At 70.8% G+C, this 230,686-nt stretch carries 197 protein-coding genes, 1 tRNA gene and 2 riboswitches (2 of these 200 only partly in view); of the genes, 110 read left to right on the top strand and 88 right to left on the bottom strand.

Annotated elements, in window-relative coordinates; all coding sequences use genetic code 11:
* Window positions 1-630: the 3' portion of a dipeptide ABC transporter ATP-binding protein gene (locus O5O46_RS01220; protein ID WP_269853283.1), read on the top strand. The gene continues 1,425 nt to the left of window position 1, outside the view; 630 of the gene's 2,055 nt are visible here — the last part of the coding sequence; the start codon falls outside the window, past its left edge; the stop codon is at window positions 628-630.
* Here O5O46_RS01220 and O5O46_RS01215 read toward each other — a convergent pair.
* The 5 genes from O5O46_RS01215 to O5O46_RS01195 form a co-directional block, all read right to left on the bottom strand.
* Window positions 614-1,066 (bottom strand): GNAT family N-acetyltransferase, encoded by a 453-nt coding sequence (locus tag O5O46_RS01215; RefSeq protein ID WP_269853282.1) that lies wholly within the window; start codon window positions 1,064-1,066, stop codon window positions 614-616. The genes O5O46_RS01220 and O5O46_RS01215 overlap by 17 nt on opposite strands.
* Before the next feature lie 50 nt (window positions 1,067-1,116).
* Window positions 1,117-1,440, bottom strand: a complete 324-nt coding sequence (locus O5O46_RS01210) for a DMT family transporter (RefSeq protein WP_269853281.1) — start codon at window positions 1,438-1,440, stop codon at window positions 1,117-1,119.
* Between the two features lie 112 nt (window positions 1,441-1,552).
* A complete protein-coding gene (gene rsgA / locus O5O46_RS01205; protein ID WP_269853280.1) occupies window positions 1,553-2,560 on the bottom strand; it encodes a ribosome small subunit-dependent GTPase A in 1,008 nt (335 codons plus the stop codon).
* A 9-nt stretch (window positions 2,561-2,569) separates the two neighbouring features.
* On the bottom strand, window positions 2,570-3,931 hold the full coding sequence (gene aroA / locus O5O46_RS01200; RefSeq protein WP_269853279.1) for a 3-phosphoshikimate 1-carboxyvinyltransferase: 1,362 nt from the start codon (window positions 3,929-3,931) through the stop codon (window positions 2,570-2,572).
* Between the two features lie 150 nt (window positions 3,932-4,081).
* Complete coding sequence (locus O5O46_RS01195) at window positions 4,082-4,795, bottom strand: M50 family metallopeptidase (RefSeq protein WP_269853278.1); 714 nt, start codon at window positions 4,793-4,795, stop codon at window positions 4,082-4,084.
* Between the two features lie 148 nt (window positions 4,796-4,943).
* Here O5O46_RS01195 and O5O46_RS01190 point away from each other — a divergent pair, with 148 nt between their 5' ends.
* From O5O46_RS01190 to O5O46_RS01150, 9 genes are all read left to right on the top strand, one after another.
* Window positions 4,944-5,762, top strand: a complete 819-nt coding sequence (locus tag O5O46_RS01190) for an SOS response-associated peptidase (protein WP_269853277.1) — start codon at window positions 4,944-4,946, stop codon at window positions 5,760-5,762.
* Entirely contained in the window at window positions 5,759-6,391 is a 633-nt protein-coding gene (locus O5O46_RS01185; RefSeq protein WP_269853276.1) for an alpha/beta hydrolase family protein, read from the top strand. Before O5O46_RS01190 ends, O5O46_RS01185 begins: the two co-directional genes overlap by 4 nt.
* Before the next feature lie 123 nt (window positions 6,392-6,514).
* A complete protein-coding gene (locus O5O46_RS01180; protein WP_269853275.1) occupies window positions 6,515-7,369 on the top strand; it encodes a sigma-70 family RNA polymerase sigma factor in 855 nt (284 codons plus the stop codon).
* Window positions 7,366-7,713 (top strand): mycothiol system anti-sigma-R factor, encoded by a 348-nt coding sequence (rsrA, locus tag O5O46_RS01175; protein WP_269853274.1) that lies wholly within the window; start codon window positions 7,366-7,368, stop codon window positions 7,711-7,713. The genes O5O46_RS01180 and rsrA overlap by 4 nt, the downstream gene beginning before the upstream one ends.
* 184 nt (window positions 7,714-7,897) lie before the next feature.
* Window positions 7,898-8,113, top strand: coding sequence for a biotin/lipoyl-binding carrier protein (locus O5O46_RS01170; protein WP_269853273.1), 216 nt, complete (start codon window positions 7,898-7,900; stop codon window positions 8,111-8,113).
* Window positions 8,114-8,215: 102 nt separating this feature from the next.
* A complete protein-coding gene (locus O5O46_RS01165) occupies window positions 8,216-9,202 on the top strand; it encodes a tetratricopeptide repeat protein (RefSeq protein ID WP_269853272.1) in 987 nt (328 codons plus the stop codon).
* Window positions 9,203-9,283: 81 nt separating this feature from the next.
* A complete protein-coding gene (gene def / locus O5O46_RS01160; RefSeq protein WP_269853271.1) occupies window positions 9,284-9,910 on the top strand; it encodes a peptide deformylase in 627 nt (208 codons plus the stop codon).
* A 151-nt stretch (window positions 9,911-10,061) separates the two neighbouring features.
* Entirely contained in the window at window positions 10,062-10,571 is a 510-nt protein-coding gene (locus tag O5O46_RS01155) for an RNA polymerase sigma factor (RefSeq protein ID WP_269853270.1), read from the top strand.
* A 20-nt stretch (window positions 10,572-10,591) separates the two neighbouring features.
* On the top strand, window positions 10,592-11,185 hold the full coding sequence (locus O5O46_RS01150; RefSeq protein ID WP_269853269.1) for a hypothetical protein: 594 nt from the start codon (window positions 10,592-10,594) through the stop codon (window positions 11,183-11,185).
* A 25-nt stretch (window positions 11,186-11,210) separates the two neighbouring features.
* Here the strand turns inward: O5O46_RS01150 and O5O46_RS01145 are convergent, their stop codons facing one another.
* The 6 genes from O5O46_RS01145 to O5O46_RS01120 all read right to left on the bottom strand — a co-directional run bounded on the left by O5O46_RS01145 (window position 11,211) and on the right by O5O46_RS01120 (window position 18,502).
* Complete coding sequence (locus O5O46_RS01145) at window positions 11,211-12,230, bottom strand: ribonucleotide-diphosphate reductase subunit beta (RefSeq protein ID WP_269853268.1); 1,020 nt, start codon at window positions 12,228-12,230, stop codon at window positions 11,211-11,213.
* Window positions 12,230-14,593: a ribonucleoside-diphosphate reductase subunit alpha gene (locus O5O46_RS01140; protein ID WP_269853267.1), complete on the bottom strand. Its 2,364-nt coding sequence runs from the start codon at window positions 14,591-14,593 to the stop codon at window positions 12,230-12,232. Before O5O46_RS01140 ends, O5O46_RS01145 begins: the two co-directional genes overlap by 1 nt.
* A gap of 149 nt (window positions 14,594-14,742) precedes the next feature.
* Window positions 14,743-14,900, bottom strand: a riboswitch (cobalamin riboswitch).
* Window positions 14,901-14,948: 48 nt separating this feature from the next.
* The gene (locus O5O46_RS01135; protein ID WP_269853266.1) at window positions 14,949-15,449 is read right to left on the bottom strand and encodes a GNAT family N-acetyltransferase; all 501 of its coding nucleotides are present in this window, start codon (window positions 15,447-15,449) and stop codon (window positions 14,949-14,951) included.
* 73 nt (window positions 15,450-15,522) lie between these two features.
* Window positions 15,523-17,181 (bottom strand): monocarboxylate uptake permease MctP, encoded by a 1,659-nt coding sequence (gene mctP, locus O5O46_RS01130; protein WP_269853265.1) that lies wholly within the window; start codon window positions 17,179-17,181, stop codon window positions 15,523-15,525.
* The gene (locus O5O46_RS01125; RefSeq protein ID WP_269853264.1) at window positions 17,178-17,441 is read right to left on the bottom strand and encodes a DUF3311 domain-containing protein; all 264 of its coding nucleotides are present in this window, start codon (window positions 17,439-17,441) and stop codon (window positions 17,178-17,180) included. The genes mctP and O5O46_RS01125 overlap by 4 nt, the downstream gene beginning before the upstream one ends.
* Before the next feature lie 269 nt (window positions 17,442-17,710).
* Window positions 17,711-18,502 carry a GntR family transcriptional regulator gene (locus tag O5O46_RS01120; RefSeq protein WP_269853882.1) on the bottom strand — a complete coding sequence of 264 codons (792 nt, stop codon included), beginning with the start codon at window positions 18,500-18,502 and terminating at the stop codon, window positions 17,711-17,713.
* Window positions 18,503-18,757: 255 nt separating this feature from the next.
* On the opposite strand from O5O46_RS01120, the gene O5O46_RS01115 reads away from it, so the two are divergent.
* The 6 genes from O5O46_RS01115 to O5O46_RS01090 all read left to right on the top strand — a co-directional run bounded on the left by O5O46_RS01115 (window position 18,758) and on the right by O5O46_RS01090 (window position 26,498).
* Window positions 18,758-20,044 (top strand): extracellular solute-binding protein, encoded by a 1,287-nt coding sequence (locus tag O5O46_RS01115; protein WP_269853263.1) that lies wholly within the window; start codon window positions 18,758-18,760, stop codon window positions 20,042-20,044.
* Window positions 20,045-20,138: 94 nt separating this feature from the next.
* The gene (locus O5O46_RS01110) at window positions 20,139-21,122 is read left to right on the top strand and encodes a carbohydrate ABC transporter permease (protein ID WP_269853262.1); all 984 of its coding nucleotides are present in this window, start codon (window positions 20,139-20,141) and stop codon (window positions 21,120-21,122) included.
* Window positions 21,119-21,946, top strand: a complete 828-nt coding sequence (locus O5O46_RS01105) for a carbohydrate ABC transporter permease (RefSeq protein ID WP_269853261.1) — start codon at window positions 21,119-21,121, stop codon at window positions 21,944-21,946. The genes O5O46_RS01110 and O5O46_RS01105 overlap by 4 nt, the downstream gene beginning before the upstream one ends.
* Entirely contained in the window at window positions 21,943-23,475 is a 1,533-nt protein-coding gene (locus O5O46_RS01100) for a glycoside hydrolase family 3 protein (RefSeq protein ID WP_269853260.1), read from the top strand. Before O5O46_RS01105 ends, O5O46_RS01100 begins: the two co-directional genes overlap by 4 nt.
* A 45-nt stretch (window positions 23,476-23,520) precedes the next feature.
* Window positions 23,521-24,591 carry an SIS domain-containing protein gene (locus tag O5O46_RS01095; protein ID WP_269853259.1) on the top strand — a complete coding sequence of 357 codons (1,071 nt, stop codon included), beginning with the start codon at window positions 23,521-23,523 and terminating at the stop codon, window positions 24,589-24,591.
* 455 nt (window positions 24,592-25,046) lie between these two features.
* Window positions 25,047-26,498, top strand: coding sequence for a sensor histidine kinase (locus O5O46_RS01090; protein ID WP_269853258.1), 1,452 nt, complete (start codon window positions 25,047-25,049; stop codon window positions 26,496-26,498).
* A 261-nt stretch (window positions 26,499-26,759) separates the two neighbouring features.
* Here O5O46_RS01090 and O5O46_RS01085 read toward each other — a convergent pair whose 3' ends face one another.
* Window positions 26,760-27,017, bottom strand: a complete 258-nt coding sequence (locus O5O46_RS01085; RefSeq protein WP_109452013.1) for a WhiB family transcriptional regulator — start codon at window positions 27,015-27,017, stop codon at window positions 26,760-26,762.
* A 329-nt stretch (window positions 27,018-27,346) separates the two neighbouring features.
* Window positions 27,347-28,336 (bottom strand): diacylglycerol/lipid kinase family protein, encoded by a 990-nt coding sequence (locus O5O46_RS01080; RefSeq protein ID WP_269853257.1) that lies wholly within the window; start codon window positions 28,334-28,336, stop codon window positions 27,347-27,349.
* Window positions 28,337-28,442: 106 nt separating this feature from the next.
* Here O5O46_RS01080 and O5O46_RS01075 point away from each other — a divergent pair, with 106 nt between their 5' ends.
* Window positions 28,443-28,880 carry a hypothetical protein gene (locus tag O5O46_RS01075; protein ID WP_269853256.1) on the top strand — a complete coding sequence of 146 codons (438 nt, stop codon included), beginning with the start codon at window positions 28,443-28,445 and terminating at the stop codon, window positions 28,878-28,880.
* A 48-nt stretch (window positions 28,881-28,928) separates the two neighbouring features.
* Here the strand turns inward: O5O46_RS01075 and O5O46_RS01070 are convergent, their stop codons facing one another.
* The 5 genes from O5O46_RS01070 to sodN all read right to left on the bottom strand — a co-directional run bounded on the left by O5O46_RS01070 (window position 28,929) and on the right by sodN (window position 32,842).
* Window positions 28,929-29,933 carry an RNA polymerase sigma factor SigF gene (locus O5O46_RS01070; RefSeq protein ID WP_269853255.1) on the bottom strand — a complete coding sequence of 335 codons (1,005 nt, stop codon included), beginning with the start codon at window positions 29,931-29,933 and terminating at the stop codon, window positions 28,929-28,931.
* Between the two features lie 154 nt (window positions 29,934-30,087).
* Window positions 30,088-30,501 carry an anti-sigma regulatory factor gene (locus tag O5O46_RS01065; RefSeq protein WP_255919192.1) on the bottom strand — a complete coding sequence of 138 codons (414 nt, stop codon included), beginning with the start codon at window positions 30,499-30,501 and terminating at the stop codon, window positions 30,088-30,090.
* 263 nt (window positions 30,502-30,764) lie between these two features.
* Window positions 30,765-31,298, bottom strand: coding sequence for a GNAT family N-acetyltransferase (locus O5O46_RS01060; protein ID WP_269853254.1), 534 nt, complete (start codon window positions 31,296-31,298; stop codon window positions 30,765-30,767).
* Window positions 31,299-31,391: 93 nt separating this feature from the next.
* Window positions 31,392-32,291, bottom strand: coding sequence for a 1-aminocyclopropane-1-carboxylate deaminase/D-cysteine desulfhydrase (locus tag O5O46_RS01055; protein WP_269853253.1), 900 nt, complete (start codon window positions 32,289-32,291; stop codon window positions 31,392-31,394).
* Between the two features lie 155 nt (window positions 32,292-32,446).
* Complete coding sequence (sodN, locus tag O5O46_RS01050; RefSeq protein WP_269853252.1) at window positions 32,447-32,842, bottom strand: superoxide dismutase, Ni; 396 nt, start codon at window positions 32,840-32,842, stop codon at window positions 32,447-32,449.
* A 139-nt stretch (window positions 32,843-32,981) separates the two neighbouring features.
* Here sodN and sodX point away from each other — a divergent pair, with 139 nt between their 5' ends.
* A complete protein-coding gene (gene sodX / locus O5O46_RS01045; protein ID WP_269853251.1) occupies window positions 32,982-33,395 on the top strand; it encodes a nickel-type superoxide dismutase maturation protease in 414 nt (137 codons plus the stop codon).
* A 15-nt stretch (window positions 33,396-33,410) separates the two neighbouring features.
* Here the strand turns inward: sodX and O5O46_RS01040 are convergent, their stop codons facing one another.
* Window positions 33,411-33,992, bottom strand: coding sequence for a CGNR zinc finger domain-containing protein (locus O5O46_RS01040; RefSeq protein ID WP_269853250.1), 582 nt, complete (start codon window positions 33,990-33,992; stop codon window positions 33,411-33,413).
* Between the two features lie 96 nt (window positions 33,993-34,088).
* Here O5O46_RS01040 and O5O46_RS01035 point away from each other — a divergent pair, with 96 nt between their 5' ends.
* A complete protein-coding gene (locus O5O46_RS01035) occupies window positions 34,089-34,856 on the top strand; it encodes a class I SAM-dependent methyltransferase (RefSeq protein ID WP_269853249.1) in 768 nt (255 codons plus the stop codon).
* 187 nt (window positions 34,857-35,043) lie between these two features.
* Here the strand turns inward: O5O46_RS01035 and O5O46_RS01030 are convergent, their stop codons facing one another.
* Complete coding sequence (locus O5O46_RS01030) at window positions 35,044-36,243, bottom strand: NAD(P)-dependent malic enzyme (protein ID WP_269853248.1); 1,200 nt, start codon at window positions 36,241-36,243, stop codon at window positions 35,044-35,046.
* A 518-nt stretch (window positions 36,244-36,761) separates the two neighbouring features.
* Here O5O46_RS01030 and O5O46_RS01025 point away from each other — a divergent pair.
* Window positions 36,762-37,724, top strand: coding sequence for a zinc-binding dehydrogenase (locus tag O5O46_RS01025; RefSeq protein ID WP_269853881.1), 963 nt, complete (start codon window positions 36,762-36,764; stop codon window positions 37,722-37,724).
* A 38-nt stretch (window positions 37,725-37,762) separates the two neighbouring features.
* Here O5O46_RS01025 and O5O46_RS01020 read toward each other — a convergent pair whose 3' ends face one another.
* The 3 genes from O5O46_RS01020 to O5O46_RS01010 form a co-directional block, all read right to left on the bottom strand.
* Window positions 37,763-38,713, bottom strand: coding sequence for a PadR family transcriptional regulator (locus tag O5O46_RS01020; protein WP_269853247.1), 951 nt, complete (start codon window positions 38,711-38,713; stop codon window positions 37,763-37,765).
* A gap of 1 nt (window position 38,714) precedes the next feature.
* Entirely contained in the window at window positions 38,715-39,572 is an 858-nt protein-coding gene (locus O5O46_RS01015; protein WP_269853246.1) for a DUF4097 family beta strand repeat-containing protein, read from the bottom strand.
* A gap of 97 nt (window positions 39,573-39,669) precedes the next feature.
* The gene (locus O5O46_RS01010; RefSeq protein ID WP_269853245.1) at window positions 39,670-39,849 is read right to left on the bottom strand and encodes a DUF6104 family protein; all 180 of its coding nucleotides are present in this window, start codon (window positions 39,847-39,849) and stop codon (window positions 39,670-39,672) included.
* 219 nt (window positions 39,850-40,068) lie between these two features.
* Here O5O46_RS01010 and O5O46_RS01005 point away from each other — a divergent pair, with 219 nt between their 5' ends.
* The 7 genes from O5O46_RS01005 (at window position 40,069) to fxsT (ending at window position 51,561) form a co-directional block, all read left to right on the top strand.
* Entirely contained in the window at window positions 40,069-40,494 is a 426-nt protein-coding gene (locus tag O5O46_RS01005) for a CU044_2847 family protein (RefSeq protein WP_269853244.1), read from the top strand.
* Entirely contained in the window at window positions 40,491-42,503 is a 2,013-nt protein-coding gene (locus O5O46_RS01000; protein WP_269853243.1) for a VMAP-C domain-containing protein, read from the top strand. The genes O5O46_RS01005 and O5O46_RS01000 overlap by 4 nt, the downstream gene beginning before the upstream one ends.
* Before the next feature lie 94 nt (window positions 42,504-42,597).
* Window positions 42,598-43,617: an AAA family ATPase gene (locus tag O5O46_RS00995; protein ID WP_269853242.1), complete on the top strand. Its 1,020-nt coding sequence runs from the start codon at window positions 42,598-42,600 to the stop codon at window positions 43,615-43,617.
* A 6-nt stretch (window positions 43,618-43,623) separates the two neighbouring features.
* The gene (locus O5O46_RS00990) at window positions 43,624-46,890 is read left to right on the top strand and encodes an SAV_2336 N-terminal domain-related protein (protein WP_269853241.1); all 3,267 of its coding nucleotides are present in this window, start codon (window positions 43,624-43,626) and stop codon (window positions 46,888-46,890) included.
* Window positions 46,887-47,081, top strand: coding sequence for a YxD-tail cyclophane-containing RiPP peptide (locus O5O46_RS00985; RefSeq protein ID WP_269853240.1), 195 nt, complete (start codon window positions 46,887-46,889; stop codon window positions 47,079-47,081). Before O5O46_RS00990 ends, O5O46_RS00985 begins: the two co-directional genes overlap by 4 nt.
* Before the next feature lie 136 nt (window positions 47,082-47,217).
* Window positions 47,218-48,549: an FxsB family cyclophane-forming radical SAM/SPASM peptide maturase gene (locus tag O5O46_RS00980; protein WP_269853239.1), complete on the top strand. Its 1,332-nt coding sequence runs from the start codon at window positions 47,218-47,220 to the stop codon at window positions 48,547-48,549.
* 21 nt (window positions 48,550-48,570) lie between these two features.
* A complete protein-coding gene (gene fxsT, locus O5O46_RS00975; protein ID WP_269853238.1) occupies window positions 48,571-51,561 on the top strand; it encodes an FxSxx-COOH system tetratricopeptide repeat protein in 2,991 nt (996 codons plus the stop codon).
* Window positions 51,562-51,673: 112 nt separating this feature from the next.
* On the opposite strand, the gene O5O46_RS00970 is transcribed toward fxsT, so the two are convergent.
* The 4 genes from O5O46_RS00970 to O5O46_RS00955 all read right to left on the bottom strand — a co-directional run bounded on the left by O5O46_RS00970 (window position 51,674) and on the right by O5O46_RS00955 (window position 58,522).
* The gene (locus tag O5O46_RS00970; RefSeq protein ID WP_269853237.1) at window positions 51,674-55,498 is read right to left on the bottom strand and encodes a multifunctional oxoglutarate decarboxylase/oxoglutarate dehydrogenase thiamine pyrophosphate-binding subunit/dihydrolipoyllysine-residue succinyltransferase subunit; all 3,825 of its coding nucleotides are present in this window, start codon (window positions 55,496-55,498) and stop codon (window positions 51,674-51,676) included.
* A gap of 260 nt (window positions 55,499-55,758) precedes the next feature.
* Window positions 55,759-56,913 carry a sensor histidine kinase gene (locus tag O5O46_RS00965; RefSeq protein WP_269853236.1) on the bottom strand — a complete coding sequence of 385 codons (1,155 nt, stop codon included), beginning with the start codon at window positions 56,911-56,913 and terminating at the stop codon, window positions 55,759-55,761.
* Between the two features lie 111 nt (window positions 56,914-57,024).
* Complete coding sequence (locus O5O46_RS00960; protein ID WP_269853235.1) at window positions 57,025-57,771, bottom strand: response regulator transcription factor; 747 nt, start codon at window positions 57,769-57,771, stop codon at window positions 57,025-57,027.
* A 64-nt stretch (window positions 57,772-57,835) separates the two neighbouring features.
* Entirely contained in the window at window positions 57,836-58,522 is a 687-nt protein-coding gene (locus O5O46_RS00955; protein WP_269853234.1) for a spermidine synthase, read from the bottom strand.
* A 136-nt stretch (window positions 58,523-58,658) separates the two neighbouring features.
* Between O5O46_RS00955 and lon the strand changes: the two genes are divergently transcribed.
* Window positions 58,659-61,109, top strand: coding sequence for an endopeptidase La (gene lon, locus O5O46_RS00950; RefSeq protein WP_269853233.1), 2,451 nt, complete (start codon window positions 58,659-58,661; stop codon window positions 61,107-61,109).
* A 51-nt stretch (window positions 61,110-61,160) separates the two neighbouring features.
* Here lon and O5O46_RS00945 read toward each other — a convergent pair whose 3' ends face one another.
* Entirely contained in the window at window positions 61,161-62,015 is an 855-nt protein-coding gene (locus tag O5O46_RS00945; protein WP_269853232.1) for a lysozyme, read from the bottom strand.
* Window positions 62,016-62,188: 173 nt separating this feature from the next.
* On the opposite strand from O5O46_RS00945, the gene O5O46_RS00940 reads away from it, so the two are divergent.
* Entirely contained in the window at window positions 62,189-62,665 is a 477-nt protein-coding gene (locus tag O5O46_RS00940; RefSeq protein WP_269853231.1) for a MarR family winged helix-turn-helix transcriptional regulator, read from the top strand.
* A gap of 180 nt (window positions 62,666-62,845) precedes the next feature.
* On the opposite strand, the gene O5O46_RS00935 is transcribed toward O5O46_RS00940, so the two are convergent.
* Window positions 62,846-63,691 (bottom strand): protein phosphatase 2C domain-containing protein, encoded by an 846-nt coding sequence (locus O5O46_RS00935; protein ID WP_269853880.1) that lies wholly within the window; start codon window positions 63,689-63,691, stop codon window positions 62,846-62,848.
* Between the two features lie 433 nt (window positions 63,692-64,124).
* On the opposite strand from O5O46_RS00935, the gene O5O46_RS00930 reads away from it, so the two are divergent.
* Genes O5O46_RS00930 through O5O46_RS00910 form a run of 5 tightly spaced genes read left to right on the top strand, consistent with a single transcriptional unit; the run spans window position 64,125 to window position 69,553 of the window.
* Window positions 64,125-66,725: a sensor histidine kinase gene (locus O5O46_RS00930; RefSeq protein WP_269853230.1), complete on the top strand. Its 2,601-nt coding sequence runs from the start codon at window positions 64,125-64,127 to the stop codon at window positions 66,723-66,725.
* Entirely contained in the window at window positions 66,722-67,255 is a 534-nt protein-coding gene (locus O5O46_RS00925) for a roadblock/LC7 domain-containing protein (protein WP_269853229.1), read from the top strand. Before O5O46_RS00930 ends, O5O46_RS00925 begins: the two co-directional genes overlap by 4 nt.
* A complete protein-coding gene (locus tag O5O46_RS00920) occupies window positions 67,255-67,653 on the top strand; it encodes a DUF742 domain-containing protein (RefSeq protein WP_269853228.1) in 399 nt (132 codons plus the stop codon). Before O5O46_RS00925 ends, O5O46_RS00920 begins: the two co-directional genes overlap by 1 nt.
* A gap of 19 nt (window positions 67,654-67,672) precedes the next feature.
* Window positions 67,673-68,269 (top strand): GTP-binding protein, encoded by a 597-nt coding sequence (locus O5O46_RS00915; RefSeq protein WP_269853879.1) that lies wholly within the window; start codon window positions 67,673-67,675, stop codon window positions 68,267-68,269.
* A gap of 51 nt (window positions 68,270-68,320) precedes the next feature.
* Entirely contained in the window at window positions 68,321-69,553 is a 1,233-nt protein-coding gene (locus tag O5O46_RS00910; protein WP_269853227.1) for a styrene monooxygenase/indole monooxygenase family protein, read from the top strand.
* Window positions 69,554-69,605: 52 nt separating this feature from the next.
* Here the strand turns inward: O5O46_RS00910 and O5O46_RS00905 are convergent, their stop codons facing one another.
* The 5 genes from O5O46_RS00905 to O5O46_RS00885 form a co-directional block, all read right to left on the bottom strand.
* Window positions 69,606-70,685 carry a C40 family peptidase gene (locus O5O46_RS00905; RefSeq protein ID WP_269853226.1) on the bottom strand — a complete coding sequence of 360 codons (1,080 nt, stop codon included), beginning with the start codon at window positions 70,683-70,685 and terminating at the stop codon, window positions 69,606-69,608.
* 171 nt (window positions 70,686-70,856) lie between these two features.
* Window positions 70,857-72,713, bottom strand: coding sequence for an outer membrane protein assembly factor BamB family protein (locus O5O46_RS00900; protein WP_269853225.1), 1,857 nt, complete (start codon window positions 72,711-72,713; stop codon window positions 70,857-70,859).
* 259 nt (window positions 72,714-72,972) lie between these two features.
* Window positions 72,973-73,224 carry a hypothetical protein gene (locus tag O5O46_RS00895; RefSeq protein ID WP_269853224.1) on the bottom strand — a complete coding sequence of 84 codons (252 nt, stop codon included), beginning with the start codon at window positions 73,222-73,224 and terminating at the stop codon, window positions 72,973-72,975.
* Window positions 73,225-73,349: 125 nt separating this feature from the next.
* Entirely contained in the window at window positions 73,350-74,018 is a 669-nt protein-coding gene (locus tag O5O46_RS00890) for a TetR/AcrR family transcriptional regulator (protein ID WP_269853223.1), read from the bottom strand.
* A 46-nt stretch (window positions 74,019-74,064) separates the two neighbouring features.
* A complete protein-coding gene (locus O5O46_RS00885) occupies window positions 74,065-74,997 on the bottom strand; it encodes an AurF N-oxygenase family protein (RefSeq protein ID WP_269853222.1) in 933 nt (310 codons plus the stop codon).
* A 186-nt stretch (window positions 74,998-75,183) separates the two neighbouring features.
* Between O5O46_RS00885 and O5O46_RS00880 the strand changes: the two genes are divergently transcribed.
* Window positions 75,184-76,308 (top strand): ferritin-like domain-containing protein, encoded by a 1,125-nt coding sequence (locus tag O5O46_RS00880; RefSeq protein ID WP_391858222.1) that lies wholly within the window; start codon window positions 75,184-75,186, stop codon window positions 76,306-76,308.
* A 13-nt stretch (window positions 76,309-76,321) separates the two neighbouring features.
* On the opposite strand, the gene O5O46_RS00875 is transcribed toward O5O46_RS00880, so the two are convergent.
* Complete coding sequence (locus O5O46_RS00875; RefSeq protein ID WP_269853221.1) at window positions 76,322-77,095, bottom strand: DUF3824 domain-containing protein; 774 nt, start codon at window positions 77,093-77,095, stop codon at window positions 76,322-76,324.
* A gap of 213 nt (window positions 77,096-77,308) precedes the next feature.
* Here O5O46_RS00875 and O5O46_RS00870 point away from each other — a divergent pair, with 213 nt between their 5' ends.
* A complete protein-coding gene (locus O5O46_RS00870) occupies window positions 77,309-79,843 on the top strand; it encodes an ATP-dependent Clp protease ATP-binding subunit (RefSeq protein WP_269853220.1) in 2,535 nt (844 codons plus the stop codon).
* On the top strand, window positions 79,840-81,009 hold the full coding sequence (locus O5O46_RS00865) for a carboxylate-amine ligase (RefSeq protein WP_269853219.1): 1,170 nt from the start codon (window positions 79,840-79,842) through the stop codon (window positions 81,007-81,009). The genes O5O46_RS00870 and O5O46_RS00865 overlap by 4 nt, the downstream gene beginning before the upstream one ends.
* A gap of 108 nt (window positions 81,010-81,117) precedes the next feature.
* Here O5O46_RS00865 and O5O46_RS00860 read toward each other — a convergent pair whose 3' ends face one another.
* Together O5O46_RS00860 and O5O46_RS00855 are read right to left on the bottom strand one after the other, a co-directional pair.
* Window positions 81,118-82,575, bottom strand: a complete 1,458-nt coding sequence (locus tag O5O46_RS00860; protein WP_269853218.1) for a penicillin-binding transpeptidase domain-containing protein — start codon at window positions 82,573-82,575, stop codon at window positions 81,118-81,120.
* A complete protein-coding gene (locus O5O46_RS00855) occupies window positions 82,572-84,002 on the bottom strand; it encodes an FtsW/RodA/SpoVE family cell cycle protein (protein ID WP_269853217.1) in 1,431 nt (476 codons plus the stop codon). The genes O5O46_RS00860 and O5O46_RS00855 overlap by 4 nt, the downstream gene beginning before the upstream one ends.
* A gap of 245 nt (window positions 84,003-84,247) precedes the next feature.
* Here O5O46_RS00855 and O5O46_RS00850 point away from each other — a divergent pair, with 245 nt between their 5' ends.
* From O5O46_RS00850 to O5O46_RS00835, 4 genes are all read left to right on the top strand, one after another.
* The gene (locus O5O46_RS00850; RefSeq protein WP_269853216.1) at window positions 84,248-84,901 is read left to right on the top strand and encodes a pentapeptide repeat-containing protein; all 654 of its coding nucleotides are present in this window, start codon (window positions 84,248-84,250) and stop codon (window positions 84,899-84,901) included.
* Window positions 84,902-85,228: 327 nt separating this feature from the next.
* Window positions 85,229-86,614 carry a cellulase family glycosylhydrolase gene (locus tag O5O46_RS00845; RefSeq protein WP_269853215.1) on the top strand — a complete coding sequence of 462 codons (1,386 nt, stop codon included), beginning with the start codon at window positions 85,229-85,231 and terminating at the stop codon, window positions 86,612-86,614.
* Window positions 86,615-86,631: 17 nt separating this feature from the next.
* Entirely contained in the window at window positions 86,632-87,600 is a 969-nt protein-coding gene (locus tag O5O46_RS00840) for an FAD-dependent oxidoreductase (protein ID WP_269853214.1), read from the top strand.
* The gene (locus O5O46_RS00835; RefSeq protein WP_269853213.1) at window positions 87,597-88,085 is read left to right on the top strand and encodes a hypothetical protein; all 489 of its coding nucleotides are present in this window, start codon (window positions 87,597-87,599) and stop codon (window positions 88,083-88,085) included. The genes O5O46_RS00840 and O5O46_RS00835 overlap by 4 nt, the downstream gene beginning before the upstream one ends.
* Here the strand turns inward: O5O46_RS00835 and O5O46_RS00830 are convergent.
* On the bottom strand, window positions 87,990-88,592 hold the full coding sequence (locus O5O46_RS00830) for an AAA family ATPase (protein WP_269853212.1): 603 nt from the start codon (window positions 88,590-88,592) through the stop codon (window positions 87,990-87,992). The two genes, O5O46_RS00835 and O5O46_RS00830, sit on opposite strands and share 96 nt — an antisense overlap.
* Window positions 88,593-89,155: 563 nt before the next feature.
* Window positions 89,156-89,227 (bottom strand) — tRNA-Arg (locus tag O5O46_RS00825).
* 186 nt (window positions 89,228-89,413) lie between these two features.
* On the opposite strand from O5O46_RS00825, the gene O5O46_RS00820 reads away from it, so the two are divergent.
* The 25 genes from O5O46_RS00820 (at window position 89,414) to O5O46_RS00700 (ending at window position 115,447) form a co-directional block, all read left to right on the top strand.
* Window positions 89,414-89,848 (top strand): response regulator, encoded by a 435-nt coding sequence (locus O5O46_RS00820; RefSeq protein WP_269853211.1) that lies wholly within the window; start codon window positions 89,414-89,416, stop codon window positions 89,846-89,848.
* Between the two features lie 63 nt (window positions 89,849-89,911).
* A complete protein-coding gene (nrtL, locus tag O5O46_RS00815; RefSeq protein WP_269853210.1) occupies window positions 89,912-90,928 on the top strand; it encodes an ArgS-related anticodon-binding protein NrtL in 1,017 nt (338 codons plus the stop codon).
* A 16-nt stretch (window positions 90,929-90,944) separates the two neighbouring features.
* Window positions 90,945-92,336 carry a diaminopimelate decarboxylase gene (gene lysA, locus O5O46_RS00810; protein WP_269853209.1) on the top strand — a complete coding sequence of 464 codons (1,392 nt, stop codon included), beginning with the start codon at window positions 90,945-90,947 and terminating at the stop codon, window positions 92,334-92,336.
* Between the two features lie 124 nt (window positions 92,337-92,460).
* Window positions 92,461-93,807 (top strand): homoserine dehydrogenase, encoded by a 1,347-nt coding sequence (locus O5O46_RS00805; RefSeq protein ID WP_269853208.1) that lies wholly within the window; start codon window positions 92,461-92,463, stop codon window positions 93,805-93,807.
* Between the two features lie 6 nt (window positions 93,808-93,813).
* Entirely contained in the window at window positions 93,814-94,905 is a 1,092-nt protein-coding gene (thrC, locus tag O5O46_RS00800) for a threonine synthase (protein WP_269853207.1), read from the top strand.
* A gap of 396 nt (window positions 94,906-95,301) precedes the next feature.
* The gene (thrB, locus tag O5O46_RS00795) at window positions 95,302-96,252 is read left to right on the top strand and encodes a homoserine kinase (protein WP_269853206.1); all 951 of its coding nucleotides are present in this window, start codon (window positions 95,302-95,304) and stop codon (window positions 96,250-96,252) included.
* A 507-nt stretch (window positions 96,253-96,759) separates the two neighbouring features.
* The gene (gene rho / locus O5O46_RS00790; RefSeq protein ID WP_269853205.1) at window positions 96,760-98,724 is read left to right on the top strand and encodes a transcription termination factor Rho; all 1,965 of its coding nucleotides are present in this window, start codon (window positions 96,760-96,762) and stop codon (window positions 98,722-98,724) included.
* Window positions 98,725-98,960: 236 nt separating this feature from the next.
* On the top strand, window positions 98,961-100,058 hold the full coding sequence (locus O5O46_RS00785) for an LCP family protein (protein ID WP_269853204.1): 1,098 nt from the start codon (window positions 98,961-98,963) through the stop codon (window positions 100,056-100,058).
* A 165-nt stretch (window positions 100,059-100,223) separates the two neighbouring features.
* A complete protein-coding gene (gene rpmE / locus O5O46_RS00780) occupies window positions 100,224-100,448 on the top strand; it encodes a 50S ribosomal protein L31 (RefSeq protein WP_269853203.1) in 225 nt (74 codons plus the stop codon).
* Between the two features lie 99 nt (window positions 100,449-100,547).
* Entirely contained in the window at window positions 100,548-101,618 is a 1,071-nt protein-coding gene (gene prfA, locus O5O46_RS00775) for a peptide chain release factor 1 (RefSeq protein WP_269853202.1), read from the top strand.
* Between the two features lie 39 nt (window positions 101,619-101,657).
* Entirely contained in the window at window positions 101,658-102,503 is an 846-nt protein-coding gene (gene prmC, locus O5O46_RS00770) for a peptide chain release factor N(5)-glutamine methyltransferase (RefSeq protein ID WP_269853201.1), read from the top strand.
* Between the two features lie 141 nt (window positions 102,504-102,644).
* Window positions 102,645-103,292 (top strand): L-threonylcarbamoyladenylate synthase, encoded by a 648-nt coding sequence (locus O5O46_RS00765; protein WP_269853200.1) that lies wholly within the window; start codon window positions 102,645-102,647, stop codon window positions 103,290-103,292.
* A gap of 43 nt (window positions 103,293-103,335) precedes the next feature.
* Window positions 103,336-103,977 (top strand): arsenate reductase/protein-tyrosine-phosphatase family protein, encoded by a 642-nt coding sequence (locus tag O5O46_RS00760; RefSeq protein ID WP_391858228.1) that lies wholly within the window; start codon window positions 103,336-103,338, stop codon window positions 103,975-103,977.
* A 99-nt stretch (window positions 103,978-104,076) separates the two neighbouring features.
* The gene (glyA, locus tag O5O46_RS00755) at window positions 104,077-105,372 is read left to right on the top strand and encodes a serine hydroxymethyltransferase (RefSeq protein WP_269853198.1); all 1,296 of its coding nucleotides are present in this window, start codon (window positions 104,077-104,079) and stop codon (window positions 105,370-105,372) included.
* A 117-nt stretch (window positions 105,373-105,489) separates the two neighbouring features.
* Window positions 105,490-106,833, top strand: a complete 1,344-nt coding sequence (locus tag O5O46_RS00750; protein WP_269853197.1) for an MraY family glycosyltransferase — start codon at window positions 105,490-105,492, stop codon at window positions 106,831-106,833.
* 269 nt (window positions 106,834-107,102) lie between these two features.
* Window positions 107,103-107,513, top strand: a complete 411-nt coding sequence (locus O5O46_RS00745) for a hypothetical protein (RefSeq protein WP_269853196.1) — start codon at window positions 107,103-107,105, stop codon at window positions 107,511-107,513.
* 294 nt (window positions 107,514-107,807) lie between these two features.
* Entirely contained in the window at window positions 107,808-108,599 is a 792-nt protein-coding gene (gene atpB, locus O5O46_RS00740) for a F0F1 ATP synthase subunit A (protein ID WP_269853877.1), read from the top strand.
* A gap of 89 nt (window positions 108,600-108,688) precedes the next feature.
* A complete protein-coding gene (atpE, locus tag O5O46_RS00735) occupies window positions 108,689-108,940 on the top strand; it encodes an ATP synthase F0 subunit C (RefSeq protein ID WP_269853876.1) in 252 nt (83 codons plus the stop codon).
* A 41-nt stretch (window positions 108,941-108,981) separates the two neighbouring features.
* Window positions 108,982-109,524, top strand: a complete 543-nt coding sequence (locus O5O46_RS00730; RefSeq protein WP_269853195.1) for a F0F1 ATP synthase subunit B — start codon at window positions 108,982-108,984, stop codon at window positions 109,522-109,524.
* On the top strand, window positions 109,521-110,336 hold the full coding sequence (locus O5O46_RS00725) for a F0F1 ATP synthase subunit delta (protein ID WP_269853194.1): 816 nt from the start codon (window positions 109,521-109,523) through the stop codon (window positions 110,334-110,336). The genes O5O46_RS00730 and O5O46_RS00725 overlap by 4 nt, the downstream gene beginning before the upstream one ends.
* A gap of 114 nt (window positions 110,337-110,450) precedes the next feature.
* Window positions 110,451-112,022 carry a F0F1 ATP synthase subunit alpha gene (gene atpA / locus O5O46_RS00720; RefSeq protein WP_269853193.1) on the top strand — a complete coding sequence of 524 codons (1,572 nt, stop codon included), beginning with the start codon at window positions 110,451-110,453 and terminating at the stop codon, window positions 112,020-112,022.
* A gap of 2 nt (window positions 112,023-112,024) precedes the next feature.
* Window positions 112,025-112,954, top strand: a complete 930-nt coding sequence (locus tag O5O46_RS00715) for a F0F1 ATP synthase subunit gamma (RefSeq protein ID WP_269853192.1) — start codon at window positions 112,025-112,027, stop codon at window positions 112,952-112,954.
* A 2-nt stretch (window positions 112,955-112,956) separates the two neighbouring features.
* Window positions 112,957-114,399, top strand: coding sequence for a F0F1 ATP synthase subunit beta (gene atpD / locus O5O46_RS00710; protein ID WP_269853191.1), 1,443 nt, complete (start codon window positions 112,957-112,959; stop codon window positions 114,397-114,399).
* A gap of 114 nt (window positions 114,400-114,513) precedes the next feature.
* On the top strand, window positions 114,514-114,888 hold the full coding sequence (locus tag O5O46_RS00705; RefSeq protein ID WP_269853875.1) for a F0F1 ATP synthase subunit epsilon: 375 nt from the start codon (window positions 114,514-114,516) through the stop codon (window positions 114,886-114,888).
* A 112-nt stretch (window positions 114,889-115,000) separates the two neighbouring features.
* Window positions 115,001-115,447 carry a DUF2550 domain-containing protein gene (locus O5O46_RS00700; protein ID WP_269853190.1) on the top strand — a complete coding sequence of 149 codons (447 nt, stop codon included), beginning with the start codon at window positions 115,001-115,003 and terminating at the stop codon, window positions 115,445-115,447.
* A 60-nt stretch (window positions 115,448-115,507) separates the two neighbouring features.
* Here the strand turns inward: O5O46_RS00700 and O5O46_RS00695 are convergent, their stop codons facing one another.
* From O5O46_RS00695 to O5O46_RS00685, 3 genes are all read right to left on the bottom strand, one after another.
* On the bottom strand, window positions 115,508-116,080 hold the full coding sequence (locus tag O5O46_RS00695; RefSeq protein ID WP_269853189.1) for a cob(I)yrinic acid a,c-diamide adenosyltransferase: 573 nt from the start codon (window positions 116,078-116,080) through the stop codon (window positions 115,508-115,510).
* A 154-nt stretch (window positions 116,081-116,234) separates the two neighbouring features.
* Complete coding sequence (locus O5O46_RS00690; protein ID WP_269853188.1) at window positions 116,235-116,990, bottom strand: ABC transporter permease; 756 nt, start codon at window positions 116,988-116,990, stop codon at window positions 116,235-116,237.
* A gap of 9 nt (window positions 116,991-116,999) precedes the next feature.
* A complete protein-coding gene (locus O5O46_RS00685) occupies window positions 117,000-117,782 on the bottom strand; it encodes an ABC transporter ATP-binding protein (protein WP_269853187.1) in 783 nt (260 codons plus the stop codon).
* 79 nt (window positions 117,783-117,861) lie between these two features.
* Between O5O46_RS00685 and O5O46_RS00680 the strand changes: the two genes are divergently transcribed.
* From O5O46_RS00680 to O5O46_RS00665, 4 genes are all read left to right on the top strand, one after another.
* On the top strand, window positions 117,862-118,503 hold the full coding sequence (locus O5O46_RS00680; protein ID WP_269853186.1) for a TetR/AcrR family transcriptional regulator: 642 nt from the start codon (window positions 117,862-117,864) through the stop codon (window positions 118,501-118,503).
* Between the two features lie 81 nt (window positions 118,504-118,584).
* Complete coding sequence (locus O5O46_RS00675) at window positions 118,585-119,433, top strand: 3-hydroxyacyl-CoA dehydrogenase family protein (RefSeq protein WP_269853185.1); 849 nt, start codon at window positions 118,585-118,587, stop codon at window positions 119,431-119,433.
* Window positions 119,434-119,622: 189 nt separating this feature from the next.
* Window positions 119,623-119,946, top strand: coding sequence for an STAS domain-containing protein (locus O5O46_RS00670; RefSeq protein ID WP_269853184.1), 324 nt, complete (start codon window positions 119,623-119,625; stop codon window positions 119,944-119,946).
* Between the two features lie 255 nt (window positions 119,947-120,201).
* Window positions 120,202-122,622 (top strand): ATP-binding protein, encoded by a 2,421-nt coding sequence (locus O5O46_RS00665; protein WP_333482316.1) that lies wholly within the window; start codon window positions 120,202-120,204, stop codon window positions 122,620-122,622.
* A 185-nt stretch (window positions 122,623-122,807) separates the two neighbouring features.
* Here the strand turns inward: O5O46_RS00665 and nucS are convergent, their stop codons facing one another.
* A complete protein-coding gene (gene nucS / locus O5O46_RS00660; RefSeq protein WP_269853182.1) occupies window positions 122,808-123,467 on the bottom strand; it encodes an endonuclease NucS in 660 nt (219 codons plus the stop codon).
* A 265-nt stretch (window positions 123,468-123,732) separates the two neighbouring features.
* Here nucS and O5O46_RS00655 point away from each other — a divergent pair, with 265 nt between their 5' ends.
* Entirely contained in the window at window positions 123,733-124,125 is a 393-nt protein-coding gene (locus tag O5O46_RS00655; RefSeq protein ID WP_269853181.1) for an SCO5389 family protein, read from the top strand.
* 32 nt (window positions 124,126-124,157) lie between these two features.
* Here the strand turns inward: O5O46_RS00655 and O5O46_RS00650 are convergent, their stop codons facing one another.
* Complete coding sequence (locus O5O46_RS00650; protein ID WP_269853180.1) at window positions 124,158-125,183, bottom strand: LLM class flavin-dependent oxidoreductase; 1,026 nt, start codon at window positions 125,181-125,183, stop codon at window positions 124,158-124,160.
* Between the two features lie 206 nt (window positions 125,184-125,389).
* Here O5O46_RS00650 and O5O46_RS00645 point away from each other — a divergent pair, with 206 nt between their 5' ends.
* Entirely contained in the window at window positions 125,390-125,704 is a 315-nt protein-coding gene (locus O5O46_RS00645; RefSeq protein WP_269853179.1) for an ATP/GTP-binding protein, read from the top strand.
* A gap of 7 nt (window positions 125,705-125,711) precedes the next feature.
* On the opposite strand, the gene O5O46_RS00640 is transcribed toward O5O46_RS00645, so the two are convergent.
* From O5O46_RS00640 to mce, 6 genes are all read right to left on the bottom strand, one after another.
* Window positions 125,712-126,557 (bottom strand): hypothetical protein, encoded by an 846-nt coding sequence (locus O5O46_RS00640; protein WP_269853178.1) that lies wholly within the window; start codon window positions 126,555-126,557, stop codon window positions 125,712-125,714.
* Window positions 126,558-126,586: 29 nt separating this feature from the next.
* Window positions 126,587-127,357: an ABC transporter permease gene (locus O5O46_RS00635; protein ID WP_269853177.1), complete on the bottom strand. Its 771-nt coding sequence runs from the start codon at window positions 127,355-127,357 to the stop codon at window positions 126,587-126,589.
* Window positions 127,358-127,359: 2 nt separating this feature from the next.
* On the bottom strand, window positions 127,360-128,331 hold the full coding sequence (locus O5O46_RS00630) for an ABC transporter ATP-binding protein (protein ID WP_269853176.1): 972 nt from the start codon (window positions 128,329-128,331) through the stop codon (window positions 127,360-127,362).
* A gap of 308 nt (window positions 128,332-128,639) precedes the next feature.
* Window positions 128,640-129,575 (bottom strand): cellulose-binding protein, encoded by a 936-nt coding sequence (locus O5O46_RS00625; protein ID WP_269853175.1) that lies wholly within the window; start codon window positions 129,573-129,575, stop codon window positions 128,640-128,642.
* Between the two features lie 103 nt (window positions 129,576-129,678).
* Window positions 129,679-133,416: a polarized growth protein Scy gene (gene scy, locus O5O46_RS00620; protein WP_269853874.1), complete on the bottom strand. Its 3,738-nt coding sequence runs from the start codon at window positions 133,414-133,416 to the stop codon at window positions 129,679-129,681.
* A gap of 191 nt (window positions 133,417-133,607) precedes the next feature.
* Window positions 133,608-134,048 carry a methylmalonyl-CoA epimerase gene (gene mce / locus O5O46_RS00615; protein WP_269853174.1) on the bottom strand — a complete coding sequence of 147 codons (441 nt, stop codon included), beginning with the start codon at window positions 134,046-134,048 and terminating at the stop codon, window positions 133,608-133,610.
* A 161-nt stretch (window positions 134,049-134,209) separates the two neighbouring features.
* On the opposite strand from mce, the gene O5O46_RS00610 reads away from it, so the two are divergent.
* Window positions 134,210-135,385, top strand: coding sequence for an acetyl-CoA C-acetyltransferase (locus tag O5O46_RS00610; protein ID WP_269853873.1), 1,176 nt, complete (start codon window positions 134,210-134,212; stop codon window positions 135,383-135,385).
* 31 nt (window positions 135,386-135,416) lie between these two features.
* Window positions 135,417-136,376, top strand: coding sequence for a methylmalonyl Co-A mutase-associated GTPase MeaB (gene meaB, locus O5O46_RS00605; RefSeq protein ID WP_269853173.1), 960 nt, complete (start codon window positions 135,417-135,419; stop codon window positions 136,374-136,376).
* A gap of 102 nt (window positions 136,377-136,478) precedes the next feature.
* Here meaB and O5O46_RS00600 read toward each other — a convergent pair whose 3' ends face one another.
* A complete protein-coding gene (locus O5O46_RS00600; protein WP_269853172.1) occupies window positions 136,479-136,955 on the bottom strand; it encodes a MarR family winged helix-turn-helix transcriptional regulator in 477 nt (158 codons plus the stop codon).
* Window positions 136,956-137,094: 139 nt separating this feature from the next.
* Window positions 137,095-137,898, bottom strand: a complete 804-nt coding sequence (locus O5O46_RS00595; protein WP_269853171.1) for a DUF2127 domain-containing protein — start codon at window positions 137,896-137,898, stop codon at window positions 137,095-137,097.
* Window positions 137,899-138,127: 229 nt separating this feature from the next.
* Here O5O46_RS00595 and O5O46_RS00590 point away from each other — a divergent pair, with 229 nt between their 5' ends.
* From O5O46_RS00590 to O5O46_RS00570, 5 genes are all read left to right on the top strand, one after another.
* A complete protein-coding gene (locus O5O46_RS00590; RefSeq protein ID WP_269853170.1) occupies window positions 138,128-138,475 on the top strand; it encodes a DUF3817 domain-containing protein in 348 nt (115 codons plus the stop codon).
* Window positions 138,472-138,768: an MTH1187 family thiamine-binding protein gene (locus tag O5O46_RS00585; RefSeq protein ID WP_269853169.1), complete on the top strand. Its 297-nt coding sequence runs from the start codon at window positions 138,472-138,474 to the stop codon at window positions 138,766-138,768. The genes O5O46_RS00590 and O5O46_RS00585 overlap by 4 nt, the downstream gene beginning before the upstream one ends.
* A gap of 62 nt (window positions 138,769-138,830) precedes the next feature.
* Window positions 138,831-139,340 (top strand): MarR family winged helix-turn-helix transcriptional regulator, encoded by a 510-nt coding sequence (locus O5O46_RS00580; RefSeq protein WP_269853168.1) that lies wholly within the window; start codon window positions 138,831-138,833, stop codon window positions 139,338-139,340.
* A 66-nt stretch (window positions 139,341-139,406) separates the two neighbouring features.
* Window positions 139,407-139,742, top strand: a complete 336-nt coding sequence (locus O5O46_RS00575; RefSeq protein WP_269853167.1) for a DUF3817 domain-containing protein — start codon at window positions 139,407-139,409, stop codon at window positions 139,740-139,742.
* A 71-nt stretch (window positions 139,743-139,813) separates the two neighbouring features.
* Window positions 139,814-141,514, top strand: a complete 1,701-nt coding sequence (locus O5O46_RS00570; RefSeq protein WP_269853166.1) for an acyl-CoA mutase large subunit family protein — start codon at window positions 139,814-139,816, stop codon at window positions 141,512-141,514.
* 81 nt (window positions 141,515-141,595) lie between these two features.
* On the opposite strand, the gene O5O46_RS00565 is transcribed toward O5O46_RS00570, so the two are convergent.
* Window positions 141,596-142,240, bottom strand: coding sequence for a TetR/AcrR family transcriptional regulator (locus O5O46_RS00565; RefSeq protein ID WP_269853165.1), 645 nt, complete (start codon window positions 142,238-142,240; stop codon window positions 141,596-141,598).
* Window positions 142,241-142,514: 274 nt separating this feature from the next.
* Between O5O46_RS00565 and O5O46_RS00560 the strand changes: the two genes are divergently transcribed.
* The 5 genes from O5O46_RS00560 to O5O46_RS00540 all read left to right on the top strand — a co-directional run bounded on the left by O5O46_RS00560 (window position 142,515) and on the right by O5O46_RS00540 (window position 148,209).
* Window positions 142,515-143,465, top strand: a complete 951-nt coding sequence (locus tag O5O46_RS00560; protein ID WP_269853164.1) for a tetratricopeptide repeat protein — start codon at window positions 142,515-142,517, stop codon at window positions 143,463-143,465.
* A gap of 632 nt (window positions 143,466-144,097) precedes the next feature.
* On the top strand, window positions 144,098-144,721 hold the full coding sequence (locus tag O5O46_RS00555) for a DUF6230 family protein (protein ID WP_269853163.1): 624 nt from the start codon (window positions 144,098-144,100) through the stop codon (window positions 144,719-144,721).
* A 99-nt stretch (window positions 144,722-144,820) separates the two neighbouring features.
* Window positions 144,821-145,327 (top strand): DUF6114 domain-containing protein, encoded by a 507-nt coding sequence (locus tag O5O46_RS00550; RefSeq protein ID WP_269853162.1) that lies wholly within the window; start codon window positions 144,821-144,823, stop codon window positions 145,325-145,327.
* Entirely contained in the window at window positions 145,317-146,555 is a 1,239-nt protein-coding gene (locus tag O5O46_RS00545; protein WP_269853161.1) for a hydrogenase expression protein HypF, read from the top strand. Before O5O46_RS00550 ends, O5O46_RS00545 begins: the two co-directional genes overlap by 11 nt.
* A gap of 79 nt (window positions 146,556-146,634) precedes the next feature.
* Entirely contained in the window at window positions 146,635-148,209 is a 1,575-nt protein-coding gene (locus O5O46_RS00540; protein WP_269853160.1) for a glycosyltransferase family 2 protein, read from the top strand.
* A 93-nt stretch (window positions 148,210-148,302) separates the two neighbouring features.
* Here O5O46_RS00540 and galE read toward each other — a convergent pair whose 3' ends face one another.
* Window positions 148,303-149,274, bottom strand: coding sequence for a UDP-glucose 4-epimerase GalE (gene galE / locus O5O46_RS00535; protein ID WP_269853159.1), 972 nt, complete (start codon window positions 149,272-149,274; stop codon window positions 148,303-148,305).
* A 178-nt stretch (window positions 149,275-149,452) separates the two neighbouring features.
* On the opposite strand from galE, the gene O5O46_RS00530 reads away from it, so the two are divergent.
* Together O5O46_RS00530 and O5O46_RS00525 are read left to right on the top strand one after the other, a co-directional pair.
* Window positions 149,453-151,678 carry a bifunctional glycosyltransferase/CDP-glycerol:glycerophosphate glycerophosphotransferase gene (locus O5O46_RS00530; RefSeq protein WP_269853158.1) on the top strand — a complete coding sequence of 742 codons (2,226 nt, stop codon included), beginning with the start codon at window positions 149,453-149,455 and terminating at the stop codon, window positions 151,676-151,678.
* 86 nt (window positions 151,679-151,764) lie between these two features.
* A complete protein-coding gene (locus O5O46_RS00525; protein ID WP_269853157.1) occupies window positions 151,765-153,444 on the top strand; it encodes a glycosyltransferase family 2 protein in 1,680 nt (559 codons plus the stop codon).
* Between the two features lie 102 nt (window positions 153,445-153,546).
* On the opposite strand, the gene O5O46_RS00520 is transcribed toward O5O46_RS00525, so the two are convergent.
* The 7 genes from O5O46_RS00520 to pta all read right to left on the bottom strand — a co-directional run bounded on the left by O5O46_RS00520 (window position 153,547) and on the right by pta (window position 163,500).
* Window positions 153,547-155,112, bottom strand: coding sequence for a hypothetical protein (locus O5O46_RS00520; protein WP_333482315.1), 1,566 nt, complete (start codon window positions 155,110-155,112; stop codon window positions 153,547-153,549).
* The gene (locus tag O5O46_RS00515; protein WP_269853156.1) at window positions 155,096-155,920 is read right to left on the bottom strand and encodes a polyprenol monophosphomannose synthase; all 825 of its coding nucleotides are present in this window, start codon (window positions 155,918-155,920) and stop codon (window positions 155,096-155,098) included. Before O5O46_RS00515 ends, O5O46_RS00520 begins: the two co-directional genes overlap by 17 nt.
* A 29-nt stretch (window positions 155,921-155,949) precedes the next feature.
* Window positions 155,950-157,029, bottom strand: a complete 1,080-nt coding sequence (locus O5O46_RS00510; protein WP_269853155.1) for a nucleotidyltransferase family protein — start codon at window positions 157,027-157,029, stop codon at window positions 155,950-155,952.
* A 215-nt stretch (window positions 157,030-157,244) separates the two neighbouring features.
* Window positions 157,245-158,492 (bottom strand): hypothetical protein, encoded by a 1,248-nt coding sequence (locus O5O46_RS00505; RefSeq protein WP_269853154.1) that lies wholly within the window; start codon window positions 158,490-158,492, stop codon window positions 157,245-157,247.
* A gap of 163 nt (window positions 158,493-158,655) precedes the next feature.
* Window positions 158,656-160,086, bottom strand: coding sequence for a pyruvate kinase (gene pyk, locus O5O46_RS00500; RefSeq protein ID WP_269853153.1), 1,431 nt, complete (start codon window positions 160,084-160,086; stop codon window positions 158,656-158,658).
* A gap of 82 nt (window positions 160,087-160,168) precedes the next feature.
* Entirely contained in the window at window positions 160,169-161,353 is a 1,185-nt protein-coding gene (locus tag O5O46_RS00495) for an acetate kinase (RefSeq protein ID WP_269853152.1), read from the bottom strand.
* A gap of 35 nt (window positions 161,354-161,388) precedes the next feature.
* A complete protein-coding gene (pta, locus tag O5O46_RS00490) occupies window positions 161,389-163,500 on the bottom strand; it encodes a phosphate acetyltransferase (RefSeq protein ID WP_269853151.1) in 2,112 nt (703 codons plus the stop codon).
* Between the two features lie 228 nt (window positions 163,501-163,728).
* Here pta and O5O46_RS00485 point away from each other — a divergent pair, with 228 nt between their 5' ends.
* Entirely contained in the window at window positions 163,729-164,754 is a 1,026-nt protein-coding gene (locus tag O5O46_RS00485; RefSeq protein WP_269853150.1) for an ATP-dependent 6-phosphofructokinase, read from the top strand.
* A gap of 11 nt (window positions 164,755-164,765) precedes the next feature.
* On the opposite strand, the gene O5O46_RS00480 is transcribed toward O5O46_RS00485, so the two are convergent.
* The 9 genes from O5O46_RS00480 to O5O46_RS00435 all read right to left on the bottom strand — a co-directional run bounded on the left by O5O46_RS00480 (window position 164,766) and on the right by O5O46_RS00435 (window position 173,440).
* Entirely contained in the window at window positions 164,766-165,614 is an 849-nt protein-coding gene (locus tag O5O46_RS00480) for a carbohydrate ABC transporter permease (RefSeq protein ID WP_269853149.1), read from the bottom strand.
* Window positions 165,615-165,660: 46 nt separating this feature from the next.
* Window positions 165,661-165,930 (bottom strand): DUF1876 domain-containing protein, encoded by a 270-nt coding sequence (locus O5O46_RS00475; RefSeq protein WP_269853148.1) that lies wholly within the window; start codon window positions 165,928-165,930, stop codon window positions 165,661-165,663.
* A gap of 66 nt (window positions 165,931-165,996) precedes the next feature.
* Entirely contained in the window at window positions 165,997-166,863 is an 867-nt protein-coding gene (locus tag O5O46_RS00470) for a carbohydrate ABC transporter permease (RefSeq protein ID WP_269853147.1), read from the bottom strand.
* Complete coding sequence (locus O5O46_RS00465) at window positions 166,860-168,218, bottom strand: extracellular solute-binding protein (protein ID WP_269853146.1); 1,359 nt, start codon at window positions 168,216-168,218, stop codon at window positions 166,860-166,862. The genes O5O46_RS00470 and O5O46_RS00465 overlap by 4 nt, the downstream gene beginning before the upstream one ends.
* A 203-nt stretch (window positions 168,219-168,421) precedes the next feature.
* The gene (locus O5O46_RS00460; protein WP_269853145.1) at window positions 168,422-169,444 is read right to left on the bottom strand and encodes a transcriptional regulator; all 1,023 of its coding nucleotides are present in this window, start codon (window positions 169,442-169,444) and stop codon (window positions 168,422-168,424) included.
* A gap of 201 nt (window positions 169,445-169,645) precedes the next feature.
* Window positions 169,646-169,939 carry a DUF397 domain-containing protein gene (locus O5O46_RS00450; RefSeq protein WP_269853144.1) on the bottom strand — a complete coding sequence of 98 codons (294 nt, stop codon included), beginning with the start codon at window positions 169,937-169,939 and terminating at the stop codon, window positions 169,646-169,648.
* Entirely contained in the window at window positions 169,915-170,775 is an 861-nt protein-coding gene (locus tag O5O46_RS00445; protein WP_269853143.1) for a helix-turn-helix domain-containing protein, read from the bottom strand. Before O5O46_RS00445 ends, O5O46_RS00450 begins: the two co-directional genes overlap by 25 nt.
* 452 nt (window positions 170,776-171,227) lie before the next feature.
* On the bottom strand, window positions 171,228-171,902 hold the full coding sequence (locus O5O46_RS00440) for a response regulator (RefSeq protein WP_269853142.1): 675 nt from the start codon (window positions 171,900-171,902) through the stop codon (window positions 171,228-171,230).
* Window positions 171,899-173,440, bottom strand: coding sequence for a sensor histidine kinase (locus O5O46_RS00435; RefSeq protein WP_269853141.1), 1,542 nt, complete (start codon window positions 173,438-173,440; stop codon window positions 171,899-171,901). Before O5O46_RS00435 ends, O5O46_RS00440 begins: the two co-directional genes overlap by 4 nt.
* A 280-nt stretch (window positions 173,441-173,720) precedes the next feature.
* On the opposite strand from O5O46_RS00435, the gene O5O46_RS00430 reads away from it, so the two are divergent.
* Window positions 173,721-175,067, top strand: a complete 1,347-nt coding sequence (locus O5O46_RS00430; protein WP_269853140.1) for a cation:dicarboxylate symporter family transporter — start codon at window positions 173,721-173,723, stop codon at window positions 175,065-175,067.
* 10 nt (window positions 175,068-175,077) lie between these two features.
* On the opposite strand, the gene O5O46_RS00425 is transcribed toward O5O46_RS00430, so the two are convergent.
* Window positions 175,078-175,677 (bottom strand): TetR/AcrR family transcriptional regulator, encoded by a 600-nt coding sequence (locus O5O46_RS00425; RefSeq protein WP_269853139.1) that lies wholly within the window; start codon window positions 175,675-175,677, stop codon window positions 175,078-175,080.
* 179 nt (window positions 175,678-175,856) lie between these two features.
* Here O5O46_RS00425 and O5O46_RS00420 point away from each other — a divergent pair, with 179 nt between their 5' ends.
* Window positions 175,857-177,452, top strand: a complete 1,596-nt coding sequence (locus O5O46_RS00420; protein WP_269853138.1) for an MFS transporter — start codon at window positions 175,857-175,859, stop codon at window positions 177,450-177,452.
* 30 nt (window positions 177,453-177,482) lie between these two features.
* Here the strand turns inward: O5O46_RS00420 and O5O46_RS00415 are convergent, their stop codons facing one another.
* The 5 genes from O5O46_RS00415 to O5O46_RS00395 all read right to left on the bottom strand — a co-directional run bounded on the left by O5O46_RS00415 (window position 177,483) and on the right by O5O46_RS00395 (window position 185,865).
* Entirely contained in the window at window positions 177,483-178,037 is a 555-nt protein-coding gene (locus tag O5O46_RS00415) for a helix-turn-helix domain-containing protein (protein WP_269853137.1), read from the bottom strand.
* Between the two features lie 192 nt (window positions 178,038-178,229).
* Window positions 178,230-180,599, bottom strand: a complete 2,370-nt coding sequence (glgB, locus tag O5O46_RS00410) for a 1,4-alpha-glucan branching enzyme (RefSeq protein WP_269853136.1) — start codon at window positions 180,597-180,599, stop codon at window positions 178,230-178,232.
* A 33-nt stretch (window positions 180,600-180,632) separates the two neighbouring features.
* Window positions 180,633-182,063, bottom strand: coding sequence for a maltokinase N-terminal cap-like domain-containing protein (locus O5O46_RS00405; protein ID WP_269853135.1), 1,431 nt, complete (start codon window positions 182,061-182,063; stop codon window positions 180,633-180,635).
* Window positions 182,064-182,152: 89 nt separating this feature from the next.
* The gene (treS, locus tag O5O46_RS00400; RefSeq protein ID WP_269853134.1) at window positions 182,153-183,868 is read right to left on the bottom strand and encodes a maltose alpha-D-glucosyltransferase; all 1,716 of its coding nucleotides are present in this window, start codon (window positions 183,866-183,868) and stop codon (window positions 182,153-182,155) included.
* On the bottom strand, window positions 183,865-185,865 hold the full coding sequence (locus O5O46_RS00395) for an alpha-1,4-glucan--maltose-1-phosphate maltosyltransferase (protein ID WP_269853133.1): 2,001 nt from the start codon (window positions 185,863-185,865) through the stop codon (window positions 183,865-183,867). Before O5O46_RS00395 ends, treS begins: the two co-directional genes overlap by 4 nt.
* 490 nt (window positions 185,866-186,355) lie before the next feature.
* On the opposite strand from O5O46_RS00395, the gene glgP reads away from it, so the two are divergent.
* Window positions 186,356-188,983 carry an alpha-glucan family phosphorylase gene (gene glgP, locus O5O46_RS00390; protein WP_269853132.1) on the top strand — a complete coding sequence of 876 codons (2,628 nt, stop codon included), beginning with the start codon at window positions 186,356-186,358 and terminating at the stop codon, window positions 188,981-188,983.
* 75 nt (window positions 188,984-189,058) lie between these two features.
* On the opposite strand, the gene O5O46_RS00385 is transcribed toward glgP, so the two are convergent.
* The 3 genes from O5O46_RS00385 to glgX form a co-directional block, all read right to left on the bottom strand.
* Window positions 189,059-190,930, bottom strand: a complete 1,872-nt coding sequence (locus tag O5O46_RS00385; protein ID WP_269853131.1) for an ABC transporter ATP-binding protein — start codon at window positions 190,928-190,930, stop codon at window positions 189,059-189,061.
* Entirely contained in the window at window positions 190,930-192,672 is a 1,743-nt protein-coding gene (locus tag O5O46_RS00380; RefSeq protein WP_269853871.1) for an ABC transporter ATP-binding protein, read from the bottom strand. The genes O5O46_RS00385 and O5O46_RS00380 overlap by 1 nt, the downstream gene beginning before the upstream one ends.
* Window positions 192,673-192,802: 130 nt before the next feature.
* Window positions 192,803-195,121, bottom strand: coding sequence for a glycogen debranching protein GlgX (gene glgX, locus O5O46_RS00375; RefSeq protein ID WP_443072332.1), 2,319 nt, complete (start codon window positions 195,119-195,121; stop codon window positions 192,803-192,805).
* A gap of 183 nt (window positions 195,122-195,304) precedes the next feature.
* Between glgX and O5O46_RS00370 the strand changes: the two genes are divergently transcribed.
* The 6 genes from O5O46_RS00370 to O5O46_RS00345 all read left to right on the top strand — a co-directional run bounded on the left by O5O46_RS00370 (window position 195,305) and on the right by O5O46_RS00345 (window position 202,360).
* Window positions 195,305-196,543, top strand: coding sequence for a L,D-transpeptidase (locus O5O46_RS00370; protein WP_269853130.1), 1,239 nt, complete (start codon window positions 195,305-195,307; stop codon window positions 196,541-196,543).
* A gap of 316 nt (window positions 196,544-196,859) precedes the next feature.
* Window positions 196,860-198,089: a L,D-transpeptidase gene (locus tag O5O46_RS00365; RefSeq protein WP_269853869.1), complete on the top strand. Its 1,230-nt coding sequence runs from the start codon at window positions 196,860-196,862 to the stop codon at window positions 198,087-198,089.
* A 78-nt stretch (window positions 198,090-198,167) separates the two neighbouring features.
* Entirely contained in the window at window positions 198,168-198,935 is a 768-nt protein-coding gene (locus tag O5O46_RS00360) for an enoyl-CoA hydratase/isomerase family protein (protein WP_269853129.1), read from the top strand.
* A gap of 258 nt (window positions 198,936-199,193) precedes the next feature.
* On the top strand, window positions 199,194-199,688 hold the full coding sequence (locus tag O5O46_RS00355; RefSeq protein WP_269853128.1) for an ATP-binding protein: 495 nt from the start codon (window positions 199,194-199,196) through the stop codon (window positions 199,686-199,688).
* Window positions 199,689-200,110: 422 nt separating this feature from the next.
* On the top strand, window positions 200,111-201,355 hold the full coding sequence (locus O5O46_RS00350; RefSeq protein WP_269853127.1) for a cytochrome P450: 1,245 nt from the start codon (window positions 200,111-200,113) through the stop codon (window positions 201,353-201,355).
* Window positions 201,356-201,577: 222 nt separating this feature from the next.
* Window positions 201,578-202,360 carry a 3-hydroxybutyrate dehydrogenase gene (locus O5O46_RS00345; protein ID WP_269853126.1) on the top strand — a complete coding sequence of 261 codons (783 nt, stop codon included), beginning with the start codon at window positions 201,578-201,580 and terminating at the stop codon, window positions 202,358-202,360.
* A gap of 237 nt (window positions 202,361-202,597) precedes the next feature.
* On the opposite strand, the gene O5O46_RS00340 is transcribed toward O5O46_RS00345, so the two are convergent.
* From O5O46_RS00340 to O5O46_RS00330, 3 genes are all read right to left on the bottom strand, one after another.
* A complete protein-coding gene (locus O5O46_RS00340; RefSeq protein WP_269853125.1) occupies window positions 202,598-203,488 on the bottom strand; it encodes an ALF repeat-containing protein in 891 nt (296 codons plus the stop codon).
* Between the two features lie 264 nt (window positions 203,489-203,752).
* Complete coding sequence (locus O5O46_RS00335; protein WP_269853124.1) at window positions 203,753-205,354, bottom strand: S1 family peptidase; 1,602 nt, start codon at window positions 205,352-205,354, stop codon at window positions 203,753-203,755.
* A gap of 61 nt (window positions 205,355-205,415) precedes the next feature.
* Window positions 205,416-205,916 carry a hypothetical protein gene (locus O5O46_RS00330; RefSeq protein WP_269853123.1) on the bottom strand — a complete coding sequence of 167 codons (501 nt, stop codon included), beginning with the start codon at window positions 205,914-205,916 and terminating at the stop codon, window positions 205,416-205,418.
* A gap of 331 nt (window positions 205,917-206,247) precedes the next feature.
* On the opposite strand from O5O46_RS00330, the gene O5O46_RS00325 reads away from it, so the two are divergent.
* The 4 genes from O5O46_RS00325 to O5O46_RS00310 all read left to right on the top strand — a co-directional run bounded on the left by O5O46_RS00325 (window position 206,248) and on the right by O5O46_RS00310 (window position 211,480).
* Window positions 206,248-209,736 carry an ALF repeat-containing protein gene (locus tag O5O46_RS00325; RefSeq protein ID WP_269853122.1) on the top strand — a complete coding sequence of 1,163 codons (3,489 nt, stop codon included), beginning with the start codon at window positions 206,248-206,250 and terminating at the stop codon, window positions 209,734-209,736.
* Between the two features lie 6 nt (window positions 209,737-209,742).
* Window positions 209,743-210,234 (top strand): hypothetical protein, encoded by a 492-nt coding sequence (locus O5O46_RS00320; protein WP_269853121.1) that lies wholly within the window; start codon window positions 209,743-209,745, stop codon window positions 210,232-210,234.
* Between the two features lie 276 nt (window positions 210,235-210,510).
* Window positions 210,511-210,663, top strand: coding sequence for a hypothetical protein (locus O5O46_RS00315; RefSeq protein WP_269853120.1), 153 nt, complete (start codon window positions 210,511-210,513; stop codon window positions 210,661-210,663).
* 73 nt (window positions 210,664-210,736) lie between these two features.
* Window positions 210,737-211,480: a barstar family protein gene (locus tag O5O46_RS00310; RefSeq protein WP_269853119.1), complete on the top strand. Its 744-nt coding sequence runs from the start codon at window positions 210,737-210,739 to the stop codon at window positions 211,478-211,480.
* Between the two features lie 435 nt (window positions 211,481-211,915).
* On the opposite strand, the gene O5O46_RS00305 is transcribed toward O5O46_RS00310, so the two are convergent.
* The 4 genes from O5O46_RS00305 to gcvT form a co-directional block, all read right to left on the bottom strand.
* Window positions 211,916-213,298 (bottom strand): L-serine ammonia-lyase, encoded by a 1,383-nt coding sequence (locus O5O46_RS00305; protein WP_269853118.1) that lies wholly within the window; start codon window positions 213,296-213,298, stop codon window positions 211,916-211,918.
* A gap of 106 nt (window positions 213,299-213,404) precedes the next feature.
* Window positions 213,405-214,676 (bottom strand): serine hydroxymethyltransferase, encoded by a 1,272-nt coding sequence (gene glyA / locus O5O46_RS00300; RefSeq protein WP_269853117.1) that lies wholly within the window; start codon window positions 214,674-214,676, stop codon window positions 213,405-213,407.
* 14 nt (window positions 214,677-214,690) lie between these two features.
* Window positions 214,691-215,071: a glycine cleavage system protein GcvH gene (gene gcvH / locus O5O46_RS00295; protein WP_269853116.1), complete on the bottom strand. Its 381-nt coding sequence runs from the start codon at window positions 215,069-215,071 to the stop codon at window positions 214,691-214,693.
* A gap of 106 nt (window positions 215,072-215,177) precedes the next feature.
* Window positions 215,178-216,305: a glycine cleavage system aminomethyltransferase GcvT gene (gene gcvT, locus O5O46_RS00290; protein WP_269853115.1), complete on the bottom strand. Its 1,128-nt coding sequence runs from the start codon at window positions 216,303-216,305 to the stop codon at window positions 215,178-215,180.
* Between the two features lie 147 nt (window positions 216,306-216,452).
* Window positions 216,453-216,558, bottom strand: a riboswitch (glycine riboswitch).
* A gap of 107 nt (window positions 216,559-216,665) precedes the next feature.
* On the opposite strand from gcvT, the gene O5O46_RS00285 reads away from it, so the two are divergent.
* Window positions 216,666-217,454 (top strand): enhanced serine sensitivity protein SseB, encoded by a 789-nt coding sequence (locus O5O46_RS00285; RefSeq protein WP_269853114.1) that lies wholly within the window; start codon window positions 216,666-216,668, stop codon window positions 217,452-217,454.
* Window positions 217,455-217,605: 151 nt separating this feature from the next.
* On the top strand, window positions 217,606-218,328 hold the full coding sequence (locus O5O46_RS00280) for an enhanced serine sensitivity protein SseB C-terminal domain-containing protein (protein WP_269853868.1): 723 nt from the start codon (window positions 217,606-217,608) through the stop codon (window positions 218,326-218,328).
* Between the two features lie 271 nt (window positions 218,329-218,599).
* Here O5O46_RS00280 and O5O46_RS00275 read toward each other — a convergent pair whose 3' ends face one another.
* The gene (locus tag O5O46_RS00275; protein WP_269853113.1) at window positions 218,600-220,117 is read right to left on the bottom strand and encodes a DUF885 family protein; all 1,518 of its coding nucleotides are present in this window, start codon (window positions 220,115-220,117) and stop codon (window positions 218,600-218,602) included.
* Window positions 220,118-220,333: 216 nt separating this feature from the next.
* On the opposite strand from O5O46_RS00275, the gene O5O46_RS00270 reads away from it, so the two are divergent.
* From O5O46_RS00270 to O5O46_RS00245, 6 genes are all read left to right on the top strand, one after another.
* Entirely contained in the window at window positions 220,334-221,332 is a 999-nt protein-coding gene (locus tag O5O46_RS00270; protein ID WP_269853112.1) for an ABC transporter permease, read from the top strand.
* Window positions 221,333-221,376: 44 nt separating this feature from the next.
* On the top strand, window positions 221,377-223,158 hold the full coding sequence (locus O5O46_RS00265) for an ABC transporter substrate-binding protein (protein ID WP_269853111.1): 1,782 nt from the start codon (window positions 221,377-221,379) through the stop codon (window positions 223,156-223,158).
* Between the two features lie 15 nt (window positions 223,159-223,173).
* Entirely contained in the window at window positions 223,174-224,172 is a 999-nt protein-coding gene (locus tag O5O46_RS00260; RefSeq protein ID WP_269853110.1) for an ABC transporter permease, read from the top strand.
* Window positions 224,169-225,203: an ABC transporter ATP-binding protein gene (locus O5O46_RS00255; protein ID WP_269853109.1), complete on the top strand. Its 1,035-nt coding sequence runs from the start codon at window positions 224,169-224,171 to the stop codon at window positions 225,201-225,203. Before O5O46_RS00260 ends, O5O46_RS00255 begins: the two co-directional genes overlap by 4 nt.
* A complete protein-coding gene (locus O5O46_RS00250; RefSeq protein ID WP_269853108.1) occupies window positions 225,200-226,204 on the top strand; it encodes an ABC transporter ATP-binding protein in 1,005 nt (334 codons plus the stop codon). The genes O5O46_RS00255 and O5O46_RS00250 overlap by 4 nt, the downstream gene beginning before the upstream one ends.
* Window positions 226,205-226,334: 130 nt before the next feature.
* Window positions 226,335-226,889 carry a Uma2 family endonuclease gene (locus tag O5O46_RS00245; protein ID WP_269853107.1) on the top strand — a complete coding sequence of 185 codons (555 nt, stop codon included), beginning with the start codon at window positions 226,335-226,337 and terminating at the stop codon, window positions 226,887-226,889.
* 26 nt (window positions 226,890-226,915) lie between these two features.
* On the opposite strand, the gene O5O46_RS00240 is transcribed toward O5O46_RS00245, so the two are convergent.
* Window positions 226,916-229,000 carry a trypsin-like serine peptidase gene (locus tag O5O46_RS00240; protein WP_269853106.1) on the bottom strand — a complete coding sequence of 695 codons (2,085 nt, stop codon included), beginning with the start codon at window positions 228,998-229,000 and terminating at the stop codon, window positions 226,916-226,918.
* 205 nt (window positions 229,001-229,205) lie between these two features.
* On the opposite strand from O5O46_RS00240, the gene O5O46_RS00235 reads away from it, so the two are divergent.
* Both O5O46_RS00235 and O5O46_RS00230 read left to right on the top strand, forming a co-directional pair.
* Complete coding sequence (locus O5O46_RS00235) at window positions 229,206-229,889, top strand: trimeric intracellular cation channel family protein (protein WP_269853105.1); 684 nt, start codon at window positions 229,206-229,208, stop codon at window positions 229,887-229,889.
* 58 nt (window positions 229,890-229,947) lie between these two features.
* Window positions 229,948-230,686, top strand: partial view of a thioesterase family protein gene (locus O5O46_RS00230; protein ID WP_269853104.1) — the 5' portion only. Its footprint extends 116 nt past the window's final position; only the first 739 of its 855 coding nucleotides appear in the window; it begins with the start codon at window positions 229,948-229,950; its stop codon lies off the right edge, out of view.

The following is a 230,686-nucleotide window of genomic DNA, read 5'->3' as shown; positions in this document are numbered from 1 at the left end:
GCCCGCAGGGTACCGGAGTTGCTACGCCAGGTCGGTCTTGAGCCCGGCCACGCGGACCGGTTCCCGCACGAGTTCTCCGGCGGCCAGCGGCAGCGCATCGGCATCGCCCGCGCGCTGTCCGTACGGCCCGACCTGGTCGTGCTCGACGAACCGGTCTCCGCGCTGGACGTCTCGGTGCAGGCCGGGGTGCTCAACCTGCTGCGGCGGTTGAAGGCCGAGTTGGGCCTCGCGTACCTGTTCGTCTCCCACGACCTGTCGGTGGTACGGAACATCGCCGACCGGGTCAGCGTGGTCTACCTCGGCCGGACCGTGGAGGCGGGCGCGGTACGGGAGGTCTTCGAGCGGCCCCTGCACCCGTACACCCAGGCCCTGTTGTCCGCCGTACCGCTGCCCGACCCGGGCGTGGAGCGCCGCCGTGCCCGGGTGCTGCTGGCCGGGGACCCGCCGAGCCCGACCCAGCGGCACACCGGCTGCCGCTTCCGCGCCCGCTGCCCGCTGCACGCGGAACTGGCCGAGGCCGACCGCGAGCGCTGCGTGCGCGAGGTGCCGCAGCCGGTGCCGCACGCGGACGACCATGTGGCAGCCTGCCACTTCGCGCGCCCGCGCGCGGTGCTCACAGCGGAAGCTTGAACCCGATGTGGCTGGCCTGGAAGCCCAACTTCTCGTAGAAACGGTGTGCGTCGAGCCGGGTGACGTCCGAGGTGAGCTGCACCAGCGCGCAGTGGTGCTCGCGGGCCCGGGCGACGCACCACTCGACGAGCCGGGAGCCGAGCCCGCTGCCCCGCTCGGTGCCGCCGATCCGTACCGCCTCGATCTGCGCCCGGGTGGCGCCCTTGCGGGAAAGCCCGGGCAGATACGTCAACTGGGCGGTGCCGACCACCTCTCCGGCCCGGTCGGCCACTACCAGCAACTGGTGCGGGTCGCCGTCGAGTTCGGCGAACGCCGCCTGGTACGGGCGCAGGTCGTCCGGGGACTCTCGGGTGGCACCGAGTTCGTCGTCGGCGAGCAGGGCCACGATCGAGGGGATGTCGTCGGCGGTGGCACGGCGAATGGTGATCTCGTCCATGGGGCGCATCCCATCATCCGCCGTGCGCTGGCGCACGCCTCGGGGCGCGGTCAGTGCGCCGAACCGGAGAGCTGGAGGCCCACCACGCCCACCAACACCAGGGCGATGGAGACCAGTTTGAGGGTGCTGACCAGGTCACCGAGGAAGACCATGCCGTAGATCGCGGTGCCCGCGCCGCCGATGCCGGTCCACACCGCGTACGCCGCGCCCACGTCCAGTTTCCTCAGCGACAGCGTCAGCAGGCCGAAGCTGCCCAGCGCGAAGCAGGCGAAGGCGACGGTGGGCCACAGCCGCGTGAAGCCGTGGGAGAGCTTGAGGCAGACCGCGAAGCCGGTCTCCAGCAGCCCGGCCACCACGACGAGCAGCCATGCCATAAGCGCGCCTCCCGTTCCGCACCATGTGCCCCGGACATACGTCCAGTCGATCATCACACATATGCCGCGGCGAAGCCGGTCGATCCGGCCGACCCGGTGCTACTGGGCCGACTCAGTCGCCCTCGCGGCGCTCCCGGGTGGCCAGCAGCCGGCGCAGCGAGTTCAGCCGGGCCGGTTCCGCGTGTCCGGCCGCCACCCAGGCGTCCAGGGCGCAGTCCGGTTCGTCGTGGCTGCACGCCCGCGGGCACTCCTCGGTACCCGGCTCCAGGTCGGGGAAGGCGTGGATCACCCGGGACGGATCCACGTGGTGCAGCCCGAAGGACCGCACGCCCGGGGTGTCGATCACCCAGCCGCCGATGTCGCCGGGCAGCGGCAGGGCGAGCGCGGAGGTGGTGGTGTGCCGGCCCCGACCGGTCACTGCGTTGACATCGCCCGTGGCCCGCGCGTACTCCGGAACCAGCGCGTTGACCAGCGTCGTCTTGCCGACCCCGCTGTGCCCGACGCACGCGGTGATCCGCCCGGCCAGCCGCTCGCGCACCTCCTCGGCCGCCGCGCCCTCCAACTCGTCGCGCCGGGTGACCACATAGCGGATGCCCAGCGGCGCGTAGGTCTCCAACAGCGGTTCCGCCGGGGCGAGATCGGACTTCGTCAGGATCAGCAGCGGTTCCAGACCGGCGTCGTAGGCCGCCACCAGACAGCGGTCGATCAGCCGGGGGCGCGGCTCGGGGTCGGCGAGGGCGGTGACGATCGCCAACTGGTCGGCGTTGGCCACCACCACCCGCTCGTACGGGTCGTCGTCGTCCGCCGTCCGGCGCAGCACCGAACTGCGCTCCCGCACCCGGACGATGCGGGCCAGGGTGTCCTTGTCGCCCGAGAGGTCACCGACGATGTCCACCCGGTCGCCCACCGCGACGCCCTTGCGGCCCAGTTCGCGGGCCTTCATCGCGGTGACCCGCCGGTCCTCGACCAGACACGTGATCCGGCCGCGGTCCACCGTGAGCACGAACCCCTCGGCCGCGTCCTCGTGCTTGGGGCGGATCCGGGTGCGCGGGCGGCTGCCCTTCCTGCCGGGACGTACCCGCACGTCCTCTTCGTCGGTGTCCTTGCCGTAGCGCCGCATGGCCGGGGGTCAGGCTCCTCTTTCGGCCAGCGCGTCGCCGCTGGCGGCGCGGGAGAGCATTCCGGTCCACAGCTGCGGGAAGTCCGGCAGCGTCTTGGCGGTGGTGGCCACGTTCTCCACCCGCACGTCCTCGACCACCAGGCCCAGCACCGCCGCGGCGGTGGCCAGCCGGTGGTCCTCGTAGGTGTGGAAGACCCCGCCGTGCAACGTGCGCGGACGGATCCGCAGACCGTCCTCGGTCTCGCTCACGTCGCCGCCCAGCTCGTTCAACTCCTTGGCCAGCGCGGCCAGTCGGTCCGTCTCGTGCAGCCGCAGGTGCGCGATGCCGCGCAGCACCGACTCGGAGTCGGCCAGCGCCGCGACCGCCGCGATCACCGGGGTCAGTTCGCCGACCTCGTGCAGGTCCGCGTCGATGCCCTGGATCCGGCCGCTGCCGGTGAAGGTCAGGCCGCGCTCGTCCAGGGTGTATGTGCCACCCATCCGGGTGAAGATCTCGCGCAGCGCGTCGCCGGGCTGGGTGGTGTGCGACGGCCAGTCCGGGACGGTCACCCGGCCGCCGGTGACCAGCGCGGCGGCCAGGAAGGGCGCGGCGTTGGACAGGTCGGGTTCGATGGTCAGGTCCCGGCCGAGCAGCGCGCTCGGGTCGACCCGCCAGACGTCGGGCTCGCCGCCGCCCTCCGGGGAGTCCACCTTGGCCCCGGCCAGCCGCAGCATGTCGACGGTCATCCGGATGTGCGGCAGCGACGGCAGGGTCGCCCCGGTGTGCCGCAGCTCCACGCCCTGGTTGAAGCGCGGGGCGGACAGCAGCAGGGCGCTGATGAACTGGGAGGACGAGGAGGCGTCGACGTCCACCCGGCCACCGGCCAGCGAGCCGCTGCCGAAGACGGTCAGCGGCAGGGCGCCGCGGCCCTCGTCGTCGATCCGGGCGCCGAGGGTGCGCAGCGCGTTGATCACGCCGTGCAGGGGGCGCTCATGGCTGCGGGGGTCACCGTCGAACATCACCGGACCGTCGGCCAGCGCCGCCACCGGCGGCAGGAAGCGCATCACCGTACCGGCGTTGCCGACGTCGACCCGCGCCGGGCCGTGCAGGCCGGCCGGGATGACCCGCCACGCCTCGCCCGCGGTGCTGGAGGCGCTGGACGAGACGACCTCCTCGATGCCGACGCCGAGGGCACGCAGTGCCTCTGCCATCAGAAGGGTGTCCCGACTGCGCAGCGGTCGGCGCAGCCAGCCGGGCTCGGAGGCCAGCGCGGCGAGTACCAGGGCGCGGTTGGTGACCGACTTGGATCCGGGCACGGTGACGATCGCGTCGACTGCGCCGGATGCGGTCGGTGCGGGCCAGTGGGCGGTGTCCGCGGGAATACCGGTCATGGGAAGCAACTCTAGTGGTTGCCCGAAGCGGAGAATCCTGATCAGACCAGGGGAAACCTGGGTGAAACAGAGACTTGGTATGAGCCTACGGGAGGCTGATCAGGAGCGCGCGGCACTGGGTGACGCCGGTCACGGGCAGAGCGACCCCGTTCACACCCCCAGCAGCCACCGGCCGCCACCGATCAGCGAGCACAGCGCCACCGCGTAGAACAGCACCAGCCACATCCCGGCCGGAACCGCGGTGAGCCGGGCCAACTGGTCCGCGTCCGAGTCCGGCGCACCGCCGCGCCGCCGCTTGCCCTGGAGTTCGAAGACCGGCCGCACCCCGCCCAGCAGCAGGAACCACACCGCCAGGTACCCGAACGCCGCCTGGGTACGGGCCCCGGTCAGCCAGGACACCAGGAAGAACGCGCCCCCGGCGAGTACCACCGTCAGCACCCCGTACGCGTTCCTGATCATCAGCAGCATCGCCGCCAGCAGCGCCACCGCCCCCCACAGCAGGGCCGTTATGTGTCCGGCGGCCAGCAGCCACGCGCCGCCGAGGCCCAGCAGCGACGGCGCCGTGTAGCCCGCGGCGGCGGTGAGCACCATGCCCAGGCCGTGCGGCTTGCCGCGGGAGACCGTCAGTCCCGAAGTGTCCGAGTGCAGTCGGATGCCCTCCAGGCGGCGGCCCATGAGCAGGGCCACCAGGCCGTGGCCGCCCTCGTGCGCGATGGTCACGGCGTTACGGGTGATGTGCCACACGTTGTGCGGGGCGACCGCGGCCAGCGCGACGACCCCGGTCAGCGCGACCAGCCAGACCGGCGGGTCGGGCTGGGTGCCGATGACCCGGTCCCATACGTCGGTGATGCTCTTGATGTCCATCGTTCTCCTGCGACGCGCGGCGGCGTCCCGCCGGTTCCCGGGCCGTTCCAGGGGCGACGAGCCGCGCCGGCGCATAGCTGACGAATACAGGGGCGCTTCAGTGCCTTCCTTTGCGGGCGGCGGTGGGCGCCGTGGCAGTGTTGCACTCATGTGCGGGCGATATGCGGCGAGCCGGAAACCCGAGGACCTGGTCGGGATCTTCGACGTGCGGAAGTGGGAGCCGACCGAGGCGCTGGAACCCAACTACAACATCGCGCCGACCGACACCGTCCACGCGGTGCTGGAACGGCCGGACAAGGGCTCCGCCTCACCGGTTCCGGTACGCCAACTCAGGCCGCTGCGCTGGGGACTCGTACCCTCCTGGGCCAGGTCACCGGAGGGCGCGGCGAAGCTGATCAACGCGCGGGCCGAGACGGTGCACGAGAAGCCCTCGTTCCGCGGCGCCTTCGCCGCCCGGCGCTGCCTGCTGCCCGCGGACGGCTACTTCGAGTGGGTCACCGGCACCGAGGAGCGGCAGTTGGAGGAGCGGGGGGTGCGCAAGCGCCCCCGCAAACAGCCGTACTTCGTCACCCCGGCCGACGGCTCGGTGCTGGCGATGGCGGGGCTGTACGAGTTCTGGCGGGACCGCACGCTGCCCGACGACCATCCGCGGGCGTGGTGGGTGACCTGCACGGTGGTCACCACGGCGGCGGAGACCGCACCGCTGGCCGGGGCCGAGGGCGGCGGCGGTCCGCGGTCGCTGGCCGACATCCACCCGCGGATGCCGCTGGCCCTGCCGCCGGACCGGTGGGACGCCTGGCTCGACCCGGCGATCACCGACATGGAGGTGCTGCGTGACCTGCTGGCGCCTCCGCCGCCTGGGATGATGCGGGCGTATCCGGTGACCACCGCGGTCAGCAACGTCCGCAACAGCGGCCCCGAACTGCTGGAGCCGCTGCCCGCCCCGGAAGAGGAGACGCTTTTTTGAGCACGTCGACGAGCACCTCGGAGCTGGTCGCCACCCCGGTCGGCGACGCCCGCGTGACCTGGCACCCCGCCGCCCGCCCGCACACCGTGCTGGCCCTGGGCCACGGCGCCGGGGGCGGCATCGAGGCCCGCGACCTGCGGGCACTGGCTGACGCGCTGCCGGCGCAGGGGGTCACCGTCGCCCTGGTGGAGCAGCCCTGGCGGGTGGCGGGCAAGAGGGTGGCGCCCGCGCCCAAGACCCTGGACGCGGCCTGGACGGCGCTGTGGCCCACGCTCACCCGGCCCGGCCTGCCGGTGATCGCGGGCGGCCGCAGTGCCGGGGCGCGCGTCGCCTGCCGTACGGCGGACGACCTGGGGGCGAAGGCGGTGCTGGCGCTGTCCTTTCCGCTGCATCCGCCGGGCAGGCCGGACAGCTCCCGGGCCGATGAGCTGCTGGCGGTCAAGGTGCCGGTGCTGGTCGTCCAGGGCGGACGCGATCCGTTCGGGCGGCCCGAGGAGTTCCCGCCCGGGGCCACCCCCGTCGAAGTCCCCCACGGCGACCACGGGTTCGCGGTGCCGAAGCGGGCCGACGTCGGTCAGGAGGAGGCCCTGGAGATCTTGACCTCGGCGGTCGCCGACTGGCTCCGCTAGCCCCGGCGAGTGCGTGCGTCCACCCGAAGCCCGGTCCGTCCGCCGGAATCGCGGAGGGGGGAATGACGGGGGCACCCTCCGTGTTGACCGAGTCGAGCGAACGTCGACGAGGAAGGCTGCCGAATGGGTTCAGTCGTATGCCAGGCCCGCGCGGAGGCCCCGTACCTGTCGTGGCCGCAGTGGGCGGCTGACGGGGGCGCGTCCGGCGGCCTGGGGTCGTCCGAGATATTCTCCGAATCGGGCGGTGCCGCGCAGCGCATCGCCACGGTGGCGGAGGAGGTGGGTCCGGTCACAGGGACCGAGAACGGCAATTCGGACGAGCAGCCGCAGCCACGTTCCGCTGAGTCGGAGGCGGTTTCCGAGTCGCCCGGAGAGCGCAGCGCGCGCTTCGAGCGGGACGCTCTTGCCTTCCTCGACCAGATGTACTCCGCCGGGTTGCGCATGACGCGCAACGCGGCCGATGCCGAGGACCTGGTGCAGGAGACCTACGCCAAGGCGTACGCGTCCTTCCACCAGTTCCGTGAGGGCACCAACCTGAAGGCCTGGCTCTACCGCATCCTCACCAACACCTTCATCAACTCCTACCGCAAGAAGCAGCGTGAGCCACAGCGCAGCGCCACGGAGGAGATCGAGGACTGGCAGCTCGCCCGCGCCGAGTCGCACATGTCGACCGGGCTGCGCTCCGCCGAGTCGCAGGCACTGGACCACCTGCCCGACTCGGACGTGAAGGCGGCGCTGCAGGCGATCCCGGAGGAGTTCCGGATCGCCGTGTATCTGGCTGATGTAGAGGGCTTTGCCTACAAGGAGATCGCCGACATCATGGGTACCCCCATCGGTACGGTGATGTCCCGGTTGCACCGCGGGCGGCGCCAACTGCGCGGTCTGCTGGAGGACTACGCGCGCGAGCGCGGGCTCGTACCTGCCGGTGCGGGCACTGTGGCGGGGGAGTCGCACGATCGGAAAGGCTCGGATACATGAGCTGCGGCAACCCGCACGAGACGGACTGCTCCGAGGTGTTGGACCACCTCTACGAGTACCTTGACAGCGAGATGTCCGAGGGGGACCGGCACAAGCTGGAGGAACACTTCGGAGAGTGCCATCCGTGCCTGGAGAAGTACGGCCTGGAGCAGGCCGTCAAGAAGCTGGTCAAGCGGTGCTGCGGGCATGACGACGTGCCCGGGGACCTGCGCTCGAAGGTGCTCACCAGGATCGAGCTGATCCGGTCCGGCGAGATCGGGCCGGTCACCGAGGCTCCGCTGGAGTCACCCTCCTCGGCGAAGTCCGTCGAGCCCGATCCGGGCCACCCGCAGACCACTTCATAGCCGTCAGGCTCGCCGCACCACTGCCACGGGCGCGGTCGGCCCTCGATGCCCGGTGTCCGGGCGGAGGGCCGACCGCGCCCGTTGTGCGCTGCCCTGGGGTGAACTCACCGGTAATGAGCGGCCTCTCACCACGACGTGGTTGGATGCGGACACGGGGAGGGTAGGGGCGGGGCGAGGAGGAGTGGTGGCCGTCGAAATCCAGGCGGAAATGGTGGCGAATGTATGGCAGGTTGTCGCTCAGGAAGGCGATGACGTGGTGGAGGGGGACACCGTGCTGGTCCTGGAGTCCATGAAGATGGAGATTCCGGTGCTCGCCGAGACGGCGGGCGTGGTCGCCGAGGTCAAGGTGGCCGAAGGCGACGTGGTGCAGGAAGGCGACGTACTGGCCGTGATCGCGTGACGGTCGGCGGCTGACACCGCCACCGCCGATCGCGCGGTCCACCCCCTTCGGCACCACCGCAACCCAGTGAGAAGCAGGACGAGTAACCGGCAGGCGGGAATCGTGAGGATCTTCGGCAGAGTGCGGCACCGGCCCTCCCCCACGTGGCGGCAGGCCACCGACCGCGCCTTCACGCTGATCGACGACGGGCGTTACGAGGACGCCGGCGCGTTGCTCACCCGCGCCGCCGACCTGGAGCCATGGCTACCGGAGTCCTGGTACAACCTGGCCCTGCTGCACAAGTTCCGGCACGACTGGGAGCAGGCGCGCGCCGCCGGGCTGCGCGCCGTGGCCCTGCTGGACCGTGACTCCGGTGCCCCCGATTGGTGGAACATCGGCATCGCCGCCACCGCCCTGCAGGACTGGCCGCTGGCCCGCCGCGCCTGGCAGGCGTACGGCCTGCGGATGCCCGCCACCGAGGCCGCGGCGCCCTCCGAGGCGCCGGTGCGCATGGCGCTGGGCAGCGCCGCGGTGCGGCTGTCGCCCGAGGGCGAGGCGGAGGTCGTGTGGGGCCGCAGGCTGGACCCGGCACGGCTTGAGGTGCTGAGCATCCCGCTGCCGTCCTCCGGACGGCGCTGGGGCGAGGTGGTGCTGCACGACGGCGTACCGCACGGCGAGCGGGTGGCGGCCGACGGCGGGGCCTTCCCGGTGTTCGACGAGATCGAGCTGTGGGCGCCCTCCCCGGTGCCGACCTGGCTGGTGCTGCTGGAGGCGGCCACCGAGGCCGACCGGGACGCGCTGGAACGATTGGCCGCCGACGCCGGGTACGCGGCCGAGGACTGGTCGTCCTCGGTGCGCCTGCTGTGCCGCACCTGCTCGGAGAGCAGGATGCCCACCGACGACGGCTCCGACGCCTCCCGGGACCCGCATGACAAGGGCGAACCCGGCCATCCCGGCCACCTGTCGCACCGCAGCCCGGGGGCGTTGTGGGTGCCCGAGCGGGAGTGCGGGATCGCCGCCCCGGCGGGGCTGGTGCGCGGCCTGCTGGAGAGCTGGGTGTCGGACAGCCCGGACACCCGGGACTGGCGGGATCTGGAAGAGGTCTGTTGATCACGCGGCGGAGGACCGCCGGCCCGTGACCGTACCCTTGACTGGCAGAACCGTCAGGATCAGGAAGGCGCAGCGCAGACCATGACCCAGCAGGACCAGGCCGAGCAGCGGTCGGAGTTCATCGACGACACCACGGACGCCGAGGCCCGGGAAGCGGCTCACCGCGAGCGCGGCACCGTACGGCCGATCACCGTGGTCGGCAACCCCGTGCTGCACAAGCCGTGCCGGACGGTGACCGAGTTCGACGACAAGCTCGCCGCGCTCATCGACGACATGTTCGCCAGCCAGCGGGCGGCCGAGGGCGTCGGCCTCGCCGCCAACCAGATCGGTGTGGACCTGCGGGTCTTCGTCTACGACTGCCCGGACGACGACGGCGTGCGGCACGTCGGCCACGTCGTCAACCCGGTCGTCGAGGAACTCCCGGCGGAGCGGCGGGTGTTGGACGACTCCAACGAGGGCTGCCTGTCCGTCCCCGGCGCCTACATGGAACTGGTCCGCCCCGACTACGCGGTGGTGCGCGGCCAGGACCTGCACGGCAACCCAATCGCCGTGGAGGGCTCTGGCTACTTCGCCCGCTGCCTCCAGCACGAGACCGACCACCTGAACGGCTACCTGTACATCGACCGCCTCTCCAAGCGCGAACGCAAGGACGTGCTCCGGCAGATGGCGGAGGGCACCCCCAAGTACCAGACGGTGCCCAACGACTGACGGGGACGGCCGCCGCCACCCAATGGGGTGATCCGTGGTTCACGCGCACGTCAGGGGCATGGATCCGGCGTAGCTTTTTCGCGTCGCAGCGGTGAGGCGACTCGCGAGCAGCGGCGGTCATGGCCGCACGGACCTGGGGGGTACGCAGCCCATGACCAGTTGTCCCGGCGAGGAGTTACGGTCGTCGTTCGACGAGGTCTTCTGCGCGTTGCTGCCCCGGCTGTACCGCAGGGCGGTGCTGCTGGCCGGGGCGCACGCGGCGGAGGACGCGGTCCACGAGGCATACCTCAAACTCGTCGGCAGGCCCCAGCGGTTCCTGTCCCATCCGGAGCCCTACGCCTACGCGTTCAGCACTCTGATGAGCGTGGTGCGCGACGGCTACCGGCGCAGCGGCAGGCAGGTGCTGGTGGCGGAGCCGAAGGAGTCCGGCACCGATGGCTGGGACGGCGGGCTGGAGGAGCGGACCGCCGAGATCGAGGCGATCCGCCTGCTGGGCCGGTTGACGGTTCGGCAGGCGGGCGTCGTCATACTCATCGACCTGGACGGGTACACCATTGACCAGGCGGCTGAGGCGCTGAAGCTGCACCGCGGGACCGTCTCCCGGTCCCGCGCGCGGGCGTTGGACAAGCTACGGCGCCTGCTGGCGGACAACCAGTCGTGAGCCGAAGGCCGGGAGGACCCATGAGCCGCAGGACAGCGCACGAGGAAGTCGCGGCGGCCTTACGGGACCGCCTGCGCGCCGCCGACGACGGGATCGTCCCGCCGCCCGGGCTGTGGGAGCGGATCCAGACGCCGCCCGCCATGGCTCCCGCCCGCCAACCCGGGCGCCGACGGCGGGCGTTGTACGCGGCCGTGTCGGCGGCGGCCATCGTGGCGGCCGTCGCGCTGATCGCCGTGGGGGCATGGTGGCTGGGCCGCCCCGGCCAGTCACCGCCCGCCGTACCGGTGCCCACGGCGACGCTCACCGTCTACAACGCCGAGACGCCGTGCCAGCCGCTGCGCACCATGGAGTGCGCACTGCGTCTGGCCCGTGACCCCTACGAGCCCTACGCCTCCGCCGGCAACTCGGCGGGCAAGGTGTGGCACGGGGACCGGCTGGCCGCGATCTGCGTCGTCATCGACGGCACCCTGGTACAGGACGAGAGCGGCATCACCTCGGCCCGCTGGTACCTGGTGAGCACGCCGGACGGAACCCATGGCTGGCTGCCCGGCGTACGCACCCGCAACACCACCGACATCGGCACCTGCACCGCGAGCGAGGCCCGCATCCGCTAGGCGGACACGGGCCTCGCAAGGGAACTCAGAACTCGTCGTCGAACGACACCGAGCCCTCCACCGCCACCTGGTAGGCGGAGGCGCGGCGCTCGAAGAAGTTCGTCAGCTCCTGCACGTTCTGCAACTCCATGAAGGAGAACGGGTTCTGCGAGCCGTAGCGGACCGGCAGGCCGAGCCGGGCCAGCCGCTGGTCGGCGACGCACTGCAGGTACTCGCGCATGGACTCGGTGTTCATACCGGGCAGCCCGTCCCCGCACAGGTCGCGGGCGAACTGCAACTCCGCCTCCACCGCCTCTTCCAGCATCGCGGTGACCTGCTTGCCCATGTCCTCGTCGAACAGGTCCGGCTCCTCACGCCGTACCGTGTCCACCACCTGGAAGGCGAAGTCCATGTGCATCGACTCGTCGCGGAACACCCAGTTGGTGCCGGTCGCCAGGCCGTGCAGCAGGCCGCGGGAGCGGAACCAGTAGACGTAGGCGAAGGCGCCGTAGAAGAACAGGCCCTCGATGCAGGCCGCGAAGCAGATCAGGTTGAGCAGGAAGCGGCGGCGGTCCTCCTTGGAGCGCAGCCGGTCGATCTCCTCGACCGAGTCCATCCACTTGAAGCAGAACTGCGCCTTCTCGCGGATCGACGGGATGTTCTCCACGGCGGCGAAGGCCGCCACCCGGTCGTCGTGGTCCGGAAGGTAGGTGTCCAGCAGGGTCAGGTAGAACTGGACGTGCACCGCCTCCTCGAACAGCTGGCGCGACAGGTACAGCCGTGCCTCGGGGGAGTTGATGTGCTTGTAGAGCGTCAGCACCAGGTTGTTGGCGACGATGGAGTCACCGGTGGCGAAGAACGCCACCAGGCGGCTGATCAGGTGCTGCTCTCCGGGGGAGAGCTTGGCGAGGTCGGCGACGTCGGAGTGGAGGTCGACCTCCTCCACCGTCCAGGTGTTCTTGATGGCGTTGCGGTAGTGCTCGTAGAAGTCCGGGTAGCGCATGGGGCGCAGGGTGAGTTCGAAGCCCGGATCCAGCAGGTTCTTGACGGTTTCTTCGGACGGCATCACTGACAGGCCTCGCAGGACTCGGGGTTCTCCAGGGAGCAGGCGACCGCCTCCTCGGCGGTCGGCTGGGCGGGGACGCTCTGCGCGGCCCCCGACGCGGCGCGGGCGATCCTGGTCGCCGGGCGCGAGCGCAGGTAGTACGTGGTCTTCAGGCCGCTCTTCCAGGCGTAGGCGTACATCGAGCTGAGCTTGCCGATGGTGGGCGCGGCCATGAACAGGTTGAGCGACTGGCTCTGGTCCAGGTACGCGGTACGAGCAGCGGCCATGTCGATCAGCGCGCGCTGCGGGATCTCCCAGGCGGTGCGGTACAGCGTCCGCACGTCCTCGGGGAGCCAACCGAAGTCCTGCACCGAGCCGTTGGACTCGCGCAGCGCCTCGCGGGTGGCGCCGTCCCACACGCCCAGCTTCTTCAGCTCCGCCACCAGGTAGGAGTTGACCTGGAGGAACTCGCCGCTGAGCGTCTCGCGCTTGAACAGGTTGGACACCTGCGGCTCGATGCACTCGTAGACGCCCGCGATCGAGGCGATGGTCGCGGTCGGCGCGATCGCCAGCAGCAGCGAGTTGCGCATGCCGGAGCGGGCCACCCGGGCGCGCAGTTCGGCCCAGCGCTCCGGCCAGCGCTCGGTGGTGTCGTAGTGGTCGGGGTGGAGCACACCGCGGGCGGCGCGGGTCTCGGACCAGGCCGGGTGCGGGCCGTGCCGCTCGGCGAGCACGCAGGACTGCTCGTAGGCGGCGAGCATGATCCGCTCGGCGATCCGGGTCGACAGCTCCTTGGCCTGCGGGGAGTCGAACGGCAGCCGCAGCGCGAAGAACACGTCCTGCAGGCCCATCACGCCCAACCCCACCGGGCGCCAGCGCTGGTTGGAGGCGGCGGCCTGCTCGGTCGGGTAGAAGTTGATGTCCACCACCCGGTCCAGGAAGGTCACCGCGGTGCGCACGGTGGCGTCCAGCCGCTCCCAGTCCATCTCGCCGTTCGCGCCGAGGTGGGCGCCCAGGTTGACCGAACCCAGGTTGCACACGGCGGTCTCGCCGTCGTCCGTGACTTCCAGGATCTCGGTGCACAGGTTGGAGGAGTGCACCACCCGGCCGGGCTCCGCGGTCTGGTTGGCGGTGCGGTTGGAGGCGTCCTTGAACGTCATCCAGCCGTTGCCGGTCTGCGCGAGGGTGCGCATCATCCGGGCGTACAGCTGGCGCGCCGGTACCCGCCGGACGTACCGGCCCTTGGCCTCGGCCGCCCGGTAGGCGGCGTCGAACTCCTCGCCCCACAGGTCGACCAGCTCGGGTACGTCGGAGGGGGAGAACAGCGACCACTCGGCGTCCGCCTCGACCCGGCGCATGAACTCGTCCGGGATCCAGTGCGCGAGGTTGAGGTTGTGGGTACGGCGGGCGTCCTCACCGGTGTTGTCCCGCAGTTCGAGGAACTCCTCGATGTCCGCGTGCCAGGTCTCCAGGTAGACGCAGGCCGCGCCCTTGCGCCGACCGCCCTGGTTGACCGCGGCGACCGAGGAGTCCAGGGTGCGCAGGAACGGCACGATGCCGTTGGAGTGTCCGTTGGTGCCGCGGATCAGCGAACCGCGGGAGCGGATGCGGGAGTACGGCAGGCCGATGCCGCCCGCGTGCTTGGAGAGCCGGGCGACCTGGTGGTAGCGCTGGTAGATCGAGTCCAGCTCGTCCAGCGGGGAGTCCAGCAGGTAGCAGGACGACATCTGCGGGTGCCGGGTACCGGAGTTGAACAGTGTCGGCGAGCTGGGCAGGTAGTCCAGGCGGCTCATCAGCCCGTAGAGCGCGGCGACGTCGGCCAGTGCCTCCTGCGACCCGTCCTCGGCCAGCCCGCAGGCGACGCGCAGCATGAAGTGCTGCGGGGTCTCGATGACCTGCCGGGTGATGGGGTGCCGCAGCAGATAGCGGCTGTGCAGGGTGCGCAGCCCGAAGTAGCCGAAGCGGTCGTCGCCCTCCGCGTCGACCAGCGCGTCCAGCCGGGCGCCGTGGGCGAGTACGAACTCGGCGGTGCCGTCGGCGATCAGGCCCTCGCGGTGCCCCACGGCGATCGACTCGGTGAACGTGGTGACACCCTGGCCCGCCGCCTCCTCGGTGATCGCCCGGGCCAGCAGCCGGGCCGCCAGGCGGCTGTACTGCGGGTCCTCGGAGATCAGCCCGGCGGCCGCCTCGGTGGCCAGGGCGCGCAGCTCCGCCTCGTCGGATCCGGCGTGCCGTCCGCGCAGCGCGGCGGCGGCCACCCGTCCGGGGGCGGTGTCCGGGAGATCGGCGGTCAACTCCGTCAGGGTGCGGAGCAGTTCCGTGCCTGGTTCGGCCTCGGAGCCAGAGGCGATGGCTGACTCGGGGTCTGCGGGCGCGATGGTCACGGTGGTCTCTCTCCCTCGTAGGCGGCGGCGACGCGAGAGGAGCGCGGGCGCGCACGGGCAGCCCGCACCGACCGGCCAGGGGCACCCCGTATCGCGTCCGCCGGCCCAACCCGCGAGGCCCGGACAACACAGCACCGTCTCCGGTCAGTCCGGAGGGTGCGCCGTCGGCAGGTCCTCGGACTCACGGGCACCGCCGGGCACCCGTACACCGTTGCGGGGCAGTCCCGGAATCGCACCGGGTTCCCCTGCGGCGACAGCGGTGACGAGCATACATCTAGTGCCGCGTGCCGGAGGCACCCCTAGATGTTGTGTCGGGCGGAGCGAGAATGGAACTGGAGTTCCGGCGCCGAAGTGGCTACAGTTCCACCGCGAAGGTCCACAGCACGGCGCCGGGCCCCACTTCCCAGTCCCGTTCCGGGGTGCGCTGGAAGCCGAGCCTGCGGTACAGCCGGTGGGCCGCGGTCATCTTCTGTGCGCTGGATATGACGACCCGTCGCAGCCCCAGCGCACGTGCCCTGTCGAGGCAGGCGCGCACCAGTTGCTCGGCCGCTCCGCGCCGCCGCGCGTCGGCCGCCACCACCAGCATCCGGAACTCGCCCTCTTCGGGGCGCGCCAGCTCCGCGTACGCGCTGCCGGGTGCGGCGAACGTCACGGAGCCCAGCAACCGGTCGCTCGCCGCGTCCGCGGCCACCAGGACCTCGGCGTGCTCCGCCCGGTGCCGGACGTCGCGCAGTACCGCCACGTAGGGGCTGTCGGCGCCCCGGGCGAGCAGGCCCTCGTCCACATAGGTGCGGGCGGTGAGTTCGCCTATGGTGTCCAACTCGTCGGGGCGCGCGGCACGGATGATGATGTCCATGGTGGCAGTGTGCCCCAGGGGTACGACAACGGGCCGCCCCCCGCAGTTCGGGGGCGGCCCGTTGCGATCGCTCCTACCGTCCGCCGGTGGGGACCGGCGGCAACTCGTCGCCGTACGGCGGAAGTTGGTTCGGTACGGACGGCTGCGGTCCCGTAGCGGTGTAGTCGCCGGGGGCCGTCTCGTCGATGCCGTCGGGCGTGCCCAGGGCCTTGAAGGCGACGGTGAGCACGACCGCGACCGCCAGGTTCAGCACGAAGGCGGTCAGTCCGATGTAGCCGATCTGCCCGATGCCCGGGATCACCTTGGAACTGCCCGCGAAGTGCGCCTGCGTGGGGCTGGCCACCGTCCACGCCGCCCACGTCCCGTACACCATGCCGACCAGCCAGCCCGACAGCAGCGCCCAGCGGTGGAACCACCGGGTGTACAGGCCCGCGACGATCGCCGGGAAGGTCTGCAGGATCCAGATCCCGCCCAACAACTGGAAGTTGATGGCCACCGTCTTGTCCATGGTGAGGACGAAGACCAGCGCCCCGACCTTGACCACCAGCGAGACCAGTTTGGAGACCCGGGTCTCCTGCTCGGCAGTGGCGTTCGGCCGCAGGAAATCCCTGTACACGTTGCGGGTGAACAGATTGGCGGCGGCGATGGACATAATCGCCGCGGGGACCAGGGCGCCGATTCCGATGGCCGCGAAGGACAGGCCCGCGAACCACGACGGGAACATGTTGGAGAACAACTGGGGAATGGCCAACTGGGCGTTGTAGCCCTTGACTCCCTTGCCGATCCCGTCGGCGATCGCCATGAAGCCGAGCATCGCCAGCAGCCCGAGCATCAGTGAATACAGCGGCAGGATGGTGGTGTTGCGGCGCACCACGTCACGGCTGCGGCTGGAGAGGGTCGCGGTGATCGAGTGCGGGTACATGAACAGCGCCAGCGCCGAGCCCAACGCCAAGGTGGCATAGGCCCACTGGCTCTTGGCGCCGCTCACCAGTTCACCGCGCGGCTTCCCGGTCGCCGGACTCACCTGGGCGTACGCCTGGCTCGCCGAGTGGAAGATGTGCCCGAATCCGCCCAGCCGCATCGGGATGTAGATGATGGCCACCGCGATGACGATGTAGATCAGCGCGTCCTTGACGAACGCGATCAGCGCCGGCGCGCGCAGTCCGGAAGAGTAGGTGTATGCGGCAAGCACCGCGAAGGCGATGAGTAGCGGCAGGTCCTTGACGAACCAGTTGGCGGACGCGCCGCCGCCGACGCCCATCACGTCCAACACCGCCTGGATACCGACCAGTTGCAGGGCGATGTACGGCATGGTGGCGAGGATCCCGGTGACCGCTACCGCCAGCGACAGCCCGCGTGACCCGTAGCGGCCCCGGACGAAGTCCGACGGGGTGACGTAACCGCGGCTCCTGGCGACCGACCACAGCCGGGGCAGGAAGCAGAAGATCATCGGGTAGACGAGGATGGTGTACGGCACCGCGAAGAAACCGGAGGCACCGGCCGCGTAGACCGCCGCGGGAACAGCGACGAACGTGTACGCGGTGTAGAGGTCGCCGCCCAGCAGGAACCAGGTGATCCAGGTGCCGAAGCTGCGTCCGCCGAGCCCCCATTCGTCCAGGTTGAGGGCGTTCTCGGCGCGCCGCCAGCGGGCGGCGAGGAAGCCGAGCGCCGTGACCAGCAGGAAGAAGACGACGAAGACGGCGAGCGCCACCCCGTTGACCCCGTGCTTCATGCCGCCCCCTCCCGCTCCTCGGCGCGACGCGCCCGCTCCTCACGCCGGATCAGCACATAGGCGATCGAGGTGAGGCCGGTGGAGATGACCACCCAGGCCATCTGGTACCAGTAGAAGAAAGGGATACCGATGAAGGTCGGGGTCGGCCGGGCGTACGAGCTGACCCACAGGGTGGCGACGAACGGGAGTATCAGGCAGACCGCCGCCACCACCCGGGTGGCGGTGATGACCGGTTGGGACTTCGGCGGCGGTTCTGTCATGGCTGCGGCTCCCCGATTCGACACGTCTCCCACGTAATGCGCAGGCAATCTAGGCCAACGCCCGGGTAGTAGTCACTACCCGGGCGCATGTCGGGTCATCGTTCGGCCTCCGGCCGGGGGGCGAAAGGGGATCTTTTCCGGGGGCTGCGCCCCCGGACTCCCGCCTTGCCGGGGCTGCGCCCCCGGACTCCCGCCTTGCCGGGGCTGCGCCCCTGGGCCCCGCCTTGCCGGGGCTGCGCCCCCGGATGCCCCTCGTCGGGCGGTCCGTGTCAGGTGGGGCGTTGGAGTCTCGCGACGAACTTGTAGCGGTCGCCGCGGTAGACGGAACGTACCCATTCGACCGGTTCGCCGGTGGTGTCGATGGAGTGCCGGGAGAGCAGCAGCATCGGCAGGCCCACGTCGGTGCCCAGCAGGCCCGCCTCGCGCGGGGTGGCCAGCGAGGTCTCGATGGTCTCCTCGGCCTCGGCCAGGTGCACGTCGTAGACCTCGGCCAACGCGGTGTACAGCGAGGTGTGTTTGGCGAGGTTGCGGCGCAGCTGCGGAAAGCGCTTGGCGGACAGGTGGGTGGTCTCGATCGCCATCGGCTCGCCGTTGGCCAGCCGCAGCCGCTCGATGCGCAGCACCCGCCCGCCCGCCTTTATGTCCAGCAGGCCGGCGAGCCGGTCGTCGGCGGCCACGTAGCCGATGTCCAGCAGCTGGGAGGCGGGTTCGAGGCCCTGCGCGCGCATGTCCTCGGTGTACGAGGTGAGTTGCAGCGCCTGGGCGACCTTGGGCTTGGCGACGAACGTCCCCTTGCCCTGGATGCGCTCCAGGCGGCCTTCGACGACGAGTTCCTGGAGCGCCTGGCGGACCGTGGTGCGCGAGGTGTCGAACTCGGCGGCCAGAGTGCGCTCCGGCGGTACCGGGGTGCCGGGCGGCATGGTCTGGGTGATGTCGAGCAAGTGCCGCTTGAGGCGGTAGTACTTCGGCACCCGTGCCGTGCGCGTGCCGGACGCCGGCGCGTTCTCGGGCGTCTCCGACGCATCCGTGGCGCCCGCCGCGGCGTCCCCGTCGGTCTCCATGCGCTGTGCTCCCGACTCCTTCTCGGCTGCCGTCACCGGCTCCTCCGTCCAATAGCGGCTCACATCGTGGCACGGCGTGCGCCGCGCACGTAGCGGTAAGCGGACGTCGTAGGTGAGGTGTCGGTCCGGTAACGGACTCGACAGCCGCTCTTATACACCCTTGACACCCCTAAAGGTCTAGGCCAAGCTCCCCGTACTGGTCTAAACCATTAAAGACCAGGGGCGAGTCTCTGGCACCTTCAGGAGGGTGGCGTGATGCGCAAGCGCAGGGCGGCGATAGCCGTATTGGGTGCCACGGTCATGGCCGTGTCGGTCGCCGCGTGCGGTTCCGGTAAGAGTGACAAGGCGTCGGGTCCCGGGGATTTCAAGGGCAAGACCCTCACCGTCTGGTTGATGAGCGGCTCCAACCCGCCCGGCTGGACCAAGGACATCACGGCGGCCTTCGAGAAGAAATACCCCGGCGCCAAGCTCAGCATCCAGGTTCAGCAGTGGAACGGCATCCAGCAGAAGCTGACCACCGCGCTGTCCGAGAGCACCCCGCCGGACGTGGTCGAGATCGGCAACACCCAGACCCCGTACTACGCGGCCACCGGCGGTCTGATGGACCTCACCGGTGACAGGGCGGACCTCGGCGGCAACGACTGGACCCCGGCGCTGAACGCCTCCGCCGTCTACCAGGACAAGCAGTTCGCCGCCCCCTGGTACGCCTCCAACCGGGTCGTCGTCTACAACAAGAAGATCTGGGCGGACGCCGGCATCAAGGACACCCCCAGGACCCAGGACGAGTTCTTCAAGGACCTCGACGCCGTCAAGGCCAAGGGCACCCAGGACGCGCTCTACGCGCCGGGCCAGGACTGGTACTCCTTCGACGGGTTCCTGCTGGACGCGGGCGCCGACCTGGTGAAGAAGAGCGGCGACTCCTACGTCTCCAACCTCGACTCGCCGCAGGCTGCCGCGGCCATCAACCTGTACAAGAAGCTCAACTCCTACGGCACGGCGCCCAAGGACAAGGACGAGGCCACCCCGCAGCAGTCGGACGTGTTCGCCAAGGGCGACGTCGGCGCCTTCATCGGCTTCGGCTGGGAGGCGGCCGGGGCGATCGCCAAGAACCCGCAGCTGAAGGACGAGATCGGCTACTTCCCGATCCCGGGCCGGACCGCCGGCAAGCCCGCGAAGGTCTTCCTGGGCGGATCCAACCTGGCCGTCGCACAGGCCAGCAAGAACCCCGAACTGGCCAAGGACTTCCTGAAGCTGGCCCTCTCCGACCAGTTCGAGGGCGCACTGGCCAAGGAGGGCGGCGTGATCCCCAACAAGACCGCGCTCAACTCCAACCTGGCCGGCAACCCGTTCGCCACCGCCGCCTCGGCCGCCGCCGCGAACGGCGGCACCACCCCGCTGATCCCCGCATGGGGCAACGTGGAGAACAAGCCCAACCCGATCTCCACCATCTTCATGACCGGTGTGCTCCAGGGCCAGGACCCCTCGGCCGCCGCCAAGCAGGCCGACGCCGAAATCAACAAGCGGCTCAGCCAGAAGCAGTGAGCGCCAGCGGGTGGGGCCGCCGCACCGGCCGCCCCACCCGTGGCCAAGGGCACCAGCCCGTACGCCGGGGCACAGCGGGGAGGAAGACAACAGCATGGGTGCGCCATCGACCAGGACGCCAACGCGTCCGACCAGCGAGAGCACGCCGCCACCTCCACCGCCCGCGCACCGCAGGCGTTCCGCGGGCGGGCTGGCCGCACGCGGCGCCCCGTACCTGCTGATCCTCCCGGCGCTGGTGGCGACCGCCGCGCTGCTGGCCTATCCGCTGCTGCGCAACCTGCTCATCTCGTTCCAGAACCTCAACGCCTTCCAGCTGATCCAGCACACCACCGACTGGATCGGGTTCGGCAACTACACCGACCAGCTGACCAGTTCGGACTTCTGGCACACCACCCTCCGCTCGGTGCTGTTCACCGCCGCCAACGTGGCGCTGATCATGGCGGTCGGCACGCTGGTCGGTCTGCTGCTGAACCGGCTGGGCAGGCGGATGCGGCTGCTGCTGTCGCTGGGGCTGATCCTCGCCTGGGCCATGCCCTACGTCGCCGGGACCACGGTCTACCAGTGGCTGTTCGACTCCCGGTACGGCGTCGTCAACTGGCTCCTGGACCGGCTCGGTTGGCACTCGATGGCGGGCTTCAACTGGTTCGGCGGCCTGTTCTCCACCTTCGCGGTGATCACCTTGATGGTCGTCTGGCAGTCCATCCCGTTCGTCGCCCTCAACCTCTACGCGGGACTGACCACGATCTCCGCCGAACTGTTCGAGGCGGCCCGGATGGACGGCGCCACGGCCTGGCGCACCTTCCGCTCGGTCACCTTCCCGATCCTGCGGCCGTTCTTCCTGAGCACCACGTTCCTGGAGATCATCTGGGTCTTCAAGGCGTTCACCCAGGTGTACGCGCTCAACGCCGGAGGGCCCGCCGGCAGCACCCAGACCCTGCCGGTCTACGCCTTCATCGAGGGCGTCGGAAACCAGCACTACGGCGTGGGCGCGGCGATCTCCACGCTCACCATCCTCATCCTGCTGGTGCTGATGTCGTATTACTTCCGGATCATTCTCAAGCAGGAGGACGACCTGTGAGGCGCTCGCTTCTCGGACGCTTCTGGCCCAACGCCGTCGCGGTCCTCCTGTTCGTGTTCTTCGTCTTCCCCGTCTACTGGATGGCGACCACGGCCTTCAAGCCGGACATCGACATCATCAGCAGCACTCCGGACTTCGTCCCGTTCCACGGCACCCTCGCGCACTTCGACAAGGCGGTGCACGCCAGCGGCTTCTGGACCCTGGTGCGCAACAGCTTCACCGTCACGCTCGGCGCGGTGCTGCTCTCCCTGGCGATCGCGCTGCTGGCGTCGTTCGCGCTGGCCCGGATGCGGTTCCGCGGGCGCAAGGCGTTCGTGCTGATCGTGATGATGGCCCAGATGGCGCCCTGGGAGGTGATGACGATCTCCGTCTACATGATCGTCCGCGACCAGGACCAGCTCAACAGCCTGCTGCCGCTGACCCTCTTCTACATGATGATGGTGCTGCCCTTCACCATCTGGACGCTGCGCGGCTTCATCGCCGCGGTGCCCAGGGAGTTGGAGGAGTCGGCCCTGGTCGACGGCTGCACCCGGGCCCAGGCGTTCGTCCGGGTGGTCTTCCCGCTGCTCGCCCCCGGGCTGATGGCCACCTCGCTGTTCGGCTTCATCACCGCGTGGAACGAGTTCCCGCTGGTGCTCATCCTCAACAAGCAGAGCGGCCAGACCCTGCCGCTGTGGCTCACCCAGTTCCAGACCAACTTCGGTGACGACTGGGGCGCCACGATGGCCGCCTCCACCCTTTTCACCATCCCCGTGGTGATCGTGTTCCTGATCCTCCAGCGCAAGGCCGTCGGCGGACTGACCGCAGGGGCGGTGAAGGGATGACCATGCTGACTACGGACACCGTGACGCGTGACGCGCTCGGCGTGCTCCAGCCCGGCTTCACCGGCGTCACCGCCCCCGACTGGCTGCTGCGACGGCTGGACGAGGGGCTCGGCTCGGTCGCGCTTTTCGCCCGGAACATCGAGTCACCGGAGCAACTCGCCGCGCTCACCGCCCGGTTGCGGGACCGGTCCCCGCGGCTGATCGTCGCCGCCGACGAGGAGGGCGGCGACGTCACGCGGCTGGAATCCCGCACCGGCTCCTCCTTCCCCGGCAACCACGCGCTCGGCGCGGTGGACGATCCCGAGCTGACCCGCGCGGTCGCCCGGGAGCTGGGCCGCAGGCTCAGGGAGTGCGGCGTCAACCTGAACTGGGCGCCGTCCGCCGACGTCAACTCCAACCCCGACAACCCGGTGATCGGTGTGCGGTCCTTCGGCTCCGACCCCGAACTGGTGGCCCGGCACACCGCCGCGTACGTCGAGGGCCTGCAACAGGCCGGGGTGGCCGCCTGCACCAAGCACTTCCCCGGCCACGGCGACACCGCCGTCGACTCGCACCACGACCTGCCGCGCATCGACGCCGACCTGAACACGCTGTACGCCCGTGAACTGGTGCCGTTCCGGGCCGCGCTGGCCGCCGGTACCAAGGCTGTGATGAGCGCGCACATCCTGCTGCCGGCGGTGGACCGGGCGCTGCCCGCCACGCTCAGCCCGGCCGCGCTCAACGGACTGCTGCGGGCCCCCGAGTCCCTGGGCGGCCTTGGCTACCAGGGGCTGATCGCCACCGACGCGGTGGAGATGCGCGCCATCACCGCGACCTACGGCATCGAGCGCGGCACCGTGCTGGCGCTGGCCGCCGGGGCGGACGCGATCTGCGTGGGCGGCAACCTCGCCGACGAGGCGACGGTGCTACGCCTGCGCGACGCCCTGGTCAGGGCGGTGCACTCCGGCGAACTGCCCGAGGAGCGGCTCGCCGACGCCGCGGCACGGGTGCGGGCGCTGGGGGAGTGGGTCGGTTCCCGGTCGGGCGCGGCGGAGGGGATCGCGTCCGACCCGGGGATCGGTCTGGCCGCCGCCCGGCGGGCGCTGCGGGTGACCCGGCTCGCCCCCTACCGGGCGCCCGAAGGGCCGGTGTACACGGCGGCCTTCACTCCGGTGGCGAACATCGCCGTCGGCGACGAGACGCCGTGGGGCGTCGCGGCCGAGCTGCGGCGGCTGCTGCCCGGCACCGGGACGGGCACCTATCGCGAGTCCGACGCGGCGGCGCACGGTCTGCCCGCGTTGGTGGCAAATGTGCTGCGCTCCGCGTCGGACCGTAGGATCGTCATCGTGGTTCGCGACGTTCACCGGCACCGGTGGATGGCGGACGCGCTGGCATGCCTGGTGGCCGCCCGGCCGGACTCGGTGGTGGTCGAGATGGGCGTACCGCAGGCCCCGCCGACCGGTGCGCTGCACATCGCGACCCATGGTGCGGCCCGCGTGTGCGGGCGAGCGGCCGCGGAGGTCATCGTCGGCAACGGCGCCGGGCGCTGACGCAGCCGCGCAGAACACAAGACAAGCAGCCTGGAGGCTCATCGCATGTCCGCCCCGACTCCGACCCAGCAGGACCCCCAGCCGGGCCGGATCATGTCCGGCGAAATGGCCCAGCAGCCCGCGGTGCTGCGCCGCATCCTCGAGGAGGGCGCCCCGAAGATCCGGGAGATCGCCGAGCAGGTCGCCGCCCGCAATCCGCGCTTCGTGCTGCTCACCGCGCGCGGCACCTCCGACAACGCGGCGCTGTACGCGAAGTACCTGATCGAGGTGCTGCTGGGCAAGCCAGCGGGCCTGACCTCCATGTCCACCACCACGGCCTACGGCGCCCAGCCCGACCTGACCGACGTGCTGGTCATCACGGTCAGCCAGTCCGGCGGCTCGCCCGACCTGGTCGCCTCCACCCAGGCCGCCCGGGAGGCCGGTGCGATCACCCTCGCGGTGACCAACAACGCCGACTCTCCGCTGGCCGAGGTGTCCGAGTTCCACATCGACGTCCTGGCCGGGCCGGAGAAGGCGCTGCCCGCGACCAAGACGTACACCGCGGAGCTGCTGGCGCTCTACCTGTTCGTGGAGGGCCTGCGCGGCGGCGACGGCTCGGCCGCCAAGGTGCTGCCGGAGCTGGCCCAGCAGATCCTGGACCGGCAGGCCGAGGTCAGGCAGCTGGCGGCGCGCTACCGGTTCGCCGAGCGGCTGGTGCTCACCTCGCGCGGTTACGGCTACCCGACCGCCAAGGAGGCCGCGCTGAAGCTGATGGAGACCAGCTACATCCCGGCGCTCTCCTTCTCCGGCGCGGACCTGCTGCACGGGCCGCTGGCCATGGTCGACAACGTCTCGCCGGTGATAGCCATCGTGACCGAGGGCAAGGGCGGCCAGGCGCTCCAGCCGGTGCTCGATCGGCTGCGCGGCCGCGGCGCCGACCTCGTGGTGATCGGCAGCCAGGCCCAGGTGGACGCCGCCTCGGCGGGCTTCGTGCTGCCGACCACCGGCGTGGCCGAGGAGGTCCAGCCGATCCTGGAGATCATTCCCCTCCAGATGCTGGCCTACGAGGTCACCATCGCCCGCGGCCAGGACCCCGACGCCCCAAGGGCCCTCGCCAAGGTGACGGAGACCCGCTGATCCATACGAAGGCCCCCCGCCCGGTTCCACGGGCGGGGGGCCTTTCGCCGCTCGACGAGCGAGTGTCGTCAGCTTGCCGCTCGACGAGCGAGTGTCGTCAGCGGACGAGCGCCCGGCGGCGGGCGAACACAAAGAGGGACACCCGCGGGCCGCGGCGCCGGTTAAGGGACCCTCAGCCCTTCCGGCACCGCAGCCCGGAGCTACCGTCGGCGCCGGCGATGCGTGGTGTGCGGTCCTCGCTGCCGGTGATGCCGACTTGTGTGGGGATCCCCCCCGGCGCAGTCAGGGCAGAGAACGCCGTACGGGATCCCGTTCCGTCCTCCTGTGCGGGGAGGGCGGAAGCTTTTTGCCAGCCCATTGTGGACTAGACCACTACTCTGTGTCTATAGGCGTGGGTCGGAAGCCAGATGAACTTCCCATGAAGTCGCGGGGGTACCCTCCACAGCGTGCCCTCCATGAACGACCTCGTACGCCAGCACACCGCCCTCGAGACCGAGGACCTTGAGTGGCTGCACCTGCTGGTGTCCGAGTGGCAGCTGCTGTCCGACCTCTCCTTCGCCGACCTGGTGCTCTGGGTGCCGACGAAGGACGGGACGCGCTACGTCTCCGTGGCGCAGATGCGTCCCAACACCGGGCCGACCTCCCACCAGAACGACATGGTGGGCCATCTGGTGCCGCGCGGTCGCAGGCCGATGCTGGACGCGGCGCTCGACGAGGGCCGGATCGTGCGGGAGGGCGACCCGGAGTGGCGTGAGGAGGTGCCGGTCCGGGTCGAGTCCATCCCGGTACGGCGCGCGGGCCGGGTCCTCGGGGTCATCGCCCGAAACACCAACCTGCTCACCGTTCGTACGCCCAGCCGTCTTGAACTGACCTATCTGCAGAGCGCGTCGGACCTCGCGCAGATGATCGCCGCGGGCTCCTTCCCGTTCCCCGCCGAGCAGGTCGACATGGACGCCTCACCGCGCGCCGGTGACGGACTGATCAGGCTGGACGCGGACGGTGTGGTGCAGTACGCCAGCCCCAACGCGCTCTCCGCGTACCACAGGCTGGGCCTCGCCACCGACCTGGTGGGACTCCACCTCGGCCAGACCACCGCCGACCTGGCCCCCGCCCGCGGCCCGGTGGACGAGGCACTGGTCAAACTGGCCAGCGGCTGGGCGCCCCGGGAGACCGAGGTCGAGGGCAACGAGGCGATCATCCAGCTGCGCGCGATCCCGCTCAAACCCAAGGGAACGCGCATCGGTTCACTGGTGCTGCTCCGCGACGTCACCGAACTGCGCCGCCGCGAGCGGGAGTTGATGACCAAGGACGCCACCATCAGGGAGATCCACCACCGGGTGAAGAACAACCTCCAGACGGTGGCCGCCCTGTTGCGGCTGCAGGCCCGGCGGATGGACTCGGACAAGGCGCGCGGGGCGCTGGAGGAGGCGGTACGGCGGGTCGGTTCGATCGCCATCGTGCACGAGACGCTGTCGCAGAACCTCGATGAGCGGGTGCAGTTCGACGACATCGCGGACCGGGTGATCGTGATGGTCGCCGAACTCTCGCCGGGCCGGGTCTCCGCGTCCCGTACCGGTCGCTTCGGAATCCTCACCGCGGAGATCGCCACCCCGCTGTCGATGGTGCTGACCGAACTGCTGCAGAACGCCCTTGAACACGGCTTCGGCCCCGGCCAACGCGGCACGGTGGAGGTCGCCGCGCAGCGCGGCCCCGACCGCCTGCTGATCACCGTCGAGGACGACGGCCGCGGGCTACCCGAGGGCTTCGACCCCCAACGCGCGGGCAATCTGGGCCTACAGATCGTGCGCACCCTGGTGGTGGGGGAGTTGAACGGCACCTTCGACATGCTCCCCGGCGAGGAAGGCGGCACCCGCGTCGTCCTGGACCTGCCGGTCGAAGGGGCGTAGGGCGGCTGGGATTGCGCCTTACCGGGCGAAGTACCCAGGAACAGCCCCGAAGTACCCCGGAACAGCATCGAGCCCCGGCCGACCAAGTCGACCGGGGCTGTTGCCTACTGCCTTGTGCTCTGTCTGCTTAGCGCTAAAGCGATCCGCGCTGCGGCTCGGGGACAGCCACCCGCGTTCCGTACGTGTGCTGTACGGCGGCGCGAGGACCATGGGGCCTGTCCGGCAAGCCGAACAGGCCCAAGCACGAAGGGGCGGCGGGCGTCAGGCGCTGACGTTGCGCGCCCGGTTGCGGGCGGCGCGGCGCTTCATCGCGCGGCGCTCGTCCTCGCTGAGGCCACCCCAGACGCCGGCGTCCTGACCGGACTCCAGCGCCCACTGCAGGCACTGCTCCATGACGGGGCAGCGACGGCAGACGGCCTTGGCTTCCTCGATCTGCAGCAGCGCAGGACCGGTGTTGCCGATCGGGAAGAACAGCTCGGGGTCTTCCTCGCGGCAAATGGCGCGATGACGCCAGTCCATGTCTGCTCCAACTCCTGTGGTGTTGCTGGCACGTTGCTTGTGAATGTGAACGCTTTCACGAATCCCCCCGCAGGCAACGGGCCGACAGCCAGTCTCCTGGCGCGGACCGCGGAATGAGGAAAGGGATTCGGGCGACGAACGATGATCCAAGGGGTGCCCTGGAAGCGCCGTCCCGATCGCCATGTAGAGACTCGCAAACCTGGGCTGCGGATACAACCCCTTCCGGGAAGTTTTTTTGGATTCCTCGGTGTCGCCTCGATCACAGCCGTACTTCCATGGGGTGCAGGTGAGGCTAAACGTTCGAGTGAAAGGACTTTAGGCCCTGGCACTCACACAATCACACGCAGTGCACGGCGAACGCCTGTGAAGGTCGCGCTCACTCGCAGCCCCAGGTGGTCACCGTCCACCTGAAAGGGCAGTGGAACCTGTGATTGCAAGGTGAAGTCGGTCAGATCATGCAGGGTCGTCACGTGCTTGCCGTGCGGGCCGCGCTCCGGGGTTGACCGCAGCAGCTGACCGGCGTGCCGGGCGACCGACGCCGAGGACAGTTTCGACAGGGCCAGCACGTCGAGGGCGGTGTCGAACGACGCCTGGGGCGTTGCGTACACAGGGCGGTTGCCGAAGAACGTCCAGGGCGAGGTGTTGCAGACTATGGCCAGTACGAGGTCGCGCAGCACGGTGTTCGGCCCCTCCGGGCCGACCCCCTCGGGTTCACTCAGAGTGAGCGTGCCCTGTCGTCGGTTCCGCTCGCCGAGGAACTGACGGACCATCTGCCGTACGTAGAGCGCGTGCGTCGATCGCTTACCGCGCACCCGCTGCTGTTCGACCCGGCCCACCACACCCGCGTCGAAGCCGAACCCGGCGCAGAAGGTGAACCAGCGCGGCGGCACCCCCTCGTCGTCCGTGCCCGGTGTGCCGCTGACCAGACCGAGGCCGATGGTGCGCTCGCTGCCCTCGCGCAGGGCGTCCAGCAGGGCGCCGGTCGCCTCCACGGCGTCGTTCGGCAGGCCGAGGGCGCGCGCGAAGACGTTGGTGCTGCCCCCGGGCACCACCGCGAGACGGGGCAGCGCCTCGGGGGCCGGGCCGCTGTGCAGCAGTCCGTTGACGACCTCGTTGACCGTTCCGTCGCCGCCGAGCGCCACCACCAGCTCGACCGAACCGCCCTCCACCGCGCGCCGCGCGAGGTCGCGGGCGTGACCGCGGTACTCCGTGGTCACCACTTCCAGCTTCAGATCGCTCGCCAGGGCGTGAATGAGAACATCACGGGTCCGCGCTCCGGTGGTGGTGGCCTTCGGGTTGACCACGAGAAGCGCTCGCATGAGAGGAAGGGTACCCAGCGGCCCTCCGGCGGATCTTGCCGGACCCCGGACATCGTGGGTCGGACGGTGCGAAGGGCGCGTCCGGGGCGCGGGCTACCCTGCTGGGGTGAGTCGGAAGCATGAAACCGCCCCGGAGACCGCACCCGCCGCCCCCCGCGTTCCACGGCTGACCGCCGCCGCGGCGCTCGCCGGGCTGGAAGGCGTGGCGCTGGCCGCGGGCGGGGTCTATCTGATGGCGACGGGGTTCGTCGGCCGCCACGCCAGTACCCAGACCGCCGTGATGGGCGGGCTCACCGTGCTCGCGATGGCCATACTGCCGCTCACCGCCGCGTACGGGCTGCGGCGGGCCCGGCGGTGGAGCCGCGGGCCCGCGCTGATCATCCAGCTGATCGCGCTGCCGATCGCCTGGACGATGGGGCAGAACGGCGGCGCTCTGCTGGCCGCCGCGGTGGCGATCGGCGCGGTGGCGCTGGCCGAACTCGTACTGCTCGTACACCCCGCGGCTACCGCCGCGCTCGGCGCGGACCAGGGCGCCGCGGAGTAGTCCTCCGACCCCGTGTTTGCGGGGGGCGGGGCTCCCGACCCCCGGGGCTCACTCCTCGACCAGCAGCCTGTCGCGGAGCTGGGCGAGGGTACGGGCCAGCAGCCGGGAGACGTGCATCTGGGAGATGCCGACCTCCTGGGCGATCTGCGACTGGGTCATGTTGCCGAAGAACCGCAGCAGCAGGATCTTCTTCTCCCGCGGCGGCAACTGCTCCAGCAGCGGCTTGAGGGACTCCCGGTACTCCACGCCCTCCAGCGCGTCGTCCTCGGCGCCGAGGGTGTCGGCGACCGCCGGGGACTCGTCGTCGGTGTCCGGCACGTCCAGCGAGAGCGTGCTGTAGGCGTTGGCCGACTCCAGGCCCTCCAGGACCTCTTCCTCGGAGATCTTCAGATGCTCGGCCAGTTCGTGCACCGTCGGCGCCCGGCCGTGCTCCTGTGACAGCTCCCCGGTGGCGGTGGTCAGCGCCAGCCGCAGCTCCTGGAGCCTGCGCGGCACGCGGACCGCCCAGCCCTTGTCCCGGAAGTGCCGCTTGATCTCGCCGACCACCGTGGGCGTCGCGTAGGTGGAGAACTCCACCCCGCGATCCGGGTCGAAGCGGTTCACCGACTTGATCAGGCCGATGGTGGCGACCTGTGTCAGGTCGTCCAGCGGCTCACCGCGGTTGCGGAACCGCCGGGCCAGGTGCTCGACCAGCGGAAGGTGCATCTGCACCAGCCGGTTGCGCAGCGCCTCCCGCTCTGGTGAGCCCTCCGGCAGCCTGCTCAGCTCCACGAACAGCGCCCGCGCCCCGGACCGGTCCTGCGGGCCCTCCGGCTCGTGCGCGCCGTCGGAGTCCTGCCGCTCGACCTGGTCCATGGGCTCCGCCTGCTCTACCGCGTCCGTTCCGTCGGTGCGCGGCACGGGGTGGTGCCGCGCGTGCTGCCGCCGGGCCGCGGGAGTGGGCTGGGCGGGTACGGCGAGGCCGCGCCCGCCGGTACCGATGCGGCGTCCCGCCTGCTCGGGCAGCTCGGTGGCGCGTTCCGGGGTCAGTTCCCGAGGAGGTTCAGTGCTCATGGCGATCCCCCGTTCCGTTCACGGTTGAACCGTAATCGCCCGGCACGCGTACCGGGACACGCTGGTCACGCGCAGGGCCGGACCTACGGCCGCCGCGGTGTGCGCGGTCGCCAGGGCTCCTGGGAAACCAGAGGACTTCCTGCATCTGGGAACCTCACGACTGTCCAGGGCCGGCGCCGCGCTTCTTGTGCAGGCTGATGCTGACCGTGTTGTCCTCGGCCACGCTGGAGTCCACCTCACCGGCGAGTGCGGAGAGCACCGTCCAGGCGAAGGTGTCGCGCTCCGGGGCGCGGCCGTCGGTGGTGGGTGCCGACACGGTCACCCACAGCGCGTCCTCGACCAGCCGGAACACGCATGAGAGCACGCTGCCGGGGACGGCCTGCTGCAGCAGGATGGCGCACGCCTCGTCCACGGCGATGCGCAGGTCTTCGATCTCGTCGAGGGTGAAGTCCAAGCGGGCTGCGAGTCCGGCGGTCGCCGTTCGCAGTACCGAGAGGTAGGCCCCCGCCGCGGGCAGCCGGACCTCCACGAAGTCCTTCGACCCGGGCTCGCCTGCGATCTGGGACACCCTCACCTCCAAGGTGGCACACGGTGGTTGAGCTTGATGGCTGCCGTTCCGCCGCGCGTGGCGGTGGTACGACTGGTAAGCGGTCCGTACACTCCGAGTAACGGAACTCGTTGCGCACCGTCCAGGGACGGTATCGCGATCTGTGCCCCGGTGTCGCCCGGACCAAGCACGCCTGTCCCCATAGAGGGGCTCAGTTTCAGCACCTCCCGGTTGTCACTCATGGTAAGCCTATGAGTACGGACAGTGGCTAGGGGTCTGCGGTCTCAATTCGAAAGCGGTATCGCGCGGTTGGGGTTTGGCGAGGCCACAGTGGCGGTTGAGGCCAGAGCGTGCAGTGGTCCGCCGGTCAACCGGTGAACCGTCCACTCTTCCATGGGCACCGCGCCCAGCGACCTGTAGAAGCCGATCGACGGCTCGTTCCAGTCCAGCACCGACCACTCGAAGCGCTCGTATCCCCGCTCCACGCAGATCCGGGCCAGTTCGGCCAGTAGCGCCTTGCCGTGCCCGCCGCCGCGCGCCTCGGGGCGTACGTACAGGTCCTCCAGGTATACGCCGTGGGTGCCGGTCCATGTCGAGTAGTTGCGGAACCACAGCGCGAAACCGACGGCCCGCGGCCCGCCCTCGACGGACGCTTCCTCCGCGATCAGCGCGAAGGCGGCCGGCTGCGCCCCGAACAGCGCGTCGTGCAGCTGCTCCGGGGTGGCCCGCGCGTCCTCCAGCGACCGCTCGTAATCCGCCAGTTCGCGGATCATGGCGTGGATCGCCGGGATGTCGGCGGTGGTCGCGGCTCGAATCATGCACCCCAGGCTAACCGGACGGTCAGACATCCGGACCCGGAAGGGAGGACCGATCTCACCGAAACCGATTCCGCCGGTATTCCGGGAGCGGGGTCAGCCGGTGATGACCGCCGCCACCCTCGTGCCGGGAGCGAAAGCGCCCTCCGCGGCGAGTGCGTACGTCCCGTAGAGCATTTTCGCCACATACGTGAGGTCGGGATTCAGCCCGTGCCGTTCGGCGAACTCGTCGGCGAATTCCCGTAGTTCGGGCGTGATACGGGCGTATCCGCCGCAGTGGAAACGCGTGTCGAGCCGCCAGTCGCCGCGCCGCCCACCGAAAGCGGCCTGTTGCAGCCGCTGGATTTCGCCGTCGAGGAATCCGCCGCCCTTGAGCACCGGGAAACCGACCGCCCGCTGGGTGCCGTGGTCGAGCCCGGCGGCCAGCCCGGCCAGCGTGCCCCCGGTGCCGCAGGCGACGGTGACCACGTCCGCGACACCGCGCAGCTCACGGCCGAGGTCGGCGCATCCGGTGGCGGCGGCCGCGTTGCTGCCGCCTTCCGGGACCAGGTAGAAGCGGCCGAACCGGCGCTCCAGGCCGGCGACCACATCGGGCTCGGTCTTGCGCCGGTACGTCGCGCGGTCGATGAAGTGCAGCCGCATCCCGTCCTCGGCGGCCCGCGCCAGCGACGGATTCAACGGCCGGTCGGCCAGCTCCGCGCCCCGCACCACGCCCACGGTGTGGAACCCCAGCAACCGTCCGGCGGCCGCGGTGGCCCGCAGATGGTTCGAGTACGCCCCGCCGAAGGTGAGCAACGTACGGTGCCCGCCGTCAATGGCGGCCTGTACGTTGAGCCGCAGCTTGCGGTACTTGTTGCCCGGAATCCGGGGATGTATCAGGTCATCCCGCTTCAGCAGCAACTCGACCCCCCACCGCGCCAGCCGCTCGTCCACGACGCCCACAAGCGGCGAAGGCAGCCGCGGCTCAAGCGCGTCAAGGCAGGCAGGTGGGGTCACCCGGCCATTCTCGCCGAATCCGGCGGATCCTTCCGCACGGCGAAAGCCGACCGCCCCCGGTCCGTGGCGGACCGGGGGCGGCTGGTGATCTGTGAAGGTGGTGTCCTCGCAGATCCGGCTTCTGCCTTGGAGAGCCGAAGAAAGCTGAGCGAAGGTCAGGCCTTCTTGGTCTCCCAGAAGATCTTGTCGATCTCGGCGATCAGCTCAAGGGCCTTCTCGCCGGTCTTCGGGTCGTTGGAGGCCTTGGCCGCGCTCAGGGCCTTGAGGGTGTCGTTCACCAGCTGGTGCAGCTGCGGGTACTTCTCGAAGTGCGGGGCCTTGAAGTAGTCGCTCCACAGCACCGAGACGTGGTGCTTGGCCAGCTCGGCGCGCTGCTCCTTGATGATCAGGGCACGGGTGCGGAAGTCCGCGTCCTCGTTGGCCTGGTACTTCTCCTGGACGGCCTTGACGGACTCGGCCTCGATACGGGCCTGGGCCGGGTCGTAGACGCCGCAGGGCAGGTCGCAGTGGGCGCTGACCTTGACCTTCGGCGCGAACAGGCGAGAGAACATGGCTGTCCTTCCTTGTGATCGTCTTTGCAGATGGGACATTACTCCCTGAGGAGTCCCATTTCCCGGGTGCCCCCTGGTGCTTAGGACAAAAGTCTGGTGTCACCCTGGACCCGGTGGAGGATCTGACAGGAGGCTCGGCATGCGCCAGCAGGGGGCAAGGCTGCCGTTCGGACTCGCAGAGGTGACGGGGCCTTCGATGGTGCCGACGCTGCACCACGGGGACCAGTTGCTCGTCCGCTACGGGGCGGCGGTGCGTGCCGGCGACGTGGTGGTGCTGCGGCATCCGCTGCAGCAGGACCTGCTGATCGTCAAACGGGCGGTGGAGCGGCGGGACGCCGGCTGGTGGGTGCTGGGGGACAACCCGTTCGCCGAGTCGGACAGCCGGATGTTCGGGACGGTCCCCGACGATCTGCTGCTCGCCCGGGTGCTGGGGCGGTTCCGGCCGCCGCGCGGGCTGCGGCGGACTCCCGTGGCAGCGGTCTCCTGGGCGGTCGGCGCGCTGCGGCCGGTGTGGTCCGACCGGTCGGTCTCCCGCCGTACGCGGGCGCGTTAGCGGTCGCGGGGCTACTCAGCCCTGCGCGTTCTGCTGCTGCTCCTGCCGTTTGCGGGCGCGGTACGCGGCCACGTTGGCCCGGGTCGCGCAGCGGTCGGAGCAGTAGCGGCGCGAGCGGTTGGTCGAGGTGTCGATGTAGGCGTTGCGGCACGAGGCGGCCTGGCAGACGCCCAGCCGGTCCGCGCCGAGTCCGGTGAGCTGGAACGCCAGGCCCATGCAGGCGGGCGCGGTGTAGGCGGCCGTGGCGTTGTTGGCGTGGTCGGCCAGATGCATGTGCCACTGCGGGCGGCCCTGGTCGTCCAGGTCGCCGTGGCCGGAGATCTGCGGGCTGACCGGGTACTCCAGCATCAGCGCGTTGAGCAGGTCCACGGCCCGCACCTCGTCGCCCTCGGCGGCGGCCTCGAAGACCGCGCGCAGCCTGGTGCGTACCGCGCGCAGCCGGGTCACGTCGGCGTCGCCCGCCCGGCGGGCGGCCTGGCGGTTGGGGCCGAAGAGTTCGCGCACCGCCTCGACCGAGGAGAGGGCGTCCTCGCCGTGGTCCGGGCGCTCGGTGTTCACGAGCCGCACGGCATAGTCCGAGTAATAAGCCAGTTCCACTTGTGGTCCTTACTCAGTGCGGTCTAGGGTCGGGCTTGCGGCGACGCTGTAATGGGCGCAACCGCTACCAGGGTATTACGAGCAGGGGTGACCGTGATGACGGAAACAGGCATCGTTCCCGCCGACTGGCAAGCATGGCAGCACAGCTGGGACCGCCAGCAGGAGTGGTACCTGCCGGACCGCGAGGAGCGGTTCCGGGTGATGCTCGACCTCGTGGAGGCGGTGGCCGGTCCGGCGCCCGTCGTGCTGGACCTGGCCTGCGGCACCGGCAGCATCTCCGACCGGCTGCTCAAGCGGCTGCCCGAGGCGCGCTCGACCGCGCTCGACCTCGACCCGGCGCTGCTCACCATCGCGCGGGGGCACTTCGCGGACGAGCCGCGGATCCAGTTCGTCACCGCCGACCTGCGCGACCCCGACTGGACGCGGAAGCTGCCGCACCGCGAGTACGACGCGGTGCTCACCGCCACCGCGCTGCACTGGCTGCAGACCGAGCCGCTGGCCCGGGTGTACGGGCAGATCGCGGGCGTGCTCAAGGACGGCGGGGTGTTCATGAACGCCGACCACATGCCGGATCCGGCCACTCCGCGGATCAACGCGGCCGAGCAGGCGCTGCGGCACGCGCGAATGGAGCGCGAGCGGGCGGCGAGCGGGGTCCCGGACTGGCGGGAGTGGTGGCAACTGGCCGCCGCCGACGACCAGTTGGCGGACGCGGTGGCCCGGCGGTACGAGATCTTCGGTGACCACGCGGACGGTGAGCCGCATCCCGTCGAGTGGCACGCCCGGACCCTGCGGGACGCGGGCTTCAGCGAGGCGCGGGCGGTGTGGCGCTCGGTGCCGGACGCGGTGGTTCTGGGCCTCAAGTAGGCCTGCTACGCCGGTCCGGACGGCGGTCCGTCCGGTACCGGCCGGGCCACGCTGCGGGGTGCTCGTCGGCGCGGCGGAACCGGCTGGGGATAAGTCCCCGATGCGCGTGGCGGCTTGGGGGTAGTCCCCCAAGCCGCCATGTGGTCCTGTATTTCAGGGAGTTGGGGAGCCTGCCCCCAAGATCCCCTTACCGGCGGGCGACGCCCTCCGCGCGGGCCGCTGCGGCGACCGCCTTGGTGACCGCCGGAGCCACACGGGGGTCGAAGGGGGACGGGATGACGCAGTCCGCGCTCAACTCGTCGTGGACGACCGCGGCCAGCGCCTCGGCGGCGGCGATCTTCATGCCCTCGGTGATCCGCGAGGCCCGGACCTGGAGGGCGCCCGCGAAGATGCCGGGGAAGGCCAGCACGTTGTTGATCTGGTTCGGGTAGTCGCTGCGACCGGTGGCGACCACCGACGCGTACTTGTGCGCGACGTCCGGGTGGATCTCCGGGTTCGGGTTGGCCATCGCGAAGACGTACGCGCCCTTGGCCATGGTGGCGACCGCCGCCTCCGGCACCGTGCCGCCGGAGACGCCGATGAACACGTCGGCACCGGACAGCGCGTCCTCCAAGGTGCCCGTGATGCCCGCCTTGTTGGTGAAACCGGCCAACTCCCGCTTGACGTCGGTCAGATCGGTGCGACCGCTGTGCACCACGCCCCTGCGGTCGGTGACCGCGACATCGCCGATGCCCGCCTCCACCAGGATCTTGGCGATCGCCACCCCGGCGGCGCCCGCCCCGGAGATCACCGCCCGCAGCTCGCCCAGCGAACGTCCGGTCAGCACGGTCGCGTTGCGCAGCGCGGCGAGCGTGACCACCGCCGTGCCGTGCTGGTCGTCGTGGAACACCGGGATGTCCAGCCGCTCCTGGAGCCTGCGCTCGATCTCGAAGCAGCGCGGCGCGGAGATGTCCTCCAGGTTGATCCCGCCGAACGAGGGCGCCAGCCGGACCACCGTGTCCACGATCTCGTCCGTGTCCGTGGTGTCGAGCGCGATCGGCACCGCGTCCACCCCGCCGAACTGCTTGAACAAGATGGCCTTGCCCTCCATCACCGGCAGCGACGCCTCCGGACCGATGTCACCGAGACCCAGCACCGCCGTACCGTCCGTGACCACCGCCACCACCTGGGACTTCCAGGTGTAGTCGTGGACGAGTTCGGGCTGTTCCGCGATCGCGGTGCAGACCTTGGCGACCCCCGGCGTGTAGGCGAGCGACAAGTCGTCGCGGTCGCGCACCGGCACCGTCGCGCTGATCTCCATCTTTCCGCCGCGGTGCAATGCGAACGCCGGATCGATCAGTTCGCTCTGATCGGCGTCGCTACGAGGGTTGATGATCTCCGCTGCCACAATTGACCCCTTTGTCGAAATGCTTGTTGAGGGTACTCCCCCCGGTTCGGGGAGGGCGGGGCGGCGTCCGCCGTCTCCGCGGTGGGAGGCGTACGTCCGCCGTGCGCGTCGCACTCACGCACTGGACCCCGGGTGAGGGGTGGAATGATCCGTTCTACCGGATAACTGTTTCTACTGACGAGTCCATAAATTCTCCCTGCCGCGTCCCGAACGGCCGGTTAATTGCGGCCGTTGCCCGAATGTCGGGAAGTGGAGCGCGGGGATGTACGACTCGTACAGCGGTGCCCATCGCGGTCCGGCCCTGGTGTACCGGCCCGATGGGGCAACGGGGATCGCCCGTTTTCCGATTTTGACACACCCGGCTCGCGAATGGGCGGCGCCCGGTTGGCGAGCAGCACGGATCACACCGGGCATGAGGGTCTCGCCGAACGCTTCGGGCGGTACCGGTCCGGGTGATGTGCGTCGCTTCACGGAGCGGGGACTGGTGGGCAAACGCCCGTGGGATTAGCTTCATGACCATGTTCGCCGCCTATGCCACTCGTTTCGACCGTGACCAGCCGCTCAGCGGGCTGGAGTTGGGGGAGCGTCCCGAACCGGACGCGCGGCCGGGCTGGACGGTCGTGGACGTCAGAGCAGCCTCGATCAACCACCACGACCTGTGGTCGCTGCAGGGCGTCGGGCTGACCGAGGAGAGTCTGCCGATGATTCTGGGCTGCGACGCGGCCGGGGTGGACGCGGACGGCAACGAGGTCGTCGTGCACTCGGTGATCGGGCAGTCGGGGCACGGGGTCGGCCCGCGTGAGCCGCGCTCCATCCTCACCGAGCGCTACCAGGGCACCTTCGCCGAGCGGGTGGCGGTACCGGCGTGGAACGTACTGCCCAAGCCCAGGGAACTCACCTTCGAGCAGGCGGCCTGTCTGCCCACCGCGTGGCTCACCGCGTACCGGATGCTGTTCACCAACGCGAACGTACGGCCCGGTGATTCGGTGCTGGTGCAGGGGGCGGGGGGCGGTGTGGCCACCGCCGCGATCGTCCTGGGCAAGGCGGCGGGGCTGCGGATCTTCGCCACCAGCCGGGACGCGGTGAAGCGGGCGCGCGCCGTCGAGTTGGGCGCCGAGGAGGCCTTCGAACCGGGGGCGCGGCTGCCGCACCGGGTGGACGCGGTGATCGAGACGGTCGGGGCGGCCACCTGGTCGCACTCGGTCAGGTCGCTGCGGCCCGGCGGTACGTTGGTGATCTCCGGCGCGACCAGCGGCAACACCCCCAAGGCGGGGGAGCTTAACCGGATCTTCTTCCTCGAACTGAAGGTCGTGGGCTCCACGATGGGCACCAAGGAGGAGCTGGCCGGCCTGCTCGACTTCTGCGCCGCCAGCTCGGTGCGGCCGGTGATCGATTCCGTACTGCCGCTCGACCAGGCCCGGGAGGGCTTGGCCAAGATGGCCTCCGGCGACCTGTTCGGCAAGGTCGTGCTGACGGTCTGAGGAGTTCTTCGGGGGAAGCCCGCCAGGCACCTCCCGCCTCACCGCCGCAGTACCGCTCCGATGTGGGCCGCGGCGCCGGCCAGGTGGCGGCGCACGTCCCGTAGCTGGGCCGCGGTGACCCCGTGGTCACGGGCGGCGTCGCGGATGTCGTCGCGGAAGCGGTCCAGCAGGCGTTCCAGGTCACGGGCCGGGTTGGTGGAGGCCGTGTCGTCCTCCGCCGCCCAATCGGGCGCGGTCTCCCGCGGGGACTCCGGCCTGACGTGCGACGGCCGGGAGGCGTGCGGGATGTCCTCCGTCGGGGCCTGCGACGCGGTGGCGCTTTCCCACGGACCGGGCGGGGCGTCCTCCGGGGACCTGCCGAAGCTGCTCATCTCGCGGCTGAACTGGGCCAGGCCCTCCTTCATCGCGCTCTGCCAGTCGCCCTGCCGGGCGTGCTCGCGCACCTCGTCCTGCACTCTGCGGACGATCCGCTGCACCTCCTCGCGGGCGAACGCCTGTGCGTCCCTGGCCTGTTGGCGGGCGGTGCGCGCCTCCTCCTTGGCCCGGCGGCTCTCCTCCTTCATCCGGCGGTACTCCTCGCGGCCACCGTCCCGCCCGTTGCTGCGGGCCTGCTGGGCGGCCTCGCGGACCTCGCGGCGCAGATCGCTGGCAGAGCCGCGGACATCCTCGCGGATCTCGGCGGCCAGTTCGGAGACCGAGTCCCGGATCTCCTGCTCAAGGTCGGCCAACTCGCCCTGGCGGCCGGCCAGTTCCGCCCGCCCGCTGTCGGTCAGTGAGTAGACCTTGCGGCCGCCCTCGGTGGTGTGGGTGACCAGGCCCTCCTTCTCCAGCTTGGCCAGCCGGGGATAGACGGTTCCGGCCGAGGGGGCGTACAGGCCCTGGAAGCGCTCCTCCAGCAGCCGGATCACCTCGTAGCCGTGCCGCGGCGACTCGTCCAGCAGCTTGAGCAGGTAGAGCCGCAGGCGGCCGTGTGCGAAGACGGGGGGCATCTCAGACGTCCTTCCGCAGTGACGGGGCGTCCACCGGTTCCGCCGGTTCCAGCGGCGGCCTGCGCAGCAGCGCGATGGCGCCGGAGACCGTGGTGGCCTTGAGCCGGGCGGCGCCGTGCCCGATCCGGCCGGTGATCCGCTTGGCGCCCCACTGGTCGGTAACCCGCAGTTCGCCGAACGCACACGAGACCGCGCCGCTGGCGGTGTTGGCGTCGACCTCCGCGTCCCCGGGCTCGGGGATACGGATGGCGAGATCACCGGAGACGGTGTTGAGCTGGACCGCGGCGCCCGCGGAGGGGTCCAGGTCGAGCACCATGTTGCCGCTCACCGAGTCGGCCTTGACGTTGGAGCCGGTGCCCTCGATGACGGTCAGGTCGCCGGAGACGGTGCTGAACTTGAGGTCGCCGGAGAGGGCCTGCGCCTCGACGTTGCCGGAGACGCTGTCGGCCTCCACCGGGCCGGAGAGGCCGACCAGGGTGGTGTCGCCGCTGACGCCGTGCACCGCGGTGTCGCCGCAGACCCCGGAGACCACGGCCGTGGCGCCGACCGTGCCCACTTCCACCCGGGTGTCCGCGGGGACCGCGAGCGAGACCACGGCCTCCCGCTTCCAGCTCTTGCGGTCGAGCCAGCCGAGCAGTCCCTTCCAGGGCACGTCCTCGTAGCCGACGGTGAGCCTGCCCCCGTCATGGGTGACGATCAGCGGTGGTCCCTCGATCGCGGAGACCTCCAGCCGGGCGGCACCCTCGTCGGTCCCGACCACGTTGACCGTCCCGCCGACGATGCGGACGTGCAGGGCGGTGACGGGGCCGTCGAAGCTGATCTTCTGTGGTTCCGCCACGGTCCACGCATGGGCTGACATCCGGGCCTCCCGAGGCTGGGGTACACGCAACATATCGCGTCCTCTGCCAGACACGATATATCGCGTACTGGAGAAGTCAAGGGAGGCCCGGAGGTCTTTATTCCTCTTCCTCGTCGTCGAGGCGCGCCAGCCAGGTCGCCAGCCGCTCGACCGGGACCTCGAACTCGGGGTTGAGGTCGACGAACTCACGCAGTCGCTCGGCCAGCCACTCGAAGGTGACCTCCTCCTCACCGCGCCGGTCCTCCAGCTCCTCGATGCCGCGGTCCGTGAAGTACAAGGGGTGCTCCAGATCAGAAACAGGGACGTTTTCGGCCAGCTTAAGACCGCTCGGCCGCCCCTTCGTCCGCAGGCCCGGGGGCATGCGCACCCCCGCGGCCCCCGACGGGGTCGCTTTCGCGCCATCCCCTTAATTCACAGCCGTCCGGCGACTAGCCTGATCTTCCACCACGTCGCACACGGCGCGGGCCAGTCGCCCCGCCGGAGAGTGGAGGGGGCCATGGGGGAGCGGGTCGAGCGCATCGAACTGCCGGACGGGACCGAGGTGTGGGCCCGGCTGTCCGCGCCCGTCCTCGCGGACGGCGAGGAGTACGGGGACTACGAGGACGTCGGCGCCCTCGACGGGGTCGTCGCCCGGGTCCAGCACCTGCGCGGCCTGATCACCGGCGTCGCCGCCTCGGTACGGGACGCGGCGGAGCGGGCCGCGCCCGACGAGGTCAGCGTCGAGTTCGGGGTGGAACTGGCGGTCAAGTCCGGCGCGATCGTCAGCGTGCTGGCCGACGGCGAGTCCCGGGCCGCCCTCACCGTCACCCTGACCTGGCGTGACCGCCTCGGCCGGGAGCCCGAGCCGCCCCGGCACCCCCGGTCCGCGCTGGACGGCATGCCCAGCACCGTCCCGATGCCGCCGACCCCGCCTGCACCATGAACCCCGCACTGCGCCCCGCCGAGGCCGAGGCCCGGTTGCGCGAGCTGGCCCGCGAGGTGGCCGTCGCCATCCTGGCCGCGCCCGACGACACGGCGGAGTTCTGGGGCAGCGGCCTGCTGGTCGCCCCCGAGTGGGTACTGACCTGCGCACACGTGCTGGTGCGCCGGGACAGCCGGATGGGCCGCCGAAGGTGGGCCGGGGACGGCGAGATCGGCGTACGGGTCGGCGAACGCGTGCTGCCCGGCCGGGTGGTGTACGCACTGCCCGACCCCGAGGAGCTGACCGGCTGGGAACTCGGTGACGAGCGCGAGTACGAACTCGCCCCCGATCTCGCGCTGATCCGGCTGACCAGTCCCGTGGAGCACGGCTGCGCCTGGCTGAGCGACCGGGCGATCCCCCCGGTCAGCGGGCGGGTGGCCGCCATCGGCTGGCGCAGGCCGGGGGAGACCATCGACCCCTGGGACGGCACCTGCACCGTTCCCGGCAACGACCGGATCGACGTCTTCCGGCTCGGCCCCGACTCGGAGATCCCGGCCGGGGTCTCCGGCAGCCTGGTGGTCGACCTGGCGCACGGCCGGGTCGTCGGCGTGGTCAAGGCCCGCCGCCGCAGCCGCGACGGCGGCAAGGCGGTACTGCTCACCGCGCTGCGCGCGCTCGCCGACTCCCGGCCGCTGGCACCGGAGTTGGCGCCGGAACGCGATCCGTACCAGGATCTGGTGCGCGGCCACGACCGCTGGCACTACGGGCAGCAGCGGCCCCGCCGCCAGGCCCGTGCCACCTGGATCGACGTACAGGGCCAACTCTCCGACGTGATAGGCGAGTGGACCCCGTACGACCGGGCCAGGGCGCTGGGGCTGCTGGCCGAGCTGCCTCCGCCGCGCAGCGGGGGCGTGGTGCAGCGGCTGGTGGAGCGGGTGCTGGGGCCGGGCACGGTGCACGATCCGCTGCCGGTGGCCTGGCGGGACGGCCACGGCCTGCTGTACGAGCCGGAGGACGGCAAGCAGCTGCTGGCCTTCGTCACCTATCTGGTGCTGGTCGCCGAGGAGGTACGGGCGCAGGACCCGGCGGGCGCACGGGAGTTGCTGGATTTCGCCATGAGCCGGGCCATCTCGCTGCCCGCGCCGGACCGCAACCGGCTGATGGAGCTGGTGGAGGCGATGACCGCGCAGGCCACCGCCGGGCAGGCCGCGGTGCTGGTCGCGCTGGCGCCGGTGGTCTGGGAGGAGGACCGGCCGGTCCGGTTCCGCTGGGAGATCCAGGTGGTCCGCTCACCCGGGGACCGGCAGATCACCACGGTGTGCGACGAGCGGGACGGCGTCGGCTTCGAGGAGGCGGTGGCCCAGATCCAGGAGCCGCTGGCACTGGCCCTCGACCGGGCGGACGGCACCGGCCGCCCGGCCACCGTCGAACTCGCCCTGCCCGTCCACCACTTCGACACCGCCGCCCACCTGTGGACGCCCGGCCGACAGCCGCAACGGCACCGCCCGGCCCGGCCCATGGGCTCCCGCCGGCCGGTGGTGGTCCGGGACGTGGACCGGGTACCGCCCACCGCCGAGTGGCTGGGCCGGTGGAGCGGTGTCTCGCACAGCACCGGGCTGACCCCGCTGTCGCTGCCGGTACTGGACCGCAGCCCCGGCTACGAGAAGCTGCGCAACGCCCCCGTCGAGTCGGTGCCGGTGCTGTGCGGCCCGGTGGGCGACGGCGAGGCGCTGCAGACCATGTACGACGTACTGGACGCCGGCCACGGCATCGCGCTGTGGTGCGCCGAACCGCATCCGCCGGACGGCTGCGGGCCGCGGTGCGGCGTCTTCCGGCGCGAGGCCGAGCAACTGCTGGCGCACGTCGCGGGCGCCGCCGAACTCCCCGAGGCGATCAGGGTGCTGCGGGCCCGCGGCCATGACCTGCGGGACATACCCGGGTCCGGCGCCGGGCAGCGCTGGGCCGAGCACCTGGTGCTGCTGTACGACGACGCGGACAGCCCGCTGCCCGGCTTCGGGGGCGCACGGTGAGTCGGGGTCCGCTGACGGCGTGCCACCGTACGCGTCCGGAAAGCACTGTTGGTCTCCGCGTTGGTGGGTAGTGTCGTAAAGGGAGGAGCGCGAAGTGAACGAGTGGCTCATCTACCGAGGAACCGGTCGCCCGCACGAGGGCATCGACCGGTTGCCGGGTCCGCCGCCGTGGCGCAATTTCGACGGCCACCCGCTCGTCAGCCCACCCGCGCCGATCGACACCGCCTCGACCCGGCGGCTGGGACTCCAGCAGGATCTCGCCGAGCAGTACCGGCCGAGCCCCACCGAGCTCGAACTCATCAACGCCGCACTGTACTTGCGCAGGCCGCTGCTGGTCACCGGCGAGCCCGGCAGCGGCAAGAGCACCCTGGCCCACGCGGTCGCCCATGAGCTGGGGCTGGGCCGGGTGCTGCGCTGGCCCATCGTCAGCCGGACGGTACTGCGCGACGGCCTGTACCAGTACGACGCGCTGGCCCGGCTGCAGGACCTGCAACTCGCCCGTACCGCACCGCTGCCGGACGCCGAGGAGCCGGCCGCGGACGGCATCGGCCGCTACGTCCGGCTCGGCCCGCTGGGCACCGCTCTGCTGCCCGCCGCCAAACCCCGGGTGCTGCTCGTCGACGAGCTCGACAAGAGCGACATCGACCTGCCCAACGACCTGCTCAACGCCCTGGAGGAAGGCGAGTTCGCCATCCCGGAGCTGGAGCGCATCGCCGACCGGCATCCCGAGGTCGAGGTGCAGGACGACGACGGCGGCCGGGTCACCGTGCGCGGCGGCCGGGTACGGTGCCGCGCCTTCCCCTTCGTCGTACTGACCAGCAACGGGGAGCGGGACTTCCCGGCGCCGCTGCTGCGCCGCTGCATCCACCTGCGGCTGAGCACTCCGGACGAGGAGCGGCTCGCCGCGATGGTGCGGGCGCACTTCGGGCCGGAGGCGGCGGAGCACCACGCGCCCGTCATCCGGCAGTTCCTCGACCGCAGGCCGGGCGAGCAGCGATCGGCCGACCAGCTGCTGAACGCCATCTACCTCACCCAGCAGGCCAAGGACGAGGACCTCGGCACCCGGGAGCGGCTCGCCGACGAACTGATGCAGCCGCTCAACCGGATGAGGTGATCCCCGATGGCCACCGGGTCGGACCCCTACCCGCGGCTGATCGCCCGGCTGCGGGCCGCGGGGATCGCTCCGGACGCCGAAGCGCTCGCCGACGCCCTGTGGCTGGCCCGCGCGATGGGCGCCCGGACCGACCCGCCGCCCCCCGCGGACGGTGACCGTCGGGATCCGGCCACAACCGCCGCACCGTCCGCAGACCACCCGCCGCGCCCACCGCGGGAGCGCCCCGAGAGCGCCGGGACCGCTGGGCCGGATGACGGCGAGCGTCGGGAGCCGGTGCGTCCCCTACGTCCCGACGGGCTGTCGCCGCAGGAGGAGTTCACCCAGATCCGGGTGCCGATCGCCGCCGCCTTCCCCGGGCTGCTGCCGCTGGAGCGCGCGTTGCGGCCGCTACAGCGCTACCGGCCACGGATCCAGCCGGTGCGCGGCGAACTGGACGAGACGGCCACCGCCGAGACCAGTGCCCGCAGCGGGCAGCTGATGCCGGTCTTCGAGGAGGTACGGCGCAGGGAGGCCAGCCTGCTGCTGGTCATGGACGACTCGCCGTCCATGGTGGTGTGGGACCAGATGCTCCAGGAACTGCGGCTGGTCTGCGAACACGTCGGCGCCTTCCGCGACGTCTGCGTCCAGTACCTGCGCTCCCGCCCCGACGGCCTGCCGGGCGTCGGCGCGGGACGTGACCCCGGTGAACCGCTGGCCCCCGCCGACCGGTTGCGCGATCCGACCGGGCGCACCATCACGCTGCTGCTCAGCGACTGCTCCGGCGCGCTGTGGCGGCGCGGTGCGGCGCAGCGGCTGCTGCACCGGTTCGCGGGCACCGGCCCGGTCGCCGTGCTCCAGCCGCTGCCGCAGCGGATGTGGCCGCGCACCCTGCTGCCCGCCGAGCCCGGACTGCTGCGCGGCCCCGGCGGACCGGGCGGGCGGCTGGACTTCGTACCGCGCCGCCGCCGCTCCCAGCCGCGCGCCCCCGGAGCGCTGGCCGTGCCGGTGCTGTCGCCCACCCAGTCGGCGCTCGGCGCGTGGGCCCGCGCGGTCGCCGGAACGGCCCCCTGCGCGCTGGACGCCTCCGCCGCCTGGGTGCACGACCGGCGCGAAGTCGCCCCTGTGCCAAGGCAGTTCTCCGAACGCACCCCGGAGGACCTGGTCCAGGAGTTCCAGGCGGTCGCCTCCCCCGCGGCCCAGCACCTGGCCGTCTACCTGTCGGCGGCGCCGCTCGCCTACCCGGTGATGCAGTTGGTGCAGCGCGCGATGATGCCGCAGACCGGCCCGGTGGAGATGGCCGAGGTGCTGCTCAGCGGCCTGCTGCTGCGGCACGAGGAGGAGCCCCGGCAGACCGACGCGCCGGAACGGGAGAGCACCGGGCCGTGGTACGAGTTCGTGCCCGGGGTACGGGACGTGCTGCTGCGCAGGCTCGGCCTCGGCGAGGCGTCGCTGGTGCTCAAGCACTGCTCGCTCTACGTGGAGCGGGTGTTCGGGCGGCGGGCCCGCAACTTCCCGGCGATGGTGGTGGGTTATCTCTCCGGCGGCGCCGGACCGTCGGATTCCGGCGAGTTCGGCACCGTGCCGGTCCCGGAGCCGTTCGCGGAGGTGCCGCGCAAGGTGCTGCGCCGCTTCCAGCCCGGCGGCGTCGGGCCCGCCCCGGGCCAGCCCGCGCAGACCGGCCCGCAGGCCAGCGTCACACCGCCCGGCGGGGTGTTCATCGGCCACCAGGGACGCGTGGTGGACACCGCCCGGGACCGGCTGGCCCGCTTCCAGCGCCACGGCACCATCCGCGACCTGTGGGAGGCCATCCGCCTGCTGCGCACCGCGCCCGCCGACGACCGCCAGCCGCGCCGCACCGTACCGCTGCGCACACTGCTCGCCGAGTGCCTGCTGAGTCTGTGGGAGACCCGGCCGGACGACGGGACGCTGGTGGACGCCGAGCAGAACGCCCGGCTGGCCACCGAGTACGCCGTCGACAGCGGAGTGCTCGCCACCGACGCCGCCCGCGCTCATCTGGTGCTCGGCCGCGTGCTGCGGGCCCAGGCCGCGCAGGCCGAACGGCCTGGCAGCAAGGCCCAGTTGCTCGCCGAGGCGGCCGACAGCCTGGAGCGCTCGCACCGGCTGCTGCGCGGGGAGCCGCACGCGGCGCTTGAGGCGCAACTGTGCGGGGTGGAGGTGGCCAAGGAGCGGTACGACCTCGGCGGCGACCGCCATCTGCTGATCGGCGCCGCGCTGCGGCTGGACGAGGTGCTGGGCTCCTGGCCGTACCGCGAACCGCTGCCGGACCGGGCCCAGGTGGCCAGGGGCGGACTGCTGCTGGCGCTGTCCGAGGACGCCGCGCGGCGCGGGGCCGCCGACGAGGCCCGTTCGCTGGCGCTGCGCGCGGTCGCCGACTTCGAGGCGGTCGCCGCGACCGCCACCGATCCGTCACCGCAAACCTGCCAGGTGCTGCTGGAGTTGGCCGCCGCACGGGCCGCCGCGGCCGCCGACCCGGGTGCCTTGGAGGCGCTGGCCGAGCTGCGCCGGGCGCTCGCGGTGGCCGACGCCCTGCCGGACCAGCCGGAGTTGACCCTGGAGTGCCTGCGGCGGCTCGGCCGGGCCCACGCCGCGCGCTACGCGCACACCGCCGACACCGCCGAACTGACCGCCGCCGACCGGGCGTTCGCCCGCGCCCAGAGGCTGCTGCCCACCGATGACCCGGACCGCGCCCAACTGCTGGTGGAGCGCGGCAGGGTGCTGGCGGAGTGGACGGCGCGCGGCGGTGGCCTGGCGGTGGCCACCGACGCGGTACGGGTGCTGCGCGAGGCGCTCGCCCAGACCCCGGAGAGCCATCCGCTGCTCGCCGAGCGGCGCCTGGTGTTCGGCCGGGCGCTACGGCAGCGGCGGGCGGCGGGCGGCGCGCAGACCGACCTGTACGAGGCCGAGTGGATACTGGACCGCGCCGCCCGTGGCGCCAACCCGGGGAGCACGGACGCGATGGCGGCCCGCGCCTGGCTGGAGCACGGCGGGGTACTGCTGGACCTCGCCGAGGGCCCCGGCGCGGCGGAGAAGCGCGACCAGGCCGCCGAGTCGTTCCGCCGCGCGGCCGACAGCGCGCTGCGCGCGGGCGAACCGCTGCTCGCCGCCCAGGCGTACCACCAGCGCGGCACCGTGCTGGAGCGCACCGCCGGGCGGGCCAGGGCCCTGGAGGCCTACCGTTGCGCATGGGAGCTGTGGCAGCGTTCCGGGGCGGCCGGGGGACCGCAGGCCCGCTCCACCCGGGAGCGGATGCTGGCGTTGGAGGAACCGGAGTGATCAGTACGCGCGAGGCGGGGCCATGGCTGTCGGCCGAGGAGCCGCTGCCCGACTACGCCGGGCTCGACCTGGACGCACTGGCGGAGCGCACCGCCCATCCGGTGCTGGGCGCGGTGCTCGCCGGGCTGCGCGAAAGGGCACGGGCCGCCGCGGCCGCCGTCGCGTACCACGAGGACTCGCCCGACCGCTGACCGGTTCCGGCCCCTGTCGGCGCGGCGGGCAGGAAAGGGGCGGCGGAGCGGGGAAAACCGGGCGCAGGGCGGGAGGAATCAGTCAGTCGCCGGTCGAATATGTTTGCGCCAACTCCTTTGCGGCCATGCACGCTTCATGAGTGAGGTCGAAGGATCAGCGTTCGCCCCCTGGCCCCTCGCCGCACTCGACGTCCCGGCACTGCGTGCGGCGGGCCGACAACCCGTCCCCTTGCGGCAGTTCGTGCTCAAGGTACACAGCCGGTGCAACCTGGCCTGCGCCTACTGCTACATCTACCAGGGCCGCGACCGCAGTTGGCGGGACCGTCCGGCGCGCACCCAGAGCGCCACCATGCGCCGCACCGCTCAGCGTGTCGCCGAGCACGTGCGGCGGCACGGACTGCGGGAGATCCGGGTCGACCTGCACGGCGGCGAACCCCTGATGACCGGCCCCGGCACGGTGCTCGAATACGCCGAGGCCGTGCGCTCGGCGCTGCCCGCGGGCCGCACCGCGCACATCACCGTGCAGACCAACGGCACCCTGCTCACCGCCCACACGCTGGACCGGCTGACCGCCGCCGGGATCCGGGTCGGGCTCAGCCTCGACGGCGGCACGGCCGCGCTCAACGCCCGCCGCACCGACCACGCCGGGCGGCCCTCCTGGCCCGCGGCCTCCCGTGCCGCACGGCTGCTCGCCGACCGGCCGGACGGCTACGCCGGACTGCTGTGCACCATCGACCTGGCCGCCGACCCCGCGCTCGTCTACCACTCGCTGGCCGCGCTGCGCCCGCCCAGCCTCGACCTGCTGCTGCCGCACGCCAACTGGACCGCGCCGCCACCGGGGTTACCGCACCGGCCGCCGTGGGCCGCGCGCCACGCCCGCGCCGTGCCGTACGGGACGTGGCTGGCCACCGTCTTCGACCTGTGGTGGGACGGCGAACCCGGGCCGCGGGTAAGGCTGTTCACCGAGATCATCGCGCTGCTGCTCGGCCTGCCCAGCCGCACCGAGTCGGTCGGCCTGTCACCGAGCGCGGCACTGGTGGTGGACACCGACGGCGCGATCGAGCAGGTCGACTCGCTCAAGACCGCGTACGAGCACGCCCCCGCGACCGGCCTGGACGTCTTCCGCAACACCTTCGACCAGGCGCTCGACCACCCCGGGGTGGCCGCCCGGCAACTCGGCGCCGACGGCCTCGGCGCCACCTGCCGCGGCTGCCCGGTGGTACGGGTGTGCGGCGGCGGCAACTACACCCACCGGTACCTGGAGGGCAGCGGTTTCCGCCATCCGTCGGTGTACTGCGCCGACCTGGAGCACCTGATCCGGCACATCGCGCGTCGGCTCGATACGGCACTCGCGCACCACGATTCCGTTACCCTGCCCGACAGAGGGTCAGCTACGCGCACGGACAGGGGATTTCGGCCGGGGCCCGGTGGTCAGCCCCCGGAAGAAGGCATTCGGGCAGAACGGTAAGCGGCAGAGGGAGACGGTCGGATGGCCGAACGCACGCAGGTTGGCGGCCCCCGAGAGCACTTCACCATAAGCTACGCGGGGTTCAACCGGCCCTGGGCGGCCTGGATCGCGCACCGACTCGAACGGCAGGGCCACGGCACCGCGATGCTGCGCTGGGACCCGCCGGTGGACATGCCGCTCACCGAGGCGCTGGACAACCTGCTGACGGCGCCGGGACGGGTCCTGCTGGTGCTGGACGACTGGTACTTCTCGCTCGGCCCGCGCACCGACGCCGAGTGGACCGAGGCGCTGCACGCCGTCGTACCGGCGAACGTCGACCGGTTCGCCGCGGTCAGCGTCGCCACCCGGGCACTGCCGCCCACCGCGGCCCCGCTCAGCCCCGTCGACCTGCGCGACCTCGACGCGCGCGAGGCGCACCGCAGGATCATGCGGCGGCTCGGCCTGGACGGGGAGCGGACGGCCCCGGACGCCGAACCCGATCCGGCGGCGCCGCGATTCCCCAACGACCCGCCCGCGGTGTGGAGCCTGCCGCGCCGCAACGTCCGCTTCACCGGCCGGGACACCGCGCTGGAGGCGCTGCACGAGCGGTTCGCGGCGGGCGGCCGGGGCGGCGCCCGGTGCTCGCTGCGCGGGATCTCCGGGGTCGGCAAGTCGCAGATCGCCGCCGAGTACGCGCACCGGTTCAGCAACGACTACGACATCGTGTGGTGGGTGAGCGCCGCGTTCCGGGCCACCGCCCGGGAGCAGTTCGCGGCCCTCGCGCCCCGGCTCGGTCTGGAGACCGGTACCGAACTCGGCGACCGCATCCGCGCCGTACAGGAGGCGCTGCGCACCGGTCGGCCGTACCGCAAGTGGCTGGTGGTCTTCGACAGCGCCGACGACATGGAGCAGATCGAGGACCTGCTGCCGGAGGGCAACGGGCATGTGCTGCTCACCACCCTCACCCAGGACTGGGCGGCCACCGGAACCGTCTCCGAGATCGAGGTCCGGCCCTTCGAGCGGGGCGAGTCCATCGCCTACGCGCGCCGCCGCGCCGAACGGCTGACCGTCGACGAGGCCGACCAGCTCGCCGACGCGGTCGAGGACCTGCCGCTGCTGCTGGCGCAGACCTCGGCCTGGCTGTCCACCAACCCGATGGCCGCCAAGGACTACATCGAACTGATCCGCCGCGGCAGCCCCAGCCAGATCGCCATCCGGATCTCCTCCGACTACTCGATGGGCTTCCAGACCAGCTGGTCGATAACGCTCAACACGTTGGCCGAGCGCAGCCCGGAGGCGACCGAGCTGCTCCGGCTGTTCGCGTTCTTCGCACCGGACGCCATCCCGGTACGGCTGATCCAGACCGCCCGCCCCTCCGACCTGCCGGAGCACCTCGCCGCGCTGGCCACCGACCAGATCCGCTGGCACACCGCGCTGCGCAGGCTGTCGGAGTCCACCGCGGTCCGGATGGACTACGTGGAGACCCCGGAGCAGGACCCGACGGTGGACACCGTGCAGATGCACCGGCTCTACCACGGCTTCCTGCTCAGCAACCTGTCGGAGACCGAGCGCGACGAACTGTCCGCCACCGCCTGCCGGGTGCTCGCCGGGGCCGACCCGCGCAGCCCCAGTGACACCCGGGAGTGGGCGCGGTACGCCGAACTGATCCCGCACCTGGAGACCTCCGGCGCGCTGGACAGCACCGAGCCGGACGTCCGCCAACTCATTCTCAACTGCCTCAACTACCTCAAGCTGCGCGGCGAGAACAGCACCGCCCTACGGCTGTGTGAACTGACCGTCCCCCGGTGGCGGGCGGCGCTGCCGCGGCACGACCCGGCGCTGCTGGAGCTCAGCCGGGTGCACGCCAACATGCTGCGCCGCTGCGGCCGTTACCGGGAGGCCGAGGCGCTGGGCCGGGCCGCGGTGGAGGAGCTGGCCGCGGTGCGCGAGCCCGGCGACCCCGAACTGCTGTGGGCGCAGAACAGTCTGGGCGGCAGCATGATGGCGCTCGGCTCCTACGAGGAGGCCAGGGCGCTCTACGCGGCGTCCGTGGAGGTCTACACCCGGCTGCTGGGCGAGGAGGCGCCGCGCACCCAACAGGACCGCGGCAACCTGGCGTTGGCGCTGGGTCTGCTCGGCCGGTACCAGGAGGCGCTGGACCTGCACGCGGTCAACCTGCGCATCAGGGAACGGCTGTTGCACCCGCGCCACCACCTGACCCTGCACTCCGGGCTGCAGTACGCCTGGATGCTGCGGCTGCTCGGCCGGTACGCGGAGGCGATGTCCCGGCAGGAGCAGAACGTACGGGTGCACCGCCAGATCATGGACCAGTTCAACCCGCAGACCATGCGCGCCGAGCTCAACCTGGCTCTGTGCATGCGGCGCACCGGGCTGGTGCCGGCGGCCGAGGCGCTGATGCGCAGCGTGGTGGAGCGCTTCCGGCAGACGCAGGGGCCGCGCCATCCGGACACCCTGATGGTGCAGGCCGACTACGCGACGCTGCTGCGCGCGCACGGCGACCTCGACCAGGCCCGCGAGCTGTCCACCGCGGTGGCCGAGCGGTACCGGGGCCTGGTCGGCGAGGACCACCCGTACGCGATCGGCACCGAGGGCAACGTCGGCCTGGTGCTGTGGGAGTACGGCGAGCGGGGGGAGGCGCTGGCCAACGCCGAGCGCGCCTGGCACGACATGGCCGCGGCCGTCGGCCAGGACCACCCCTGGACACTGGGCTGTGCGCTCAACACCTCCGGCGCCCGCAACCTCGCCGGGGACGAGGAGGGCGCGGCGCGGGTGAGCCGGGAGAACCTGGAGCGGGCCAAGTCGGCGCTGGGGGACACCCATCCGCTCACGCTGTCCTGCAAGGCCGCGCTCGCCGACGACCTGCGGTCGCTGCGGCGCACCCAGGAGGCGGCGAAGCTGGAGGGCGAGGCCCTGCAGCAGCTCGCCGACACGTTGGGCGCGCAGCACCCGCACACCATGTCCGTTCGCCGCCGCGAACGGCCTTATTGGGACTTCGAGCCCCAACCCAACTGAGAAGGCGTTGGTTTGGGGGCGAAGCCCCCGGAGGGGCTTCGGCCCCAGGCCCTCAAACGCCCCGGCCCCCGCTGAACGATCAGCGGGGGCCGGGGCGTTGAACGCCGGAGGCTCAGATCTCGAAGACCTCGTTCACCAGCTGCGCCTGCTCGGCCTGGTGCCGCTTGGCGGAGCCGACCGCCGGGGCGGACGAGGTGGGACGCGAGACCCGGCGCAGCCGGTCCGCGTTGTCCGGGGCGGCGCCCAGCACCAGGTCCAGGTGGTCGATCAGGTTGAGCGCGATGAACGGCCAGGCACCCTGGTTCGCCGGCTCCTCCTGGGCCCAGACGAACTTCTGCGCCTTGGTGAACGGCGCCAGCGCGGCCTGGATCTCCTCACCGGGCAGCGGGTACAGCCGCTCGATGCGGATCAGCGCGACGTCCTCCGCCTTGCGGGCGGTCCGCTCGGTGAGGAGGTCGTAGTAGACCTTGCCGGAGCAGAAGACGACCTTGCGCACCTTGTCCGGGTCCACCGCGTCGTCGCCGATCACCGGGCGGAAGCCGCCGGAGGTGAACTCCTCCACCTTCGAGCTGGCCGCCTTGAGCCGGAGCATCGACTTCGGGGTGAAGACGATCAGCGGCTTGTGGTGCGGGTTGTGGACCTGCCAGCGCAGCAGGTGGAAGTAGTTCGACGGCAGCGTCGGCATGGCGACCGTCATGTTGTTCTGCGCGCACAGCTGGAGGTAGCGCTCGATACGGGCCGAGGAGTGGTCCGGGCCCTGGCCCTCGTAGCCGTGCGGCAGCAGCAGGGTGACGCCGGAGGTCTGGCCCCACTTCTGCTCGGAGGCCGAGATGTACTCGTCGACCACGTTCTGCGCGCCGTTGGCGAAGTCACCGAACTGCGCCTCCCACAGCACCAGCGCGTTCGGCCGGGCCAGCGAGTAGCCGTACTCGAAGCCCATCGCCGCGTACTCGCTCAGCAGCGAGTCGTAGACCATGAACCGCGCCTGGTCCTCGGACAGGTAGAGCAGCGGGGTGTAGTCCTCGCCGGTCTCCCGGTCCACCAGTACCGCGTGCCGCTGGCCGAAGGTGCCGCGCCGGGAGTCCTGGCCGGCCAGCCGGACCGGGGTGCCCTCCATCAGCAGCGACCCGAACGCCAGGGTCTCGCCCATCGCCCAGTCGATCGTGCCGTCCTCGACGCTGGCCGCCCGGCGTTGCAGCTGCGGCAGCAGACGCGGGTGGACGGTGACGTGCTCGGGCAGGTTGACCTGCGACTCGGCGATCCGCTTGACGACCTCCTGGGAGATCGCGGTGTCCAGCTTGACCGGGAACTCCGGCAGCACGGCCGGGACCTCGGCCTCGGCGGCCGGCGCCGCGGCGGCCTCGCGGACCTCGGTGAAGACCTTCTCCAGCTGGCCCTGGTAGTCCTGGAGCGCCTGTTCGGCCTCTTCCAGGGTGATGTCGCCACGGCCGATCAGCGACTCGGTGTAGAGCTTGCGCACCGAGCGCTTCTTGTCGATCAGGTCGTACATCTGCGGCTGGGTGAACGAGGGGTTGTCCGCCTCGTTGTGGCCCCGGCGGCGGTAGCAGACCAGGTCGATGACGACGTCCTTGTTGAACGCCTGGCGGAACTCGAAGGCCAGCCGGGCCACCCGGACCACGGCCTCCGGGTCGTCACCGTTGACGTGGAAGATCGGCGCCTCGATCATCCGGGCCACGTCGGTGCAGTACATCGACGAGCGCGAGGAGGCCGGGGGAGCGGTGAAGCCCACCTGGTTGTTGATCACGATGTGCACGGTGCCGCCGGTGCGGTAGCCGCGCAGCTGCGACATGTTGAGCGTCTCGGCCACCACGCCCTGGCCCGCGAAGGCCGCGTCGCCGTGCAGCTGGACGGGCAGCACGGTGAAGTCGGTGCCCGCTTTGCCGATCAGGTCCTGCTTGGCCCGGGCGATGCCCTCGACCACCGGGTCGACGGTCTCCAGGTGCGAGGGGTTGGCGGCCAGCGAGACCTTGATCTGCTCGCCGTCCAGACCGGTGAAGGTGCCCTGGGCGCCCAGGTGGTACTTCACGTCGCCGGAGCCGTGCATCGACTTCGGGTCGAGGTTGCCCTCGAACTCCCGGAAGATCTGCGCGTAGGACTTGCCGACGATGTTGGCCAGCACGTTGAGCCGGCCGCGGTGCGCCATGCCGATGACGACCTCGTCCAGCCGGGACTCGGCGGCGGAGTCGAGGACGGCGTCCAGCAGCGGGATGACGGACTCGCCGCCCTCCAGCGAGAAGCGCTTCTGGCCGACGTACTTGGTCTGCAGGAAGGTCTCGAACGCCTCGGCCGCGTTCAGGCGGCGCAGGATGCGAAGCTGCTCCTCGCGCTCCGGCTTGGTGTGCGGGCGCTCGACCCGGTCCTGGATCCACTTGCGCTGCTTGGGGTCCTGGATGTGCATGAACTCGATGCCGACGGTGCGGCAGTACGAGTCGCGCAGCACACCGAGGATGTCGCGCAGCTTCATCATCGACTTGCCCGCGAAACCGCCGACCGCGAACTCGCGCTCCAGGTCCCACAGGGTCAGGCCGTGCTCGATGATGTCCAGGTCGGGGTGCTTGCGCTGCTTGTACTCCAGCGGGTCGGTGTCGGCCATGACGTGGCCGCGCACCCGGTAGGAGTGGATCAGCTCGAAGACCCGGGCGGCCTTGGTGACGTCGTCGTCGTGCGCGGTGTCGATGTCCTGGCGCCAGCGGACCGGCTCGTAGGGGATGCGCAGCGACTCGAAGATCTTGTCGTAGAACTCGTCCTCGCCCAGCAGCAGCTGGTGCATCACCCGCAGGAACTCGCCGGACGCGGCGCCCTGGATCACCCGGTGGTCATAGGTGCTGGTCAGCGTCATGACCTTGGAGATGCCCAGACGGTTCAGGGTCTCCTGGGAGGTGCCCTGGAACTCGGCCGGGTAGTCCATCGAGCCAACGCCCATGATCATGGACTGGCCGCCCATCAGCCGCGGCACGGAGTGCACGGTGCCGATGCCGCCCGGGTTGGTCAGCGAGGCGGTGACGCCGGTGAAGTCGTCCATCGTCAGCTTGCCGTTGCGGGCGCGGCGGACGATGTCCTCGTAGGCCTGCCAGAACTCGAAGAAGTTCAGCGTCTCGGCCTTCTTGATCGCCGCGACGACCAGCTGGCGGTCACCGTTCGGCTTGACCAGGTCGATCGCCAGGCCGAGGTTGACGTGCTCGGGCTTGACCAGCGTCGGCTTGCCGTCCTTCTCCATGAACGAGTAGTTCATGGAGGGCATCGCCTTCATCGCCTGCACCATCGCGTAGCCGATGATGTGGGTGAAGGACACCTTGCCGCCGCGGGCGCGCTTGAGGTGGTTGTTGATGACGATGCGGTTGTCGAACAGCAGCTTGACCGGGACCGCGCGGACGCTGGTCGCCGTCGGCAGCTCAAGGCTGGCGTTCATGTTCTTGGCGACGGCCGCGGCGGGGCCGCGCAGCGTGATCAGCTCGGGGCCCAGCGGCGCCTCGGTCTCCGGCTCCGCCTTGGCCTTCGGCGCGGGAGCGGCGGCGGGCTTCGGCGCGGCCGCGGCGGGCGCGGGCTTCGCGGCGGGGGCGGCCGGAGCCGGCTGCTGTGCGGGGGCAGCCGGGGCCGGGGCGGCCTGCGCGGCGGGCGCGGGGGCGGCGGCGGGAGGCTTCGGGGCCGACGGCGCGGCCGGAGCGGGGGCGGGCGCCGCGGGGGCGGCCGTGCCGGTCGGCGGCGGAGTGGCGACCGCCGAGCCGGTGTCCGTGCCCGGCTTGTAGTCCGCGAAGAAGTCCCACCAGGCTCGGTCTACCGAGTTCGGGTCCTGGAGGTACTGCTGGTAGATCTCATCGACGAGCCACTCGTTCGGCCCGAAACCGGACGCAGGGCTCTTGCCCTGACCATCAGGGTCGGTCGAGACACTCGATGTGTTGGGGGACTGTGACGACACGGCGGCAACCGCCCTCTTCCGCTTCACAAGGTGGTGGACAGCGGAAATAAAGGCTACGCCTACCGGGCGGGTACGCGCAGGTTACGAGGGGCAGTCGTCGTGTACGTCACACCGAAAACTTGGTTTGGCGGCTGGCTTTGGCGGGAAATCGGCATTCTTTTGGGCGCCCGCGCGCTGCCCATGCCCGCGCAGAGGCGCCCATTCGGCCTGCGGCCTGCGGTTTCCTGCTCCGCTGTGGTGCTCTTGTTCGAGACCGTGCGTCAATCCAACGCTTGATCCTTACCCGGAAGGGTGAGGTGGATGCGGCAGCCGCGGGGGGATTCGGCCACCCGGATCCGGCCACCGTGCAGTTCCACGGCCCAACGGGCGATGGCCAGCCCCAGCCCGGTGCCGCCGTCGCTGCCCGAACCGTGCGGGGCGGGGATGCTGCCCCTGCTGAACCGTTCGAAGACCTTCGAGCGCTGCGACTCCGGGATGCCGGGACCCTCGTCGAGCACCTCCAGCTCCAGGCTCTCCGGGCCCGCGCCGCGCCGGGCGCGCACGGTGACCCGGCCACTGGGCGGGCTGTGCCTGACGGCGTTGTCGATCAGGTTGGAGACCACCTGGTGCAGCCGCTCCGCGTCGGCGTAGGCGGTCAGCTCCGGCGGGGAGACGTCGAGGTGCAGATGGACGTCGCCGCGGGAGCGGGAGTGCGACGGGGACGCCAGCGCCACGCCCGGCTTGATGCTCGCCGCCTTCAGCACCCCGGACAGGTAAGGCCACACCTCGAAGCGCCGGGCGTCCAGCGGCACCACACCGCTGTCCAGCCGGGACAGGTCCAGCAGGTCGGCCACCAGTCGGCCGAGCCGCTCCGTCTGCGCGAGCGCCGCCCGCATGGTCTCCGGGTCGGCCTCGCAGACGCCGTCCACCACGTTCTCCAGCAGGGCGCGCAGGCCCGATATCGGGGTGCGCAGCTCATGGGAGACGTTGGCCACCAGCTCCTTGCGGTGCCGGTCGGCGGCCTCCAGGTCGGCGGCCATGCTGTTGAAGGTGACGGCCAGCTCGCCGAGCTCGTCCCTGCGGCCGGTGCGTACCCGGCGGCTGTAGTCGCCCTGGGCCATCGCGCGGGCGACCGCGGTCATCTCGCGCAGTGGTGAGGTCAGCCCGTGGGAGACGAACTGCATCAGCAGCATCGAGGTGATGATGGAGAAGATGGTGATCACCCGCAGTTCGGTCTCCGAGTGGATGGCCACCAGGACCAGCAGGGTGGTCAGGAAGACCGAGCTGATCACCAGCAGTCCCAGGGCCGCCTTGATCGACCGGAAAGGGTCGACGGGGCGCAGACCGTCCCAGATCCACTGCCACGCGCGGGTGCGCTCGGCGGTCGGCGACCGCCGGAAGAACCGGGAGCCGCCCGGTACCCGGCTACGACTCATTCCCACCTACCTCCGGCGCCTTCCAGCGGGTCGCGACCGGGTCGACAAAGGCACCCCAGGGGCGTGGGCACCCGTTCCGCGGCGGAACGGGTGTGGGGGGCGTGACCGGCCTCACGGCGCGGGCGTCTCCAGGGCGTACCCCACCCCGTGGACCGTGCGGATGCGTTCGGCGCCGATCTTTCGGCGCAGTGCCTTGATGTGGCTGTCGACGGTCCGGGTGCCCGACGCGTCCGCCCAGTCCCACACCTCCGCCAGCAGCTGCTCGCGGGAGAGCACGGCGCGCGGCGTCTGCGCCAGGCATGCCAGCAGGTCGAACTCGGTCGGGGTGAGGTGGACGTCGTCCCCGCGCACTCGTACCCGGCGCTGGGCGTGGTCGATGGCCAGGTCGCCGAGCTGCAACGTTCCGCCGCGCGGGCTGCGCGCGGCGGCGGTGGCCCGTTCGACCCGTCTGAGCAGTACGTGCACCCGGGCGGCCAGCTCCCGCATGGAGAACGGCTTGGTCATGTAGTCGTCGGCGCCGACCCCGAGTCCGACCAGCATGTCGGTCTCGTCGTCCCGGGCTGTGAGCATCAGCACCGGCACCGGCCGCTGCGCCTGGACCCGGCGGCAGACCTCTAGGCCGTCGAAGCCGGGCAGCATCACGTCGAGCACCAGGAGGTCGGGCTGCCAGGCGTGGGCGGTGTCCACGGCGGCCGGGCCGTCGCCCGCGGTGTGCACCTGGAAGCCCTCGGCGCGCAGCCGGGCGGCGATCGCGTCGGCGATCGTCGGGTCGTCCTCGACGACCAGCACCCGGCGCTGGGTACCAGGTAGAGGTGTTCCGGCCCCGCCGTTCGCCGTAGTCGTCTGTGTGTTGTCCATCGGGCCCGCCCCCACTTGGTCGCGCTGCTTGGCAAGCAGCGTAAAGGGCGCGGATGGCCTGCGGCTACGCGGGCCGTACCCCGAGGTGGACCACATCCGGGACACCTCGGGCAACCGGGACAGCAATGGTCTGGACCTGTTCGAACCCGGCGGTGCGCAACGCCTCCTCGAAACGCTCCGAGGGCTGCGCGGACCACACCGCGAGCACTCCGCCCGGGGCCAGTCGTGCCCGGCAGTCGGCAAGGCCCGCCGGGGAGTAGAGCGAGTCGTTGGAGTCGGTGACGGTCCAGTCCGGGCCGTTGTCGATGTCCAGGCAGAGCGCGTCATACGTGATGTCCGCCTCACGTAGGTGGGACACCAGGTCGCCTCCGATGACGGTGACCCGTGGATCGTCCAGCGCGTGTGCCGAGAAGCGGTCGAGCGGGCCGCCGCGGTGCCAGTCGATGACCGACCGCTCCCGCTCCACCACCGTGATGGCGCCCCACCGCGGCTCGGCCGCCGCCTCGGCGAGTGAGAAGCCGACGCCGAGGCCGCCGATGAGCACCGACAGTCCCGCGCCGCCCAGCGCCCGCAGCGGCGCCTGGACGAGCAGCCGCTCCGAGCGGCCGTCGGAGGTGTCCATCAGGAAGCAGCCGTTCTCGATGATCTCGTACCGCTCGGTCCCCTCGACGAGTCGCCGGCGCAGTACGACCTCGCCGTACGGACCCTCCCTGCGGTCGATCACGGTCACCGCGCTGGTCGTGTCGTCCATGCCGCCCAGGCTCGCATGAACGGTCGGTCCGTCGCTGATCGCTCACGGCGAACACATCCCTGGGAAGGCCGGGAACAATGCCACGCTCAAAAGCATTGAGTCGATACAGCTCAACTTGATTGCCTAGGGAGAGATCATGGCTGAAGAGACCTCGTCCGCCCCGCTCACCCTGCCCGTGCTGCCGCTGGATGACGCGGTCGTGCTGCCCGGCATGGTCGTGCCGCTCGATCTGAGCGACGCCGAGGTGCGGGCCGCCGTGGAGGCGGCGCAGGCAGTGGAGAGCAACCGGCCCGAGGCGGCCCATGTTCCCGGCATCCGCTCCGGCTCCCTGGCACGCAAGCCGCGTGTCCTGCTGGTGCCTCGGGTGGACGGCCGGTACGCGGCGGTGGGCACCCTCGGCGCGGTCGAGCAGGTCGGACGGCTCGCCGACGGCGACCCGGGCGCGGTCATCCGCGGCCTGCGCCGGGTCCGCATCGGCGCCGGAACCACCGGCCCGGGCGCCGCGCTGTGGGTCGAGGGCACCGAGGTCAGCGAGCCCGAGCCGACCGAGGCACCGGGCGCCGTCGCGGAACTGGTCAGGGAGTACAAGGCGCTGGCCACCAGCTGGCTGCGCAAGCGCGGTGCCTGGCAGGTCGTGGACCGCGTCCAGCAGATCGAGGACGTCTCCCAGCTCGCGGACAACTCCGGCTACTCGCCGTTCCTCACCGGTGAGCAGCGCATCCAGCTGCTGGAGACCGTCGAGCCGGTGGAGCGGCTGCGGCTGGCCATCGGCTGGCTGCGCGACCACCTCGCCGAGCAGGACGTCGCCGAGACCATCCGCAAGGACGTCCAGGAGGGCATGGACAAGCAGCAGCGCGAGTTCCTGCTGCGCCGCCAGCTGGACGCCGTGCGCAAGGAGCTCGCCGAGCTCAACGGCGACCCGGAGAACGAGTCCGACGACTACCGGGCCCGGGTCGAGGGGGCCGACCTGCCGGAGAAGGTCCGCGAGGCCGCGCTGAAGGAGGTCGACAAGCTGGAGCGGTCCTCCGACCAGTCCCCCGAGGGAAGTTGGATCCGCACCTGGCTGGACACCGTCCTGGAACTGCCGTGGAACACCACGACCGAGGACGCCTACGACATCGCCTCCGCACGCGCGGTGCTGGACGCCGACCACGCGGGCCTGGACGACGTCAAGGAGCGGATCACCGAGTACCTGGCGGTGCGCAAGCGGCGCGCCGACCGGGGCCTCGGCGTGGTCGGCGGTCGGCGGGGAGGCGCGGTGCTGGCGCTGGTCGGTCCGCCCGGCGTCGGCAAGACCTCGCTGGGCGAGTCGGTGGCGCGGGCCATGGGCCGGGAGTTCGTCCGCGTCGCACTCGGCGGCGTCCGGGACGAGGCGGAGATCCGCGGCCACCGGCGCACCTACGTCGGCGCGCTGCCCGGGCGGATCGTCCGCGCCATCAAGGAGGCCGGGTCGATGAACCCGGTGGTGCTGCTGGACGAGGTGGACAAGGTCGGCTCCGACTACCGGGGCGACCCGGCCGCCGCGCTGCTCGAAGTGCTCGACCCGGCGCAGAACCACACGTTCCGCGACCATTACCTGGAGGTCGAACTCGACCTGTCCGACGTGGTGTTCCTCGCCACCGCCAACGTGCTCGAAGCCATTCCGCAGCCGCTGCTGGACCGGATGGAGCTGGTCCAACTCGACGGCTACACCGAGGACGAGAAGGTCACCATCGGCCGCGACCACCTGCTGCCGCGGCAGTTGGAGCGCACCGGCCTGGCCGGAGACGAGGTGGCGGTCGAGGACGAGGCGCTGCGCAGGCTCGCGGGCGAGTACACCCGCGAGGCGGGGGTGCGGAACCTGGAACGGGCGATCGCCCGCATCCTGCGCAAGATCGCCGCGCAGCACGAGCTGGGCGAGGCCGAACTCCCGGTCACCGTCGGCCCGGACGACCTGCGGCGGCTGATCGGCCGACCGCACCACGTGCCGGAGTCCGCGCAGGACCCGGACGAGCGGCGCACCGCGGTCCCCGGGGTGGCCACCGGCCTGGCGGTGACCGGCGCGGGCGGCGACGTGCTGTATGTCGAGGCGTCGCTGGCCGATCCGGAGACCGGCGGCACCGGGCTGACGCTCACCGGCCAACTCGGCGACGTGATGAAGGAGTCGGCGCGGATCGCGCTGTCCTTCCTGCGCTCGCACGGTGCGGAACTGGAGCTCCCGGTGGCCGACCTGAAGGACCGCGGTGTCCATCTGCACGTCCCCGCGGGCGCGGTGCCCAAGGACGGGCCGAGCGCGGGTGTGACGATGACCACGGCACTGGCCTCGCTGCTGTCCGGGCGCCGGGTGCGCGAGGACGTGGCGATGACCGGGGAGGTGTCGTTGACCGGGCGGGTGCTGCCGATCGGTGGCGTCAAGCAGAAGCTGCTGGCCGCGCACCGGGCCGGGGTGACCACGGTGATCATCCCGAAGCGGAACGAGGCCGACCTGGACGATGTGCCGAGCGAGGTGCTGGAGAAGCTGGATGTGCACGCGGTCGCGGATGTCCGCCAGGTGCTGAGGCTGGCGCTGGAGCCCGCGGCGGACCGGGCGGTCCCGGTCGCCGCGTAGGTCCCGGACGGTGCGGCCGTCCCGCCCAACGAGGGCGGGGCGGCCGCACGTTCATCCGTTGGCCAGTGCCTGGAGCCGGGTGTACGTGCCGTTGAAGTAGTCCTGGTCCCCGGGCAGTACACCGGTGTCGGCGTACTGCCAGAAGGTCTGGTAGCTCCAACCGGACGGCAGCGCGCCCGGGGTGGAGGTGTAGCGGGCGGTCCACAACGGGTTGCCGGCGGCGAACGCCGTACTGCCACCGGTGCATTCGGACCACCACTGGGCGGTGGTGTAGACGACCGGGTAGCGGCCGGTGCGCGCGTGCACCGTGTCGCTGAAGTCTGCGATCCAGCTGACCATCGCCGATGGGCCCAGGCCGTAGCAGGTCGCGCCGTACGGGTTGTACTCGATGTCGAGCGCGGGCGGCAGCGTCCTGCCGTCGGCCGACCAGCCGCCGCCGTGGCCGACGAAGTAGTCGGCCTGGGCGGCGCCGCTTGAGGTGTCGGGGGTCGCGAAGTGGTACGCGCCACGGATCATGCCCACGCCGTACGAGCCGTTGTACTGCTGGGCGAAGTACGGGTTGGTGTACGTGGTGCTCTCGGTGGCCTTCACATAGGCGAACCGGCCGCCGTTCGAGCGGGCGGCGGCCCAGTCGACATCGCCCTGGTAGCCGCTGACGTCCATGCCGGGGGTCTGTACGACCAGCGGGAAGACGGGGTGGTTGGAGGGGGCGCCGCCCTCGTGGCGGAGTACGGTCGAGCCCATCCAGTCCAGTTGGGGGTGGGTGACGGGGTCGCGGCCCGCGGCCGGGGCGGCCGACGCCGTACCGGGTAACGCGAGCAGGAGCGTGAACAGGGCGGTCAGCGCCGTCAGGACGGCGCGGGATCTGTGGGGGCGGGGGCTCAGGGGGCTGTCGGCAGGGGACATGTTCCCTCCCTGTTATGGCCATGACATGGTGACCGTACGCGCGTAGAACGGCGGGGTGGAAGAGGGCCCGGTCACTGCCGTTGGTCTAATCCTGCGAAATACTGAAGGAGCTGCGGCGATGGCAGGTGCTGAAACGAAATTTCAGCCCTGGGGACGGGCGAGAGGGCGCTGACGTGCGGAATGAGGAGTATCCCGAGGGGGATCGGGACCTGGAGGCGTTGGAGCGGGAGATCACCGTCTTCTACCGGCGCGCCCGCGCCTCGTCCGGTGAGATGGCGCGGGCGGTCCATCCGGAGCTGGAACCCTCGGCGTACGGGTTGCTGGTACGCCTTGAGGAGGCGGGCCCGGAGCGGGCGACCGACCTGGCCGCGTACTTCGGGGTCGGCAAGGCGACGATGAGCCGGCAGCTTCGGGCGCTGGAGCAGTTGGGGCTGGTCAGCAGGGAGCAGGATCCGGCGGACGGCCGGGCGTTCCTCGTCCGGCTCACCGACGAGGGCCGCAGCCGCTTCACACGCGTGCGGGACGCGCGCCGCGCGCGGTACCGGGGGCGGCTGTCCGCGTGGCCGCGGCAGGACGTCACGGAGCTGGCGCGCCTCCTGGAGGCGCTCAACGCGATCAACGCCCCGGAGGACCGCTGCGGGGACGCCTAGCGACAGGCCGCCCGCCTCCACGTCCGCGGGCGCATCCCTGTGGCTTCGCGCTCCGCCCGCCCGGGTTCCGCCCGGGTGCGGCTGGTCCGCTACCGCCGGTCTCCGCCGCGTGGGTCGCGCGCTGTCGCCGTGGGACCGGGCGGCTGGGCGGGCGCCCGTGCCGGCGACCGCGGAGGGGTGTTACAGCTCCGCCAGGACCGCTGTGGCGTCGTCGTGGCGTTTGCTGCGGGGGAAGGCGCTCCTGAGCGGGTCCGCCGACTCGGCGGTGCGGACCCGGGTGATCAGGGACTGGGGACCCTCCTTGCGCAGCAGGGCCAGCAGTTCCGGCCAGTCGCACTCGTGGAAGACCTCCACCAGCCGTGCCGCCCCGTCCGTCAGGGCGGCCACCGCCCGTACCTGGGCGCGGGGCGTCGTGCCGCACACCGCCCGCGCGACCACTGAGGGATCCGCCGCGGCGGTGAAGAAGCCGCCCTCGGCGTTGCGCAACGCCTCCACCGCCCGGGCGTGCTCCACACGGGCGCGCGCCCGCTCGGCGGAGTCGCGCGGTAGCGCGCGTACCGCCGCCCGCAGTGAGGGCACCGGCTCGGGCAGATGGTCCAGACGGTCGTCAAGGACCGCCCGCGTGTTGCCCGTTGTGTCCTCGATGAGCAACACCGAGTCGGAAAGCACCAGATGCTCGACAGCGTCCTGGTTCCACCGGACCGCCACGACGGTTGCCTGGGGTGTGTAGGGGTGAGAAAGGTCACAGCCCTCGCCGTGCTGCCGCGCGGTCCGCGCGATCGCCTCCGCGAGGCACTCCCGCAGTGTCATATCCCGTTGCGAACCGGACAGTTCGAGCAGCGCGCCACCGAGCCGCGCCACGAGCCACGGAACGCCGTGCACACACCCGGTGCCTTCCGGATGCGGCGTGACGCCGTCCAGCAGCACCACCGCCGCGCCCTGACCGGAAGCGGGCAGGGCCACGGCGGCGAAGTCCTCGTTGGGGCGTTTCGGGTCGCCAGGCTCCGTGGCGGTCTCGATGCGCATGCCGCAAGTCTGCCTGAGCGCCCGTTCGAACGGCGCCGAGGCGGGCCGGGTGCGGCCCGCGGCCTCCACGGGGTCGGCGGGCGGTGGCCCGCCGCCAATGCGGGTGGGCATCTTTCCAGGACCGCGCCGCCTTCACCAAACCGCCGTGCGTGAAGAACGGGTGTGGACCGCCGCCCGGAGTTGAAGGTCAACTTCCGGTTGTTGTTCACTCCTTCGGGACGGCACGGCCGAGTCCGGGGGACCGCGTTCCACGCGGCGCGTGAAGATCGCGACAAGCTCTGCCGTAACAACCACAACGCATCGGGGGAAAACGCCGCGGGACGGCCGTACGGTTCGGCCCAGGCGTCGGATGCCCAACTGATTTGGCGTCATTTCGGCTGTGCCCACGGCCGTACCGACGTACGAGACAGGAATGCGAGAACCGGTGCGGACAATGAGGAGAGGGCGCACTCAAGCGCGCACGGAACCCGAGGTCGCGGAGAAGATCAAGGCCGCGCGCCCCGCGCCGCCCAAACGCCGGGTGCGTCAGCGACTGCTCGGCGCCCTGCTGGTCTCGGTCATCGCGGTACTGGCCGCCGGAGCCCCGGGGCTCGTCTCGGCCATCGGCGATCTGTCCCAGTCGCAGCGCCTGCTGCGGCTGACCGAGTTGAACACCTCGGCGATAGCCCTCGCGCACTCGCTCGCCGACGAGCGCGACGACATGACCGCCTACGTGGCCGCCGGACGCAGCACCGCCTCCGGCCGCGGCATCAGCGAGGACGAGCGCGCCCGCGTCGACCGCCAGGCCACCGACGTGACCCAGCAGGCCGCCGCGCTGGACACCGGCGGCTCGGCCGACCTGGCCCGCACCACCCAGACGGTGCGCACCGCGCTGGCGAACCTCGGGCACATTCGCCAGACCGCCCTGTCCGGCCCCGGCGCCCCCAAGGACGCCTTCGACGCCTACAGTCCGCTCATCGACGCCCTCGACGGCGTCAGCGGCGCCCTGGCCCGCGCCCTGCCCGCCCGGGCCTCCGCCGCCGACACCAGCGCCGGACCCGCCCTCGCCCAGGCCGTCGACCAGGCCTCCGCGGAACACGGCCTGCTCGTCGCAGCGCTCACCGCGGGCGGCACCTCCTCGCCCCTGGTGACCCAGGCCCAGCAGGCCCGGCTGGGCGAGCAGTCCGCACTGGCCGACTTCGCCGCCACCGCCACCACCCCCGCCCAGACCCAGTACGCGCAGACCGTCACCGGCACCGATGTGGCCACCGCCGAGACGTATCTGCGGCGGCTGACCGCCAAGTCGTACCTGAGCGAGTCGGACAACCGGCTCAAGACGGCCGACGTGGACTCCGCGCTGTCCGCCCGGGTCGACCGGATGCGGGCCGTCCAGGCCTCACTGGCGGCCGCCGACACCACCCGGCTCACCACGCTGCGCGACGACGACGTGACGGCGCTGGAGCTGCGGGCCACCCTGGTGGGCCTGTGCGCACTGCTGGCACTCGGCATCGGGGTCCGTACCACCCGTTCGGTCACCCGCCCGCTGGCCGCGCTGCGCCGCTACGCCGGTGACCAGCAGCCGCCGGTGCCGACCGGCAGCCGGGACGAGTTCGCCGCCGTCGCGCTGGCCGTGGAACGGCTCGCCGAGGACACCGTGCGGCTGCGCGCCGAGACCGCCGAGCAGGAGAAGGAACGCGTCCGACTGGTCGGCGAACGCCAGAAGGTGGCCGCGGAACGCGATGGACTGCGCCGCCAGCAGGCCGAGCTGCGCGGCCAGGCGGCGGCGCTGATGGCCGAGCGGGACGAACTCCTCGCCCGCGTCGAGTCGTTGCGCGGCGTGCCGCACGCCACCTTCATCAACCTCAGCCTGCGCACCCTCGCGCTGATCGAGCGGCAACTCGCCCTGATCGAGGGCCTTGAGGACCGCGAGCAGGACCCGGACGAGCTGAAGACCCTGTTCCGGCTGGACCACCTGGCCACCCGGATGCGGCGCAACAACGAGAGCCTGCTGGTGCTGGCCGGCGCCGAGACCAGCGGCGGCGCGCTGGCCAAGCCGGTGCCGCTGCTGGACGTGGTGCGCGCCGGTGTCTCCGAGGTGGAGCGCTACGAGCGGGTGCGGATCCCGTTCCTGCCGCGCGCCCAGGTCGCCGGGTTCGCCGCCGACGACACCGCCCACCTGGTCGCCGAACTGCTGGAGAACGCCACCGCGTTCTCCCCACCGCACGCCGATGTCCAGGTCACCGGCTGGCTGTTGGAGAACGGCGAGGCCATGCTGTCGGTCGAGGACGCCGGTATCGGCATCCCGCACGACCGGCTGGACGAGCTGAACCAGTTGCTCGCCGACCCGCACCCGGACGAGTCGCACGCCACCGCCGGGCTCGGCCTGTACGTGGTGGCGCGGCTCGCCGGACGGCACGGGATCCGCGTCCAGCTGCGCGAGCAGAAGCAGGGCGGGGTGACCGCGGTCGTGGTGCTGCCGCGCACCCTCATCGTCCACCCCGCGGAGAGCGTGGCACCGCCGCAGGACCCGTACGCCGCCCCGGTGACCGGCGCCGCCGACCAGGCCCCGGCAACGGCACCGGCCGTCGGCGCCAAGGCCGTTGAGGCCGCGGCCCCGGCGCCGCGCCGCGCCGCGGAGACGGACGAGCACGCCCGTACCCCCGCGGCCGGGGACGGCCCCACCGCCCGGCCCCGGCACGCGCGTACCGAGGAAGCCGCGCAACCGGAGCAACCCGCGCGGAGCGCCCCGGACGACCAGACCGACCCGGAATCCGGTGGGTTGACGGGCAAGGGGCTCCCCAAGCGGGTGCCCAGGGCCAGTGGGCTCACCGGTGAGCCCGCCGACCGCCCGCGCAACGCGCCGGTCGACGCCGACGCCCTGCGGCGGCGGCTCGGCGGCTTCGCACACGGGCTGCGCCAGGGGCGGCGGGACGCCGAGGCCGAGGCGACCGGCACCGTGGAGCCACCACGGCCGCCCGCCGCCCGGCAGCACCAGCAGCTACCCCAGCACCGGCAGTCACAACACGGTGAACCCTCCGAGGAGGCACGCGGGTGAACCAGTCGAAAACCGGATCCAGCACCGGCCCGCTCAGCCACGAGGCGCGCAGCCTCCAGTGGCTGCTGGGCAACCTGGTCGAGGAGGTGCCGGGCGTCCGCTCGGTCGCCGTCATCTCCTCCGACGGACTGCTGCTGTGCTCCTCCGACGCCGAGGGCGAGACCGTCATCGGCGCCGAACAGCCGTGCCGGGGCCCCGGCACGGGCCCGGCCAAGGCCTCCGGCGACCTGGCGACCGTCGTCTCCGGGCTCGCCTCGCTCACCGACGGCGCGGCACGGCTGATGAACGCCGGGACGGTCAAGCAGTCGGTGGTCGCGATGGAGAACGGCTGCCTGTTCGTGATGTCGATCAGCGACGGCTCGCTGCTGGGCGTGCACGCCTCGCCGGAGTGCGACATGAGCGTGGTCGCTTACCACATGGCGCTGTTCGTCGGCCGTGCCGGACATGTCCTCACCCCTGAGCTGCGCAGCGAGCTCAGCAAGGCCCGTGCCGCCGAACCGGCGGGCACCCCGACCGAAAGCGAGCAGTGATGCCCGCGTCCCCGCTACCGGTCCGCGGCGCGGACCGCAAACCCTCCCGGGTCCGCCCGTACGCGCTGACCGGCGGACGGACCCGCTTCGGCCACGTGCTGCTGGTGGAGACGTTCGTCGCCACCATCGACGCGCCGGAGGAGCGGCCCCAGTTGACCTCCGGCGGGATCGCCACCGCGGTGATGCCGGAGCTGCGGGCCATCGTCGAACTGTGCCGCAGGATGCGGTCGGTGGCCGAGATCTCGGCACTGCTGCGCATTCCGCTCGGAGTGGTCCGGGTGCTGCTCAGCGATCTGGCGGACCAGGGGAAGATCCGCGTCTACGGCGCCGGGCAGGGACCGGTACAGCCCAACCGCGCGCTGGTGGAAAGGGTGCTCAGTGGACTTCGCAAGCTCTGAGACGGCCGCGCCGTATCCGATGCCGGAAGCGGAAGAAGGCATACAGGACTGGCAGAAGGACACCAGCCGGGCACCCGCGAGCGCCAAGATCGTCGTCGCGGGCGGCTTCGGCGTGGGCAAGACCACCTTCGTGTCCTCCGTCTCCGAGATCACCCCGCTCACCACCGAGGCCCTGATGACCAGGGCCAGTGAGGACGTCGACGACCTGGCGGCCACACCGGAGAAGACCACGACCACGGTCGCCATGGACTTCGGCCGGATCACCCTCGACCAGGAACTGGTGCTCTACCTGTTCGGCACCCCGGGCCAGCAGCGCTTCTGGTTCATGTGGGACGACCTGGCCCGCGGCGCCATCGGCGGCATCGTGCTGGCCGACACCCGGCGGCTGGCCGACTGCTTCCCCGCCCTCGACTACTTCGAGACCTGCGGACTTCCGTTCGTGGTCGCGGTGAACCACTTCGAGGGGTCGCCCGAGTACGACGCGGAGGACGTTCGCGACGCGCTGTCCGTACCGGCGCGGATACCCGTGGTCGTCTGTGACGCGCGGGAGCGCGAGTCGGTGGTCGAGGCGCTGGTCGCGCTGTGCGGGCACGCGTTGACAGTGCTGCCGGAGTAGTTGATATTCGGGGGCTCGCCCCCGGACCCCCCTATGTGCGAGGAATTCGCGATGCGCAAGATACTCATCGTCGGAGCCGGACAGTCCGGTCTGCAACTGGCCCTCGGCCTGCAGTCCCGCGGTTACGAGGTCACGTTGATGACCAACCGCACCGCGGACGAGATCCGCGCCGGCAAGGTCATGTCCACCCAGTGCATGTTCACCACCGCCCTCCAGCACGAGCGGGACCTGGAGTTGAACTTCTGGGAGAGCCAGGCCCCGCGCATCGAGGGGCTCGGCGTCTCCGTCGCCGGTCCGGACGGCTCGCGTCCGATCGACTGGGTCGGGCGGCTCGAAGGCTACGCCCAGTCCGTCGACCAGCGGGTGAAGATGGCCGGTTGGATGGAGGCGTTCGCCCAGCGCGGCGGTCAGCTCGTGATCCACGGTGCCGCGGTCTCCGACCTCGACTACTTCGCGCGGCGCTACGACCTGGTGCTGGTGGCCGCGGGCAAGGGCGAGCTGGTGTCGATGTTCGGCCGGGACGCGGCCCGCTCCCCGTACGACGCACCGCAGCGCGCGCTGGCCGTCGCCTATGTGAACGGTCTCGGTCCGCGCCCGGAGCACCCGGACTACCACGCGGTGCGGTGCAACCTGGTGCCGGGCGTGGGCGAGATGTTCATCATGCCGACGCTGACCACCTCGGGGCCGGCCGACATCCTGTTCTGGGAGGGCATCCCCGGCGGCCCGCTGGACGTCTTCGAGGGCGTCAAGGACCCGAGTGAACACCTGCGGCTCACCCTGGAGTTGATGGAGCGCTTCCTGCCCTGGGAGTACGACCGGGCGCGCGACGTCGAACTCACCGACGCCAACGGCACGCTGGCCGGGCGCTACGCACCCACGGTGCGCAACCCGATCGGCGAACTCCCCTCCGGCGGGCTCGTGCTGGGCGTGGCCGACGTCGTCGTGGCCAACGACCCGATCACCGGCCAGGGTTCGAACAACGCCGCCAAGTGCGCGGCCTCGTACCTGGACAGCATCGTCGCGCACGGTGACAAGCCGTTCGACCGCGACTGGATGCAGGCCGCCTTCGACCGCTACTGGGAGTACGCCCAGCACGTCACCAAGTGGACCAACGCGATGCTGGCCCCGCCGCCCGAGCACGTGCTGAACCTGATCGGGGCGGCGGGCCAACTCCCGCCGGTGGCCAACCGCTTCGCCAACGGCTTCGACAACCCCGCCGACTTCGAGAACTGGTTCTTCGAACCGGACCTGGCCCAGGCGTACCTCGCCAGCGTGGGGGCCTAGCCCCGAGGGGCGTTGGGCGCGAAGCCGCCCAACACAGTTGTCCGGCCGGACGCTAAGCGTCCGGCCGGACCGCCCCGAGGATCGGATTGGCCGCCATGGGCGTCAACCTGACCACCCCACCCGGCCGAGGGGCCTGGATCACCCTGCCCTTGCCCACGTACAACGCCACATGGGTGGCGTGCGAGAAGTAGACGATCAGGTCTCCCGGCCGCAGCGCGCCCAGCGCCACATGGCGCAACCGCGCCCACTGCTCCTGGCTGGTGCGCGGAATCGGCCGTCCGGCGTGCGCCCACGCCTGCGAGGTGAGCCCGGAGCAGTCGAACGCGTTCGGCCCCTGCGCGCCCCACACATACGGCTTGCCCAACTGCGCGTACGCGTAAGAGATGGCCCGCCGCCCGAGCGCGGAGGCCGACAGGTTGTCGGCGCCGAGCGCACCGGAGGCGAGCAGCGCCTGCTGCGCCTGGTCGATGCCCTGCTCCTCCAACTGCCGCAACTGGTCGAGCTGGGTGCCGGTCAGCGAGGAGATCAGCTTCTCCACATCACCCAGCCTGGCCTTGACGTCGTCGCGCTCCCTGCGCTGCTGGTCGGCGAGTCGGTGCACCGAGTCGAGCGAGGCGCGCGCCTTGGCGGTCAGGTCGCCCAGCTTGTGCTCCGCGTCCTGCAGCCGGCCCACCAACGCCGCCTGGCTGCCCAGCGCCTGGCTGAGCACGTGCGCCTGGTTGAGCGCCGTCGCCGGGTCGTCGGTGAGCAGCAGCCGCAGGTACGGGGAGACACCACCGTTCTGGTACTGCCTGCGGGCGAGCGCGCCCGCGGTGTCCCGCCCCGCCTGGACCGCCGAACGCTGCTGCACGAGCTGTTCGTTCAACGTGTCGACCGTCGCGCGCTCCTTGTCGAGCCGCTCCTGGGTGCCGTTGTATGTCTCCGTGGCCTGCTCCGCCTGCTGGTAGAGGGTTTGCAGGCGGGTCAACAGATCGGTGAGCGAGGGGGACTGGGCGGGATTGCGTGACGGGTCGTCGGGTGGCGGAGCGGCGGTCGCGGGCACGGCGGGCAGCGCGAGCGCGGCGGAGAAGGCTATCCCTGCACAGAACAGCGCGGATCGCGCCCACCTGCTGGGCCGGTGGACCACGGACATCCCATCACCTCCGGTGTGACCGAATCACCTTTCGTCGGGCGCGTCCGATCCTGTCATGACTCGTCATACCTTCGTCAGAGAAAGCGGAATTCGTACGTGCGAATCCGGCGTGAGTCATCACCCATCGGTTTGATTCCGGGTCGCACGCGCGGTGGATGCGTCGACGGAGGGTCAGTCCATGGGCAGCGCTTGCAGGATAACCCCGTTGCGTACGAACAACCGCTCGTCCAGGAAGGCGATCCGGGTCCGGCCGGAGCCGGTCCGCGTCGACCGGTAACTCCAGGCGGCCCGGCGGCCGTTGAGGTCGAACGCGCTGATCCAGACCTGGTCGTCACCGGTGGCCGCGTACACCCGGTCGCGGTAGACGACCGGCGCGTCGGCGGTCAGCGGCGGCACGGGCGCCGCGCAACTCCACAGCCGCCGCCCGGAGTCGGCGTCGAGCGCCAGCAACCCGGCGCTCCGCTCGGTGGCGTACACGACACCGCCCAGCACGGCCGTATCGCCGTACCCGGCGCTGCGCGAAGTGTCGGCGGTGCGCCACGCGATCCGTCCGGCGCCCAGGTCGACGGCCGCGATCCCGCAGCCGGTCGAGACGTACGCCCGGGTGCCGTCGGCGGCCGGACGGCCGTCCCGCTGGCCGCCCAGCCGGGTCCGGGCCAACTGGCGGCCGTCGCGGGTGTCGTACGCGGTGAGGTAACCGCCGTCGACCACGAGGAGCCGGGCCCGGTCGACGGTCGCCTGGGGGGTGGCGGTGCGGTCGGCGCGGGGAAGTCGGGTGCGCCAGCGCTGCTCACGGTTGGCCAGGTCGTAGGCGAACAGGCAGACGGTGTCGCGCCGGGCCGCCGCCACGTAGCAGGTCTCGGTGTCCGAGGCGAGGACTCCACCGCCGATGGGCGCGAACCCCGATGGGAGCGGCAGTGCCCAACGGCGGTGCCCGCGCGTCGAGTCGAGTGCGGCCAGGGTCGATGGCCCGGTGTCCCGGGCCTGTCCGGCGACCAGCCCGTCCCCGGTGAGCTGGGCCTCGGCCGCCGGGCGGAACGCGGCCGTGCGCCAGCGGCGTTGGCCGCTCGCGCAGTCGACCCCGGTCAGCGACCCGTCGGTGCCCGCCAGCACCACGGTGCGCTGGTCCACCGGCAGCGGCGGGGCGTCACCGGGCGGCCCCTTGGCGTAGGTCCACAGCGGGCGCGGCGCGACACCGGGCGGCCGGGTCTCGGTCGGCGTGACGGGCAGCGGACTTGACGGGTTGGCACCGGCTCCGGCGGCCGTCGGCGGCCGTCCGCGCACCAGCGCCGCCGCGATCCCGGCCAGCGCGGCGCCCACCACCGAGCCCGCCGCCGCGAGCACCGTCGCCCGGCGGGACGGTCCGCCGGGCCCCTCGGCGATCCGCGCGGGGTCCGGGCCCCGGTGCGGCTCCGCGGCCAACAGGCGGGCGACGAGCGGACGTACCTCGGGCGGTACGGCGGACAGGTCGGGTGGATCGATGTCGCCGGTAGCGGCGTAGAGCAGTGTCGCGCCGAGCGCCCGCACGTCGTCCGCCGGACCGTCGGTGACGTCGGTGACCGTGACTATCGGCCCGGACTCGGCCAGCGTGACGCCGCCGGGGGTCAGCCGTGGGCGCGGGGCCCCGGCGCGGCGGGCCGCGTCCAGCGTCCGGGCGAGCGGTGCCGCCAGCGCGCGTACGGCGGCGCCGGACAGCGGGCCGTGCTCGGCGACCGTGTCGGTCAGCCGCGGCCCGGGAAGGTGCTCGGTGGCCAGCCACGGGCGGTCGCCGGACTCCTCGGCGGCCAGCACCTCGGCCGCGTACCGGCCGCCGATCGCGCGGGCCGCGCGTACCACCGGGCCGAACCGGTCGCGCGGGCCGTCACCGCGCGCCAGCAGGAGCGTCGCGGTGCGACCGTCCCCGGCGCGGGCCAGATAGCCGGTCGCCGGGGAGCGCGGATCGTCGTCGCCCAGTCTGCCGAGCAGCTCGAAGCCGCCGACGCGCGCGGGATCGTCGGCGGTGAGCGGCTGGAGGCGCGCCGGGTCCATCGGCTCCTCCCCACGGGTCGCACTCGGGCGGTCACTTCCGAGACCAGCCGCCGGCCGGCGCGCCGGAGCAGGTCAAGGGGCGGGCGGCGTGCCGGTCCCGGCGGACCGCCAGGCGTGGGAGGCGGACCGGCCGCGCGCCCGCTCGCAGCACGCAGCCAATCGGCCCCGGCCAGCCCTGTCAACGGTCTGGACGGATACCGGAGCTACCGGCCGGTTTCACCACGGGGGCGCGCGATACGGCGGATTTCACGCGCCGTTGTCACGCTTTGCTCCATGGCCACTTCAGCCGCTGCCGGGCGCGCCCTTCGGGGTCGAACTCGTACCGCCAGCGGGTCCTTCGCGGTCTGCCCGCGGGGGCCAGCCGGTACACCAGCACGGTCTCCGGCGCGCCGTCCGTACCGGGCACCGGCACCCGGTACACCTTCGGCGGCCTGCCGGTGAGGCCGACCAGCACCGGCATGACCCGTCCGTCCAGCGGACCGCCGCTGAACTCGCTCTCGTCGCTTCGCACGCCTTCAGCATCGCACCGGCTCACTCGCGCGGCTGTGCGGGAAGGGGCGGGTCGCGTTCGCCGCGGCCGACAGGCCGCTGACGTGTGCTTCGCGGCTGTCGCCCACCCGTCGCCCGGCACCGCCCTCAGCGGACGCTTCGCGGCTGCCCTTCCACGGCGGCCAGGAACCCGGACAGCACCTCGCCGGACTGCGGGTCGCCCGCGGCCGTCGCGTTGAGCACCGCGACGAAGTGGTCGATCAGCCAGTCGCGCAACTGGGCGGCGGGCGGCTGCCGCCCCTCGTCCAGCCAGATCAACGAGACCGTCTCCACCGCGGCGATCCACGACCGTACGGCCATCCGCAGCATCAACCCCGGCGCCGGTACGCCGAGATGGACGAAGACCTGCTCCGCCGCGGCGCGCCGCACCTCGTCGATGATCGCGGTGGTGCGGCTGGTCTCGGTGACGCAGCCGCCGCGCACCAGCGCGGAGAACCCGGCGTCGTGCTCGGCGACGAACGCCAGATAGCGGTCCAGGGCGTTGCGCAGCCGCTGCGTGGGAGTGCCCGCCGGCGGTTCGGTGAAGCAGGCGGTCAGCTGCTCGGCGGCGCTGCGCAGCGCCGCCTCGTAGATCTGCTGCCGGCCGCCGGGGAAGTACCGGTAGACCAGGGGGCGCGAGGCGCCCGCGGCGGAGGCGATGTCGTCTATGGACACCTGCTCGGGCGGCCGATGGCTGAACAGGTCCAGTGCCGCGACGAGCAGTTGCCGCCGCCGTTCCGCGACCGGCAGCCGCCGGTAGGCCCCGCTTTCGCCCATATGCGCAGCCTAGCCGGGGGGGTGGCCCCGGCCCGGGGGCAGGGGCTCACCCCAGCAGGCCGGAGCTGACCCAGAGCCTGCGGCCGGGGCCGCGCAGCACTCCGATCTCGTCCAGGAAGTCGGTGAGCCGTCCCGCCGAGCGGCGCATCACCTCGCGCCGGTGCGGACTGCTGCGCGCCTGCTCCAGCGCGTAGCCCGGGTTGAGGCCCACCGCCTCGTACACCATGGGGCTGATCAGCGACATGGCGACCACCCGCGCGGTCTCGCCGGACATCAGCCGGGTCAGCCCGGCCTCCCAGCGTGGCGCGCCGGCCATCTGGCGGCGCAACTCCTCGCGTGCGTACCGCACATGGCGGGCCTCCTCCACCACGTGGATCCGGGTCACCCCGCGCACCAGCGGCTGGACCCTCTCGTCGGGGAAGGTCTGGCGCTGCATCCAGTCCAGGATCTCCTCCACCAGCAGCGTCGCGGTGAACGATCCGGGCGTGGTGGACACCGTCTTCATCAGCCTGGCCAGATTGTGGTGCAGCCTGCTCGGCCGGTACACCGGCGTGCCGTACTTCTTCACCAGCCGGGCGAACATCATCGAATGGCGGCATTCGTCGGCGGTTTCGGTGAGCGCGTACCGCACATGGCGGCTGGTGGGGTCGATGTCGTATATGTGCCGCATCAGCAGCTGCATCAAGATGACCTCGAACCAGATTCCCACACAGGCCAGCGAGGCCGATTCGTGCTTGCTCAACTCGATCCGCTGCTCATCGGACATGTGCCGCCAAAGCGGCGTGTCGTAGAGCGAGCACAGCTCGGGCGGCCAGAACCACATCCCGTCCTCGAACGGGGCGTCCCAGTCCAACTCCCGGTCCGGGTCGAAGGAGTGCCTGGCGGACGCGTCCAGCAGTCGCTCGGCCACCTGCTCGCGCTCCTTGAGCAGCCCGATCCCGTCCTGTCGGCCGTTGGTCGTTCCCTGTGTCACGGTCATCTTGCTGCCACCTCAGGCAAGTTGGGCTCGGGAGTTACCGGCGGTCACTCCCTTATGAGACGTGTTGTCAGCAAGGCCGTCAATACCTCCGGTCGAAGTTGTTGACCCTCCGGTAACCAGCGTGTGACGCTGCCCGCAGAGCCGTCCCGCAGTACGACCCGTCCCGCGAGGGGGAGGAGACGCCCGGTGTCCACTCATGAGCTGTACGCCCAGCGCCCTGGTCAGTCCGGTGCCGCCGCCATGGACTGGTCCGTCCAGTCCACCGGGCAGGCCCGCTTCACCTGGGAGTACGACGACGGGCGGGACCGTCTGCTGGCGCTCTACCAGAAGGGCAAGGACAAGCAGTGGGACGGTGCCAAGCGCATCGACTGGGACCTTGAGGTCGACCCGTACGACCCGCTGGGCGTGCCGGACCAGAACATGACGCTCTACGCGACCCCGTACTGGGACAAGATGAGCGAGCGCGACCGGCGGGATCTGCGCCGCCACTACGCCTCCTGGCAGTTCAGCCAGTTCCTGCACGGCGAGCAGGGCGCGATGGTCTGCGCGGCCCGCATCGTGGAATCCGCCCCTGATCTCGACGCCAAGTTCTACTCCGCGACCCAGACCATGGACGAGGCCCGGCACGCCGAGATCTACGCCCGGTTCCTGCACGAGAAGATCGGAATGCTGTATCCGATCAACGACGACCTGCAGGCCCTGCTCGGCGACACACTGCGCGACTCGCGCTGGGACATGCCGTACCTGGGAATGCAGGTCCTCATCGAAGGACTGGCGCTGGCCGCCTTCGGAATGCTGCGCGACACCACGGACAAACCGCTGCCCAAGCAGATCCTCGCCTACGTCATGCAGGACGAGGCGCGCCATGTCGCCTTCGGCAGAATGGCGTTGCGTGACTACTACAAGCAGCTCACCGACGCGGAACTGCGCGAGCGCGAGGAATTCGTCATCGAGGGCTGCTACTTGATGCGCGACCGGCTGCGCGGCGCCGAGGTCCTGGAGAACTTCGGCATTCCGGCCAAGGAGGCCATTGAGCTCAGTGAACGCTCCGAATACCTGGCGCTGTTCCGCAGCTTGCTGTTCAGCCGCATCGTCCCGTGCGTCAAGGACATCGGCCTGTGGGGCGAACGGCTGCAACGCGCCTATGTGGACATGGGCGTCTTCGAGATGGGCGACTCCAACCTGGACCTGCTGATGGCCCAGGACGAGGAGATCGCCGAACGGCTCGACGCGGAACGCTTCGCCGCCGAGGAGGCGGCCCGCACCGAGGAGATCGCCCAGGCGATCCGCGAGGGCGCCCAGCCGTCGTAGGGGCCGCCGGGGCTCAGAGTTTGACCCGCACCTCGTCGCGGATCGTGTTCACCTCGTCGGCGAACGCGTTCAGGTCGACGGAGTCGGGGCTGACCGTCAGGTTGACCCCGGTCAGCTTCATCACCGCCGCGACGGTGCCGGAGTCGCCCCACACGCACACCGGCGCCGGCAGTGTCCGCACGCCCACCCGCGTGTTCAGCACCTCGCAGGACAGCGACTCGGCCGAGCCGGTCGGGGTGATGACCTTCGACGGGACGGCGACGCTGGTGTTGGCGCCGTGCTCCATGCCCTGGAGGAAGTGCTGCCGCGCCGTGCCGGGGTCGTCGATCGTGCCGTAGAAACCGGTGACGACCACCCCGTCGACGGTGCCCCCCGACCCCGCCCGGTACGTGCCGCCGGAGCCGTGCAGATCGTGGGCGCCGTAACCGTCCCGGACCGGCATGCCGCTGTCCAGCCTCTGCGAAAGGTCCTGCTGCAACGCGTACTTGCCGTTCTCCAGCGACGGCGGCACCGACAGCCGGTACTCCGCCCGCGTCCCCGCGCCGCCACCGCTCAGCGCGAACAGCAGCCCGGCGCCGCCCACCGCGAGGAACGCGATGGCGCCGACCACGACGGCGATGACCCTGCCGGCGTTCCGCTGCGGCGGCAACGGCGGCGGTACCGCCCAACCGGCCTGCGGCGGCTGGGCGTACGGCCCGAAGTAGCCCTGCGGATACGACTGCTGGTACGGGTGCTGGACGTACGGCTGCTGCTGCCCGTACGGCGACTGCGGCGGTGGTGTGCTCACGGTGACAGGTCCCCCCTGCGGTGAATGACGAGCGAACGCCCGGCCGCATCCTCTCGTACCGCGCAGGTGGCCTGATCAGGCCCCCCGGGCCTGGCGGAGGTCTGCCTGGCGGGCTGCCGTGCGCGGGGTGAGACTGGGAGTCGTACGCGCGCACGACGTACCTCAGTGCGGTTCGCCGCGCCTTCCGCCGCAGGGCCGAAGGAGATGACGCCCATGCTGCCAGGTACTCCTCGCGACCCCCGCCGCGACCGGGGCTCGGACCCCTTCGACCTGCTGGGCAGGTTCCTCGGGCTGAGCCCGCAGTCCGCGCCGCCCGCCATGGAACGGGTGCCGATCGGGCGGCTGCTGAGCGACTCCGCCCGCGAACTGCTGGCCGCGGCCGTGCGGCGGGCCGAGGAGGACGGCAGCGCCGACCTGGACACCGACCACCTGCTGTGGGCCGCCACCCAGGTCGAACCCTCCCGGACCACGCTGGCCAAGGCGGGCGCCGACCCCGACCGGCTCGCCGCCGAGCTGGCCGAGGTGCTGCCCACCGGCGCGCTCGCCGAAGGCGAGGAGCCGCAGCTCACCCCGGCCGCCAAACGCGCCCTGATCACCGCCCACGCCCTCGCCCGGGCCGGCGGCGCCTCGTACATCGGGCCGCAGCACATCCTCAGCGCCCTGGTCGAGCAGCCGGACAACGCCGCCTCCCAGGCCCTGGCCGCACACGCCGCCGCCCCCGGCACCCTGCGGACCGCCGGCGAGCCCACCGGCCGCGAGGGCAGCAGGACCCCGACCCTGGACGAGTACGGCCGCGACCTGACCGAGGAGGCACGGGCGGGCCGCCTCGACCCGGTGGTCGGCCGGGCCGACGAGATCGAGCAGACCGTGGAGATCCTCTCCCGCCGGGCCAAGAACAACCCGGTGCTGATCGGCGAACCCGGCGTCGGCAAGACGGCCATCGTCGAGGGGCTCGCCCAGCGGATCGGGAGCGGTGACGTACCCGAGTCGCTCGCCGACAAGCGGGTCGTCCAGCTCGACCTGGTCGGCATGGTCGCGGGCTCGAAGTACCGCGGCGAGTTCGAGGAGCGGCTCAAGAAGGTGCTCGACGAGGTCAAGGCCACCGAGGGCGGACTGATCCTGTTCGTGGACGAGCTGCACACCGTGGTCGGCGCCGGCAGCGGCGGCGAGGGCGCGATGGACGCCGGGAACATCCTCAAGCCCGCGCTGGCCCGCGGCGAACTCCACCTGGTGGGCGCCACCACCATCGACGAGTACCGCAGGTACGTGGAGAAGGACCCGGCGCTGGAACGCCGCTTCCAGCCGGTACTGGTCCGCGAGCCCACCGTCGAGGAGACCGTGCAGATCCTGGAGGGGCTGCGGGACGCGTACGAGGCCCACCACCAGGTGCGGTTCTACGACGACGCGCTGGTCGCCGCCGCCGAGCTGTCCGACCGCTACATCAGCGACCGGTTCCTGCCCGACAAGGCCATCGACCTCATCGACCAGGCGGGCGCCCGGGTCCGGCTGCGCTCCCTCGGACGCAGCGCCGAGGTGGTGGCCGCCGAGGACCGCGTGACCCGGCTGCGCCGGGAGAAGGACGAGGCGGTGTCCGCCGAGGACTACGCCCGCGCCGAGGAGCTGAAGGCGCAGATCTTCCGGGCCGAGGAGGAGTTGGCGCGGATCGGCGAACGCCGCGAGGGCGTGGCCGCGGTCACCGCCGACGACATCGCGTCCATCGTCTCCACCCGCACCGGCATCCCGGTGGACAAGCTGACCTCCACCGAACGGGAGCGGCTGCTGAAGCTGGAGGAGGCGCTGCACTCCCGGGTGGTCGGGCAGGAGGAGGCGGTCACGGCGGTCTCCGAGGCGGTGCGCCGCAGCCGCTCCGGCCTCGGCGACCCGGACCGGCCGGTGGGCTCGTTCCTGTTCCTGGGGCCGACCGGTGTCGGCAAGACCGAACTGGCCAAGGCACTGGCCGAGTTGCTGTTCGGCGACGAGGACCGGCTGATCCGCTTCGACATGAGCGAGTACCAGGAGCGGCACACCGTCAGCCGCCTGGTCGGCGCCCCACCCGGCTATGTCGGCCATGAGGGGGCCGGTCAGCTGACCGAGGCGGTGCGCCGCAAGCCCTACAGCGTGCTGCTGTTCGACGAGGTGGAGAAGGCCCACCCGGACGTCTTCAACCTGCTCCTCCAGGTGCTGGACGACGGGCGGTTGACCGACGCGCGGGGCCGCACCGTCGACTTCCGCAACACCGTCGTCATCATGACCAGCAACATCGGCGCGCGCCGCATCCAGGACATGGCCGACCGGCCGATCTGCGATATCCGCCGAGCCATCGAGCCGGACCTGCGCGCCCAGTTCCGGCCGGAGTTCCTCAACCGGATAGACGAGACCATCGTCTTCCACCCGCTCAGCCGGGACCACCTGTCGGTCATCACGGAGCTGATGCTGGAGCGCAGCCGCCGACGGCTGCACGCCCAGGACCTGGAGCTGGAACTGACCGAGGAGGCCAAGCAGTGGCTGGCCCACACCGGCTACCAGCCGGAGTTCGGCGCGCGCCCGCTGCGTCGGGTCATCCAGACCGAACTGGACAACCGGGTCGCCTCGTTGCTGCTGTCCGGCGCCGCCGAACCCGGTGACACGGTGGTGGTCGACGTGGTCGACGGCAACCTCAGCTGCGCGGTCCGGCACCCCGAGAAGACCGGGCGGGGCAAGCCCCCGGACCACTCCGAGCAGGACAAGCCCTCAGGGAAGTCGTCATGACCCCCACCGAAAGGCAGGTGCCGATGACAGACCGGACGCAGCGCCACCCCGGGACCCACGCATCCGCGAAGCCGCTGATGGGCGTGGAGGAGGAGTACATGGTGGTGGACCCAGCGACCCGCGGTGTCGCCGCGGCCGCGGCGATGGTGGTGAAGCGGGCCGCGGTGGACCTGGGGGACGCCGTGTCCACGGAGGTCGGGCAGTTCCAGTTGGAGGCCCGCACTCCGCCATGCGCCGAACTCGGCGATCTCTACCGTCATCTGCGCCAGTCACGGGCGACGGTTGCCGCTGCGGCAGCCGCGGAAGGGCTCGGTGCGGTCGCCACCGGTGCGACCACGCTCGGTGGGGCGCTTCCCCTGCAGATCACCCAGAAGTCGCGGTACCTGGCCCAGTTGGAGGCCTATCGGGAGCTGATGGACGAGCAGGCCATCTGCGCCAGCCAGGTCCACATCTGCGTACCCGACCGGGAACGGGCCGTGCTGGTCAGCAACCATCTGCGTCCCTGGCTCCCCGCACTGATCGCGCTGTCCGCCAACTCGCCCTTCTACGAGGGCCGGGACACCCGGTACGCGAGCTGGCGCTGGCTGCACTGGCAGCGCTGGCCGGTGTCCGGGCCGCCGCCGTACTTCCACTCGCTGCGCGAGCACGACGAGTTGGTCGACGGGTTGGAGGAGGGCGGGGCGCTGGTGGACCGGCGGACGGTCTTCTGGGACATCAGGCTCTCCAGCCGCTACCCGACCCTGGAGGTAAGGGCCTGCGACATGCCGGTGACCGCCGAGGAGAGCGCACTGCTCGCCGCGGTGGTCAGGGCACTGGTGGTCACCGCGGTACGCGCCGTGGAACGCGGCGACCCCGGCCCCGACCTGCCCACCGCACTGCTGCGCGCCGCCTGCTGGCGGGCGGCGCGCGACCAACTGGCGGCCGTCGGTCTTGATCCGCGCACCGGGCGGGCCACCGCGCCGGGCAGCCTGGCGGACGACCTGCTGCGGCACATCCGTCCGGCACTTGAGGAACTCGGCGACGAGCAGACGGTGACCGAGGGCCTGCGGCGGCTGAGCGCGGTCGGGCCGGGCGCGGTACGGCAGCGCGCCGCGTACGAGCGCCGGGGGCGGCTGACCGATGTGGTGGACTTCCTGCTGGCGCAGACCCCGGCCGGGACGCTGTGAGGGGCGCCGCGTCGGCAGCGCCCTGAAGGGGCGCGGGGAAACCGCGCGGCCAGCCACAGTGGTGCCGCGGACGGGCGACTGCACATCGCCGCACTCCCAGCCGGGCGCTCAGCGGCCCAGCACGGCCCGCATCACCGCCTGGGCGATCGGTGCCGCGTTGCCGCCGCCGGAGATGTCGGCGCGGTTGGCCGCCGCGTCCTCCACCACGACGGCCACCGCGACCGGCGCCGTGCCCGAACCCGTCGGCCTCGCCCAGGAGATGAACCAGGCGTAGGGCGTCCCCATGTTGCCCACGCCGTGCTGCGCGGTGCCCGTCTTGCCGCCCACGTCCACCCCGGGAATCCGCGCGCTGGTGCCGGTGCCCTGGTTCACCACGTCCAGCATCATCCGCTGGAGCAGCGACGCCGTGCGCGAACTCATCGCGCGGCCCAGGGCGTTGGGGCGGGTGACGGCGATGACCGAGCCGTTGGCCCTGGTCTCCCGGTCGATCAGATACGGCCGCATCGCCGTGCCGCCGTCGGCCACGGCGGCGGCGACCATCGCCATCTGCAGGGGCGTCGCCCGGGTGTCGTACTGGCCGATGGACGACAGGGCGAGCTGGGCCGCGTTCATGCTGGTGTCGAAGACGCTCTCGCTGACCCCCGACGGGATGCCCAGGTTCCGGTCGTCGAAACCGAACGACCGTGCGGTGCGTACCATTTCCGGCAGCCCCACGTCGTCGCCGAGCTTGCCGAAGACGGTGTTGCAGGAGACCTGGAAGGCATAGCGCAAGGTGGCGTTGGAGCAGCCGCCGGACTCGTTGGTCAGCCGGGTCGCGGTGTTCGGCAGCGGGTACGGGTCGGGGGAGTCGGTGGCCGCGTCGATGTCGGTGATCCGTCCGCTGTCCAGCGCCGCGGCTGCGGTGACCACCTTGAACGCCGAACCGGGCGGATAGGTCTGCCGGATCGCCCGGTTGAGCAGCGGCTGGTCAGGGGAGGCGGTCAGCCGCTGCCAGGCGGCCACGTCCGAGGCGCCGGTCCCGGCGAAGCTCCCCGGGTCGTACGACGGCGAGGAGACCAGCGCCAGGATCCTGCCGGTGGCCGGTTCCACCGCGGCCACCGCGCCCTTCCGGCCGCCCAGCCCGCTGAACGCGGCCTGCTGTGCGGAAGGCAGGACGGTGCTGCGCACCCGCCCGCCCGGATTCCGCTCGCGGGCGATCGCGTTCCACAGCGGGAACGCGGCGAGCCGCGGATCGGTGCCGGACAGCACCGCGTCCGCGGCGTTCTCCAGCAGCGTGGTGCCGTAGGTCTGCGAGGCGTAGCCGGTGACGGGCGCGTACAGCGGGCCGTCGCGGTAGGTGCGCCGGTACCGCAGCTGCCCGCCGGTGTCCCTGGAGCCGGTGACAGTGGCGCCGCCCACCAGGATGTCGCCGCGCGGCTGCCCGTAGCGCAGCAGGACGGTGCGCCGGTTGGCCGGATTGCCGTTGTACGAGCCGGAGTTGACCACCTGCACCCGGGTGGCGTTCACCAGCAGCGCGACCAGCAGCAGCAGGCACAGGACGGCGGCGTGCCGGATGTGGCGGATCACCTCTCGTCGCCCTCCACCGGCCGTACCGCGGCGATCTCACCGGTATCGGCGGTCAGCGGGCGTGGCGCGCGGGCCGAGTCGCTGAGCCGGACCAGCAGCGCGACGATGATCCAGTTGGTGACCACGGACGAGCCGCCCTGCGCCAGGAACGGCATCGCCATGCCGGTGAGCGGGATCAGGCCCATCACCCCGCCCGCGATCACGAAGACCTGGAGGGCCACGATCGACGCCAGCCCGACCGCCAGCAGCCGCCCGAACGGGTCGCGCACCGCGACCCCCGCCCGGTAGCCGCGGGCCACCAGCAGCGTGTAGAGGAGGAAGATCGCGGCCAGGCCGGTGAGCCCCAACTCCTCGCCCGGGGTGGCCAGGACGAAGTCGGACTTCACCGCGAAGCCGATCAGGATCGAGTGGCCCCGGCCCAGTCCGGTGCCCAGCAGTCCGCCCCCGCCGAAGGCGAACAGCGACTGCGCGAGCTGCCCGGCGCCCTGTCCGGCGGCGATGCTGGCGAACGGATGCAGCCAGTTGTCGACGCGGCTGTGCACATGCGGCTCCACGGTGCTGACCGCGTAGGCGCCCGCGGCGGCCAGCAGCAGGCCGATGACGATCCAGCCGGTGCGGCCGGTGGCCACGTAGAGCAGGAAGACGAAGACCCCGAAGAACAGCAGCGAGGTGCCCAGATCGGTCTCCAGGACCAGCACCCCGATGCTCGCCGCCCAGACCCCCAGGATCGGCCCGAGCGCCCGGCCGGTGGGCAACCGCAGCCGGCCGAACAGGGTGCGCCCGGTGTATGCCAGGGCGTGCCGGTTGGCCGCCAGGTACGCGGCGAAGAACACCGCGAGCAGGATCTTGGCGAACTCGCCCGGCTGGAACGACAGCGCGCCCAACCGGATCCAGATCCTGGCGCCGTTGATCGCCGGAAAGAAGATCGGCACCACCATCAGCACCAGCGCGGCGGCCATCGACACATACGCGTAGCGGGCCAGCACCCGGTGGTCCCGCAGCAGCACCACCACCGCGACGAACAGGCCGATCCCGAGCGTCGACCACACCATCTGGGTGGGCGCCGCCGCGTTCCCCGGCGTCTCCAGGTCCAGCCGGTAGATCAGCACCAGCCCCAGCCCGTTGAGCAGCAACGCGATCGGCAGCAGCAACGGATCGGCGTAGCCCGCCCGCCAGCGCACCGCCAGATGCGTGACGGCGGCCAGCACGGCGAGCGCGGCCCCGTACTCCGCCGCGCCGCGCGGCACCGAGCTGTGCCGGGCGAGACCCACGTTGACGTAGCCGTAGACGCTGATCAGCACGGCGGCGGCCAGCAGCGCGGCCTCCGTGCCACGCCGCTCCGGCACCCGTACGGCGGGCACAAGCACCGGGCGCGGCGCACCGGCCCCCGCGCCAGAGGCGGCGCCAGGCGGGCGGTGGTGGCTCATGGCGGCAACCTAGCAAGCGGGTGCCGATATCCGACTGATATCCACAACCGGGGGCGTGGGGGCCCGCCCCACGGAGTCCGGCCGGAACCGGCCGGGGGGTGTGGGGGCTTGCCCCCCCATGTCCTGTCCCGCCGCATCGGCGAGCAACCACGACGGCGGAGCCCGGCGGTGCCGGACCGGCCACGCCCCGAACCAGAAGATCCGCCGGAAGGGCGACTGTCAGAGCCCCTCGCTAGCGTGTCCCCATGAACGCGCCACGGGAACTCGCCGACCTGCCGTACGCCGAGCTGCTCCAGCCGCACCGCGGCGGGCTGGCCGCTGGCCGGCGGTACGACACGGTGCGGCTCGACGACCTCACCCTCCAGGACGAGCGGGCCGAGGACACGCTGTTCCTCGAATGCGCCATCACGCAGTGCGCGATAACCGGTGGCTCGCTGCGCGCCGCCCGCTTCAACGAGGTGTGGATACAGGGCACCCGCCTGGTCGGCACCGACTGCGCGCAGACCAACTGGCTTGACTCCACGGCCGACTCCTGCGTACTGGCGGGCGCCGAGGCCCACGGTGCCCAGCTGCGCCGGGTGACCTTCCGCCAGTGCAAGTTCGACTCGGTCAACCTGCGGGCGGCCACCCTGCGCGAGGTCCGCTTCGAGGACTGCGTGCTGCGCGACGTCGACCTGGGCGGCGCCCGGCTGACCGACGTGTCGTTCCCCGGCACGGCGCTGGAGCGGCTGCGGCTGGCACGGGCCACGCTGAAGCGGGTCGACCTGACAGGGGCCGGCCGACTCGACCTCGCCGACGGCTACGACGCGCTGAGGGGTGCGCTGATCAACAGTGCTCAACTCGTCGAGATGGCACCGGCGTTGGCGGGCGCGCTGGGCATCGAGGTGGCGGGCGGCTGAACGCCGGGGCCTTGCCGGGCACACGTCCGGGGCCGGGTGACACTCGGCCCGGGCGCATCCGGGGGGTGCTGCCACGCCCGGACCGAGTGCCCTCAACCTACTACACGGTTGTAGACGATAGGAGGGGGGCGAAGTGAAGGCCGGGCAAAGTCCTTGTGTTCACCATCTTGTCGCGAGCATGATTGGACGCCATGCTCATGGGCCATGTGCCGGGGTCTGGGGCTGCGTCTGAGACTGGGTCGAATCGTCGTGGCATGCGCGGCGGCGGTGAGTGTGCTGGGGACGGCCGCACCCGCCGGGGCGGTCGGCGGGGCAGCGGGGGCGCCCGTGGCGCGCCCATTGGAGACGCCCGCGGGGACCGTCACCACTCATGGCCGCACCTACCTGGCCGACGCGCGGGGACGAGCCCTGCAACTGCACGGCCTCAACCTGGGCAAGACGGAAGCCGTCACCGAGCCCGCCGTGGCCCAACTCGCCGCCAGCGGCTTCGACCTCATGCGGCTGGACATCCAGTGGAGCCGCGTGGAACCCCGCAGGGGCCGTTACGACACCGCGTACCTGCACTACCTCGACCACGTCCTGAGCTGGGCCGACCGCTACCACCTACTGGTACTGGTCGACTGGCACCAGGACGTGTACGGCCCCCGGTTCGGCGGCGACGGACTGCCGCGCTGGGCCACCCGTACCGACGGTCTGCCGTTTCACCACGATCCCGGCGACTGGTTCGCCGACTACTTCCAGCCGGCCGTTCAGGCCGCCTTCCGGCACCTGTACGACGACCCGGACCTGCGCGCCGCCCAGTCGGCCGGGTACCGGACGGTGGCCCTGGCGCTGCGCGGCCACCCCTCGCTGCTCGGGTACGACCTGTTCAACGAGCCGAGCGGGCCGTTCCCCGGCGACCCCACCGACCCCAGGGTCCAGATCGCCGCCTCCGCCGCGCTGGAGCGCGGACGGCTCGCCGCGATGTACCGCAGGGCGATCGCCGCGGTCCGCGCGGTGGACCAGCGCGCCTGGCTGTTCGTGGAGCCGACCGTCCTGGTCGGGGAGGGCGTGCCGACCCGGCTGCCCGGCTTCACCGACCCGCGGGTCGGACCGCCTCGCCTCGGCTACGCCCCGCACTACTACGACACCGCGGTCGAGTCCGGCGCCGACTGGAACCCCGGCGACGGCTTCATCGCCGCGTACCAGGCGGCCATCACCCGCTACCCGGCCGCCCACCGGCTCCCCGTGCTGGTCGGCGAGTGGGGTCCGCCGTCCGCCACCACCCCCGGCAACGCCCAGCTGGTGAGCCGACAGGTGGCGTCCATGCGGCGGTTCGCGACCGGCTGGACCATGTGGTACGACTGCCGCGCCGCTGGCGGCGCGGGCTACTGCGGGTACGACGCCGACGGCCGCCCCGCTCCCGGCAAGCAGCCGGCGTTCTGGCCGTACGCGACGGCGGTGTCCGGAACCCCGGACACCGAGTTGTACGACCCGGCACACCACACATACCGCCTCACGGCGACCCTGCGCCGCACCATCGGCCGAGCGGAAACGCAGATCATCCTTCCGTCCACCGCCTTCCCGAACGGCGTCCGAGTCTCCGTCTCCATGAGATCGGGGATACTCATCGACCAGCCCACCCGCCAACGACCGGGAATGGTAGGGGTGTTGCCGGTGCACGGCCGCCCGGGGGAGCGGGTCACCGTCAACGTGTCAGACCGGACCGACTGAGAGGCAGCGCCCAAGGCATGTCACCCGACTCATGTGACGTGATCGTGATCGGCGGTGGGGTCATCGGACTGACCACGGCCATCCGGCTGGCCGAGTCCGGCGCGCGGGTACGGGTGTGGAGCCGCGACCCGGTGGACCGCACCACGTCCGCGGTCGCCGGGGCGCTGTGGGAGCCGTACCGCATCGAGCCGCGGGACCGCGTCGCCGCCTGGTCGCGCCGCACCTTCGAGGTGCTCGGCGAACTCGCGCGGCGCCCGGAGGAGACCGGCGTCCGCCTGGTGCCGGGCGTCCAGGCACTGGAAGGCGATCTTCCGCTGCCGTACTGGACGGACACCGTCCGCGATCTGCGGCGGGCCGAGCCGCACGAGCTCCCGCCCGGATACACCTCGGGCTTCCGCGCCAGCCTCCCGCTGGTCGACATGCCCACGCATCTGGACTACCTCTGCCGGCGCCTGGTCGCGGCGGGCGGCACGCTGGAGCAGCGCACGGTCAGCAGTCTCGCCGAGGCCGCCCGCCACTGCCCGCGCATCGTCAACTGCACCGGCCTGGCCGCCCGCGACCTCGTCCCCGACCTCCGGGTGCGCCCGGTCCAGGGCCAGCTGGTGATCGTGGAGAACCCGGGCCTGACCGAGTGGTTCGTGCGCGCGGGCGACGAGGGCGCGGAAACGGTCTACCTCTTCCCCCAGCCGTACGGCCTGCTGCTGGGCGGCACCGCCCGCGAGGACGTGTGGGAGACCACCCCTGATCCGGCGGTGGCCGCGGCCATCATCGACCGCTGCGCCGCGGTCGACCCCCGGATCGCCACCGCCCGCGTCCTGGAGCACCGCACCGGCCTGCGCCCGGTGCGCGACGAAGTGCGCCTGGAACGCGAGGAGTCGGCGGACCTGAAGGGCGCGGTGTGCGTCCACAACTACGGCCACGGGGGCGCGGGCATCACGGTCTCCTGGGGCTGCGCGGAGGAGGCGGTGGAGGCGGTGCGCAAGTGAGGACGTCGCTCAACGCCGTGCAGCGCGCTGTCACGGCGATCGTGCTGGCGCTGGGGTTCCTCGCGCTGATGTCGTTCCTCAGCGTGACCGCGTGGAAGACGGCGAACACCGATCTGTCGACGCTGACCAGGGACCTGTCCATCGTGGCCACGGCACTGTTCGGGGCGGTGATCAACCCCAACGGCAAGCCCCGGGAGGGGCGTTGGCGGGACTTCGAGGCCTGGGTGTGGATCACCCTGACCGCCGTGGGCCTGACCGGTGTGGTCATCACCGGCGTCGCGGTCACGGTGCACGGCAACCACCCCAACAGCGTGCCCGCGCTGACGGCCGCGGTGCTGGCGTTCGCGGGCCTGTTCGTGGACACGTCCAAACTGGCCCACCCGGTCGCCTCAGTCGAACCGAATGTGCCGAACGCCGACCGCGTACCGGCGCAGCCGACCACGCAGCGGGCCACCGGTGGCGGGGGCGATGGGCAGCCCGGCTGACCCGGCGATGCGGTCGGCTACCTGCGGAACCGTCAGTGCGTCCGTCTGGATGTGCTCGGCGAACTCCTCACCGCCCAGCCGCTCCAGACACTCGTCGAGCCGCCGTACGGCGAAGCTCTCCCACTTGACCCCGCGGCCCCATCCGCGCTCCCTGAGCCGCCGCAGCACGGTCTCCCGTTCGGCGAGCAGCGCGAAGTGCCGCACATCGTGCCCCGCGGCCCGCAACTCCCCGACGATCTCCGCGAAGTAGCGCGGCTCGACCAGCGTCATCGGCGCGATGACCGTCCCGCCGTGCCGCCGCAGCACGAGGTCCAGCACCTCCCGCACCCCATGCCGCCAACTCACCAGGTCCTGGAAGTCCCCCCGCATCCCCTTCGGCAACATCCGGTGCAGCCCGAACCCCACATGCTCCGGATCACACACCACACTTCCCGCCAACCGCCGCCGAAGCTCGTACGCGGTCTGCGTCTTCCCGCCCCCGAACGGGCCGTTGATCCAGAGCAGCATGGGGGCGACGATAGCGAAGCGGCCCTACCCCGAATCGGGAAGCGGCCGAATCGTCCTCCCGGTCGCCCCATCCACCAACGCCCTGTGACCCAGCCGTCGTTGGAGACGCACCGTGACGCTGTCGATGCGCACGTCTGCGGCGCAGGCGCCACCTGGTGGCGGATCGTGCTCAACCCGGCGAGCCGTCACCCGCACCACGGTGGCCGTCTCCTCAGCCGCGGCCGAAACGGCCGAACAGCCACCACCGGCAATCCGCAGACGCAGCATGCGCCCCGACGGGTCAACCCGCACCGGCGGAACGACCGGCTCGGCCCCATCCGGCGTGGAGTACACCGACGGCGCCACCCGAGGCGCGCCCGGCGCGTGGCCGCACCCGGCCAACATCCCCGCGGCGGCGACAAGGGACAACCCGCATGCCACGCGCTGCTCGGCCACCACGTTTCCCCCTCCTCGAAACGCCACGCTGACCCGCGTACGTGATCACCGTCATGGCACCGCATGCACAAAGACCCCGCCACCAGCGTTCTCGCTGGGCGCGGGGTCTTTCGGCACCTGAATCAAGGTGCCCCCGGCAGGATTCGAACCTGCGCACACGGCTCCGGAGGCCGTTGCTCTATCCCCTGAGCTACGGGGGCTTGTCGGCCTTGTGGCGGCGACGGGTAGAACCCTACCAGCTTCTGGAGGGTGGGTGTGTACAGGGTTTTTGTGGGGGGTACCGCATGGTTCGGGGGTGCGTCCGTGCGTTGCGGAAAGCTCCCTCGCACGGGGAAGAAGTGGGTAAAACGCGGACGCAACCGGTGGTGCGCGCCTAGGCTTCAGGTGTGCAGGGCGCGTCCGGGCGGGTTCTTGTCGTCGACGACAACAAGGTCATCCGACAGCTGATCAGGGTCAACCTCGAACTGGAGGGTTTCGAGGTCGTGACCGCGGCTGATGGTGCGGAGTGCCTGGACATCGTGCACCAGGTGCGGCCCGACGTGGTCACCCTGGACGTCGTCATGCCGCGGATGGACGGGCTGCGGGCCGCCGCCCGGTTGCGGGCCGATCCGCGCACCCGGCATCTGCGGATCGCGATCGTCAGCGCGTGCAGTCGGCCGGAGGTCGAGGACGGGGAGCGGGCCGCGGTGGATGCTTTCCTCGCCAAGCCGTTCGAGCCCGCGGAGCTGGTGCGGATGGTACGGCGACTGATGCACGCCGGTCCCGCGGCCGATGCCGAGGAGTCGGAGGGGCTTCCGGCGTCGAGCCCCCGGTGCTCGTAGGCGACTGCCCAGTACGTGAAACCCATTCGCGGGACCACCCCCCTTCTCGCCTACGCTTTCCTTGTGACCCCCGCCGAGCTCTCCCGGACCGTGCTGAGTACGGTCCGCCATGCCGTGGAGGCTGATGAGCTGCGGGTGGCCGTGCCCGAGCGGGTCGTCGTGGAGCGCCCGCGCGGACCGCGGCAGGGGGACTACGCGACCAACGTTGCGCTGCGGCTCGCCAGGGCGGCGGGGCGGCAGCCGCGGCAGGTCGCGGAGATCCTGGCCGGGCGGCTCGCCCGCTGCCCCGGGATCGCCCGGGTGGAGATCGCCGATCCGGGGTTCCTGAACATCACGCTCGAAGCCGCCGCGCACGCCGGACTGGTACGGGAGGTGCTGGCGCGGGGCGCGGCCTACGGCCGCAACAGCTCGTTGGCCGGTACCCGCGTCACCCTCACACACGACGGCGAACCGCGTGCCGCAGCCGTAGCCGAGGCGGGCAACCGGCTGCTGCGGGCGTGCGGGGCGCAGGAGGGGCCACCGGAGGCGGTACGGGTACGGCCAGCACGCTCGGGGCATGAGTACCCCACCGCCGACCCGGGCGCCCGCGCCGAACGCCTCTCGGCCCTGACTCCCGACGCCACCCGCTGGGCCCTGCTGCGCCCGCCCCCCGGCGACCTCCCCCGGCTGGACCCCGCCGAGCTCCTGGCCCAGCGGGAGTCGAACCCCCTCTTCCGCGTCCAGTACGCCCATGCCCGTACCCGTGCCCTGCTGCGCAACGCCCGGGACCTGGGCATCGCGCCGGATCCCGACGGCCGCTACGGGCATCCGGCGGAGCACCGGCTGCTCGGTGTGATCGCCGACTTCCCGCGCATCGTGGAGGCCGCCGCCCGGCACCGCTCCCCGGACCGGGTCGCCCGGCACCTGGAGCAGACGGCCGACGCCTTCTTCGCCTGCCATGACATGTGTCCGCATCTGCCCCGCGGTGACGAGAAACCCTCGGCCGCCCACCGGGCCCGGCTGTCGCTCGCCGAAGCGGCCGGGACGGTGCTCGCGGGCGGCCTGACCCTGCTCGGCGTCTCCGCGCCCGAACACCTCTGAGGAGTTTCAGAGCACCATGTCCCGTTCCGCACACCCCGCTGGGCCCCGCTACGCCGACGTTCTGCCCGAGGGCCACTACACCGCGCCGCCCACCGACCTCAACGCGCTCGACCCGAAGGTCTGGTCCCGTACCGTCACCCGCAACGCCGACGGCGCGGCCGAGGTGGGCGGGATCGATGTCCGGTCGCTGGCCGCGGAGTTCGGCACTCCGGCGTACGTTCTCGACGAGGACGACTTCCGGGGCCGCTGCCGCGCCTGGCGGGAGGCGTTCGGCCCGGACGCCGACGTCTTCTACGCGGGCAAGGCCTTCCTCTCCCGTGCGGTGGTGCGCTGGCTGCACGAGGAGGGGCTCAACCTCGACGTCTGCTCCGAGGGGGAGTTGGCCACCGCGCTGTCGGCCGGTATGCCCGCCGAGCGGATCGCGCTGCACGGCAACAACAAGAGCGTCCGGGAGATCGAGCGGGCGGTCGAGGCGGGCGTCGGGCGGATAGTGCTCGACTCGTTCCAGGAGATCGTCCGGGTCGCCGGGATCGCCGAGCGGCTCGGCAAGCGGCAGCGGGTGCAGATCCGGGTGACCGTCGGCGTCGAGGCGCACACCCACGAGTTCATCGCCACCGCCCACGAGGACCAGAAGTTCGGCGTGGCGCTGGCCGACGGCCAGGCCGCCGAGGCGGTGCGCCGGACGCTGATGCTGGACAGCCTCGAACTCATCGGCATCCACTCGCACATCGGATCGCAGATCTTCGACACCTCGGGGTTCGAGGTGGCCGCGCACCGCGTGGTCGGGCTGCTGAAGCAGGTGCGGGACGAGCACGGTGTGGAGCTGCCGGAGATCGACCTCGGCGGCGGTCTGGGCATCGCCTACACCTCGGAGGACGACCCGCGCGAGCCGCACGAGATCGCCAAGGCGCTGGCCGAGATCGTCACCCGGGAGTGCGCGGCGGCCGGGCTTTCCGTGCCGCGGCTGTCGGTTGAGCCCGGCCGGGCGATCGTCGGCCCGACGGCGTTCACGCTGTACGAGGTCGGCACCATCAAGCCGCTGGAGGGTCTGCGTACCTACGTCAGCGTTGACGGCGGTATGTCGGACAACATCCGCACCGCGCTCTACGACGCCGAGTACAGCGTGGCGTTGGTCTCCCGTTCCTCCGACGCGGCGCCGATGCTCACCCGGGTGGTCGGAAAGCACTGTGAGTCCGGTGACATCGTGGTGCGGGACGCGTTCCTGCCCTCGGACCTGGCGCCGGGCGATCTGCTGGCGGTGCCCGCCACGGGCGCGTACTGCCGTTCCATGGCCAGCAACTACAACCACGCGCTGCGCCCCCCGGTGGTGGTGGTCAAGGACGGGCAGGCGCGGGTGATCGTGCGGCGGGAGACGGAGGAGGATCTTCTGCGGCTCGATATCGGCTAGCAAGATCCTGGTCTCGGATGCTGGACGGGGGAGGGAATCCTCCGTCCGGTCGGCGAGACTGACAGGACTGGTTGCAGCTTAAACTCAAAAAGTTGTTCAAGGAATTGCTGAGAGACGAGGTCGGATGATGCGTACGCGTCCGCTGAAGGTGGCGCTGCTGGGCTGTGGAGTGGTCGGCTCAGAGGTGGCGCGCATCATGACGACGCACGCGGACGACCTCACGGCCCGGATCGGCGCCCCGGTGGAGCTGGCCGGGATCGCGGTGCGCCGACCGGACCGGGTGCGCAAGGGCGTACCCGCCGAGCTGATCACCACCGACGCCACCGCCCTGGTCAAACGCGGCGACATCGACGTGGTGGTGGAGGTCATCGGCGGCATCGAGCCGGTGCGCACCCTGATCACCACGGCGTTCGAGCACGGAGCCAGCGTGGTCTCCGCCAACAAGGCGCTGCTCGCCGCCGACGGCGCCACGCTGCACGCCGCCGCCGTGGAGCACGGCGTGGACCTGTACTACGAGGCCGCGGTGGCCGGTGCCATCCCGCTGATCCGGCCGCTGCGCGAGTCGCTCGCCGGTGACAAGGTCAACCGGGTGCTGGGCATCGTCAACGGCACCACCAACTTCATCCTCGACCGGATGGACAGCACCGGCGCCGGGTACTCCGAGGCGCTGGACGAGGCCACCGCGCTGGGTTACGCGGAGGCCGACCCGACCGCCGACGTCGAGGGGTTCGACGCCGCCGCCAAGGCCGCGATCCTGGCCGGGATCGCCTTCCACACCCGCGTCACCATCGACGACGTGCACCGCGAGGGCCTCACCGAGGTCACCGCCGCCGACATCGCCTCGGCCAAGCGGATGGGCTGCACGGTCAAGCTGCTGGCGATCTGCGAGCGCAGCGCGGACGGCAGGTCGGTGACCGCGCGCGTCCACCCGGCGATGATCCCGCTCAGCCACCCGCTGGCCAGCGTCCGCGAGGCGTACAACGCGGTCTTCGTGGAGGCCGACGCGGCCGGGCAGTTGATGTTCTACGGGCCCGGCGCGGGCGGCGCGCCGACCGCCTCCGCGGTCCTCGGCGACCTGGTGGCGGCCTGCCGCAACAAGCTGGCGACCACCACCGGCGTGGGCGAGTCCGCGTACACCCAGCTGCCGGTGAGCCCGATGGGCGAGGTGGTCACGCGCTACCACATCAGCCTGGACGTGGCCGACAAACCCGGCGTACTCGCCCAGGTCGCCACGGTCTTCGCGGAGCACGACGTGTCCATCGACACGGTCCGCCAGCAGGCCAAGGAACGTCACAGCGGCGCCGAAGGCGCCTCGTTCGAGGGCGGCGGGCGAGGGGCGGGCGGCGAGGCGTCGCTCGTCGTCGTCACCCACCGCGCGCCCGACGCCGCCCTGTCGGCGACCGTCGAGGCCCTGCGGAAACTCGACACCGTACGGGGCGTCGCGAGCATCATGCGTGTGGAAGGGGAGTAATCCGAGATGAACGCAGTTGTCGATCGGCCACGAATGTCCGGCACCCACCAGTGGCGCGGCATCATCGAGGAGTACCGGGACCGGCTCCCGGTGACCGCCGAGACCCCCGTGGTCACGCTGCTGGAGGGTGGCACCCCGCTCGTTCCCGCGCAGCTGCTCTCCGAACGCACCGGCTGTGACGTCTACTTGAAGGTCGAGGGGGCCAACCCCACCGGTTCGTTCAAGGACCGCGGCATGACCATGGCCATCTCCAAGGCCAAGGAGGCCGGTGCCCAGGCGGTGATCTGCGCGTCCACCGGCAACACCTCGGCGTCCGCGGCGGCTTACGCGGTACGGGCCGGGATGGTCTGCGCGGTGCTGGTTCCGCAGGGGAAGATCGCGCTCGGCAAGATGGGCCAGGCGCTGGTGCACGGCTCGCGGATCCTCCAGGTCGACGGGAACTTCGACGACTGTCTGGATCTCGCCCGCGGACTGTCCGAGAAGTACCCGGTGGCGCTGGTGAATTCGGTCAACCCGGTGCGCATCGAGGGGCAGAAGACCGCCGCGTTCGAGATCGTGGACGCGCTCGGCGACGCGCCCGACATCCATGTGCTCCCGGTGGGCAACGCGGGCAACATCACCGCCTACTGGAAGGGCTACCGGGAGTACGCGGCCGACGGCATGGCCACCCGTACGCCCCGGATGTGGGGATTCCAGGCAGCCGGTTCCGCGCCGATCGTCACCGGTGCCCCGGTGCGCAACCCGCAGACCATCGCCACCGCGATCCGGATCGGCAACCCCGCCTCCTGGAAGTTCGCGGAGGCGGCCAGGGACGAGTCCGGCGGCCTGATCGAAGCTGTGACGGACCGTCAAATCCTGTCGGCCTACCGGCTGTTGGCCTCGCGTGAGGGCGTCTTCGTGGAACCTGCCTCGGCCGCCTCGGTGGCCGGTCTGCTCAAGGCCGCGGAGGAGGGCAGGGTCGACCCGGGCCAGCGGATCGTCTGCACGGTGACCGGAAACGGCCTGAAGGACCCGGACTGGGCGGTCGCCGGCGCACCGCAGCCGATCACCGTTCCGGTGGACGCCGACGCCGCGGCCGAGCGGCTGGGGTTGGCGTAAGCCTCCTCCCGGGACCGTGGGGGCTTGCCCCCGGAGGAAGGCCGCCGCGACGGTGAGCGACCACGATGGTGTGGACCGGCGGTGTCGGGGCAGCTGTCAGCGGCCGCGATCACCGCGACCCGTCGAAGGACCGCCCGACCTGCGGGGAGCGCATGGCACGGCGTGCGACACGCATCGCGCGCCGTGTGTGCGCCCTATGTCGCAGCAGAACCTTCCTTCGATAGGCTGGCACCTATCGGCGCCGTCGTGTGCCGCTCCGGCCCATGCCATTGGCATTGGCCCGTGTCGCCACCGTTCGCCTCCGGGCGACGGACAAGCCCTCGCGTTGCCATCGGCCGATGACGCCAAGGCCCCGAGGCAGCACTGCACTTGCCACACAAGGAGACTCTTCGACCGATGGCCGGTCCAGCCTTCCGCGCAGCCGCCGTCCGAGTGCGCACCCCCGCGACCAGCGCCAACCTCGGACCGGGCTTCGACGCCCTCGGCCTGGCCCTGGGACTGTACGACGACGTCGTGGTCCGGGTCGCCGACTGCGGGCTGCACGTCGACATCGCGGGGGAAGGCGCCGACACCCTCAGCCGCGACGAGCGGCACCTGGTCGTACGGTCCCTGCGCACCACCTTCGACCTGCTCGGCGGACAGCCGCGGGGCCTTGAGGTGGTGTGCGCCAACCGCATTCCGCACGGCCGCGGCCTGGGCTCGTCGTCCGCCGCCATCTGCGCGGGCATCATGGCCGCCCGCGCGGTGACGATAGGCGGGCCCGAGCGGCTGGACGACACGGCGATGCTGGAACTGGCCACGGAGATCGAGGGCCACCCGGATAACGTGGCGGCCTGTCTGCTCGGCGGATTCACTCTGGCCTGGACCGAGTCCGGAGCGGCCAGAGCGATCCGGATGGACCCGGCGCCGTCCGTCGTCCCGGTGGTCTTCGTACCGGCCAAGCCGGTGCTCACCGAGACCGCGCGGGGACTGCTGCCGCGCACCGTTCCGCACGTGGACGCGGCGGTCAACGCCGGGCGCGCCGCGCTGCTGGTGGAGGCGCTGACCCGGCGCCCGGAACTGCTGCTGGCGGCCACCGAGGACCGGCTGCACCAGGAGTACCGGGAACCGGCGATGCCGGAGAGCGTCGCGCTGGTCAACCGGTTGCGCGCGGATGGCGTACCGGCCGTCATCTCCGGTGCCGGGCCTACCGTACTGGCGCTGGCGGAGGACGCTACGGCGGACAAGGTGGCGGCGGTGGCCGGAGCGGGCTGGGCGGCCAACCGGCTGACGATGGATGCTTCGGGGGCCTGTGTGCTCCCGTTGGCCAGTGCGGGTACGGACGCCTCGGGAGCGGCCGTCCAATGACCCGGGGGACGAGGCGGGGGTTTGAGCCAATGGGCGACAAGGGAAGAACTGCGCGCGGCAGCACCGCGCCCCGTACCCGCCGCACCGGCGGTACGACCGGCACAGTCCCGAAGCACGATTGCCGGGCGCGGAGAGGGGGAATATTTGTTGGATCAGGTAGTGTTAACCTCAAGTCTGCACTCGACGGACCATGCATGTGTATGGTGCCGCGGTGCTGTGTGTCCCGTATCGGGGTGTTCCGTCGCGGGACCGCCATTCTTCCGGGAGCCTCCCACACTGCCTGAGCAGCCTGCCTTTGCAGTGCCGAGCACGCTCCGGAGTTAGGTGCGAAGGATCGGCCATCTTCGTGTGACCTCATCGCACCGAAACCACCACGCAGTTATTTCTCCCGCCATCAGGCGGACCACCGCCCCGGATCCGGGCACCGCAACGAAAGCCCGGAATCCGGACAGCACAACCGGTCGCCGAGCCGATCAGGCCGACGCCCGCTCCAGGGAAGGACCCTTCGTGAGCGACACCACCGATCTGATGCGCGCAGACAGCGCTGCCGCCGCATCCGATGCCGCCGCGCCTGCCAGCGGTACTGCCACCAGGCGTCGCCGGTCTGGCACCGGCCTTGAGGGCATGGTCCTCGCTGAGCTCCAGCAGGTGGCCTCGGCACTCGGAATCAAGGGCACCGCGCGGATGCGCAAGGGCCAGTTGATCGAGGTCATCAAGGAGCGGCAGGCGGGCGGCGGCTCGACCGCCGCCGCGCCCGCCGCCGAGAAGCCCAAGCGCCGCACCACCTCGCGGACGCGCACCGGTGAGGCCGCCGCCGAGCCCAAGGCCGCGCCCGCCGAGGGCCAGCAGCAGATCGACATTCCGGGCCAGCCCGCCGGTGAGAAGCCCGCCGCCGAGCGCCGTGGCCGCCGTACCGCCGCCGACAAGGCCGTCGCCGAGAAGGCCGAGCCGAAGGCCGCCGAGCAGTCCGCCGCCACGGCCACCGCCACCGTCGAGCCCAAGGCCGCGCCCGCCGAGCAGGGCAAGGGCGAGGCCGCCGAACAGGGCCAGGGCGACCGCGAGGGCCGCCGGGACCGCCAGAAGGGCGACCGCCAGGAGCGCGGCGAGCGCGGTGACCGCGAGGGCCGCAGGGACCGCCAGCGGGACCGCCGCCGTGGCGAGGAGGGCGCCGCCGGTCAGGGCGACCGCCAGGACCGCCAGGACCGACAAGACCGACAGGGTCAGGGCGACGATGACTTCGAGGGCGGCCGCCGTGGTCGCCGGGGCCGGTATCGCGACCGTCGCGGCCGCCGGGGCCGGGAGGACTTCGCGGGCGAGCCGCAGCTGGCCGAGGACGACGTGCTGATCCCGGTCGCCGGCATCCTCGACATCCTGGACAACTACGCGTTCATCCGCACCTCCGGCTACCTGCCGGGCCCGAACGACGTGTACGTCTCGCTGGCCCAGGTCCGCAAGAACGGCCTGCGCAAGGGCGACCACGTCACCGGTGCGGTGCGGCAGCCGAAGGACGGCGAGCGACGGGAGAAGTTCAACGCCCTCGTCCGGCTCGACTCCGTGAACGGCATGGCGCCCGAAACCGGCCGGGGGCGGCCGGAGTTCGGCAAGCTCACCCCGCTGTACCCGCAGGAGCGGCTGCGGCTGGAGAACGAGCCGAACCAGCTGACCCCGCGGATCATCGACCTGGTCGCGCCGATCGGCAAGGGCCAGCGCGGTCTGATCGTGGCCCCGCCGAAGACCGGCAAGACCATGATCATGCAGGCGATCGCCAACGCGATCACCCACAACAACCCCGAGTGCCACCTGATGGTCGTCCTGGTCGACGAGCGTCCGGAAGAGGTCACCGACATGCAGCGGTCGGTCAAGGGCGAGGTCATCTCCTCGACCTTCGACCGCCCGGCCGAGGACCACACCACGGTCGCGGAGCTGGCCATCGAGCGCGCCAAGCGCCTGGTGGAGCTGGGCCACGACGTGGTCGTGCTGCTGGACTCCATCACCCGTCTGGGCCGGGCGTACAACCTGGCCGCGCCCGCCTCCGGCCGCATCCTGTCCGGTGGTGTGGACTCCACCGCGCTGTACCCGCCGAAGAAGTTCTTCGGTGCCGCGCGCAACATCGAGGACGGCGGTTCGCTGACCATCCTGGCCACCGCGCTGGTCGAGACCGGCTCGCGGATGGACGAGGTGATCTTCGAGGAGTTCAAGGGCACCGGCAACATGGAGCTGCGGCTGGACCGCAAGCTCGCCGACAAGCGGATCTTCCCCGCGGTGGACGTCGACCCGTCCGGCACCCGCAAGGAGGAGATCCTGCTGGCGCCGGAGGAGCTCAGCATCGTGTGGAAGCTGCGCCGGGTGCTGCACGCGCTGGACTCGCAGCAGGCGATCGAGCTGCTGCTGGACAAGATGAAGCAGACCAAGTCCAACGCCGAGTTCCTGATGCAGATCGCCAAGACGACGCCGGGCAACGGCGGCGACTGACAGGCGAGTTGTGCCGCCGGGGCCGCCCCCGTCACTTCGGTGACGGGGGCGGCCCCTTTTCCTCTGTCCTCCTTCTGCCCTCGCTGTGTGCCGGTGCAAGGCAGGCATACGAGACGTTCGCCACTTCAGGGACTGGAACTGGTGCGGAGCGAGCAGACGTCTGACACCCCGGAATGGTCCGTTACGACGGCATTCGCGTGGCGATTGGGGGTAGCCGGAGGAAGAAGCGAGGGCAGATGGGCGACAACGACAAGCCGACGACCGGCCGCATACTGCGCGGCCCGGGCCGTCGCCGCAAGCCGCGCCGCAGGGCGCTGCGGATCACCGCTTGGGCGCTCGCCGGGGCCGTGGTCCTCGGTGGCGTGGGCCTCGGGTACGTCTACCTCAGGCTGAACGGCAACATCACCGGCGTCGACATCAACGCCCAGCTGGGCAAGGACCGCCCGAAGAACATCGACAACGGCTCGATGGACATCCTCGTGCTCGGCTCCGACTCGCGGGCCGGCAAGAACGGCCAGTACGGCCGGGACGAGGGCGGCGCCCGGTCCGACACCGCGATGATCGTCCACCTGTACAACGGCCACCGCAAGGCCACGGTGGTGAGCATTCCGCGGGACACCCTCGTCCACCGCCCGGCCTGCACCAAGTCCGACGGGACCACGGTGCCCGCCTCGCCCAGCGACATGTTCAACGACGCGTACTCGGTCGGCGGCCCGGCCTGCGCGGTCAAGACGGTCGAGTCGATGACCGGGATCCGCATGGACCACTACATCGAGGTGGACTTCACCGGCTTCAAGAACCTGATCAACGCGATGGGCGGGGTGCCGGTCACCACCACCAAGCCGATCAACGACAAGGACAGCCACCTCGACCTGCCGGCCGGCACCCACAACCTCGACGGCGAGCAGGCGCTGGGCCTGGTCCGCACCCGGCACGGTGTGGGGGACGGCAGCGACCTGGGCCGCATCCAGCTGCAGCAGGCGTTCGTCAAGGCGCTGCTGGGCCAGGCGCACGACGTGGGGATGCTGACCAACCCGGCCAAGCTCTACGACGTCGCGGACACCGCGACCAAGGCGCTCACCACCGACTCCGAGCTGGCGTCGGTGAACGCGCTGGCGGGCTTCGCGTCGAGCCTGAAGGACATCGGGTCCGGTGATCTGGACATGGTGACCATGCCGGTCCAGTACGACCAGACCGATCCGAACCGGGTCGTCCCCATGGAGGGCAAGGCCGAACTCGTCTGGTCGGCGCTCCGGGCGGACCGCCCGGTTCCGGCGCGGGCCAAGCAGGGCTCCGCCGGGGACGAGGCACTGGCGCGCGGCTGGGTGAAGTAGGCGTTTCGTCCGGTGCCCCGCTCCCGGATCCCGGCCGGGAATAGGTGGTCCGGGCTCCCGGTTTTGGGAGTACGGGCCAGTGCTGGCAGACTGGTACGTCGGCCCCGGTTCACGTCCCGCAATCCCGCGGTGCGACCCGGCGCCCTCCCGAACCTAGGAGATCCCTTGAAGCGCGAGATTCACCCGGAGTACGTCGAGACCCAGGTCAGCTGCACCTGTGGCGCGTCGTTCACCACCCGTAGCACCGTCGCCGACGGCACCATCCGTGCCGACGTGTGCTCCGAGTGCCACCCCTTCTACACCGGCAAGCAGAAGATCCTCGACACCGGCGGTCGCGTCGCCCGCTTCGAGGCCCGCTTCGGCAAGAACGCCGGTTCCGCCAAGAAGTAGCGGGTCCGTACGCCGGTCCTCGGTCGCCCCTGCTCGGGGGCGGCCGGACCGGCTTTTTGGCGTTCGTCCCCAATCCCGTACGTAACAAGGGAACCGAAGATGTTCGAGGCGGTCGAGGAACTGATCGGCGAGCACGCCGACCTCGAGAAGCGGCTTGCCGACCCGGCGGTCCACGCCGACCAGGCCGAGGCGCGCAGGCTCAACAAGCGTTACGCCGAGCTGACCCCCATAGTCGGCACGTACCGGGAGTGGAAGCAGGCGGGCGACGACATCGAGACCGCCCGTGAACTCGGCCAGGCCGACCCGGAGTTCGCCGCTGAGGTCAAGCAGTTGGAGCAGCACCGCGAGGGGCTCACCGACCGGCTGCGACTGCTGCTGGTGCCGCGTGACCCCAACGACGACAAGGACGTGATCCTTGAGGTCAAGGCGGGCGAGGGCGGCGAGGAGTCCGCGCTGTTCGCCGGAGACCTGCTGCGGATGTACCTGCGGTACGCCGAGCGGGTCGGCTGGAAGACCGAGATCCTGGACTCCAACGAGTCCGACCTCGGCGGCTACAAGGACGTACAGGTCGCGGTCAAGGCCAGGGGCAACAGCGAGCCCGGCCAGGGCGTCTGGGCCCGGCTGAAGTACGAGGGCGGCGTGCACCGGGTACAGCGGGTGCCCGCCACCGAGTCCCAGGGCCGGATCCACACCTCGGCCGCGGGTGTGCTGGTCACCCCGGAGGCCGAGGAGGTCGAGGTGGAGATCAGCACCAACGACCTGCGTATCGACGTCTACCGCTCGTCGGGCCCCGGCGGCCAGTCGGTGAACACCACCGACTCCGCGGTGCGCATCACCCACCTGCCCACCGGCATCGTGGTCTCCTGCCAGAACGAGAAGAGCCAGCTGCAGAACAAGGAGCAGGCGATGCGCATCCTGCGTTCCCGGCTGCTGGCCGCCGCCCAGGAGGAGGCCGAGCGGGAGGCGTCGGACGCGCGCCGCAGCCAGGTCCGCACCGTGGACCGCTCGGAGCGGATCCGGACGTACAACTTCCCCGAGAACCGGATCTCGGACCACCGGGTGGGCTTCAAGGCGTACAACTTGGACCAGGTACTCGACGGGGACCTCGACGCCGTCATCCAGGCGTGCGTCGACGCCGACGCCGCGGCGAAGCTGGCCGCGGCACAGTAAGGCCGCCCAAAACGGCTCACCGAGAAGGACGGATCGCGCGTGAACCTGCTGCTCGCGGAGGTGGCCCAGGCCACCCAGCGGTTGGCCGATGCCGGTGTGCCCTCACCCCGTTTCGACGCGGAGGAACTGGCCGCGTACGTGCACGGGGTCAAGCGCGGTGAGCTGCACAACGTCGCCGACGCCGACTTCGACGCCCGGTACTGGGAGGCGGTCGCCCGGCGGGAGAACCGCGAGCCGCTCCAGCACATCACCGGCCGCGCCTTCTTCCGGTACCTGGAACTCCAGGTCGGGCCAGGGGTGTTCGTGCCCCGGCCGGAGACCGAGTCGGTGGTCGGCTGGGCGATAGACGCGGTACGGGCGATGGACGTCGCCGAGCCGCTCATCGTCGACCTGTGCACCGGCTCCGGCGCGATCGCGCTGGCGCTGGCGCAGGAGGTGCCGCGGTCCCGGGTGCACGCGGTGGAGCTGGACGAGGGCGCGCTGCACTGGACGCGCAAGAACGTCGAGGGCTCCCGGGTGACGCTGCACCAGGGGGACGCGCTGTCCGCGCTGCCCGAGTTGAACGGCCAGTTCGACCTGGTGATCAGCAACCCGCCGTACATCCCGCTGACCGAGTGGGAGTACGTGGCGCCCGAGGCCAGGGACCATGATCCGCAGCTCGCCCTCTTCTCCGGCGAGGACGGTCTGGACACCATCCGCGGCCTGGAGCGCACCGCGCACCGGCTGCTGCGGCCCGGCGGTGTCGTGGTGGTGGAACACGCCGACACCCAGGGCCACCAGGTCCCCTGGATCTTCAACGAGGAGACCGGCTGGGCCGACGCGGCCGACCACCGCGACCTGAACAACCGCCCGAGATTCACGACCGCCCGTAAGGCGACGCCATGACCACGCTGGATCACCCCGCCCTCGAAGGCCGGGGTTCCGGGGGTTGTCCTCCGGAAGATCGCAGTACCACCGCCCGCAGGGCGACGTCGTGAACCCGGAACCCCCGTACAACCCCCAGGTCCATCAGATGGAGGACAGCTAATGGCTCGGCGTTACGACTGCTCCGACGCGTCCGACCGCGCCACCGGGCTGCGTGAGGCCGCCTCGGCGGTGCGCCGCGGTGAGCTCGTGGTGCTGCCCACCGACACCGTGTACGGCATCGGCGCGGACGCCTTCAACGGCGAGGCGGTCGGCGACCTGCTGCAGGCCAAGGGCCGGGGCCGCAACATGCCCTCGCCGGTGCTGGTCGGCTCCCCCAACACGCTGCACGGCCTGGTCACCGACTTCTCCGAGCTGGCGTGGGAGCTGGTGGACGCGTTCTGGCCGGGCGCGCTGACCCTGGTCGCCCGCCACCAGCCGTCGCTCCAGTGGGACCTCGGCGACACCCGCGGCACGGTCGCGATCCGGATGCCGCTGCACCCGGTCGCCATCGAACTGCTCACCGAGACCGGGCCGATGGCCGTCTCCAGCGCCAACCTGACCGGACAGCCGTCCCCGCAGACCTGCGACGCCGCCCAGAACATGCTCGGCGACTCGGTCTCCGTCTACCTCGACGGCGGCCCGACCCCGGACGCCGTGCCGTCCTCGATCGTGGACGTCACCGGCAAGGTACCGGTGCTGCTGCGGGCCGGTGCGCTCAGCGCCGCGCAGCTGCGCGAGGTCGTACCCGAGCTGGAGGAGTCGGCGTGAGCGGCACCAGCAGCTGTTACCGCGGCGGGGCGGACCCATGGTGCTGACCCGCCCTGACGAGCGGGGCATAACGGGCGGAACTGACGCGGAGGACCGTTTCCGCGTGCTGTACGTGTGCACCGGAAGCGTCTGCCGGTCGCCGATGGCCGAGCGGCTGACCCGGCTGGAGCTCGACCGCAGGCTGGGCGACGGCGCGTCCCAGATCGCGCTGCGCAGCGCGGGCACCTGGGGCCATGTCGGCGCGCCCATGGAGACGCACGCGGCCACCGTGCTGAGCGAGTACGGCGCGGACCCGGACGGCTTCCGCGGCCGGGAACTCGTCGACGACCACGTCATCGAGGCCGACCTGGTGCTCACCGCCACCCGCGACCACCGCGCCCAGGTGGTGTCCATGGGCCACGCGGCGGGCCTGCGCACCTTCACGCTCAAGGAGTTCACCCGGCTGGTCCGGGCGATAGACCCGGCGACGCTGCCGGACGGCTGCGTGATCGACCGCGCCCGCGCGCTGGTCCGCGCGGCGGCGGCGCTGCGCGGCTGGCTCCAGGCGCCCAACGCGGAGGACGACGAGGTCTACGACCCGTACGGCGCGCCGGTCACCGTCTTCCGCCACATCGGCGCGGAGATCCACTCCGCCCTGGACCCGGTCGTGACGGCCCTCACCGGCGTCCCGTCACGGGTGAGCTGAGGGCCGTCGGGGATCGGGGCGCGCTCCGCGGAAGAATCCCCGCAACCCGGACCTAACGGTCAAGGCGCGCCACCGCGGTGGCGCGCCTATCGTGGATCCATGGCGGTTGCCGGCACCAGCCCCGAGACGGACGCCCACACGGCGCCGTACGCCGCCGCGCACGCCGCGGACTTCGATGTACTGCGCCGCCAGGACCCGGAGCTGGCGGGCGTCCTGCTCGCCGAGTACGAGCGCCAGACCGCCGGACTCCAGCTGATCGCCGCCGAGAACTTCGCCTCACCCGCGGTGCTCGCGGTACTCGGCTCCCCGCTCGCCAACAAGTACGCCGAGGGCTACCCGGGCCACCGCCACCACGGCGGCTGCGAACTGGTCGACCTCGCCGAGCGGATGGCCATCGAACGGGCCTGTGCGCTGTTCGGCTGCGCGCACGCCAATGTCCAGCCCTACTCCGGCTCCTCGGCCGTCCTGGCGGCGTACGCGGCCCTTCTGGTGCCCGGTGACGCCGTACTGGCGATGTCGCTGCCGCACGGCGGCCACCTCACGCACGGCAGCCCGGCGAACTTCTCCGGCCGGTGGTTCGACTTCACCGGGTACGGGGTGGACCCCGGAACCGGCCTGATCGACTACCGGCAGCTGCGCGACCTGGCGCAGGCCCGCCGTCCCAAGGCGATCGTGGCGGGCTCCACCTCGTACCCCCGGCACATCGACTACGCGGCGTTCCGGGAGATCGCCGACGAGGTGGGCGCCTACCTGATCGTGGACGCCGCGCACACCCTGGGCCTGGTGGCGGGCGGCGCCGCGCCCAGCCCGGTGCCGTACGCCGACGTGGTGTGCGCCACCACGCACAAGACGCTGCGCGGCCCGCGCGGCGGCATCATCCTGTGCGGCTCGGAGCTGGCCGACCGCGTCGACCGCGCGGTCTTCCCGTTCACCCAGGGCGGCCCGCAGATGCACACCGTGGCGGCCACCGCGGTCGCCCTCGGCGAGGCCGCCACGCCCGCCTTCGCGGGCTACGCACACCAGGTGGTCGCCAACGCCCAGGTGCTCGCGGCGGCGCTCGGCGCGCAGGAGCTGATCCCGCAGACCGGCGGCACCGACACCCACCTGATCACCGTCGACGTCTCCGCGCTCGGGCTGACCGGCCTGGTGGCCCGAGGGCGGTGCGCGGCGGCCCGGATCTCGCTGGACAAGTGCGCCCTGCCGTCCGACCCGGCCCCGGCCGGTTCGGTCTCCGGGATACGGCTGGGCACAGCGGCGGTGACCACCCAGGGCATGCGCGAGTCCGAGATGGAACGGATCGCGAAACTGCTGGGGCGGGCGCTGCGTGGAGAGGAGGGAGTGGCGGGGGAGGCCGCCGAACTGGCTGCCGCGTTCCCGCCGTACACCCGGTTGTGATGCGACAGCCGATCACCACTGTGATCAATGTGAAGACGCTGTGGAACCGTTCGGGGTTCCTGTGTGTCCTCATCTTTGTTCACGCTCCCGGCTCGGAGGCGAATAAGGTGTGACGCTGTGCGCGAATACCTCCTGACACTCTGCGTCGCAGCGGCGGTCACGTATCTGCTGACCGGGCCGGTGCGGAAGTTCGCCATTGCCGCGGGCGCGATGCCGGAGATCCGGGCACGTGACGTGCACCGGGAGCCGACGCCGCGGCTCGGGGGCATCGCGCTGTTCGGCGGGTTGTGCGCGGGGCTGCTGGTGGCGTCGTCGCTGCCCAATCTCGGTGATGTGTTCAACCTCTCCAACGAGCCGCGCGCACTGCTGTCGGGCGCCGGGCTGATCTGGCTGCTCGGTGTGCTGGACGACAAGTGGGGCGTGGACGCGCTGATCAAGCTCGGCGGCCAGATGATCGCCGCGGGCGTGATGGTGATGCAGGGGCTGACGATCCTCTACCTGCCGGTGCCCGGCATCGGCCCGGTGTCGCTCAGCCCGATGCAGTCCACGCTGCTGACGGTGGCGCTGGTCGTCATCACCATCAACGCCGTCAACTTCGTTGACGGGCTTGATGGTTTGGCCGCGGGCATGGTGGGCATCGCGGCGATCGCGTTCTTCATGTACGCCTACCGGCTGTGGTTCGGGTACGGGGTGGAGAACGCCGCTCCGGCGACCCTGTTCAGTGCCATCCTCATCGGCATCTGCATGGGCTTCCTGCCGCACAACATCCATCCGGCGCGGATCTTCATGGGGGACTCGGGCTCCATGCTGATCGGACTGGTGATGGCCGCCTCCGCGATCTCGATCACCGGCCAGGTGGACCCGGACGTGATCACCAGCAACGCGGGTTCGGTGCGCGAGGCGGTGCACGCGATGGTGCCGGTGTACATCCCGCTGCTGCTGCCGCTGACGCTGATCGCCATCCCGGCCGCCGACCTGGTGCTGGCGATCGTGCGGCGCACCTGGAACGGCCAGTCGCCGTTCGCCGCCGACCGCGGGCATCTGCACCACCGGCTGCTGGAGATCGGGCACTCGCACAGCCGGGCGGTGCTGATCATGTACTTCTGGTCGGCGCTGATCGCGTTCGGCACGGTGGCGTTCTCGGCGCGTTCGTCCAGCCTGTGGATCGTGCTGGTGGTCGTCGCGCTGAGCGCGGTCGGCCTGGTCGTGCTGCTGCTGCCGCGGTTCAAGCCGCGGGCCCCGCGTTGGGCGGAGTCCTTCGTTCCGCCGCGCTACCGCAGCAGCCGGCGGCAGGCGGCGCGGGCCGCGAAGGCGGCGGCTCTGGCCGCCGAGGCGGAGGCCGAGCTGGCGCTCGCCGAGCCGGCCGCGACCGGGCAGCCCGTGCCCGGACTGCACGGCTCGACCGCGATCGGCGACCGTTCGCGGCTGCCGGATCGCCGCCGGGTCAGCAGCGCGCGCTGAAATCCACCCGACAGAACTACCTGTTTTCGCCACATAGCAGGCGCGAAAGCCGCTGTCAGCCGTAGGCGCTCATCTGTCACCCGTAGGTGTGATTGTGAGCACACGATGTAGGTAAAGACCTCATCAAATAGTTTGTGATACGGTTCACGAAACAGGGACGACGGCCGAAAGACCCCACCGAGATGGTCTTCCGGCCGGAAGAATGCCTTCCGCCCGGTTGTACGATCGCCCCAATCCCCGCCCCCGACTCCAACTTCGGAGCCGCCCCCATGCAGTCCAACGACGCCCGGATCCTGCGGAGCGCCGCGATTCCCACGTTCGCCGTGGGGGTGGTCGCGGTGGTTCTCAGCACCGTCCTCGCCGGAGGCAAAGGTGCGATCGGCTCCGTGATCGGAGTCGCCGTGGCCGGGCTGTTCTTCGGTCTGGCCGTGATCGGCCTGAACAAGGCGGCGGAGAAGTTCCCCGAGATGTTCATGGCCGCCGGGCTGGTGATGTACATGACCCAGCTGCTGGCCATGGCCATCCTGATCGCCGTCTTCCAGCGCGTCAGCTTCCTCAGCCCCCGGGCGTTCGCCTTCACCGTGATCGCCGCGACCGTGGTCTGGCTCATCGGGCAGACCCGAGGCCACCTGAAGGCGAAGACCTTCTACGTACAGCCCGTAGCGGAGCGCAAGCCGTGATCTTGGCGAACCGCTTCCGGACGGCTATCCCCCGTTCTTATGTGTTCCTCACGTCCTGCTATGGTCCGTGCCAGCACGCGGACGTGCGGATCCGGGCCGCGTCGCGCCATCACTCGGTGCGACAGCCCCCGCTGCCGCTGACCGCCGGTCCTCTTGGCCCGCTGCGGTCCCACCCCCTGATCAGTGAGACCAGTCCAGTGCCGCACCGTGGCCACGCGTCACGCCGACACACCGAGGTTGCCGTAACCATGCGTCAAGCCGCCGAAGGAGCCCGTGGTGAGTGCTGACCCCCAGATGCTCGCCTTCGAGACCAACTGCCACATCTTCAGCGGTTGCGGCTTCCCGTCTCCCGGCCTGAACTCCTTCGTCTTCAAGCCCCTGTTCACGGTCGGCGGCTTCCACTTCAACAAGCCGATGCTGCTCGCCGTGCTCACCACGATCATCGTGGTCGGCTTCTTCTGGGCGGCGTTCGCCAAGCCGAAGCTGCTGCCGGGCAAGCTCCAGATGATCGGCGAGGCCGGTTACGACTTCGTACGGCGTGGTGTGGTCCACGAGACGATGGGCCGCAAGGAGGGGGAGAAGTTCGTTCCCCTCATGGTCTCGCTCTTCTTCTTCATCTGGATCATGAACCTGTGGGCGATCATCCCGGTCGCCCAGTTCCCGGTCACGTCGATCATCGCCTTCCCGGCCGGTCTCGCGGCGATCGTCTACCTGACGTGGATGACGCTGACCTTCAAGCGCCACGGTTTCGTGGGAGGGATCAAGAGCCTCTGCGGTTACCAGAAGGGCCTCGGTGCCGTCGCCTTCCTGGTGTTCCCGCTGGAGTTCCTCTCCAACACGATCATCCGGCCCTTCACGCACACGGTGCGACTCTTCGCGAACATGTTCGCGGGTCACCTGCTCCTGCTGATCTTCACGGTCGGCGCCTGGTACACGCTGAACGGCATTGGTATCGCGTACTCGGCCGTCGCCTTCGTGATGGTCGTCGTACTGACCCTCTTCGAGCTGTTCATCCAGGCTCTGCAGGCCTATGTGTTCGTCGTCCTCGCCTCGGACTACGTCCGCGGCGCGATCGCCGGTCACTGACGGACGCCCGCGTCCACCCCAGACCTCCGACCCGCCCTCGGTGGCCCGCCCACCGGCTGTGAAAAAACACTAAGGAAGAAAACGACATGATGGACCAGCTCGTCACCCTCGCCGCCAGCAAGGAGCACGTCTACGGCTCCGTCGCCTCCATCGGCTATGGCCTCGCCGCCATCGGCCCGGGCGTGGGTATCGGCATCATCTTCGGTAACGGTGTCCAGGCCATGGCCCGCCAGCCTGAGGCCACCGGTCTGATCCGTCAGAACATGATCCTGGGCTTCGCGCTCTGTGAGGCGCTCGCCCTCATCGGCATCGTCATGCCGTTCGTGTTCGGTCAGAACTGACCGAGCCGACCGACAGCCCTTAACAGACGAAAGGTCCCGATGTGACTCTCCTGCAGACTGCGGCGAGCGAGGCGGAGAATCCGCTCATCCCGCCGATCCCGGAGCTGGTCATCGGCCTGATCGCCTTCCTTATCGTCTTCGGCTTCCTGGCCAAGGTGCTGCTCCCTCGCATCAACAAGGTGCTGGAGCAGCGGCACGAGGCCATCGAAGGCGGCATGGAGAAGGCCGAGGCCGCCCAGGCCGAGGCACAGGCGACGCTGGAGCAGTACCGCCAGCAGCTCGCCGAGGCTCGCCACGAGGCCAACCGCCTGCGCCAGGAGGCGCAGGAGCAGGGTGCCGCGCTCATCGCCGAGATGCGCAGCGAAGGCCAGCGCCAGCGCGAGGAGATCATCGCCGCGGGCCACGCCCAGATCGAGGCCGACCGCAAGCAGGCCGCCCTCGCGCTGCGTCAGGACGTGGGCAAGCTCGCCGTCGAACTGGCCAGCAAGCTGGTCGGCGAGGCGCTTGAGGAGCACGCCCGGCAGAGCGGTGTCATCGACCGTTTCCTCGACGAGCTTGAGGAGAAGGCCGAGGCAACGCGATGAGCGGAGCGAGCCGCGAGGCACTGGCCGACGCACGCGAGCGGCTCGACGCGCTGACCGACAACACGTCCGTCGACGCGGCGCAGCTCGCCGAGGAACTGGCTGCCGTAACGGCGCTGCTCGACCGGGAGGTGTCGCTGCGCCGACTCCTCACCGACCCCGCACAGGGCGGCGAGGAGAAGGCGGAGCTGGTCCGGCGACTGCTGACCGGCCAGGTCAGCGGCGAGACCCTCGACCTGGTCGCCGGCATGGTCCGGTCGCGCTGGTCGGCGTCGCGCGACCTGGTCGACGCGGTCGAGAACCTTTCGGACACCGCGGAGCTCATCGCCGCCGAGCGCTCCGGTGCGCTCGACGACGTGGAGGACGAGCTGTTCCGCACCGCGCGGATCATCGGCTCGTCCCCCGAGCTGCGTGCCGTGCTGACGGACGGCGGAACCAGCGGATCGGCCAAGGCCGAGCTGATCAAGAAGCTGCTGGGCGGCAGGGCGCACCCCGTCACCGTCCGCCTCGTCGCGCGTCTTGTGGCACATCCGCGGGGCCGTAGCCTGGAAGCAGGGCTCGACGCCCTCTCCAAGCTGGCCGCGGAGCGTCGCGGTCGGCTGGTCGCGGTGGTCACGTCGGCGACTCCACTGTCCGACCAGCAAAAGCAGCGTCTCGGTGCGGCGCTGGCCAAGCTGTACGGCCGCCAAGTGCACCTGAACCTGGACGTGGACCCCGAGGTCCTCGGCGGGATCAGCGTGCGGGTCGGCGACGAGGTCATCGACGGCACGGTCGCCAGCCGCCTCGAAGAGGCGACCCGGCGGCTGACCGGCTGACCAGCCACCGATGGGGGGCTGGCGACAGCCCCCGAAGAACACGCGTAGCACTGAAGCGGCCCGAGTTGGGCCGTAAAGATACTTAGGGCCCAACAAGGAGAGCAGGGAACCCAGATGGCGGAGCTCACGATCCGGCCGGAGGAGATCCGGAGCGCGCTGGAGGAATTCGTCCAGTCGTACAAGCCGGACGCGGCCTCGCGCGAGGAGGTCGGTACGGTCAGCGATGCCGGTGACGGTATCGCGCACGTCGAGGGCCTGCCCTCGGCCATGGCGAACGAGCTGCTGAAGTTCGAGGACGGCACCCTCGGCCTCGCCCTCAACCTTGAGGAGCGGGAGGTCGGTACCGTCATCCTCGGTGAGTTCAGCGGCATCGAGCAGGGGCAGACCGTTCGTCGCACCGGCGAGGTGCTGTCCGTACCGGTGGGCGAGGGCTACCTCGGCCGCGTTGTCGACCCCCTGGGCAATCCGATCGACGGCCTCGGTGAGATCGAGACCGAAGGCCGTCGCGCCCTCGAACTGCAGGCCCCCACGGTCATGCAGCGCAAGTCGGTGCACGAGCCGATGCAGACCGGCCTGAAGGCCGTCGACGCGATGACCCCGATCGGCCGCGGTCAGCGTCAGCTGATCATCGGCGACCGGCAGACCGGCAAGACCGCGCTCGCCGTCGACACGATCATCAACCAGCGCGACAACTGGCGTTCCGGCGACCCGAAGAAGCAGGTCCGCTGCATCTACGTCGCCGTCGGCCAGAAGGGCTCCACCATCGCGTCCGTGCGCGGCGCGCTGGAGGAGGCGGGCTGCCTGGAGTTCACCACCATCGTCGCCGCCCCGGCGTCCGACCCGGCGGGCTTCAAGTACCTCGCGCCGTACACCGGTTCGGCCATCGGCCAGCACTGGATGTACCAGGGCAAGCACGTCCTGATCGTCTTCGACGACCTGTCCAAGCAGGCCGACGCCTACCGCGCGGTCTCCCTGCTGCTGCGCCGCCCGCCGGGCCGTGAGGCCTACCCGGGTGACGTCTTCTACCTGCACTCCCGGCTGCTGGAGCGCTGCGCCAAGCTCTCCGACGACATGGGCGCCGGTTCGATGACCGGTCTGCCGATCGTGGAGACCAAGGCCAACGACGTGTCGGCGTTCATCCCGACCAACGTCATCTCCATCACCGACGGCCAGTGCTTCCTGGAGTCCGACCTGTTCAACGCGGGCCAGCGCCCGGCGCTGAACGTGGGTATCTCGGTCTCCCGTGTCGGTGGCTCCGCGCAGCACAAGGCGATGCGCCAGGTCTCCGGCCGCCTGCGGGTGGACCTCGCCCAGTACCGCGAGCTGGAGGCGTTCGCCGCCTTCGGTTCCGACCTGGACGCGGCCTCCAAGGCGTCGCTGGAGCGCGGCAAGCGCATGGTCGAGCTGCTCAAGCAGGGCCAGTACGCCCCGTACTCGGTCGAGGAGCAGGTCGTCTCCATCTGGGCCGGCACCAACGGCAAGCTGGACGACGTCCCGGTGGAGGACATCCGCCGCTTCGAGCGCGAGCTGCTGGACTGGATGGAGCGCGAGAAGAAGGAGCTGCTCACCAGCATCCGCGAGGGCGCCAAGATGTCCGACGCGACCATCGAGGCCATCTCCGAGGCGGTCGACACCTTCAAGAAGCAGTTCGAGACCTCGGACGGCAAGCTGCTGGGTGAGGGCTGAGCATGGGCGCCCAACTTCGGGTCTACAAGCGCCGCATCCGCTCCGTCACCGCCACCAAGAAGATCACCAAGGCGATGGAGATGATCGCCGCTGCCCGCATCGTCAAGGCGCAGCGCGCGGTGGCGGCCTCCACCCCGTATGCCACCGCGCTGACCCGCGCGGTGGCGGCGGTGGCCACCGGCTCCACCGACAAGCACCCGCTGACCACCGAGAAGGAGAACCCGGCGCGCGCCGCGGTGCTGCTGATCACCAGCGACCGCGGTCTGGCCGGCGGATACTCCGCGAACGCCATCAAGGCGGCCGAGCGGCTCACGGAGCGGCTGCGCTCCGAGGGCAAGGAGGTCGTGTCGTACGTCGTGGGCCGCAAGGGTGTGGCGTACTACAACTTCCGCGGTACGGACATCGCGGACTCGTGGACCGGCTTCACCGACAGCCCGACGTACGCGGACGCCAAGCGGGTCGCCGACCCGCTGATCGAGGCCGTCGTCGCGGGCTCGGAGGAGGGCGGCGTCGATGAACTGCACATCGTCTACACGGAGTTCGTGTCGATGATGACGCAGTCACCGGTCGGCGACCGGCTGCTGCCGCTCAGCCTGGAGAAGACCGCGGAGGCGGTCGAGGAGGCTGAGGCGCACAGCGGCAAGCCCATGCCGCTGTACGAGTTCGAGCCGTCCGCGGAGGGCGTGCTGGACGCGCTGCTGCCGCGGTACGTCGAGTGCCGGGTCTACAACGCCCTGCTGCAGGCGGCGGCCTCCGAGCACGCCGCCCGCCGTCGGGCGATGAAGTCGGCGACCGACAACGCCGAGGAACTCATCAAGTCGCTCACGCGGCTTGCCAACGCGGCCCGCCAGGCCGATATCACCCAGGAAATCAGCGAGATCGTCGGTGGCGCGAGTGCCCTGGCCGACGCGACCGCGGGGAGTGACCGCTAATCATGACCACCACAGTTGAGACGACTACGGCGACGGGCCGCGTCGCGCGGGTCATCGGCCCCGTCGTCGACGTGGAGTTCCCCGTCGACGCGATGCCCGAGATCTACAACGCGCTCCACGTCGAGGTCGCCGACCCGGCCAACGCCGGGGAGAAGCGCACGCTGACCCTTGAGGTCGCCCAGCACCTGGGCGACGGCATGGTCCGCGCGATCTCGATGCAGCCCACCGACGGTCTGGTCCGCCAGGCCGAGGTGATCGACACCGGCGCGGGCATCTCGGTGCCGGTCGGCGATGTCACCAAGGGCCGGGTGTTCAACACCCTCGGTGAGATCCTGAACGAGCCGGAGGCGGCCTCCGAGGTCACCGAGCGCTGGCCGATCCACCGCAAGGCCCCGGCCTTCGACCAGCTTGAGTCGAAGACCGAGATGTTCGAGACCGGCCTGAAGGTCGTCGACCTGCTGACCCCGTACGTCAAGGGCGGCAAGATCGGTCTGTTCGGTGGTGCGGGCGTCGGCAAGACGGTCCTCATCCAGGAAATGATCATGCGTGTGGCGAAGCTGCACGAGGGTGTGTCGGTGTTCGCCGGTGTCGGTGAGCGCACCCGTGAGGGCAACGACCTCATCCAGGAGATGGAAGAGTCGGGCGTTCTGGACAAGACCGCGCTGGTCTTCGGTCAGATGGACGAGCCCCCGGGCACCCGTCTGCGGGTCGCGCTGGCCGGTCTGACCATGGCGGAGTACTTCCGCGATGTGCAGAAGCAGGACGTGCTGTTCTTCATCGACAACATCTTCCGCTTCACCCAGGCCGGTTCCGAGGTGTCCACCCTGCTCGGCCGCATGCCGTCCGCGGTGGGTTACCAGCCGAACCTCGCGGACGAGATGGGCATCCTGCAGGAGCGCATCACCTCGACCCGCGGCCACTCGATCACCTCGATGCAGGCGATCTACGTTCCGGCGGACGACCTGACCGACCCGGCCCCGGCGACCACCTTCGCGCACCTCGACGCGACCACGGTGCTCTCCCGGCCGATCTCGGAGAAGGGCATCTACCCGGCGGTGGACCCGCTGGACTCCACGTCCCGCATCCTGGACCCGCGCTACATCGCGCAGGACCACTACGACTGCGCGATGCGCGTCAAGAGCATCCTGCAGAAGTACAAGGACCTCCAGGACATCATCGCGATCCTCGGTATCGACGAGCTGAGCGAGGAGGACAAGCTCACCGTCCACCGCGCCCGCCGCATCGAGCGGTTCCTGTCCCAGAACACCCACGCGGCGAAGCAGTTCACCGGCGTGGACGGTTCGGACGTCTCGCTCGACGAGTCGATCGCGGCGTTCACCGCGATCGCCGACGGTGAGTACGACCACTTCCCGGAGCAGGCGTTCTTCATGTGCGGTGGTCTTGAGGACCTGAAGAAGAACGCGAAGGAGCTGGGCGTCTCCTGACGCCTGACGCTTCGCACGTGTGATGGGGGGCGGGCTGGTCCCGCCCCCGTCTCGCACCCCGTTATCCTGTGACCCAACACCTGCCGGCAGCGGTGGGTGGAGACCCGAGGAGCCATCTTGGCCGAGCTGCACGTCGAGCTGGTCGCCGCCGACCGCAAGGTCTGGACCGGTGAAGCCAACATCGTCGTCGCGCGCACGGTGTCGGGCGACGTAGGCATCATGCCGGGCCACCAGCCGCTGCTCAGTGTGTTGGAGTTCGGTCCGGTGACCATCCGCACCGCCGACGGCCCGGTCGTCGCGCTGGTGCACGGTGGGTTCATCTCGTTCTCGGACAACAAGCTCTCGATTCTCGCGGAGATCGCCGAGCTGGCGGACGAGATCGACGTCGAGCGCGCCGAGCGCGAGCTCGAGGTCGCCAAGGCGGAGGCGGACGCGCAGGCCGAAGTGAAGGCCGCCGCGCGACTGCGTGTCGCCACCGGCACGTACTGATACGTGAGCCGGGCCGCGGACCACCGAACGGGGTCCGCGGCCCGGCCGCAGTAGGGGCAGTCTGTAAAGGTGTCCGGGCACACCGGACCTGAAGGCGAGGAGGTCAGTCGGCGTGGTCCTCGCTCTGCAGCTGTTCGGACTGGCCGTCGCGGTGGCCGCGATCGGCCTTTTCGTCTTCGGACTGCGCCGCAGGCTGATCCAGCGGCCGGGCGGCACCTTCGACTGCAGTCTGCGGTCCGTCGGGGAGACGGCCGCCGAGCCCACCGGCAAGGGCTGGGTGTACGGCGTGGCCCGGTACAGCGGCGACCGCGTCGAGTGGTTCCGGGTCTTCTCCTACGCCCCGCGCCCGCGCCGGGTGCTGGAGCGCTCCGCGATCGAGGTCATCCAGCGCCGCACCCCGCAGGGCGAGGAGGAGCTGGCGCTGCTCTCCGACGCGGTCGTGCTGGTCTGCACCCATCGAGGCGCGCGCCTCGAACTCGCCATGAGCGACGATGCCCTCACGGGCTTTCTGGCCTGGCTGGAGGCGGCGCCTCCAGGCCAGCGCGTGAACGTGGCCTAGCCGCCTTCTGGCGCTCGGGGCGAGCCGGATCAGACGGCACGCCCCGGCCCCCGTGTCGGGTTAGCGGTTCTCTCCCGGCACCCACAGCACGTCCCCCTGCTCCCTGTTGGCCGTGCGGGCCAGGATGAACAGCAGGTCGGACAGGCGGTTGAGGTACTTCGCGGTCAGCGGGTTCATCGTGTCGCCGTGCGACTCCAGTGCCGCCCAGGTGGTGCGCTCGGCACGGCGCACCACGGTGCAGGCCTGGTGGAGCAGTGCGGCGCCGGGGGTGCCGCCGGGGAGGATGAAGCTGCGCAGCTTCTCCAGGTCCGCGAGGAAGCGGTCGCAGTCCGCCTCCAGCTTGTCGACGTAGCTCTGCTCGACGCGCAGCGGCGGGTACTTGGGGTCTTCCACCACCGGTGTGGCGAGGTCGGCGCCGACGTCGAACAGGTCGTTCTGCACCCTGGCCAGGACCGTGGTGACCTCCTCCGGCAGGGCGCCGAGCGCGATCGCCACGCCGATCGCGGCGTTCGCCTCGTTGGCGTCGGCGTACGCCGCGATCCGCGGGTCGGTCTTGGGCGCCCGGCTCATGTCGCCGAGCGCGGTGGTGCCGTCGTCGCCGGTCCGGGTGTAGATACGTGTCAGATTGACCATGGCACGAGTATGCCTCCGGCGGTTTCCGGCGGTGGGGTGGCGGTGCGCCCGCGGCCGTAGGCCGCTGATGGACGCTGTTTGCGCTGCCGGGACGCGCCGCCGGGTTGCTCGCCGCCGCGGCGGTCTTCTCTCGGGGCAAGCCCCAAAGGACTCTCTACGCCCCCGCCTTGCGGAAGAGGTGTGTGCCGGTGGTGACGGAGGCCACGAGCAGGGCCGCCGTCACCAGTACCCCGTACCGCATGGCCGTGCCGTCGTAGTCGCCGACGAAGGCGGCCCGTACCGCGTCGACCAGGTAGCGCAGCGGCATCAGGTGGGAGAGGGCGTTGAGCCAGCCGGGCGCGAGGGACATCGGGAGCAGCAGGCCCGACAGCAGCATCGCGGGCAGGTTGACGGCGTTGACCAGCGGGGCGAACGTCTGCGGGGTGGCGACCCGCATCGCCAGCGCGTAGGACAGCGAGGCGAGCGACACCGTCATCGCGGCGACGAAGCCGAAACCGATCAGGATGCCGAGCAGTGGCGCCCGCAGCCCCATCGCCAGCGCGACCAGGACCACCAGCGCGGCCTGGAAGACCAGCAGTGCCGCGTCCCGCAGCACCCGGCCGAGCAGCAGCGCCAGTCGGCTGACCGGCGTGACGCGCATCCGCTCCACGACGCCGTGCTGCTTCTCGATGAGGAGGCCGAAACCGCTGAACGCGGCGCCGAACAGCCCGAGTTGCAGCAGCAGGCCGGGCACCAGCACCTGCCAGGAGCCGCCGTGCGGTGCCAGTGGCACGCCGGTCAGCAGCGGCCCGTAGAACAGCAGGTACAGCAGCGGCATCAGCGCGCCGAAGAGGATCTGCGTGCGGGAGCGCAGGGTCTGCCGGGCGTACCGCCCGAAGACGAGCGCGGTGTCGGAGACGAAGGTGGTCAACGAGGGCTCCTAGACGGCTACGGGGGCGGCATCCGGTGGCGTGGCGGCACGCCCGGTGATGGCGAGGAAGGCGTCGTGCAGGCTCGCGTCGGGCGAGCCCGCGTACCGCGTCTTCAGCGCGGCGGGCGTGCCTTCCGCGACGATCCGGCCCTGGTCGACGACGACCAGGCGGTCGGCGAGCGCGTCGGCCTCGTCCAGGTAGTGCGTGGTGAGGAAGACGGTGGTGCCCCACTGCGCGCGGACGCGCCGGACCGTGTCCCACAGGTCGGCGCGGCTGCCCGGGTCGAGTCCGGTGGTCGGCTCGTCCAGGAACAGCACCGCGGGCCGATGGGTGAGGCCCATGGCGATGTCCAGCCGTCGCCGCTGCCCGCCGGACAGTGCGGCGCACCTGCGGTCCAGCAGCCCGGTCAGGTCGAGCCGGTCCGCCAACTCCTCGGCTCGTGCGGTGGATTGGCTGCGGGTCAGGCCGTAGAGGCGTCCCTGGGTGGTGAGTTCCTCCCGTACCGAGACGGTCGGGTCGACACCGCCCGACTGTGCCACGTAGCCGGTCGCCCTCCGTACCCCGCGGGGGTCGCGGACCAGGTCGTGGCCCGCCACGGTGGCGGCGCCGCCGGTCGGTGCCAGCAGGGTGGTGAGCATCCGCAGGGTGGTGGTCTTCCCGGCGCCGTTGGGGCCGAGGAAGCCGAGGATCTCGCCCGCCGGCACGGTGAGGTCGATGCCGTGGACCGCGTGTACCGGTCCGTGTCTGGTCTCGAAGGTCCGGGCGAGCCCGGCCGTGCTGATGACTGCCATGGCGCAAGAAAACCAGGCTCACTTAAATTTTGCAATGCCACCAAAATTTACTGGACCCCAGCGAAGCTAGGATGGGAGCATGGCGGCAGAGGGGCTCAGGGAGCGCAAGAAGCGGCGGACGCGGCAGAACATCTCGGACATCGCCACCGGGCTGTTCCTGGAGCGCGGGTTCGACGCGGTGACGATCGCGGAGATCGCCGAGGCCGCCGAGGTCTCCGTCAACACCGTGTACAACTACTTCCCCGCCAAGGAGGACCTGTTCTTCGACCGGAGCGCGGGCCTGATCGACCGGCTGCCCCGGTACGTACGCGGCCGGGACAAGGGGGAGTCGGCCGCCGTGGCCGTACTGCGTGAACTGCGCGCTCAGGTGGAGGAGGTCTCGCCCGCCATAGGGCTGATGGACGGCTACGACCGCTTCATGCGTGTCGTGGACGGCTCGTCCGCCCTCAAGGCCCGGCTCGCCCATCTGCAGCAGGAGGTCATGCGGGCCGTCGAGCGCACGCTGCGCGAGGAGACCGGCGCCGCCCCCGACGATCCGCTGCCGCTGCTGGTCGGCTCCCAACTCGCCTGGCTGCAGCGGACGCTCATGGAGTACATCGGCGCGCAGATGGTCGCCGGACGCGCTCCCGCCGAGGTCTCCCGCGAGGCGCTCGCCGTGCTGGACGAGATGGAGGACCTGTTGGGCGAGCGCGTCCTCAACTATGCGGTGAAGAACACATAGTGACGCGAGCCTCTTCATACTGCGCGCAGTGGTGAACGGACGTTAAGGTCCGCCCAAAGACGTCAAATGGAGGGGTGTGTCGTGGCGAAGAAGCTCGCCGTCATCGGAGCCGGTCTCATGGGCTCCGGCATCGCACAGGTATCCGCCCAGGCGGGCTACGAGGTCGTGCTGCGCGATGTCACCGACGAGGCGCTGGCCCGGGGCAAGGGCGGGATCCAGGCGTCGTACGAGAAGTTCGTCGCCAAGGGCAAGCTGGACGCCGACGCCGCGCAAGCCGCGCTCGGCCGCATCACCACGACCACCGACCTCGACGCGGTCGCCGACGCCGACATCGTCGTCGAGGCGGTCTTCGAGAAGATCGAGGTCAAGCAGGAGATCTTCCGCGCCCTCGACAAGCTGGTGCGCGAGGAGGCGATCCTCGCCTCCAACACCTCCGCCATTCCGATCACCAAGATCGCCGCGGTGACCGAGCGGCCGGAGCGCGTCGTCGGTACGCACTTCTTCTCGCCGGTGCCGATGATGCAGCTGTGCGAGCTGGTCCGCGGCTACAAGACCAGCGACGAGACGCTGGCCGCCGCCCGGTCCTTCGCCGAGGAGATCGGCAAGACCTGCATCGTCGTCAACCGCGATGTCGCGGGCTTCGTCACCACCCGGCTGATCTCCGCCCTCGTGGTGGAGGCCGTCAAGCTCTACGAGTCCGGTGTGGCCTCCGCCGAGGACATCGACATCGCCTGCAAGCTCGGCTTCGGCCACGCCATGGGACCGCTGGCCACCACCGACCTGACCGGCGTCGACATCCTGCTGCACGCCACCGGCAACATCTACACCGAGTCCCAGGACGAGAAGTTCGCCCCGCCGGAGTTGATGCGGCGCATGGTTGACGCCGGTGACATCGGCCGCAAGAGCGGCCAGGGCTTCTACCGCTACTGAAGCGGCGGACGGTGCGTCCGTGCCAGTGCGGACAACCGCGTTGGCACTCGCGCCTTCACCCCGACGAGTGAATTCGGTATCGGTTCGCTCACGGACGGCAACCCTTGGATGCGACGAATCGTCAGTTGCGGTGAGACTGGAGAGACGATCGGTACGGACCACGGGGATCCACACACCTTGGGAGCGCGCATGCACATCAGGGGCGACCATGCCCAGCTCAGCGTCGGGGGCCGCCTCGACGTCCGGAGCGCGGCGGACGCCCGTACCGTCCTGCATTCCGCTGTCGACTCCGGCCACGGGGACCTGGTGCTGGATCTGACCGAACTGGACTCGTGGGACGCCACGGGCCTCGGCGTGATCATGGGCGCGCACCGGCGCGCCGGACGTGCCAACCGCCGCCTCGTGCTGCGCGGTGTGCCCCCGCAGATGGAACGGCTGCTGGTGGCCACGCGGCTGCACCGGATCCTCACCATCGAGCGGGGTGTCACGGTGGATCCGTCGGCTCGCCCCTAGCGCCGGGGGCCGGTTCCGGCGATGCCGACCGGTGGTGTCACAGTCCGGGGGAGAACACAGTAGGGTTCGGTTCCCGGCGTGCCGTCCGGCACGCCGTCGCAAAGGCAACCGGGCCGGTCCCAAGTTCGGACGTACGGGCTTCCGGTACGACATCCCGTACGCGAGTCGCTATGGGGGGCGGAGACGATGGAACCACACAGCCGTGGCCCCGAGGACCACGAAGCCTCCGGTACGCCGGTGCCAGGGGAGCGACCGGTGACCGGTGGTGAGGAAACCCTGTCGACCCGGCGGCCGCCGCGCCCACCGCTCGCCGACGGGACCGGTGCCCAGGGGACCGCGCGGGTCGCGCAGGTGGTGGCGGGGGAGTACCTCCTGACCGTCAACCCGATAGACGGCAGCGAGGTCGTGCTGTGCCCACCCGGCCGGATATCCCCGGCCGCTCGCCGAACCCCCGAGCAGCGGGCGGCCCGCGATCTCTCCCATGGTCTTCGGGGTGTGGGCAGTATCCCCTCCGCCCGGCCGGTGGCCTCCGCCGGTACGCCGACGCCGGGGCCGCCGCTGCTGGAGCGGTCGGAGGAGATCGAGCGGCTGGTACGGCTGCTCGGCCGGGGCCGTTCGGTACGGGTCACCGGGCCCTCGGGCTCCGGCCGTACCGCGTTGCTGGCCGTGACAGCAGACCGTTGCGCGGGCCTCGCGCCCGACGGCGTGATCCGTCTGTCCGGCTACCGGCGCACCCCCGCTGACCTGCTGTACGACCTCTACACAATGGTCTACCGGGCGGACGGCCACCGTCCGGACCGGCCGCGGCTGCGTGAGCTGGCGGCCGACATCGGCGCCGTCGTCGTACTCGACGACATCGAGTTCGGCGGCGCGGCCCTGGAGGAACTCCTCGCCGCCGCCCCGGAATGCGCCTTCCTGATCTCCGCCACCCCCGAGGTGGCCGCCCCCTCGCCCGACTCGCACCTCGAAGAGGTCTTCCTGCCCGGCCTGTCCAAGGCCGCCTGCACGGAACTGCTGGAGCGGGCCGTCGAGCGCTCGCTCACCGAAGAGGAGCGCGCCTGGGCGTCGGACCTGTGGTTCGAGTCCGAGGGTCTGCCGCTGCGCTTCGTCCAGGCCGCCGCGCTGCTGCGGCACCGCGAGGCGGCTCGAAAGTCCGCGGCGGAGGACGCCGAGCGGTCCGCGGAACGGGTGGACGACAACCCGTTCGACCCCGAGGCGGTACGCGGCCGTGCCGCGCTGCCCTCGCTGGCGGAGAGCGCCGCACCGGCCCAACTGCTCGCCTCCCGGCTGAGCGAGAACGCCGCCGAGGCGCTCGCCTTCGCCATCGCGCTCGGCGGCGAGTGCCCGCACCAGTCGCATCTGCCCGCGCTGGTCGGGGACACGCACGCCGACACGGCGCTCGCCGAACTCGTCGACTGCGGGCTCGCCACCCCCGTGGGCTCGCACTTCCGGCTGGCCGCCGGGGTGCTCCAGCAGCTCACCGCCGGAGGCGACGCGGGGCAGCGGGAACGTGCCCAGGCACCCGCCCAGCACTACGCGTGGTGGGCGGGGCATCCGTCGGTGGACGCGGAACGGGTCGCCGCCGAGGCGGACGCGATCCTCGCCGCGATGTCCGCGAGCCGCGACGGCGGCCACCCCAGCGCCGCGGTGCTGCTGGCGCACACCGCCGCACCGGCGTTCGCCGCCGCGTTGAACTGGAGCGCGTGGGAGCGTGCGCTGCGGATCGGGCAGGAGGCCGCGCGGCTCGCCGGCGAGGTGGGTGAAGAGGCCTACTTCCACCATGAGTTGGGCGTACTCGCGCTGTGCACCGGCAATCTGGAGCGGGCGCGCACCGAGTTGGAGGCGTCCATCGGCATGCGCGGCGTGCTGGCCGACCGGCAGGGCACCATCGTCGGGCGGCGCACGCTCGCGCTGGTCACCGACCGGGCGGCCGGGCCGTCGCCGGTGCGCACCCAGTCCGCGGAGGAGATCCCGGTCTCCCGCAGTGAGGCCTCCCAGTCGCCGCTGACGGTGCGGCCGCCGCTCGCGGTGGAACGGACGGCGCCGACCGTGGTCACCCCACAGCTCGCCGCCGAGGCGCCGTCCCGGCGGCGGCTCGGCGCGCTCGCCGGATCGCGCCGCAACCTCATCGCCGCGGGGGCGGGGGCGGTGCTGGTCGCCGTGCTCGGGACGGTCGTGACGCTCGGCGCCACGTCCGGGCACCAGTCCGAGCAGAACGCGCCGATGAATGTCAACACCTCGGAATCGGCCACCCAGGACACCAACGGCGACGGTGATCTGCCGGCCGGGCAGCCGTCGACCGGAGGCGGTACGCCGCGGCACACGCCGCCGTCCGGCTCCCCGGTGCACGGTGCGTCGACGAGCCCCACGGTGTCGTCCAGCGGGGCGCCGTCCAGTGGGCCGACCTCGCCGACCGGTACCGGGTCGACCCCTCCGCCCTCGAAGACGCCACCGCCCTCGACGCCGCCGTCATCGCCATCGCAACCGTCCAAGCCGCCCACAGCGACGCCGAGTTCGCCAGCGCCCCCGACGTCGCCGTCCAAATCCCCGGTGGCCCCGAGCACCGGCACGTCCACGACGGCCAGCGGTGCGGCGCCCAGCGAGTCGATGAGCGGGCCCGCTTCCAGCGGCGGTCCAGCGAAGCCCAGCGCGGCCCCCAGCGGCAGCACCGCGTAACGCCCCCGGGGCCGGAGGCAGTTCGAGACGGGGGCGCCGCCGCGGTGGTCTTTTGCGGCGGGCTTGGGGCCCCCAATACCCCCTGCGGGGGCGGAAAGCGAAGCCCCCGGGGCGTTCCTTCGCCACCGGGGGCTTGGGGGCGTAGCCCCAAAAAACCAGGGCGAGGGCGCCACGCCCCCGAAGCCCTAGAAAAGCCGCAGCTTGTCGTCTTCGATGCCGCGCAGGCCGTCGTAGTCCAGGACCGCGCAGGAGATGCCACGATCCGTGGCCAGTACGCGGGCCTGCGGCTTGATCTCCTGGGCGGCGAAGACGCCCTTCACCGGGGCCAGGTGCGGGTCGCGGTTGAGCAGTTCAAGATAGCGGGTGAGCTGTTCCACACCATCGATCTCGCCACGCCGCTTGATCTCCACCGCGACCGTGCCGCCGTCGGCGTCCCGGCACAGGATGTCGACCGGGCCGATGGCCGTGGGGTATTCGCGTCGAATGAGCGTCCAGCCCTCACCGAGGGTCTCGATGCGGTCGGCGAGGAGTTCCTGGAGGTGCGCCTCCACACCGTCCTTGATCAGGCCCGGGTCCACACCCAGTTCGTGGGAGGAGTCGTGCAGCACCTCCTCCAAGGTGATGATGAGCTTCTCCCCCGCCTTGTTGACCACGGTCCACACGCCGTCCCCCTCCTTGAGGGTGCACGGCGGCGACATCCAGTTGAGGGGTTTGTAGGCGCGGTCGTCCGCATGGATCGACACACTGCCATCGGCTTTTATCAGCAGAAGTCGCGGCGCCGACGGCAGGTGGGCGGTGAGCCGACCCGCGTAGTCCACGGAGCAACGAGCAATGACGAGACGCACGGTCCGCAACGCTACTCGAACCTGCCCCCGCCGCGCATTCTGATCTTGGTCGTCCGGGACCTGGAACGGGCCGGCGACAGGATGCGCATTCGGGGACAGGGCGGGCACCCGAGGTTGGCTGGTTGTGGGCGCAAGCTTCTGGTGCGGCAGTACCGATCCACCTACCGTGGGTAGCGGGAGTCCGCCGTGCGGGAGATATTTCGGTGGCTTCCCTCCGACATCCGTTAGGCCCCGTGCGCCGCGCGGGGTCGCGAGAGGAGAACCCATGTCGCTCGACGTCTCACCGGCCCTCCTCGAACAGGCCGAGCGAGGCGAGGTCGACGAAGCGGAATTCGTCGACTGCGTCCGGACCTCCCTGCCGTACGCATGGGAGCTGATCAGCTCACTGGTGGCCCAACTTAAGGTTGACGGCGGCGACTTCGCCGACAACCTGGTTCCGCCGCCGGACGAGCAGGCGCGCGGCCAGCTGTTGCGCGCGCTTGCCAGTGACGCCATGCGCGGCGCTTTGCAGCGGCACTTCGGGGTCCGTCTCGCATTCCAGAACTGCCATCGGGTCGCCGTCTTCCCGCTCGACTCCTCCGCCGACCCCACGTACGCCCGCTTCACCTCGGTGCGGGCCCAACTGCTCAACCAGTCCCCCGAGTTGAGGGACTGCTGAGCCCGTACAGCGCCGCCTTGGGTCTCCCGCTGCTATGTCAGCAGCGGGAGTACTTCGCTGCCCAGTCGCGCCACGTTCAGTTCAGTACCGGTCAGATCGCCGGAGCCCTCGGCGAGCAGCGCGAAGCGGCTGATCCCGGTGCGCTCCGCGGTCGCGGCGAGCCGGTCGGCGCACAGCCTGGGGGTGCCCACTGGGTGCAGTCGGCACAGCAACTCCGTGTACTCCTCCACGTCCCGCATCCGCCGTGCCCGGCCGTCCACCGTCACATGCGCGGCGAGCCCCTGGCGTAGCCACTCCGGCATCGCCTTGGTCAGGATCTCCACGGCGTCCCGCTCGGTGTCCGCCAACTGCACCAGCCCGGCGGAGACATGCGCTACCCGGGCCACCTCTTCGGGTGAACGTCCCAGCGCCAGCGCGGTGTTGCGCCACAGCGCGGTCATCTCCGCCTTCTCCTCGTCCCCGCAGTGCATGCCGAGCAGCATCGGCAGACCGCGCTGCGCCGCGAGCCGTACGCTCGCGGGTGAGGTGCAGGCGAGCACCACCGGCGGCCCTGACGACTCCTCCAACTCGTCGGCGCGGGGTACGACCGGGACCTCGCGGAACCGGTAGCGCGGCCCGTCCGCGCTGACCCGTGGTTCGCGCAGCCAGCGCAGCAGCAGGTCGAGCGCCTCGGGGAAGCCCTCCTCGTAGGCGGCCAGCCCGGTGCCGAAGACCTCCAGGTCCTGCCAGGGGCCGCCGCGGCCGACGCCCAGCGTGAAGCGCCCGCCGGAGGTCAGATGCAGCAGCGCGGCCTGCTCGCCGAGGGTGACCGGATGGGCGGTGGGCAGCACGCTGACCGCGGTGCCGATGCCGATCCGCCGGGTGCGGCCGAGCAGCATCGCGGCCAGCGTGGCGCCCTGCGGGCACACCCCGTACGGCATGAAATGGTGCTCGGCCAGCCATACGGCGTCGAGCCCGGCGGCCTCGGCGGCATCCGCGGTGCGCAGCGTACGGTGCAGCGCCTCGGTGTGGCCCTGACCCGGGAACTGGGCCGAGAGCGCGAATACCCCTACGCGCATTGTTGATTCACCTCTCCTCGCCCGGCGAGGCTCCCCAGTGGCAATAACGCGCGACACGTGCCGAAGGCACGGGCTGGCGCCGCTATTTCGTGACTGCGTGATTGTCGGACAGGCGTCTACCCGGGAATGCGGCGGTTACCCGAGGGCGACGGCGCCGCGTACGCTGGAGGTGACCCTTGGCAAGCCGCCCGTCCGTGAGGTGTCCCGTGTCGCCGCGCCGCAACCGCCCGTACCGGGCCGACAAGTTCGAACCGCGGCCCGAGGGGGACCGGCACGGCCTTGAGCGCGTGGAGACCTGGCGCGGCGAGGAGTGGGTGATGCGTCCGGTGGCGGGCAGCGGCGGCAAGACGTACCGCTGCCCCGGCTGCGACCAGGAGATCCCGCCCGGCGTCGGCCATGTGGTGGCCTGGCCCGAGTACGGGGGAGTGGACGACCGGCGGCACTGGCATCGGGGCTGCTGGGACGCTCGGGATCGGCGCGGTGCGAAGCTCCTTCGATCACGGAACGCGCCGCGCCACTGACCGGCGGCTACCGGGGGTCGGCCGGTTTCGCGAAGGGGATCTGGTGGGAGAGGAGCTCCGGCTGGGGGAGGGCCCAGCCGTGGGCCTTGAAGAGGCGGGTGGCCTCGGCGGGGGTGGTGGGGTCGGCGGACACCCGTTCCACCCAGCTGCGCGGGTCGGGGCCGAGGAGCTCGCGCAACCGGGGTGAGGCGGCGAGCAGTTCGCTCAGGAGGGTGTGCTGGTCCGTGGTGGGGTGGGGGCTGCGGCCGTCCAGGGACAGCACACCGTGGATGTTGGCGTACAGGTAGGCGACCGGCAGCCGGGCGCCGTTCGGCAGCCGCAGGGGGAAGCGGTCGCAAGCGACCTTGATACGCCGGAAGTTGAGCGCTTCCGAGGCGTCGATCGCGCTCAGTTGATCGGCGTCGAGCCAGGAGGTGACCAGTGTCGACTCCCGCGAGCCGTCCGGGTACGGCGAGGCGCTCACGTACCCGTGCACGCTGACGTGCGCGGAGACGCCGACCGCGATACCGGTGACGCGGACCGGGACCATGGGGACGGTCGCGGTGAGCCCGACCGAGGTGAGCTTGTGCCGCACCTGGCCGGGGGAGCCGTTGGAGCCGACCGCCATGACCGGGACGCGCTCGGCGACCGGTGCCAGCTCCAACTCGGCGAGCATGTCGTCCAGTCGGCGCCCCGGGGTGTCGACGTGCCACCTGCCGACCGGCCCGGGCAGCGGGCGCAGCGGCAGCAGTTCGTCGCGGTGCAGCAGTCCGGGTTCCGGCACCTGGCCGCCCGGGTAGCCGAGCGGCTGTTGGGCGGCGATGGCGTCCAGCCCCAGCGCCTCCAGGCTGCGCGGCCGCGGTCGTGTCACCACACCGCGAGGGTACCGCGCGGGCGTCGCGCTCAGGCGTCCCGCTTCTTCAGCAGCGCGTACCCGCCGACCAGCGCGGCGGCCACCCAGGCCGCCATGATCAGCAGGCCCAACCAAGGACCGTACGGGCGGCCGTCGTTGCGGGTGACCACCATCATGATCTTCTGGCCCGCCTGGTCGGGCAGATAGCGGGCGATCTTCTTGGTGGCGCTGACCCCGCCGAGGATGTTGGAGATCAGGAAGAAGAACGGCATCAGGATCGACAGCGACAGCAGCGGGCTGCGCAGCATCGCCGCACAGCCCATCGCGAACACCGCCATCAGCGTCATGTACAGCCCGCCGCCGACCACCGCGCGCAGCACACCGGGGCTGCCGATCTGGGTGCGGTGGCCGCCCAGTACCGACTGGCCGACGAAGAAGGAGACGAACGAGGTCACCTCGCCGACCACCAGGGCCAGCGCCGTGGCGACGGTGATCTTGCCGAACAGGAACCTGCCCCGTTGCGGTACCGCCGCCAGCGAGCTGCGGATCATGCCCGTGGAGTACTCGTTGGAGACCACCAGCACACCGAAGACGATCATCAGCAACTGTCCGATGCCCATGCCCGCGAAGCTGGTGTAGGTGGGATCGAAGGTCAGTCGCTCGGTGAGGGGCATCTTGTCGAACTCGTTGTTGACCAGCAGCGAGATCAGCAGGCCGAGTCCCACCGTGATGACCGCCGCCAGCGAGAGCGTCCACACCGTGGACCGTACTGACCGGATCTTGGTCCACTCCGACCTCAGGACCGCCGCCGTCGCCGCCATGGTCACGCTCCCCTGCCCTGTCGCCAGCCCTCGCCCCAGGCGGGCCGGTCCTGCTCCGGTGGCGGCTCGCCGTCGTGTGCGTGGTATTCCACCGTTTCCGCGGTCAGCCGCATGAACGCCTCCTCCAGCGAGGCCCGCTGCGGTGACAGTTCGTGCAGCACGATCCGGTGCTCGGCGGCCAGCTCGCCGAGTTGCGCCGCCTGCGCGTCGCAGACCTCGAACGTCCCGTCGGCGGAGGCCACCGCGGTGATTCCAGCGGTGTGCAGCGCGTCCCGCAGCGCCTCCGGCTGCGGGGTGCGGATGCGTACGAAAGCGCGCGAGTTGCGCGCGATGAACTCCGCCATCGAGGTGTCGGCGAGCAGGCGGCCCTGTCCGATGACCACCAGGTGGTCGGCGGTGAGTGCCATCTCGCTCATCAGATGGCTGGAGACGAAGACGGTGCGGCCCTGGGCCGCCAGACCCTTCATCAGGTTGCGGATCCAGTGGATGCCCTCGGGGTCCAGGCCGTTGACCGGTTCGTCGAACAGCAGCACCCGCGGGTCGCCGAGCAGGGCGGCGGCGATGCCGAGGCGCTGGCCCATGCCGAGCGAGAAGCCCTTGGTGCGCTTCTTCGCGACCGAGGTCAGGCCGACGGTGTCCAGCACCTCGTGGACCCGCTGGGCCGGGATGCGGTTGGACTGCGCCAGGCAGAGCAGGTGGTGGTACGCGCTGCGGCCCGGGTGCCAGGCCTTGGCCTCCAGCAGGGCGCCGATGTTCGTCAGGGGGTCGTGCAGGTCGGCGTAGTGCTTGCCGTCGATGCGTACGTCGCCCGCGGTGGGGCGGTCCAGGCCCAGCATCATCCGCATGGTGGTGGACTTGCCCGCGCCGTTGGGGCCCAGGAAGCCGGTGACGATGCCCGGCCGCACGGTGAAGGTCAGGTGGTCCACGGCCACCTTCTCACCGAAGTGTTTGGTGAGGGCCCGGAGCTCGATCATGCCAACACGCTACGGGCGCTGTGCCCACCACGCACCCTTTTCCGCCCGGCCTGTCCCCCTACCTTCCCACCCGCCCACCTTCCCACCCGCCCACCCCTCGGGGCTCCGCCCCCGGCCCCAGCCCTCGGGGCTGGGGGCCCCGCCCTGGGCCTCCCAAGCTCGCCGGGGCCGCGCCCCAGCGGGGGCCGGGGGCGTAGCCCCGGAAGAGGGGGTCCGGGGGCGCAGCCCCCGGGAAGAGAAAGAAGAAACCTCCGCCACATGAAGAAACCCCCGCCGTAGGCGGGGGTTTCTTGGGCCGGGCCTAGCGCCTAGCGGGACTGCTGGGCGGGGACGCCGCGGGAGATGGGCTCGTCGTCGGGGGTGGCGGCGGCGGCCACCGCCGCGCCCGTCAGGGTGGCGAGCATCTCGCGGACGTTGGTCAGCTGGGCGTTGATGCTGTCGCGACGGTTCGTCAGCGCCGCCAGCTCGCGCTCGGATTCGCTGCGGATACGGTCCGCCTTGGCATTGGCGTCGGCCACGATGTCCTCCGCCTGCCGCTGGGCGGTCTCCACCGTCTGCCGGGCCCGGCGCTCGGCGTCGGTGCGCAGCTTCTCCGCCTCCAGACGCAGCTGCTCCGCACGGTGCTCGATCTCGGCGAGACGCTTCTCCGCCTTCGCCTGACGCGAGGCCAGGTCCCGCTCCGACTGCTCACGCCGCTTGGCGAGGTTCGTCTCGAAGTCCGCGGCGGCCTGCGCCGCCTTGGCGCGGGTCTCCTCGAAGAGGGCGTCCGCCTCCTCGCGCTTGTTCTGCGCGTCCTTGTTCGCCTCGGCTCGCAGCTGGTTCGCGTCCGACTTGGCCTTGTCGACGATCCGCGAACCCTCGTCCTCGGCCTTCTGCTTGCGCTCGGCCGCGTACGCCTCGGCATCCGAACGCACCTGGTTGGCGGCCCCCTCCGCCAACTCCCGGTGCTGCTCGGCGGCGCGGCGGGCCTCCTCGCGCAGGTCCTTGGCCTCCTCCTCGGCGAGCCGGAGGATCTTCTCTACGCGAGCGCCGAGACCGGCGTACGACGGTTCCGCGTCATTGATCTGGGCCTGCGCGTTCTGGGTTTCGAGGTGCAACTCCTCGATGCGCTTCTCCAGCGCGCTGATCCGGGCCAGTGCACTGTCTCGGTCGGCGACGAGCTTCGTGATGCGGTCGTCCACCTGTCCGCGGTCGTAACCACGCCGCACGAGCTCGAAGCCGAAGGGGGAGGAAGTGTCGCTCATGGGGTTCCTGTCAATTCAGGCCGGGTGAGGTGATGGGGGGAATCCTAGGGGTGGAAACGGCGTGTCATCGAGTCATTGCGCTAGGGATCTGGAAAATGTGCGCTCAATCGAGTGGCGGGTCATCGGAGCGCTTGCCACTCGAACGAGTGACTCCGGCGCCAGCGCCTGCCTTCACCACGCTGGGTCCGTCCCTGCGGTCACCCGACTTCTTGCCTCCTGAGGACGACGTTCCCTCGAACGACTCCAGCGCCTCCAACACATCCTGAACTCGGGAGATTTCCGCGTTGATGTCCTCGCGGCGGCGCTTGAGGACATCGAGTTCACGACGACCCTCGTCGACGATACGCTCCGCCTCGGCCCGCGCCTCGGCGATCGTGCGTTCGGCGTTGCGCTCCGCCTCGGTCTTCTTCTGGCCGGCTTCCTTGATCAGTCCTTCGGCCTTCTTCACCGCCGCGATGCGAACCCTGCTCGCCTCGGAGTTCGCCTCCGCCGACAGCTCCTCGGCCGCCTGCTTGGCGTCCGCCACCAGCTTGCGGGCCTTCTCCTCGGCCTCGGACAACTGCTCGGTGGCCGCGGCCACCAGCTTGTCGACCCGCTCGCCCGCCGACTTCATCGCCTCGGCGGACTCCTTGCGGGCCCGCTCGTGCAGCTCCTCGACCTCGGCCTCCACCCGGGTGCGCAGCTCGTCGGCCCGCTCCCGGATCGAGGTGGCGTCCCGGCGCGCCTCGGCCAGCAGTGTGTCGGCGTCGGCACGGGACCGCTCCACGATGCCGTTGGCCTCGCTCCGCGCCTCGGCGACGAGGCGCTCCGCCTCGGCGCGGGCGGCGCCGACCATCGCGTCCGCCTGCTCCTCCGCGGTGGCGGCGGTGCGTACCGCCGCCTCCAGCGCCTCGCTGGTGACCCGCTCGGCCTCGGTGGTCGCCTCGCCGATCAACTCGTCCGCCTGCTGGGCGGCTTCGCTGCGCTTGCGGTTGGCGTCGTCCCGGGCCTCGTCGACGACGCGCTCGGCCTCGGCGGCCGCCGAGGCCGCCAGCCGCTCGGTCTCGGCGCGGGTCTGCTCGGCGTGCTCCTCGGCCGCCTGACGCAGTTTCTCCGCCTCGATGGTGATCCGCTCGGCGTCCCGCTCCGCGCGTGCCACCCGCTCCTCGGCCTCGGCGTGCAGCCGCTCCGCCTCGGTGGCGGCGCCGGAGACCAACTCGTCGGCCTGCTGCGCGGCTTCGCTGCGCTTGCGGTTGGCGTCCTCCCGGGCCTCGTCGCGGATCCGCTCCGCGTCGGCGAGCGCCTCGGCCACCGTCCGCTCGGCCAGCGCCTTGGCGTGCTCGGCCTCCTCGTTCGCCTCCCGCCGGATGCGCACCGCGTCGGAACCGGCGCGCTCCCGCTCGGCGTTGGCCTCCGCGTGCATCCGGTCGGCGTCCTCGCGGGCCTCTTCGCGCAGCCGCTCCGCCGCGTGCTCGGCCGCCGAACGCAGCCCGGCGATCTCCTCCTCGGCCTGCTCGTGCAGCCCGGCCACCGAGTCCCGCACCTGCTGGGCGGTCTGCTCGGCCGCCCCCACCAGCTCCGTGGCGCGCTGCTCGGCCTCGGCGACCAGCCGTTCGGCCTCCGCGTCCGCGTCCTCCACCCGCTTGCGCGCGGCGGCCAGCAACTCCTCGCTCTGCTCGCGGGCTTGGCCGCGCTCCTGCTCGGCCTCGGCGCGCGCGTCGGCCAGCAGCTCCTCGGCCTCCCGGCGGCGCCTGGCCGCCTCCTCGCGGGCCGCCGCCAGTGCCTCGGCCGCCTCGGCCTCGGTACGCTCCGCGGCCGACGCCGCCTCGGTGCGCAGCCGGTCGGCCGCCTCGCGCGCCTGGACCCGAAGCTCCTCGGCCTCCGCGGTGGCCTCACCGCGGAGCCGTACCGCGACCGCCTCGCCCTCGGCGCGAGCCTGGGAGGCGTCCGCCGCCGCCTCGTTGCGCAGCCGCTCGGCCTCCTCCTCGGCCTCGGCGGTCAACGCCCTGGCCCGTTCGGCGGCTTCGGACCGCAGCCGCTCGCCCTCCTCGGCAGCCTCGCGGCGCAGCGTGTCCGCATCGTCGGCCGCGGCGCGCACCGCCTCCTCGGCAGCCGCCAGCCGACGGCGCAACTCGTCGCGCTGCCGGTCGAGTTCCTCGGCGGCCTCCTCGTGCAGGCGGCGAGCGGCCTCCTCGGCGTCCTCGCGCATCCGCGCGGCGGCCTGCTCGGCGTCGTCCTTGACCTGACCGGCCGCCTGCTCGGCCTCGGCGCGCAGCTCCTCGGCCTCGCCGCGGGCCCGCTCCAGCAACTCCTCGGCCTGGCGGCGCAGCGTCGCGGCGCGCTCGGTGGCCTCGGTGCGTACCCGGTCGGATTCGGCGGCCGCGCCCTGACGCAACTCGTCAGCATCGGTACGTGCCTTGGTGAGCAGCTCCTCGGCGGTACCGGCGGCCTCCTCGATCTGCTGGAGCGCCTCGCGCCGCGCCTCGCCGCGGATCCGCTCGCCCTCGGCGACCGCCTCGGCGCGCAACTGCTCGGCCTCGCCGCGCAGTCGGCGGGCCTCCTCCTGCAACTCGACGGTCTTGGCGCGGTATTCCTTGGTGTCGTCCTTGGCCGCGCCCTTGAGCTGCTCGGCGGCCTCCTCGGCCTCGGCGCGCAGCCGTTCGGCCTCGGTGCTCGCCTCGTGCCGGATCCGTTCGGCCTCCTCGGCCGCCGACCTGGTGGTGGTCTCGGCGTCCTGGGACGCCTTGGCCAGGATCTCCTCGGCGCTACGGGCGGCCTTGGCCAGCCGTTCGGCGGCCTCCTCTGCCGCCGCGGAACGGGCCGCCTCCTGCGCCTCGGCGACCGCGCGCTCGGCCTGCGCCCGTGCGTCGTCGCGGAGTTGCTCGGCCTCGGCCTTGAGGGCCTCGGCCTCCTTGGTGGCCTCGGCGACCAGTCGGGCGATCTCGGCGCGCGCGGTACGGGTGCGCTGCTCGTTGTCCGACTCCGCGTCGGCCAGCCGCTTGGCCGCCGCCTCCTCGGCCTCGGCGCGCAGCCGTTCGGCCTCGGTGCGTGCCTCGCGCAGCGCCCGATCCGCCTCGGCAAGCGCCTGCTCGGCCCGCTGGTTCAGCTGGGCGGCCTCGCGGCGCGCCTCCTCGGCCTCGGTACGGGCCCCGGTGCGCAACTGCTCGGCGTGGTCGGTGGCTTCCTGGGCCTGCGTTCCCGCGGCGGTCAGCAGCCGCTCGGCGTCGGTACGGGCCCGGCGCAGGATCGCCTCGGCCTCCGTACGGGCCTCGGTGGCCGCCGACTCCAGCCGTTCACGGGCCTGTTGGGCCAGCCGGGCCGCCTCCGCGCGGGCGGTGGACAGCGCCGCCTCGGCCTCGGCGCGCGACTCGTCCATCAGCCGCCGCGCCTGCGCCTCGGTGCGGGCCCGCAACTGCTCGGCCCACGCCACGTTTTCGTTGACGTGCGTCTCTACGGTGCTGCGGCGCTCGGCGAGTTCCTCGTCCAGGCGGCGGCGCCGGGCGACCGCCTCGGCGTGCCACTCCGCCTCCAGCTGGGACTGGCGCTCGGCCTGCTCCTGGAGCATCCGCTGGGTGTTGGCGCGCGCCTCGCGCAGCTCGCGCTCGGCGTCCGCGCGCAGCTGGTCGGCCTGGATCTGCGCGTTGCGCAGCAGCTGCTCGGCCTGGTGGCTGATGTTCTCGTAGGCCCGCGGCTGGGCAAGCTGACGCCGCGCCTCGTGCAGCTTGGCGCGCAGCACCTCGACCTGGTAGCCGAGATCGTCTGCGTGGTCGACGGCCTTGTCCCGCTCCGTCCTCAGCCGCTCCATCTCGGCCTCGAACTGCGAGAGGTGGTCGTCAGCCTCGTAGCGGTCGTAGCCCCGCACTCCGCGGTCCCATCCGTCTCCTGGACTGCCCACCCGCCAACCGGGTGAGCTCTCCGGTGAACATAGCCATTCGGGAGAATGGTGTCAGATCTTCACCGCAGTCCGGGCCCGTCCCCCGGCGCCCAGCCCCGGGGGACACAGTACCGGGGCGGGACCCTCCCGGTCAGCGAACCAGGTCGGTGCCCGGCCGGTCAGTGATCGGCGGCGGTGGCCTCGGCGGCCGTCACCAGCTCGGTGAGCACCCCGTGGCAGTCCTTGGGGTGCAGGAACGTGATCCTGGAGCCCATGGATCCGGTGCGCGGCTGATCATAGAGGACGCGGACGCCCTTCTGGCGGATGTCATCGGCGTCCCCGTCCACGTCCGCGGTGCCGAAGGCGATGTGGTGGACGCCCTCACCGTTCTTGGCCAGCCACTTGCCGACCGCGGAGTCCTCGCGGGTCGGCTCCAGCAACTGGAGGTAGGAGGCGCCGCCGTCCGAGGTCTCGTTGATCTTCAACATGGCCTCGCGGACGCCCTGCTCCTCGTTGACCTCGGTGTGGAACACCTCGAAGCCGTACGTGGCACGGTAGAACTCGACGGTCTTGTCCAGGTCGAAGCAGGCGATACCGATGTGGTCGATGCGCGTCAGCATGCCACCAGTGCACCGCTCGCACGCGCGATCACGCAACGTGCGCGCGATCACACCGCATCGCCGGTGACCGGCGTGCTACCCGTAAGTACATTGGCCTTAACCCTCGTTAACTCCCCATCCGCAAAGGGGTCAGCGCCATGACCAGCCAGTCAGGTACGTCCGTGATCGTCGCCGGTGCGCGGACGCCCATGGGCCGTCTCCTCGGATCCCTTCGCAGCTTCTCCGCATCGGACCTCGGCGGCCTGGCGATCAAGGCCGCGCTGGACCGGGCGGGCATCGGCGGCGACCAGGTCGAGTACGTGATCATGGGCCAGGTGCTGCAGGCCGGCGCGGGCCAGATCCCGGCCCGGCAGGCCGCGGTGCAGGCCGGGATCCCGATGAGCGTCCCCGCGCTCACCATCAACAAGGTCTGCCTCTCCGGCCTGGACGCCATCGCGCTCGCCGACCAGCTCATCCGCGCCGGCGAGTTCGACGTGGTGGTCGCCGGCGGCCAGGAGTCGATGACCAACGCGCCGCACCTGCTGCCCAAGTCCCGTGAGGGCTACAAGTACGGCGCCGTCGAGATGCTGGACGCGATGGCGTACGACGGTCTGACCGACCCGTGGGAGAACATCCCGATGGGCGAGTCCACCGAGAAGCACAACGCCCGGCTGGGTATCGGCCGCGCCGAGCAGGACGAGATCGCCGCGCTGTCCCACCAGCGGGCCGCCGCCGCGCAGAAGAACGGCCTGTTCGAGGCGGAGATAACTCCGGTGGAGATCCCGCAGCGCAAGGGCGAGCCGGTGGTCTTCAGCCAGGACGAGGGCATCCGCGCGGAGACCACCACCGAGTCACTGGGCAAGCTGCGCCCGGCGTTCCGCAAGGACGGCACCATCACCGCCGGTTCGGCCTCCCAGATCTCCGACGGCGCCGCCGCCGTGGTGGTGATGAGCAAGGCCAAGGCGGAGGAACTGGGCCTGGAGTGGATCGCCGAGATCGGCGCGCACGGCAACGTGGCGGGCCCGGACAACTCGCTGCAGTCGCAGCCGTCCAACGCGATCAACCAGGCGCTGACCAAGGCCGGCCTGACGGTCGACGACCTCGATCTGATCGAGATCAACGAGGCGTTCGCGGCGGTCGCCGTGCAGTCAATGAAGGACCTGGGCGTTTCCGTCGAAAAGGTGAATGTCAACGGCGGCGCCATCGCGCTGGGTCACCCGATCGGGATGTCCGGTGCCCGGCTGGTGCTGCACCTCGCGCTGGAGCTCAAGCGGCGCGGCGGCGGGACCGGCGCCGCGGCGCTGTGCGGCGGCGGTGGTCAGGGCGACGCGCTGATCATCCACGTACCGGCCAAGTAAGCGGCCAGTCCCTTCCAGGAACGGAGCACCGATGGCGGACGTCCCCACGCTGGTCGAGCAGGCGCGCGCCGGCAGGCCGCGCGCTGTGGCGCGGCTGATCTCACTGGTGGAGGGGGCGTCGCCGCAACTGCGCGAGGTTATGGCGGCGCTCGCACCGCTGACCGGCGGCGCGTACGTGGTGGGGCTCACCGGGTCGCCGGGTGTCGGCAAGTCCACCTCGACGTCGGCACTGGTGACCGCGTACCGCAAGCGCGGCAAGCGGGTCGGCGTGCTGGCGGTCGACCCGTCCTCGCCGTTCTCCGGCGGTGCGCTGCTGGGCGACCGGGTGCGGATGTCGGAGCACGCCTCGGACCCGGGCGTCTACATCCGGTCCATGGCGACCCGCGGTCACCTCGGCGGTCTGGCCTGGGCGGCGCCGCAGGCCATCCGGGTGCTGGACGCGGCGGGCTGCGAGGTGATCCTCGTGGAGACGGTCGGCGTGGGCCAGTCCGAGGTGGAGATCGCCGCTCAGGCGGACACCTCGGTGGTGCTGCTGGCGCCGGGGATGGGCGACGGGATCCAGGCGGCCAAGGCCGGGATCCTGGAGATCGGCGACGTCTACGTGGTCAACAAGGCCGACCGGGACGGCGCGGACGCGACGGCCCGCGAGCTGAACCACATGCTGGGCCTGGGCGAGGCCCGCGGCCCGGGCGACTGGCGCCCGCCCATCGTCAAGACGGTCGCGGCCCGGGGAGAGGGCATCGACGAGGTGGTCGAGGCCCTGGAGAAGCACCGCGCCTGGATGGAGGAGCGGGGCGTCCTGGCCGACCGCCGGCGCCACCGCGCGGCCCTGGAGGTCGAACACATCGCGGTGACGGCCCTGCGCCAGCGGATCGGCGATCTCCACGGAGATCGCCGGCTGGACGCGCTGGCGGAGCGGATCGTCTCCGGGGGGACGGACCCCTACACGGCGGCTGACGAACTGATCGAGGGCCTGACCAACGGCGGTTAGGTCTTCTCCCGCCCGCCGTGCGCCCCGTGCCTGCCGTTGCGCGCGGTCGGTTGTGGGGCGCGCCCGCGCGCCGGGGCAGGCGGGCGGGGGGCGGGAAAAGACCTACGCCCGCCCGCGCGTGGCGCGCAGATGCTTGGCGACCGGCTCCAACGCCGCCTGCAGGGACTCCAGTTCCCGCGGCGACAGCAGGTCGATGAAGTGCTCCCGCACCGCGGCGACATGATGCGGTGCGACCCGCTTCATCGTCTCCCACCCGTAGTCGGTGAGCACCGCGAACAGCCCGCGCCGGTCGGACTCGCAGTTCTCCCGCCGCACCAGCCCCGCGTTCTCCATCCGGGTGATCTGGTGGGACAGGCGGCTCTTGGACTGGAGCGTGGCGCGGGCCAGATCGCTCATCCGCATCTGGTGGTCCTCGGCCTCGGAGAGGTTCACCAGGATCTCGTAGTCGTTGTAGGTCAGGCCGAATGGCTGCAGATCCCGTTCGAGCTGGTACGTGAGCAGCCGCGACACCTCAAGGTGGGTGCGCCACGTGCGCTGCTCCTCGTCGCTGAGCCAGCGGGCGCCGTTCTCGGTCTCCATAGCGTCCAGTCTACCCATTTAAGTTGAAATTTGAATAAATACCGTAATGGCAGGTGATCTTCGACAATTGTTCGAGATTACAGTCCGCAGACTACTCCTCACAATCCGAAGCCGCCCTGGCGGTCCCGGACCACTGCGATCAAGCCATCGCCGCGCCCTGCGTGCCCGCCGTACCCGGCCCGGCCTCCGCGCCGGCGGCGTGCTCGACCTCCAGCAACGAGGCGCCGCGCCGCTCCGCCTCGAACGCCTTGGCGCCGCCGCGCAGCCCGAACAACCGCTTGGCCACGGCGATGTAGACCACCGCGAGGACGTTGATGAGCAAGGTGGCGATCTTCAGGCCGCTGACCTTCTCGCTCAACTCGTAGATCTCCAGCGGCAGGAACGCCGCGGTGGCCACCACCGTCAGGTACTCCGCCCAGCGCTTGGCGAACCACAGCCCCACGCCCTCGACCAGCTCGATCAGCGCGTAGGTCAGCAGCGCCGCCGCCACGACGACCAGCGTGGAGTGCTTGTAGTCGAAGGTCCTGCGGATCGTGTCGACCACGGGGGAGTGGTCGACGTCGTAGCCGAAGTGCTGGGCGACCGGCCGGAAGACGGTCAGGTTCTGCTCGAAGAACTGGCGTACCGCCGTCTGGGAGTTGCTGAACTTCCACACCGCCGCCGCGGCCAGCACGATGAACACCCCGCGCACCACCCGCTCGAACGCCAGCAGCCGCAGGATGAACAGGTCCCGCAGCGCCCGCCCGCGCGGCACCTGCGGCGCCCGGTCCGCCGGGCCCGAGCCGTGCGGCGCGCCCAGCGCGAAGTCGCCGCAGCGCAGGCAGCGCCAGGCCTCACCGGCCCCCGTGGCCGCCCGCAGCCGCTCGCGCAGCGCGCCCTCGTCCGGTGCGTAGGTGATGTGTCCGCGCCGGGCGCAGGTGCGGCGGTTCCAGTCGAGCTTCATCCGGGTCGTCCCCCGTGGTCCGTAGATCGCTTGACGCCACGATGCTAGGGCCTGCCCGACGGGGCCCTGGCGGAGGTGGAGCGTTTCTTCCGGGGAGGGGGCGTCCCCCGGGCCGCCGAGAGCCGACCCCCTGCGGGAGTTCTGGTGCCGGACTGCGACAATGGCTGAGCTTGTGCAACCTTTCACAAGATCGACCGGACAACGCCCCAGCTTCCAGACGAGGTACCTCGTGGACGTGAAGACCGCCGCCGCCCTGCGCCGACTGCGCATCATCTCGATCGCCGAGGCCATCTCCTTCCTCGCGCTGCTGCTCCTCGGCTCCGTGCTCAGCCGGGTTTCCAGCATCAACCTGGTGATGCCGCTGGGCATGATCCACGGCGTGCTGTTCATCCTCTACCTCGTGCTCCTCGCCGATGTGTGGAGCAAGGCCAAGTGGACGCGCGGCAGGGTCGGCCTGTTCTTCCTGCTCTCCATCCTCCCGACCGGCGGCTTCTTCGGTGACCGCATGATCAAGAAGGAGGAGGCGGCCGGTGTGATCGCCGCCAGGGCGCGTAAGGAAGGCGTGGTCAACGCATGATCGTCGCCTTCTCCGTCACCCCGCTGGGCGTCGGTGAGGACGTCGGCGAGTACGTCGCGGACGCGGTGCGGGTGGTCCGGGAGTCCGGGCTGCCGAACCGCACCGACGCGATGTTCACCTCGGTCGAGGGCGAGTGGGACGAGGTGATGGACGTGGTCAGGCGCGCCGTCGCCGCCGTGGAGGCCCGCGCACCGCGTGTCTCCCTGGTGCTCAAGGCCGACATCCGGCCGGGCGTGACCGACGCCCTCACCGGCAAGGTGGCGGCCGTCGAGCGGCATCTGGCGGGTGGCTAGCCGCCCGTCCGGATCGCGGAACGCGCCCGCCCGGCATGTGACCGCCGGGTAGGCTCCTGGGCGTGTCAAAGCCGTTGAGCCTGCCCTTCGACCCCATCGCGCGCGCCGACGAACTGTGGCGGCACCGCTGGGGCGACGTGCCCTCCATGGCCGCCATCACCTCGATCATGCGCGCCCAGCAGATCCTGCTCGGCCAGGTCGACGCGGTCGTCAAGCCCTACGGGCTGACCTTCGCCCGTTACGAGGCCCTGGTGCTGCTGACCTTCAGCAGGGCCGGGGAACTGCCCATGTCCAAGATCGGCGAGCGGTTGATGGTGCACCCCACCTCGGTGACCAACACCGTCGACCGGCTGGTCAGATCCGGTCTGGTCGACAAGCGGCCCAACCCCAACGACGGACGCGGCACGCTCGCCTCCATCACCGAGAAGGGCCGCGAGGTCGTGGAGGCGGCCACCCGCGATCTGATGGCGATGGACTTCGGGCTCGGCACGTACGACGCCCAGCAGTGCGCGGAGATCTTCACGCTGCTGCGGCCGCTGCGGATAGCCTCGGGCGACTTCACCGAGGACTGAGCCCGGGCGGCCGCTCGGCGGGGCTGGCGGAAAGATCGCCCAGGGGGCCGCGTACGCTCGACTGTCATGAAGCGGAGTGTCCTGAACCGGTACCGCGTGATGGCGTATGTGACCGGTGTCCTTCTGATCCTGCTGACAATCGGCTGCATCGCCAAGTACCTGCTGGACGTCAACGGGGCGACCGCGTTCGTCACCGTCGTCGGCATCGCGCACGGCTGGCTCTACGTGCTCTACCTGGTGCTCGCCTTCGACCTGGGCAGCAAGGCGAAGATGCCGTTCGGCAAGCTGCTGTGGATGCTGCTGGCCGGCACCATCCCGACCGCCGCGTTCTTCGTCGAGCGGCGGATCACCCGTGAGCTGGAGCCGCTTTTCGCGGAGGCTCCGGAGCTGGCCAAGGCCTGAGCGACGCTCCCTGCGAGTCAGGGAGCGTTTAACCATCGACAATTAGTAGGACGTCCAAGTAAATTTGACCCATGGACGCCGAAGCCATTGCGGAAGGCCGCCGTCGCTGGCAGGCCCGCTACGACCAGGCCAAGAAGCGCGAGGCCGACTTCAGCACGCTGTCCGGGGACCAGGTGGACCCGGTGTACGGCCCGCCGCCGGGCGCCGTGGTGCCCGGGTTCGAACGCATCGGCTGGCCCGGTGAGTACCCGTTCACCCGGGGCCTGCATCCCACCGGCTACCGAGGCCGCACCTGGACCATCCGCCAGTTCGCGGGCTTCGGCAACGCCGAGCAGACCAACGAGCGCTACAAGATGATCCTGGCCGCCGGTGGCGGCGGCCTGTCCGTGGCGTTCGACATGCCGACCCTGATGGGCCGCGACTCCGACGACCCGCGCTCGCTGGGCGAGGTCGGGCACTGCGGGGTGGCCATCGACTCCGCCGCCGACATGGAGGTCCTCTTCCGGGACATCCCGCTCGGCGACGTCACCACCTCCATGACCATCAGCGGCCCCGCCGTGCCGGTCTTCTGCATGTACCTGGTGGCCGCCGAGCGCCAGGGGGTCGACCCGGCGACCCTCAACGGCACGCTCCAGACGGACATCTTCAAGGAGTACATCGCCCAGAAGGAGTGGCTGTTCGCGCCCGAGCCGCACCTGCGGCTGATCGGCGACCTGATGGAGCACTGCGCGGCCGGAATCCCCGCGTACAAGCCGCTGTCCGTCTCCGGCTACCACATCCGCGAGGCCGGGGCGACGGCGGCGCAGGAGTTGGCGTACACCCTGGCCGACGGTTTCGGCTACGTCGAACTCGGCCTCTCCCGGGGCCTGGACGTGAACACGTTCGCGCCCGGCCTGTCGTTCTTCTTCGACGCGCACGTGGACTTCTTCGAGGAGATCGCCAAGTTCCGCGCCGCGCGCCGGATCTGGGCCCGCTGGATGCGGGAGGTGTACGGGGCCACGTCCGACAAGGCGCAGTGGCTGCGGTTCCACACCCAGACGGCGGGGGTCTCGCTGACCGCGCAGCAGCCGTACAACAACGTGGTGCGCACCGCGGTGGAGGCGCTCGCCGCCGTGCTCGGCGGCACCAACTCGCTGCACACCAACGCCCTGGACGAGACGCTGGCGCTGCCCAGCGAGCAGGCCGCGGAGATCGCGTTGCGCACCCAGCAGGTGCTGATGGAGGAGACCGGCGTCGCCAACGTGGCGGATCCGCTGGGCGGTTCGTGGTATGTCGAGGCGCTGACCGACCGCATCGAGGCCGACGCGGAACGGATCTTCGACAAGATCAGGGAACTCGGCGCCCGCGCCGTGCCGACCGGGGAGCACCCGGTGGGACCGATCACCTCCGGCATCCTGCGCGGTATCGAGGACGGCTACTTCACGGGCGAGATCGCCGATTCCGCCTTCCAGTACCAGCAGGCCCTGGAGAAGGGCGACAAGCGGGTCGTGGGCGTCAACTGCCACACCGGTTCGGTCACCGGGGACCTGGAGATCCTGCGGGTCAGCCACGAGGTGGAGCGCGAGCAGGTCCGCGTGCTGGCGGCCCGCAAGGCGGAACGGGACGAGACGGCGGTGCGAAGCGCGCTGGCGGCCATGGTGGACGCGGCGCGCGGGGACGGCAACATGATCGCGCCCATGCTGGACGCGGTCCGCGCCGAGGCCACACTCGGCGAGATCTGCGGCGCGTTGCGCGACCTGTGGGGCAACTACACCGAGCCCGCTCGGTTCTAGGCGGTACGGCCGTCAAGGCGGCGCCTGCCGGGGATTTGGGGCTCCACCTCAAATGTCCGGCAGGTCGGCCCGCCGCGGACGTCATCGCGCCGCGACCGCCATCGCGGCCGGGAGGCCGCCCACGAGCAGGGCGGAGAACATCCGCGCCCAGGCGAAGTCGATGCGCTCACCGCTGACCAGGATGCGGTGCACGACCGCCCCCGCGATCACGTCGAAGATCAGGTCCGCGTTGCGCGCGGCGGCCTGCTCGGCGAGCGGATCGCCCGCGCAGCCGTCGGGCGGCACGTCCGGCGGCAGTTCACCGCGGGCCTGGGCCCGCTGGCGGCCCAGTACGACCAGGCGCTTCTGACGGTCCACGATCGCCTCACGGATCCGCACCCGCAGCGCGTCGTCATGCGTGGACTCGGCGATCACCGCCATCAGCGCCGTCTTGGCCTCCGGCCGCTCCAGCAGCTCCGCGAACTCCATCACGACGCCCTCGACATCCGCCAGCAGGCTTCCCCTGTCGGGCAGTTGGAGTTCGTCGAAGAGAGCGGCGACGGCGTCGACCACCAGCTCGTTCTTGTTGGCCCAGCGTCGGTACAGCGTGGTCTTGGCGACCCCGGCGCGCGTCGCGACGTCGCCCATCGTGAGCTTGCCCCAACCCAGCTCCACCAGCGCGGAACGGGTCGCGTCCAGGATCGCCAGATCCGCCTCCGCGCTGCGCGGGCGTCCGGTTCTGGTCACCCATCGGACCCTACCGCCAAGTAGTCAGTGAGGGAGATCACGTGAAAGTCACGGCCAGCACTTGCGGCCCCGGGGTACCGCCCAGTTACGCTACGACCCGTAGCGAAAGAGCGACAACCACAACGCGCGGATGGGGATCCGCGCACCGCGCGGTGCGTACCGGCACGTACCGCGGCACAGTGAGCGGCGTGCGCGCTTTACGGATATCCCGCATTCCGGTGGGGTATCCAGGGGCTGTTCACGCTTGTCCCGGCGAGGGGGGAGGATTGGCCTCATGCAGCCACGGAACATGTCCATGAGCGGCGTGGTCGACCTCGCCGCGGTGAAGGCGGCCGGTGAGGCCAAGCAGAAGGCGGAGCAGGCCCGCCGACAGCAGGCCGCCCGCGGTGACCAGGGCGCCGCCCCCTCCCAGTTGGTGATCGACGTCACCGAGGCGACCTTCGAGCGCGAGGTGCTCCAGCGCTCCGCCGAGGTCCCGGTGGTCATCGACTTCTGGGCCGAGTGGTGCGAGCCCTGCAAGCAGCTCGGCCCCCTGCTCGAACGGCTCACCGAGTCCTACGCGGGTCGGATCCTGCTCGCCAAGATCGACGTCGACGCCAACCAACTCCTCTTCCAGCAGTTCGGTGTCCAGGGCATCCCCGCGGTCTTCGCGGTGATCGGCGGCCAGATGATGCCGCTGTTCCAGGGCGCGGCCCCGGAAGCGCAGGTCCGCGAGGTGTTCGACCAGTTGATCGCGGTGGCCGAGCAGCGCTTCGGCATCACCGGCATCCCGGTCGAGGGCGCCGCCCCCGCCGCCGCGGAGGAGCCGCCGATGGACCCGGCGCTGGCCGCCGGGCACGAGGCGCTGGACCGAGGTGACCTCGGCGGCGCGATCCAGGCGTACAAGAACGTGCTGTCCGGCGACCCGGGCAACATCGAGGCCAAGCTGGCGCTGGCTCAGGCCGAGCTGCTCCAGCGGGTGGAGGGCGCCGACCCGCAGGCGGTCCGCAAGGCGGCGGCCGACAACCCCACCGATGTGGACGCCCAGATCGCCGCGGCCGACCTCGATCTGGTAGGCGGCCATGTAGAGGACGCCTTCGGGCGGTTGGTCGACACCGTCAAGCGCACCGCGGGCGAGGACCGTGAGCGCGCCCGGATCCATCTGCTCGAACTGTTCGAGGTCGTCGGCGCGGAGGATCCGAGGGTGACCTCGGCGCGCACCGCGCTTGCCCGCGTGCTCTTCTGACCGGACCTCGGAGGCAGATGACCGGGCGTCAACGCCCGGGTACCGCGCGCCACCACGGTGCGGCGGAAAGTTGCACACGGCAGTCGCCTTTATCAAATCTTGATGAAAGGCGACTGCCGTTACCTCTAGTAAGTCAAGCGACTTTTTCTGTCCCGCTATGCCCCCGCATGTCGGGCTCTGCCGACCGCGCTCCGAACACCCTGCGTGTTCACAGTAGGCTGCCCGGTCGCACAGCGGTTATCTCGGCGTTACTCGCTAGTAATGAAAGGCCTTGTGTACCGGCCCCGAATGGACCACGATCGGCCCCACGCTCGGTCCGTTCCCCCAAGCCCGGCAAGCCGGTCGGCGCGAGGGTGAAGGATTCCCCACCGAGCAGGGCGTGCGGTGACCGCCGCCGCCCTAGGACAGGGGGGTCCCTGCCTCATAGGCAGGGCCTGTCCAGCAGGTTGCGCGAGAGCGTGGCCAGTGGTTGTCGCTCGGGGGTGATCGCCGGTACTTCGGACCCGCCGTCCGCCTGCACGCGACGGCCGCCGATGACGGCGCTCTCCTTCCCGAGGACGTAGCACTTCTCCCATCCCAGGTTCGGATCCCGAGTCCGGACCGGAGATGTACGTCCGAGAAGGAGGAAAGTCATGGAGTCAGAGCCGACTCGTGGCGGGACCAGATGGAAGCGGTTCGCCGTCGTCATGGTGCCGAGTGTCGCGGCCACGGCCGCGATCGGCGTCGCCCTGGCACAGGGTGCGCTCGCCGCGTCGTTCAGCGTCTCCGGCCAGGATTTCAAGGTCACCGCCGACAGGCTCGACGGTGACGGCTTCCTGCAGTACGGCGCCTATGATGTCCAGCACGGCGGAAAGAACATCCCGGTGGCGGTCTCGGCGTTCAAGAGCGCCAAGATCACCAACATGTGCCAGTCCGTGGTCATGCCCGTGCCGCTGGTCGGCAACGTGACCATGAGGCTGCAGGCGGGCGGCAACGGAACCGCTGTCGAGGCCAAGAACCTCTACATCGACCTGGACCAGCTGAACGCCGACGCCCAGTTCAACAACATCAACATCGGCGTCGCCGCCGGGGACCAGTCCAAGGGACCCGGTATGAAGGGCCTCCCCGAGCACGCGGACCCGGGCGGTTTCGCCCAGGAAGCCGACTCGGCCACGCTGACCGGTGTCAAGCAGACCGCATGGGCCACCAGCGCGGGCACCTTCAAGCTCAACGGGCTGTCCCTGCGTCTGCTCACGGGCAAGCAAGAGTGCTACTGACGCACTCCCATTGAGTAGGGCGAGTGGGGGACGGTTCGCTGTCCCTCGCTCGGCCACCCCAACGAACCACCGATCGCCGGTCGCAGGGAGCTGTTTTCAATGAGCGCCGAGTCGCTAGGACCGCGTGACCGAATCGGCAGTTGGCGCCGGTCCTTCCGTACGTGGCGTGGCCAACGCCCCTTCTGGGCGGGCCTGCTGACGCTGCTGGGCGGACTGCCGATCATGTACTTCCCCTATGCCAACCTCACCCTCGGTCAGTTGACCGTTCGGATGGCCACCACCGCCGGTTCCGGCTCGCTGATCATCGGCGTGCTGCTGGTGGTGCTCGGCTTCACCATGTGGTTCCAGTCGACCGCCCGGGTCTTCGCCGGGGTGGCCGCCATCCTGCTGGCCCTGGTGTCGCTGGTGGTCTCCAACTTCGGCGGCTTCATGGTGGGCTTCCTGCTCGCCCTGATCGGCGGCGGCCTGTCCGTCTCGTGGGCGCCCGGTGCTCCGCCGACCCAGCCCGCGACCAACGGGGACCCCGAACCGGTCATCGCCGGGCCGGTGCTCTCGGGCAACGGGTTGGACGACGAGTCGATGAACGGGAGGCACCGTGCGGGGTGATGAGGCTCAACCCGAGAACGAGGGCAGCGCCCCTCGTGCCAGAACCGGGCCGAGGCACGCGGCCCCGCGCAGGTCGCTGCTCACCCGCGCCCCCGTGGGCAAGGCGATCGCGCTGGCCGCGATGCCCACCGCAGTACTGATGGGCATGGGACTGACACCCCGGCTCGCGCAGGCCGACGAACTGCCGAAGAACCCGTTCAGCGGTGACCACTGCGTCAGCCAGTCCGACAGCCCGTCGCCGTCCAGCTCGCCCTCCGCTTCACCGTCCGCCACGCCGTCCGAGTCGCCCTTGCCGTCCGCGAGCGCGTCGCCCTCGGCGCAGACGGACACGCCCAAGAGCGGTCAGGACAAGGGTGTTTCGGCGCCGAGCAGCGCACCGCACGCTTCGACGCCGGACAGCAGCGCACCGCGCTCCACGGCCAGTGCGACGCCGTCGCCCAGCCAGTCGAACAACCCCTGGGACCCGCTGGGCCTCGGCAACACGCTCAAGGGCCTGCTCGGCGGCGGCTCCGCGGCCAGTCCGACGCCCAGTGCCTCGCCGACCCCCAGCGCCACGCCCACGCCGAGCGCCAGCCCCACGGCCAACGCCCCGGCGAGCGCGGCCGGTTCGGCGGCCCAGGGCGCGACGCAGGCCGTCAGGAACGCCCTGGCGAACGCCACCAAGGCGGCGAAGTCCGCGGCCCCCACCACGTCCCCGTCGGACAGCCCGTCCGCGGCTCCGTCGCCCTCGTCCACCGGGCCGCAGCCGTTCCCGTGCCCGACGTACAACGCCAAGGCGCTGGCGGACGCCGGACTGGAACCGACGTCGTCACTGCTGCCGAACGACCCGTGGATCCTCAAGACGGACCTGCTGACCCTGATGGGCCTGGACTACCACGGCATCGTGAAGGTCAAGACGGAGAACGGCACCGTCAAGGACGTACTGAAGTTCACCGCGAGCGCGGTGGACATCAAGAACCTCCACCAGATCACGGAGGGGGCGCTGGGTACGCACTGGAACGTGCAGGGGCGCGACGGCAGTACGTCCACGGTCCGCAACGGCACGGTGACGATGTACACCGAGAAGATCAGTGGCAACCTCTTCGGGCTGATCCCGGTCACCTTCAGCCCGCAGACCCCGCCACCGCTCAACATCCCGCTGGCGATCTTCAGCAACTGCACGGTCGTCCAGGCCGGGCAGTTCGGCGGCACGCTGACCATCCCCGGCATGCACGTGTACCCCGGCTGATCCGCAGACCATTCCGGGAGCCGCACGGTGGGCGCCGGTCCCCTCGGGGGGACCGGCGCCCACCTGTAATGTCTGGGCCATGACGACGAGCGAACAGCGTGCGGTGACGGTCGTGGTGATCGGCTACAACGACGCCGCGCACATCACCGACGCGGTGCGCTCCGCGCTCGCCCAGGGCCCGGCCGTCGCCGAGGTGATCGCCGTGGACGACTGCTCCACGGACGGCACCGGCGACGTCCTGGAGCGGCTTTCCGCCGGAGAGGACCGGCTGCGCGTGCTGCGGCGGACCGAGAACAGCGGGGGCTGCGGCACCCCGCGCAACGACGGCATCCGCGCCGCCGCCACCCCGTACGTGATGTTCCTCGACAGCGACGACGTACTGCCCACCGGTGCGGTCGACGCCCTGCTGACCGCCGCCCGCGCCCACGACGCGGACGTCGCCGCGGGCCAGTGCGTACGGCGTGAACTGCCCGAGGGACGTGACACGTTGTGGCGCTCCGAGCTGTACGCGGCGCCCGCGCTCGTCGAGCGGCCGGAGGACGAACCGCGGCTGGTGGACGACACGTTGTGCGTCAACAAGCTCTACCGCACCGGCTTCCTGCGCGAGCACGGCATCGTCTTCCCCGAAGGCCGGTTCGTCTACGAGGACTTCGTCTTCACCGCCCGAGTGCTCGCCGCCGCCCCGCGGGTCGCCCTGGTGCCCGACACCGTGTACGTGTGGCACGTACGGCGGGCCGCCAAGCGGTTGTCGATCTCCCTCGACCGCGCGGGCATCGACAACTGGCGCTCCCGGATCGAGGCCCACCGCCAGGTGGTCGCGATCCACACCGCGGCGGGGGAGAAGACGCTGGCCAGCGCCGCCAGGGCCAGCTTCCTCGACCGCTCGGTGCGGATGTACGTACGTGAGCTGGGCGGGCGTGGCGCCGAGTACCGCCGGGAGTGGTGGCGACTGGCCCGGGAGTACCTCGCCGGATTCGAGGAACGCGACCTGGCCGCCGCACCGCCGCCCGCGCGGACCATCGCCCAGGTCGTGCTGGCCGCCCCGGAGCCCCGTGACCTGACCCGGCTCGTGGCGCTCGCCGCCCGCCCGGCCCGGCTGCTGCCCCCCTACGCCGAGGGGCAGGTGTGGAGCGAGGACCTGCCGAAGGTCGCTCTCGGCGGGCTGGTGGCCTGCCCGATCGGCGAACTGGCGCTTGCCGCCGAGGCGTCGCTGGCCCTCAGCCCGGTGCGGGGGACGCTGATGCTGCGGGTGCACGAGCTGTACGGGCGGCTGGCCGCGGCACGTCCGGTCGCGGTCGACGTCGAGTGGACCGACCGCCACACCGGTCGCACGATCACCTCGCACACCACCGGCCTCACCCCGCAGGCCTCGGCCTGGACGGCCGAGGCGCCGGTCCACCTGACCGCGCTGGCCGAGGGCGATCTGGCGGTACGGGACCTACGGCTCACCGTCCACTTCGCGGACGGCGGTCGCACGGTGACCGCCGCCCAGGCGGCCGGCGGCGCCCTGCGCCGCGCCGCCGTGCTGAGCAGGCGCGGCGGCGCCCTGCTGGTCCAGCCCTACGCCACGGTGGACGGCGCGCTGGCCCTCCGCGTGGCGCCCGGCCTGCGCGGCGCGGTCTCCGTCCTGCGGCGGCGCCTGCGGCGGGGGTAGGCCGGGCCGCGGCGCCCGCGGCCGTGGGCCGCTGATGGGCGGCGGCAGGCACCACGGCGTCGCACAGCCCCCGGACCGGCCGCGGCCGGGCGCTCAGGCGTCGTGCCGTGCCCGCCAACCGGCCCACGCCGAGTCGATCATCTCGTCGACGTCGTACTGAGCCGACCAGCCCAGCTCCTCGCGGATGCGGGCCGCGGAGGCCACCACCCGGGCGGGGTCGCCGGGGCGGCGGTCCAGGACCTTGGGCTGGACGTCCTCATGCCCGGTCACGGCGCAGATGCGCTGGACCATCTCGGTGACCGACACCCCCTCGCCGCGCCCGATGTTCACCGTCAGGTCGCCGGTGGCCCCGCCGGCCAGTCGACGAGCCGCCGCCAGATGGGCGGAGGCGATGTCGCGCACATGGATGTAGTCACGGATGCAGGTGCCGTCCGGCGTCGGATAGTCCGCGCCGAAGACCATCGGCGGCTCGCCCGCGTCCAGCTTCTCGAAGACCATGGGCACCAGGTTGAACACGCCCACGTCCGCCAGCTCCGGCCGGGCCGCCCCGGCCACGTTGAAGTACCGCAGGCACGTGGTGCCCATGCCGTACGCCTTGCCGGCCGCCCGGACCAGCCACTCACCGGCCAGCTTGGTCTCGCCGTACGGGTTGATCGGCAGGCAGGGGGTGTCCTCCGTGACGAGGTCCACATCCGGCATCCCGTAGACGGCAGCGGAGGAGGAGAAGACGAAGTGCTTCACACCGGCCGCCGCGCAGGCGCCCAGCAGCACCTCAAGACCGTGGATGTTCTCCCGGTAGTACATCAGGGGCTGCTCGACCGACTCCGCCACCTGCTTCTTCGCGGCGAGGTGGACGACCCCGGTCACCCCGTGCTCCGCCAGGGTGCGGTCCAGCACCTGGCGGTCCAGCGTGGAGCCGGTCACCAGCGGGACGTCCTGGGGCAGCCGCTCCGGGATGCCGGTCGACAGGTCGTCCAAGACCACGACCCGCTCCCCGGCCTCCGCCATGGCTCGCGCCACATGCGCGCCGATGTACCCCGCACCGCCTGTAATCAACCACGTCATGCCAGACACCCTAAGGGGCCGCTCCCGTAGGGTGTGGCCGGTCCGTGCTACGCCCGGGCACACACATGTGCGGGGCGTGGACTGCCTACCGTAGGATTTCAGAACTAAAAATTCACTCAGATCTCACCGTCTCTCGTCGCCCCATACCCGTCGCGCCCACCCCAGGAACCGTCACTCCATGACAACGTTCAGCGTCATCGTCACCGCCCTCGACGCCCAGGGCTACCTCCGGGAGTGCCTCGACAGCGCACTCGGCCTGCCCGCCGAAGGGGTGGAGGTCATCGCCGTGGACAACGGCTCGACCGACGCCACGAGAGCCATCGTCGACGAGTACGCGGAGCGGGACGAGCGGGTGCACGCCGTCCACCTCCCCAAGCCGCTGACCAACGGTGCCGCCCGCGCCGTCGCGGCGAAGCAGGCCAAGGGCGACTACCTGCTGTTCATCGACGGCCGGGACTGCCTCACCGACGGCGCGCTGGCCGCACTGGGCCGGCGGATCGCCGAGACCGGTGAGCCGGACGCGGTGGTCTTCGACCACGTCCGCTCGCACTGGTGGAACGACGCGATCGCCAGCGGCGACGGCCGCCTGTTCATCGCCCCCGGGCGCGAGGTCTTCTCGGTGTACCAGCAGCCGGAGACGCTGCACCTGACCCCCACGCTCAGCAACCGCGTGCTGCGCGCCGACTTCTACGAGGCGCACCGCGAGCTGTTCGACAAGGACGAGTACGCCGAGGTGCTGCCCGCCATCGGCAGCCTGCTGGCCGCCGACCGGATCGCCATACTCGACAAGGTCTGCCTGCGCCGCCGCGAGCCGGAGACGCCGGTGCGCGAGCGCGGGCAGTTCAACCTGTTCGACCAGTACGACGCGCTGTGGGAGCTGCTGGGCAGCCGTTCGGTGCTCCCCGAGCACCGGGCGATCGTCTTCAGCGGCATGATCCGCCGCTATCTGAAGGTGCTCACCGTGCCCGGCCTGGACGAGCGGGAGCAGGCCGCGTTCTTCCACCGCGCCTCCGAGCACTTCCTGCGCTACAAGCCGAACGACTACCAGCGCCCGTCGAACCTCAACGGTGTGCGGCACGCCATGCTGGAGCGCGACTCGTACTCCGGCTACCGCGCCCTGCAGTCCGCCAACCGCAAGCGCCGTACCGTGCGCACGCTGGCCGTGAAGGCCAAGCGCAAGGCGGCGGACCTGGCCAAGGAGAGCGCCTACCGCGAGCAGCTGCGGCACCCCCTGGAGGAGGACCTGGCGGTCTTCTCCGCGTACTGGGACCGCGGTGTCGCCTGCAGCCCGGCGGCGATCTCGGCCAAGCTCGCCGAACTCGCCCCGAACATCCGCCAGGTGTGGGTGGTGCGCCGCGCCGACGTGCCGCTGGTGCCCGCCGGTGTGGACTACGTGGTGCCGGGCAGCCGCCGCTACTGGAGCGTGATGGCGCGCGCCAAGTACCTGGTCAACAACGTCAACTTCCCCGACTCGGTGACCAAGCGGCCCGGCCAGATCCATGTGCAGACCCACCATGGCACGCCGCTGAAGCGGATGGGCACCGACCAGATCCCGTTCCCGGCCACCTCGCGCGGTGTCGACTACGAGGCGCTGCTGGAGCGTTGCGCCCGCTGGGACTACAGCGTTTCGGCCAACTCGCACTCCACCGAGACCTGGGAGCGCGCCTACCCGGTGCCGTTCACCTCGCTCGACTACGGCTACCCGCGCAACGACGTCTACTACACGGCCACCGCCGAGGACGTGCTGCGCATCCGGGAGCGGCTGGGCATCGCGCCGGGCCGCAAGGCGCTGCTGTACGCGCCGACGCACCGCGACTACGAGGCCGACTGGAAGCCGCGCCTGGACCTGGAGCGGATGGCCCGCAACCTCGGCGAGGACTTCGTGCTGCTGGTGCGCGGCCACTACTTCTACGACCGGGGCCTGTCCCCGCTGGAGGAGCTGCACCGGCGCGGCCTGATCATCGACGTCTCGCGCTATGACTCGGTGGAGGAACTCGGCCTGGCCTCCGACGCGTTGATCACCGACTACTCCTCGGTGATGTTCGACTACGCCAACCTGGACCGGCCGATAGTGGTCTTCGCGGACGACTGGGAGACCTACTCGGTCACCCGTGGCGTCTACTTCGACCTGACCGAGCTGTCCCCGGGCGCGGTCGGCCGCAGCCAGGAGGAGGTGGAGCGGCTGTTCCTGGACGGCGGCTGGCGGGATGAGCACGCCACCGCCAAGCGGGCCGAGTTCCGCCGGAAGTTCTGCGACTTCGACGACGGGCACGCCGCCGAGCGGGTGGTGCGCCACGTCTTCCTCGGGCAGGCGAACGTGCCGCCGGTGATACCACTGGAGGAGCGCACTCCGGCGCCGGCGCCGGAGGTGGCCGCCCGACTAGTGGCCGACAACGCACGGTGAGCGCTGCCGCGCCGGACAGCTCTTGTAGTGGATTTTCCCGGGGGGCGACCCCCGGACCGCCAGCCGAGGAAGTTCCCGGAGGACCCATGGCCCCGACGGCCCCCGACGTCACCGTCACGGTGATCGTCTACAACGACGCGGAGCGACTGCCGCGTGCGGTGGAGTCGTTGCGCCGTCAGACGCTGCGCAACATCGAGATCATCATCAGCGACGACCACTCGACGGACGACACTCCCGAGGTGGCCCGTGCGTTGGCGGCGCGGGACGAGCGCATCGTCTACAACCGCCTGCCGCAGAACAGCGGTGGCTGCAGCCGCCCGCGCAACTCGGCGATCGAGATCGCCAAGGCGCCGTACCTGATGTTCCTCGACAGCGACGACGAACTGCCCGAGCGGGCACTGGAGTTGCTGCTGGACGAGCTGCGCTCGGACGACACCGTCGACTTCGCGATGGGCGGGGTCGAGCGGGTGCGCACCGACACCGGGTCCGTGTCGGCCTGGCATCCGCACCTGTTCACCAAGAAGCAGACGGTGCGCGGCATCGAGCACCACCCCGGGGTGCTGTTCGAGCACCTGTCGACCAACAAGATGTACCGCCGGGAGTTCATCGACCGGCACGCGCTGCGCTTCCCCGAGGGCATCCACTACGAGGACCAGCTGTTCTCCGCCCAGGCGTACTGCCTGGCGCGGGCGTTCACCATCGTGCCGGACCCGGTGTACCGCTGGTACATCTCGCCGTACGAGGCGGTGGGCGCGCTGTCCATCTCCAACCAGCGGCACCGGATCGAGAACGTCCGGGACCGGATCAACGTCGCCCGGCTGATCGACGACTTCCTGGTGGAGAGCGGTCACCAGGCGATCAAGGCGGACAAGGACTTCAAGTTCCTCAAGCACGACCTGCGGATGTACACCGGTGACCTGCCGTACCGCAGCCACGACTGGATCAAGCAGTTCGCCGACGAGATCGGCCCGTACCTGGAGACGCTCGCCCCCGAGGCGTTCCGCCGACTGCCGCGCGACCAGCGCGTGGTGATCCAGCTGGTGCGCGACGGCCGTTATGAGGAGGCGCAGTCGGCCTCCCGCGGCATGAGCCGCGAGGTGGCGCCGCGCGAGGTGACCGAGGACGGCACGGGCCGTGTCTACTGGGGCTCGGTGGTTCCCGCCGACCCCGAGTCGGCGCGCGAGCTGGAGGTCAGCGACCTCGACCTGCGCACCCGGCCGTTCAAGAACGCGCTGCTGCGGCACGAGATCACCCGGATCGAGCCGGAGTCGGGCTCGCGGATCACGCTGGACGTGCGCACCTACGACCCGGGCAACCAGTTGCCGATGGCCCCGGTGGTGGCGACGATCCATCTGGCGCCCGCCACCAAGCGGTTGAGCGTGTCGTTCCGGCTGGACCCGGTGCGGCCGGGGCTGTTCGAGGGGACGGTCACCCTTGACCTGTCCTCGGTGCCGCTGCCGCCGCACGGGTTCGCCGGGGTACGGCATCCGGTGCTGGCGATCACCCAGCACCGGCAGCACAACACCGGTCTGCTGCTGGCGCCGCTGGACTTCCCGGCGCTGAGCAAGCGGATCGCGTACCACCGCGGCGTGGCCGAGCACACCGTCACGGTGGAGCCGGAGGGCCACGGCGCCGGCCGCATCCAGGTCCGCTGGGAGCGGGCGGGCCTGCTGGCGAAGGCGGAGCCCCACCTCCCGACGCTGGCCCGGGTGGCAGGCCCTGGCCTGCGGAAGGTGAGCGGCCTCGTCCGAGGCCTGGCGAAGTAGGGCTGCTGGCCGGGGGGCTCGTCCCCCGGCCTCGAAAGACAAGGGGCTCCGCCCCAAACCCCCGACACAGTGGGGGGTTTGGGGCGGAGCCCCAAAAAAATCTCAGACCACCTTCAGCAGCAGCTCGCCGTTCGGTCCCTTGGCCACCTTCTTGAGGGCGGGGTCGCCGGGGGCGAAGCCCCCGTCGCTGCGGAACTGGATGACCCAGCGCACGTGGTACTTGTGCAGCAGCGCCAACCGCTGCGCACGCGAAGTGCCCTTCTCGAAGAACTTCTTGGTGTCCTTCGACCGCTGCGCCTCGTCCTTGAGGAAGAAGTCCGGGTAACCGGACGCGACGGTGTACGGCCCGTACGCGGGCGCCTGGCGAAGGGCGAAGTAGTCCTTCGTCATGATCACCTGGCCGTACTTCACGTGTTTGGTGATCCACTGGTAGCCGCCCCACTCATGCTGGGCCGGCGCACTGCCCAGTACCGGAACCGACTTCGTGGACGCCACGTAGTTGAGCGCCCCCACCTGCGACCAGCAACCGACCAGCAGCGCCAGCGCGGTGAGCGGCACCAGGACCCGGCGCGCCCGCCGTCCGGCCTCGCCCGCCAGCTCCACCGCCAGCGCGACCTGCGCGGAGATGAAGACCGCGGGCAGCACCCGACCGTAGGACCAGTGCTGGGTCAGTCCGCCCAGCGCGTACACCAGCGCGCCGAAGGCGAAGAACAGCACCAGCGGATCGCGCCGGTCCCGCCGGAACCGCAGCGCCAGCGCCACGATGCCCAGCGACAGCAGACCGAACCGGGAGACCAGGTGGTCGTAGAGCGGCCGGTGGATCTCCTCCAGGCCGCCGACGTTCAGCAGCGAGAAGAACGAGTAGTACGGCCAGACGAGCAGGATCGCCAGCGACAGCGCTATCGCCGCGCCGATCCGCAGCCAGGCCGCTCTGCCCGGCCACGGACGCGCCCCCAGCAGTATCGCCAGCAGCCCGAAGACGGTCACCACACCGGTGAACTGGTGGCTGAGCGCGACCACCGCCAGCAGCGCGCCGAGCATGAGGTACCGGGCCATCCCCCAGTCCCTGGCCAGGGCGGTGCGCAGCATCGCCCACAGGTGGAACGCCACGCCCATGGCGAAGGTGCTGGGGTAGGCGATGCACAGGGCCAGCGAGGTTGCCCCGGGGAAGCCGCTCCAGGTGAACAGCTCCCAGCCGTACAGCAGCGTGACGCACAGGATGGCCAGCGGCACCGCCGCCCGGCGGGAGGTGAGCGTACGCACGAACTGCCGGATGCCGGTGACCAGCAGCACCAGGTTGATCGCGGCGGCGAGGTGCAGCACCTGGAACGTGGTCGCCCCGGTGACCTTGCCGATCAGCGCCAGGAAGAGCATCCACGGCGAGTAGTACGGGCTGTCGACATCCGCCTTGACCAGCGGATCGCCCGGGTTGCCGAGGTCGTGCCGCAGCCGGTCGAGGGTGGCGGCGTGGATTCCCAGGTCGCCCGCCCACGGCAGCTTCACCACCATCAGCGCGAGCAGTACGACGACCAGCAGCGCGGCGGCGGACACCGCCTTCTCCAGCAGACCGGCGGCCTGCCAACGGGTCTGGGCGGACCGGCCCAGGCGTGCTATACGCCCCTCCGGTCCGCCGGTTCCCGACGTGGCCCGCTCAGCCGCGGCGGGCACGAGCGGAGTCCAGTCGCAGTCGCCAGGGCAGGACGGCCGACTCGACCTGCACGGCCAGGTTCATCTTGGACGCGCCGATCTGCCGTTCCTCGAAGTGGATCGGCACCTCGACGCCCGTGTAACCGGCGCGCACCGCCTGGTACTTGAGCTCGACCTGGAAGCTGTAGCCGTTGCTGCGCACCTCGGACAGCTTCATCTCGGTGACCGTGTCGGCCCGCCACATGCAAAAGCCCGCGGTGACGTCCCGCAGCCCGGTGCGCAGCACCGTGCTCACATAGGCGTTGGCCCAGCGGGAGAGCAGCCTGCGGTGCAGGCCCCACTCCTCGGCGAGCCGACCGCCGCAGACGTAGCGGCTGCCGACGACGAACCCGGCGCCGGTGGCCAGCGCGGTGCCCAGCATCTGCGGCACGTACTCGACCGGGTGGCTGCCGTCGGCGTCCATCTGCAGCACGTACTGCGCCCCGTCCGCGACCGCCTGGTCCATGCCCGCCGCGTAGGCGCGGCCGAGGCCGTCCTTGGCGGTGCGGTGCAGCACGGAGATCCGGGTGCGGTCCGGTTCGTTGTATCGCTCGGCCAGCCGCTCGGCGACCTCACCGGTGCCGTCGGGGCTGTTGTCGTCCACCACCAGCAGCCGCAGCCCCGGCAGGTCGAGCGCCATCAGCTTCTCGGCCATCCCTGGCAGGTTCTCGGCCTCGTTGTAGGTGGGCATCACCACGGTCAGCGGGATGCCGCTCCACTCCGGAGGGAGCTGTACCGGCCGACGCAGCGTGGCGGCCGTCGGTACTGCCTGGGGGGTCGTCGTCGTCATCAAGTGGTCTTCTCTGTCGGGCCGCGGACTCAGGGCTTCGGAGAGAAGCGGATCGCGGCGTCGGGGAGCGTCGAGTCGCACCACACTCGCGCCCCGCCCTGCAGTTCGTTGTCCTCGCCGACCTCGGCCCGGTCTCCGATCACGGCGTTCTCCAGTACGGTACGCGAGCCGACGCGGGCTCCAGCGCCCACGAGCGAGGCCCGCACCTGCGCACCGGACTCGACGCGTGCGCCGTCCAGCACGATGGAGCCCTCGACCACCGCGTCCGCCGCGATGAACGAACCGGCGCCCACCACGGTTCCACCGGCCAGCTTCGCGCCGTCCTCCACGGTGGCGCCGGGCAGCACCAGGTACTCACCGGTGGGTCCGGGCAGCGCCGGAGAGCGCACCACACCGCGGACCAGGTCCGCCGAGGCCTGGATCAGGGCCGCCGGGCGGCCGAGGTCCAACCAGTACGTCTGGTCCACCACACCGTGCAGGTGCGCACCGGACTCCAGCAGCCCGGGGAAGGTCTCGCGCTCGACGGAGACCACCCGGCCCGCCGGGATGGTGTCGATCACCGAGCGGCGGAAGACGTAGCAACCGGCGTTGACCTGGTCGGTGACGATCTCCTCGGGGCGCTGCGGCTTCTCGGTGAAGGCCAGTACCCGACCGGTCCCGTCGGTGGGGACCAGGCCGAAGGCGCTGGGGTCCTCGACCCGGGTCAGGTGCAGCGAGACGTCGGCCCCGGCCGCGCGGTGGCTGTCGACCAGGCCCACGATGTCCAGGCCGGTGAGGATGTCGCCGTTGAAGATCAGTACCGGCTCGTCGGGCCCGCAGGTCAGCGCGTCGGCCGCGTTGCGGATCGCGCCACCGGTGCCCAGCGGCTCGGTCTCGTGGATGTACGTGATGCGCAGGCCCAGGTCGGAGCCGTCACCGAAGTACGGCTCGAAGACCTCGGCCAGGTAGGAGGTGGCGAGCACCACATGGGTGACGCCGGCGGCCCGGGCCTTGGCGAGCTGGTGGGCGAGGAACGGCACACCGGCGGTCGGAACCATCGGCTTCGGCGTGTGTTCCGTGACGGGGCGGAGACGGGAGCCCTTCCCGCCGACCAGGAGGATCGCTTCCACTGACAAGTACCTCAATCACTTACGGGTCGACGGACGGGTAGGGATACTACCTACGCTTTTGCTGCGGGTTGTCCACGAGGGACGACGGGGTGTCCGTGACGCCGCGTGGAACAACGTGCCCGGCATGGTAGTGAACGCCGCTATGGCGGGTCGGGTCACGTCGGCCGCTCTCAGAGAGTTCTCACTGGATCTCAGTGACTTTTCACCGGATCCGCTCACGGTGACCACTTGAACAACATGAGCAACCCGACCGCGTACCACCCGGCGAACACCGCCCCGCAGCCGTACAGGCACCCTTGCACCAGCCGGGGCAGCCGGGCGACCGGGCGGGCCACCAGCAGGAGCAGTATCGGCAGGAACGGCAGCATGAAGCGCGGCTTGGACAGCGGGGAGCCGGGCGTGCCGAACATCAGCTCCCACGCCCCGGCCAGCGCCAGTACCAGCGGCCACGGCACCTTGCGGTCCATGGCCAGCGCCACCACGGCCACCGCGACCAGCAGGATCAGCGCCAGCACCACCGGGTAGCGGATGTCGATGTGCTGGTAGGTCGCCACCTGCTTGAGGAAGTGCAGCGAGCCGCGGCCGAAGTCGAAGGACTGCCCCCAGGCCTTCTCCGCCTCGAACCAGCCGTCCCAGCGGCCCACCCGGCTGCCCAGGTACAGCCAGCTGAAGACCAGCCCGAGCGGCGCCAGGGCCAGCGCCAGCCACGGCCGCCAGCCGTCCCGGCGCCGTAGGAGCGCCCAGCCCGCGCTCAGCACCAGCACGCCGACCAGCACCGACGCGGTCGGCCTGATGGTCCCGGCGAGCGCGGTGAGCACGCCGGCCGCCACCCAGCGGCGGGCGATGACCGCGATCAGCGCCCACATCAGCGCCGCGCTGAAGCACGCCTCGGAGTACGGCACCCACAGCGCGAACGCGTACGGGGAGCACGCCCACAGCCCGACGCACGCGTAGCCGACGCGCCGCCCGAGCACCGAGCGGGCGAGGGTGTGCACCGCGACCGCCGCGGCGGTGGCGGCCAGCCAGGAGACCGCCACGCCCGCGTACGGGTAGCCGAGGCCGGTCACCAGGTGGACGGTTCTTATCAGCGCGGGGACCAGCGGGAAGAAGGCGAGTGTGGACCACTTCGGCACGCCGTCGGGCTGATAGCTGAGGTGGTGGGGATAGCCGTGCTCGGCGACGCTGAGGTAGTTCTTGCTGTCCCACTTGCTCAGGACCTGCACGACGCCGTAGCCGAGGTGGTGGCAGATCAGCAGCAGCACGGCGAAGGCGAGCGCCGAGACCGCCAGGTAGATGCCCGCGGCGTTCAGCGCCTCGCGGCGCGCGAAGCGTATCGTCACCGGTTCCCGGCGCAGCAGCTCGGCGAGCCGTCCCCGCCAGTCGGCGGCCGTCCCGCCCGCCCCGGAGTCCCCCGACCCGCTCACGGTGGCGGAGCTGTCGGGCGGCGGGGCTACGTCGACCATGGGGCTTCTCCGGAGGCTGGGGAAACGGACATCACCGGTGCGATGACCCGTCCGCCGGTCGGCGAACGGGCGACCGGTTCACCTTAAGGTCGGGCGTGTCGCGCTACAAAAGCCACGGGCGGGCCTGTCCCTGTCAGGGGGCAGGCCCGCCCGGGCCGGAGGGCTAGTTCTGGTGGCCGCCGCCCAGGTGGTGGACGCGGACCAGGTTGGTGGTGCCGGGGACACCGGGCGGGGAGCCCGCCGTGATGATCACGGTGTCGCCCTTGTCGTACTCGTTGAGCTTGAGCATCTCCTGGTCGACCAGGTCGACCATCGCGTCGGTGTGGTCGACGTGCTTGACCAGGTGCGTCTGCACGCCCCAGGTGAGCGTGAGCTGGTTGCGGGTGGCGGCGTCGGTGGTGAACGCCAGCACCGGTACCGGCACCCGGTAGCGGGCGAGCCGGCGCGCGGTGTCACCGGACTTGGTGAAGGCCACCAGCGTCTTGGCGTCCAGGAAGTCCGCCAGCTCGGCGGCGGCGCGGGCCACCGCACCGCCCTGGGTGCGCGGCTTCTTGCCCGGCGCCAGCGGCTGCAGGCCCCGCTTGAGCAGTTCCTCCTCGGCCGCCTCGACGATCCGGGACATCGTCTTGACGGTCTCGATCGGGTACTTGCCGACCGAGGACTCGGCGGACAGCATCACCGCGTCCGCGCCGTCCAGCACCGCGTTGGCCACGTCGGACGCCTCGGCGCGGGTGGGCCGGGAGTTGGTGATCATCGACTCCATCATCTGGGTCGCGACGATCACCGGCTTGGCGTTGCGGCGGCACAGCTCGATCAGCCTCTTCTGGACGACCGGCACCCTCTCCAGCGGGTACTCCACCGCCAGGTCGCCGCGGGCCACCATCACACCGTCGAAGGCGGCGACGACGTCCTCCATGTTGGCCACCGCCTGCGGCTTCTCCACCTTGGCGATGACCGGGACCCGGCGGCCGACCTCGTCCATCACCCGGTGCACGTCCCGGACGTCCTTGGCGTCCCGGACGAAGGAGAGCGCGACCATGTCCACGCCCATGCGCAGCGCGAACCGCAGGTCGTCGATGTCCTTCTCGGACAGCGCAGGGACGTTGACGGCGGCGCCGGGCAGGTTGATGCCCTTGTGGTCGGAGATGATGCCGCCCTCGACCACCAGGCAGCGCACCCGCGGACCCTCGACCTCGATGACCCGCAGCGCGACGTTGCCGTCGTTGATGAGCACCGGGTCGCCCTGGCTGACGTCAGCGGGCAGGCCCTTGTACGTCGTGCCGCAGATGTGCCGGTTACCGGGAACGTCCTCAGTGGTGATGACGAACTCGTCACCGGCCACCAGCTCCACCGGACCGTCGGCGAAGGTCTCCAGGCGGATCTTGGGACCCTGCAGGTCGGCGAGGACGCCCACGGCGCGGCCGGTCTCCTCGGAGACCTTGCGCACCCGGTGGTAGCGCTCCTCGTGCTCGGCGTGGGTGCCGTGGCTGAAGTTGAACCGGGCCACGTTCATTCCGGCCTCGACCAGCGTCTTGAGCTGGTCGTAGGAGTCGACGGCGGGACCCAGGGTGCAGACGATTTTCGCTCGGCGCATGTGGACGATCCTATCGATGTTTTGTTCCGGCCCGGAATTTACCCGGTGGCCCCCGTGCGGAGGCCTCCCGTTCCGGCCCGGTTTACGGGCGGACCAGCGAGTAGGCCTGCTGTGCGATCTCCAGTTCCTCGTCGGTGGGGACGACGGCGACCGCGACCCGGCTGGTCCTGGTGGAGACCAGCCGTGCCGCGCTGCCGCGCACAGCGTTGCGTACCGCGTCGATCTCGATGCCGAGGGGTTCGAGGCCGATGAGCGCGGCCTCGCGCACCGCGGCCGAATTCTCGCCCACTCCGGCCGTGAAAGCGATCGCGTCCACCCGTCCGAGTACCGCCGAATAGGCGCCGACGTACTTGCGCAGCCGGTGGACGTAGACGTCGAAGGCGAGTTGCGCGTCGGCGTCGTCCTCCGCGATCCGGCGGCCGATCTCGCGCATGTCGTTGTCACCGCACAGCCCGACCAGCCCGCTGCGCTTGTTGAGCAGGTTGTCGATGTCGTCCACGCCCAGTCCGGCGACCCGCGCCAGATGGAAGACCACCGCCGGATCGATGTCGCCCGACCGGGTGCCCATCACCAGGCCCTCCAGCGGGGTGAGCCCCATGGACGTGTCCACGCACACCCCGCCGCGCACCGCCGAGGCGGAGGCGCCGTTGCCCAGGTGCAGCACGATCACGTTGACCTCGGACGGCTCCTTGCCCAGCAGCGCGGCGGTGGCCCGGGAGACGTACGCGTGCGAGGTGCCGTGGAAGCCGTACCGGCGCACCCCGTACCGGTCGGCGGTGGCCCGGTCGATGGCGTACCGGGCCGCCGCCTCCGGCATGCCCGAGTGGAAGGCCGTGTCGAACACCGCGACCTGCGGCAGGTCGGGCCGCAGTTCGCGGGCCACCTTGATGCCGGTGACGTTGGCCGGGTTGTGCAGCGGGGCGAGCGGCACCAGCTTCTCGATCTCGCTGACCACCTCGTCGGTGATCAGCGTCGGCTCGGTGAACCGGGTGCCGCCGTGCACCACCCGGTGCCCGACGGCGGCCAGTTCCGGGGAGTCCAGGCCGAGGCCCTGGGAGGACAGCTCGTCGGCGACCTGCTTGAGCGCGGCGGAGTGGTCGGCGACCCCGCCCGCCTCGCCGATCCGCTCCACGATGCCGGAGGCGAGGCGGGAGCTGTCCGTTTCGGCTCCGTTGAGGGTGGTGGGCGACGGGCGGGCCATGTCGAGCAGCTGGTACTTCAGCGACGAGGAGCCGGAGTTGAGGACGAGGACGCGGGTCGCGGTCACGGGATCGGGTTCTTCCTTGGTGAACGGCACTGTACTCACTGGTTGTTGGCGTCGCCCTGGGCCTGGATGGCCGTGATGGCAACGGTGTTGACGATGTCCTGGACCAGCGCGCCGCGCGACAGGTCGTTGACGGGCTTGCGCAGACCCTGGAGCACCGGGCCGACGGCGATCGCGCCCGCCGAGCGCTGCACCGCCTTGTAGGTGTTGTTGCCGGTGTTCAGGTCCGGGAAGATCAGCACCGTCGCCCGGCCCGCCACCTCCGAGCCCGGCAGCTTGGTCGCCGCGACCGCCGGGTCGACCGCCGCGTCGTACTGGATCGGGCCCTCGACCGCCAGGTCGGGGCGGAGCTCCCGGACGATCTCGGTGGCCCGGCGCACCTTGTCCACGTCCGCGCCGGAACCCGAGGTGCCGGTGGAGTACGACAGCATCGCCACCCGCGGCTCCACCCCGAACTGGGCGGCGGTGGTGGCCGACTGGATCGCGATGTCCGCCAACTGCTCGGCGTTCGGGTCGGGGTTGACCGCGCAGTCGCCGTACACCAGCACCTTGTCGGCCAGGCACATGAAGAACACCGACGAGACGATCGAGGCACCCGGTGAGGTCTTGATGACCTCGAAGGCGGGCCGGATGGTGGCCGCCGTGGAGTGCACCGCGCCGGAGACCATGCCGTCGGCCAGCCCCTCCTGCACCATCAGGGTGCCGAAGTACGACACGTCGGCGACCACGTCGTGCGCCAGTTCCACCGTCATGCCCTTGTGGGCGCGCAGCTTGGCGTACAGCTCGGCGAAGTTCTCCCGCAGCGGCGAGGTCTGCGGGTCCACCACCCGGGCGATGGCGGCGGAGCCGTGGTCCTCGACGTCCAGGCCGAGGTTGACGCCCAGCTCACCGGCGCGCTTGCGGACCGCGTCCGGGTCGCCCAGCAGCGTCAGGTCGCAGACGTTGCGGCGCAGCAGCACCTCGGCGGCGCGCAGGATGCGTTCCTCGGTGCCCTCGGGCAGCACCACGTGGCGGCGACCGGAGCGGGCCCGCTCCAGCAGCTCGTGCTCGAACATCATCGGCGTCACCCGGCCGCTTCGGGCGACCGACAGGCGATCGGTCAACTCGCCGGTGTTCACGTGGAGTTCGAACAGGCCGAGCGCGGTCTCCGCCTTGCGCGGCGTGGCCGCGGTCAGCCTGCCCTCCAGCGCGAAAAGCTCGGCGGCGGTCGGGAACGAGCCGCCCGGCACCGAGATCACCGGGGTGCCCGGTGCCAGCCGCTCGGCCAGCGCGATGATGTCCCGGCCGGGGCGCTCGTCCAGGGTGAGCAGCACGCCCGCGATGGGCGGCGCGCCCGCCGAGTGCGCCGCCAGCGAGCCGATGATCAGGTCCGCCCGGTCGCCGGGGGTGACCACCAGGCAGCCGGGGGTCAGCGCGGGCAGGAACGTCGGCAGCATGGCACCGCCGAAGACGAAGTTCATGACGTTGCGGGCCAGCCCGGCGTCATCGCCGAGCAGCACCTCGGCCCCGAGCTTCTGCACGACCTGCGCCACGGTCGGCGCGGATAGCGACGGCTCCTCGGGCAGTACGTAGACCGGCACCGGAAGACGGTCGGCCAGCCGGTCGGCGGCGATCTTGGCGGCGTCCGGGGCGACCCGGTTGGCGATCATGGCCAGGATGTAGCAGCCCTCGTCGGCGTAGGCGCGGTGGGCGTTGTGCACCTCGGCGACGACGGAGTCGGCGCTCTGGTCCAGGCCGCCGACGATCGGGAGCACGGAGGCGCCGAACTCGTTGGCCAGCCGGGCGTTGAGGTTCAGCTCGGCGGGCAGCTGGGTGTCGGCGTAGTCCGAGCCGAGGACGAGCACGAACTCGTACTCCCTGGCCACCGCGTGGAAGCGGTCGACCAGTCGGGAGACCAGCTCCTCGGTGCCCTGTTCGGCGGCGAGCCGGGCGGCCTCGTCGTAGCCGAGCCCGTAGACGGTCTTCGGGTCCTGGCTGAGCCGGTAGCGGGCGCGCAGCAGCTCGAACAGCCGGTCGGGACCCTCGTGCATCAGCGGCCGGAAGACCCCCACCCGGTCGACCTGGCGGGTCAGCAGTTCCATGACCCCCAGTTCCACGACCTGGCGGCCGTCGCCGCGTCCGATCCCGGTCACGTACACGCTGCGCGTCACGCGCGTTCTCCATCCTTCATCGCGATCGCTGTATCGCGCCTGTTCTGCCCTTCGAAGCTAACCCGCCCCCCTTTGCGGCGCGCGCCGGGCCGGGGATGCGCGCCGGACCCCGCCATCGCAAAGTTCTCATAAGGTATGAAGGATGTGGTAATCCGATCACGATTACCCACTGTGACCCCCTGGCTCACAGTTCCGAACGGCCGCCCCCGACACAGGAGATTGACCGCGATGCGCATCGGAGTCCTCACCGCCGGCGGTGACTGCCCGGGGCTGAACGCCGTGATCCGGTCGGTCGTGCACCGCGGACTCACCGGGCACGGCGACGAGGTGATCGGCTTCGAGGACGGCTTCAAGGGACTGCTGGAGGGCCGCTACCGCCCACTGGACCTCAACGCGGTCAGCGGCATCCTGGCCCGCGGCGGCACCATCCTCGGCTCCGCCCGGCTGGAGCGGGCCCGGCTGCACGAGGCCGCCGACAACGCCGACGCGCTGTGCCGCAAGTACGGCATCGACGTGCTCATCCCGATCGGCGGCGAGGGCACCCTGACCGCGGCCCGGATGCTCGCCGACGCCGGGATGCCGGTGGTCGGTGTGCCCAAGACGATCGACAACGACATCTCGGCCACCGACCGGACCTTCGGCTTCGACACCGCCGTCATGGTCGCCACCGAGGCCATCGACCGGCTCAAGACCACCGCCGAGTCCCATCAGCGGGTGATGGTGGTCGAGGTGATGGGCCGCCACGCGGGCTGGATCGCCCTGGAGTCCGGCATGGCGGGCGGTGCGCACGGCATCTGCGTTCCGGAGCGCCCGTTCGATCCCGCCGACCTGGTCGCCATGGTCGAGGAGCGGTTCGCCCGCGGCAAGAAGTTCGCCGTCATCTGCGTCGCCGAGGGCGCCCATCCGATCCAGGGCACCATGGCCTACGGCTACGGCGAGATCGACGCGTACGGGCACGAGCGTTTCATGGGCATCGGCACCCGGCTCGCCGAGGAACTCGCCTTCCGGCTCGGCAAGGAGGCCCGGCCGGTCATCCTCGGCCACGTCCAGCGCGGCGGTGTGCCCACCGCGTACGACAGGGTGCTGGCCACCCGGTTCGGCTGGCACGCCGTGCAGGCGGCGCACGAGGGCGCGTTCGGCCACATGACCGCGCTGCGCGGCACCAGCATCGAGATGGTGCCGCTCAAGGACGCCATCACCGAACTCAAGCGGGTACCCGACGACCGCATCCGCGAGGCCGAGTCGGTCTTCTGACCCGCGCCGGACTACCCCTTGACCGCCCCGCCGAGCGCGAAGCCGCCACCGAGCCGACGCGAGATCAGCGCGTACAGCAGCACCACGGGAAGCGAGTACAGGATCGAGAAGGCGGCGAGCTGGCCGTACTCCACCGTTCCGTAGCTGCCGAAGAAGGAGAAGATCGTCACCGATGCGGGCATCTTGTCCGGCGAGAGCAGCAGCATGAACGGGACGAAGAAGTTCCCCCACATGGCGACGAAGCTGAAGACCGTCACCACCGTGACCCCCGGCCCCATCAGCGGCAGCACAACGCGCAGCAGTGTCTGCGGGAATGACGCACCGTCAGTCCATGCCGCCTCCTCAAGGACGCTCGGCACACCGTCCATGAAGTTCTTCATCAGCCAGATGCAGAACGGCAGTTGGGTGGTGGCCAGGAACAGGATCGTCCCGTACATGGTGTCGATCAGGTTGACCTGAACGAACAGGCCGTAGACCGGAATCATGATCGCGGTGATCGGCAGGCAGGTCGAGAAGAGGACCGTGAGCATGAACGGACGGTTCAGCCGGGACCGGTACCGGGACAGCGGATAGGCGGCCAGGATCGCGCACGCCACGGTGAGCGCGGTGGCGCCGCCGCAGAGGATCAGGCTGTTCAGCATCGGGGTGAAGGTGATCTCGTCGGTGAGCACCGCCGAGAAGTTGCCGGTCGTCGGCGACGACGGCACATGCACCCGCAGCCCAGCCTGCGGGTCCACCGAGGCGAGCGCCAGCCAGACCAGCGGAACGGCGAACGCGACGGCCACCAACACCAGCGCCGCGTCGGCGGCCAGCCGGTGACGGACACGGCGCGGCCCTCTCCCGCGCCGCCCGGCGGTCATCGCGGTGCCCCCGCTCGGGCGGTGTGCCGTGCCGCTACCCCAGCGGTCAGATCCTCAGCTGGTCCACCCGCCGGTTCGTATGGGCCTCGATGTCCATGGTCGCGCTGTGCATCAGTTGGTGGGTCAGGTCGTTCAGCGCGCGAGCGGTGGCCAGCTCGTCGCCGATGTCCGGGATGTTCTCGTCGCCCGGGTTGCAGCGCGCCGTCCCCCGGCCGACCAGCTCCGAACTGCCGAAACCGCTCAGGTGTGCCTCGGCCTGGGTGATCGGCTGGACCTCGTTGATGCTGATCTCGATGGTGAGGGCCTTGTCCGCCATGGCGATCCTCCTCTCCCACTCCATGGTCACTCGCGGCCCCCACGGGCGCATGCCGGGAAGCTTCCATCAGACCTCCGTCCTGAGCAGCCGCAGATACACCACCGAGAACAGCGCCCCCACCACCAGGAGCAGCAGCGCCACCGCCGTGCCGTAGCCGATCAGGCTGTCCTGGAACGCCTTCTCGTACATGAACAGCGGCAGCGTCTGGCTGCGGTCCCCGGGGCCGCCGCGCGTCATCGCCCACACCAGGCCGAAGACGGACAGGGTCTGCAGGGTGTTGAGCATCAGATTGGTGCCGATCGACCGGCGGATCATCGGCAGCGTCACATGCCACATCCGCTGCGCCGCGCTCGCCCCGTCCACCTGCGCCTGCTCGGCGACGTCCTGGGGGATCTCGGCCAGCGCGGCGGAGTACACCAGCATCGAGAACGCGGTGCCGCGCCAGACGTTGGCCAGCGAGACGGCCAGGATCGGCAGCGTGAAGAGCCAGTTCTGGCTGGGCAGATGGAGCCAGCCGAGGATCGCGTTCAGCGTGCCCTCGCGCCGGAAGAACGCGTACAGCAGGAACGCCGCCACGATCTCCGGCAGCACCCACGCGGCGATCACCACGCCCCCGGTGACGGTGCGCACCGGCCGGGAGGCGCGGCGCATCACGGCCGCCAGGCCGAGCCCCAGCGTGTTCTGCCCGACGATCGAGGACAGCACGGTGAACAGCAGGGTCAGCAGCACCGCGTTGCGGAAACCCGCGTCGGAGAAGGCCTGCCGGAAGTTGGCCAGCCCGACGAAGTGCGTGCCCGACGCACCGGTCAACCGCATGTCGGTGAAGGCTATGTACGCGCAGTACGCGATGGGCCCGGCCAGGAACAGCACCAGCAGGATCACGGACGGCAGCACGGGCAGCCCCCGCACCACGGTGCGTCGGGCTCGGCTCACCGCGCGGTCTCCACGGCCCCGGCCGTGATCGACGACAACTGCTGGTCGTACGCCCTGGCGGCGGCGGCCGTCGAGGACTGGCCGGTGGAGACCGCCTCCATCGCCGCGCCGATGGCGGTGGACACCTGCGGATACGCGGGCAGGGCCGGGCGGTAGTGGGTGTACCGCACCAGCTTGGTGAAGAAGCCGATGCCCGGCATCGAGCTCAGATAGCCGTGGTCGGCGGCCACATCCTTGCGGACCGCGATGTTCGCGCTGCGGATGTCGTACTCGGCCGCGTTCGGCTCGCTCTGCAGCGTCCTGATGAAGTCCCAGGCGATGTCCGGGTGTTGGGCCCTGGCCGGGATGGCCCAGGTCCACCCGCCGGACATGCTGACCTCGCCGGGTGCCTGCCCGTTCTGCGTCGGCATGGCGGCGGTGCCCATCACCTGCGACCACTGCGGCCAGGGCTTGCCGCCGGTCTTGATCCAGTTGTTCCCCAGCCACGAACCGTCGAGGTCGATGGCGAGCTTGCCGGACGGGATCCACTCCGTCCCGACCACCGGCTGGATGTTGGGATCAAGGGCATCGGAGATGTCCGGCCCGAGCTTCTCCGTGTACACGGTCCGTACGAAGTCCAGCGCGTCGGAGAAGCCCTTGCTCGACCGGACCCACTTCTGGGTCTGCGGGTCGTACAGCGGATCCGCGCCCGTCCCGTAGGCGAGCATCTCGAACCCCTGCATCACGGCCGCCTCACCCGGAGCCTTCCCGGTGTAGAGGTTGAGCGGGATGACCCCGGGGACCTTGGCCTTGACCGTACGGGCGGCGGTGAGGATGTCGTTCCAGTCCTTCGGCTGCCAGTCGGTGGGCAGCCCCGCCTTCGTGAAGATGTCCTTGTTGAACCACAGCCCACGGGTGTCGGTGCCGTCCGGGACCCCGTACGTCCTGCCGTCCTGGGCTCTGGCGGCGGCCTTCGCGGTGTCCACGAACTGGTTCCACGCGGGCCAGCTGGAGATATATCCGTCCAGTGGCCGCAGATATCCCGCCTTGATGTCCGAGTTGATCAGGAACGTGTCCTCGTAGACCAGGTCGGGAGCGGTCTTGGGGGACCGCATCATCTGCTGCAACTTGGCGTAGTAGTCGTTCTCCGCCGCGGTGATCGGGATCAGCTGGACGTGCTTGCCGGGGTTCGCCTTCTCGAACTGGCCCTTCACCAGCCCGAGATAGTTGTCCATGATGCGAACGTTGTCATCGGGCACACGCTGGTAGGCGACCTTGATGGTGTTCTTGGGCTCGGTGGAACTGCCGCAAGAGCTGAGGGCGGTGGCGGCCAGGGCTGCGGCTGCCGCCGCGGCGACGTAACGGGCACGGCGCATGGGCAAGTCCTCCTTCGGCACGCGGACGGAAGGGGATGCTGCGGGTTGCCCGTGACGGTAAATGCCGGTCGGGGGCGGGTCAATGGGCGCGTACGCGGGCCAACCGGCTTACAGGTGTGAGGGTTTGGGGCATCCGGTGGCCCTCAAGTGAGTTATCAGGCGCGGACCGCTCGTTGCTTTGATCCACGGGGTGACGGCGTCCGTCAAGCCAGCAGTGAGGTTGGGGTGATGAGCCGGGCGCGGTCGTGCAGTTCGCGGGCGGCGGGGTTTTTCAGGTGGGGGCGGATCAGTTGGTGCATCGTTCGGATTCGCTGGTCCGCTCGTCCGGACTGGACCAGGGGGTAGTCGTCAAGGACCAGATGCCATGTGGCGCAAGCGGCTTCCAAATGACCGATCGCGAATTGGCGTTCGGCGAGGAGGGCGCGTTCCTTCACTCGGGTGCGGCGGTAGACGTCATACCGCAACCTGTCGGATTGCCGCATCGCTTCGACGGCGCCGTGCATGTCGCCCAATTCGTACCGGACTTGACTTGTGTGGTAGTTCAGAGCAGCGGGGTCGTACGAGCCGAAGGCCTTTTCCCTGGATTCCGCCTTTTCCATGGCCACTTCCGCCTCCCGGAGGTACATGAGGGCGCTGCGGCGGTCACCGATCTGCGCGGCGGAGTGGGCCTGCTGGCCCGCGAGGAAGGCGCGCATCCTGGGGCCGGCCTGCGGGGACGCGGCGGCAGCCGCGTCCGCCAGTCGCATCGCCTCTCGCCCGTGCCCCAAGTCGACTGCTTGGACGCTCATTCCGCGCAGCGTGGTGCAGTAGGTCAGACGGTCTTCCGACGCCCCGGCGAGTTCCAGCGCCTTCAGGTAGTACTGCTGCGCGAGGCCGTGAACGCCTTCGTCCACCGCCATGTATCCGGTGAGGTAGCACAGATCCGAGGCGGCGGACAGCATCGCTTTGCGAACGTGGTCGGGAGCGTCTGCCCGTAGGTAGGGCGCGACGGTATTCACGAGAAACGCGGCGGCCATGGGGCGCGCGTGCCGTCCACCGAACTGGTCGTCCAGTTCGGACACCCGCTCGGTCATTGCTATGACTATCTCGACTTCGGGCATTCCGATGCGTTGCGTATGGCCGGTTTGGATGGCTTCCATGCGGCCGACCACGTCCTGCCAACCCGGCACGGTGAGGGCGACAGAGAACAAACCCGCGCCGAGGACGCTGCGCCGGGATGGGTCCATGTCCTACCTCCTTGGGAGCAGTGCGACGGTGCGGCGCTATCCGTGAGAACCGGCGCATGTTGAGAGTCGGATCAGTCGTCTGGGCGTCTCGGACGTGGCGCGTGCGGCTGAGTTCTGGACGGAGGCACTCGGCTACGTCCCGAGTGAGGCATCTGCGTCATCGGCACCGACCACCACTGGCGAAGACCGGACGACCACCGGCTAGACAGCGGGGAAGCCTGCTCTGACGGCCGATATGAAGGCCGTCCATGCCTCTGCGGTGAAGACCAGGACTGGGCCCTGGGGGTCTTTCGAATCCCGGACGGGTACGAGACCGGTTGCGCTGTCGGCAACCTCCACGCAGGAGCCGTCTTGACCGTTGCTGTATGTGGACTTGCGCCACGAGGCGGCGCCTGGGAATCCTTCGGCTATTTCGACGCACGCGCCGCCTTCGTTATTGGTGTAGGTGGATTTGCGCCATATGGCGCCGCTCAGATCGGGTCGTGGCGTGGGCATGCGTAGCACTCCTCCATCGCAGTCTTGATCAGAGTCAGCGAAGCATCCGGCGGCAACGCTTGGATCCGAGCGTGATCGTAAGTCAGTGAGCGCGCCGTCACTTGATCCGGTTCCTCTTCGAGGACTCCTGGGCCGACGCCCTCCAGATAGGCCACATCTGGGCCGTCAGCGAAGGACAGTAGGGCGAGCGAGCCGCCCATGATCGCGTACTCGCCGTGGGTGAACGGCATGACCTGGACTGTGGCGTCGGGGGATTCCGCCAACTCGGCGATGCGAGCCAGTTGGTCGTACATGGCGTGTGGGCCGCCGACCTGTCGCCGGATGACGGCCTCGTCGAGAACGGTCCACAGAAATGGGGGAGGTGTCTTCCGCAACAGTTGCTGACGGCTCATTCGAGCCGCCACCTTCTCTTCGATCTCCTCCTGCGAGGCGCGGGGCAGCCCCTTGCGCAGTGCCGCGCGTGCGTACGCCTCGGTCTGCATCACTCCAGGAACGATCTGCGGGGAGTACCAGAAGATCTTGGTGGCCTTCGCTTCCAGAAGCATGAACTTCTGGACGTAGTCCGGGAACTTCTCCCGTGCCCGCTCGCGGACCATGTGTTCCCACAGTTCCGTGAGTTCACCGCCCGCGCCCAGCGCAGCGTCCAGCGCCACGCACATGTCCCAGGTCGGCGGATCCGTCCCCAACTCCACTTGCGCGATGCGGTTGTGGGAGTAGTTGAGCCGGGTGCCCACCTCGCGCTGGGTCCAACCCAGCCGCTCCCGGTGCTTGCGGAGCTTCTTGCCCAGCAAGGCGGCCAAGGAGACCGTTGGGTCGAGTTCCTTTGGTGCGGCCATCCGTCGTCGTCCTTCGTTTCAGGGGCTTTCAAGCTCCAGATGGCGAGGGGCGCTTGAAGCGGTTACCCCTGGTGAGCGTAGCGCTACGCCGCGATGCTCGGAACACGAACGAGCGGGAAGGCGAATCACAGGTGCTCGAAGTAGGGGCCGTAGTGCGGGATTTGAGGACAGGCCGGGTCGGCGTGGTGCTCGGGATGAATGCCGGGCGGGTGAGTCTGCGGCCGGCGGGTGGTGGGGCGCCCTGGAGCGCGCGGCACGTGGATGTGCGTGCGGCCGAGCCGATGGAGGAACTGCGGGCGCGCGTGGCGGAGGTCAACGCGTGGGGACGGTGAGTGACTGCGCGGAGTGCGAGCGGCTGCGCGCCGCCGAGGAGGATGCCCGCCGCACCGGGGACCTCAGCCGGGCGACAGACTGCCGCGTGCTGGCCCGACGGCACCGTCGGGCCGCACATCTCACGGCGACAGCCGGTAGCACAGTTCCGGGCGACCGACCTGACCGTACTGCGGGCTGCGTACCGCCTGTCCCGTGCCCACCAGGTGTTCCAGATAGCGGCGGGCCGTGATGCGGGAGACGCCGACCGCCGCGGCGGCCTGGCCCGCTGACAGGCTGCCGGCGTCGCGCAGTGCGCGGGTCACCGAGTCCAAGGTCGGGGCGCTCAGCCCCTTCGGCAGCGTGGCCGCCTCCGAGCTGCCGCGCAGTACGGACAGGGCGCGGTCCACTTCGTCCTGGCCGGTCGCCTTGCCACCGCCTGACAGCCCGTCGCGGAAGCGGGACCAGCGCTCCATCCGGTCGCGCAGCGCGGGGAACGTGAAGGGCTTGAGAAGGTACTGGACCACGCCCACCGAGACCGCCTGCCGGACGACGTCCAGGTCGCGCGCCGAGGTCACCGCGATCACGTCGGCCGTGTGTCCCGCGGCGCGCAGCGAGCGTATGAGTTGCAGTCCGTGGCCGTCCGGCAGGTGCAGGTCGAGAAGGATCAGGTCAACGGCGTCCCGGTCGAGGAACCGCATCGCCTGGGCGCCGGAGTGCGCGACGGCTGCCACCTCGAAGCCCGGCAGCCGCTCCACGTACATCCGGTGTGCGCTCGCCGCCACCGGGTCGTCCTCCACCACCAGTACCCGGATCATGATCGGGCAGCCTCCCGTACCGGCAGCCGTACCGTGAACACCGCGCCCACCCCGCGGTCGACCCGGACCGTACCGCCGCAACGGCGGGCGGCCTGCTCGACCAGGGCGAGGCCGATTCCGTGGCCGGGCTCGCCCTTGGTGCTCCAGCCGCGCCGGAACACCGCGGGCAGCGCCCCGGGGTCCACTCCGCTGCCGGAGTCCGCGACCCGCAGCAGCAACTCGCCGCCGTCCAGCCGGGCGGCGACCTCGACGTAGGGGCGGCGGGCCGCCGCACCGTCGACGGCCGCGTCCAACGCGTTGTCGATCAGGTTGCCGAGAATGGTGACCAGATCGCGGGGGCTCAGCGGAAGGTCTTCCGTGATGTGGGTGTCGTCGGAGACGCGGAACTCCACACCCCGTTCGCTGGCCTCCGCCGCCTTGCCGAGCAGCAGCGCGGCCAGCACCGGCTCGGCGACCGCCGCGACCACCCGGTCGGTGAGAGCCTGGGCCAACTCCAGTTCGGCGGTGGCGAATTCGACCGCTTCGTCCACCCGGCCCAGTTCGATCAGCGAGACGACGGTGTGCAGGCGGTTCGCCGCCTCGTGGGCCTGGGAACGCAGCGCCTCGGTGAAGCCCCGCTGGTTGTCCAGTTCTCCGGCGAGCGCCTGAAGGTCGGTGTGGTCGCGCAGGGTGACCACGGTGCCGCGCTGCTCCCCGCCGCTCACCGGCTGGGTGTTGACCACCACCACCCGGTCGGCGGTGAGGTGCAGTTCGTCCACCCGGGGCTCCGCGGCCAGCAGCGCCCCGGTCAGGGACGGGGGCAGGCCCAGTTCGGACACGTACCGTCCGACCGCCTCGTGCGACAGGCCCAGCAACTCCCGGGCGGCGTCGTTGCACAGGGCGATGCGCCGCTCGGCGTCCAGCAGCACCAGCCCCTCGCGCACCGCGTGCAGTGTCGCCTGGTGGTAGTCGTACATCCGGCTCAGGCCCTCGGCGCCCAGGCCGTGGGTGTGCCGTCGCAGCCGCCGGTTGACGACGTACGTGCCCGCGCCGCCCACCGCGAGCGCGGCCAGCGCCACGCCGATCAGCGCGGCGAGGTGGCCGCGCACCTCGCTGCTGATGGTGGAGACCGTTATGCCCACGCTGACCAGGGCGGTCACCCTGCCGCCGTCCTCGACCGGGGTCACCACCCGGACCGAGCGGCCGAGGGTGCCGGTGTGCGTCTCGGTGAACGTGTGGCCGCGCAGCGCGGGCGCGGTGTCGCCGAGGAAGTGCCCGCCGATCCGGCGGGGGTCGGGATGGGTCCAGCGGACACCGGCCGGGTTCATGATCGTGATGAAGGTGACGCCGGTGTCCTCGCGGACCCGCTCGGCGTACGGCTGGAGCACGGCGGTGGGGTTCGCGGTGTGCACGGCGGTGCGCAGCAACGGAGAGTCGGCGATGGCGCGGGCGGTGGCGGTCACCTTGTCCCGCGCGTCGTCCTCGGCCTGCCGCTGGGCGTACGTGTACGCGAGTGCCGCGCAGCAGACCAGGACCACGGCGACCACGACGACCTGCATGGCGAACAGCTGACCGGCCAGACTGCGGGCGCGCCTCCCGCGCGGGGTCCGGGAGTTCTCCTCCGGGGGCTTCGCTCCCAGGTGCCCCCTTTCCGAGGGCTTCGCACCTGGACACCCTCGCCCGGTGGAGGGCATTCCGGGGCGGCGGGCTATCGGCATGGGGCCAGTGTGCACAGGTCGCGTGAACTCTATGAACGTAAACGTGACCGCCGTCACGTCGGCCACGCATAGTCGCCGGAACCGACCGGTCGGGACGCCGGTGGTACCTCAGGAGGAAACGATGGCAGAGCCGACGCCCGCGCGCCCGCGCCGGGACCGGACCCACTACCTGTACCTCGCCGTCATCGCGGCGGTGCTGGCCGGGATCGCGCTGGGCCTGGCCGCCCCGGGCGCGGCCAGGGAACTGAAGCCGCTCGGCACCGGCTTCGTCAGCCTGATCACGATGATGATCTCGCCGGTCATCTTCTGCACCATCGTGCTGGGCATCGGCTCGGTACGTAAGGCGGCGAAGGTCGGCGCGGTGGGCGGCCTGGCACTCGGCTACTTCGTGGTGATGTCCTCTGTGGCGCTGGCCATCGGGCTGGTGGTCGGCAACTTCCTGCACCCGGGCAGCGGTCTGCATCTGACCGCCGCGGCGAAGGCCGCCGGGCACGGTCAGGCCGCGGGGTCCGTGGAGGGCGGTACGGACTTCGTCCTCGGGATCATCCCCAAGACGCTGATGTCCGCGTTCACCACCGGGCAGGTGCTCCAGACGCTGCTGGTGGCGCTGCTGGTCGGCTTCGCCCTACAGGCGATGGGCACCGCGGGGGAGCCGCTGCTGCGCGGCATCGGGCAGCTTCAGAAGCTGGTCTTCCGGGTGCTGTCGATGATCATGTGGGCGGCGCCGGTCGGGGCGTTCGGTGCGATGGCGGCGGTGGTCGGCGCCACCGGTGCCGGGGCGCTCAAGGCGCTGGCCGTGATCATGGTCGGCTTCTACGCGACGTGTCTGCTGTTCGTGCTCGTCGTGCTCGGCACGGTGCTGCGGCTGGTCTGCGGGGTGAGCGTGTTCTCCCTGCTGCGGTATCTGGCCAGGGAGTTGCTGCTGATCCTGTCGACCTCCTCGTCGGAGTCGGCGCTGCCGAGGCTGATCGCGAAGATGGAGCACCTGGGCGTCAGCCGCCCGGTGGTCGGCATCACCGTCCCGACCGGCTACTCGTTCAACCTCGACGGCACCGCGATCTATCTGACGATGTCCTCGCTGTTCGTCGCGGACGCGCTCGGCAAGCCGCTGGCGCTGGGGCAGCAGATCTCGCTGCTGGTGTTCATGGTGATCGCCTCCAAGGGCGCGGCCGGTGTCACCGGCGCGGGCCTGGCCACCCTGGCCGGCGGACTCCAGTCGCACCGTCCTGACCTGGTGGACGGCGTCGGGCTGATCGTCGGCATCGACCGGTTCATGAGCGAGGCACGGGCGTTGACGAACTTCGCGGGCAACGCCGTCGCGACGGTGGTCATCGGCACGTTGACCAAGGAGTTCGACCGGGACCGCGCGCGGGCGGTGCTCGACGGCCGACTGCCCTTCGACGAGCAGGTGTTGGGTGACGGCGAGCCGTTGGGCTCCGAGGGCGCGAAGCGGCCCGTGGCGGTGTGATCCGGCCGGGCTACGGAACGGTGACGGTGTCCGCCAGCCGCGCGGCGCGCTCGGCGGGCACGCCCGCGGCCGTCAGGGCGGTGACGGCGGCGGCGCTGCCCGCCCGCCGCGGCGGCAGGGCGCCGTCGTTGACCGCCTCCATCAGCCCGAACAGCACCTGCTCGTGGACGTAGGCGAGCGCCTCCGCGGGCAGTGGTGAGCTGAACACCCCTTGGTCCAGGCCGCGTTGCAGCAACTCCGCGCAGGAGCGGCGGACCGGTGCCAACCGCCGCCGGATGCCCTCCATGGTCACGCTCCGCTGCGCGAGCGCGACCAGCAGGCGGTAGCGGTCGGCGATCCTCCACACGGCGAGGATGCTGCGGGTCAGCGCCTCGGCGGGGTCCTCTACACCCTCCTGTGCGGCGGCGTGCGCGGCGGCCACCGCCTCGGCGGCGTCGTCGGTCAGCGCGCTGATCAGCGCGTCGCGACTGGGGAAGTGTCCGTAGACGGTGCGGCGGACCACGCCCGCGGCGCGGGCGATCTGGTCCATGCTGGCGTCCGGGTCGCGCAGCAGCTCGGCGAGCGCGACGTCCATCAGACGGCGGCGGTTGGCGTCGGCTCGGCCGGTCATGCTGGTTCCTTCCTGGGATGCCGCACGAACGTCCCTGCGAACGCCCCCTGCGAGCGGGTGTCCGCGAATCCTACGGGTGTCGGTCCTCCGTTCATTTTGCACATCGCTGTGCAATGACGTAACTTGCACATGGCTGTGTAATTGCACAGCGCTGTGCAAGATCCTGAAGGGGGAGTGCCGTGCGCCTTGTCCTGACCGAACCGGTTGACTCCGCGGGCCGGCCGTACGCCCGCCGGTGGTGGGCACTGCTGGTGCTGTGCCTGAGCCTGCTGATCATCGTGATGGCGAACACCTCGCTCACCGTCGCGGCCCCCGACATGACGGCGGACCTCGGCCTGACCAGCTCGGACCTGCAGTGGGTGATCGACGCCTACACCGTGCCGTACGCGGCGCTGATGCTGCTGCTGGGCGCCATCGGCGACAAGTACAGCCGCCGGGGCGCGCTGCTGCTCGGGCTCGCGGTCTTCGGCGCGGCGTCCGTCGCCGGGTCGCTGGTGCACAGTGCCTCCGGAGTGATCACGGCGCGCGCCGTGATGGGCGTCGGGGCGGCCATGATCATGCCCGCCACGCTGTCGCTGCTGGCCGCGACCTTCCCCAAGGCCGAGCGGGCCAAGGCCATCACCATGTGGACGGCGACCGCCGGACTGGCCATCGCGGTCGGTCCGCTGGTCGCGGGAGTGCTGCTGCAGAACCACAGCTGGTCCTCGACGTTCCTGATCAACGTTCCGGTCGTGGTCGTCGCGATGGTCGGCGCGCTGGTGCTGGTGCCGCCGTCCCGGGCGGCGCACCAGGGGCGGATCGACGTGGTCGGCGGGCTGCTGTCGGTCGTCTCGCTCGGCGCGCTGGTCTACATGATCATCGAGGGGCCGCACTTCGGTTGGGGTACCGCGGCGATCACCGCCGCCGTCATCGCCGCGGTCGGCCTGATCGCCTTCGTGCTCTGGGAGTTGCGGCATCCGCGTCCGGTGCTGGACGTGCGGCGCTACCGCGACCGCGGCTTCGCGGGTTCCAACCTCGCCGTGGCGCTGTTCTTCCTGGCCGTCTTCGGGGCCTTCTACTTCCTCACCCAGCATCTGCAGTTCGTGCTCGGCTACAGCCCGTTGGACACCGGGGTACGGATGCTGCCGCTGGCCGGTGCGGTGTTCGTGGGTGCGGCGCTGACCGGTGTGCTGACGCCGCGGCTCGGCATGAAGGTGACGGTCACCGCGGGCATGGTCGGTGGCACGGTGGCGCTGGCGCTGCTGACCCGGGTGGACGCCGGGTCCTCGTACTCGGACCTGGTGGTGCCGCTGGTGGTGCTCGGGTTGGCGATCGGGCTGAGCCTCTCGCCGTGCACCGACGCGATCATGGGGGCGTTCCCGGAGTCCGAGCTGGGTGTGGGCGGCGCGGTGAACGACACCTCGCTGGAGCTCGGCGGGTCGCTGGGGATCGCCATCCTGGGGTCGGTGCTGTCCGGTTCGTACTCCTCGCATCTGGCCGACGCGGTGCGCGGCAAGCTGCCGTCGGCGGCGCTGTCCGCGGCGCAGGACTCGGTGGGCGCCGGGCTCGCCGTCGCGCAGAAGGTGGCGGCCCAGGCCGGGCCGCAGCAGGCCGCGGCCATGGCGCACGCGGTGCGGGGAGCGTTCTCCGACGCGGTCGCGCACACCAGCCTGGTGGGGGCTGTCGTGCTGGGCGTCGGCACGGTTCTCGTAGCGGTTCTGCTGCCGCTTCGCCGCCGGGCGGCGGTGGCGGCTGACACCGCCGCGGAGCGGGAGCTGGAAGAGGTGCGGGGGTAGCGGCTTCGGGGGGCTTGCCCCCCGAAGGGGCTACTCGACCAGTTGCCAGAAGTGGTCCAGGATCTGCGCCAGGAACGGCGCGCCCTTGTCCTCCGGGGAAGCGGTCTCGCTCCAGCTCAGGGTGGAGGTCATCAACGACTGGTACTGCTCGTGGAGTTGGCTGAGCGCGTGCTCTATGCGTTCGCGCGGTAGCGTGACCATCGCGCTCACCGGCTTCACATAGGGCTGCCAGCGGACCGAGGCCGCTGAACGCAGGTATTCGGCCAGCTTCTCGGCGCGGCCGGTCACGGCCACCAGTTGGGCCTGGCTGAGACCCAGCACCTCGGCCAGGGCCGCCGTCCGGCGGGCGTCGCCGGTCCAGCGGTTGCGGTCCTCCAGTCGCGCGTACTCCTTGGGCCGCAGGCCCACCGCGAACGCGACGTCCTCCAACGCCAGCCCGCGCGACCAGCGGTACTCGCGCAAGGTGGTGGGCGCCCCGAGCAGGTCCGCGGGCGCGCACCACAACGCGGCGGCCAGCGCGGTCAGTTCCTGTTCGCTGGGGAGAAGCTGGCCCCGTTCCCAGGCCAACACCATGTCGGGCAGCACGCGCAGGCCGTATGACGCCCACATTCCATGGGAAACATGGGCGTGCGACATTCCAAGTTGCTGACGAAGACGCCTTGCGGAGGCAGGATCGAAGGGAGGCGGCACTCGGTCAGCGTACGACCGACTACCGCCCGTGACGCACCGTATGTTCTGCCGAATCATGGCCGAAAACCGACCACAGTTCTCAGAGGTTCATACGGGTCGCAACCACACCGTGGCCAGTGGCGGCAGCGTCAACGCCCCGGAGACCGCGGCGGCGTTGCCGACCCCGCTGCCTCCGTACGCCATGCCGTCCGTGTTCAGCACCTCGCGCCAGCCGTCGTGCCCGGACGGGAAGTCGATCTTGTAGTCATGGCGCACGACCGGCGAGAAGTTGCTGACGCAGACCAGCGGGCGCCCGTCGGTGTCGTAGCGCACGAACGACAGCACGTTGTCGTCCGCGGCGTTTCCGTCGATCCAGGCGAATCCCGCGGGATCGGTGTCCAACTGCCACAACGCCGGAGTGGCCCGGTAGCACGTGTTCAGGTCGCGCACCAGGTCCCGTACCCCGATGTGGTCGCCGGCCGCGCTGTACTCGGGGTCCGTGAGCCACCAGTCGGGGCCGGAGTCGTGCGACCACTCCGCGCCCTGCGCGAACTCCTGCCCCATGAAAAGCAGTTGCTTGCCCGGATGCGCCCACATGAAGCCCAGATAGGCCCGGTGGGTGGCACGTTGCTGCCACCAGTCACCGGGCGACTTGGCGACCAGCGCGCGCTTGCCGTGCACCACCTCGTCGTGCGAGATCGGCAGCACGTAGTTCTCGGAGTACGCGTAGACCATGGCGAACGTCATGTCGCCGTGGTGGTACCTGCGGTGCACCGGCTCATGGGAGAGGTAGCGCAGCGTGTCGTGCATCCACCCCATGTTCCACTTCAGGCCGAAGCCCAGTCCGCCCGCATCGGTCGGCCGGGTCACCCCGTCCCAGGCGGTGGACTCCTCGGCGACGGTGACGATGCCCGGGCAGCGGCGGTAGACGGTGGCGTTCATCTCCTGGAGGAACGCCACCGCGTCCAGGTTCTCCCGGCCGCCGAAGGCGTTGGGCGACCACTGCCCGTCCTCGCGCGAGTAGTCGAGGTAGAGCATCGAGGCCACCGCGTCCACCCGCAGCCCGTCGATGTGGAACTCCTCAAGCCAGTACACCGCGTTGGCCACCAGGAAGTTGCGCACCTCGGTCCGGCCGAAGTCGAACTCCAGCGTGCCCCAGTCCGGGTGCTCGGCGCGGCGCGGGTCGTCCGGCTCGTACAGCGGGGTGCCGTCGAACCGGGCCAGCGCCCAGTCGTCCTTCGGGAAGTGCGCGGGCACCCAGTCCATCAGCACGCCGATCCCGGCCTGGTGCAACGCGTCCACCAGGTACCGGAAGTCGTCCGGCGTACCGAGCCGGGCGGTGGGGGCATAGTACGAGGTGACCTGGTAGCCCCACGAGCCGCCGAACGGATGCTCGGCGATCGGCATCAGCTCCACATGCGTGAAGCCCAAGTCCTTCACGTACGCCGGGAGTTGCTCGGCCAGTTCGCGGTAGGACAGGCCCGGCCGCCAGGACGGCAGGTGGACCTCGTAGACCGAGAACGGCGCTTGGTGCACCGGGCGGGCGGCACGGTGGGCCAGCCACTCCTGGTCGTGCCAGGTGTGGCGGGAGACCTCCACCACCGACGCGGTGGCGGGCGGCGCCTCGGTGCGCCGGGCCATCGGGTCGGCCTTGACCACCCGCCCGCCGTCCGGGGTGGCGATCCGGAACTTGTAGAGCGTGCCCTCGCCGATCCCGGGCACGAACAGCTCCCACACCCCCGTGGCGCCCAGCGAGCGCATCGGATGGCCGGTGCCGTCCCAGTAGTTGAAGTCGCCGACCACCTGCACGCCGCGCGCGTTCGGCGCCCACACCGCGAACCGGGTTCCGGTCACGCCCTGGTGGGTCATCACCCGTGAGCCCAGCGCCCGCCACAACTCCTCGTGCCGTCCCTCGCCGATCAGGTGCAGATCCAGCTCGCCCAGCGACGGCAGCAGCCGGTAGCCGTCCTCGACCTCGTGCGCGCCGTCGTCGTACGTCACCAGCAGCCGGTAGTGCGGGATCTCCGGCAGCGGCAGCAGCGCGCTGAACAGCCCCCGGCCCTCCGACCGCAGCTCGATCCGCGACTCCTGGAACAGCACCGCCACCGCCCGCGCGTACGGTCGCAGCACCCGCACCACGATCCCGCCCTCGGTGCGGTGCGCGCCCAGCAGCGCGTGCGGGTCGTGGTGCGCACCGGCGAGCAGTCGGTCCACCTCACCGGGGTCAGGTGGGCTGTCCGTCGTCGCCGAAGGCACGGGGTGTGCGGCGGGAGTGCGCACGGGCGCCGGGGCGGCCGGGGGCACGGGCGTGGGCGGCCTGCGGCGGGGGGCGGTGCCGGAGGCGGGTGGGCGGTTGCCGGGGGTGTAGCCGCGGGCGGCGGCCTCGGGTTGGTTGCCCGGGGCGTACGCGAGGAAGGTGGCCGGTACAACGGATGCTGTCTCCCCGGGGGACGGGCGCGAGGGGTCGCGGGGAATCACGGTCGAGTCCTCCTGATCGGCGATGGGTTGGGGTCAGCGTGCGGCGGGCTGGCTGAGTCGCTGGATCGCGGCCATCGGGATGGGCAGCCACTCGGGGCGGTGCCGGGCCTCGTACAGCACCTCGTACACGGCCTTGTCGGTCTCGTACGCGCGCAGCAGCACCTGGGCGTCCCGTGGATCGTGCCCCGAGCGCTCCGCGTAGCCGGCGCAGTAGGCGGCGCGATGCCGCTCGGCCCAGTCGGCGGCGTCCGGCGCGGCCGGATCGCGGTGCCGGGCCGCGTAGTCGAAGGACCGCAGCATGCCCGCGATGTCCTGGACGAAGGGCTGCGGACGGCGCCGTTCGGCGAGCGGGCGGGCCGGCTCGCCCTCGAAGTCGATCAGCACCCAGCCCTGTTCGGCGGTGTACAGCGCCTGGCCGAGGTGCAGATCGCCGTGGATCCGCTGGGCGGGCAACTCCACCCCGGAGGAGGAGAGCCGGTCCAGATCGCGGAAGGCGCCGCGCAGTCCCTCGGCATAGCGGGCCAGCGCTGGTACGGCGGCCGCCGTCGCGTCCAGCCGGTCGGTCATCGCACCGGCCAGCAAACGGATCTGCGGGCGGCGCAGGACCGCCCCGGGCAGCGCGCCCGCCAGCGCGGTGTGCACCTCGGCGGTGGCCGCGCCCAGCGCATGGGCGGGCCCGGTGAAGTCCTCACCGGCGGCCACCGCGGCCAGCGCCAACTGCCAGCCGTCGGCGCAGCCGGGCAGATAGCGTTGCAGCACCCCCAGCGTGGCGGGCTCCTCGTGCAGCCCCAGTGCCTCCACCCAGGCCACCGGCGCGGCGACCCTGGCCGACCCGCCGCGGGCCAGTGCGAGGGAGAGTTCCAGGTCGGGGTTGGTGCCGGGGGAGACCCGGCGAAATAGCTTGAGGATAAACGTATCTCCGTAGACCACCGAGGAGTTGGACTGCTCGATGCCGGACAGCCTGGGCGGCAGCCCGGAGGGGATCGAGACGCCGGACTCCGCGGAGAACCGCAGCGGCCCGGTACGGCCGGGGGTACGCAGCCGCTCCAGCAGCAGGGTGGCCAGCCGGGCGTCGTACAGCGCCTCGTACACCGTCAGCCCGGTCAACGGGCCGACGCCGGCATGGCCGACCAGCGCCGGGGCCAGCGCGGGCGGCAGCAACCGCCGGGTGCCGAGCACCAGTTGGTAGCAGTCCGGCGGCACGCCGGGCTGCTGGACGTCGAGCAGCAGATGCAGCAGGCCCGTGCCGCCGAGCCGCCCGTCAAGCGGCAGCAACTCCACCGCGCTGACCAGGGCGAACCCGGAGATCGGCCGTCCCTTGCCGGCGAACCACCGCTGCCGCGGCAGCCATTCGCGCAACAGCGGCGTCAGCGACCGCAGCAGCTCGGTGGGCGCGAGCGGGTCCCGCGCCCTTACGGCGGTGTCGGTGGTGACCGGAGGGCGGAGCCGCGAGGTATCCGACATGGCGTCCTTTCCTCGGGGGCGCGCCCCCGAATCCCTTGGGGGACCGGGGACTCGACCCCGCATCGAACCCACCGCGAACTCCACCCGCACTACACGTCGCGGCGTAGCCGGAACCAGTAGAAGCCGTGCCCCGCAAGGGTGAGCAGGTAGGGGAGTTCGCCGATGGCCGGGAAGCGGACGCCGCCGATCAGCTCGACCGGGTGGCGTCCTTCCCACGTCTTCAGGTCCAGTTCAGTGGGTTGCGGGAACCGCGAGAAGTTGTTCACACACAGCACGATGTCGTCGCGCTGCCCCTCCGTGGAGGGCGCCTCGCGCAGGAAGGCCAGTACCGCCGGGTTGCTCGACGCCAGTTCGGTGTAGGAGCCGAGTCCGAAGGCGGGGTTCTGCTTTCGGATCTCGATCATCCGGCGGGTCCAGTGCAGCAGCGAACTCGGGCTGCTCATCTGGGCTTCGACGTTGGTGACCTGGTAACCGTAGACCGGGTCCATGATCGTCGGAAGGTAGAGGCGTCCTGGGTCGCAGGACGAGAAGCCCGCGTTGCGGTCCGGGGTCCACTGCATCGGGGTGCGCACCGCGTCGCGGTCGCCCAGCCAGATGTTGTCGCCCATCCCGATCTCGTCGCCGTAGTAGAGGATCGGCGAGCCGGGCAGCGACAGCAGCAGGGCGGTGAACAGCTCGATCTGGTTGCGGTCGTTGTCCAGCAGGGTCGCCAGCCGCCGCCGGATGCCGATGTTCGCGCGCATCCGCGGGTCCTTGGCGTACTCCGCGTACATGTAGTCGCGTTCCTCGTCGGTGACCATCTCCAGCGTCAACTCGTCGTGGTTGCGCAGGAAGATGCCCCACTGGCAGTTCGCCGGGATCTCCGGCGTCTTGGCCAGGATTTCCGAGACCGGGTAGCGGGACTCACGGCGCACCGCCATGAAGATCCGCGGCATGACGGGGAAGTGGAACGCCATGTGGCACTCGTCCCCGCCGCTGGGGAAGTCGCCGAAGTAGTCGACCACGTCCTCCGGCCACTGGTTGGCCTCGGCCAGCAGCACGGTGTCCGGGTACTGGGCGTCGATCTCGGCCCGCACCCGCTTGAGGAACTGGTGGGTGGCCGGGAGGTTCTCGCAGTTGGTGCCCTCCTCGGCGTACAGGTACGGGACCGCGTCGAGGCGGAAGCCGTCGATGCCCAGGTCCAGCCAGAACCGGAGGCCCGCGATCATCTCCTCCTGCACCCGCGGGTTCTCGTAGTTGAGGTCCGGCTGGTGGGAGAAGAAGCGGTGCCAGAAGTACTGCTTGCGCACCGGGTCGAAGGTCCAGTTGGAGGTCTCGGTGTCGACGAAGATGATCCGCGCGTCCTGGTACTCCTTGTCGTCGTCGGCCCAGACGTAGTAGTCGCCGTACGGACCGTCCGGGTCGGTACGGGAGGCCTGGAACCACGGGTGCTGGTCGCTGGTGTGGTTCATGACGAAGTCGATGATGACGCGCATGCCGCGCTGGTGTGCGGCGTCGACGAACTCCACGAAGTCGGCGAGGTCACCGAACTCGGGCAGCACGGCGGTGTAGTCGGAGACGTCGTACCCCCCGTCACGCAGCGGCGAGGCGAAGAACGGCGGCAACCACAGGCAGTCGACCCCGAGCCACTGGAGGTAGTCCAGTTTGGCCGTGAGGCCCTTCAGGTCGCCGATGCCGTCGCCGTTGCTGTCCTGGAAGGAGCGGACCAGCACCTCGTAGAAGACCGCGCGCTTGAACCAGTCGGGGTCACGGTCCTTGGCGGGCGTGTCCTCGAAGGTGTCCTGGACGGGTTCGTTGACTGTCAATTGGGTGACCCTCCGATCGTTGAGGACGGTCGCAGGGACAGCACGTGCGCGGGGCGGGAGCCCGGTTCCAGGCGCACATAGTTGTCCCTGCCCCATTGGTAGTTCTCACCGGTGAGCTCATCGCGCACCGGGACGGTCTCGTGCCAGTCGAGGCCGAGATCCGGCATGTTCAACGAAACGGTCGCCTCACGGGTGTGGTACGGGTCGAGGTTGACGACCACCACAATGGTGTCGTGTGTGCCCTCCGGCGTTCGCGCCCGCTTGGAGTACACGATGATCGCGTCGTTGTCGGAAGCATGGAACCGAAGGTTCCGCAGGTACTGCAGGGCGGGGTGGCGCCGCCGCAGCCGGTTGAGGTGGGTGATCAGCGGGGCGATGGAGCGGCCCTCGCTCTCGGCGCGTGCCCAGTCGCGCGGGCGCAGTTGGTACTTCTCCGAGTCCAGGTACTCCTCGCTGCCCTCGCGCACCGGGGTGCTCTCGCACAGTTCGTAGCCGGAGTAGACGCCCCAGGACGGGGAGAGCGTGGCGGCCAGCACCGCCCGGACCTCGAAGGCCGGGCGCCCACCGTGCTGGAGGTAGGCGTTGAGGATGTCGGGGGTGTTGACGAACAGATTGGGGCGCATGTAGGCGGCGGCGTCCCCGCTCAACTCGGTCAGGTACTCGGTGATTTCCTCCTTGGTGTTGCGCCAGGTGAAATATGTGTACGACTGCTGGAAGCCGATCGCGGCCAGGGTGTGCATCATGGCGGGGCGGGTGAACGCCTCGGCCAGGAAGATCACGTCCGGATCCGTGCGGTTGATCTCCGCGATCACCCTTTCCCAGAACTCCACCGGCTTGGTGTGCGGATTGTCCACCCGGAAGATCCGCACGCCGTGGTCCATCCAGTGCCGCAGCACCCGCAGGGTCTCCCTGGTGAGACCGCGCATATCCGTGTCAAATGCCAGCGGATAGATGTCCTGGTACTTCTTGGGGGGGTTCTCCGCATAGGCGATCGAGCCGTCGATACGGTGCGCGAACCATTCGGGGTGCTTGTCGACCCAGGGATGATCGGGAGAGCACTGCAACGCGAAGTCGAGCGCCACCTCAAGCCGCAGTTGCCTGGCCCTGGCCACGAAGGCGTCGAAATCGTCGAGGGTGCCCAGATCCGGATGGACGGCGTCATGCCCGCCGTCGGGTGAGCCGATCGCCCAGGGCGAGCCGACGTCATACGGCCCCGCGGTCAGCGCGTTGTTGGGGCCCTTGCGGAACGCGGTGCCGATCGGATGGATCGGCGGCAGGTACACCACGTCGAACCCCATCGCGGCGATCGCCGGCAGCCGCTCGGCCGCGGAGCGCAGCGTCCCCGACCGCGGCGGCATGCCCTCGCGCAGCACCGCTCCCTCCGAGCGCGGGAAGAACTCGTACCAGGAGCCGAACAGCGCCCGGGTGCGCTCCACCTGAAGCGGCATCGGCCGCGACGCGCTGACCAGCTCACGCAGCGGGAACCGGTCCAGCACCGCCACGACCTCCGCGGCCAGGGCGGCGGCCAGCCGCTCCTCGGCGGTGTGCTTGCCGTCCCGCAGCGCGTCCACCGCCTCCAGCACCACCGAGCGGCCGTCCTTCTTCGGCACCCCGGCCGCCGCGCGCTCGTGCAGCGCGGCGCCCTCGGCGAGCACGAGCTCGGTGTCGATCCCGGCCGGAACCTTGATCCGCGCGTTGTGCCGCCAGGTGCTCACCGGATCGGACCAGGCCTCCACGGTGTACGTCCAGCGGCCCTCGGCCGTCGGGGTGACCTCGGCGCCCCAGCGGTCGGTGCCCGGGGCGAGTTCACGCATCGGGGTCCAGGGGCCGGAGCGCCCGGCCGCGTCCCGCAGCACCACGTTGGCGGCGACCGCGTCATGGCCTTCGCGGAAGACCGTGGCGCTGACCTGGAAGGGCTCGCCCACCACGGCCTTCGCGGGACGCCTGCCGCAGTCCACGAGCGGGCGGAGATCCAGTACGGGGATACGGCCGATCATGTACTCACCTGGACTTGCCTCGTTACGTTTTCTTGGTGCCCCCATTGCCTTTTGTATCTGCTCCCTGGACTGTGCACTCGTGCGCATGGCCGCTCCTGTGCGCGTTCACTCGGTTGGAATGACGAGACCTGACGGGGTAACAGGGTGCGGGGCGTCCTGGAAGCCTTCCCGGAGGCTCCTGATGAACACCATCTTTCGGACCGAGGACGCTCGTACGAAGGGGTGAAGCGGTGACGAGTCGTTGACCTGGGAGGAGCGGGCAGATGACGTGTCAGGGCCGTTAGGCTGAAACGGTGGTGCCGTACACCCCCGGGGAGCACCGCGGGTGCACAGGGAAGCCTTACGTAGGAAATCGTCCTGTACAAGGGACCCTGGGGGAAGGGAATCGGCCAAACCCCTGACACGCCGGTAACGCAAAGGATCCCGGGGATCCTCGCCAAGGAAAGCGGACTTCGGGTGAAACCGGCCGCCGCGCCGCTACCGTCGTACCGTGAAGGCTATCCGTCGATTCACCGTCCGTACGGTCCTCCCCGAACCCCTGCGCCCGCTCGGCGAGCTGGCCCAGAACCTCCGCTGGTCCTGGCACCAGGAGACCCGTGAGCTGCTGCAGTCCGTCGACCCCGGCGGATGGCGGGCCGCGGGCGGCGACCCGGTGCGGCTGCTGGGCGCGGTACCGGCGCAGCGGCTGGAGGCGCTGGCCGAGGACCGCCGCTTCCTGCGGCGGCTTACCGCCGCCGCCGAGGACCTCTCCGACTACCTGACCAATCCGCGCTGGTACCAGAGCGCGCAAGGCATTGAACTCCCGTCCGCCATTGCCTACTTCTCACCCGAGTTCGGTATCACCGCAGCACTGCCGCAGTACTCTGGAGGACTGGGCATCCTGGCCGGTGACCACCTCAAGGCCGCCAGTGACCTCGGCGTGCCGCTGATCGGCGTCGGGCTGCTGTACCGGCACGGGTACTTCCGGCAGTCGCTGTCCCGCGAGGGATGGCAGCAGGAGCACTACCCGGTACTCGATCCGCACGAACTCCCGCTGACCGCGCTGTGCGAGGCGAACGGCAGCCCCGCCCTGGTCACCCTCGCGCTGCCCGGCGGGCGGTCACTGCGCGCCCGCATCTGGAAGGCGCGGGTCGGCCGGGTGCCGCTGCTGCTGCTCGACTCCGACGTGGAGGAGAACAACCAGAGCGAACGCGAGGTCACCGACCGGCTCTACGGAGGTGGCAGCGAACACCGGCTGCTCCAGGAGATGCTGCTGGGCATCGGCGGGGTGCGCGCGGTGCGGACCTACTGCCGGCTCACCGGCCATCCGGAGCCGGAGGTGTTCCACACCAACGAGGGACATGCCGGATTCCTCGGCCTGGAGCGGATCCGTGAACTCCACGACGGGCCGGAAGGGTTGGAGTTCGACGCGGCGCTGGAGGCGGTGCGCGCCGGAACCGTCTTCACCACCCACACCCCGGTGCCCGCCGGGATCGACCGGTTCGCCCTCGACCTGATCGGCCGCCACTTCGGCGACGGCGGCGAACTGCCCGGCGTCGACCTGGACCGGGTGCTCGACCTGGGCCGGGAGAACTACCCGGGCGGTGACCCCGGCGTGTTCAACATGGCCGTGATGGGCCTGCGGCTCGCCCAGCGCGCCAACGGGGTGAGCACCCTGCACGGTGCGGTGAGCCGCCAGATGTTCGCCGGGTTGTGGCCGGGATTCGACCCCGAGGAGGTGCCGATCCGGTCCATCACCAACGGGGTGCACGCGCCCACCTGGGTCGCTCCCGAGGTCTTCCGGCTCGGCGCCCACCAGGTCGGCGTACAGCGCACCGAGGACGCCCTGGCGGTCGGCGGTTCGCAGAGCTGGGACTCGGTGGCCAACATCCCCGACGCGGCGATCTGGGAGGTGCGGCGCGGCCTGCGCGAGCAGTTGGTCGAGGAGGTACGGGCCAGACTGCGGGCCTCCTGGCGCCAGCGCGGCGCCGGGGACCTCGAACTCGGCTGGACCGACGAGGTGTTGGACCCCGATGTGCTCACCATCGGGTTCGCCCGCCGGGTGCCCTCCTACAAGCGGCTCACCCTGATGCTGCGCGACAAGGAGCGGCTCACCGAACTGCTGCTGCATCCGGAGCGGCCGGTGCAGATCGTGGTCGCGGGCAAGGCGCACCCGGCAGATGACAGCGGCAAGCGCCTGGTGCAGGAACTCGTCCGGTTCGCCGACGACGCGAAGGTACGGCACCGCATCGTCTTCCTGCCCGACTACGGCATGGCGATGGCCCAGCGCCTCTACCCGGGGTGCGACGTCTGGCTGAACAACCCGCTGCGGCCACTTGAGGCGTGCGGGACGTCGGGAATGAAGGCCGCGCTCAACGGCTGCCTCAACCTGTCCGTGCTGGACGGCTGGTGGGACGAGTGGTTCGACGGCAACAACGGCTGGGCCATCCCGACCGCGGACGACGCATCCGGTGAGGATCCTGACCGCCGGGACGACATCGAGGCGGCGGCACTGTACGACCTGATCGAGACACAGGTCGCACCGCGCTTCTACGACACCGACGGCGCCGGGCTGCCGCGCCGCTGGATCGAGATGGTCCGGCACACCCTGGTGACCCTGGGCCCCAAGGTCCTCGCCGGGCGCATGGTGCGGGAGTACGTGGAGAAGCTGTACGCGCCCGCCGCCGCCGCCCACCGTACGGTGAGCGCTCAGGCGGCGCGGGACCTCAGCGTCTGGAAGGCCCGGGTGCGCGAGCAGTGGGCCCGGGTGGCCATCGACCACGTGGAGACCGGCTTCGCGGGCGGCACCGTCGAGCTGGGTTCCGCGCTGGCACTGCGGGTACGGGTGGCGCTCGGCGATCTCGACCCGACGGACGTGGATGTCCAGGTGGTCTCCGGCCGGGTGGATGACTCCGACCGGATCGCCGACGCGTCGGTGGTCTCCCTCAAACCGGCGGGCCGCCCCGACCTGGAGGGCCGCTGGCTGTTCGAGGGGCCGCTGGCGCTGGACCGCAGTGGGCCCTTCGGGTACACCGTGCGGGTCCTCCCGGCACATCCGCTGTTGGCGTCCGCCGCCGAGCTCGGGCTGATCGCCGTCCCGGCGGAGGCCGAGGGGATGACCGCGGGAGTTCTGCGGTAGCCCGCTGCCCGGCTGCGGCCTGGCGGTTGTTCCCCGCCCACCCACCCTTTCTGGTTCTGTCGTGGGTGGGCGGGGTCAGCTCACCAGGCTGTCCCGCCAGGCCTGGTGCAGGTGTGCGAAGTTGCCGCTGGCGGCGATGAGTTGGGACGGCGTGCCGTCCTCGATGACGCGGCCGTCCTCCAGGACCAGGACGCGGTCGGCGATCTCCACCGTGGACAGGCGGTGCGCGATGATCAGCGCCGTGCGGCCGTGCAGCACCGTCGCCATGGCCTGCTGCACCGCGCGTTCACCGGGGACGTCCAGTGACGAGGTCGCCTCGTCCAGTATCAGCACCGCCGGATCGGCGAGCAGCGCACGGGCGAACGCCACCAACTGGCGCTGTCCGGCGGATATTCGGCCACCACGCTTGCGGACATCCGTGTCGTAGCCGTCCGGCAGCGCGGCGATGAAGTCATGCGCGCCGATAGCCTTGGCCGCGGCCTCGATCTGCGCCGGGGTCGCGTCCGGGTCGCCCAGCGCGATGTTCTCCGCGACCGTGCCGGAGAACAGGAACGACTCCTGGGTCACCATCACCACCCCGCGCCGCAACTGCGCTGTGGACAGCTCCCGGAGGTCCACTCCGTCGAGGGTGACCCGGCCCTCCGTCGGGTCGTAGAACCGGCACAACAGCTTCGCCAGCGTGGACTTGCCCGCCCCGGTCGCGCCGACCAGTGCCACCGTCTGGCCCGCGGGTATCGCCAGATCGAAGCGCGGCAGCACCTCGCCTCCGGACCGGTAGGCGAACCGCACCCCCTCGAACGTCACCGCCCGGCCGGGACGGTCGCCGTTCTTCGCCGGAAGCTCCCTGGGCCGCGCGGGCTCCGCCACCGACGGCCGCTGCGCCAGCAGCCCGGCGATCTTCTCCAGTGAAGCCGCCGCGGCCTGCCAGGAGTTGAGGAACATGCCCAGTGGATCAATGGGCGCGTACAGCCGCCGCAGATACAGCACGAAGGCGGCGAGCACCCCCAACTCCAGTGAGCCGGACGCCACTCGATAGGCGCCCCAGAGCACCACCAGAGCCACCGAGGTGTTGGCGATCAGCCAGGACGAGACGTTGAACCGGCCCATCTCCAGGATCGCGTCGCCGTTGGCCCTCTCATGGACGCGGTTCAGCTCCGCGAACCGGGCCTCGTTGGCCCGCTCCCGGCGGAACGCCTGCACCGGCCGGATCCCGTTCATGGTCTCGGTGAACCGCACGATCACGCTGGCGGTCGCGGCCGAACGCCGGGAGTACGCCTGCTGCGAGCGGCGGTTGAAGGACCTGGTCGTCCACACCAGCGGCAGCGCGGTGGCCAGCGCGAACAGGCCGAGGCCCCAGTCGAGCCAGAGCAGCACCAGGCCGATGTAGAGCACCGCCAGGCCCACGTCGAGCAGTTCCTGCAGGCCGTCGGTGAGCAGTTCGCGGAACGCCTCCACGTCGGAGGTGGCCCGGGCGATGATCCGTCCGGAGGTGTAGCGCTCGTGGAAGTCCAGGCCGAGCGCCTGGGCATGCCGGAAGATCCGGCCGCGCAGGTCCAGCAGCACGTCCTGGCTGAGTACCCCCGACAGCCGGATGAACGCCCGCTGCAGCGTTCCTCCCAGCAGTGCGCAGCCGACGTATCCCACGGCGGTGGCGATCAGCGGCCCCCGGTCGTGGCCGCGCAGCGCGGGGATCGCCCGGTCGATGGCGTACGCCACGATCAGCGGACCGGCCTGCACCGCCGCCTGCTGTACGACCAGCACCACGGCGGCCAGCCAGACCCGCGCCCGGTAGGGGCGCACCAACTCCCGTAGCAGCGCGCGGGACGCGCCCTTGGGCGCGGGCAGCACATCGCGGTCGTAGCTGTCGCGCTCCGGAGGCGCGGGCGTGGGCCGGTCCGGCTCCTGGCCGGGGCTTTGGTCCACTGACGAGTCGGCGAGGGTGGTCATCAGGCTGCGCTCCTCTCGTCGGTGTCGCCGGACATCAGCTGGCGGTACTCCAGGCATTCGGCCAGAAGTTGGTGATGGGTGCCGACGGCCGTGATGCGTCCGCCGGACAGCAGCGCGACCCGGTCGGCGAGCAGCACGGTGGACGGCCGGTGGGCGACCACCAGCGCGGTGGTGGTAGCCAGCACCTCTCTCAGCGCGCCCTCCACCAGCGCCTCGGTGTGCACGTCCAGCGCGGACAGCGGATCGTCCAGCACCAGGAAGCGCGGGCGGCCCACCACGGCGCGGGCCAGTGCCAACCGCTGCCGCTGGCCGCCGGACAGGCTCAGCCCCTGTTCGCCGACCTGGGTGTCCACGCCCTGCGGCAACTCGTCCACGAATCCGCACTGCGCGGTCTCCAACGCCCGCCGCAACTCGGCCTCTCCGGCCTGCGGCGCACCCATCAGCACGTTCTCCCGGACGCTCGCGGAGAACAGCGTCGGCTCCTCGAAGGCCGTGGAGACCATGGCGCGCAACCGCTCCTTGGGCAGCCGCGCGGCGTCCACGCCGTCCAGCGTGATGCGGCCGCCGGTCGCCTCGTACAGCCGGGGAATGAGCGCGGTGAGCGAGGTCTTGCCGGAGCCCGTGGCGCCGACCAGTGCCATGGTCTGGCCGGTGGGTATGTGCAGGTCGACCCCGGTCAGCAGGTCCGGGGTGCCGTCCGGGGCGTCCGGGTAGCGGAACCGCACCCCGGTGAAGCGGATCCCGTCGTCGGCCCGGCTGCCGGTCTCCGGCGCGGACGTGTGGTCCGGCGGCAGTTCGGTGTCCATCACCTCGAAGTACCGGTCGGCCGCGGTGGCCGACTCGTTGCTCATGGACAGCAGCCAGCCCAGTGACTCGATGGGCCACCGCAGCGCCAGCGCCGTGGACAGGAAGGCCACCAGCGTGCCCGCCGACAGCTTGCCGTCGGACACCTGTACGGCGCCGACCACCAGGGCCACCCCGAGCGCCACGTCCGGCACCGCCGTCACCAGCATCCACACATCGGCCAGCAGCCGGGCCTTGCGCAGTTCGGTGCCGCGCAGCGCGTGCGCGGCGCGGCGGAACGCCTCGGCCTGGCTGCGATGCCGACCGAACGCCTTGATGATCCGGATGCCCAGCACCGACTCCTCGACCAGCGTGGTCAGATCGCCGATCTGGTCCTGGGCACGGCGCGACGCCAGCGAGTAACGGCTCATGAAGTACGTGCACAGCACCATCAGCGGCACCGCGGGCACCAGCGGGATCAGTCCCAGTGTCCACTGCTGGGCGAACAGGATCGCGAACCCCACCACGATCGTGCTGGAGTTGACGACCAGGAAGACCAGCGGGAAGGACAGGAACATCCGCAGGACCTGCAGGTCGTTGGTGCCGCGGGAGAGCAACTGGCCCGATCCCCAACGGTCGTGGAAGGCCACCGGCAGCCGTTGCAGATGTCGGTAGAGGTCGGCGCGCATCCGTGCCTCAAGTCCCGCCATCGGCCGCGCGATCAGCCAGCGGCGCACCCCGAACAGGCCCGCCTCCAGCAGTCCGAGCAGCAGCACCAGGCCGCCGCCCAGCCAGACCCCGCGCGGATCCCTGTGCGCGACCGGCCCGTCCACCGTCCACTTGAGCACCAGCGGGATCAGCAGGGCCATGCACGACGCGGTGACCGCCACCGCCATGGACCCGAACAGCCGTGGCGCGACCGGCCGTGCGTACGGCCACAGCCGCAGCAGTGAGCGCACCGCGGACCGCCGCCCCCCGGCGCTCTGGCGGGCATGCCCCGCCCCGCCCTTTTCGTCCCCCATGGCCGTCCCCTCCGTCTCTGCCACGGTTCAGAGACTAGAGGCGACCACCGACAACGCCCATCGGGTTTCAGCGGTGTTCGGCCCGCAGCAGCATCAGGGAGCGCTCCGCAACGGTGATCGCGGCGCCCGCGCGGTGCCGTCGCGGCCCCGGGGCGTCCGCCGTCCGCGAGGTGTCGACCAGTACCTCGTAATGCCGCGCCCACGGCGGCCCGGGCAGCGTGAAGCCGATCGGGGTGTCCGCGGCGTGCAGCACGGTGAGGAAGCTGTCGTCGTCGACACGGCGACCGGTGGGGTCCCGCTGGGGAATGTCCCTGCCCGACAGATACATGCCAAGCGTGGCGGCGGGGGCGAACCAGTCCGCCTCGGTCATCTCCGCGCCGCGCGGAGTGAACCAGGCCAGGTCCCGCAGCCCGCCGGAGTCCTGCGGCAGCCCGGAGAAGAACGCCCGGCGGCGCAGCACCGGGTGGTTCCGGCGCAGCCTGACCAACCGCGCGGCCAGCTCGAACAGGTCGCGCCACCGCGGCTCTTCGAGCAGCGACCAGTCCACCCAGCCGACCTCGTTGTCCTGGCAGTACGCGTTGTTGTTACCGCCCTGCGTGCGGCCCATCTCGTCGCCCGCGACCAGCATCGGCACCCCGGTGGACAGCAGCAGGGTGCCCAGCAGGTTGCGCAACTGCCGCTGCCGCAGCGCCAGTACCGACTCGGAGTCGGTCTCGCCTTCCGCGCCGCAGTTCCAGGAGCGGTTGTCGTTCGAACCGTCCCGGTTGTCCTCGCCGTTGGCCTCGTTGTGCTTGCGGTCGTAGGAGACCAGGTCGCGCAGGGTGAAACCGTCGTGCGCCGTGACGAAGTTGACCGAGGCGTACGGGTGGCGGCCGCTCCACGCGTACAGGTCGCTGGAGCCGGACAGCCGGTACCCGAGATCGGCCAGGTCGCCGCTCGCGCCCCGCCAGAAGTCGCGCACCGCGTCCCGGTAGCGGTCGTTCCACTCGGTCCACAGCGGTGGGAAGGCGCCCACCTGGTAGCCGCCGGAGCCGATGTCCCACGGCTCGGCGATCAGCTTGACCCGGCGCAGCACCGGGTCCTGCGCGATCACCGCGAGGAACGGCGAGAGCATGTCGACGTCGTGCATGCTGCGGGCCAGTGCCGCCGCCAGGTCGAAGCGGAAGCCGTCGACCCCCATCTCCGTCACCCAGTACCGCAGCGAGTCGGTGATCAGCCGCAGCACCTGCGGCTGCACAACGTGCAGGGTGTTGCCGCAGCCGGTGTAGTCCGCGTAGCCGCGCGGGTCGCCGCCCAGCCGGTAGTAGCCCCGGTTGTCGATGCCGCGCAACGACAGCGTCGGCCCCAACTCGCCGCCTTCGGCGGTGTGGTTGTAGACCACGTCGAGGATGACCTCGATGCCCGCGGCGTGCAGCGCGCGCACCATCCGCTTGAACTCGCCCACCTGCTGGCCGCGGGTGCCCGAGGAACTGTATGCGGCGTGCGGCGCGAAGTAGCCGATGGAGTTGTAGCCCCAGTAGTTGCGCAGGTTCCGGCGCAGCAGATGGTCCTCGTGCGCGAACTGGTGGACCGGCAGCAGCTCGACCGCGGTCACGCCCAGCTCCGTCAGGTGCTCGATGGCCGCCGGGTGCGCCAACCCGGCGTAGCTGCCGCGCAGTTCCGGCGGTATCCCTGGATGGCGCATGGTGAAGCCGCGGACGTGCAGCTCGTAGATGACCGTGTCGGACCACGGCGTCTTGGGGCGGCGGTCGTCCTCCCAGTCGTCGCCGTCGTCCACCACGACGCCCTTGGGCACGAACGGGGCCGAGTCGCGGTTGTCCCGCACGGTGTCGGCGACGGCGCGGTCCGGCCAGTCCCGTACGTGCCCGTAGACCTCCGGCGGCAGCGCGAACTCGCCGTCCACGGCCCGGGCGTACGGGTCCAGCAGCAGCTTCGCCGGGTTCCAGCGCGCGCCGGTCCACGGGTCCCAGCGGCCGTGCACCCGGTAGCCGTACGCCTGGCCGGGGCGCACCCCTGGGACGAAGCCGTGCCACACCTCGTGCGTCAGCTCGGTCAGCGGCAACCGGGCCTCGGTCCCTTCGGCGTCGAACAGGCACAGCTCCACGGCCTCCGCGCCGCCCGCCCACAGTGCGAAGTTGGTGCCCTGAGCGCCGTCGGGCCCGGTGTGGAAGCGCGCGCCGAGGGGTTCCGGGGCACCGGGCCACACCGGGCGTGGCGGGGCGTCAGGAAGCCGCTGGACGGCCGCCGCGTCCTCGGCGGCCGGTTGCGCCGTCCGGGTGGTGGGTCGCGGGTCGGCCAGTGTGGTGGTCGAGGAACGGTGGCCGTCGCCGTCGGCGGTCCCGCCGGGCGCGGCGGCGGCCTGGTCTGGTTCGGGTGCGCTCGACACGTGGCGGCCTCCCGCGGCTCCACGGGACCGTGCGGCGGCGTCCCGTACCGCGCGCGGTTCCGTTCTCCGTTGTGGCTTCATGGTGTCATTCCCGGTTAAGGCGCCGTACTCACGGAACCCGTAGTCCCGGAAGTCGTTGACCCCGGCGTGACGAGTGCAGTGGTTGCGTGGGTACGCCGGGTGGTGCGAAGACTGCCGGGCACGGGATCGGTCGCCGGATGCGTACTGGCCGGTGCGGTCGTGCTGGCCGGGTGCACCGGCGGCTCCGGCGGGGGCAGCGGTGGCGCGGCCGGGGACGGGCGCGGGGCGGGTTCCGGCGCACCGGCGGTCTCCCAGGCCACCATCCGGATCACCCCCGAGGACGGCGCCTCCGGGGTACCGCCCACCGGCGTGCTGGGGGTGACGGTGGACGGCGGGGTGCTCACCCAGGTCAAGGTGGCCGACGCCACCGGAGCCCAGGTGCCGGGCCGGACCGACTCCGGCGGGCACTCCTGGCACCCGACCGGCAAGCTGGCGCTGGAGACCAGGTACACGGTGGACGCGCTCGCCGAGGACTCCGGGGGGCGGCGGGCCGCCAAGCACGCCGAGTTCACCACCTTGGTGCCGCAGCACCGGCTCATCGCGTTCTACACGCCGGAGACGGGCGCCACCGTGGGCACCGGCATGATCGTTTCGCTCACCTTCAACCGCCCGGTCGCCGACCGCGCCGCCGTGGAGCGGGCGGTCTCCGTCATCGCCCAGCCCGCCGTCCAGGTGGCGCCGCACTGGTTCGGCGCCCAGCGACTCGACTTCCGGCCGGAGCGCTACTGGACCCCCGGCACCAAGGTCGACCTGCGGCTGCGGCTGCGCGACGTACAGGGCGCGCCCGGCGTCTACGGCAGCCAGTTCAAGGACGTGGTCTTCACCGTCGGCCGCGACCAGACCAGCGTGGTGGACGCCGAGGCGCACACCATGACCGTGCGCCGGGACGGGGTGGTGGTGCGCACCCTGCCGGTGAGCACCGGCAGCCCAGAACACGCCACGTACGCCGGGAAGATGGTGATCTCCGAGAAGCTGCCGGTGACCCGGATGAACGGGGACACCGTCGGCTACGGCGGGGAGTACAACATCCCCGACGTGCCGCACGCGATGCGGCTCACCCAGTCCGGCACCTTCGTGCACGGCAACTACTGGTCGCCGAAGGAGACGTTCGGCACCGCGAACACCAGTCACGGCTGCGTCGGGCTGTACGACGTCAAGGGCGGCGGCGCCCAGACCCCGGCCGGCTGGTTCTTCGGCAGTTCGCTGGTGGGCGACGTGGTCCAGGTGATCAACGCGCATGACGCGACCGTCGCGCCGGACAACGGGCTCAGTGGCTGGAACCTGACGTGGGCGCAGTGGCTCGCGGGTTCCGCGGCCGCCATGGCGTCGGCCTCGCCCTGAACATGCCCGTCGACGCCTGACACGTTCGTCCCGCGGCCCAGGGGCCGGGCCGAACGGCCGCCCTACTCTACCCAGTTGCGGGCGGTTAGCGGCGGACTGGGACGGAACGGTGACAATTCCGTGGCTTGGTGACCATCAACAGTGTGGTTATCTATCGACGAGCGTGGATGGCGCCTGTTCAGGTGCGGTCAGAGCATCTCGGCGCATACACGGGGGATCAGTGCGAGTTCGACCGGGCAGGATCGCTACCGGGGCGGGCCATGACGGCGTGCCCGGCGGTGGAAGCGGACGGTCGCGCGAGGGGAGAGACGAGTTGCTGTCACATCAGCCGAAGGCCCGGCGGACCGCGGGGGCGGCGTCGGGCGCCAGGCGGGGTCTGCTGGCCGGTGCGCTGGGCGCGGTGCTGCTGCTGGCGACCGCGTGCGGTGGCCACGATTCCAGCCAGGGCAAGGGCGGTTCCGGATCCGACAAGCAGGCTTCGCAGGCCGTGGTGAACGTGGCGCCGAAGGACGGCGCGACCGATGTCGCCACCAGCGGGGCGCTGAAGATATCCGCGGCCCAGGGCAAGCTGATCCAGGTCGCGGTCAAGGACGCCAAGGGCACCGCGGTCGCGGGCAGGATCTCGGCGGACGGCGCCAGCTGGGTGCCGGACAGCAACCTCAGCACCTCCACCAAGTACACGGTGGACGCCATCGCCAAGGACGCGCAGGGTCGTGAATCGGCCAAGCACGCCACGTTCACCACGGTCGTCCCCAAGGACAACTTCATCGGCTTCTTCACGCCCGACGACGGCTCCACGGTGGGCGTCGGCACCGAGGTCTCGATCAGTTTCAACCGGCCGATCGACGACATCAAGGCCGTGCAGAACGGCATCAAGGTGACCGCCTCCCCGTCCGTGCCCGTCGTCGGCCACTGGTTCGGCAACCAGCGCATCGACTTCCGCCCGGAGAAGTACTGGGCGCCCGGCACCAAGGTGACCCTGAGCCTGCGGCTCAACGGCGTGCAGGCCGCGTCCGGGGTGTACGGCTCGCAGTCCAAGGACGTGCACTTCACCATCGGCCGCAACCAGGTCAGTTACGTGGACGCCGCCTCGCACGAGATGACCGTGACGCAGGACGGCAGGACCATCAAGACCATTCCGATCTCCGCGGGCGCGCCCGAACACACCACGTACAACGGGCAGATGGTGATCAGCGAGAAGGACCCGGTGACCCGGATGGACGGCTCGACCGTCGGCTTCGGCGGCGAGTACGACATCAAGGACGTGCCGCACGCGATGCGGCTCAGCCAGTCCGGGACGTTCATCCACGGCAACTACTGGGGCGACCCCTCGGTGTTCGGCAGTGAGAACACCAGCCACGGCTGCGTCGGTCTGCACGACATCCGCGGCGGTGGCGACAACGGCACACCGGCCGCCTGGTTCTACGACCACTCGATGATCGGCGACGTGGTGGTCGTCAAGAACTCCAACGACAAGACGGTGGCGCCGGACAACGGCTTCAACGGCTGGAACATGCCGTGGTCGCAGTGGACCGCCGGTCAGTGAGCGGACCGCCTCGGTGACCTACCGTGAACGGCCCGCCCCGGCGGGCCGTTTCCCGTAGGCGGGCGCTACCGTGCGGCCATGACTGTTCACCTTGAGGCCGCCGACGGCGTCGGCGTCATCCGTCTGGACCGCCCGCCGATGAACGCGCTGGACGTCGCCACCCAGGACCGGCTGCGCGAGGTCGCGCACGAGGCCGCCCGCCGCGACGACGTACGGGCCGTCGTCGTGTGGGGCGGTGAGAAGGTGTTCGCGGCCGGCGCGGACATCAAGGAAATGCAGGCCATGGGGTACGAGGACATGGCGGTGCGGGCCCGGGCACTGCAGGACTCGTTCACCGCCGTGGCCCGTATCCCCAAGCCCGTGGTGGCCGCCGTGACCGGTTACGCGCTCGGTGGCGGCTGCGAGTTGGCGCTGTGCGCCGACGTGCGGATCGCGGCGGAGAACGCCAAGCTCGGCCAGCCGGAGATCCTGCTCGGCCTGATTCCGGGCGCGGGCGGCACCCAGCGGCTGGCCCGCCTGGTCGGTCCGGCCAAGGCCAAGGACCTGATCTTCACCGGCCGGATGGTCACCGCCGAGGAAGCGCTGACCATCGGCCTGGTCGACCGGGTGGTTCCGGCCGAGAAGGTCTACGAGGAGGCGCACGCCTGGGCGGCGAAGCTCGCCAAGGGACCGGCGCTCGCGCTGCGCGCCGCCAAGGAGGCCGTCGACAGCGGTCTGGAGACGGATCTGGAGACCGGCCTGGCCGTTGAACGCGGCCTGTTCGCCGGGCTGTTCGCGACCCAGGACCGGGAGATCGGCATGCGCAGTTTCGTCGAGGAGGGGCCGGGCAAGGCCAAGTTCGGCTGAGCCGGACCCACGGCCGTGTGGGTGACGGCCGGCGGCGGAAGGCTGCTTAAGGCCACCTTAAGAGAGCCTTAAGGGAGTCTGGTCCGCGACGGTTCGTCACCCTCGGTCCGGTGCCGATCACCGCAGGTGGCCAGGGTTGTGGTGGGGGTGTCACTGCCTCGGGCATATGCCTTCGAGGTGGCTGGGAACCATCCTTGCGACGGGTCCAATTCCCCCGGTTCCGGCCCGAACCGGTGCCTGGACGGCCATGATGAACGCATGGCGGGTCGGGGAGGATCTGAGCAGGCACAGCGGTCGAGCAGTGCCGCGGCGGCATGGGCGGCGATGCCGCAGGACCGGTACGACGCCAGCACTCTGGTGCTGCTCGGCAACCCATCACTGGACGAGGTGCGGCTCACCTCGCGCCCGGAGTCCGCGTCCACCGCGCGCCGGCTCACCCTGGCGGTACTACGGCTGTGGTCGCTACCGCACCTCGGTGAGGACTGCGAGCTGCTGGTCTCGGAGCTGGTGGGCAACGCCGTGCGGCACACCGGTGCCCGCACCTTCGGGTTGCGGATGCTGCGCCGCCGGGGCTGGATCCGGATCGAGGTGCGTGATCCGTCGCGGGCGCTGCCCTGTCTGCTGCCGGTCCGCGAGCTGGACATAAGCGGGCGCGGGCTGTTCCTGGTCGACAAGCTCTCCGACCGCTGGGGGGTGGATCTGCTGCCGCGCGGCAAGACCACCTGGTTCGAGAAGCGCGTGGTCGAGCGCTGAAGATGCGAGAAGCCCCCTGCGCCGGGTTGCGGACGCGATGGGGGCTTCTTCGTGGCGCCGGGGAGCAAGGGGGGGGTGTGGTCCACGGCGCACTTGGCACGACCGAGCCCGGGTCAATGGGGGTCGTTGCCACGACTTTCGCACGGAGGGCGCGGGGGAGACAAGCGGGCATTTCCGGCACTAAGGCCATATCGGGTGTACCACCGATCGAATTGAAGGTGATACGCGCCACCACCCTTGAAAGTGGTGGCTACGCGCCAGTAATGACCTTGCATGGCCCTGAATCGATATGCGGCACTCGTTGCGGATGGCGGCGGTTCACCGGGCGGCGCCCATGACTGCCACGTATCGTGATGAACCATTACCAATTGTGCGCAACGGCTCCGGGGTGGCCGACGCCCCGGACCGCGGGAGGCCGCTCCATGACGTCCGGCACCTTGCTCCAGCAGATCACCGACTACGCCAACCGCGCCGACCCGTATCCGTTCTACGCCGAGCTGCGCAGCACCCCGGTGGCCCGCCAGGACGACGGCACCTACCTCGTCGGCACCTACTACGAGATCAGCGGTCTGCTGCACGACCCACGGCTCAGCTCCGATCCGCGCAACCTCGCCGACCGGCGGGGCCGGCTGACCGAGGAAGAGGAGGCCGGACTGCCGCCCTCCTTCATCCGGCTCGATCCCCCCGAGCACGACCGGATGCGCCGCCTGGCGATGCGCGCCTTCGGCCCACCGCACAACCCGCGCCGCATCCACGGCATGCGCGGCGAACTGCTGCGGATCGTCACCGACGTCATCGACGAACTGCACGGCAAGGAGCGGTTCGACCTGGTGGACGACGTCGCCTATCCGTTTCCGGTCACGGTGATCTGCCGGCTGCTGGGCGTCCCGCGCGAGGACGAGCCGCGCTTCCACGACTGGGCCGACGACATCGTGGGCGGCCTGGACCTCACTCCCGGCCAGGACTTCACCGAGCGGCAGCGCACCGCCCAGCGGGCCCGGGTCGAACTCGGCGGATACCTCGGCGGACTCATCGACCAGCGCCGCCGAAACCCGGGCGACGACATGCTCTCGGCACTCGCCACCGACCAGGGCCCGGACGGGCGGATGTCGCCGATCGAACAGATCACCACCGCCGTACTGCTGCTGATCGCCGGGCACGAGACCACCGTCAACCTCATCACCAACGGCATGCTCACCCTGCTGCGCCAGCCGCAGCACCTCGAACGGCTGGCGAAGGAACCGGACCTGGCGGTACCGCTGGTGGAGGAACTGCTGCGCTACGAGCCGCCGGTGCAAATCCTGCCGCAACGCGTCGCGTTGGCCGACATCGAAATCGCCGGAACCGTCATCCCTGCGGGCGCCCCCGTCTGGCTGGCCCTGGCTTCCGGCAACCGCGACCCGCGCCGGTTCCCCGATCCCGACCGCTTCGACCCGGACCGCCAGGACAACCAGCACCTCGGTTTCGGCGGCGGTATCCACCTGTGCTTCGGCGCCCCGCTGGCCCGGCTGGAAGCCCAGATGGCGCTGACCGAGCTGTCCCAAAGACTCCGCAACCCCCGCCTGCTGGAGGACCCGCCTCCGTATCGCCGCAGTCCCATCCTGCGGGGGCCACGACACCTGCCGGTGGCCGTGGACGGGACGCAGGAGGCGCGGCCTACACCGTGAGACGGGGGCTGGACGAGCCGTCCAGCCCACACCCTGAGGGTGGTTCGCGGTCCGCGGCGACGGGTCGCGGCGGATGCCAACTCGGTTGCCACCGAACACGGTTCGGGCGGCGGACGGACATCCACCGCATGTACGGACATCCACCGCATGTACCCAGGCGCGCCGCCGAACACATGGTCCGGGCACCTGACGGCCCGTGACGCCACGCCGTAGTGTCGGGCCATGGAGACTCCGCAAAGCCCCCGCCCGACGGTCGGTGACCGCTTCCTGGCCGGGCGCACCGCGCTGGTCACCGGGGCCGCCAGCGGCATCGGCCGGGCCTGCGCGATCGCGTTCGCGGCCGCCGGGGCCCGGGTCCATGTCGTGGACCGGGCCGGGGAGGCGGCCAGGCTGGTCGCGGACGAGACCGGCGGCACCGCCCACGTCGTCGACCTCGCCGACCCCGACGTGGTCGACACCCTCCCGGACGACGCCGACATCGTCGTCAACAACGCCGGGTCACAACATGTCGCGCCGCTCCAGGACTTCCCGCCGGAGCGCTTCGCGCTCATGCAACGGGTGATGGTGGAGACGCCGTTCCGCATCCTCCACCGCACCCTGCCGCACATGTACGGACGCGGCTGGGGCCGCGTGGTCAACATCTCCTCGGTGCACGGTCTGCGGGCCAGCCCGTACAAGGCCGCCTACGTCGCCGCGAAGCACGCCCTGGAGGGGCTCAGCAAGGTGGTGGCGCTGGAAGGCGCGGCACACGGCGTCACCAGCAACTGCGTCAACCCCGGTTACGTACGAACCCCGTTGGTGGAGCAGCAGATCAACGCCCAGGCCACCGCGCACGGCATCCCGGAGGCCGAGGTCGTCGAGCGCGTGCTGCTGGAGCGCACCGCGATCAAGCGGCTGATCGAGCCCGAGGACGTCGCCCAGACCGCACTGTGGCTGTGCACCGCGCACGCCGCCCACATCACCGGCGCGTCCCTGCCGTTGGACGGCGGCTGGACCGCCCACTGACCAACTCGCCCCCGCGCCCGCGCAGTCGGCGGCTCTACTCCCAACTCGCCGTCGTGCCCGCGCAGTCGGCGGCGCACACGGCCGCGCGGCGGGCGAGCGCGATCAGCGCTCGGTAGCTGGGCGATGCACAGGCCGCCGTGGACGTTGGAGCCCAGGCGGTGGTCCCCCATCCCGCCCCTCAGCTGGGGAGGGGAAGGGGACCACGGTCAGAGCCGTTTCGAAAGGAGCCTCTCCGCGTTACCTGGTCGCGGGTTTGGCGTGCTTGCCGCTGCTGCGATGCGGGGACGAAGTGGGCTTGGCTTTGTGGTGGGCGTGTGCGTGGGCTTCGTCGGCCGCTCGGGCCTGGTACTGCCCGACATCGAGGAAGGCACGGATGATCTCGGGGTTGTCGCTGTCCAAAGCCTTTTGCCCAGCCTTCATCAGTGCGGGACCGACGGGGCCGCTCAGGATACGGGCGATACGTACCCGATCATCTTGGAAGCGGATGTTGTCCTGTTCGACGTCCAGGAAGTACTGCACGTCCTGGGCGGTGCCCCGCAACGCCGCCTGGCCCGCCGCCTTCATGTTGGAGCTAGCGGTATTAGCACCGATGATCTGACGGACGCGAGCTCGATTGTCCTCATCGCGGGCTTGGTACTGGCCGACTTCGAGGAAGTAGCGGATCTTTTCGCGGTCGCCGCTGCTGAGCGCAAGGTCGCCGGCTCTGCTCACTGCTGGTCCGCCCACGCTGATGATCTGGGCCGTGCGGATGCGGTCGTCGTTGTCCCGCGCGACGTACTGGCCGGTCTCCAGGAAGTGCCGCATGTCGGCCGCGGTGCCGTTTAGCGCATGCTGGGCGGCCTCGCGCAGGTACTTCCTGGTGTTCGGGGCCGCGAGGATCTTCTCGATCGCGACCCGGTCCTCATCCGGGGAGGTGATCGCTCCTGGCGGAGTGTTGATCGCAGTCTGGGTGACGGGCGGGGTTGCCGGGGTGGTGAGCGGCGACGCACTCGGCGCGGCGGGCGCACCGGTCGGGTGGCTGTCGGGGATGGTGCGGGCTGGCGGGGTGTGGGGCGTCGCGAGGGCTGGCGAGGAGAGGCCGACGGCCGGTGCCACAGCGGCCGCAGCGGTGATGATCAGCTTCTTCATATGCGATTCGGATGCCTTTCCGTGCGTTGAGGCACGTGCGTTTCCTGGATCGTCGGCGTCTGCTGCCGGGGAGCGTCGGGGCTGTCGGCGCAGGGGCGGGGCCATGCGGCCGGTCGGGTGCGGCGACCAGAAGGAAGGGGAGAGGGGCGGACCACGCCCTGCGGCGGAGACGACAACGAGACGCCGCCGGGCGTGGCGCTACGGCGGTTACCCCGCGTGCCGGGTGGGTCAGGGAACGATCCCTGCCCGTGCTGCACTGCCGCGTTAGGGCGCTAGGGGGATCTCGTCGTGGAGACCGGTGGCGTCGACGCCGGGGTAGAGGGTGAGGCGGCCGGTGTTCCAGCGGACGAGGACATCGTTGGGGACGGTGTTGGTGGTGAAGGCGCCTGCGGCGACGACGGTGGCGTTGGCCCAGGCGGATTTGGCCTTCTCGATTTTCATCTCGCCGGGTAGGCCCTTGGTGGTCAGGCCGGGGTAGATGGTGGTCTCGCCGTCCTTCCATCGCACGAGTAGGTCACCGGTGGTTTTGCCGGCGAACTCGCCTGAGGTGATCTGGTCGGCGTAGGTCCAGGTGGTGTTGGGCTTGGCCAGCTGCGTCTCGCGCTTGACGCCATTGGCGGCGAGATCGGTGTAGAGGGAGGTCTCTCCGTCCTTCCAGACCACGACCAGGTCGTCACGGCGCCCGCCGGGGGTGTAGCGGCCAACGGTCATCTGCCGGGCGTTCTTCCACGTGGCGTTGGGCGCGGCGAGTTGCTTCTCGCCGTGGAAGCCGTGGGCGTCGACGGTGGTGTACTGGGTGAGTTTCCCGTCGTCCCAGCGCACGATCAGGCCGTCGGTGTTGCCACCGGTGAAGTTGGCGCTGTCGATGGAGACGGCCTTGGCCCATGCGCCCTTCGACGGTGCCAGGCGGTACTCGGCCGCGAAGGGCCGTGCCGGATCGTTGCCGTCGGCGCCCTGGTAGAGGGTCACTTCGCCGTCGATCCATTGGACGATGAGGTCCATGTGGCGGGTGCCGCCTGCCGAGCCACCGGTGTAGTAACCGGCGGTCATCTGCTGGGCGTACTTCCAGGGCGCTTTGGCGAAGGTGCTGGAGTAGCGGATCTGTTGGATCCAGGCGGCCAGATCGTCGACCCGGGTGGCCAGTGCCGCGGTGCGGGTCTCTGGTGAGTCGAGGCAGCCGCCTTGCCAGGAGCGGGTGGCCACTGCGGCCAACTCGGGGCCTCCACTGCTGGTTTGGCGGAGCAGGGGTGCGCCGGTGTCGCCCTTGCACAGGGCTGCCTGGGTGCCGGGCTTGGCGTTGATGGCGAGGGTGGTGTTCTGCGGGGCGTCGATGGTGAAGGCGCCGGTGTGGGGGCGGTTGGGTACCCACTCGTCCTTGGTGCGGCCGTAGCCGACAGCGGTGAGTTCGTCGCCTCCTGCCGGGGCGGTGGAGGTGATGGCGAGGGCGGGTATGCCGGTGACGGGTTTGGCCAGGCGGGCCATGACCAGGTCGCGGTCGGGGCGTGGCACCAGCTGTGTGACATCGACGACGGCGCCGGTGGTGCCGGTCAGGTCGGTGCGGCCGATGGTCGCGGTGGTCTTCCCCTTCGGTGCCCCGGCCGCGACTGTGGAGCCTTGCTGGGGGTCGTCGGCGAAGCAACTGCTCGCGGTGAGGATCCACTGGTCGTCCACGACAGTGCCGGTACACGAGCGCTTCGCGTCGCCCATGGTGATGTCCAGCTTCGCCAGGTACGGGTAGGCGCCGTCCTGGGCCGGGTCACCTACCACGGCATGGGCTGCCGTCCCGGTGAGCAGCCCGACCGTCGCGGCGGCGGTGGTGGTGACAAGTGCGGTGATCCACGCGGCACGTGGACGTCTGCCAGGCATGTGTGCGTCTTTCAGAAATGGAGGTTGCCGAAGGGGCGAACTGGCGTAAGGAGGGGCGGGTTCAGCCGGTGACGCGCAACTCGACGAGGACGGCGCGCTTTCCGCTGGTGCCGGACTCGCCGAAGGGCTGGTAGTCGTTCTTCCCGGCTTCTACGACGGTTTCCTTGTCATCGCTTTTGACCGTGGCCTCGACGGGATGGTCCTGGGTCCAGATGCCGTAGGCATCGGGCAACTCGAGGGTCAGCTCACCCTGCTTGCCACTGACCGCGAAGCAGAACTGCTTCTGAGCGGTCCGCGACTCCACCATGATCGCGTGCGGGGACTTGCAGTCGGTCAGCAGGATGTGGCCGTCACCCCGCTTGAGGAGGATCTGCTTGTCCTGGAAGATCTTCGCCGCTCCCGGATAGGCGAAGTCCTCCACGGCTGAGGGCATCGCGTCATCGGCGGAAGAGGCCGTGGGGGAGACGGGCGGGGCCGGGGTGGGGTCGGGTTGGGCGGCCTGCGCGGTGGTCAGGGTCGCAACTGCGGCGCTGATGGCCAGCGCCCCGGCAACGCCCGTCATGACGAGCCGTCTGCCAGTGGGTAGCACGGTGTTTTCCTTCCTCATGGTAGTACCGGCACAACAGTGAAGCGTCTGTGAACTTCCTATGTAATGCCTGTGTAAGGATGCTACCGGTACACATCGCAAGCACTGCGCCTAGCCGCAAATGACGGCCCATTGGCCAGTGCGCCCACATGCCACGACGAGGTGCACGGCTCGACCAGCCGCACCCGCATGTGTGCCGAGCTAGGACCGAACTCATATATTTCTCAGGGGGGATGGGCCTGTGAAACGGCCAGCGCGCTCACCAGGAGCGCCATCCAAGAACACGGCAACGGGAACCTACGGACGCATGCCTGGCCTGCGCGGTGCGTGCGCCACCCTGCTGCCGATCACGCTCGCTGCCAGTCTCCTGGGCGCCAGCCCAGCCGCCGCGGACGACGAGGACTCGTACGGGATATCCGACCGCGCTTTGGTCGTTGACCTGTGGCAGAACGGTGGCCCGGGAATCAGGGCGGCGGCGGAGAAAGCCCTGGTGGGCTCGGGCGAGGACGTCAAGAAGTTCCTCGCCGACAAGGACAGCATTCAAAACGATGACGACCGCGTCGACGCCAGCCGCATCTTCAACGTGGGTGGCACCGCAGTGCGGGAAGCCGCCAAGAACGCCCTCAATGGCACCCCGGACCAACTGCGTACCTTCCTCATCGACGGCTGGAAAGCCCCGCTGCAGGAGGACCAGCGGGTGGAGGCATCACGGGTCATCAACTTTGGCGGCCCCGGAGTCAAGCAGGCAGGTATGGCGGCCCTGAAGGGCAGTCCGGACGACGTCGCCCAGTTCTTGAAGGCCGGCCAGTACCAGGCGCGTGAGACCGATAATCGGGTCGAGGTCTCCAAGATCATCAACGATGGTGGGCCGGCGGTGAAGGCGGCCGGCAAGCTGGCCTTGCAGGGCACCCCGGATGATGTGGTGGAGTTCTTGGAGGTCGGGCAGTTCGTGGCCCGCAACAAGGACCAGGAACACGCCACCATCGACCAACTCGTCGACCAGGCACAGAAGGCCGGGGTGCGGGCTCAGGCCGCCACCGATGCCGCCAAGGCGGCCTCCGCCCGCGCCAAGGCGGCTTCGGCTTTGGCCAAGGAGGATGCGCAGCGGGCGGCCAAGGAGACGAAGGCGGCCAAGAGCGACTCCGAGCGGGCGGCGGCCAAGGCCGGGCAGGCGGCGGCCGCCGCGCGGGCCGCCGCCGATGCGGCGCAAGAGGCGATCGGTGCGGCGAACGCGGCGAACCAGTCGGCGCGCGTCGCGGCAATGGCTGCCGCGCAGACCGCCGCCGCTGCGGTGGCCGCAGCTGACGCCGCCTCGCGGGCTTACGATGCCGCAGCCGCTGCGGCCGGTGATGCCGGGAAGGCGGCGGAAGCCAAGAACGCCGCGGCCACCGCCCGTAAGGCGGCAGCGCTCGCTGCCACCTCCGCGCGGGCCGCCCAGGCGGCCGGAGATGCCTCCCGGGCAGCCAAGGCCGCCGCGGCGGACTCCCTGTCCGCAGGCGCCGACGCCAATGCCGCCGCCGATGCGGCGGATGAGGCGAACGTCGCCGCCGATGCGGCCGGGGTCCACTCCAACGAGGCCGCGCAGGCGGCTGCGGAGACGCGTCGGCACGCGGCGGAGGCCAACCGGGCGGCCAATGCCGCCCAGGCGCTGGCGGACGAGTCCGCGGACGCGGCCTACGCGGCACGCGATGCGGCCAATTCGGCCGCCGATCACGCGAACAAGGCCGCGGACGCGGCCGAGGACGCTGCCAAGCACGCCGGTCAGGCCGCGGACGCGGCCAAGCAGGCCGACCAGCATGCTGACGCCGCCAAGAAGGCCGCCGACACCGCCGAGCAGGCTGCTGCGACCGCAAAGAAGGTGTTCGACATCGCTCGCAAGAGCGAGGCAGAAGACCTCACCACACGCACCAACGCCGCCATCGAACGCGCCCGTTCACAAAAGGACCAGGACGACCAGGCCACCTCTGACGCCGCCGCCGCCCTGAGCGAAGCCCGCGGCCTGGACGACACCGCCCAAACACTGGCCACCCAAGCCGCCAAGCCCAACCCGGACACCAAAGCTCTGGCGACCCAGGGACGCCAACTGGCTCTCAAAGCCTTGAAGGAACTCGGCCCTTTCAGTCAGGAAGCGGCCACCCGAACCTTGTCCGGCACCGACAACGACGTCCTCGACTACCTGCGCACCGGCTGGCAGAACGCCAAGGCGCAGGACACCCGCCAGAAGGTCTTCGAGCTCACCACCCAAAGCCCCTACGAGGCGGTACGCACCGCTGCGGTCGATGCCTTGAAGGGCGGTGACCAGCAGGTTGCCGACTTCTACACCACCGGCCAGTACACCGTGGCCAACGATGACCTGCGGGTGAAGGTCTCCCAGATCAACAACACCGGCGGGCCCGGCGTCAAGGAAGCCTCCAAGGCCGCCCTGGCAAGCAACGAGCCCAAAACCCTGGCCGCCTTCATCGCCAACGGCCAGTACGTCGCCCGAAACGACGACGAACGCGTCGCCGCCTCCAAACTGGTCAACGACGGCGGACCGGAAGTGAAGGCAGCGGCCAAGATCGCCCTGTCGGGTCCGGCCGACCAACTGGACGACTTCCTCCAGGTCGGTCAGTACATGGCCGATCGCAAGGACCAGCTCGCCGCGACTCACAACGCCCAGATGAAGGGCCTGATCGCGCAGGCATCCGTGATCGCGGCCAAGGCCCGGCAGAACAGCTGGCTCGCCGCCAAGGCCGCAGCCGACGCCCACAAGTCCGCAACCGACGCCCAGAAGGCCGCCGCCCAGGCAGCCAACTCGGCGAAACAGGCCCAGGGTTATGCCCACGACGCCGACGTTGCCGCCACCAGCGCGGAGAACTCCGCGGCACAGGCTTCGAAGTCAGCTGCCACCGCGCGCAACGCGGCCGACGCCGCCGACCGCGACGCCGACGCCGCCACCGACTCCGCTGCCCAGGCCTCCTTCAACGCCAACTACGCACGCACCTCCGCCGCGCAAGCCAATGAAGCCGCCGACGACGCCCGCACCTCCGCACAAGCGGCAGGTAAGAGCGCCAACGACGCCGAGACCCTGGCCTCCCAGGCGTGGCAGAGCACGATGGACAAGCGCCGCGCCGAAGAAGCCGAAGCACGACGCAAGGCGGAAGAGGCACGCAAGGCCCAAGCAGCCAAGCAGCCCCGGCGCTGCATCCCCAGCCCCAACCACGAAATCGCAGGCCTCCTGCCCTGCGCACTGGCCCCCGGCGACTTCGTCATCGACACCACACCACCCGACCCCACCCTGACCGCCATCACCTGGGAACTCCTCGGCCTCAACGACCTCAAGGACTGCATCACCCAACCCACCCTCGGCAAATGCGCCACCTTCGCCATGATGGTTCTCCCCATCGGCAAAATCAAGGCTGTTGAGAGAATAGCCAAGGGCGTCGAAGGAGCAGCCGAGGAATCACGCACGGTCTGGGGTGCGATCAAGGCAACACAGCCGAATTATCCCGGCAGCAGTCTACCGAAATCTTTCGAGCTAACTGCCGACGATGTACACGTCTGGGTGCACCCAAATGCGACCGAACATATCGCGGAATACCTGTCGGGTATGACCAAGCGAGGGACGACAAAGGCTCAGCTAGATCTGGCGACCCAGGCGCAGCTCGACAGCCTGCGAGCAGCGGTCAGCGACGCTTCGAAGGGGGGCATTCCCTTTGATAAGGTGGTCACGGCCGGCGGCTGGGAGCTGAAATTCAGTGCACCGAGGCGCGAAGGTCAACTCCCCGCATTGATCCACGCCCTGCCTCTACAATGATTGGCAATGCAGATGATCCGAGTAGTTGATTCGATAGCTTGCTCAGAGGCGAGCTTGGAGTGCGATCCTTGGATCCCGTTGAAGGTCACCTGGGAGCCTCGCCCAGTGGAAACGCCTTTGTACCTAAGGATCTCGGGCTCTAACGGTGGAGAGGTTGAGGTGAAGGTCGATCCCACTACCGGAATGCTCGTGCAGGTAGTTGTCATCGAGGAACCCAGGCAGGTATCGGGAACCGGCCCCCTGCCGACCGAGCCGAAAACGCAGCAGCACTCCCCGGTCATCGAGCGCACCCCGTGGGGGCTAGGACACGGCTCGGATGCGTTGACCCACAGCGTCTCGGTGGTCTCGGCCGTCGAGGACATAGGTTTCGTTCGAACCGCTGATCACATTGAGTTGGTCTTTGTCGACCAAAAGCCAGCACGTTATGTACGCTGCGGAAACGTGGCGGTTGCGGTATCCGATCAGGGAGGCATGGCAGCGATCAGGGCACTTTTGTAAGCTCTGACAGGCCCGCCAAGGGCCTGGAGGCGGCTCCACGTGAGGGCGGAAGCAGGTCCAGCTGTACAATTCAGAGACTTCGCAGCCGTACCGAAGAAAGCCCGCCCGGTTGGCGAATTCAAGGTGGAGTGACAATACCTTTGACCATGCGGCCGCGGCCAGGAGCTTAGCCAAGCGCTCGGTTGGGATTTCTCAGCCGAGCGCTTTGCGTGCCTGTCGAGTCCTGCGGACCAGTTGGATGACTTCCTTCAGGTCGGCCGATATATGGCTGACTGTATGGATCAGCTCGCCGCGACTCACAACGCCCAGATGAAGGGCCTGATCGCGGAGGCATCCGTGATCGCGGCCAAGGCCCGGCGGGCGACCTGCATTGTTTCAGCACACCTCATTTCCCTGATTTGGGATGGAAGCAGCAATTTTGCTGGTTAAGCTGTTGGTGTGGTGTCTGACTGTTGCTGCACCGGATTAGGCCGGGGGCGACGTGACTGGAAAATTGCCAATTATGACTGAAGCGGGCTTTCCAATGTACGTGGTAGTCGATGAAGAGTCTGGAGACACGCTTGTCACCGCCGAAGAAGTGGCAGGCTTTTTTGTCGACCCGCAAGAGGAACTCCCGGAAGTGGCCTTCCTGAGGGTTCACGATCTCAACAAGAGCAGGCGTAGAGCTGAAGACGCGGCACTGGAGATTGTGAACCGCCGAGGGGAGAGGATCGGAGAGTACCCGGTTGGTCGAGTTGTGTACGGCGATATGGGAGCAGAATCGGCGGACGGCAAAATTTCGAGCGTCTCAATCCGGCACTTTGACACTCGTTGCGAATATCCCGAAGCTGCGGAAATTTGGCGGCGCTGGGCAGCGGACGCAGCTCTGGAGAAGGGCGAATGGCTTCGGTGGCCGGTGAGCTATCAGAGCTCCTGGCTGCATGTGGTTCAGAATTCTTGGTTCACATCGAATCGCAGGGCTGCTCGCTACGGGGTCGACGACGTCGTATATCTGGACGGCTCGCACATCTCTACGAAGTCGGGATTCTTCTGTGCATTGGGAGAGGCGGTCAATGGTCCTGGTGGATACTTTGGCTCAAACCTTGACGCCGTTGCGGACTGCATGTATTCGAGCTTCGGAGAGGGGCCTCCGGCGGCAATCGTCTGGCGAAACTTTCAAGCATCCCAAGAGCCGCTAGGTCATGTTTTTGTGGACTCGATAATTGACGTCATGCGTGAATTTAGCGTAGATGTTACTACTTGCTGAGTAGTCGCCAGTCGCGGACTAAGTGCCACTCTGACCCACTCCGCGCCACAGATCTGACGACGGATCGTTGAGACGCTGTTGTCTCTCCGAGCCTGATGGGTGGGTCTTTGCAGGTCCATGAAGTCTCGCCCGGTACGGGTGGGTTGGGTCGTCCTCGCTGAAGCGGCAGAGCGTCTGGGAGTGACGGCGTCATGGCTACGCACGGAGTCCTCCGCCGGAAGGATCACGTACCAGCAGATCCGGAGTCACCGGATGTTCAGCGAGGAGAACCTTGAGCGGAACGTGAAGGACGCATACCGGCCGAGCAATGGGAGAACTCGGTAAGACAGGGGCTGACTCCGTGCGCCAGGTGGCACATTCCCAAGGTGACTAGGCGGAGACACGCCTTCTGGGCCATCTCGCAGCTCCGCCATGACACCTGAGACGCCTATCCGCTCAGCACTCGATGACGTTCACCGCGAGCCCGCCGCGGGCCGTCTCCTTGTACTTGACCTTCATGTCCGCGCCCGTCTCCTTCATCGTCTTGATGACCTTGTCCAGGGAGACGTGGTGGCGGCCGTCGCCGCGTAGGGCCATGCGGGCGGCGGTGACGGCCTTGGCGGAGGCCATGCCGTTGCGTTCGATGCACGGGATCTGGACCAGGCCGCCGACCGGGTCGCAGGTCAGGCCGAGGTTGTGCTCCATGCCGATCTCGGCGGCGTTCTCCACCTGCTCGGGGGAGCCGCCCAGGACTTCGGCGAGGCCGCCCGCGGCCATGGAGCAGGCCGAGCCCACCTCGCCCTGGCAGCCGACCTCGGCGCCGGAGATCGAGGCGTTCTCCTTGAACAGCATGCCGATCGCACCGGCCGCCAGCAGGAAGCGGACGACGCCCTCTTCCTTCTCTGCTTCGGAAGCGTGGCCGGCCCCGAAGTTGACGTAGTAGTGCAGCACCGCCGGAATGATGCCCGCCGCGCCGTTGGTCGGGGCGGTGACCACCCGGCCGCCCGCCGCGTTCTCCTCGTTGACCGCCATCGCGTACAGCGTCACCCACTCCATGGCCCGCGGCGCGGCGTCGCCCTCGGCACGCAGCTGGCGGGCGGCGGCCGCCGCCCTGCGGCGCACCTTCAGGCCGCCGGGGAGTATGCCCTCACGCGTCATGCCGCGGCGTACGCAGTCCTGCATGACCTGCCAGATCTCCAGCAGCCCGGCGCGGATCTCCGCCTCGGTGCGCCATGCCTTCTCGTTCTCCAGCATCAGCGCCGGAATCGACAGACCGGTCTCCCGCGCCATCCGCAGCAGTTCGTCACCGGTGCGGAACGGGTACTTCAGGACAGTGTCGTCGAGCTTGATCCGGTCCTCGCCGACCGCGTCCTCGTCCACCACGAAACCGCCGCCGACCGAGTAGTAGGTCTTCTCCAGCAGCGGCGCGCCCTCGGCGTCGTAGGCGAACAGCGTCATGCCGTTGGCGTGGTACGGCAGCGAGCGGCGGCGGTGCAGGATCAGGTCCCGGTCGAAGTCGAAGTCGATCTCCTGCGCGTCGAGCAGCCGCAGCCGCCCGGAGGTGCGGATCCGCTCCACCCGGTCGTCCGCGGTGTCCACGTCCACCGTGCGCGGCGCGTCGCCCTCAAGGCCGAGCAGTACCGCCTTCGGCGTGCCGTGCCCGTGACCGGTGGCGCCCAGCGAACCGAAGAGTTCGGCGCGCACCGAGACGGTGTGTGCCAGCAGGCCCTCGTTCTTCAGCCGGAGGGCGAACAGCCGGGCGGCGCGCATGGGGCCGACCGTGTGCGAGCTGGACGGGCCGATGCCGACCGAGAACAGGTCGAAGACCGAGATGGCCAATGGGACTCCTTTGTCGGCGCGCGGGTGGTGCGCAGGGGTGGTGCGTGGCGCGGGGCACCGGCGCACTGTTCCCAGTGTGCGCGGTGCCCCGTCAACCGGCTGCGGGCTAGTTCAGGCCCGGGTACAGCGGGAACTTGGTGGCGAGCGCCGTCACGCGCGCCCTGAGGCCCTCGGCCGTCCCGGCGTCGAAGGACGGCTTGAGCGCCTCGGCGATGATGTCCGCCACCTCACGGAACTCGTCCGCGCCGAAGCCACGGGTGGCCAGCGCGGGAGTGCCGATCCGCAGGCCCGAGGTGACCATCGGCGGACGCGGGTCGTTCGGCACCGCGTTGCGGTTGACCGTGATCCCGATCTCGTGCAGCCGGTCCTCGGCCTGCTGGCCGTCCAGCTCGCTGTTGCGCAGGTCGACCAGGACGAGGTGCACATCCGTGCCGCCGGAGAGCACCGAGACTCCCGCCTCCACCGCGTCCGGTCGGGTGAGCCGCTCGGCGAGGATCTTCGCGCCCTCCAGGGTACGGGACTGCCGCTCCCGGAACTCCTCGGTGGCCGCGGCCTTGAACGCCACCGCCTTGGCCGCGATCACATGCTCCAGCGGACCGCCCTGCTGGCCGGGGAAGACCGCGGAGTTGATCTTCTTGGCCAGCTCGGCGGTGGACAGGATCACGCCGCCGCGCGGGCCGCCGAGGGTCTTGTGCGTGGTGGTGGTCACCACGTGCGCGTGCGGCACGGGGGACGGGTGCAGCCCCGCCGCCACCAGACCGGCGAAGTGCGCCATGTCGACCATCAGGTACGCGCCGACCTCGTCGGCGATCCGGCGGAACGCGGCGAAGTCCAGCTGGCGCGGGTACGCCGACCAGCCCGCCACGATCAGCTGCGGCCGGTGCTCCTTGGCCAGCCGCTCCACCTCGGCCATGTCGACCCGGTTGGTCTGCGCGTCGACGTGGTACGGCACCACGTTGTAGAGCTTGCCGGAGAAGTTGATCTTCATGCCGTGGGTGAGGTGCCCGCCGTGCGCGAGGTTCAGACCCAGGATGGTGTCACCCGGCTTGAGCAGGGCGAACATCGCCGCCGCGTTGGCCTGCGCGCCCGAGTGCGGCTGGACGTTGGCGGCCTCGGCGCCGAACAGCTCCTTGACCCGGTCGATGGCGATCTGCTCGGCGACGTCGACGTGCTCGCAGCCGCCGTAGTAGCGGCGTCCGGGGTAGCCCTCGGCGTACTTGTTCGTCAGTACCGAACCCTGGGCCTCCATCACCGCGACCGGAGCGAAGTTCTCCGACGCGATCATCTCCAGGGTGGACTGCTGACGGCGCAGCTCGGCGTCGACGGCCGCCGCGACCTCCGGGTCGAACTCGTGCAGCGAGCTGTTGATCAGTGACATCGGTTCTCCCCCGGTCAGCCGCTGATGAAGGCGGTGTACTCGTCGGCGGTCAGCAGGTCGTCGGGCTCCTCGGTGACCCGGACCTTGAACAGCCAACCGCCTTCGAAGGGGGCGGAGTTGACCAGCGACGGGTCGCTGACCACGTCCTCGTTGACCTCGGTGACCTCGCCGTTGACCGGTGCGTAAAGGTCGCTCACCGACTTGGTGGACTCCAGCTCGCCGCAGCTCTCGCCCGCGGTCACGCTGTCGCCGACCTCCGGCAGCTGGACGAACACCACATCGCCGAGCGCGTCGGCGGCGTGCGAGGTGATGCCCACGGTGGACACGCCCGCCTCGGCGGCGGAGATCCACTCGTGCTCCTTGCTGTAACGCAGTTCCTGGGGGTTGATGCTCATGACGGAATTCTCCCGGATGTAAAGCCGTGCCGATGCGGCGGGTGGGCGTTCGGGCGGGTCGGCCCTGGGGACCTTCGCGCTGATGGGATCGGCGGTCAGCGGATGATCAACGCTGCCGCTTGTAGAAGGGGAGCGCCACGACCTCATACGGCTCGTGGCTGCCCCGGATGTCCACCGTGACGCCGGGCGTGCCGGGCGCGGCGTGCGCGGCGTCCACGTAGGCCATGGCAATCGGCTTGCCCAGGGTGGGCGAGGGCGCGCCGGAGGTGACCTCGCCGATCACCGTGCCGCCCTCGGCCGTCACCTGGTACCCGGCGCGCGGGACCCGGCGGCCCTGCGCGGCCAGCCCGACGAGCTTGCGCGGCGGGTTCGCGGCGGCCTGCTCGGCGGCCAGCTCAAGCGCCCGACGGCCGACGAAGTCGCCGGGCTTGTCGAACTTCACCACGCGGCCGAGCCCGGCGTCGAACGGCGTCAGGGCCGTCGTCAGCTCGTGCCCGTACAACGGCATGCCTGCCTCAAGGCGCAGGGTGTCCCGGCAGGACAGCCCGCAGGGAACCAGCCCGTACGGCGTGCCCGCCTCGGTGAGTGCCTGCCACAACGTTTCAGCGTCGGTGGGGGAGACGAACAGCTCGAAGCCGTCCTCGCCGGTGTAGCCGGTGCGGGCGATCAGCGCGGGCCGGCCGGCGACGGTACCGGGCAGGCCCGCGTAGTACTTCAGGCCGTCCAGGTCGGCGTCGGTCAGCGACTTCAGGATGGCGGGGGACTGGGGGCCCTGCACCGCGATCAGCGCGTAGCCGTCCCGGTCGTCGCGCACCTCGGCGTCGAAGCCGGACACCCGGTCGATGACCGCGTCCAGTACCACCTGGGCGTTGGAGGCATTGGCGACGACCATGAACTCGGCCTCGCCCAGGCGGTAGACGATCAGGTCGTCCAGGATCCCGCCGTCGGCGGCGCAGATCATGGTGTACCGGGCGCGGCCGACCGCCAGCGCGGACAGATGGCCGACCAGCGCGAAGTCCAGGGCCTCGCCCGCCTGCGGCCCGGTGACGGTGATCTCGCCCATGTGCGAGAGGTCGAACAGCCCGGCGGTGTTGCGCACGGCGTTGTGCTCGTCGCGCTCGCTTCCGTAGCGCAGCGGCATGTCCCAGCCCGCGAAGTCGGTCATGGTCGCGCCGAGCGCGCGGTGCACCGCGTCCAGCGCGGTACGGCGTGGAGCGGCGGGGGCGGTGGTCATTTACGGGCTCCCAGGTGCGGACGATGAGGCGTGGCGATGACAATCCTCCCCATCTGTCATCGAACCTGAGAGGTTCACCACGGCCCGGACGGGGCGCGGTTTGCACCTTGGGTGGGGTGGCCGGGGCCACCCGCTTTTCAGATGTGCCTCATCCGCGCGGTAACGGGGCCTGAGAGATTCAAGGGAGGACTTGCTCCTTCGGCGCCCCGGTGACGCTTTCGCACGTCGCCGGGAACTCTCCCGCACGGACTCGAACGGCCGGTATGGAGTTGGCGCGTGCATCATTACACGCCGCGCGGCGTACCGGCCAGGGCCGCTAGGGTTCCGCCAGGCACGACGATGACCGCAGGTGGGGTGGAGATGAACGTTCCGGCGCAGTACGGCTACGGATCGGGGGAGCACGAGCCGTACGGGACCGCGCAGCCCGGGCTGCCGCACGGCGGCGGCTGGCCCGGCAACGAACTGGAAGAGGTGCTCTCCGCCGCGCTCGGTGAGCCCGGCGCCATTCCGCGGGTGCTCGAAGTGCTCGGGCGCTCCCCGCTGTGGGTGCCGCTGCCGAACGGCGGCGGGCCGGACAGCCCCGATCTCGACCTGCCCGCGATGGAGTTGGACGGCGCCGCGTACATACCGGTGTTCAGCTCCGAGGAGCAGTTGGTGCGGGTCGCGCCCGGAATGCCCTTCGCGGTCGCACCCGCGCTGGAGTTCGCCCGCGGGCTGCCGCCGCGGGCCGGTATCGCGATCAACCCCGACGGCGCGGTGGGGCTGCGGCTGCCCGCCGCCGCGGTCGAGCAGTTCTGCCGGGGCGGGGCGCCGGGCGGCGGCCGGGTACGGCTGTGGGAGCCGGGGCCCGACGACGAGCCGGTGGACTTCCTCGCGGCCGCCGCGGGCGAGTTCGCGATCACCCCTGTGGTGCTCTCGGCGCGCCGCGTGCTGGGGTCGGTGGAGGGACAGCCGCCGACGCTGTTCGTCGGTGTCGAGCTGGACCGCTGGCAGGAGGAGGACCGGGCCGCCGCGATGAACGCGCTCGGCCGCGCCCTCGGGGCGGTGCCGGTGCCGTGGACGGTCAACCTGGTGCTGCTGGACATCGCCCAGGATCCGGTGGGCGACTGGATGCACGAACGCGTTCGGCCGTTCTTCGCGCGCGACTGAGAGCGGGGACCCGGGCCCTTCTGGGGCCCCGCCGCTAGGCTGGGGGGCCTGATTGGCGGACGGGGCGGACCGAGCGACGGAAGGGGCGGACTCCTAAGTGAACGCAGGCGTGGAGGACGCGCTGCGCCAAGTGGCGCCCGGCCGCTACGACATGTACGAGGCGCTGCTGCGCGCACTGGCCGACGGGCAGGTGTGGATGCTGCTCTGGCACGGCCAACCCGGTTCGCCCGACGCGCAGTACGGGAACATGGACGTCGGCGGGTACGGGTACGCGCCGTGCGTCACCTCCGCGCAGGAACTGGCGGCCAGCGGGTGGAACCGGGCGCACGAGTTGGTCACCGGGCGCGAGGTCGCGGCCGAACTGTACCGGGAGCGGTACGGGCTGTGGCTCAACCCGCACGCCCCCGGCGGGGGCGTCGGAGTGCCCTGGCTCGACCTGCGGCGGATCGCCTGCGGGCTCGACCGGCTGCCCGCCGGGCCGCTGCAGATCAGTGAACCCACCGTGCAGATGCCGCAGTTCTACGCCGCGCTGTCGCAGCACGCCCAGCACACGCCGGCGGTGCGCACGCTGTGCGCGGCCTGGGTACGGCCCACCCTCGGCGAGCCCTTCCTGGCGATCGGCGTCGGCCTGTACGAGACGGGGCCGCACGCGGTGGAGGCGGTCCAGACGATGATGCGGCAGGCCGCCGCGGGGGCGCCGGACGGCTTGGCGCTGTCCACGGTGTCACTGGCCGACGAGTTCGATCCCGTGGCGATGTGGATGCGGGCCGCGCGGCCGTTCTACGACCGCGCGGCGGGCCAGGCCCCGGCGCCGTCGGCCGGGAGCGCGGCCTGGCCCCCGCCCACCCCGGGCTGGCCGCAACGCCCCTACTAGCGCCTCGCCGACGGGAGTTCGCGGGGCTCCGGCGCGCTTTGACACCGTCGGCGTCTGCCGCGGGGGCTGCTCGCCGCCGCGGATTCACCTCGGGGGCAAGCCCCGAACCCCCGGGCGAGGACGAGTAGTTGGGCGCGCCCCGGTGCGAGTGGGTGCACCCCTCTGCCGGGAGCCTGGGGGCTTGCCTCCCAGACCGATCCCGCCACGGCGGCGCGGTGCCCGCACGCACCGCACCCAGAAGCGCACCGCCACTCAAGACACACCCCCGGTGTCAGCCGGACAGCGCTGCGGGCAGCAGGCCCAGTGGCGGGGAGCCAAGGGAAAGCAGCGCGGCGTGGAAGCGCTGGAGGGTGAACCCGGAACCCCACCGCTTCCTGGCCTCCTCGCGGAGGCGAAGAAGCTCCAGCTTGCCCCACGTGTAGCGGCCGTACGCCGCGTCGAACGTGCCGCGGCGGGCCTCCGACGCGGCCGCCGCACGGGCCAGGTGCGCGTCGCGGACGAAGAGTTCGGTGGCCTCCACGACATCCATCGCACCGGTGTGCAGTCCGATGGCGCAGGTCAGCCGGGTCACCCGGACCAGCGCCTCCAACGCCACCCCGATGGTGAACCGCGGATCGCCCGCCCGGAACCCCTCCTCCAGGCACATCTCCTCGGCGTAGTGCGCCCACCCCTCGCAGAACGTCAACGAGTGCAGTGCCCGCCGTACGTCGGTGGGCGCGTGCCGCAGCGCCCGGCCGTGCGCGAAGTGCCCGGGGGCCACCTCGTGCACGGTCACCGAGGGCAGCCCGGTGCGGCTGAAGAGGGTCAGCCACTCCTCCCGCTCGGCCGCGGGCCACCCCGCGCCGGGCGGAGTGACGTGGTACCAGGACGGGGCGTCGGCCTCGAACGGCGCCGCCCACGTCATCATCGCCGATGACCAGCGCCGGGACTCCGGTGCCGGGCCGACCCGGCACTCCCCGTCGAGGTACGGCACCAGTCCACGCTCGCGGGTGAACTCGATGACCTCGGCGGCCAGTTCGGCCGCCTCGGGGATCACCCCGTCCGCGTCGGGGTGGTCCGCCAGCAGCTCGGGCACCAACTCCCGTACCGGCCTGTGCGGATCGAGCGCCCGGCAGGCCTCCGCCAGCAGCTCGGCCAGCCGCTGTCGTTCCCGCTCCGCCGTCTCGGCCAGCGCCGACAGGTCGACGTCCACACCTTCCTGACTGCCCATCAGTGCGGCGAGCGCCGCGCCGCCCAGCCGGGGGTCCGGATCACCGGTCTCCGCGGCCCGGGCGATGTGCGCGACCAGCCGCTGGTGTGCGACGAGCGCGGTGGCCGTCTCCTGGTCCCGCGCCGGATCGAGCCCGGCCGCCAGGCCGCGTACCGCCGTCAGCAGTGCGCCCGCCACCGGTGCGCTGACCTGGTCCAGCGAGGCGATCGCGGCGTCCACGGCGTCCGGCCACTGGGCGAGGTGCCTGCGGCGGGCCGCGGCTCGCTCCGGCGCGGGCGCGTACTCGCGGCCGTACGCGGTGAGTTCGAGGTTCGACAGGTGCAGATAGGGGTCCCTGCGGTGCAGTTCCAGCTCACCGAACTGCACCCGCAGCCCCTCCTCGAAGACCGCCAGATGCGCCTCGTCATGCGGGTCGCGGCGGACCGGCGTGTCCCGCCGGGCCCTGGCCAGCGCGGTCAGCGAGCGCCGTACGCCCTCCGGCGACAGGTCCTGTACGACACCGTCGTACTCGTGCAGCCCGGCCATCTCGCGGACGACGGGAACCATCAGGTCGCAGACGGCTCGTAGTCGGTTGTCCATGGGACGACCGTATCTTCCGGAAACACGGCTGTGCCTGTCCGTTAACGACGGAGCGATAACGGAAGGTCACTGCCCAGATCACGGTTGCGCATCCATTCCCCCCGGGATCTGGCTAGTGATCTAGGTCACACAACAGACTCGCGCCGCAAGGTGCCCCACGTACGTCGCCCCCTCCGCCGCCGCCGGAGATCTCCGGCCGAGGACCCACGAGGACCGATGAGCGCACCGCCGCACGAGCCCGGCGCAGCAGGTTCCGCGCCCGCCGACATCACCGCCGACCTTCCGGCCAAGGCCATCGAGGGCCGCTCCCCGGGCCGTATCGCCTGGCTGCGGCTCAGGCGCGACAAGGTCGCGCTCGTCGGGGGCGCGGTCGTCGTACTGCTGGTCCTGGTCGCGGTCTTCGCGCCGCAGATCGTCGGCCTGCTCGGGCATCCGCCGGACCAACTGCACGAGGACCAGATCGACCCCAACCTGGGCACGCCGATCCACCCCTTCGGCGGCATCAGCCGCCACTTCCTGTTCGGGGTGGAACCGGTCAACGGCCGCGACATGTTCAGCAGGGTGGTCTACGGGGCTCGGGTGTCGCTGCTGGTGGCGTTCCTGGCCGCGGTGGTCGCGGTGCTGCTGGGCACCCTGTTCGGCATCGTCGCCGGGTACTTCGGCGGCTGGGTGGACGCGCTGGTCAGCAGGGTGATGGATCTGCTGCTGGCGTTTCCCCAACTGCTGTTCATCATCGCGCTGGTATCCGTGGTGCCCGACTCGCTGTGGGGGTTCACCGGTTCCGGGGTGCGGATGGCGGTGCTGATCGTGGTGATCGGCTTCTTCGGCTGGCCCTACGTCGGGCGGATCGTGCGCGGCCAGACCCTGGCGCTGCGCGAGCGCGAGTACGTGGAGGCGGCGCGAAGCCTGGGCGCGGGCCGCGGCTACATCCTCTTCCGGGAGCTGCTGCCCAACCTGATCGCGCCGATCACCGTGTACACCACCTTGATGATCCCCACCAACATCCTCACCGAGGCGGCGCTGAGCTTCCTCGGCGCCGGGGTCAAGCCGCCCACGCCGTCCTGGGGCCAGATGCTCGCGACGGCCGTCACCGTCTTCCAGGCGGACCCGATGTTCATGATCATCCCCGGCCTGGCGATCTTCGTCACCGTGCTGGCCTTCAACCTCTTCGGCGACGGTGTGCGTGACGCGCTGGACCCGAAGGGCACCCGCTGAACCCACCAACGCGCCGACCGATCATGGAGGTTGAGACACCCGTGATGTCCCCTCGGTCCACCCGGCTCACCCTGGCGGCAGGATCCGCCGTCGCCCTCGCCGCACTGCTCGGCACGGCCGCATGCAGCGGCGGCTCCGGCTCCAGCGGCGGCGGCACGGCGGCCGGTTTCAACGCCGCGGCCACCGGCGTCGTCCACCCGTCCACCGCCAAGGGCGGCACCCTGCGGTTCACCGCCGCCCAGGACTTCGACTCGCTCGACCCGCAACGTGGTTACTACGGTTTCATGTGGGACTTCGCCCGCTACTACACCCGCCAGCTCATCACGTACGACACCAAACCGGGCAACGCCAGCCTGAGGCTGGTGCCGGACCTGGCCACCTCGCTGGCGCAGGTCACGGACGGCGGCAGGACGTACACGTACCACCTGAGATCCGGTGCCACCTGGGAGGACGGCTCGCCCGTCACCGCCCAGGACGTGAAGTACGGCATCGAACGCACCTGGGCGCAGGACGTGATCACCGGCGGTCCGATCTGGCTGATGCAGAACCTCGACGACGGCCAGAAGTACCCCGGCCCGTACAAGGACCCCTCGTCCGACAAGCTGGGGCTGAAGTCGATCGACACCCCGGACAGCCAGACCGTCGTCTTCCACCTGGCCAAGCCCAACGGCGACTTCGAGCAGATGCTGGCGCTGCCGGAGGGCTCGCCGGTCAAGCGGTCCAAGGACACCGGGGCCAAGTACGGGCTGCGGCCGTTCTCCGACGGCCCGTACAAGTTCCTCACCTACCAGCCCAACAAGACGCTCGTGCTGGTCCGCAACGACAGGTGGCACAAGTCCTCCGACCCGATCCGCCCCGCCCTGCCGGACCGCATCGAGGTCACCTACGGCTCCAACGCGGACGACCTGGACAGCAAGATGCTGGGCGGTGACGCCGACCTCGACCTCAACCAGACGGGGCTCCAACAGGCCGCCAGGGTAAAGGTGTTGCGGGACCCGAGGCTCAAGGCGAGCACCGACGACCCCACCACCGGCTACATCCGCTACGTCTCACTGGTCCCGGCCATCAAGCCGCTCGACAACATCCACTGCCGCAGGGCGGTCATCTACGCGGCCGACCACAAGGCGCTGCAGACCGCGCGCGGCGGCCCGGTCGCGGGCGGCGACATCGGCACCAACATGCTGCCCGACGGCGTCAAGGGCGCCGACGTCAAGTACGACCCGTTCGGCCAGACCAGCAACGGCGGCGCGCCGGACCTCGCCAGGGCCAGGTCCGAACTCCAGCAGTGCGGAAAGCCGAACGGCTTCTCCACCACCATCGCGGTGCGCAACAACAAGCCCGCCGAGGTGGCCTCCGCCGTCGCCCTCCAGGCCTCGCTCAAGGCCGTCGGCATCAACACCCAGATCGACCAGTACGACGGCGCGCAGACACCGAACATCATCGGCGTGCCCAACGTGGTCCACAAGAAGGGCTACGGCCTGATCATCATGGGCTGGGGGCCGGACTTCTACACCGGCCAGGGCTTTCTGCAGCCGCTGGTGGACGGCCGGTTCATCCTGCCGAACGGCAACAACAACTACTCGGAGATCAACGACCCCACAATCAACGGCGAGTTCGACCAGGCCATCGCCACCACCGACGCCGACAAGGCCGGCCAGTTGTACTCCGACATCAACCACCGGGTGATGGAGGACGCCTACTACCTGCCGATCGTCTACGACAAGGCACTGCTGTGGCGCAGCGACCGGCTGACCAACGCGTACATCGCCACCTCCTACAGCGGCAAGTACGACTTCGTGTCGCTGGGCGTCGCGGGCGCGAAGTAGAGGGGGCGGGGCGCCGTGTCGGCCTACCTCCTGCGGCGGCTGGCGGCCGTCGTGGTGATGCTGCTGGTGGTCACGCTGGTCACCTTCGGCATCTTCTTCCTGGTCCCCAAGCTCACCGGGGGCGACCCGGCGGCACTGTTCGCGGGACGGCAGGCGGACCCCGCCGCCATCGCCGGGATCCGCAAGAAGCTGGGGCTGGACGCACCGGTGATCGTCCAGTACGCCCGGTTCATCTGGGGGCTGGTCGCCGGTCGCGACTACGCCGACGGCGCGGACGTCACGCACTGCGCGGCGCCCTGCTTCGGCTACTCCTTCAAGACCGAGCAGCCGGTGTGGCCGCTGCTCACCGACCGCTTCCCGGTCACCTTCTCACTGGCGATCGGCGCGTGCGTACTGTGGCTGGCGGTCGGGGTGGCCACCGGGGTGCTCTCCGCGCTGCGCCGCGGCAGCCTGTGGGACCGGGCCGCGATGACCGCCGCGCTGGCCGGGGTGTCGCTGCCGATCTACTTCACCGGGATGCTGGCGCTCGCCGTGTTCACCTACAAGCTGCACTGGCTGACGGTGGGCTACGTGCCGTTCACCCAGAACCCGTTGGCATGGGCGCGGGGCCTGCTGCTGCCGTGGATCGTGCTGGCGTTCCTGTACGCGGCGATGTACGCCCGGCTCACCCGGGCCACCATGCTGGAGATCCTCGGCGAGGACTACATCAGGACCGCCCGCGCCAAGGGACTGGCGGAACCGGTGGTGATCCGCAGGCACGCGCTGCGGGCCGCCATGACACCGGTGCTGACCATCCTCGGTCTGGACCTCGGCGCACTGGTCGGCGGCGCGATCCTCACCGAGACCACGTTCAGCCTCCAGGGGCTCGGGCAGGCGGCGGTCCGGGCCATCAGCGACCAGGACCTGCCGGTGATCCTCGGGGTGACCATGGTCGCCGCGTTCTTCGTGATCGTCGCCAACCTCGTCGTGGACCTGCTGTACGCCGTGGTCGACCCCAGAGTGAGGCTGGCATGACGGACGAGGCCCAAGCGTTTCTGTCGGTGCGGGACCTGAAGGTGCACTTCCCCACCGACGACGGACTGGTCAGGGCCGTTGACGGGCTGTCCTTCGAACTGTCCCGCGGGCGCACCCTGGGCATCGTCGGCGAGTCAGGCTCCGGCAAGTCGGTGACCTCGCTGGCGGTGATGGGACTGCACGGGGTCGGGCAGTACGGGCGCGGGCGGGCCCGGATCTCCGGTGAGATCCGGCTCGCCGGGCAGGAGCTGACCACCGCCGCCCCGGACGAGGTGCGGCGGTTGCGCGGGCGGGAGATGGCGATGATCTTCCAGGATCCGCTGTCCTCGCTGCATCCGTACTACACGGTGGGCGCCCAGATCAGCGAGGCGTACCGGGTGCACCACCCGGTCGGCAAGGCCGCCGCGCGCGCCCGCGCGGTCGAACTCCTCGGCCGGGTCGGCATCCCACGGCCCGACCGGCGCTTCGACGACCACCCGCACCAGTTCTCCGGCGGTATGCGGCAACGCGTGATGATCGCCATGGCCCTGGTCAACAACCCCGACCTGCTGATCGCCGACGAGCCGACCACCGCGCTCGACGTCACCGTCCAGGCGCAGATCCTCGACCTGATCCGGGACCTGCAAAGGGAGTTCGGCTCGGCCGTCATCGTCATCACCCACGACCTCGGCGTGGTCGCCGAACTCGCCGACGACATCCTGGTGATGTACGCCGGACGATGTGTGGAGCGCGGCCCCGCGGAACGGGTCTTCCGCGCACCCCAACACCCCTACACCTGGGGCCTGTTGGGCTCCATGCCCCGGCTCGACCGGGAGCGCGGCGCACGCCTCACACCGGTCAGGGGCGCCCCGCCCAGCCTGATCAACGTGCCGTCCGGCTGCGCCTTCCACCCGCGCTGCCCGTATGCCGAACTGACCGCCGGGGCCAGCCGCACCGCCGTACCGGAGCTGCGCGAGGTGGCGCGGCGGCACTTCGCCGCCTGCCATCTGCCGGTGGCGGACCGCGACCGCATCTGGGAGGCCGGCAGATGACCACCGCCACCGAACCGCTGCTGAGGGCCACCGGCCTGGTCAAGCACTTCCCGCTCGCCAAGGGCCTGCTGCGGCGTGCGCACGGCGCCGTGCAGGCGGTCGACGGCGTCGACCTGGACGTGTGGCCCGGAGAGACGCTGGGCCTGGTGGGGGAGTCAGGCTGCGGCAAGTCCACCCTGGGCAGGCTGCTCACCCGGCTGCTGGAACCCACCGGCGGCAGCGTGGAGTTCGCCGGCCGCGACATCACCCACCTGGGCACGGCCGCCATGCGGCCACTCCGGCGCGACGTACAGATGATCTTCCAGGACCCGTACTCGTCGCTCAACCCGCGCCACACCGTGGGCACCATCGTCGGCGCGCCCTACAGGCTCCAGGGCGTGAAGCCGACGGGCGGCACCCGCAGGGCGGTGCAGGAACTGCTGGAACTCGTAGGGCTCAACCCCGAGCACTACAACCGCTATCCGCACGAGTTCTCCGGCGGCCAGCGGCAACGCATCGGCATCGCCCGGGCGTTGGCCCTCAAGCCGCGGCTGGTCGTGGCCGACGAACCGGTCTCCGCCCTCGACGTCTCCATCCAGGCGCAGGTGGTCAACCTACTGGCCGACCTCCAGAGCGGGCTGGGGCTGACCTACGTCATCATCGCCCATGACCTGTCCGTCATCCGCCATGTCTCCGACCGGGTGGCCGTGATGTACCTGGGCCGGGTCGTGGAGTTGGCCGACCAGTCGGCCCTCTACGCCCACCCCGCCCACCCGTACACCCGCGCCCTGCTGTCCGCCGTCCCCGTTCCCGACCCCACCCGACGCCACCACAGGGACCGCATCCTGCTCACCGGCGACGTCCCGTCCCCCATCGCCCCACCCCCCGGCTGCCGCTTCCACACCCGCTGCTGGAAGGCGACGGACCTGTGCGCGACACAGGAACCCCCGCTACGCGAGCTCCGGCCGGGGCAGCGGGTGGCCTGCCATTTTCCGGAGGGGGTGGAGGTCTCGAAAGAGTGAGCGAAAAGGGGTATATGCCGTACTGCCGGAGGAACGGGATGTGTGGTGAGGGAGCTTCGGCATACGATGCCGTGGTCATCACGGCGTCACCAGCCGAGACCGCAGCGTGTTGACCGAGGAGGTCCGAGCGATGACCGCCGCGTCGCACGACTACGCCGACGTCGATCCGGAAGCCGCGCTGAAGTACGCGGTCCAGCACATCAGGGGTGAGCGTGCCCAAGTTGTGGAAGGGGTGATCGAGCTGGTGGCCCCCACCTGGGACCATGAGGCCGCAGCGGACAGCGTTCGCCAGCAGATCGCCCCGAAGGTGCGGAAGCTGGGCTGCGTCGCCGGGTCGGGCAATCTTGACCTGCCGGGGTCCAGCAACTGGTACATCCCGGATATCGCGGTTGTCGACAGGGCCCTGGCCAAGGGCGGCGGCGCGCTGCTCCCGGAACAGACGCTGTTGGTGGTCGAGGTGGCCTCGGGTTCCAACGCGGATACCGACCGAACGGTCAAGCGGCGACGTTACGCGGAGTACGGCGCCCCGCTGTACCTGCTGGTGGACCGTCAGGAACGGGCGGGCACGCTGTTCTCCGAGCCAGGCGCGCTCGGTTACGCGCGGGCCGCGGGACCGTATCCGTTCGGCACTCCGATCCGGCTGCCGGAGCCGTTCGCCGTGGAGTTGGACACCAGCGATTTCTAGGCCAACTCCACGGCGGACGGCACCAGTTACCTGCGGACCGGGGGCAGGTTGGTGTTGGCGGACGGGGTGACCAGCACGGATTCCTGGCCCAGGGCCTTGCCGGTGTTGCCGTACATGGACAGCTCCCCGTCGGACCAGCGGACCACGTAGTCGTCGTTCCAGGGGCCGGTGCCGTAGTTGCCCGAGGTGGTCAGGGTGGCGTTGGTCCACAGGGGGCTGGCGTTGCGCTCGCGGACCTCGGTCTTGATGCCGTGCTCGTCGACGTCGGGGTAGGCGTCCAGCTCGCCGTCGGACCAACGGACCATCAGGTCCCAGGTGTTGTTGCCCGCGAAGTCACCCGCGGCGACGCTGCTGGCGTGGGTCCACACCGAGTGCGGCTTGGCGAGCTGCACCTGGCTGTGCAGGCCCTTGCCGTCCACGTCCGGGTAGAGCGTCAGCTCACCGTCGGACCAGCGCACGATCAGGTCGTCCGGCCACTTGTCGGTGCTGGAGAAGCGGCCCGCGGTGATGGACGCCGCGTGCTGCCACAGCGACCCGGGCTTCACCAGAACGATCTGCTTGTGCAGGCCGGTGGCGTCCACGTCCGGGAAGAGCGACAGGCTGCCGTCGGCCCAACGCACCACCAGGTCGTAGGTGTTGGCGCCGACGAAGTCACCCGCGGTGATGGAGACCGCCTTGCTCCACACCGAGCCGGACTTGGCGAGCTGGATCTCCTTGTCGAACCGGCCGTTGCCGGCCCCGCGGTAGAGCGTGAGTTCACCGTCGGACCAGCGCACGATCATGTCGCTGTAGTCCTTGCCGGGCGTGGGGGAGGGAGTGAAGTACCCGGAGGCGATGACGCTGGCGTGCGCCATCGTCGAGGCGCTCGGCAGCACGTTGGGCCGCGCGGGCGCGGCGCCGGAGACGGCGGTGTTGTACAGGTTCTGGATGTCGGTGCCGTAGTTGGCGCTGTAGGAGACGTCCGCCGTGGGGCCGCCGGTGTCCCAGCCGCCGATGCTGCCGACCACATCGCCGGTACCGGTCTGCGGGTTGAAGTCGGCGAGGAACGGCCCGCCGCTGGTACCGGTCTTGTAGCCCTGGCAGCCGATGCGCAGGAACGATCCCGGGGTGCCGTCGGTGGGCGTGAACTGGGTGGTACTGGACGTGCAGGTCAGCGGCTGGCTGGCGTCGCCCGGGTAGCCGACCAGGGTGACGTTGCCGAAGGCGTAACCACGGCCGGTGGCAAGGTTGTTGCCGCCGACCACGTCCTGCACCTGCTTGCCGTTGGTACCCGGACCGACCTCCGCGAAGGCCACGTCCCACTGGTCGCCCTGCACGCGTCCGCGGTCGTAGTAGCGCGGATCGATCCAGACCCGGCCGCGCCCCTCGGAGTCCTGGTTGACCGGGAAGATGCCGTAGGGCTGCGGCTTGGCGGCCGTCCACTGCGGCACGAAGGCCATCGCGTCGTTGGGCGCCGCGGTGTCCAGGCAGTGGCCTGCCGTCAGGATGATGTTGTGGTGCGGGCTGTTGATCACGCTCGCGGTGCAGAAGTACGAACCACCGTTGCGCAGCAGGTACATGCGGCCCACCATCGGCAGCCCGGCGAAGGGCTGGCTGGGCGACGGCGGCGGGGTGCTGGCCGAGGGGGTGGGGCTCGGCGACGGACTGCCGGAGGGGCTCGCGGAGGCGGGCGGTGTGCTGGCCGGTGCCGACGGCGTCGTGCTGGCGGCAGCAGGTGGGGGACTGCTGCTCGCGCCGCCGGTCGGGCTGTCGGTCGGGATGGGCGACGAGGACGGCAGGTCCATCGTGCTGAACTCGTGCACGGCGCCGTGCACCGGGCTCGCCGCCTTCGCCGCTCCGTGCGGTGCGGGCCTACCGGTGTGCGGGACGGGCTTCTTGGCGTTGTCGGGCAACGGCAGCGGCTTGGCGTCGGCCATCCGCGCCGCGGTCCAGAAGCTCTTGGCGTCCTTGGCGGTCCAGCGGCGCGACTCGGGCAGCGCCGGAGGCGCCTCGTCGGGTATCGCCTGGGCCGATATGGACTGGTCCTCGGTGAACTCGGCGGTCACCGCCGAGGCGTTGGGCCAGAGGAAGGCCCCCGCGAGCAGCGCCGCTCCGGAGACGGCGGCGATCACTCCACGACGTCTCGCGCGGTTGACGCGGCGTCTGGCGCGGGACGAAGAAACTTTGCGCACCCTGGTGGTCCCCCCACGTGGTACCGAACATGTCACGGTGACCTTACGTGACCCGGCTGACCACCTGTGTGCGGGATGCGGCGGACTCACAGGCACGGTGCGGGTGCCGACGTCGGCCACGGCCGTTGCCGGTAGAAATGTCCGCGTGACGCTCCACCCGCTCAGCCCCGCGCTGTTCAGCCCCTCCGTGCAGCATCTGCTCGATCTCGTCGGGATCTTCATCTTCGCGATCTCCGGCGCGCTGCTCGCGGTCCGCAAGAACCTCGACGTGTTCGGCATGTGGATGCTGGCCGAGGTCACCGGGCTCGGCGGCGGGGTGCTCAGGGACCTGATCATCGGCGCGGTGCCGCCCGCGGCCTTCACCGACCTCGGTTACTTCCTGACCCCGTTCGCCGCCACCGTGCTGGTCTTCTTCCTGCATCCCGAGGTGGAGCGGATCAACCGCGCGGTGATGGTGATGGACGCCGCGGGCCTCGGACTGTTCTGCGTCACCGGCACCACCAAGGCGCACGCCTACGGCCTGGGCCTGACCTTCTCGGCCGCGCTGGGCGTCGCCACGGCGGTGGGCGGCGGTGTGATCCGTGACGTGCTCGCCCAGGAGGTGCCGTCGCTGCTGCGCTGGGACCGTGACCTGTACGCCGTTCCGGCGCTGCTCGGCGCGACCATCGTGGCGGTGCTGATCCACTTCCACGCGCTCAACGCGCTCGGCAGCGGCTGCGCGGCGGTGGCCGCGTTCGTCCTGCGGCTGCTGGCGATGCGGTACGGCTGGCGGGCACCGCGCGCCTGGCACCGGCGCAGTACGGCGACCGAGGCACAGGACCAGCTGTGAGGCGCGTCCCGCAAATCCGGGCTACCGGCCGGTAACTTCTCGGTGTACCGTGCACGCCATGGCACAGGCGACCATCGGGAACAGCGAGTTCGACCGTGACACGGCGGTCACCGCCCGGCCGGGCGACCAGGGCGTCTTCGACGCGCACCTCTCCGCGGGCTGGACCATCCTGCGCGCGGTCAACGGCGGCTATCTGCTCGCCACCGCGGCCCGCGCCCTCGGCCAAATCCTCCCGCACCCCGACCCGTTCACCATCACCGCGCACTATCTGACCCCCTCGGAGCCGGGCCCCGCCGTGGTGCGCACCGACGTGGTCCGTGCCGGGCGCACCATGTCCACCGGCCAGGCACGGCTGCTCCAGACCGACGGCGCGGGCCAGGAGGTGGAACGGCTGAGGGTCACCGCCACCCACGGTGACCTGGCCGCGCTCCCGGACGACGTGCGCACCAGCGCGAAGCCGTTCGCCATCCCGCCCTACGAGCGATGCGTGGGCCGGGCCGACGGCCCGGGCGTCGCGGATGCGGCGGCGTTCTCGTCCGGCAGCACCGAGATCACCGACCGGCTCGACATCCGGCTGGACCCGCGGACCGCAGGCTGGGCGCTCGGCGAACCCAGCGGACGGGGCGAGATCCGGGCGTGGTTCGGCCTCGCCGACGGCCGGGACGCGGACCCGCTGTCGCTGCTGCTCGCGGTGGACGCGCTGCCGCCGACCGCCTTCGACCTCGGTCTGGGCGGCTGGGTGCCGACTGTTGAACTCACCGTGCACATACGGTGCCGCCCGGCGCCCGGACTGCTGC

The organism is Streptomyces sp. RPT161 (assembly GCF_027533845.1).
Classification (GTDB): Bacteria; Actinomycetota; Actinomycetes; order Streptomycetales; family Streptomycetaceae; genus Streptantibioticus_A; species Streptantibioticus_A silvisoli_A.
The sequence above is the reverse complement of the archived record's forward strand: the minus strand, read 5'-3'. Positions and strand labels throughout refer to the sequence as shown.

Bases quoted from the DNA above. Each gene is read 5' to 3' on its own strand.
- O5O46_RS00840 (WP_269853214.1), top strand. From the start codon at position 86,632: ATGTCACCCGACTCATGTGACGTGATCGTGATCGGCGGTGGGGTCATC.
- galE (WP_269853159.1), bottom strand. From the start codon at position 149,274: ATGACGTGGTTGATTACAGGCGGTGCGGGGTACATCGGCGCGCATGTG.
- O5O46_RS00765 (WP_269853200.1), top strand. From the start codon at position 102,645: ATGGCTCGGCGTTACGACTGCTCCGACGCGTCCGACCGCGCCACCGGG.
- O5O46_RS00270 (WP_269853112.1), top strand. From the start codon at position 220,334: ATGAGCGCACCGCCGCACGAGCCCGGCGCAGCAGGTTCCGCGCCCGCC.
- O5O46_RS00310 (WP_269853119.1), top strand. From the start codon at position 210,737: ATGACTGAAGCGGGCTTTCCAATGTACGTGGTAGTCGATGAAGAGTCT.
- glyA (WP_269853198.1), top strand. From the start codon at position 104,077: ATGGCGGTTGCCGGCACCAGCCCCGAGACGGACGCCCACACGGCGCCG.
- aroA (WP_269853279.1), bottom strand. From the start codon at position 3,931: ATGACCGGTATTCCCGCGGACACCGCCCACTGGCCCGCACCGACCGCA.
- O5O46_RS00980 (WP_269853239.1), top strand. From the start codon at position 47,218: ATGAGTGAGGTCGAAGGATCAGCGTTCGCCCCCTGGCCCCTCGCCGCA.
- O5O46_RS00960 (WP_269853235.1), bottom strand. From the start codon at position 57,771: ATGGACAACACACAGACGACTACGGCGAACGGCGGGGCCGGAACACCT.
- sodX (WP_269853251.1), top strand. From the start codon at position 32,982: ATGCGCCAGCAGGGGGCAAGGCTGCCGTTCGGACTCGCAGAGGTGACG.
- thrC (WP_269853207.1), top strand. From the start codon at position 93,814: ATGAACGCAGTTGTCGATCGGCCACGAATGTCCGGCACCCACCAGTGG.
- O5O46_RS00560 (WP_269853164.1), top strand. From the start codon at position 142,515: ATGCAGCCACGGAACATGTCCATGAGCGGCGTGGTCGACCTCGCCGCG.
- meaB (WP_269853173.1), top strand. From the start codon at position 135,417: ATGGCGGACGTCCCCACGCTGGTCGAGCAGGCGCGCGCCGGCAGGCCG.
- O5O46_RS01115 (WP_269853263.1), top strand. From the start codon at position 18,758: ATGCGCAAGCGCAGGGCGGCGATAGCCGTATTGGGTGCCACGGTCATG.
- O5O46_RS00745 (WP_269853196.1), top strand. From the start codon at position 107,103: ATGCAGTCCAACGACGCCCGGATCCTGCGGAGCGCCGCGATTCCCACG.
- O5O46_RS00440 (WP_269853142.1), bottom strand. From the start codon at position 171,902: ATGATCCGGGTACTGGTGGTGGAGGACGACCCGGTGGCGGCGAGCGCA.
- O5O46_RS00255 (WP_269853109.1), top strand. From the start codon at position 224,169: ATGACGGACGAGGCCCAAGCGTTTCTGTCGGTGCGGGACCTGAAGGTG.
- O5O46_RS00885 (WP_269853222.1), bottom strand. From the start codon at position 74,997: ATGACCGTGACACAGGGAACGACCAACGGCCGACAGGACGGGATCGGG.
- O5O46_RS00695 (WP_269853189.1), bottom strand. From the start codon at position 116,080: ATGGTCAATCTGACACGTATCTACACCCGGACCGGCGACGACGGCACC.
- O5O46_RS00355 (WP_269853128.1), top strand. From the start codon at position 199,194: ATGGCGGGTCGGGGAGGATCTGAGCAGGCACAGCGGTCGAGCAGTGCC.
- O5O46_RS00685 (WP_269853187.1), bottom strand. From the start codon at position 117,782: ATGGCAGTCATCAGCACGGCCGGGCTCGCCCGGACCTTCGAGACCAGA.
- O5O46_RS00955 (WP_269853234.1), bottom strand. From the start codon at position 58,522: ATGGACGACACGACCAGCGCGGTGACCGTGATCGACCGCAGGGAGGGT.
- O5O46_RS01120 (WP_269853882.1), bottom strand. From the start codon at position 18,502: ATGGAGACCGACGGGGACGCCGCGGCGGGCGCCACGGATGCGTCGGAG.
- mctP (WP_269853265.1), bottom strand. From the start codon at position 17,181: ATGAAGCACGGGGTCAACGGGGTGGCGCTCGCCGTCTTCGTCGTCTTC.
- O5O46_RS01180 (WP_269853275.1), top strand. From the start codon at position 6,515: ATGGGTTCAGTCGTATGCCAGGCCCGCGCGGAGGCCCCGTACCTGTCG.
- O5O46_RS00855 (WP_269853217.1), bottom strand. From the start codon at position 84,002: ATGAGCCACCACCGCCCGCCTGGCGCCGCCTCTGGCGCGGGGGCCGGT.
- O5O46_RS00250 (WP_269853108.1), top strand. From the start codon at position 225,200: ATGACCACCGCCACCGAACCGCTGCTGAGGGCCACCGGCCTGGTCAAG.
- O5O46_RS01095 (WP_269853259.1), top strand. From the start codon at position 23,521: ATGTCCGCCCCGACTCCGACCCAGCAGGACCCCCAGCCGGGCCGGATC.
- atpD (WP_269853191.1), top strand. From the start codon at position 112,957: ATGACCACCACAGTTGAGACGACTACGGCGACGGGCCGCGTCGCGCGG.
- sodN (WP_269853252.1), bottom strand. From the start codon at position 32,842: ATGTTCTCTCGCCTGTTCGCGCCGAAGGTCAAGGTCAGCGCCCACTGC.
- O5O46_RS00405 (WP_269853135.1), bottom strand. From the start codon at position 182,063: ATGTCGGATACCTCGCGGCTCCGCCCTCCGGTCACCACCGACACCGCC.
- O5O46_RS00670 (WP_269853184.1), top strand. From the start codon at position 119,623: ATGCACATCAGGGGCGACCATGCCCAGCTCAGCGTCGGGGGCCGCCTC.
- def (WP_269853271.1), top strand. From the start codon at position 9,284: ATGACCCAGCAGGACCAGGCCGAGCAGCGGTCGGAGTTCATCGACGAC.
- O5O46_RS01195 (WP_269853278.1), bottom strand. From the start codon at position 4,795: ATGGACATCAAGAGCATCACCGACGTATGGGACCGGGTCATCGGCACC.
- O5O46_RS00930 (WP_269853230.1), top strand. From the start codon at position 64,125: ATGAGGAGAGGGCGCACTCAAGCGCGCACGGAACCCGAGGTCGCGGAG.
- O5O46_RS00865 (WP_269853219.1), top strand. From the start codon at position 79,840: ATGACCCCCACCGAAAGGCAGGTGCCGATGACAGACCGGACGCAGCGC.
- O5O46_RS00910 (WP_269853227.1), top strand. From the start codon at position 68,321: ATGCGCAAGATACTCATCGTCGGAGCCGGACAGTCCGGTCTGCAACTG.
- O5O46_RS01100 (WP_269853260.1), top strand. From the start codon at position 21,943: ATGACCATGCTGACTACGGACACCGTGACGCGTGACGCGCTCGGCGTG.
- O5O46_RS00530 (WP_269853158.1), top strand. From the start codon at position 149,453: ATGACAACGTTCAGCGTCATCGTCACCGCCCTCGACGCCCAGGGCTAC.
- O5O46_RS00425 (WP_269853139.1), bottom strand. From the start codon at position 175,677: ATGACCGGCCGAGCCGACGCCAACCGCCGCCGTCTGATGGACGTCGCG.
- O5O46_RS00830 (WP_269853212.1), bottom strand. From the start codon at position 88,592: ATGCTGCTCTGGATCAACGGCCCGTTCGGGGGCGGGAAGACGCAGACC.
- O5O46_RS00585 (WP_269853169.1), top strand. From the start codon at position 138,472: ATGATCGTCGCCTTCTCCGTCACCCCGCTGGGCGTCGGTGAGGACGTC.
- O5O46_RS00945 (WP_269853232.1), bottom strand. From the start codon at position 62,015: ATGTCCCCTGCCGACAGCCCCCTGAGCCCCCGCCCCCACAGATCCCGC.
- gcvT (WP_269853115.1), bottom strand. From the start codon at position 216,305: ATGACCACCGCCCCCGCCGCTCCACGCCGTACCGCGCTGGACGCGGTG.
- O5O46_RS01215 (WP_269853282.1), bottom strand. From the start codon at position 1,066: ATGGACGAGATCACCATTCGCCGTGCCACCGCCGACGACATCCCCTCG.
- O5O46_RS00915 (WP_269853879.1), top strand. From the start codon at position 67,673: ATGCCGGAAGCGGAAGAAGGCATACAGGACTGGCAGAAGGACACCAGC.
- O5O46_RS01110 (WP_269853262.1), top strand. From the start codon at position 20,139: ATGGGTGCGCCATCGACCAGGACGCCAACGCGTCCGACCAGCGAGAGC.
- O5O46_RS01085 (WP_109452013.1), bottom strand. From the start codon at position 27,017: ATGGACTGGCGTCATCGCGCCATTTGCCGCGAGGAAGACCCCGAGCTG.
- O5O46_RS01025 (WP_269853881.1), top strand. From the start codon at position 36,762: ATGTTCGCCGCCTATGCCACTCGTTTCGACCGTGACCAGCCGCTCAGC.
- O5O46_RS01005 (WP_269853244.1), top strand. From the start codon at position 40,069: ATGGGGGAGCGGGTCGAGCGCATCGAACTGCCGGACGGGACCGAGGTG.
- O5O46_RS00935 (WP_269853880.1), bottom strand. From the start codon at position 63,691: ATGCGCATCGAGACCGCCACGGAGCCTGGCGACCCGAAACGCCCCAAC.
- O5O46_RS01035 (WP_269853249.1), top strand. From the start codon at position 34,089: ATGACGGAAACAGGCATCGTTCCCGCCGACTGGCAAGCATGGCAGCAC.
- O5O46_RS01190 (WP_269853277.1), top strand. From the start codon at position 4,944: ATGTGCGGGCGATATGCGGCGAGCCGGAAACCCGAGGACCTGGTCGGG.
- O5O46_RS00475 (WP_269853148.1), bottom strand. From the start codon at position 165,930: ATGGCGGACAAGGCCCTCACCATCGAGATCAGCATCAACGAGGTCCAG.
- O5O46_RS00905 (WP_269853226.1), bottom strand. From the start codon at position 70,685: ATGTCCGTGGTCCACCGGCCCAGCAGGTGGGCGCGATCCGCGCTGTTC.
- O5O46_RS00655 (WP_269853181.1), top strand. From the start codon at position 123,733: ATGTCGCTCGACGTCTCACCGGCCCTCCTCGAACAGGCCGAGCGAGGC.
- O5O46_RS01135 (WP_269853266.1), bottom strand. From the start codon at position 15,449: ATGGACATCATCATCCGTGCCGCGCGCCCCGACGAGTTGGACACCATA.
- O5O46_RS00325 (WP_269853122.1), top strand. From the start codon at position 206,248: ATGCCTGGCCTGCGCGGTGCGTGCGCCACCCTGCTGCCGATCACGCTC.
- O5O46_RS00435 (WP_269853141.1), bottom strand. From the start codon at position 173,440: ATGCAGGTCGTCGTGGTCGCCGTGGTCCTGGTCTGCTGCGCGGCACTC.
- O5O46_RS01155 (WP_269853270.1), top strand. From the start codon at position 10,062: ATGACCAGTTGTCCCGGCGAGGAGTTACGGTCGTCGTTCGACGAGGTC.
- rsgA (WP_269853280.1), bottom strand. From the start codon at position 2,560: ATGCGGCGCTACGGCAAGGACACCGACGAAGAGGACGTGCGGGTACGT.
- O5O46_RS01145 (WP_269853268.1), bottom strand. From the start codon at position 12,230: ATGCCGTCCGAAGAAACCGTCAAGAACCTGCTGGATCCGGGCTTCGAA.
- O5O46_RS00555 (WP_269853163.1), top strand. From the start codon at position 144,098: ATGGAGTCAGAGCCGACTCGTGGCGGGACCAGATGGAAGCGGTTCGCC.
- pyk (WP_269853153.1), bottom strand. From the start codon at position 160,086: ATGCGCCGAGCGAAAATCGTCTGCACCCTGGGTCCCGCCGTCGACTCC.
- atpA (WP_269853193.1), top strand. From the start codon at position 110,451: ATGGCGGAGCTCACGATCCGGCCGGAGGAGATCCGGAGCGCGCTGGAG.
- O5O46_RS01125 (WP_269853264.1), bottom strand. From the start codon at position 17,441: ATGACAGAACCGCCGCCGAAGTCCCAACCGGTCATCACCGCCACCCGG.
- O5O46_RS00515 (WP_269853156.1), bottom strand. From the start codon at position 155,920: ATGACGACGACGACCCCCCAGGCAGTACCGACGGCCGCCACGCTGCGT.
- O5O46_RS00725 (WP_269853194.1), top strand. From the start codon at position 109,521: ATGAGCGGAGCGAGCCGCGAGGCACTGGCCGACGCACGCGAGCGGCTC.
- O5O46_RS01080 (WP_269853257.1), bottom strand. From the start codon at position 28,336: ATGCGAGCGCTTCTCGTGGTCAACCCGAAGGCCACCACCACCGGAGCG.
- O5O46_RS00485 (WP_269853150.1), top strand. From the start codon at position 163,729: ATGCGCATCGGAGTCCTCACCGCCGGCGGTGACTGCCCGGGGCTGAAC.
- O5O46_RS00900 (WP_269853225.1), bottom strand. From the start codon at position 72,713: ATGGACCCGGCGCGCCTCCAGCCGCTCACCGCCGACGATCCCGCGCGC.
- O5O46_RS00285 (WP_269853114.1), top strand. From the start codon at position 216,666: ATGAACGTTCCGGCGCAGTACGGCTACGGATCGGGGGAGCACGAGCCG.
- O5O46_RS00575 (WP_269853167.1), top strand. From the start codon at position 139,407: ATGAAGCGGAGTGTCCTGAACCGGTACCGCGTGATGGCGTATGTGACC.
- O5O46_RS01000 (WP_269853243.1), top strand. From the start codon at position 40,491: ATGAACCCCGCACTGCGCCCCGCCGAGGCCGAGGCCCGGTTGCGCGAG.
- O5O46_RS00265 (WP_269853111.1), top strand. From the start codon at position 221,377: ATGTCCCCTCGGTCCACCCGGCTCACCCTGGCGGCAGGATCCGCCGTC.
- O5O46_RS00680 (WP_269853186.1), top strand. From the start codon at position 117,862: ATGGCGGCAGAGGGGCTCAGGGAGCGCAAGAAGCGGCGGACGCGGCAG.
- glyA (WP_269853117.1), bottom strand. From the start codon at position 214,676: ATGTCACTGATCAACAGCTCGCTGCACGAGTTCGACCCGGAGGTCGCG.
- atpE (WP_269853876.1), top strand. From the start codon at position 108,689: ATGGACCAGCTCGTCACCCTCGCCGCCAGCAAGGAGCACGTCTACGGC.
- prfA (WP_269853202.1), top strand. From the start codon at position 100,548: ATGTTCGAGGCGGTCGAGGAACTGATCGGCGAGCACGCCGACCTCGAG.
- mce (WP_269853174.1), bottom strand. From the start codon at position 134,048: ATGCTGACGCGCATCGACCACATCGGTATCGCCTGCTTCGACCTGGAC.
- O5O46_RS01020 (WP_269853247.1), bottom strand. From the start codon at position 38,713: ATGCCCCCCGTCTTCGCACACGGCCGCCTGCGGCTCTACCTGCTCAAG.
- O5O46_RS00350 (WP_269853127.1), top strand. From the start codon at position 200,111: ATGACGTCCGGCACCTTGCTCCAGCAGATCACCGACTACGCCAACCGC.
- O5O46_RS00315 (WP_269853120.1), top strand. From the start codon at position 210,511: ATGGATCAGCTCGCCGCGACTCACAACGCCCAGATGAAGGGCCTGATC.
- O5O46_RS00715 (WP_269853192.1), top strand. From the start codon at position 112,025: ATGGGCGCCCAACTTCGGGTCTACAAGCGCCGCATCCGCTCCGTCACC.
- O5O46_RS00870 (WP_269853220.1), top strand. From the start codon at position 77,309: ATGCTGCCAGGTACTCCTCGCGACCCCCGCCGCGACCGGGGCTCGGAC.
- O5O46_RS00430 (WP_269853140.1), top strand. From the start codon at position 173,721: ATGGCAGAGCCGACGCCCGCGCGCCCGCGCCGGGACCGGACCCACTAC.
- O5O46_RS01150 (WP_269853269.1), top strand. From the start codon at position 10,592: ATGAGCCGCAGGACAGCGCACGAGGAAGTCGCGGCGGCCTTACGGGAC.
- O5O46_RS00650 (WP_269853180.1), bottom strand. From the start codon at position 125,183: ATGCGCGTAGGGGTATTCGCGCTCTCGGCCCAGTTCCCGGGTCAGGGC.
- O5O46_RS00785 (WP_269853204.1), top strand. From the start codon at position 98,961: ATGGGCGACAACGACAAGCCGACGACCGGCCGCATACTGCGCGGCCCG.
- atpB (WP_269853877.1), top strand. From the start codon at position 107,808: ATGCTCGCCTTCGAGACCAACTGCCACATCTTCAGCGGTTGCGGCTTC.
- O5O46_RS00550 (WP_269853162.1), top strand. From the start codon at position 144,821: ATGAGCGCCGAGTCGCTAGGACCGCGTGACCGAATCGGCAGTTGGCGC.
- O5O46_RS00445 (WP_269853143.1), bottom strand. From the start codon at position 170,775: ATGGCCGCACCAAAGGAACTCGACCCAACGGTCTCCTTGGCCGCCTTG.
- O5O46_RS00275 (WP_269853113.1), bottom strand. From the start codon at position 220,117: ATGGACAACCGACTACGAGCCGTCTGCGACCTGATGGTTCCCGTCGTC.
- O5O46_RS00340 (WP_269853125.1), bottom strand. From the start codon at position 203,488: ATGAAGAAGCTGATCATCACCGCTGCGGCCGCTGTGGCACCGGCCGTC.
- O5O46_RS00540 (WP_269853160.1), top strand. From the start codon at position 146,635: ATGACGACGAGCGAACAGCGTGCGGTGACGGTCGTGGTGATCGGCTAC.
- O5O46_RS01210 (WP_269853281.1), bottom strand. From the start codon at position 1,440: ATGGCATGGCTGCTCGTCGTGGTGGCCGGGCTGCTGGAGACCGGCTTC.
- O5O46_RS00990 (WP_269853241.1), top strand. From the start codon at position 43,624: ATGGCCACCGGGTCGGACCCCTACCCGCGGCTGATCGCCCGGCTGCGG.
- lysA (WP_269853209.1), top strand. From the start codon at position 90,945: ATGTCCCGTTCCGCACACCCCGCTGGGCCCCGCTACGCCGACGTTCTG.
- O5O46_RS00320 (WP_269853121.1), top strand. From the start codon at position 209,743: ATGCAGATGATCCGAGTAGTTGATTCGATAGCTTGCTCAGAGGCGAGC.
- O5O46_RS00245 (WP_269853107.1), top strand. From the start codon at position 226,335: ATGACCGCCGCGTCGCACGACTACGCCGACGTCGATCCGGAAGCCGCG.
- O5O46_RS00395 (WP_269853133.1), bottom strand. From the start codon at position 185,865: ATGATCGGCCGTATCCCCGTACTGGATCTCCGCCCGCTCGTGGACTGC.
- O5O46_RS00890 (WP_269853223.1), bottom strand. From the start codon at position 74,018: ATGGGCGAAAGCGGGGCCTACCGGCGGCTGCCGGTCGCGGAACGGCGG.
- O5O46_RS00360 (WP_269853129.1), top strand. From the start codon at position 198,168: ATGACTGTTCACCTTGAGGCCGCCGACGGCGTCGGCGTCATCCGTCTG.
- O5O46_RS00385 (WP_269853131.1), bottom strand. From the start codon at position 190,930: ATGACCACCCTCGCCGACTCGTCAGTGGACCAAAGCCCCGGCCAGGAG.
- O5O46_RS00600 (WP_269853172.1), bottom strand. From the start codon at position 136,955: ATGGAGACCGAGAACGGCGCCCGCTGGCTCAGCGACGAGGAGCAGCGC.
- O5O46_RS00460 (WP_269853145.1), bottom strand. From the start codon at position 169,444: ATGGACCCATCCCGGCGCAGCGTCCTCGGCGCGGGTTTGTTCTCTGTC.
- O5O46_RS01090 (WP_269853258.1), top strand. From the start codon at position 25,047: ATGAACGACCTCGTACGCCAGCACACCGCCCTCGAGACCGAGGACCTT.
- O5O46_RS00450 (WP_269853144.1), bottom strand. From the start codon at position 169,939: ATGCCCACGCCACGACCCGATCTGAGCGGCGCCATATGGCGCAAATCC.
- thrB (WP_269853206.1), top strand. From the start codon at position 95,302: ATGGCCGGTCCAGCCTTCCGCGCAGCCGCCGTCCGAGTGCGCACCCCC.
- O5O46_RS00330 (WP_269853123.1), bottom strand. From the start codon at position 205,916: ATGACGGGCGTTGCCGGGGCGCTGGCCATCAGCGCCGCAGTTGCGACC.
- gcvH (WP_269853116.1), bottom strand. From the start codon at position 215,071: ATGAGCATCAACCCCCAGGAACTGCGTTACAGCAAGGAGCACGAGTGG.
- rsrA (WP_269853274.1), top strand. From the start codon at position 7,366: ATGAGCTGCGGCAACCCGCACGAGACGGACTGCTCCGAGGTGTTGGAC.
- lon (WP_269853233.1), top strand. From the start codon at position 58,659: ATGGCTGAAGAGACCTCGTCCGCCCCGCTCACCCTGCCCGTGCTGCCG.
- O5O46_RS01015 (WP_269853246.1), bottom strand. From the start codon at position 39,572: ATGTCAGCCCATGCGTGGACCGTGGCGGAACCACAGAAGATCAGCTTC.
- O5O46_RS00920 (WP_269853228.1), top strand. From the start codon at position 67,255: ATGCCCGCGTCCCCGCTACCGGTCCGCGGCGCGGACCGCAAACCCTCC.
- O5O46_RS00280 (WP_269853868.1), top strand. From the start codon at position 217,606: ATGTACGAGGCGCTGCTGCGCGCACTGGCCGACGGGCAGGTGTGGATG.
- O5O46_RS00525 (WP_269853157.1), top strand. From the start codon at position 151,765: ATGGCCCCGACGGCCCCCGACGTCACCGTCACGGTGATCGTCTACAAC.
- O5O46_RS00635 (WP_269853177.1), bottom strand. From the start codon at position 127,357: ATGGCGGCGACGGCGGCGGTCCTGAGGTCGGAGTGGACCAAGATCCGG.
- O5O46_RS00465 (WP_269853146.1), bottom strand. From the start codon at position 168,218: ATGCGCCGTGCCCGTTACGTCGCCGCGGCGGCAGCCGCAGCCCTGGCC.
- O5O46_RS00505 (WP_269853154.1), bottom strand. From the start codon at position 158,492: ATGGTCGACGTAGCCCCGCCGCCCGACAGCTCCGCCACCGTGAGCGGG.
- fxsT (WP_269853238.1), top strand. From the start codon at position 48,571: ATGGCCGAACGCACGCAGGTTGGCGGCCCCCGAGAGCACTTCACCATA.
- O5O46_RS00345 (WP_269853126.1), top strand. From the start codon at position 201,578: ATGGAGACTCCGCAAAGCCCCCGCCCGACGGTCGGTGACCGCTTCCTG.
- O5O46_RS00480 (WP_269853149.1), bottom strand. From the start codon at position 165,614: ATGACCGCCGGGCGGCGCGGGAGAGGGCCGCGCCGTGTCCGTCACCGG.
- O5O46_RS00625 (WP_269853175.1), bottom strand. From the start codon at position 129,575: ATGAGCGACACTTCCTCCCCCTTCGGCTTCGAGCTCGTGCGGCGTGGT.
- O5O46_RS00335 (WP_269853124.1), bottom strand. From the start codon at position 205,354: ATGCCTGGCAGACGTCCACGTGCCGCGTGGATCACCGCACTTGTCACC.
- O5O46_RS01070 (WP_269853255.1), bottom strand. From the start codon at position 29,933: ATGAGCACTGAACCTCCTCGGGAACTGACCCCGGAACGCGCCACCGAG.
- O5O46_RS00595 (WP_269853171.1), bottom strand. From the start codon at position 137,898: ATGAAGCTCGACTGGAACCGCCGCACCTGCGCCCGGCGCGGACACATC.
- O5O46_RS00965 (WP_269853236.1), bottom strand. From the start codon at position 56,913: ATGAGTCGTAGCCGGGTACCGGGCGGCTCCCGGTTCTTCCGGCGGTCG.
- O5O46_RS00850 (WP_269853216.1), top strand. From the start codon at position 84,248: ATGAACGCGCCACGGGAACTCGCCGACCTGCCGTACGCCGAGCTGCTC.
- O5O46_RS00570 (WP_269853166.1), top strand. From the start codon at position 139,814: ATGGACGCCGAAGCCATTGCGGAAGGCCGCCGTCGCTGGCAGGCCCGC.
- O5O46_RS00630 (WP_269853176.1), bottom strand. From the start codon at position 128,331: ATGATCGAGCTCCGGGCCCTCACCAAACACTTCGGTGAGAAGGTGGCC.
- O5O46_RS00805 (WP_269853208.1), top strand. From the start codon at position 92,461: ATGATGCGTACGCGTCCGCTGAAGGTGGCGCTGCTGGGCTGTGGAGTG.
- O5O46_RS01060 (WP_269853254.1), bottom strand. From the start codon at position 31,298: ATGATTCGAGCCGCGACCACCGCCGACATCCCGGCGATCCACGCCATG.